Consider the following 230,686-nt stretch of genomic DNA (forward strand, 5'->3'; position numbering starts at 1 on the left):
ACCACCACCTGCTCCACGTCGAGCAGCTCGGCGCCCGCTTCCGCCAACAGGCCGGTGAGGCGCGAGGTGATGCCGGGCTGGTCCTTCCCGGTGACGGTGATGAGCACGCTTTCGGACGAGGGCGAGGTCATGGCCCCGCCAAGTCTGGCAGTCCCCCGCGTGCGCGGCGAGCCCCGAGTGCGCCGGGGCCCGGCCGCCCGGCCGTCACTCCTTCGGCGTGTCGGACGAGATGACGAGGTCGCCCTTGCCGAGGAACTCCCGCTCCGGGAAGGCCTTGTAGAAGTCCTCCAACATGGCGTCGACGTCCGGGTAGCGCTGCTCGCGCTTGTCCTGGGTGGCCTTGTCGAAGAGCTGATCCAAGCCGCTGGGGGCCTCCGGGTTGACCTCGGAAGGCAGCGGCGAGCGGCGGCCCGGAATCTGACCGGTCAGCATCTCGTAGAGGAGGATGCCCAGCGCGTACACGTCCGCGGCGGGGCCCGGCTCCTTGCCGCCCCGGTTCATCAACTCCGGCGCCATATAGGACATGCCGCCCGTGCCCACGAAGACCTGGGGCATGCCCTTGGTGGAGTCCACCTCCACCACGCGGCCCAGGCCGAAGTCGGCCAGCTTGGCGTTGCCATACGCGTCGAAGAGCACGTTCTCCGGCTTGATGTTGTGGTGCGTGAGGCCCGAGGCGTGCGCGGCCCGCAGGCCGTAGGCCATCTGCAAGAAGGCACGCAGCGCGAAGGGCACCGGCACGCCGTTGCCACCACCCGCGTCCAGCCGCTCCCGCAGGCTGCCCTGCATCAGCTCCAGCACGAAGTACGGCCGCGCCGCTTCCACGTTCTGGTCCACCACCTGAACCACGCCGGGGTGACGCACCTGCGCCTGGGCGCACAGCTCCTTCTTCAGCCGCTTGAGGACCTCGCCCCGCTGCAGGAAGGAGAAGTAGCCGAAGATGTCCTTCAGCTCCTTGAGGCAGATGTCCAACCCGAGCGCGGTGACGCGGCCCTTGAAGACGGTGCCCAGCGGCCCGGTGCCGATGGGGTCGAACTTCTGGTAGCGCAGGTCCAGCTCCGAGCCCTTCGGAGCGGAGGCGGCGGGCGCTGCGGCGGCGGGAGCGGGGGTGGGCGCGGCGGGAGCGGGCATGGGGGCGGCGGCAGGCGCGGAAGGGGTGGGAGACGGCGAGGCGGCGGACGCCGGGGGGAAACCCTGAATGATGACCGTGGCCTCGCGGCGGGGCTCGGCGGCGACGGCGGAGGGCGGCGGCATGGGGATGGCCGCGGCGGGCGTGCCCAGGTCCAGCGCGGGCATGGCCGAGCGTGAGCTGCGCATCGGCGGCATGGGCGGCGGCGCGGGCGTGGGGCCCGGCGTCGGGTGGGCTTCCACCTCCGTCTCGTCCAGCAGCAGCTCGGGCGGCGGCGGCGGCACCATCAGGGGCTCGTCGCCCTCCTGGGGCTCCTCGGGCGTGCCCACCACGGCGGCGAGCTGATCGGCGAAGAACTCACCGACCTCCACGGAGAAGCGCTCGTTCAGCTCGCCCCCCGCCACCTGCTCGCCCTGCTCGGTGAGCTTGAGCTGGGCCTCGCGGTCCATGGCGATGTAGTGGAACTTCCGGAGGAAGAAGAAGTAGTTGTCGAACTCGAGCGACACGGACGGTTCGAGGGCGGCCTTCACGTCGGCCAGCTTGTTCGAGCGTCCAAGACGGCCGTTCTCCCTCAGGTTCCGGAGGATGAACAGCGCCTCGCCACTGACGGTATCGCGATTGAGGGCGGGCTTCTGCATGGGGAAGGGACTCTATGCGGTCCCCCCGCCGACGCTCAACGGATGACTGGCGGTAAAACGCGCGCCTACTTGATGCGCAGAAGCTGCTTCACCGTCTCCAGGACCTCCACGAAACGGACCGGCTTGCGCAGGTAGATGTCCACGCCCAACTGCATGGCGCGGTCCTGCGCCTCCTTGCCGCCCGCGGAGATGGCGATGATGGGAATGGCGCGCAGCGCCTCTTCCTCGCGCATGCGCTCCACCAGGGCGAAGCCGTCCATCACCGGCATGTAGAGGTCCGTCATCACCAGGTTGAAGCGGTCCTCGCGCAGCATCTGCAGCGCGTGGTGCCCGTCCGGCGCGAAGTGGACCTCCAGGGGGACCTTCCCGTGCAGCTCGCCGCTGGCGAGCTTCTTCAGCACGTAGCTGTACATCTCGATGATGTGCGGGTTGTCCTCGACGATGAGCACACGGTACCCCTCGTGCTCGACGTGGGACGCGTGGCTGTCTGCTCCTGCCGCACTCAAGATGTCACCCAGTTTCCGTCGGTCCTGCTCGCGCTCCACGCGAACGCCGACGCCCGCGGGCTGATCGGCGCGCGCAGGCCGCGTCCAGGCCACGGTTCCGCTGACTTCTACCGGATCCAGAAGGCCCGGGAAAGAAAGTGCGAGCCGGACCTCGTCCCCCAGGCGGAAGACCTGCTCCGTCTGAACGAACAGGCCCTCATGGGACAGGTTCTCCGTCACGTCACGGGCCTGACGCCCGTCCGTGTAGTCCACTCTCAGCACAGCGGGGACGCGGGGGTGCTGGCGCTTGTCCTCTGGACCCGGGTTCATAACAAGGGCTTGAAATCGCTCGGCAATTTGCTGATGGCAACCCAGTGTAGCTTCGAGGGTTTATGTTGACAACGTAGCCATTGGGGCAATACGTACCGGCCCGCCATGGCGGAGCCCCTGTTCACCTCTGAAGAGCAGAAGACGTTCGACGCGGGAATCGCGGAGATCATCTCCCACTACCCTCCGGATCGCAAAAGCGCGGGCATGCTCCCAGCGCTGAGGCTGCTCCAGGAAATCAAGGGGTGGCTGCCCCCGGATGGGTTGCGGCTGGTGGCGAAGCATCTCGAGGTCACTCCCGAGCGGGCCATGGAAGTGGCCAGCTTCTACGTGATGTACCACCTCAAGAAGCCGGGCAAGTACGTCATCGACGTCTGCACGAACCTGTCCTGCTCGCTGTGGGGCGCGGAGAAGATGCTCGCCTACCTGGAGCAGAAGCTCGGGCTCAAGGCAGGTGAAGCGAACGAGAAGTTCACCTTGCGAGAGACCGAGTGCCTGGCCTCGTGCGGTACTGCGCCCTGCCTGCAGATCAACGAGGATCATCACGAAAGCCTGACGCAGGCGAAGCTGGATGCCATCCTCGCCAAGTTGAGCTGAACCTCCCCCACCCTTCTTAGGCTTAGGACGTCATCGACATGGCCTCTACGGCAAAGACGATCGAACCGATCATCTCGGCGGCCTGGGGTAAGCCTCAGTCCTGGACCCTGGACAGCTATCGCAAGCGGGGGGGCTACGAGGCGCTGAAGAAGACGCTCCAGATGGAGCCCGCCGCCATCATCGACGAGGTGAAGAAGTCGAACCTCCGCGGTCGCGGCGGCGCCGGCTTCCCCACGGGCCTCAAGTGGAGCTTCGTCCCCAAGGACAGCCCCAAGCCCAAGTACCTGGCGGTCAACGGCGACGAGTCCGAGCCGGGCACCTTCAAGGACCGCTACATCCTCGAAGACGACCCGCACATGATGCTGGAAGGCATCGCCATCGCGGCCTACGCGCTGGGCGTGCATACCTGCTACGTGTACCTGCGCGGTGAGTTCAAGTTCCCGGCGGAGCGCACGCAGGCGGCCATCGACGAGGCCTACAAGGCCGGCATCTTCGGCAAGACGGTCCTGGGCAAGGACTTCGAGCTGAACTGCTACCTGGTGCGCGGCGCGGGCGCCTACATCTGCGGCGAGGAGACGGCGCTGCTGGAGAGCCTGGAAGGCAAGAAGGGCTGGCCCCGCCTCAAGCCCCCCTTCCCCGCGGTGGTGGGCCTCTTCGGCTGCCCCACGGTGGTGAACAACGTGGAGACGCTGGCCAGCGTGCCCGCCGTGTTCCAGCAGGGCGCGGACGCCTACGCCAAGCTGGGCACCGACAAGTCGGGCGGCACGCGGCTCGTGTGCCTCTCCGGCACGGTGAACCGGCCGGGCGTCTACGAGGTGTCGATGTTCACGACCCTCGCCGAGCTCATCTACGACGACAAGTACGGCCGGGGCATGCCCGCGGGCCGCAAGGTCAAGGCCGTGATTCCGGGCGGCTCCTCGGCGCCGGTGCTCGGCGTGGACGAGCTGGACGTGGCCATGGAGTTCGAGGCCCTCAAGGTCAAGCAGACCATGGCCGGCTCCGGCGGCGTCATCGTCATGGACGACGCCACCTGCATGGTGCGCAGCCTGTGGCGCGTGGCCCGCTTCTACGCGGAAGAGTCCTGCGGCCAGTGCACGCCGTGCCGCGAGGGCACGCCCTGGCAGACGCGCCTGCTGCGCAAGATCGAGGAAGGCCGCGGCGAGCCGGGCGACATCGACATGCTGTCCAACGTCGCGTCGTCCATCGCCCCGTACCCGCCCATCGGTCTGGGCAACACCATCTGCGCGCTCGGCGACGCGGCGGCGCTGCCCACGCACTCGTTCCTCATGCGGTTCCGGGACGAGTTCGAGGCCCACATCCGTGAGCACCGCTGCCCGTTCGGCGACAAGCCCTGGGGTTCGTTCGGAGACTGGTCTTGAACATCGAGCTCGTTCTTTTCGGAGCGTTCGCGCTCCTGACGCTGCTGTCGGCCGGAACGGTCATCTTCGCGCGCAGCCCGATCAACTCGGCCATGGCGCTGGTGTCCACGTTCTTCTTCCTGGCCGGCATCTACGTGCTGCTCTGGGCGCACACCATCGCGGTGATGCAGGTGCTCGTTTACGCGGGCGCCATCATGGTGCTCTTCCTGTTCGTCATCATGCTGCTCAACCTGGGTGAGTCGCCGACGCGCGGCAAGCCCACGCTGGCGCGCATCGCGGGCGGCGCGGCCACGGTGGGGCTGTTCGCCGTGCTGGCCATCATCCTGCTGAAGATTCCGGCCGAGCCGGCGACGCTGAGCCTGGAGGCCCAGGCGAGCTTCGGCACCATCGCCACCATGGGTGAGGTCATCTTCACCCGCTGGCTGCTCCCCTTCGAAGCCGTGAGCTTGCTGCTGCTGGTGGCCATGGTGGGCGCCGTCGTCGTGGCCAAGTCGCGAATCTGATCGCCCATTCCGGACAACTTTTCTGTGCTAGATGGCGGCGCAGGCAGCCGCTCGCGAGGCCCCGAACAGGCCCATGGTTCCCATCACCTACTACCTCCTGCTTGCCGCCGCCCTGTTCTGCATGGGCATGTTCGGCGTGCTCGTCCGCCGCAACGCGCTGGTCATCTTCATGTGCGTGGAGCTGATGCTCAACGCGGCGAACCTCACGTTCGTGGCCTTCGCGCGCATGCGTGGTGACGACCTCGGCCACGTGTCCGCCTTCTTCGTCATCGCGGTGGCGGCGGCGGAAGCCGCCATCGGTCTGGCCATCGTCATCGCCGTCTTCCGGAGCCGGGGCAGCGTCCTGGTGGAAGACATCCGGACGATGAAGCACTGAGCCCCCAGGAGCCACTGTCATGACTCTCGTCGAATTCTTCCGGGCGGCCCCCGTGGCGCCAGACATCCTGGCCCCCTCCCTCTGGCTCATCATCGCCCTGCCCCTGCTCGGCGCGTTCATCTGCGGCGTGTTCGGCAAGATGCTGGGCCGGGCGAACGTGCAGCTCATCGCGTGCGCGACGGTGGCCGGCGCCTTCGTCCTGAGCGTGTTGGCCTTCTGGGCCACCAGCTCCTACAACCCCGAAACGGGCCGGTTGGCGGCCGTGTACCCCAACCCGTTCGGCCTCGAGCGGGACTTCGTGCGGTACGCGCTCGCGTACGACTACGGCACCTGGTTCTCGGTGGGCGACTTCCGGGTGAACTTCGGACTGATGGTGGACCATCTGTCCGGCATCCTGCTGCTCATCATCACCGGCGTCGGCTTCCTCATCCACCTGTACTCCACCAGCTACATGGAGCACGACGCGGCGTACTGGCGGTTCTTCGCGTACCTGAACCTCTTCGTCGCGGCGATGCTGACGCTGGTGCTGGCCGACAACCTGGTCCTGCTCTTCGTGGGCTGGGAGGGCGTCGGCATGGCGAGCTACCTGCTCATCGGCTTCTGGTACGACGACCCGGCCAAGGCCTGGGCCGGTCGCAAGGCCTTCGTCACCAACCGCATCGGTGACTTCGCGTTCCTCATCGCCACCTTCCTGCTCGTCCTGCTGGTCTCCGCCTTCACGCAGCAGTCGAACGCGGCGGACTTCAACAACGCCGGCACGACGTCGCAGCACTACAAGGCCGCGCTGGCGCAGAAGGGCCCCGTGACGTTCAAGGGCCTGGAGAAGATGGCGGAGGGCCTGCTGGACACCGCCGCGGACCAGGTCGACCTGAGCACGCCCATCCAGGCGGGCCCGCTGGCGGGCTACACCTTCGGCGGCGTGATGACGGCGGCCATGCTGCTGTTCCTCCTGGGCGCGGCGGGCAAGAGCGCGCAGCTCCCGCTGTACGTCTGGCTGCCGGACGCCATGGCCGGCCCGACGCCGGTCTCCGCCCTCATCCACGCCGCGACGATGGTCACCGCCGGCGTCTACCTGTTCAGCCGCATGTCCGCGCTGCTGGTGCTGAGCCCCACCGCCATGGCGACCATCGCCATCATCGGCGCGCTCACCTCGCTGCTGGCGGCGCTCATCGCCTTCGCGCAGGACGACATCAAGAAGGTGCTCGCCTACTCCACGGTGTCCCAGCTCGGCATCATGTTCATGGGCGTGGGCATGGGCATCTTCTGGGCGGCCGTGTTCCACCTGATGACGCACGCCTTCTTCAAGGCGTGCCTCTTCCTCGGCGCCGGCAGCGTGATGCACGGCAACGGCGACGAGACGGACATCAAGAAGCTGGGCGGCCTGCGCAAGGAGATGCCCTGGACCTGGGCGACGTTCCTCATCGCCACGCTGGCCATCACCGGCATCGTCCCGCTCTCCGGCTTCTTCTCGAAGGACGCCATCCTCCACGCCGCGCACCTCAACAAGCTCGCGGGTCTGGAGTGGGTGGGCGGCGTCGTCTACTACCTGGGCCTGCTCATCGCCGCGTCCACGGCCTTCTACATGACGCGCGCCTACCTGCTCACCTTCGAGGGTCCTCGCTCGAAGGAGGCCAAGGTGGCCCACGCCCACGAGAGCGCCTGGCAGATGACCCTGCCGCTGGTGGTCCTCGCGGTGCTCAGCGTCGTCGCCGCGCGGTACGCGTTCGGCATCAACTTCTTCGACATGTCGGCGCAGCCGGTGCTGGACAACTTCCTGAGCCCGGTGTTCAGCGCCACCAAGCGCATCACCGAGGGCAGCTCGCTCGTGGTGCTCGACACCAGCCGCCCGCAGGTCTTCCCGGACTACCTCAAGGCCTGGGCGGTCGCCATGGCCGGTGGCGGTCTGGCGTTCTACATGTACCGCGTCTTCTTCCCCGCGCGGGTGGGCCAGCCGGTTCCGGCCTACGCCCGGGCGGTGCGTCGGGCGGCCCAGAACAAGTTCTACGTGGACGAGCTCTATGAGCTGATCCTCATCCGTCCCGTGAAGTTCATGAGCTTCCTCCTCTTCCGCGTGGTGGACGCGCTCGTCATCGACACCGTGGCGGTCCGCGGCACCGCGTGGGTGACGGCCCGCGTGGGCAGCGCGCTCCGGTACGTGCAGTCGGGCGACGCCCAGGCCTACGCCGCCGTGATGGCCATCGCCCTGCTGGGCGGTGTCGTCTACGCCCTCATCCAGGTGATGCAATGAGCTTCTTCGACACCCACCTGCTCAACCTCGTCGTCTTCCTGCCGCTCGTGTTCGCGGCGCTGGTGGCGATGCTGCCCGCCAGCGAGAACGGCCAGATTCGCACCGTCACGCTCATCGCCATGGTCGTGGACCTGGTGTTCGGCGTCTGGGCGTACATGGCCTACGTGCCGGGCGGTCCGGAGTTCCAGCTCGAGTACCGGGCGCGGTGGTTCGACCTGTTCGGCACCAGCTACCACGTGGGCGTGGACGGCCTGGCCGTGAGCCTGCTGCTGCTCACCGTCTTCCTGGGCCCGCTGGTGGTGCTGGCGTCCACCACGTACATCAAGTTCCGCATCAAGGAGTTCCACCTGGCGCTGCTGGTGCTCCAGACGACGATGCTGGGCGCGCTGGTGTCGCTGGACGTGCTGCTCTTCTACGTCTTCTTCGAGGCCATGCTCATCCCCATGTACCTGCTGGTGGGTGTGTGGGGCGCCGAGGACCGCCAGATGGCGGCGGTGAAGTTCTTCCTCTACACGCTGGCCGGCTCGCTGCTGATGCTGGTGGCCATCATCGCCGTGTACTTCATCAGCTCGCCGGTGGGCGCGCGCTCGTTCGACTACGCGAGCATCTACAACGGCCTGCTGGACGCCAACCGTCAGCTCAGCGCGTGCACCACGGAGGGGTCGTGTGACTCGCTGACCGGGCTGGCCGCCACGCTGCACACCTGGGGTCCGTGGCTGTTCGCGGCGTTCGCCATCGCGTTCGCGGTCAAGGTCCCGATGTGGCCGCTGCACACCTGGTTGCCGGACGCGCACGTTCAGGCGCCGGTGGCCGGCTCCATGATTCTGGCCGGCGTCACCCTGAAGATGGGCACGTTCGGCTTCTGGCGCTACGCGATTCCGTTCTTCCCGGTGGCCACGCAGCAGGCGCGGCCCTTCCTGGCCACGCTGGCCGTCATCGGCATCGTGTACGGCGCGCTGATGTGCCTGGCGCAGCGGGACATCAAGAAGCTCATCGCGTACTCGTCCGTCAGCCACCTGGGCTACTGCATGCTGGGCATCCTGGCGATTACCGCCGAGGGCGCCACGGGCAGCGCGTACCAGATGCTCAACCACGGCGTGTCCACGGGCGCGCTGTTCCTCCTGTTCGGCTACCTGTACGAGCGGCGCCACTCGCGCCTGATGGCGGACTACGGCGGCATCGCGAAGGTGATGCCGGTATTCACCGCGGCCTTCGTCATCATCACCTTCTCGTCCATCGCCGTGCCGGGCACCAACGGCTTCATCGGTGAGTTCCTCGTCCTCCTGGGCACCTTCAAGAGCGACCTGGGCGAGGCGGCGGGCAACGCGCACCTGACGATGGTGTTCGGCGCCTTCGCAACGCTGGGTGTCATCCTGGGCGCGGCCTACATGTTGTGGATGGTGCAGAAGGTGTTCTTCGGTGGCCTCACGCACCGGGAGAACCAGCACCTGACGGACATGAACCTGCGCGAGGGCCTCACGGTGCTCCCCTTCATCGTGCTGGTCGCGGTGATGGGTCTGCAGCCGCAGCCCTTCCTGGACCGCCTGTCGCCGTCCACGGACCGCTTCCTGGCCCGCGCCCGCGTGGGCACGCCGGGCGCGGCCCTGCAGGAGGACCAGCTCCGGGTGGAGGTGATGTCCCTGCCGCCCCGTCAGGTCGCCGCCGCGCCGTCCGCGCCCGTTCCGCTGGCCGCTGCCCCGGCCGTTCCCTCGCCGCGGCAGTAAGCCGCCTGAGCTTCCGACATGAACCTGCCCAATCTCAGCCTGGCAGACTTCCTCCCGCTGCTGCCCACCATCATCATGGTGGTCGGCGCCTCCATCCTGCTGCTGTCGGAGGTGTTCCTCTCCTCGACGGCGTCGCGCGCGTACCAGGCGGTGCTCACCGTGGTGACGGCGGTGGCGGCTGGTGCCACGGCGCTGTCGCTGATGTTCGAGCCGCCGCAAGAGGTGATGCTCGGCTTCGGCGTGCTGGACCCCTTCTCCAGCTTCCTCACCTTCGTGGTGTGCGTGGGCCTGGCGCTGGCGACGCTGAGCTCGGTGAGCTTCCTGCGCAAGCGCGGCGCCGAGCGCGGTGAGTTCTACGCGCTGATGCTGTTCGCCTCGGCCGGCATGAGCCTGCTGGCGATGTCCAACGAGCTCATCACGCTCTTCGTGAACATCGAAGTGCTCTCCATCGCCACCTACGCGCTGACGTCGTACCTGCGGCGCGGCACGCGGCCGAGCGAGGCGGGCTTCAAGTACTTCATCCTGGGCGCGTTCTCCTCCGCGGTGCTGCTCTACGGCGCGGCGCTGCTCTACGGCGCCACCGGCACCACGCACCTGACGGCCATGGCGGGCCCGCTGGCCTCGGCCCTGTCGACCCAGCCGGGCCTCGTGTACGCGGGCATCATCCTGGTGGGCGCGGGCTTCGCGTTCAAGGTGGCCGCGGTGCCGTTCCACATGTGGACGCCGGACGTCTACGAGGGCGCCCCGACGCCCGTCACCGCGCTGATGAGCGCGGGCGTGAAGGCCGCCGCCTTCGCCGCGATGGTCCGCGTGTTCTTCATGGTGGGCAAGGGCGTGGACCCGCAGATGCTGCTGGGCCTGTTCTCCGTGCTGGCCTTCCTCACCATGGTGGCGGGCAACCTGCTGGCGATTCCGCAGCGCAACGTGAAGCGCATGCTGGCGTACTCGTCCATTGCCCACGCCGGCTACCTGCTGGTGGGCGTGGCCGCCCTCTTCGTCACCGGCCCGGGCGAGCAGTTCCGCCTGCTGGGCGCGTCCGCCCTCACCGGTGGCAGCCCGCTGGACATCGCCCGCTCCGAGGCGCTGCGCGGCATCCTCTACTACCTGCTGGCCTACACGTTCAGCGCGGTGGGCGCGTTCTCCATCATCTCCGTCCTGGAGCGTCGCGAGGACGAGGAGAAGGGCACCGCCTGGGATTTGGAGCGCTTCAGCGGGCTGGCGCAGCGCAAGCCGGGCTGGGCCTTCGCCATGGCCGCCTTCATGCTGTCGCTGGGTGGCATCCCGCCGACCATCGGCTTCATGAGCAAGCTGCTCATCTTCCAGGCCGCGGTGGACGCGGGCCTCATCGGCCTCACCATCGTCGGCGTGCTGTCCAGCGCGGCGGGCGTCTATTACTACCTGCGCGTGGTCGTCTACATGTTCATGCGGCCGGTGCCGGAGGGCGCGCAGACGCTCGAGCGGAGCTGGTCCACGGAGCTGGCGCTCGTCGTCTCCACCCTTGGCGTGGTGGTGCTGGGCATCATCCCCGGCCCCGTGATGACGTGGCTGGAGCAGGCCAGCAGCATCTTCGGCCAGTAACGACTCAGCCCGGCTGTCACTTCACGCCCGCCCCGGCTTCGTGCCCGGGCGGGCGTCGTGTTTTCAGCGGCCGTCAGGGCCCGGCGTCTGGCAACGGGCCCTGGAGCTGGAATGTCTCCAGACGCGTCTGCGCCCCCGCGTCGCGGAGCCGCTGCACCAGCGGCGCGTCGTCCATCAGCGCGACATTCAGGGAGGACACGCCCTCCCCCATCCGGAGGAAGGCGTCCTCCAGCAGCGTCCGCGCATGCGCGGGTGACACGGCGAAGAAGGGGAACAGGGTGGGCCCGGAGGCGCGCAGGTCCATCATCCCCAGCCACTGGCGCCCGGGCGCCCGCGAGTCGACGAGCCCCAGCACCCGGTGCGACGCACGGGCCACGAAGCACGCCAGCTTGCCGGGCACCATCCGGAAGGCCTCCGTCAACGCGTCGCAGTCCTCTCGCGTCACCGGCACCAGGCGCCCCTCGGGTGACGCAGGGGGAAGCGCGTCCAGGTGCGCCCGCGTCACCCGCAGCGTGGTGGCCTCGCGCACCGGCCGCATGCCCAACGAGGTGTAGAGCGCGAGCGCGGGCACGTTGTCCCGCTTCACGTTGAGGCCCCAGCGGGCACACCCTTGTGCGCGCAGGTGCTCGGCCAGGTGCGCCATCATCGTCCGCCCCAGCCCCTTCCCTCGCGCGGACGGGGCCACCACCAACTGGCTCACGTACCCGAAAGTCCCCAGGGACTCCGCCACGCCGTAGGCCTCAACACCCCGGGGGCCCTCCGCGAGCAGGGCGAGGGGCGCGAGCTCCGCCGCCCACATGGACTCAGGAGGTGGGGGGTCATCCACCCCGAGCTCCAAGAAGAGCCGGGCAAAGACGGCGTGGTCCTCCAACCGACCTGGACGCACCACCCACGGCGATTCCGCGAAACCCACCTGAGCTCCCTTTCGTCGCGTGCTGTCAGAGATTACAGACGCCGAAAAGAAGGCAGCCCGACACCCCAAAGAGGTGCCGGGCCGCGGGTCTTCTCAAGGTGACTCACCGGAAGTGCTGAAGGGGTGGGGGGGAACCGCCTTCAGCCTCGCTTCGATGTGTCCCGCGTGTTCCTCTAGCAGTCGCCATGCCAGCCGCCTCGCGGTGAGAAACTCTAGTTTTCTCAAGCACTTGAAGGACTAACCGACGCTGGCCCTGCCCCATGGCTGCATTTCAGTGCTGCAATGGGGTTTCAGATGTGAAAAAGCCGAGTGATTTCAGCGGGTTCTCTTTTTCACCTATGAACCCGGCCATTTCGGATCTGAATCCATGGCCGCGGGAAAGTTACATAGGTGAGCCTCTCTCCTACTTCAGGGCTACTCCCGAGCCAGCTCACTGGGTGGCCGCAGGTTGAGCCGTTTCATCTTCCGCCAGAGGGTGGTGGAGGAAACGCCGAGTTCGTCCGCGACGCGCGCCAGGTCCACGCCGTGGCGCTCCAGGGCCTGGGTGATGGCGTGACGCTCCGCCTCTTCCACCACCTGGGCCAGCGTGGGCCCGGACTGGGCCGAGCGCCCCAGCCCCCCACCCTGCCCGTCCAGGAACGCGACGCTGGGGGTGCCATGGGCCGGCGTCATGCGGCCCTGGCGCAGGGGGAAGTCCTCGGGGAGCAGCTCGTGGGCTTCCGCGAGCGCGGCGGCCTGCTCCACCAGGTTCTCCAGCTCGCGCACGTTGCCCGGGAAGCCGTAGCTCATCAGGTGCGACACCGCGGCCGAGGACAAGCTCTTGGGGTTGGGGCTGCGCGCGTTGGCGCGCTCCAGGAAGTGCTCGGCCAGCGCGGGCACGTCCTCCAGGCGCTCCCGCAGCGGCGGCACGCGCAGGGCCACCACGTTGAGGCGGTAGTAGAGGTCCTGGCGGAAGCGCTTGTCGCGCACCTCCAGCTCGATGTCGCGGTTGGTGGCGGCGACGATGCGCACGTCCACGCGCAGCGCGGTGGACTCGCCCACGCGGCGGACCTCGCCCTCCTGGAGCGCGCGCAGCAGCTTCGACTGGAAGGTGGGGCTCGTCTCCGTCACCTCGTCGATGAAGAGCGTGCCGCCATCCGCCTCCTCGAAGAGGCCGCGGCGGGACTTCACCGCGCCGGTGAAGGCGCCCTTGGCGTGGCCGAAGAGCTCGCTCTCCAGCAGGGACTCGCTGATGGCGGCGCAGTTGACGGGCACGAAGGAGCGCGCCTTGCGGCGGCTGTGGGCATGGAGCGCGCGGGCCACCAGCTCCTTGCCCGTGCCGCTCTCGCCGTGAATGAGGACGGTGGCGTCGCTCTGCGCCACGCGAAAGAGCCGCGTGGTGAGCTCCCGCATCGCGGCGCTGCGGCCCACCAGCGCGGAGAGGCCGTGGCGCTGGTTGAAGTCCGTGGTGAGGTTGTCCACGTCGCGCTGCAGGCGCGCGCGCTCCAGGGCGCGCTCCACGCGGTAGCGCAGCTCGCTCTCCTTGAAGGGCTTGGTGACATAGTCGTAGGCCCCCAGCCGCATGGCCTCCACGGCGCTCTCGATGGAGCCGAAGGCCGTCATCATGATGACCTGGAGCCGGGGCGCCACCTCCAGCGCGCGACGCAGCAGCGTGAGCCCGTCCATGGGCTCCATCTTCAGGTCCGTCAGCAGCAGGTCGATGCTGCCGCTCCCGAGCTGGGCCAGGGCCTCCTCACCGGTGGCGGCCTCGAAGACGGTGTAGCCCTCCGCCCGGAGCAGCAGGGCGGTGGTGGCGCGCATGTTGCGCTGGTCATCCACGACGAGGAGACGGCCTCGGCTCGGCGGAGTGTGCGCTTCGGTCATGGGAAGGACGGAGGCTGCGACAGAGGCAGCCTGAAGGTGAAGGTGGTACCGCGACCCGGGATGCTGTCCACGGCGATTTCGCCCCGGTGCTCCTCGAGGATGCGCCTGACGACGGCCAGGCCCAGGCCGGTGCCCTGGGCCTTGGTGGTGAAGAAGGGTTCAAAGACGCGGTGGAGCAGCTCGGCAGGGATGCCCGGGCCCTGGTCCACCACGTCGATGCGAAGCTGCTCGCGCCCCGCATGGGCCTCGCGGCGCGCGCGCACCTGCACCAGCCCGCCCTGCGGCATGGACTGGATGGCGTTGACGGCCACGTTGACCAGCGCCTGCCGGATGAGGCGGCGGTCCATGGGCACCGGCGGCAACCCGGGCTCCACGTCGGACTGGATGAGGATGGAGCGGTCCGCCCCGCCGCCCTGCATGCGCGCCGCCTCCAGCGAGTCCTGGAGCACGCGCCCCAAGTCCTCCTGCTGGAGCACGGGGTCCCTGGGGCGCGTGTAGTCCAGCAGGTCCCCGACGATGCGGTTGAGCCGGTCGCTCTCCTCACCCAGGATGTCCAGCAGCATGGCCGCGTCCCCGCCGGGGACCAGCAGCCGGCGCAGCGACGCCACCGCGTTGAAGATGACGCCCAGCGGGTTGCGCACCTCGTGGGCGACAATCGCGGACAGCTCGCCCAGCGCGGCCAGCCGCTCCCGCTTCACCATCTCCGCGCGCGTGGCCGCCAGCTCCGCGTAGCTGGCCCACAGCGACTCGTACAGGCGCGCATTGGCGATGGACAGCGCGAGCTGGCCACACGTGGCCTCCGCCAGCTCAATCAGCTCCGGCCCGAAGGCCCGCGGCCCGCGCGTGTCGTCCACCACCACCACGCCGATGAGCTCCTCGCGCGAGGTCAGCGGCAGCGCGAGAATCGCCTTCTCGTCGAAGCGGTGCGCGAGCTCCGAATTGAAGCCTCCCTCCGCCGTGGACACGTCTTCCACGGCGATGGGCCTGCGGTCCCGGGCCACGCGCGCCGTCAGCCCATCTCCGTGCAGCGGCAGGACCACGGTGCGGAAGAAGTCCCGGTGGGCAATGGACGCCGCGGCGCCGCGCAGCACCCGGGCGCTCTCGTCGTAGAGGAGGATGTAGCAGTTGGACACGTCCAACAGCCGGACGAGGAAGTCCGCCGCCACGTCCAGGATGCTCGACGTCTCCAGCACCCCCGACGTGGTGCGCGCGAGGTCCAGGAGCAGGCGCGTCTCCGAGAGCTGCCGCGCGGACTCCGTGCGCAGGCGGCGCTGCTCCAACAGCGAGACCAGCAGCTCCGACAACGTGCCCAGCAGTTGCAGGTCCCGCGCGTCGAAGGCGTGGCCCGGCGCGCGCAGCACCTGGAGCGCGCCGCACACCTCTCCGCCGCGCGTCAGACACACCACCGCGCCCGTCCCGAGCCTGCCGCCGGACAGCTCCGCCAGGGACGCCTCCTGCGCGGGCGAGGACAACGCGCCCTCCGCGCGGCCCACCAGCACGGCCGTGAGCCGCGCGGCGTCCGCCGACGCCTCCAGCCCCACATGGGACGACAGCGCCAGCGCGCCCTCTGGAGGCAGCGACACGTGCAGGGCCGCGGCGCTGGCCTGCAGCAGGGACGCGACGCGCGCCAGGAAGTCCTCCTGCGAGGGCGGCGAAGGCTGCGCGACGAAGCGCGCCACCTGCGCCACCGACTCCATCTCCCAGCGGCCGCGCGCGCTGTCCGCCTGCACCCGCGCGTCCGTCAGCGCGGCGCTCACCACCTTGGCGAAGAGCATCAGCACCGAGCCATGGTGCGGCGCCACCCAGTGGCCCGCCACCCACAGCACCTCGGTTTGAGGGCCGCCCACGGGCAGGTAGACGTGGCTGGGAGCGGAGTGCTCCGCGCCACCGAACACGGGCCGCCCGTCCGCGAGCGACTCCAGGCCCAGTTGAGCGTCCTCGGGGAGCTGCGCCCCGTCGCGGGCCACCAGCCCCTCCCCTTCCCAGCGCAGCAGGCGGGCCCGGAAGCCCGCGGCCTCCAACCCCTTCAGCGCGACGCGGCGCACCGCGTCCTCGGAGTGCGCGGAGACCAGCCCCGCGGAGGTCTCCACCAGCCGCTCGGCCACCGACATCTCCGGAGGCCGCCCCTCCGTGGGGATGCAGTTGAGCAGCAACGCGGAGCCGCCGCCCTCCAGCTCGAGCCGGGACGTGAGGACGGCCACCTCCCGCGTGACGCCGTTGGCACACGGCACCTGGAACAACTGCGCGCTGGCGTCGAGCGGGGCGCCAGCCTCCACCCGCCGGTAGCGCTCGATGAGCCGGCTGCGGTCCTCCGGCTGGACGAAGTCCATGGCGGAGCGGCCTTCGACGTGCTCCCGCGCCAGGCCCACCATGGCGACGTACGCGTCGTTGGCGGCGAGCACGCGCCCGTCCGCCAACACCACCACGGGGTTGCGGAAAGGCTCGATGACGGTCCGAAGGTCCGCCTCGCTGTAGCGCTTGGTACTCATCCGCGACGCAGCACCCGCTTCTCTCCCACCCGGAGCGTCACCTTCTCCCGGTCGAAGTACTCGGACAGGGGGATGACGAACTTGCGGCTTTGCCCGACCATCTCCTTGAAGTCCTGGGTGGTAATCTCCTTCTTCTCACGCAGGTGGGCAACCAGACGCTCGCGCAAGGCCGTCAAGGCCCGGGCCTCGAACCAGAGCCCCTCCGTCACGCGCACCACCACGCCCTCCGCCACCAGGACGCCCAGCAACTCCTTCAGCCGGGCCTCCGGAAGCTGGAGTTTCTGCTCCAGTTCGGAGAGCGTGGGAGGCGCGAGCCCCGCCGCGGAGAGCTCCACCGCCAGCCGCGTCCGGGCGGCACTCTCTCCCAGGGTCAGCGTGCGGCCGCGCCCCTTGAGGCGCACCCCCTCTCGCTCCAGCTCCACCCGGCCTCCTTCCACCAGGGCCTGCAACACGCGCTGAAACACCCGCGCATCCAGGGGCGCGGACAACCGCTGCCGCAGCTCCTCGCGCGACAGGCTGTCACGCAGGGGCTCGCGCTCATGGAACGTGGCCAGCAGCGACAGGGCCCGGCCCTGCAAGCCCTCGAAGACTTCACCGGAGAGATACAGCCGCCGCTCCCGGTCGACGAGCAGCGCGCCGCCCCGCGCGCCCAGCAACTCCAGCGTGCGCGTCAGCACCCGAGGCCCCAGCGCCGAGCGGCCGAACAGCTCCGGCTGCGTCAGCCCCCGGTAGCCCGCCTGACGCAGCAGCCACGCCACCTGCGCCCCAGGGTCCGCCTCCAGCAGGGGCGCCACCAGCGCCGCGCTGCCCTTGCGCCGCCGGGTGGACGCGATGGAGAGGACGTGCCCCCCCGCCACCGTGGCGCCGCGCCCCGGCAGTGCCCGGGCGCCCCGCAGGATGAAGCGCTGCCCCACGAGCGCGCCCACCGGCGAGGCCAGCCGGAGCTGCGCCAGCGTCGTCTCGCCGGGCTCCAGGCGCTCCACGTCCAGCAGCGCCACCGTGGCCTCCACCTGCGCGGTGCCCAGGTGCAACAGCAGCTTCGTGCGGCGCGGCAGCGGCGCGGGCGCCGCGGGCAGCAGCGTCAACGCCACGTCCAGCATCGCCGTCTCGGGGAGCTCGCCCGCGCGCACCAGCACCATGCCCCGGTGCAGCGCCTCCGGCTCCACGCCCACCAGGTTCACCGCCGCGCGCTGCCCCGCCGTCACACGGCCCACCGCCTCGCCGTGACGCTGCACGCCGCGCACGCGCAAGGGACCGGGCAGGCCCGGCAGCAGTGACACCGCGTCCTCCACCGCCAGCGCGCCGGACAGCAGCGTGCCCGTCACCACGGTGCCAAAGCCCTTCATGGAGAAGACGCGGTCCACCGGGAGGAAAGAGGGGCCTTCCAACGGGCGCTCGGGCAGGGCCGCCGCGGCGCGGGAGAGCGCGGCGCGCAGCGCGTCCAGGCCCTCGCCGGACCTCGACGAGCACGCCACCACGGGCGCCTGCTCCAGGAAGGTCCCCACCGTGAGCGAGGCCAGGTCCGCCTCCACCAGTGCGCGCCACTCCGGGCCGAGCTCCGCCAGCGTGTCCGACTTGGTGAGCGCGATGACCCCCGCCTTCACGCCCAGCAGCCGGCAGATGTCCAGGTGCTCGCGCGTCTGGGGCATCACGCCCTCGTCCGCGGCCACCACCAAGACGGCCAGGTCCACGCCGCCAGCGCCGGCGGCCATGGCCTTCACGAAGCGCTCGTGACCGGGCACATCCACCACGCCCGCCACCGCGCCGTCATCCAGCGTCAGGTGGGCGAAGCCCAGCTCCAGGGTGATGCCACGGCGCTTCTCTTCCTTCAGCCGGTCGGTGTCGATGCCGGTGAGCACCTTCACCAGGGACGTCTTGCCATGGTCGATGTGGCCCGCCGTCCCGATAATCATGGCGTCACCACGCCAGGGCTCATGCGCCGGCCTTGTCCGGGTCCTCGTCGAAGCGCACGTCGCCCGTGGACGGCTCGTAATCCCACGGGAAGACCATGAGCGACGCGGTGGAGAGCGCGGAGTAGTCCGGCGAGAAGCCGCCCGGCTTCGTCACCAGGCACGCGGTGGCCACCTTCTTCGCGCCCGCCTCACGGGCCAGCGCGCTGGCCAGCTCCAGCGTGTCGCCGCTGGAGGCCACGTCGTCCACAATCAACACGCGGCGGCCCTTCAGCTCGGCGGGCATCTCCTCGGAGACCTGGGGCGCCTTCGACGACTTCGGCGCCCCGCTGCTCCGGTCCCGGCTCCGGCGGCTGATGCGCACGGGGAAGAACGGGCAGCCGAGCGCCCCGGCCAGCGCCCCACCCACGAAGACGCCTCCATGGGCCACGCCCACCACCACCTGGGGCTCGAAGGTCTCCTGGATGGAACCGGCGAGCTGCTGCACGGCGCGGTCGAACTCCTTCCAGGTCAGCTCCTTCACCCCCGAGGACGCGGAGCGGCCCCGTGACTGGTCCTTCCCCGTGGGCTGGCGCGGCGCTTCCACCTGGGGCGCCAGCACGAGGTCCTTTGGGATGGAGACGAGCTTCTCCGCCTGCCCCCGCGACGACGGAACAGGAGACTTCTTCGAAGAGGCCTTCTCGGTGGGTTTGCTCGGGGCCTTGGGCCCGGGCGCTGCCCGCTTGGTCGCCACGGCGGTGAACTCCGGCTGGGGTGTGTGCGGCCCCGTCATACTCAAAGGGCCGCACGGTGGCCACATCCGGCCACACCTCATGGAGTGACACTGTCGCGCGGCAACACACGCACGGCGCAGTGCGGCGCTCAGGCGCTCAGCCGCTCCTCGACCATCCGGTCCGCCACCTGCTCGGGGCGCAGCCCTGACTCCTTCGCCCGGGTCAGCACCGTGTCGATGGTGTCGAAGATGTGCGAGGCCCGGGAGTACGCCTTGTCCCGGTCATACCCCGCCCACTCCTGGGCCACGTTGATGAGGCCGCCCGCGTTGGCCGCGTAGTCGGGCACGTACAGGATGCCCCGCCGCGCCAGGTGCTCGCCGTGGCGCGAGGTGAGGAGCTGGTTGTTGGCCGCGCCGCACACCGCCTTGACGTTGAGCAGCGGCAAGGTGGCGTCGTTGATGGCGCCTCCCAGCGCACACGGGGCGAAGATGTCCGCCTCCATGCGATGCAACGCATCGGCCTCCACCGCGGTGGCGCCGTAGTGCGTCACGGCGTGCTGCACGCTGGCGGGGTTGATGTCGCTCACCCACACCTGGGCGCCGCGCTCGTGCAGCTCCTTCACCAGGTACATGCCCACGTGGCCCACGCCCAGCACCGTGACGCGCAGGCCCTTCAGGTCCGGGCTGCCGAAGACGTGCTTCGCCGTGGCCTCCATGGCGCGCGCCACGCCATACGCCGTCACCGGCGACGGGTCCCCGCTGCGCTCCTTGAGGCCAACGACATACTTCGTGTGCTGGCGCACGTGCTCCATGTCGTCCGGGCTGGTACCGCTGTCCTCGGTGGTGATGTAGCGCCCACCCAGCGACTCCACCGCGCGGCCAAAGGACTCGAAAAGCCTTGCACGGTCGAAGTCGCCGCGAGGCAGCATGATGACCGCCTTGCCGCCTCCATGGGGCAGCCCGGCCAGCGCGGCCTTGTATGTCATTCCGCGCGCCAGACGCAGCGCGTCCGCGACCGCTTCCTCCTCGCTCGTATAGGTCGACAGCGCGCGGGTGCCGCCCAGCCCAGGCCCCAGCCGCGTGTTGTGCATGCCGACAATGGCACGCAGCCCCGTCTTGGAATCGCTCAACAGGTGGACGGCTTCGTAGCCGCCCTCCAGCAACTGCGTGAAGTAGCTCATGGCGCGCGGCAAGTACCGTCGCGCCCGTGCCAAGTCAAATGGCGCCGCGTTCCAACATGCCGCGGATTTCATCTCCAGGAATGACATACCGCGTCGTGCAAAACTGGCACGTCGCCTCCGCCTGTCCTTCCTTCTCCAACAGGTCCGTCAATTCCTCACGGCCCATGGCCAGCAGCGCGCGCAGCACCCGGTCCTTGCTGCACGAACAACCAAAGCGCAGCGGGTAGCGAGACATCACCTCGAAGTCCTCTTCGGGCAGCAGCGCGCGCAGCACGGCCGCGCCGCCTTCCGCCCCATGCGCCTGCAGCGCCGGCGCGAAGTCCCGGCGAAGCCGCTCCCCCAACTCCGCGAAGGCGGCCATGTCCGCGCTCGGCAGCGGCTGGACGAGCAGGCCGGCGACATGGCCCAGGGGCTCCGCGTCTCCACCCTCCGGAAGCTGCGCCAGCATCACGTGCGACGGGAGCTGGTCCGACTGGCGGAAGTAACGCTCCAGGTCGCCGGCCAGGTCGAAGGCCTCCAGGTCGACCGAGGAGCGGTAGTACTCGCCCCCGCCCAGGTCGCGCAGCACGGACAGGAAGCCCTTGTTCCCCAGCACCGGACGCCAATGGTACTGGCCGTCGCCGCCGGCGTACTCCACGAGCGTGTTCTTCACGTACCCGCGGACGAGCCCGGAGGTGTCCCCGTCCACGAAGAGCCCGCGCAACGGCCCATCACATTCCAGTTGGATGTTGATGCGCGAGTCGTTCTTCTGAAGGGCCCCCATCAGGGCGGCGGCGGTGAGGGCCTGCGACAGGAGCACGGCGGCGGCGGGCGCGGTGTGGTGGGTGGCACGCGCCTGACGCGACAGCTCCGTGGTGGAGGCCAACACCACGCGCAGGTCCGTCTTCTTCAACAATCCACTGACAAGCTCGTCGGACATATCGGTTGCGACTAGCGTGCCCGAGCCCGCATTGCCCGCCAACGTCAGAAGGCGGGAGCCCCGCCGCCCGCCCGCCGGCCAGCAGTGGGGCCTGGGGTGACGCATAAGGTCAGCCTTATGCCTCCGTGTGGGTGTGCTGGCATGCGGGGGTGCGGAAGAAATCCAGCCCCGGCGCTGGAACGGCTATAAACCGCCGTCCGACTGTCACCTGCCCTCGACGTGGACGCGGCAAGACGCCCGCGCGCCGCCGCTGGAGATTCGATGAGCACCCAAGCCGCTGCCGCCGTAGAAACGAAAACACCGCTCCTCAAGTCCCGTCTGGGCTCGTTCCTCGCGGTGGTGCCCCTGTCCGTCTGGGTCGTCAACCACCTGTGGGACAACCTCTCCGCCTTCAACGGCGCGGACGCCTGGCAGAAGTCGGTGACGACCTACGCCAACCCGTTCTCCCAGGTCTTCACGTTCGTCATCGTCCTGCTGCCGCTGCTCATGCACACCGGCTGGGGCATCGTCCGCCTGTTCAGCTTCAAGCCGAACAACGTCCGCTACAACAACTACGGCAACCTCAAGTACATCCTCCAGCGCCTCAGCGCGGTGGGCGTGCTGGCCTTCCTGGGCGCCCACATCTGGCTGGCCTTCCTCTACCCGCGGCTGGTGCTGGGCCACCCGGAGGCGTTCGACGACATCGCCCGGGAGATGCGCTACCACCTCCCCACCCTGGTCGTTTACCTGCTGGGCACGCTGGGCACCTCGTTCCACCTGGCCAACGGCATCCAGGGCTTCGCCATGGGCTGGGGTCTGCTCTCCAGCGAGCGCTCCATGCGCAAGTTCGAGCCCGTGGTCATCATCACGTTCCTCGTCCTCACGGCGATGAGCTGGGCGGTCATCTACGCGCTCTACACCGCGGGCGCCGCCTTCAGCCCCGTGGGCGCCACCCCTCCGTGATGCCCCGCCCCGGCGCCACGCGCGCCGGGGCCTCCAGGTGCTGAAAAGCCCACCGGCCGCCCCCGAGTCTTCCGGGGAGCGGCCGGTTTCATTTCAGGGCACCGAAGGCGTCAGCCGGGGCCGGGACTAGAACGGGATGTCGTCGTCGCCAGGGCCGCCGTTGTGGCCTCCACCGCCCATGTCGTCCGGAGGCGGCTGGCCGTAGTCGTTGTTGTCGCCGCCGCGCTGCTGGGAGAACTGCCGGCGTCCACCGCCACCGCCTCCACCGCCGCCCATGCCGTCTCCGGCGTCACGCCCGCCACCGCCCAGGAACGTCACGGCGTTGGCCACCACCTCGGTGGTGTAGTTCTTCCGGTTCTCCTTGTCCGTCCACTCGCGCGTCTGCAGGCGGCCCTCGACGTAGCACTGCCGTCCCTTCTTCAGGTACTCGCCGCAGAGCTCCGCGAGCTTTCCCCAGACGACGATGCGGTGCCACTCGGTCCGCTCCTGCTTCTGGCCATTCTTGTCGACCCAGCTCTCGCTGGTGGCGATGCGGAAGTTCGCCACCGCTTGCCCACCGGGAGTGAACCGGACCTCCGGGTCCGCCCCCAGGTTGCCGATGAGGATGACCTTGTTCACGCCTCCAGCCATGACTGCGTTCCTTTCTCACGAGAACCGGTCCACCACGGACCGGTTACGACCCGGCGGGCAGCACCCGCCGGGTTTGATGCCCACCTATAGCAGCGGGGACTGACACCCAGCCAGAAACCGGATTTGTTCCTGGGGGCCGTACGCCTGCCTGCCATCCGGACGGGGAGGCCCGTCCGGTGGGGCGCGTGAGAGACGCGGCGGAGGCGGACTACCCGCCCGGGCGGGTGTCGGCGGTGGGAGACTCGGGCGCCTTGCCCGCGGGCGCCACCACCTCCACCGCGTTGAGGCCCGCGGGCGTCCGGGCCGGAGCCTTGGCCTCCGCCACCTTCTGCGACAGCGTGGAGTCCAGGCCCTTGGCGAACGACGCCAGCCGCGCGTCCGACGCGCCCAGGGTGCGGCGCAGGGACTTCCAGAACGGGTGGTCCGCCTGGCCCGCCTGCACCAGCGCGCGCGCCAACAGCGTGGTGCACGCGTCCCGGTCCCCGGCGCTGGCGGCGCGCAGCGCCACCACCAGCTCCTCCGGCGCGGTGCGGGCCACCTCGCCCAGGGCCTCCGCCATCTCGCCCTGGGACTGGGCATCCGTGCCCGCCGCGCCCGCCAGCTCCAGCACACGCGCGAGCGCCTCCGCGTTACCGCCCGCGGCCAGCTCCACCATGCTGCTGACGCCCGGCACCTCCACCGACAGCAGCCGCGCCACCTCGCGCAGCCGGCCGTACACCTCCGTGGTGGCCGAGTAGCTGTCCAGCAGCGTGCGCGCGCCCAGGTAGTCGTGCGGGTTGGACTGGTACAGCCCCTCCGCCAGCACCGCGCGCACGGCCGGGTCGCGCTCGCTGCGCCACGCCGTGCGCAGGAAGCCGATGTTGCGCTGGTCGCGCTGGGCCCCCAGCTCCAGGTACGTCTTGATACGGGCGGCCACGTCGTTGAGGCCCCCCGCCGGACGGCTGCTGTCCGCCAGCGCGGCCACCGCCGTGGACGGCCCCAGGCTGGAGCCCGTGGCGGCCACCGCCGCGCCCAACGCGTCCAGGCCCGCGACGATGGGGCCCGCGCGGCCCGCGAAGTCGTTGGCCATGATGGAGAAGGTGAAGCGCTCTCCGCCCGCGCTCGTCACGTAGCCGCTCAGCGCGGAGACGCTCTCCAGGGTGCCCGTCTTCGCGCGCAGCCGGCCCACGGCGTCGCTGCCCTCGAAGCGGTACTTGAGCGTGCCGTCCTTGCCGGCGATGGGCACGGAGGACAGGTACTCCGGCGCGAAGGGGAAGCGCTGGACCATGTGCCGCAGCAGGCCGTTGAGCTGCGTGGCGGAGAAGCGGTTGGCGTCGTTGAGGCCGCTGCCGTTCTTCATCACGTAGGTGCCGCGGGGGATGCCCACGTCGCGCTCCAGGAACTGCTCCACCACCTCCACGCCCTTGGTGAAGGAGCCCGGGGCGCCGCGCAGCTCCGCGCCCATGGTCTTCAAGAGCTGCTCGGCCACGAAGTTGCTGGAGAGCTTGTTGAGGCGCTTGAGCAGCACGTCGAAGGTGTCCGACTGGGCCACGTGCAGCATGCGGGCCTTGGTGGACGTCTTGCCCAGCTTCACCTTGCCCTTCATTTTCACGCCGCGCGTCGTCAGCATCTGCTTGAGCGACTGCCCGAAGTACATGGGCGGGTTGTCGATCTTCTTCCAGACGCTGACCGCGCCGCCGCGCTCGTTCGGGAGCTGGCCGCGCACGACAATCTTCTGCTGCAGGCCCACGGCGTCCGACTTGACGAACACGCGGCGGGCGCGGCGCGGACCGGTGGTGAGCTGGTTCTCCAGCACGAAGTAGTCGCTGGGCGGCTCCACCTCCACCGACCCCTTGGCGCCCGGCGCGTTGCCGGGCCGCAGGTAGATGGCCACCGCGTTCCAGTTGAGGCTCACCGCGCCGGTGGGCGCCATGTACGCGCGGTCCGTGTCCTCCTGGTCATAACCGGGCGGCGTGCGCTCGGCGTCGAACCAGGAGTCATCCACCACGATTTCGCCCACCTCGCGCACGCCCGCGTGCCACAGCTCCGCGACGATGCCCCACAGGCGCTCGGTCGTCATGGACGGGTCGCCCTTGCCGCGCACGTAGAGCGTCTTCACCTTGCCGTCCGCGCCCAGCTCCGGCTCCACCAGGAACTCGGTGTCGTAACGGAACTCGGGCCCCAGGGACGCCAGCGCGGCGGCGGACGTCACCAGCTTCACGTTGGAGGCCGGGTTGAGCAGCTCGTCGGCGTTGTGGCTGAACACCACGGTGCCGTCGTCGAGGCTCTGCATGAGCACGCCCATGCGGCTCGCCTTCAACGGCGCGCGCTGGAGGACCTCCAACAAGGCCGTTTTCAGCGCCTCGCGGTCCGCCCGTTTCGCATCGGGAGCGGGCGCGGCGCGCGCGGCGTGAGAAAGCGACAGGAAAATAATGGCCGACGCGGCCAAGATGGAGCTGGCTCGATGGACCTGCACACTCTCTCCGGGGAAGTCAGGTGCCATTATGCGGAACGGGGCAAAAGACGAGCAAGGGTGAGAGACAGCGTGAGTCCACGTCTGGGCGCTCGCTCTACCAGCAGGCAGAAACCTGACATTCCAACTGTAACGGCGTGACTGACGCGGGACCCCAGTGAAACACGCCTGTCCACGAGGTGACTTCGATGAGAGCGGTGGTGCAGCGCGTGCTGGAGGCGTCGGTGACGGTGGAGGGCCAGCGCGTGAGCGAAATCGGCCCGGGGCTGCTCGTGCTGCTGGGCGTGGGCAAGGGTGACACGGAGGCGGATGTGCCGTGGATGGTGGAGAAGCTGGCCACGATGCGCATCTTCGAGGACGCCGAGGGGAAGATGAACCTGTCCCTGGAGGACACGTCCCGGCAGCTCATCGTCGTCAGCCAGTTCACCCTCTACGGCGACACGCGCAAGGGCCGCAGGCCCAGCTTCATCGACGCCCTGGAGCCCGTGGCCGCCAAGGCCCTCTATGAGCGCACCTGCGAGCTGCTGCGCCAGCGCGGGCTGAGCGTGGGCACCGGCATCTTCGCCGCGGACATGAAGGTGGCGCTCGTCAACGACGGGCCCGTCACCCTGCTGCTGGAGAGCCCGGGCCCGGCTACGCCCAGCAAGGGCTAGATGCGAACCCCGGAGCTCTTCGTCACCAGCGCCGCCAGCCCCTGCTTCGCCAGCGCCGCGCCCCGCAGGTGCGCGGTGAGCGCGCCCAGCTCGCGAATCCAGTTGGCCGCGCGCGGCCCCAGTCCGGAGAAGGCCACCGTGAGCGGCGGCGGCTGCGCCTGCTTGCCCAGCCAGTACGCGAGCACCTCGTCCTTCTCCGGCAGCGACGGCAGGCGCATCCGCTCCTGCTCGCGCGTCAGGAGCCGCTCCAGCTTGCGCGGCAGGTTCACCTGCCAGTGGGCCACCTTGCGCGCCGGGCGCCACGCCCAGTCCGCGAAGGCGTAGCGCTCGCCGGGGGAGTACTCGCCCCGGCCCTGCGTGACGAAGACCTGGTCCGGAGGAAACTCGGGGAAGGGCTCCCACTGCCCCGCCAGCAGCGAGGCCAGGCCCACGTCCTCGCGGGGCCGGAAGCGGAACTGGTCCCGCACCTCCCGCGCGGCGCGCGCGTCCCAGTAGGGGTAGTTCGCCTCCTCCACCATCAGCGCCAGGTGCAGGGCTTCATCCCAGCCGTCCGCGTAGCCCATCTCGGCGTCGCCCACCTCCCAGCCGGAGGGGCCCTCCGCCCAGGGGAGGAAGACGAGCCTGTCCACCAGGTCCGCCCAGGGGTCCGCGTCCAGGGAGCGCACCCCGCCCGGAATCGCCGTGGCGAGCATCCGCTCACAGAGCATGCGCGCCTGGCCATCCCCAACTGCTCCTGGAGCGACTCCAGCGCGCCGGGGGCGTCCCCCATGGCCCTCCGGAAGAAGGGCAGCAGGTGCTCATGAAAGAAACGGTCGCTGATGGGCCTCAGGACGACGTCCATGGTGCGGATGTTCCCCCCGGAACGCCGCCCGGCTCAAGGCCGCGCGTCTTCCTGGACGATGAGCGCGTGGATGTCCGCGGCCGTGGGTGCCTCGAGGATGGCGGCCCGGAAGCGAGGATTCTTGAACAACCGCGAGATGCGGGCCAGGGCCTTGAGGTGAACCCCCGCGCTGTTCTCCGGCGCCACCAGCGCGAAGAACAGGTGGGTGCTCTTGCCGTCAATGGCCTCGAAGTCCACGCCGGCGCGGGACACGCCGAAGGCGGCCTGGAGCTGGGCCATGCCCGGCAGCTTGCCGTGGGGAATGGCCACGCCCTCGCCGATGCCGGTGCTGCCCAGCTTCTCGCGCTCGCGGAGCACCTCCACCAACCGGTCCGAGGATAGCTGCGGGTGGGCGCGCACCAACGTGGCGCTCAGCTCGCGCAACACTTCAGGCTTCGTCCGCGACTGCATGTCGGCGATGACGGCTTGGGGGCTGAGGAACTCGGCGATTCTCACTGACGCTCCCGCGCTGGCGCTCCTGGTTGGCGGCAATTACTCCTCACCCCTCATTAGTGCAAGGGTGGCCTGTCATCATGCGCATGCACCGCGCCTACTGCGCATCATGACGCGGAAGGGAAGCCCGTCCTCCAGGGTGATAGGGCTTCATCTGCCCGCGTGCTCCACTGAGGGTGGCGACGACCCCCACCCCGCGCAGCCAGGGACTTCCCATGAAGCGTCCGCTCCTGTCGACAGACATCGACATCGCGTCGTTGTCGACACGTGGTGCCAGCGGGGGGCGGCGCCCGCACCCGCGGGTGATACCAGGGCATCCCCGTGAAAGCGGCGGTCACACCCTCGGCACACAGATGGCCCGGATGACGCCGGCGCGTTTCATCGCCCATCGGCCGGCGGGGCTCACCGGGTGAGCGCGCTCGCGGCGGCCTTGGCGGCGTCACGCGCCGTCACCCGGCAAGCCCGGTGACGGCGCACGACGTCAAACTCAGGTGCCCGTGGCGGCGACCGCCGGGGCGTGCGGCTCGATGAGGCCGTACTGGCCATCCTTGCGCCGGTAGACGATGCACAGCGACTCCGACTCCACGTTGTGGAAGACGTAGAAGTCGTTGTCCATCAGGTTCATCTGCATCACCGCATCGTCCACGGAAAGCGGCTTGACGGTGAGGTGGGTGGCCCGCACCTCGCGCGACGCGCGGGGTTGGGCCGCGGGGGGAGGCGCCGACACCACCGTGGGCTTCGGTGCCGCCTCGCTGCTCGCGGAGGCCTCGGCCAGGGACGTCAGCTCCTCGACGTCCGGGACCTCGAACACGGCGTGGCGGACCCGGAGCTGCTCCACCAGGTCCTGCCGGTGGTGGACGCGCTCACGGCCATGGTGCGTCTTCAGCTTGTCACGGTAGCGGCGAAGCTGGCGTTCGATCTTGTCCATCGCCAGGTCGATGGACGCGTACATGTCATCGCTCTTGTCGCGGCCCCGGAGCACCCATGCGCCGGAGTGGATGGTGATGTCCGCGTGATGCAGGTGACGCTCCAACGACAGGACCACATGGGCCTCGCCGGCGCGATCCAACAGCCGGTTCACCCTTTCGACCTTCTCGCGTGCGTACTCCTTGAGGGAATCCGACGCCCCGAACTGACGGAAGGTGATGTTGAACTGCATGCGTGGCTGCCTCCTAGGGTGAGAGGTGAGCTCCGTGACGGATCTGAAACTTTCCCAGCCCCGGAAAGCAACCCACCCCGCCAGGTTGCCTGTTCCCGGACACACCACCCGTCCGAGGGACGACATCCCGCCTGCACCCCACGTCACTGGCACGGCCCCGTTTTTGGGGCCATGCCGGTGACGATTCCGTCACGTCACGCGCCGCGTCAGCTCCCGCGAGCAGCCGCCCGCCCGTCACTGCACGTTGACGACGCGCTCCTCGGAGTGGAACACCGACGCCGAGCAGCCAGCGACTCCCGTGCACTCCAGCACCGTGCCCGGCGCGGTGCCGCTCAGCGTGAGCAGGTGGACGGCGACCGGCGTGGTCTGCAGCAGGTTGAAGCTGACGGTGCCCTCCTGCTGTGTGGTGGGGACGGTCGCCGTGGCGAGCCCGCCCTCGCGCAGCAGGGTGGCGGTGATGGGGCCCGGAATTTCGCCCTCGGGCATCCAGCGGAAGTCGTACGGCTGGCCGCGCATGAGGCGGTCCTCGGCGCCGGGGCCCTGGAAGGAGAAGAAGCGCTTGGCCTTCCCGTCCTTCATCACCAGGGTGACGGTGTGCGTGCCGTCCTGGAGGACGACGCGCGCGTCCTCCGTGGGCTGCCGCTCCCAGATGTTGGGGTCGAAGTCGTAGTAGGCCCGCGTGGGCACGCACACGTCGCGGCCCGCGGTGCCATCCACGCCGCCGCGCTCCAGCGTCATGGGCTGGCCGTTGAAGGTGGCGGTGACGCCCTCGCGCAGCTCGGTGCAACGCCCCCCCGCCGCCGAGGAGAACGTCACGGTGACGCGGTGGGAGCCCAGCTCGTCCAATCCCTCGAAGACATCCACATCCGACTGGGCGAGCGTGAGGGTGCGGTCCGCCATCGTCGACAGGTCGACGACTTCCGAGGTCAGGCTGCCGCCACAGCCCGACAGCAGGCCCACCGCGACGACGGCCCCCGCCGGGATGCGAAGAAGATTGCGACAAAGAAAGGGGTTCATGCGCCGCGCACCCTATACCCCCGCCCCGGCCGCGGCGAGCAGCCCTTCCAGGCGAACCTTCACTTCCGGCCACTCCGTGTCGATGACGCCGTAGTACGCGCTGTCCCGCACCACGCCGCCGCGCACCAGCATGTGGTTGCGCAGCACGCCCTCGAAGCGAGCACCCAACCGCTCGATGGCCGCGCGAGAGCGCGCGTTGTGCTGGTCCGTCTTGAGCTGCACCCGCATGACGCCCAATGCCTCGAAGGCGTGGCGCAGCAGCAGGTACTTGCACTCCGTGTTCACCGGCGTGCGCCACACCCGCCGCCCCAGCCACGTGTAGCCAATCTCCAGCGTGCGGTGGTCGCGTTGGATGTCGAGAAAACGCGTGGAGCCCACCGGCGCGCCGGTCCGCTGCTCCAGGATGACGAAGGGGCGCTCGCTCCCTCGCTCGGCCGCCTGACACGCGCTGTCGATGAAGTCCGCGACGTCCGCCTCCGTCCGCAGCGCGCGCGAGAACCACGTGAAGATGTCGGGTTCGCACAACGCGGCCAGGGCCGGCGCGTGCTCCGGGCGCAGCGGCTCCAAGCGGACGTGCCGCCCTTCGAGCGTGACGGGCGGGACGACGAGGGGCACGCACTCACGGCGAGGCATGCCGGAATCGGGCGGAGGGCTGGCGCTCATGGCCGCCCCACTCTGCCCACCCCGGCACGCCGCGGACAAGCGGCGCGCCGGAGGCCCTGGACTCAGTAGTACCGCTTGCGCTTGCTGCTGGGGAGGATGCCCAGCACCTCGCGGTACTTGGCCACCGTGCGGCGGGCAATCTCGGTGCCCTGCGAGCGCAGCAGCTCCACGATTTTCTGGTCCGAGTACGGGTTGCGGGCGTCTTCCTGCGACACCAACTGCTTGATGTGGTGCTTCACCGCCTCGCTCGCGGTGTCCTCACCGGACACGCGGGCGATGGACGAGTTGAAGAAGTACTTCAGCTCGAAGATGCCCTGCGGGGTGTGCACGTACTTGCTGGTGGTGACGCGGCTCACCGTGGACTCGTGCATGCCGATGTCCTCGGCCACGTCCCGGAGGATGAGCGGCTTGAGGTGGGCGATGCCCTTGTCCAGGAAGTCCCGCTGGAACTTCACGATGCTCTCGGTGACCTTGTAGATGGTCCGCTGCCGCTGGTGGATGGAGCGGATGAGCCACATCGCGCTGCGCAGCTTGTCCTGGATGAAGTCCTTCGTCTGGCCGGGGCCCACCGCGCCCGTCTTCAACGCGTTCCGGTAGGTGCCGGAGATGCGCAGCTTGGACAGGCCGTCATCGTTGAGCACCACCGTGTACTCGTCCCCCATCTTGTAGACGAACACGTCGGGGGTGATGTACTGCGCGTCGTCCCCGCTGAAGTTGCGGCCCGGCTTCGGGTCCAGCTTCGGGAGCAGCCGCACCGCCTCCACCACCTCTTCCAAGGTGACCTTCAGGTCCTTGGCGATGGCGGGCAGGTTCTTGCTCTCCAGGTACTTCATGTGCCGCTTGATGATGAGGCCCAGCAGCGGCGCGTGCGGCTCCTTCATCCCCTGGAGCTGGATGAGCAGGCACTCCTGCAAGTCACGGGCGCCGCAGCCGCGCGGGTCCAACATCTGGATGCGGCGCAGCGTGCGCTCCGCGACGTGCATGGGCACGTCCGCCTCGTTGGCCAGGCGGATGAGCGGATCTCCGTCCACTTCCGGCAGCTTGAGGTAGCCGTCGTCATCCAGGTTGCCCAGGATGAGCATGGCGATGCGGCGCTCGGCGTCGTTCAGGCGCAGCGTGCCGAGCTGCTCCTGGATGTGGTCGACCAGGTCCTCCTTCTTGACGAGGTTGGCCTCGAACGACGGCAGGTCGTCCGTGGCCACGTTCCCCTTGTTGGAGGCGGTGGTCGGCTCGTTGAACTGGTAGCTGTTGAGGTACTGCTCCCAGTCGATTTCCGGGGGGCCCTCCCCGTCCGCCTTGAACTCCGTGGCGGTGTCGCTGGTGGCCGCGGGCAGGTCCATGTCCCGCGGCATTTCCACGTTGTCAGCCTCCAGGGAGGCTTCACCGGGTTCCTTGTCCCCCACGTCTCCCGGGGCCTGCTCGTCGGGCTGCTCCAGCAGTGGGTTCTGCTCCATCTCCTCGCGGACCTGCTCGAGCAGCTCCATGCGGGACAGTTGGAGGAGCTTGATGGCCTGCTGCAGCTGCGGCGTCATCACCAGCTGCTGGGCAAGCTTCAGGCTTTGTTTCAGTTCCATCGCCATGAGACGGGGTCTCCAGGGTTGACTTGGTCCCTCAGCCAGAGGGCCACAATCAAAGACCGTGCCAACGTAACAAGGAGCCCTGACTTCGTCTAGCCCCGAAACGAGGGTCCCTTGCTTGCATGCTCAGAATTCCACAAGGAATTCGAGAGCTTGGAACCACTCAGGGTGTCACATGCGCGTTGACAAGTCGGCGCAAAAGCGGGGCCAACCCATTCTAAGCACGCCTCTGACAGGTGGCCAGCCGTCCTTACAGCGCTTGTTGGAGGCGGAACCGTTCCCCCAGGTAGACGGCTCGCGCCTTGGGAGACGCGGCGATCTCCGCCGGGGTGCCCTCTTCGAGAATCTGCCCCTGTGCGATGATGTACGCGCGATCACAGATGCCCAGGGTGTCCTGCACGTTGTGGTCGGTGATGAGGACGCCCAGGCCGCGCTCGCGCAGGAGGAAGATCTGCCGCTGGAGGTCGCCCACGTTGATGGGGTCCACGCCGGCGAAGGGCTCGTCGAAGAGGATGAAGCGGGGCTGGGGGATGAGGCTCCGGGCAATCTCGGCGCGCCGGCGCTCGCCACCGGAGAGCGTCTCCCCCAGGGACTCGGACACGTGCGTGAGGCCGAACTCCTCCAGGAGGGTGTCGGCGCGCTGCCCGCGGGCCTTCGAGTCCAGATCCTTCTGGCGCTCCAGCACGGCCAGGAAGTTGTCGCGCACGGTGAGCTTGCGGAAGACGGAGGCTTCCTGTGGCAGATAGCCCACACCCCTGCGGGCGCGGCGGTGCATGGGCAGGTGCGTGAGGTCCTCGTCCCCAATGCGCACGCGTCCCGCGTCCGGAGACACCAGTCCCACGACCATGTTGAAGCTGGTCGTCTTGCCCGCGCCGTTGGGGCCCAGCAGGCCCACCACTTCGCCGGGCGCCACGCTGAAGGACACGCCGCCCACCACCTTGCGGCGGCGAAAGGTCTTCTCCAGGCCCTCCGCGTACAGCTTCGCGCTCATGGCTGCGTGCCTCCCTGGGCGGAGGGGGCCGCCGGGCGGGCCGGGGCCGGGCGCCCCTTGCGCTTGGCGGGCGCGGGGTTGGCGGGCATCGACTCGAAGACGATGACGGCGTTCTCCACTTCCAGCCGTTCATTGCCCAGCGTCAGCCGGACCTTCGTGCCGCGCATGTGCGTGGTGCCCTGGCGCGCCTCGGGCGAGCCCGTCACCACCAGCACGCCGCTGGGCACGTCGTACTCGGCGCGCTCACCGCGGGCCAGGCGGTCCCCGTCCACGGCCTCCACGCCGCCGGTGCACACCACCCGCGTCACCTCGCGCTGCGGCGTGTAGTTGGCCGTCATCCGGTCGCACTTCAAGTCCAGCGTGCGGTGCTTCACCTTCACGTTGCCCGTCAGCGTGGCCTGGGACTTCTGGAAGGTGACGTTGTCGCCGTTGATTTGAACGGGCTCCTTCAGGTCCTTGGCGCCACCCAGGGGGTTGGGGGCGCGGGTGCCCGCCGCCGGAGCCGGGGCCACCGCGGCGGGCGGCGTGCCCTGCGCGGGCGTGGCGGCGAGCACGGGCGCGGGCTGCGCGACGAAGAAGGCCGTTACGAGGAACTCAATCACTGGGGCGCTCCCACCACGGTCTCCACCGAGCCCGCGAAGTTGAACGTCTCGTCCGGGAAGTACAGCTCGAAGCGGTCCGCCCGCAGCCGGTAGTCAGGTCCCTTCACCGTCACGCCCTCGTTTCCATGCGCCCGCTCCGTGGTGGCGTCGTACGTCAACCGGGGAGTGCGGGCCTCCATGCCCTTTCCGGTGCGGATGATGACACCGCCCGAGGCCACCACCTGCTTGGACGCGAGGCTGCCCTCCATATTCGGAGCGCTCACCTCCACGCCGCCCTCCGTCCCCGGAGGCGCCCCCGCGCCGGACTGGCCCGGCGGAATCTTCAGGGTGGCGTTGGTGGCCCACACGTCGCCGGTGGTGCGCTGGTAGGAAATCTGCTCCGCGGTGCCGGACCGCGTCAGCCGCTCGCCCTCGAAGGACTCCAGGCGGGCGCCGTGCAGCACCACCTCGGGAGGGGGCTGGGCCTCGGACGCACCCGCGCCTGCCCCGGGCTTGCAACCGGGGGCGAACACCAGGACGACGAGGCTGGCGGCGAGCAGGCGTGACACGGGGCTTCCTTATCACCCAGCCGAGGCGGGCGCCGCCTCCGGAAGTGGCACGTCCGCGCCCACCGGTGGACGCGTCTTCCAGCGCTGGTGCATCCACACCCACTGTTCCGGGGCCCGCCGGATGGCGTCCTCGATTCGGGTGGACAGGGCCGCGGTGAGGGTTAGGGCGGCCGCCTCGCGGTCCGCGTCCTGGGGCACCGGCACCTCCTCCATCGTCAGGCGGTAGCCGTCCCCGTCCCGGTGGCAGAAGCCCGTCACCACCGAGGCCCCCGTGCGAATGGCCAGGTCCGCGGCGGCCCGGGGCGTGGCGGCGAGCTGGCCGAAGAAGGGCACGAAGAGCGACTGCACCTTCGTGTCCTGGTCGATGAGGATGCCCAGGATTTCGCCGCTGCGCAGCGCGCGCAGCATGGCCCGGGCCGCCCCCTCCTGGCCGCGCCAGATGCTGCGCACCCCGCCCCGGGCCCGGAACTGGCCCACCAGCTCCGTCAGCCGAGGGTCGGTGGTCTCCTTGGCGATGCTCTGGCTGGGGTACCCCGCGCGCGCCACCCGACGGGCGAGCAGCTCCCAGTTCCCCACGTGCCCGGACACGAAGACGACGCCCTTCCCCCGGGCCAGGGCCGTCTCCAGCACCTGCCGGTCGGCGTCCGACCAGGCGACCAGGCGCTCCAGGGCTTCGTCCAGGGCGCCCGTACAGGCCACCTCCAGGGCGGCCGCCGCCAGGTGCCGGAAGGCCTCGCGGGCCACGGCTTCCCGCTCCGCGTCCGACTTTTCCGGGAAGGCCACGGATAGCGATTTGAGGGCCTTGCGCCGCTCCCCACCGGCGAGGTGGTAGGCCAGCGCGCCCAACCGCGCACCCAGGCTCCGGGCCACCCCCAACGGCAGAGGTTGAAGGAGCAACAGCACGCCCCGGATGAGCACGTAGCGGAGGAAACGCTTGAGACGCTTTGCTAAGGGTGGACGCTCCACGAGGCGTTCAATATCCCATGCGCGAATACAACTTCGACGGGCTCGTTGGGCCCACCCACAATTACGGCGGCCTCTCGCCCGGCAACCTGGCGTCGCAGAACCATGTGGGTGAGCCGAGCCACCCCCGGGACGCGGCCCTCCAGGGACTGGAGAAGATGCGCTTCGTCTCCGGACTGGGGGTGGGACAGGCCGTGCTGCCGCCCCAGCCCCGCCCGTCCTTGCGGGCCCTGAGGGCCCTGGGCTTCACGGGCTCGGACGAGGAGGTCATCACCCGGGCCTCGCGCGAGGCGGAGCACCTGCTGCGGCTGACGTCCAGCGCCTCCTCCATGTGGACGGCGAACGCGGCCACGGTCGCGCCCAGCGCGGACACGGCGGACGGGCGCGTGCATCTGACGCCGGCCAACCTGTCGCAGATGTACCACCGGGCCATCGAGGCGGAGACGACGCACTCGGTGCTGCGCGCCATCTTCGCGAGCGAGAAGCACTTCGCGGTGCACGCGCCGCTGCCGGGCAGCAGCCACTTCGCGGACGAGGGCGCGGCGAACCACACGCGGCTCGCCACGCCTGGACACGCGGGCCTGCACCTGCTGGCCTGGGGCCGCAGCGCGTGGCAGGACGTGCAGGGCCCCAGCCGCTTCCCGGCCCGGCAGACGCTGGAGGCGAGTCAGGCGCTGGCGCGGCTGCACCAGTTGGACGCGAAGTCGGTGCTCTTTCCGCAGCAGCACCCGGAGGGCATCGACGCGGGGGCGTTCCATACGGACGTGCTCGCGGTGGGCAACGAGCGGTTCCTGATGCTGCACGAGCTGGCCTTCGTGGACCACCCGGGGCTGCTCGCGGTGCTGCGCGAGAAGCTGGGACAGGACTTCCGCGCGGTGGTGGCCACCCAGGCGGAGCTGCCGGTGAAGGACGCGGTGAAGGCGTACCCGTTCAACTCGCAGGTGCTGACGCTGCCGGACGGCACCATGGCGATTGTCGCGCCCGTGGAGAGCAAGGAGACGCCCGCGGCGCGGCGGTTCCTGGAGCGCGTGGTGGCCGAGGAAACGCCGGTGAAGGCCGTGCACTACCTGGACGTGCGCCAGTCCATGAACAACGGCGGCGGCCCCGCGTGCCTGCGCCAGCGCGTGTGGCTGACGGACGAGGAGCGCGGCGCCATCAAGGCGGACGTCTTCTACACGCCCGCGCTGCATGACTCCCTGGCGGGCTGGGTGCGGCGGCACTACCGCGAGGTGCTGCGCCCCAAGGATTTGCAGGACCCGCAGCTCGCGCGCGAGACGATGACGGCGCTGGATGAGCTGACGCGCATCCTCAACCTGGGCAGCGTCTACGACTTCCAGCAGTGAGGGATGGGGCCCGCCGATTCAGCGGGCCTCCAAGGGGAGGAAGGTGGCGCCGTCGAGCATCAGGCGGCTAGCCACCTCCACCATGCGCTCGGTCACGATGACGAGCGTGGGAAAATCCCTCAACCGGAAGAGGTCCAGGTGCGCGGGCAGCGAGTCGCGGGCGAGCCAGTACGCCTCTGGCAGGGGCTGACTGTCCTCGCTTCCGCACGTCGCGCAAGGACGGCGGCGCGGTTGTGGGAAGCAGGCCTCATGGAGCCGTCCGTGAAGCTCCAATTGGAGCTCGCACAACCGGGGAGGCGTCCGGGCCCGGAACGTCGCATCGACAGGTCCGCCAATGAGTCCTCGGAGCCCAGCCTCCTGCATCGCGGCCAGGGCATCGGCTCGCGCGATGGGCGTCCAGTCCTGCAATGAGAGCGGCCCGAACGCACCGGACGCCGCGCCCGTGAGCGGCCCCAGCCGAGCGCCCGGCTCCAACACGGCGCCCTGGGGTACCAGCGGCCTGATGCGCTCGCGCAACTGGACGAAGGCATCGAAGGCAACGGGCCAGGGGTCGGAGAACGGCTGCAGTTCGACCTGGGTCAGTCCGGAGAGGTCGACACAGGGATACTGGATGCCGGCCCAACCGCCTCCGACACCGCATGCCGGGCAGGGCTCCACCCCCGGCAACCCCCACCGGTGCGCGGCGCGACTCAGGTCACCGGTGTAGCGCGACGTCGTATCCGCTTCGAGTCGGAAGAACTTCACGCGTCTCCTCCCCTTCGAACAGGCGCCGCGCTCACAGCGCTTCTATCCGAGAACCGCCCATCCCTGGCGTGATGGGCACGTTGTAGGGCACCACGGGCCCCGAAAGCTCGAAGCGAAACGCGAGTTCGATGGCGTGCCGCATGATGACGTCCTTCGAAGGGGGCCGGGGATTGGCGACCACGAACCGCCGCCATGCGTTGTTCCATGCGCCTCCCGGCCCCATGCCCTTGCCACTGTGAATGCGCCAATGAACGTGTTCCGGAACGACCATCGTGAACTGGTGGATGTCGATGCCCGCCGCCCTGAACCAGGCCGCGAGCCGCGGCTCCTGAGGAAACAGGTGGTGCTTGATGAGTTTCCCCCGCGGCCGAGGCACCGCCGGGACGTACACCGAATGACGACGCGCCACTGACGCCACGGCCAGGGGCTGTGCATCTGCTCGAATCCCCGTGCGGCGCTGCCACCAGTTTCGGTACGCACCGGGCCCCCGGAACGCTGGCCGGCCCACAACCTTCTCCACCGTGGGCGCCGGCACGGCCGCGTTGCCTTCAACGTCGCCACACAGGAAGAGGCCACACGCCCCTTCATCACATGCGAGGACGACGCAGCGCCCCTCGGCGGGCGAGGCTTCACAGCCAACGACACCTGGGGCCCACGCAGCGGTGTCCCAGTCGCGTATCGACGGAGCGGAGGCGCCACACGCGAGCGCCCCCAACAGCGGGAGCAGCAGAGCGACATGGCGTAGGGGCTGATTCATGCCCTGGAGTGTAGTCGCCCGCCCGCCTGCCCTACGGGCGGGCGTTCAGGGGCTCGGCAGCGGGCTGTGAGCCCGAGTATGACGGGCGCCCGTGGTCGTAGCCGCTTGGGGTCATCACCTTCTTGGGAGAGGAGGTGAGATTCCACATGATTCCCGAAGCGATACAGCACTATCTGCGCCGCAACGGGGTGCGTTTCGAGCGGTACTGGCACCCGCGTGCCGTGGCCGCCCAAGAAGTCGCCGAGGCCCTGCACGTCTCCGGATGGCGCGTGGCCAAGTCCGTCATCGTCCTGGCGGACCGGCAACCCTGGATTGTCGTCGTCCCCGCGGCGAGCTCCGTGGACCTGCACCAGGTCCGCGACATGTTGGGCGTCAGGCACGTCCGCCTCGCCACCGAGCAGGAGTTCTCCGGCCACTTCCCCGACTGCGAGCTGGGCGCCGAGCCTCCCTTCGGAGAGCTCTACGGCCTGCCTGTCGCCGTCGATGAGTCGCTCAGCCTGGCTGAACGGCTGCTCTTCCGCGCGGGCTCCCATGAGGAGACGCTGGAGATGCGCTTCCAGGACTTCGCCACCCTGGAGTGGCCCCTGGTGGCCTCGTTCATCGAACAGGACCAGGAGCAGCCGGCGGAGAGCAACAGCGGCGCGCCCACGCGGCCCGTCGAGGGCGCGCACGCCCATGTCTGAAACAACCGAGGCCCGGGCCGCCTAGCGCGCGTCCCGTGCCTCGCCGTCGACGTCCGGATGGCCGCGCAGCAGGTACTCCAATTCCTCCGCGCGCGGATCATCCGTCAGCGTCTTGCGCCGCGACTCCACCCGCTCGCGCTCGGCCGCTTCCAATCGCGCCGCCCAGGCCCGCGCCTCCGTCCGCGCGCTCGCGGGCAGATGCCGCATGCCTTCGTGCACCGAACGCGCCGCCGCGTCGTACCGGCGCAGCGTCTCCTGCGTCCGCGCCACGGCGAAATACGCATCCGCGCCAGGGACCAGCCGCGCCGCCGTCTGCCTCCGCTCGAGCGCCCGCGACAGCAGGCCCTCACGCTCCAGACACGAAGCCTCCAGCGACAGCAACCGCGCGCGCTGCGCGTAGTCCGTGATGAAGGGCGCCAGCGCCTGCAACGTGTCGCGCGCCCTCCGCGTCAGCCCCGCGTCCAACTGCTGTGACGCCAACTGGAAGGACAGCGCCACGTTGCCCGGGAAGCGCGCCAGCAGCCGCTCCAGCGACTGCAAGGCCTCATCGCGCCGGCCCTGCGCGCGCAACACCTCCGCGCGCAGCAGGTACGTGTCCAACACATCCGGCGCCAACCGCTCCACCTCCACCCACGCCGCCTCCGCCGCTTCCAGGTTCCCCTGCACGATGCGCAACCGCGCCTCTCGCCCCCACAGCGCCGCGACCTCCGGCTGGCCCGCGAAGTGCGCCCTCGCCCAGTGCGCGTAATCCAGCGCCAGCTCCACGCGGCCCGGCGTGTTGACCAGCGAGTCCAGCAGCCGCACCGCGGTGGCCGGCACCTCCGGCGTCAACACCGTGAGCGAGGCCAGCGTCCGCGCCTGCGGCAACGCCTCGCTCAGCAGCACGGAGACGTCTCCCGCCTCATGCGCCAGGCGGTACTCCAGGAAGGCCTGCCCGCTCCGCCCCAGTGCCAGCAGCGCCCGCGCCGCCACACGGTGGGAGCTCGCATCCAGGGGCGCCAGGTACAGCGCCCGGTTCACCAGCGCCAGGGCCTCCCCCGCCCCTTCGCGCCCGCGCGCGGCGTGCGCCGAGGCCATCAACCGGTACAGCAGGTAGTCCGCCGGATGCCGGTCCACCAGCTCCAGCCCGCGCGCGTGGGCCTCATGCGCCGACGCCCCCGAGGTGACCCACGTCACCAGCTCCGCCTCCGCGTCCCCCAAGCGATGCCGGCCAGGCACCAACGCCACCAGCGCCACGGCCGTGAGCACCGGCCCCAGCACCATCACCCGCACGGAGGGCTTCAAGCACCACGCCGGGTCCTCGGAGGCGCGCTCACGGGGACGCGCCACCGCGCCCAGCACCACCAGCGCCGCCACCGCGCACGCAGGCAGCTCCAGGCTGAAGTCGAACACGTCGTGCAGGCCCAGCGCCGCCACGCCCGCGAGCGCCGCCAGGTCCAGCGTCTCCAGCCCCTCGCGCCGCAACAGGCGCAGGAAGCCCCAGACGGCCACCGCCAGCAGCACCAGGCCCAACGCGCCCAGCTCCGCCGCGGCTTGCAGCACCGCGTTCTCCGGATGCGTGAGGGTGTTGGGGTTGGGCTCCGACTGGTAGCGCGGAAACGCCGCTTCGAAGGCGCCCCGCCCCATGCCCAGCAACGGAAACGCGCGCGCGGCCTCCGCCATCATCGGCCACAGCGCCACCTTGGACTGGCGCAGCTTCTCCACGCTGTCCGCGGTGCGCGCCTCCGCCCACAGGCCATCCGCCACCGTGTACGCCCCCACCATCAACACGGCCAGCAGGCCCAGCAGCGCCGCGGCGCTCCGGGCCCAGACGGGCGAAGCGCCCTCGCCCGAGGTGTGACGCCTGCGCAGCAACAACAGCGCCAGCAGCGCCTGACCGAAGACGAAGAAGGCGATGCCGCCACGCGACAGGGACATCACCACGCCCAGGCCCGACGCTCCGGCCGCCAGCGCGTACGGCCACGCGCGAGCCTGGTGCCTGCGCGTGAAGGCCAGCCCCACGCCCACGGTGGAGGCCAGCCCGAGGAAACCGGCCAGGTGGTTCGGGTTGCCGAACGGCGTCACCAACGGGGGCTGCGCGTGCACCCAGGGCATCACCCCGAAGAGGGACTTCACGCCCAGCAGCGCGTGGCCCAGCCCCACCACCGAGAGCCCCGCGCCCGTCAACGCCACCGCCGCGAGCAACCGCTCCCGGCTGCCCCGTGCGCGGCACACCTGCACCGTCGCGAGGAAGGCCAACAGGTACGCCAGGTGCTTCGCCAGCTCACGCCAGGTGGCGGACGGGTCCAGCGAGATGGGCCGGGCTCGCTCCAGTCCCAGAGGGACCAGCACGAACTCACGCAGGGCCGCGGCCTCTGGACTCAGCACCTGCAAGACGCTGGCGGGCAGCGGCACCAGTTGCACCGCGCACAGCCCGGCGCCCACGGCCAGGGGCACCGCCAGCAGGGGCACACGCAGCGACTGCCCCTGCCGCCTCGCGCCAATGGCCGCCAGCACCGCCGCCGCGCCGGACAGCGTCACCAGCGGCCAGAGCAGCCACGACGCCGCGCCCCCGAGCGCCACCGGGCACACCACGACGAGCGCCGCCAACGACGCCTCGGCGAACAGGGTGAAACGGGAGGTGCTGCGGGAAGCGCGAGGCATGCGGAGACGAAGCGGGGAGTATCACAGGACCCTCCGCGTCGGCCCGCTCCCCAGCCTCCAGTACGAGCCGCCAGGAGACCGGCCGTGCTCGCCAGCCGACATCAGAACGCGAAGGCGACCAGCGGCACACTGGGACGCGGCGTCCAGGTTCGCGTCTGCAACGCACCGCGTGCATCGCGACGGGCCTTCACGTCGCGCAGCTCGTCCTCCAGTTGGATGCGTTCGTTGACCAGTTGCTCGCGGTGGGCCCGGTTGACGGCCGCCCCCCTGCTCCCCGTGATGATACCCGCGACGAGCAGCCCCACACCCGCGGCGCCACCCACCGACAGGCCCGTGCCCAGGGCCACCAACGCGCCCCGGTTGTCCTCGTTGGACGTGCTCACCCCGTAGATGATGAGGGGGATGCCCAGCAGCAGCAGCGGCGCCAGCACGTAGCCCGAGTACGCCATCACCATCGAACCCGTGGGCCAGTTGGTGTCGATGGTGCGAATCTCGCTCTGCAGCTTCGAAATCCGCAGCGTCAGCTCACGGGCGCGGGCGTCCAGGTCCTCCTGCCGGAGCGCGGGCGCGTCGGAGGGGACGTCCACCTCCGGGGCCTCGGTCTCCGGGGCCTGGGCCACCAGCAGACGGGCGGAGACGGCGCGGCCTTCGGACGGCGTCAGCAAGGAGTGAGAAGCCAGTGACGGTGTGGTGGCGAGCAGTGCGACAGCGATGAGTGACAACATGAGTGGCGTCTCCCCCAGGGGCGAAGCAGGCGACCAACCCTAGCATCCGCCCCGGCACGCGGGACTCGATGTCGGCTTGCATCCAGGGGACCTTCTGGCATGTTCGCCGCATCCATGCGCCGTTTCATCGTCACCGCCGCCCTCCTCTGTTCCGCCCTCTCCGGCCTCATCGGCTGCAAGGGCGCCTGCCGCGAGCTGTCCGAGAAGCTGTGCGACTGCTCCATCAACTCGGTGGAGAAGGAGCTCTGCCTCCGACGCGCGGGCCAGGAGGAGAACCGCGTGGAGCCCACGGCCGAGGACGAGGCCGTGTGTGAGGAACTCGTCGAGGGCTGCGACTGCCGCGCCATCGAGACCGAGGAAGGCAAGCGCGCCTGCGGCCTGTCGCGCTGAAGCACCCGCCGGCGTCCGTTGTCGCCCCAGCCCCCAGGGCCGCGCTCGACGCGGCTTCGCGGCGGCGGGCGTTGCCCCTCAGACCCCGGACACGAACGGCTTCGTGGGTGCCTGGGAAGCCCCTTCCACCCAGGGCGTGAGCGCGGCCCGGACGCGCGCGCGGAGCGGTGTTTCCACGGCGCGGTGGACCCACAGCGACGCGGGCACGCCCAGCAGCAACACCAGTCCCAGCAGCCCTTCGGGGGTGCGCAGCTCCACCCAGGGTGACAACACGTCCCCCAGGCCCTTGGCCGCCTCCGACACGGGGTACTGGAGCAGGTAGAGCGCGAAGCTGGCCCCACCCAGCTTCACGCACAGGGGCCGCGACAGCAGCCACCCCAGGGCCCCGCCCCCGCGCGCCAGGCCGTACACCAGCAGCCCGGACGCGGGCGCCAGCAGCGCGTTGTGCATCAGCGGGTATGCGATTCGAGAGCCCGCGGCCCCCGCGACCACCAGCAGCGCGGTGCCCAGCGCCGCCAACACCGCGCCCGAGCGCCCCGCCCCTCCCGCCGCCCGCTCCCGCACGAAGGCCCAGCCCAGCAGCACGCCGAAGAGGAACTCTGGCAGCCGCGCCAGCGGGTTCACCTTGAGCGCCGTCAGCCACGTCCCGGACGACGCGGCGTCGACGGGGCCAGGTCCATCCGGCGTCAGCGCCAGGTACAGCAGCGGCGGCGCCAATCCCAACACCCACGTGACGCCCAAGGCACCGGGAAGCCACGAGGGCCGCAAGCGGGACAGGCCACGCGACAGCCATGGGAACACGCCGTAGAAGCACGCCTCCACCGCCACGGACCAGCCCGGCGGATTCCAGTACAGCGCCAGCCGCGGCAGCCACGCCTGGAGCAGCGTCAACGCGGCCAGCCCGCCCACGGCCAGCTTCGCGGCGGCCATCGCCCAGCCGTTGGTCTCCACGGACGCCGCGATGGTGGTGGGCGCCGACAGGAGGAAGGCCAGCACGTAGACGGGGTACACGCGGGCGACGCGCGCGGCCCAGAAGGCCCGGGGCGGCGTCTCCATGCGCCCGTCCGCGTCCAGGTAGTTCCAGGCGAGCACGAAGCCGGACAGGACGAAGAAGACGCCCACGGCGGCATAACCCGCGCCCACCCAGTTGCGCAGCACTTCGGGCGCCGACCCCAGGGTGGGCGCCGCGAAGTGGAACAACACGACGTGCAGGGCCGCGAAGAACCGCAGCCCCGTGAGCGCGTCGAGGGAACGACGACTGCTCACCGCTACCGCCGGCCGATGCCGTAGTACGTGAAGCCCAGCTCACGCATGCGCGCCGGGTCGTACACGTTGCGGCCGTCGAACACGACGGGCGACTTCATCAGCGACTTCATGCGCTCGAAGTCCGGGTGGCGGAACTCGTTCCACTCCGTCACCACGAAGAGGCCGTCCACGCCCTCCAGCGCCTCGTAGGGCACCGACGCGTAGCGGATGCGCTCACCGAAGACGCGCTTGGCGGTGTGCGGGGACACCGGGTCATGCGCGATGACCTGGGCGCCCTTGCCGATGAGGCCCTCGATGACCTCGATGGACGGCGCCTCGCGCATGTCGTCCGTCTTCGGCTTGAAGGCCAGACCCCACACGCCGAACTTGCGGCCCTCCAGCGAGCCGTAGTGCTTGGTGGCCTTGTTCACCAGCAGCTTCTTCTGGCGCTCGTTGGTGCGCTCCACGGCGCGCAGCAGGTCCAGCTCCAGGCCGTAGTCACGCGCGGTGGCCACCAGCGCCTTCACGTCCTTGGGGAAGCAGGAGCCGCCGTAGCCCACGCCCGGGAAGAGGAACGGGTAGCCAATGCGCTTGTCCGAGCCCAGGCCCTTGCGCACGAAGTCCACGTCCGCGCCCACCTTCTCGCAGAGCGCGGCGATGTCGTTCATGAACGAGATGCGCGTGGCCAGCATCGCGTTGGCCGCGTACTTCGTCAGCTCCGCCGAACGCGTGTCCATGAAGAGAATCGGGTTCTCGGTGCGCACGAAGGGCGAGTACAGGTCCCCCATCACCTTGCGCGCGCGCTCGGAGTCCACGCCGATGACGACGCGGTCCGGCTTGAGGAAGTCGTCCAGCGCGGCGCCTTCCTTGAGGAACTCCGGGTTGGAGACGACGTCGAACTCCACGCTCGTCACGCCGCGGATGGCCTCGCGAACCTTGTCCGCGGTGCCCACCGGCACGGTGCTCTTGTCCACCACCACCGTGTACTGCTTCATCGCCTTGCCGACCTGCTCGGCGGCGGCCAGCACGTACTGGAGGTCGGCGTCGCCGCTCTCACCCTCGGGCGTGCCCACGGCGATGAAGACGACCTGCGCGTTGGTCACCGCCTCGGGCAGGTCCCGCGTGAAGAACAGGCGCTTCTCACGCACGTTCTTCTTGATGAGCTCTTCCAGACCCGGCTCGTAGATGGGCACTTCGCCTGCCTGGAGCATGCGGATCTTCCGCTCGTCGATGTCCACGCACGTGACGTCGTTGCCCGAGTCCGCGAAGCAGGTGCCCGCGACAAGGCCGACGTAGCCGGTTCCGATGATGGCAATACGCATTGAGGGAGCCCCAGTGAATGTCTCTTAGAGGACTCATACGCCGGGAGGGAGTCCGAAAGGAAGCCCGTCCCGCCCTCGGGGCATGCCCGTCGAGCAGCCAGCCTTACTGGCCCGTGAGCAAGCGGCGCACCCGCTCCATCCCCTTGAGGGCGGACGTCTGTCCGGGGGTGCAGACAGGACCCACCACCGTCCTGTCCAGCAGCTCTCGCGTCGCCCTCCGCAGCGGCGGCAGCGCGGCCGTGGCGGCCGGGGCGGTCTCCGGAAACAGGCGCGTGACAATGGACAGGGACGTGTAGAGGGCCCGCTCCAGGCGCCACTCCGCGGCGCGGGACAGCAGCGCCGGCACATCCAACGGCCGCGAGTACACGCCGCCCATCCACTTCGCGCCGGTGACGAGCTCGCGCAGGTCGATGAAGGACACCCACGGCACCGCGTAGCCCTGGCGCGCGTGCTCCATCGCCGTCAGCAGCACCGCGTCCTCCAGGTCCGGGCGGAACAGGGAGGGGCCGTAGACGCGCATCGGCTTGGCGCGCTCGAGGATGCCCGCGGCCTGCTCGCGGCGCCGGGGCCCCAGCACGTCCGAGTAGAGCAGGATGACGGTGCGCCCGTCCGACACCACCTTCGTGGCGCCGCTGTTCTCGGTGTCGGGCTCCGGGACGAACTCGTGGTTGGCCAGGAAGCCGGCGAAGCCCTCCACGTCCAGGCGCTTCATCAGCATCTGAAGCTCGGGCACCGGCCGGAAGCCCACGTGGGGATAGAGCGTGTCCGCGAAGGACGCCGGTCCCATCAGCACCAGCTTGCGCCCCTCCAGCGCGCCCACGATGCGCTTGAAGTTCACGAGCTTCATCACGTTGTCGTTGACGGAGCCCTGGTAGATGCTCAGCAGCTTGTCCCGCGCCCACTCGGGAGCGTTGCCCGCGCCCAACCGGTATTCCAGGTTGTAGGCCGCCAGCGGCGCCAGGCCCTGGACGATGGCCCAATCCACGTACGCCTCCCACGGCGCCCCTCGCAGCGCGCCACGGGGCGGATCGAACGAGGAGAGCACGCGGAAGGTGTCGAGCAGACTGGCGGCGGACATGGCCACCCCCTTTAACGGTCCGGACACATGCCCTGCAACGCCCGCGAGACGTCACCCCCTCTGTGAACCATCCGTCACTCCCAGGCGCCAGGGATGAACATCCGACACCCGCAGGCCCTGGGGGGTGGGTCGCCGAACGCAGCCGAGTGAATACCTGGGCCGCCCGGTACGTCGCGGACCGGGCAGGCATTCGAGGAGGCGGCATGGCGCAGCAAGGAAGGTCGGATGGGCGGCCGGGCCGGTGGCTCACGCTCGGCGCACTGGGGTTGGCGGCGTGCACCAGCACGACAGCGCCCGAGGAACCCCCGGCGTACAACAACAGCACCGTCGACGAATCCGAGGCGCGGTGCGAGGTGCGCCCGCCCTTCGAACCGCACTTCGAGCCCGAAGTGGAGTGGGCCTGGACGGCCAGCCCCCTGGTGCCCACGCACATCAACGTGCAGACCACGCCCGTGGTGGTGGACGTCAACCAGGACGGCGTCCCCGACGTCGTGTTCAACAGCTTCGAGGGCTGGAACTTCAAGACGAATGGCGTGCTGCGCGCCATCAGCGGCGCGGACGGCTCGGACTTGTGGGCCGTCACCGACCCCGCCTACCGCACGCGAGGCTCGGCGACCGTGGCCGCGGGCGACATCGACGGCGACGGCAAGGTGGAGCTGTGCACCGTGCCCGAGAGCGCCCGGGGCATCATCTGTTTCGAGCACACCGGCGCCTTCAAGTTCCGCGCGGACGGCCCCCCGCTCGACTGGGGTGGCGTGTCCCTGGCGGACCTGGACGGTGACGGGTCGGTGGAAATCATCGCTGGCAACCATGTCTATGACAGCACCGGGACGCTCCGGTGGGTGGGCAGCGACGGCGTGGGCAGCCCGGTCAACGACACCGGCCCCCTCTCCTTCGCGGTGGACCTGGACGGCGACGGGTTCCAGGAGGTGGTGAACGGCCGCGCCATCTACCGGCATGACGGCACGCTCAAGTGCAAGGCCTCGGAGCTGGGGCATGGCCTGTCGGGCGTGGGCAACTTCGACGCCGGCCCCGAGGGCGAAGTGGTGGTGGTGTGGAACGGCCACGTGTCGTTGATGGACGCGAACTGCCGGGTGAAGTGGACCGTGCAGCACCCGGGCGGCGGCGTGGGCGGACCGCCCAACATCGCGGACTTCGACGGTGACGGTCAGCCGGAGATTGGCGTGGCGGGCGCGTCCCACTACGCCGTGTTCGAGGCGGACGGCCGGGTGAAGTGGCTGAGCCCGACGCGGGACCACAGCTCCAACCGCACGGGCTCGTCCACCTTCGACTTCGAGGGCGACGGCCGCGCCGAGGTCGTCTACGCCGACGAGACGGCGCTGCGCATCTACGACGGCGTCACCGGCGAGGTCCGCTTCGAGGCGCCGCACAGCTCCTGCACCGCCTATGAGAACCCGGTCGTCGTGGACGTGGACGGCGACGGCAACGCGGAAATCGTCGTCGCGCAGAACACGGCCTGCGGCTACGGGAGCTTCCAGGGCATCCGCGTGTACCGCGACCGCAAGGACGGCTGGGTGAACACGCGCCGAATCTGGAACCAGCACGCGTACTCCGTCACCAACGTGAATGACGATGGCACCATTCCCGCGCGCCCGGTGAGCAACTGGTTGGCGCCGGGTCTCAACACCTTCCGCACCAACAGCCAGGGCACGGGCGGCGTGCGGCCGTTCGCGGCGCCGGACCTCGTCATCGGACAGGTCACGTCCACCTGCGCGGGCGATGACGCGGTGCTGCTCCAGGCGCGGGTGCGCAACCAGGGCGATGCGCCGGCCTCGGCGGGTGTGAAGGTGGCCTTCTACCTGGACGGGATGGGTGAGAACGGCACGCTGCTCGGCGTGGCCACGGTGCCGCACACGCTGGGCGCGGGCGAGGAGACCTCCGTGGAGCTGGCGCTCGCTGCGCCCGCGGGCGGCTGGGTGCTGGTGTTCGCGTCGGTGGATGACGATGGCACCGGCACCGGACGGGAGCTGGAGTGCCGCGAGGACAACAACACCACCCGGGCCCAGGTGAAGATGGAGTGCTCGCCCAACGTGCCGCCGGTGGCGCTGTGCCGCGACGTCACGGTGGAGGCCGATGCCCAGTGCCGGGCGCGGGCCAGCGTGGATGACGGCAGTCACGACCCGGACGGGCAGCCCGGTCCCTTCACGGTGACGCAGTCGGGCTCCGGCGCCTTCGGCCTGGGACGGCACCCGGTGACGCTGACGGCCTTCGACGGCGAGGACAGCGCGGTGTGCACAGCCAAGGTGACGGTGGTGGACACGACACTGCCGTCCATCGTCTGCCCGGGGCCGCAGGTGCTGGAGTGCGTGGGCGGCGGCGCGGAGGCCACGTACACGGCCCGCGCGGAGGACAACTGCGGTCCGGTGCAGGTCGAGTGCACGCCGCCCGCGGGCTCACGGTTCCCGTTGGGTCGCTCGGTGGTGGATTGCAACGCGACGGACGGCTCCGGCAACGCGTGCGGCTGCGCCTTCTCCGTGACGGTGCGGGACACCCGCGCGCCCGTGCCGGGTGCATCCCGGGGCAAGCGGCTGTGGCCCGCGGACCACCAGTACCGCACGGTGACGCTGGCGGAGTGCGCTGCCCCGGCGAGGGACGCGTGCCTGGGCGAGCTGCCGCTGGAGCAGTACGGCCGCATCATCCGGGTGACGTCGGATGAGTCCGAGGACGTCCCGGGCATCTGCGACGGCACCACCTGCGATGACATCGACGTGCGGGTGAACGCCACGTCCGTGCAGCTCCGCGCCGAGCGCGACGACACCGGCGATGGCCGCGTCTACACGGTGCACTACGTGGTCGCGGACCCGTCCGGCAACCAGGCCGAAGGCCGCTGCACCGTGGAGGTGCCGCGCGACTCGGCGGGACAGCACGTCGTCGACAGCGGTCCCCAGTACTGCGTGGGCCAGGGCTGCGCTCCTGGATTGGGCGGCAGCCCGCTGTGCCCTTGAGGTGACAGTGGAAGGGGCGTGGAGCGAGGTCGCTCCACTGCCCCGCTTCCGCCGCGTCAGGAGCCGCGACGCTGGTCCAGCTCGGCGCGCAGCTTCTCCTCCCGGGCGCGCAACTCCGGCGTGAACTCGGCGCCGAAGTCTTCCAGTTCGTAGAAGGGACGGATTTCCAGGTCCGACTCCTCGCCGGGCATCGGGTCCGGGCAACGGCGCGCCCACTCCAGCGCCTCCTCCATCGACTTCACCTGCCAGATCCAATAGCCGGCCACGAGTTCCTTCGTCTCGGCGAAGGGACCGTCGATGACGCGCTTGGTTCCGTTCGAGAACCGGACGCGCTTGCCGGCGCTGCTCGGCTTGAGGCCATCTCCATCCAGAATCACCCCGGCCTTCACCAGCTCCTCGTTGAACTTGCCCATGGCCGCGAACATCTTCTCGTCGGGCATCACCCCGGCCTCGGAGTTCTTCGTCGCCTTCACGAGCACCATGACCTTCATCGCTGTGTCCTTTCGGTTGGGGGCCACTGCCCCGTTCTGAAATGGCGACGAATCAGCCGAACGCGGATCGACACGGCTCAGAGAAAATCGACACGGCGTCCGTGTGCGCCCAAAGGCTGAGGAAATTCAGCCACCTACGCAGCGGGGGCTTCAAAGGCAGCCACCCGAGGGGGCGGCTGAACAGCCGCGCCACGGCCTGTGGGACGAGCGCGTCTGTCTGAGCACAGGGATTTGGGCTTCGTCGCGTGCGCAACCTTGCGCCCACCCCGACTTTGACCGCCAGCGGAGGCCACTGGCGAAATCTCCCCTGGCCCACGTCACACAGCGGCGTGGCCACTCACGGAAGGCAGGCTCACATGAAGGCGATGCTTGCAGCACTGGCCGTCACGATGGGGATGCTGGCTGGCTGCGGTTCCATTCCCGCTGAAGAAACACCGCCGGAACCAGAGGGAGTCACTTCCGCGCAGCAGTCGTGTGAGTGCCACAATGACGGCTGCTGCTCCATATTGATTTGCCCGTACATAGACCCCGACTGCATCTGAATCAGGGGCGCCGCCATCTCGCCCGTACGGCATTCCGCGCGCGCCGGACGCCGTACCGGGCCACGGAGCCCATCCGTGGCGCCAGCAGCAGCTTCGCCGCCATCCATCCGGCGCGGCTGTCCAGGAGCGATGCCCCCAGGAGTCTCGCGTCGGAGAAGAAGCGCCGCGCGAGCACCTGCTGCCAGCGCGGCGGCGCCAGCGCCTCCAGCACCTCATCCGGAACGGGCGCCGAGAACAGCCGCCGCGCCGCATCCCACGCGTACCAGACGGCATGCGGGAACGCCGTGCCACGGGCCCGCTCCACCACGGTCCGCCAGTCCAGCCGGGCCTCCGACAGCGCCAGCAACTTCAAGTCGAAGAGCCACGCCAGCCGCTGCAACGCGTGGTTGCTCGCATGCAGCGCCAGGTACACGGCTTCGTCCTCGGGCCGCAGCCACCGCACGGCGCGCCCGTCCACCACCCCTGTCTCCGCGCGCGCCAGCAGCGCGTCCCCCTCCAGCGCCTCGCCCCAACCCGCGAGCGCACGGAAGTGCAGCTCCACCAGCCCCATCGGCCCTTCGAGCTCCAGGTGGTGGGAGTCCTCCTCGCCATGACGAGCGCCGTCGTCCCCCCGTGCCGACAGCCCCACGCGGGCCAGCGCCTGCACCGCGGCGCCGACGTCCGCACGGCCCACGAGCAGATCCACATCCGTGGTCGCTCGCTGCAGCGGGTCCGGATACAGCCGCAGCGCCAGCCCATACCCCTTGAGCAGCACCGGCACCTGCCCCACGGATGCCAACGCCTCCAGGCTCCGCAGCAGCAGCGTCTTCACCCGCAGCACCCGCGCCGCGTTCCCCAGGGACTCCCTGCGCAGGGATGTCCTCGCGGCCTCCGGCAACACCCAGCCCGCACGGGACACGGCATGGTCCACGAAGCCCACCAGCCCGTGCCCCACCGCCGCGCGGACGAGTCCGTCCGCCTCCGAGCCCTCCGGAGCAGCGCACGCCGGAACCTCCGGCCACGCCCGCAGCAGCGCGTGAAGCGCGCCCGTGCCCTCGGGCATCGCCTCCCTCCGCTGGGCGCGAGACGACGCTCGCCCCTCCCGCATCACTTCCTCAACGCGACGAGACGGCCGGGCTCCACGCTCACACGGGGACGCAGGCGCGCGGCGCTCTCCGCCACCGCGTCCGCGACCTGCTCCAGCGCCAGCTCCTCGTCGCGATTGATGGAGGACCGGCCATCGCGCCACACCAGCAGCATGGCGCCCAGCACCTCACCGCCATCCTTGATGGCGATGCTGACCTCGAAGGGCACGCCCGGCCCCGAGGGTCGCTGGGCCTCGAAGACAATGCCGTCGGAGAGCCCCGTCTCGAGGACGCGCTGGAAGCGCAGCTCCTGGCGCGACAGGCCCAGGGCGTCCGCTAGGGGGCGCACGCCGTTCCACACGGCCTCCAGCGACCCCGAGGCCCGAACGGCCCGGGTGACGTCCTTCACCATCGTCCGCAGCCACAGGTTGCGCTGACGCATCTGGTGCATGTTCTTCGCGCGGTGCAGGTCCAGGTAGCCCAGCCGGCGCATCAGCAACACGATGAGCGCGCCCACGCAGCACAGGAGCATCGCGCTCTCCGCGCTGTTGGCGTAGTTCAGGGCCAGCGCCACCAGCCCGAAGAGTCCACACACGGCATACAGCACCAACACCGTGGAGCGGTGGCTGAGCACCATCCGGCTCATCAACCGGTGATGGATGTGCTCACGGTCCGCGCTGAACATCGGCCGTCCCATGAGCGAGCGCCGCACCATGGCCAGCAGCGTGTCCATGATGGGCAGGCCCAGCGCCATCACCGGAACCAGCATGGCCACCGCCGTGCCGCTCTTGGTGCTCGTCTTGATGGACACCGCCGCCAGCACGAAGCCCAGGAACATGCTCCCCGTGTCCCCCATGAAGATGGAGGCCGGGTTGAAATTGAAGACGAGGAACCCGAGGATGGCCCCCGCCAGCGCCGCCATCAGCAGCGCCAGCAGGACGTCGCCGCGCGCGAGCGCCAGCAGGAAGTTGGTGCTGACGCCGAAGAAGGCCACGCCACCCGCGAGTCCATCCAGGCCATCGATGAGGTTGAGCGCGTTGATGACGCCCACCACCCACAGCACGGTGAAGGGCAGACTCAAGGCCCCCAGCACCAGCTCCGGTCCGAAGGGATTGGCGATGACGTCGATGCGAAATCCCATCGCATACAGCCCGAACGCCACCGCGAACTGGACGGTGAACTTCAGCCGCGCCCCCGCGCCCCGAAGGTCGTCGTAGAGGCCCAGCGCCACAATCACCGCGCCGCCCAGGAAGAGGCCCGCCACCAGGTCCGTGTGCGAACGGAAGTGGTGGCCCACGCCCGAGTCCACCAGGAACAACGCACACAGCGGCGCGAAGAAACCACCGACGATGCCCACCCCGCCCAGACGGGGAATGGGCCGCACGTGCACCTTCCGGCTGGAGTTCGCCTGGTCCAGCCATCCCCACGCCTGGGCCTGGTCGCGCACGAACCGCGTGAGCACCAGTGCCACCATCAGCGAGACGAAGAAGGCGACGAAAAGCGTAATCATGGGACGGGCACCGTCCCCCCATCGTGAAGGCCCGCGGCTCCACGCGTCAATGCACGCCAGGGTGCGATAGGTTTGTGAAGCAATGGGCCTTGCGGCCTCCCGCTCCCCGGCCGAGCAGGCAACGGCAGACGGCCTTCTAATCCGTCGAGCGCGAGCGGAGAAGCGTCACGGAAGGGGTACGAACAACCCCGTCACGCCGTCATGGACGACCTGGGTGCGGCGCCGGACGGGCCTGGCGGCTTCTCAGGGCCCACCGGCGTGAGTGAGAATGCTCCGGTCCCTCCTCGCCATGTCCGCCCCCTCCTCCCCCACGTTGCAGGCGTGCCTCGACTCCCGCCGCAACAACCTGGACGCCCTGCGCTTCGCGGCGGCGGCGGGGGTGCTGTTCAGCCACGCCTTCCCGCTGGGAGAAGGCACGGGGACGAAAGAGCCCCTGGAGGCGCTCACCCAGGGGCAACTGTCCCTGGGGCGGCTGAGCGTGGCGGTGTTCCTCATCATCAGCGGGGTGCTCATCACCCGGAGCTGGGAGCGGACCCCCGACGCGGTGCGCTTCACGTGGGCGCGCGTGCTGCGCATCTTCCCGGGGCTCGGGCTGATGCTGGTGCTGACGACGCTGGTGCTCGGCCCCGCCTTCACCCGCCTGCCGCTGGGGGACTACTTCGCGGCGCCGGACACCGCCCTGTACCTGCCGCGCAACTTCACGCTGCACTGGCTCCAGTGGCACCTGCCCGGCGTCTTCGAAACCAATCCCTACCCCAACGCCATCAACGGCTCGCTGTGGACCTTGAAGTACGAGGTCGGCTTCTACCTGCTGACGCTGGCGCTGGGCCTCGCGGGCCTGCTGCGCAAGGGCATGGTGGCTCTGGGCCTCGTGGGGGCGGCGACGGCCACCTTCGTGACAGGACGCCTGGGCTTCTGGCCGGAGCTGTACCTGTACTTCGGCGGCGGCGCGGCGCTGTACCTGTGGCGCGCGCGCGTGCGCATGAACCCGTGGATCGCCGTGGCGTGTGCGGTGGGGTGGCTCGTCACGGCCCGGCTCGGCGGCGGCTGCCGCATCGCCACCGGGCTGCTGGGCGGGTACGTGGTGCTGTACCTCGCCTTCCTGCCCTTGGGGCCGCTGGCGGACTTCGGCCGCCGGGGCGACCTCTCCTACGGCCTCTATCTCTACGCCTTCCCCGTCCAGCAGGTCGTCTCCGCGCTGCTGGGCCCCACCGCGTGGTGGGTGAACGCGGCGGTGGCCTTCCCGTGCGTGGTGCTGCTCGCGGCGCTGTCGTGGCGGTGGGTGGAGAAGCCCGCCTTGCGCCGCAAGGACCGGCCCCCCGCGTGGGCGCTCCGCGCTGGGTCCGCCATCACGGCGCGTCCGCTGACACCGCGTCCAGGGAATGAATCGCGCTGAAGTTGTCGCCCGCGAGCCGGTCATACGTGAGCAGGCGGTAGCGACGCAGCCAGTCCTCCCAGGAGCCCGGTGCGGGCGTCCCCGCGTCCTTCTTGTCCACGGGCAGGTACTCCCCCTTGGCGGAGCGCAGCAGGTCGCCTCGGACCACGGGCAGCACCGTGGACATCTCCGAGACGAAGGCGAAGAAGCCCGGAAGCGGCAGCCCGGCCAGCTCGAGGATGCGCGGCGGGAGCATGCTGATGCTCAGGTGGAGGTCCTCCCGGGGCGCGGCGAAGTTCGTCCAGAGGACGACGGGGACCTCGGCCATGCGCTCGCGCTGCGCGTCCGTCCACGGGTCATGAAAGAAACCCGCCTCCCGGTAGGCCGCGTAATCCGAGCCCAGCATCGGCAGGTGGTCACCGAAGACGACGACCAGCGTCTTGCGCTTGCGTGACGCCAACTGCGTCAGCAGCCGCTCCATCGCCTTGTCCGCCTGCCGCAGCTTGTGCACGTAGTTCTTCAGCAGCAGCCGGCTGTCCGCCGAAAGCCGGTCGCCCAGGACGTCAATCTTCTCCTCCCCCGTGAGGGGCAGGTTGTAGGGGCCGTGGGTGGACATCGTCACGGCCATGAGGAAGCGCGGCTGCCGCTCGTCGGCGAGCTCCTGGAGGATGCGGTCGACGACCTCCTCGTCGGACACCCAGGGCCCTTCGAGCCGCGGCGACGGAAAGTCGGTGAGCGACTGGAACGAATCGAAGCCCAGCAGCGGGTACACCACGTCCCGGCTCCAATAGAAGGAATGGAACGGGTGGATGGCCACGGTGCGGTAACCCGCGCGCCGGAACAGCGACGGCAGCGCGTCCACCGGCTTCAACACGTAATGCTGGTAGGGCACCGAGCCCTCGGGCGCAAAGGACGAGGACATGCCCGTGAGCAGCTCGAACTCGGCGTTGGCCGTGCCGCCACCGAAGGCCGGGCTGACGAGCTGGCCCGAGCTGTGGTCCTGCATGAGCGAGCGCAGGTAGGGCAGCGGGTCCTCGCTGAACGAGACGCCCAGCCGCGTCGGGTCCCAGAGGGACTCCGCCATGATGATGACGACGTCGACGGGCGCTTCGGGCGCGGTCGGCACCCACGCCGGATTGCTTCCCAGCGCCGCGTGGACCTGGGCCTGGGAGTACTCCCCGCCCGGCTCCAGCCGCAGCCCCTCCCAGTTCCAGAGCATCATCAGCGTGAGCCCGTTCATCTGGAAGTTGGACCGCTGGTCCCACACCTGGTGGTAGATGCCGAAGCGGTTGAAGGCGCGCCGGATGGGCAGGTGCTGCTGGAAGATGATGACCAGCAGATACGCCAGGGAGACCAGCGCCACGTTGCGGCGCCCGGCCTTGGGCAACGGATACCGCGGCTGCCCTCGCGCCACCCCGCGCGCCATGAGGCCCAGCACGGCCACCATGAGCAGCCCGGAGCCGATGGCGGCGAGGGCGCCGCCACCCGGCACCAGCGTGGGCGCCAGCGACGTCACCTGCCGCCACTCCAGGAAGTCCCAGGGCATCAGCGGCCGGTCGATGAGCTGCACCTTCCGGATGTGGAGCGTCAGCGAGAACAGCATCCCCGACGCCACCAGGGCCAGTGAGATGCCCAGCCGGTTGGTGAGCGCCCACAGCACGCTCATCACCGCCGCGACGACGCCCACGCTGAGGAGCATGGACAAGCCGTTGCGCTGGGTGATGCTTTCGAGCCCCGTCGAGGAGAAGACCGCGATGGTCAACTCCATGGCGCCCACGAGCACCATCGACGCCAGGATGACACCCACCAACGGCCACAGGTTGGAGCGCGGCTTCTGGAAGAAGAGGGTTTGGGGAATCCTAGGACGGCGTGCCAACGACAGGTCCCTCCAATCGACCCGTGACGATGAAGCCGCCGAGCCTACCTGACAGGCCCCGTGGCATTCCATGAGGCTGCGAACCCACCGACGCGGGCTGCCACACTGAGTGCGGGCGGGCACGCAGCGGAGCGCCTTCTCACGGCCGGCGCCTCATTTCATCGGAGGCTGAGCCAACAGCGCGGCGCCAATGGCACCGGAAAGTTCGCCCAGCTCGGCGACACACACGGGCGGCTGGCGCTCCGGGACGAAGATGTGCGGCCGCATGGCTTCGTGGATGCGGCTGGCGTACTCGGGACCCAGGCGCGTCCCCAACCCACCGCCGAGCACCACGGCCTCCACGTCCAGCAGGTTGATGGCGGAGGCGAGCCCCGCGCCGAGCATCCGCACCGCGCGGTCGATGAGCCAGGTGGCCAGCGCGTCCTCCTGCGCCAGCGCCCGGGCCCAGATGCTGCTCGTCAGCCGGGAGCGGCCCTTCTTCCGCATCAAGTCGAAGAGGTCCGTCTTCTCACCCCGGCGCACGGCCTTGTGCGCCCGGCGCTCCATGGACGCGCGGCCCGCGTAGGCCTCCAGACACCCGCGCCGGCCGCACCCGCACCGGGCGCCGCCGAGCTTCACCACCATGTGCCCCACCTCGCCCGCGGCGCCGCGCCCTCGCCAGGGCACGCCGTCCAGCACCAGGCCGCCGCCCACGCCCGTCCCCCACCAGACGCCCAGCAGCGAGCGGTAGGGCCGCCCCGCGCCCAGCCGGTACTCCGCGGCCACGGCCACCTGGACGTCGTTGCCCAGCACCACGGGGCATCCCGCCCGCGCGCTCAAGTCCCCGGCGACGGGGTACGGCGTGCTCCACCCCCGCCCCACGTTGCTGACATGGCCCAGGGTGCCCTCGTTCGCGTTCACCGCGCCGGGTGCTCCCACGCCCACGCCCAGGAGCTGCCGGGGCGTCGTTCCCGCGGCGCGCGCGGCCTCCTCCAGCGTCTCGTGGACCGCCCGTACCACGTCACCGGGCTCGCCGTCGGAGGGCGTGGGGTGGCGCATCTTCCCCAGGACGGAGCCGGCCCGGTCCACCACCACGGCCTCGATTTTCGTGCCCCCCAGGTCAACCCCGCCCCAGCACTCCTCGGTGCTCCGGCCCTTCGCCTTCCTGCGTCCTGGCTCCGCCGTGTTCGACTCCCGCATCTCACGCCTCCGGCCGTGGGTGGGCATGGCGTCCGCGCCCCCAGGCGAAGATGCGCAGTCCCGTCCAGCGCGCCGAAGGGGGCGGGCAGGCAGGGGAGCGTCCGGCCTCTGTGGCCTCCCGGCCTGTCCGTGAGCAACGCTTACCTACCAACGCCTCCGCGCCTGCTCGCGCGGCCCGCTAGAAAGGCGCTCCACACACGGACGCGCGGCAAGAAAGGACCTGGGATGGACCTCATCGGACAGCTTTCACAGCAGCTTGGCGTGAACGGGACACAGGCGCAGGGGCTGGCGGGCTCCCTGCTGAAGCTGGTGCAGGGCACGGTGAAGGAGAAGCTGGGGCCCGACGCCTCGGACCAACTGGGTCAGGCCATTCCGGAGATGGAGGGCTGGCAGCAGGCCCCCAGCACCACCTCCGCGCCGCAGACGGCGCCGGACGCGGGCGGCGGTTTGATGGGCGCCCTGGGCAACCTCATGTCCGGTCAGGAAGGCGGCACCGGCGGGATGATGAGCGCGCTGGGCCAGGCTGGCGACGTGGCGGCCGTGGTGGCGCTGCTGGGCCGCTTCAACATCGACGCGAGCAAGGCGTCCCTGGTGGCCCCCCTGCTGCTCAACTTCCTCAAGTCGCGCCTGGACCCCGCGCTCGTGGGCCGCATCCTCTCGGTGGTCCCGATGCTGAGCGGCGGCGGTGCCGGCGGGGGCAATACGCCCGGCGGAGGGGGCCTGGGAGGACTGCTGGGCGGACTGATGGGCGGCGGGCGCTGAGCCCAAGGCTCAGCGGCGGAGCACCCGCTGGCGCACGGCGGACGCGAGCGTCCACGGCAGGAAGCCCAGCATGTAGCGCCAGCGGGGCAGCTCGAAGTGCGGCGGCAACGCGCGCCGGTACAGGTCCAGCGCCAGGGCTTCCCGGCGCTGGGACAGCAACCACAGCGACACGTGGCGCGCGCCGTAGAGCAGCATCTCCAACCGCTCGCGCCTGCGGGCGTCGCCGCCGGGGTAGCGACCGTGGAGCTCCTGCTCCAGCAGGTACACCGCGCCCCGGTACGCCGACTCCATCCCCGTGGACGTCGAGCCCGCGTGCTTCCGGTAGCCCACCACCGCGGGCGCTCGCACCCAGGCGAAGCCCGGCTCGGTGCCCATCCGGTACAGCAAGTCGTAGTCCTCGCCGCTGATGCGCGCGTGGGTGAAGCCGCCCACGCGCCGCAGCGCCTCCGTGCGCACCGCGAGCACGCAAGCGGTGCGAGGCGTCCGGTCCTCGGCGCTCGCCAGGTAGTCCGCGAAGCGCAGCACGTGGAGCGGCTCACGTGTCACGCGCGCCAGCGAGTCCGGCTGGGAGAAGTCCACCGACGAGCCCAGCACCAAGGTGGTGCCCGGGGCCTCCTGGAGCACCTGCCGATACGTCGCCAGGGTCCATGGGAACCACAGGTCGTCGCTGTCCAGGAAGGCCACGTATTCGCCCCGGGCCTCCTGGATGCCCAGGTTGCGGGCCGCGCCGGGCCCCGCGTTGCGCTGCTGCAACACCCGCACGCGTTCGCCGTACCGGGCCAGCGTCTCCAGCGTGTCGTCGGTGGAGCCGTCGTCCACCACGAGCACCTCGAAGTCCTGCTCCTCCTGCGCGAACACGCTGGCCAACGCCGCCTCCAGCAGGCGCGCGCGGTTGTACGTGGGGATGATGACGGAGAAGCAGGGCTTCATACGCGGGCGCTCAAGCCCATCCGCGAGATGCCCATGAAGGTGGACAGTTGCTTGCGGTACTCCGGGAGGCTCATGCGTCCGCGCAGCAGCGTCTGCGTCAGCACCGCCGAGTTGTACGGCAGCGTGCCCACCAGGATGGCGCGCAGGGCCGCCTCGTGCAGCCGGCCATGGTGCTTGCGGAAGTACGCCAGCCGCGTGCGCCACAGCTCGATGCGCACCTTGTCCGGGCCGCGCTCGGAGGGACGGAAGGAGCGGCTCGTCAGGTGCGTGATGACGGCCTCCGGACAGAAGGCCACCTCCCATCCCGCCTGCCAGGCCCGGGCGCACCAGTCGGTGTCCTCGGTGTTGCCCAGGGGGGACATCGCCTCGTCCAGCAGCCCCACCTCCGCGAGCGCCTCCTCGCGCACGACGATGCAGGCGCCCAGCACCCAGTTCACCCGCGCCTCCTCGTGGCCGTACTGCGCCGGGTCGACGGCCAACTGCTTGAGGAAGTGGAGCGTGCGCGGCAGGAAGACGATGTCGAAGAGCTGCCCCGCCAGCGACATGGGGCGGAAGGTGCAGTTCTGGATGGAGCCGTCCACGTTCAACAGCCGCGCGCCCGCCATGCCCACGCGGGGGTTCTCATCCATGAAGCGGACCAGCGCGTCGAACGCGCCCTCATGGACGATGGTGTCATCGTTGAAGATGCAGAAGTGACGGCCACGCGCCTGGCGGAGCACCTGGTTGTGGTTGGCGGAGAAGCCCTTGCGCTCCGTGTTGAAGAGCCAGTGCACCTGGGGGAAGTCGCGCCGCATGGCGTCCACGCCGCGTCCGCCGGTGGCGTTGTCCACAATCCACACGTCGAAGGTGATGTCGCGCGTCGTCGCGTAGAGCGTGCGCAGACAGTCGTGCAGCAACTCCGGGTTGCTGTGATTGACGATGGAGATGACCAGGTCGGGCTTCTTCATCAGGTCTCCCGCGCTCCGCTCACGTCGATGCCGGGCCCACCGGAGCCAGCCTCGCGGCCCTCCGTGCCCGGATGAATTCGAGGATGTGCCGCAGCTCGCCCAGCAATGGCAACGTGCCCGGGAGCCGTTCGCGGACATACACCCATGCGCTGAACAGCCCCGCCCCCACAAACGCCTGCGCCCACACGCCCTCTGGTACGAGGCTGCGTGCCGCCGTACACGCCGCCAGCAGCACCAACCCCAGCGTGACGAGCGGCTCCACCACCTGCCGCGTCAGCCCGCCCATCGCCGGGTTGAGCCGCTGCACCAGCAGGGCCGTCACCCACACTTCTACCAGCCCCACCAGCACGCCCACGGGTCCAATGCCCGCGAGGCCAAAGCGCTGGATGGCCCAGGTGCCCAGCGCCCACTTCGCCACGCCCACGCCCACCACCACCGCCAGCCGCTCCCAAGGCCGGCCACCCGCGTTCTGCGCCGTGGCCAGCAAGCCCACCAGCGTGGTGAGGATGCACTCCATGCTGAACCACTGCACCAGCACCACCGCGGACAGCCACCGCGTGCCGAAGAAGAACGGCACCGCCACCGGCATCGCCAGCACCGCGAAGGGAATGGCGATGAGCAGCACCGCGGACAACCGGCGCAGCGACGTGCGCAGGTACTCGGCGAAGCCCGCGGGGTCATCCTGGAGGCGGCAGTAGGCCGGGAAGGCCACGCGGTTGAGCACCACGCTCAGCATCATCGGCGTGGAGGCCAGCGCCCAGGCCCAGTTGACCAGACCCACGGCCTCCTTTCCCAGGAGGTGCCCCACCACCAGCGGCACCCAGCCCGCCACCATCGCGGCCACCAGTGGGGGAAGCTGGAACGCCAGTCCGAAGCCCAACAGCCGCTTGAGCACCTCCACGCGGAAGTGCCCCTGGGGCCGCCAGGGTGACGCCCACGCGATGCACGCCAGCCCCACCGCGCCGCGCACCAGCCCGCCCAGCGCCAGCGCCCACGCGCCGAAGCCGAGCGCCGCCAGGGAGATGGTGGTGATGACCTGCGCCACGTTTTCAATCAGCTCGGCGCGGGCGATGACGGAAAACGCCAGTTGGCGCTCCAGCGCCATCAGCGGAATCACGCGCAACGAGGACAGGAAGAGCCCCAGCGCCAACGCCCACACCATCGGCACGGCGGCGTCTCCCAGCGCGTAGCCTCGCGTGAGGGCGGGCGCCAGGAGGCAGACGGTGGCCACGACCACCGCGGTGAGCGCTTGATGGCACCAGAAGATGGTGAACGTCTCGTCCCGCGTCGGCTCGTGCGCCTGACGCACCAGCGCCGCGCTCAGACCCAGGTCCCCCAGGAAGACGCCCAGGGACGCCGCGTAGGACACGATGCCGAACAGGCCGTAGTCGGACGGGAAGAGCAGCCGGGACAGGAACAGCGCGCTCACCACGCGCAGGCCCTGCGACGCCACCGTGCGCAGCGCCAGCACGAACATGCCCTTCAGGGCGCGCGCCTTGACTTCGACGGCGGTGGCTTCGGGGGCGGCGGTCGCGTTCATGGTCCTGGGCGGCCCGCCCCGGGGACTTGGGAAAGGCCAGCGCGCGGGCACGCGCAGGAGCGGAAATGGTAGCGACAGCGCTCGGGCCCCACAAGCAACGCGAGTCCTCCCTGGGGCCTCCAGGCGTGCCCGCCTGCCTGGAGGGCCGCGCCAGGGTTGCCCTGCCCGGAGCCCCGAGGCTACGGTCCGCCCGCATGCTCTCCGGCGGAAAGCTCTTCCAATTCCTGAAGCGCGAAGTCCTCGTGGGCGAGCACGAGGTGCTCCACCGCACGCTGAAGGAGGCACTGGTCGGCACGTGTGACAGCGTGCTGGACATCGGCTGTGGCTCGCGATCGCCGCTGCACAGCTTCTCCCACCTGATTCCGCACACCGTGGGCGTGGATGGACACCCCACCAGCATCGAGCGCAGCCGGGCCGCGGGCATCCACCGCGAATACCACTGCATGGATTTGCTGGACGCGGGCAAGCGCTTCGGCCCGAAGAGCTTCGACGCCGTCGTCGCGCTGGACGTCATCGAGCACTTCGAGAAGCAGGACGGCTTCCGCCTGCTGGAGATGATGGAGTCGATGGCCCGCAAGCGCGTCATCATCTTCACGCCCAACGGCTTCCTCCCCCAGGACGAGTGGGACAGCAACATCCACCAGGTGCACCGCTCCGGCTGGGAGGTCTACGACTTCGAGCTGCGCGGCTACCAAGTCACCGGCATGAGCGGTTGGAAGCCCCTGCGCGGCGACTACGCGATTCCGAGCATCCGGCCCCTCCGCCTGGGCAGCCGCCTGTCCATCCTCACCGAGCCCTTCGCCACGCGCTGGCCGCGCCACGCGTTCCAGCTCCTCGCCGTCCGGGACATGGGAGCCTCCTGAGCCCGTATGTCCGCCGCGTCCACCGGTCCCGCGTGGCACCTCCTCACCGGCGAGTATCCGCCCGACCCGGGCGGCGTCAGTGACCACACGCGGCAGGTGAGCCACGCGCTCGCCCGTGCCGGCCAGGAGGTCCACGTCTGGGCCCCCGGCGAGGGCGGCGTGCATGCCGACGGCGGCGTCACCGTCCACCGCGTGCCAGGGCTCCTGACGCCCCGAGGGCTGCCCGCGTTGTCGCGCGGCCTGGATGCGTGTCCCGGTCCCAGGAGGTTGCTGCTCCAGTACGTGCCACACGCCCTGGGCCTGAAGGCGATGAACGTCCCCTTCTGCGCCTGGTTCGCCGCGCGTCAGAGGGAGGAGCGGTGGGTCTACTTCCACGAGGCGGTGTTCCCCTGGGAGCCTCGCGCGCCCTGGCTCCACCACGTCCTCGCGGGCGTCACGCGCGTGATGGCGCGCACGGTGGCGAGCAACGCGGACCGGGTCTTCGTCTCCATTCCCCAGTGGGCGGCGCACCTGCCCGGACGCGTGCGTCCGGATGTCCGTTGGCTTCCGATTCCCAGCAACCTGCCCGTCGAGGTCACCCCGGATGACGTGGGGACGCTCCGCGCGAGGCTCGGCGCGGGTCCGTGGCTGGGCCACTTCGGCACCTATGGACGCCCCATCGCCGAGCCGCTGGAGGCCGCGCTGGTTCCCCTGCTCCAGCACGATGAAACACGTCGCGCCCTGCTCATGGGACGCGGCAGCCGCGCGTTCGTCGAGCGCGTGGTGGCGCGACATCCCGGACTGCAAGGCCGACTGGAGGCACGGGACTCCCTCTCCTTCGAGGACCTGGCGGTGCACCTGTCCGCGTGCGACGTGCTCCTGCAGCCATACCCAGACGGCGTGAGCACGCGGCGAACCACCGTCATGGCGGGCCTGGCGCTGGGCGTGCCCGTGGTCACCAACACCGGGCACCTCACCGAGCCCCTGTGGCAGTCCCTCGAGGTCGTGGCCCTCGCGGAGGGCACCGCGCCCTCGGCGTTGGTGGAACGCGCGGAGTCGTTGCTGGCTCGTGCGGAGTCGCGGCAGGCATTGGGCCAACGCGCCGCCCGCGTCTACCGCGAGCGCTTCTCGCTGGAGCGGACGGTGGAGACCCTCCTTCACCCCGAGCAGCCATGACGCCGCCGCGACTGGCCTTGCTGATGGACCCTCGCGAGGAGGGCTGGCCCAGCATGGACCTGGTGGGCGAGGCCCTTCTGGAGGGGCTGACCGCGCTGACGCCCCAGGTCCACGCACGGGCCCTCCGGCCGAGGATGCCCGCCGTGCTGCGGAGGCTTCCTCGCGTCGGCACGCGCAACGCGGCCTTCAACGCGGACCGGGTCCTCACGCGCTTCGGGCTCTACCCGGGACGGGCCCTGCTCGCTCGCGGCCAGTACGACGCCTTCCACATCGTGGACCATTCATACGCGCAGCTCGTGCATGCGCTGCCCGCCGCACGCACCGGCGTCTACTGCCACGACCTGGATGCCTTCCGCTCCCTGCTGGAGCCGGAGCGCGAGCAGCGCCCCGCGTGGTTCCGAGCCATGGCCCGCGCGCAGCTCGCGGGGCTGGAGCGAGCCGCCATCGTGTTCCACAACTCGCAGGCGGTCCGCGCGGAGCTGCTGGCGCACGGAGTGGTGCCCGAGTCCCGGCTCGTCTGGGCCCCCCTGGGCGTGTCCCCCGAGTACCGGCCAGCGCCCGTGGCGGGACACGCTGACCTGAGCGAAGCCGTGCTCGCGCCGCTGGGCGGCCGCCCCTATCTGCTCCACGTCGGCAGCGCGATTCCACGCAAACGCCTGGATGTGCTCTTCGCCGTCTTCGCCGCGATGCGAGCCCGTCATCCGGCGCTGCGGCTGGTGCAGCAGGGAGGCGCGCTGACGGCGGCCCAGCGCGCGCAAGTGGACGCGCTGGGCATTGGCGATGCGCTGCTCCAACCCGCTCGGCAGGAGCGAAGCACGCTGGCGGGACTCTACCGGCGCGCGTCGGCCGTCCTGGTGACGAGCGAGGCGGAGGGCTTCGGGCTCCCCATCATCGAGGCGCTCGCCTGTGGCGCCTCCGTGGTGGCCAGTGACCTGCCCGTCCTTCGCGAAGTCGGAGCGGACGCGTGCACCTACGCGCCCGTGGGCGACGTGCCCGCATGGGTGGATGCCGTGACGTCCGTGCTCTCCACGCCGGGTGCGCGGCCCTCGCGTGCGACGCGGCTGGCGCGTGCATCGCACTTCACCTGGGAGGCGCACACGCGAACCATTCTGGACGCCTATCTCGGACTGCTGGACGGACACAGGCGGTGACTCGCACGTGCGCGCCCCCTTGGGGCGTTCGTTGGCGTCCATCCTCCCGTGGCATGTCTTGACCCCGCGAGACGTGTTTGCTTCGGTCCCGAGGCCGTGCGCATCCTCTTCCTCAATCCCGTGGGCATCCTTGGCGGCGCCGAGCGCGCGCTCCTGGATTTGATGGCGTGCTTGAAGCAGCAGGACGTGGCGCTGTCGCTCCATCTCCTGGCGGGGACCGCGGGGCCCTTGCTCGATGAAGCCCGTGCGCTGGGCGTGGACGCGCGGCTGCTTCCCCTGCCTGCCCACCTGTCCTCATTGGGCGACAGCGCGCTGCGCGGACGCGGTCCTCTCGAAGCCCTGCGCTTCGCGCGCCAACTCGCCCCCGCGCCCGGCCTCCTGGCGGACCATGGGCGTGCGCTGCGCCGGGACGTGCGCGAGGTGGCGCCGGACCTGGTGCATTCGAACGGCATCAAGACGCACCTGCTCAGCGCCGCCACGGCGGGACTGCGGCTGAAGCGGGTCTGGCACATCCACGACTTCCTGGGCGAGAGGCCCCTGGTGCGCGGCGCCTTGCGAGTCCTCTCCCCGCTCGCGGACGCGGCCATCGCCAACTCCCAGGCCGTGGGAGATGACGCGAAGTCGGTGCTGTTCCGAGTGCCCGTGCACGTCGTCTACAACGGCGTGGACCTCGCGAACTTCTCGCCCGGCCCTTCCGAAGGCGCGTGGCTGGACGGGCTCGCCGGGTTCCCCGAGGCCCCAGAGGGCACGCTCCGCGTGGGGCTGGTGGCGACCTATGCCCGGTGGAAGGGACAGGATGCGTTCATCGAGGCCACGGCGACGCTGACGCGCCTGCACCCCGCCCTGCCCGTGCGCTACTTCCTGGTGGGCGCACCGATCTACCAGACGCCGGGTTCGCAGTTCTCGGAGGAGGAGCTGCGCCGGCTCATCGCGTCCCGAGGCCTGTCGGACCGCATGGGGCTGGTGCCCTTCCAATCCCACCCCGCCCGCGTGTACCGGGCCCTGGACGTCTTCGTTCACGCCAGCACGCGAAGGGAGCCCTTCGGCCTCACCATCGCGGAGGCGCTCGCCTGTGGCCGGCCCGCCATCGTCTCGCGCGAGAGCGGCGCGGCGGAGGCGCTCACGCAGGGCGTGGACGCACTGATGATTCCTCCGGGCGACGTTCACGCGCTGGTCGATGCGCTGCGCGCCCTGCTGGAGAACCCGGCGCTCCGGGAACGGATGGGCACGGCCGCGCGAAAGACCGCGGCGGCGCGCTTCTCTCGGGAACGCTACGCGAGTGAGATCCTCGCGCTGTACCGCTCGCTCGTGCCCGGCGCTTCCGCGACTTGAAGTAGAGTTCCCGTCCCGTGAAGCGGACACGCAGGCTCATCACCCTCTCCCACTCGTATGTCGTCGGCCTCAACCGGCGCCTCGCCAACGAGATGGCGCGCGTGGGCGAAGGCGCGTGGGACGTCACCACGCTGGCCCCCCGCTTCTTCCACGGGGACTTGAGTCCTCTCACGCTGAGGCTCGAACCCGGCGAGGCCGCGCGGACCGAGGGCGTTCGCGCGTTCTTCAGCCGCTCGCTGCACACGTTCCTTTACGGGCCAGAGCTCCGGGCACACCTCGCGCGCGGCGCGGACCTGGTCCACGTCTGGGAAGAGCCCTACGTGCTGGCCGGGTTGGAAGCCGCCCTGCTCACTCCGCGGCATGTGCCGCGCGTGTTCTGCAGCGCGCAGAACCTCTCAAAGCGCTACCCGCCGCCCTTCGCGCAGGCGGAGCGCTTCGTCGTCCAGCGGTCGGCGGGCTGGGTGGCCTGGGGCGAAACCGTGCGGGACAACCTGCTCACCCGTCCTGGCTACGCCGAGCGCCCCTCACGCTTCATCCCCATGGGCGTGGACGTGGAGCTGTTCCGCCCAGACCGCGCAGCGGGTGCGTCCCTGCACCAGGAGCTCGGGTGGACCGAAGCAGGTCCTCCCGTGGTGGGGTACCTCGGCCGCTTCGTGCCGGAGAAAGGGGTCCCGCTGCTGATGGCCGCACTGGACGCGCTCGCTACGCCCTGGCGAGCGCTCATCGTAGGCGGCGGCCCCATGGAGGAAGCGCTGCGCGGCTGGGCGGCGCGGCATGGCGACCGGGTGCGCGTCCTCACGGGCGTCCCGCACACGGGCGTGCCTCGCGCGCTCAATGCCATGGACCTGCTGTGCGCCCCGAGCCAGACGACCCCGAGGTGGCGCGAGCAGTTCGGCCGCATGCTCGCGGAGGGCTTCGCGTGCGGAGTCCCCGTGCTCGGCAGCGACTCGGGAGAAATCCCGCGCACCGTGGGCGACGCGGGCCTCGTGCTGCCGGAAGCCTCCGTGTCCGCATGGACAGGCGCGCTCGCTGACTTGCTGGAGAGTCCTCAGCGACGGCGCGAGCTGGCCGAGCGAGGCCGCGAGCGCGCCGTGACGCGGTTCTCCTGGCCCGTGGTCGCGCGGGCCCACCTGGACTTCTTCGACGCGGTGCTGGACGGGAAGCGTCAGGACTGACGCCTCACCCCTCCCGCTCCATGATGTCCGCGATGGCGGCGGCCATCCCATCCCAGTGCTGCGTCCGAAGCGTCTCGGACAGCGCGGCCACCTTCGGCGCCCATGCCGCCTCGTGCTCGCGCCAGACCTCCAGGCGCCGCACCAGGCCGTCCACGTCATCCGGGTCATCGAGCAACAACCCGTCCAGCTCCGCCGGATAGCGCTCCGCGACGCCGGACGTGCGGCTCACCAGCGCCGGCAGCCCCGCGCACAGCGCTTCGTGGACACCCAGCCCGTAGGCTTCGTACCGCGTGGGCGCCACCAGCAGGTCCGCCGCCGACATCAGCAGCGGCACGTCCTTGCGGAAGCCGAGGAACTGGATGCGCTCCCCCAACCCTCGCGCTTCCACCTCACGCGCCCAGACCTCGCGCTGCGTGCCCACGCCCACCACCTTGAGGTCCATGCCCCAATCACCGCGCGCGCACAGCCGGGCCCACGCCTGGAAGAGCGTGTCGAAGCCCTTGCGCCGGTCCCCGAGCGCGCCCACGAAGAGCGCCACGCGCCGCGACTCGGACCAGCCCAACGCCTCCCGGGCCGCGCGCCGCGCCTCGACGGACGCGGGCCGGAAGCGCTCCGCGTCACAGCCGTAATAGACGACGCGGACCCGGGACGCGGGCACGCCGGTGGCCGCCACCAGGTCCTCACGCGTGCGCTCCGAGTTCGCGATGATGACGCGCGCGCGCCGCAGCGCCTCGCGTTCGCCCCGCAGGTAGACGCGGTGGCTCACCCGGCCCTTGAGCCGGCGCAGGGCGCCTCCCGCCGGTTGGGACACATAGGCCCCGTGGACATAGTGGACCCAGTTGGCGGCGGGCACCGGGCAGTTGCCCCCATTGGCCAGCACGCACCCGCCCTCGGCGCGAGTGCGCAGCGCCCACGCGCGGCCCACGGCATCCAGGAGCGGCTCGCCCAGCAGGTACGCGTTGCCTGGCTTGGGCACGCGCACAAAGCGCACGTTGGGGTAGCCGAGGAGCACGTCCGCCACCCGGTGCGCCACCAGCCGCACGGGGCCGCCCTGCCGCGCCAGCCAGTGCGCCAGCGCCAGGTTGGCGCGATCCATTCCACCGGTGTCGACGAAGTCACCGGCGATGAGCGTGTACGGTCTTCGCATGGGAAAAGGCGCTGAAGAGCGCCGCGTTGAGCAACCAGAACTCCATGCCCGTCTGGCTCATGAAGAACGGGTAGCTGAAGGTCAGCGCCAGCGCGCCCAGGTTGTATGCGAAGAGGAGGGCCCCCCAAAGCCAGAACTCCCCCTCCGGCCCCTCCCGGCTCCGAGCGACCCGGAAGGCCCACCACAGCGAAGCCAGGAGGCTCATGGGGTACAGGAGCAGCACCAGGATGCCCCCGTCGTAGACCCAGGCCGTCCACTGGATTTCCGCCCACAGCGACGGCCGTTCGAAGTCATTGGGGTCGCCGAAGTAGGCGTTCACCATGCCGTATCGGCCCAGGCCCGCGCCCAGCGGATACTCCGGCAACAGGGTGTCGAAGGTCCCCGTCAGGAAGTACCCGCGGTTGCGCTGGTACACGTCCTCGGGGGGCGATTCGAAGAGGGCGGACCATCGCTCCATCACCGCCCCGCCGCCCACCGCCACGGCCCAGCCAAAGGTCGCCATGCCAGCGGTGCCGATGACCGCCAGCAGCGCCAGCAGCCGCCCCAGCCGCCCGCTCAGCGCGAGCACGCCCGCGAGCGCAATCAGGCACACCGCCAACATGACCGCCATGGCGCGCACCTGGGAGAGATACAGGCTGAAGAGCCCCACCAGGATGCCGCCCAGGCTCAGCAAACGATACGGCCCGCGCCGGGACGACAGCAGGAAGCCGCCCCCCAGCAACACGGCGTAGAAGCCTCCGGTGGACGCACCGCCCGGGATGTCCGTCAGCCCCATGGGCCGGAACACCCGCTGGCCATCCGTCGTCTCGAACTGGAGACTGTTCACGTACCCCTCGCCCTGGCTGGAGACGACGGACGAGAGCGCCGGCTGGAAGCGGCCCGGGAAGTAGACCTGGAGCACGCCCACGCCCGCGCTGGCCGCGTTGAAGAGGAAGAGCAGCGCGAGCGTGCGGCGGAACGTCCGGAGGTCCAGGGACAACCGCGTCACCCAGAGCAGCGGCGCGGCGATGGCCAACTGGATGCCCACCTGCGCCACCGCCGCCAGCGGCGCGCCCGTGCCCGGATTGAAGAGCTGGAGCGCGGTGACGCCCAGCGCGCCCATGACGTAGGGCAGCGCCGGATGCGCCAGGCTCCGGCCCCGCACCAGCACGAGCATCAGCAAGCTGATGCCAAAGGCGAGGACACGCACCACCACCCGCAGCGGCGCCAGCGCCTCCACCAGGAGCACGACCTGGCAGACCATCAGCAAGCCCACGAAGAGCGGCACCAACTGGCCCGACGCCAGGAATCCGCCCCCAGTGCCCACGCCCCGGGCAGGGACGTCCGAGGGCCCGGCCTCCGGTGGCGCGCCCGGCACGCGGCGGACGTAACGGCTCCGCAGCACCCCGGGCCCCTGGAGTCTCGCCGTGCCTGGCGCGACGGGCGGCCGGTGTCCGCTCACGCGCGCGGCCCCGCCTCGGTGAGCGAGCGCAGCGCGTCCTCCAGCTCGCACAGGTAGGCGCGGGGGTCACTCAGCGCCTCGGCGCGCGCCGGCCCGCCCTTGCCCAGTTGGGCTCGCAGCGCCGGGTCCTCGATGAGACGTCGCAGCGTCGTGGCCAGCGCACCGGGCTCCGGCGGGACGAGCACGCCACAGGAGGCATCCACGATTTCCAGCGGGCCCCCCATCGCCGTGGTGACGACGGGCAGCTCCGCCTGGAGCGCCTCCACGAACGCGATGCCGAAGGGCTCCGCGCCCAGGTTGGGCTGGCAGTGGATGTCCGCGGCCCGCAGCAGGCGCGGCACGTCCGAGCGTTGCCCGAGAAAGCGCACCCGCTCGCCCAGGCCCAGGCCGTTCGCCTGCGCGCGGAGTCCTTCGAGGTAGGCCTCTTCTTCCGGACGCTGCGCGCCCCCCGCCACCCACGCCCGCCAGCCGGGCACCTGCCGCAACCGGCCGAGCGCCTCCAGCAGCAGCCGCTGTCCCTTCCACGCCTCCATGCGGCTGGTCTGGACGATGACGACGTCCTGCTCGTGCGCCCCCAGCTCCGCGCGAAGCCGGGCGCGAGCGCCGTCCCGCCCACCTTCCGGTGCCGGTGCGAGGACGGGGTAGTACGCGAGCTTCCACGCGGCACGTGGGTAGACGCGCCCCAAGGTCCCCGCGGAGTAGCGGCTGTTGGTGATGACCAGGTCGGGTTCCGTGACGCGCGCCCAGCGCTCCAGCCAGTGCCGTCCGTTCAACGCGTCGTGCTGGTAGAAGACGAGCGGCACGCCCGCGGCACGCACCACCGGCCCGAACAGCGCCTGCGGCCAGATGGCGTGGCAGATGACCGCGCCGTAGCCCCCGCGACGAAGCAAGGCCCTCAACGCGCTCCGAGCGCGCCACACCGACAGGGGCCGCCCCACCCGCGTGGCGCCCAGCAGGTGCGGCTCCGCGCCGGCCTCACGCAGCTCGCGCGCCAGCCGGCCTTCGAAGCAGAGCGCGAACTCGTGCTGGACTCCGGGCTGGAGCCCCTGCGTCCGCGCCACGGTGTGGAGGAAGGCCTCGATGCCGCCGTAGAGGTTGCCGCTGTAGATGTGCAGCACGCGCATCGGGGGCCTCATGCGGTCTCCGCCAGTCGGAGCGCGGTGGGCGCCGCCACGGGCGCGGGCCGGCCCAACGCCTCCGCGTACAGCGACAGACTGCGCCAGGCCATGACGTCATGCCGGAACTCGGCCACGGCCCGCTCACGCGCCGCATGCCCCAGTCGCTGCGCCAACCCAGGCTCCTCCAGCAGCCGCCGCGCCGCCGCCGCCAGCGCCGCCGCGTCGCCCACGGGCACCGTCAATCCCGTCTGCTCGTGCAGACTCACCCAGGGCACACCCGAGTGGGGAATCGCCGTGTTCAGCACGGGCTTCCCACTGGCCATGGCCTCCACTTGCGACAGCCCATACGCCTCGCTGCGCGCGTTGCCGCAGAACCAGAGCGCGGTGGCCGCCCGAAGCGCGCCCACCAGCGCGTCCGGCGGAAGGTAGCCCGCCCACGTCACCCGGCCCTCCACGCCCAACGCGCGAGCACGACGCCGGGCCTCGGCTTCCAACGGCCCCTGCCCCACCACCACCAGCCGGCCCGGAACACGCGTCAGGGCCTCCAGCGCGGTGAACAAACCCTTGTAGTAGACGAGCCGCCCCACCATGAGCCACAGCGGGCCCTCCGCACGCCAGCGCGCCTCCGCCTCGCGCGCGGCGTTGGAAGGCTGAAGGTAGGGCGCCAGCTCCAGACCCAGCGGCAGCGCCCGCACCTTGCTCCGGAAGGCGCGCAGCAGCGGCGAGCCCGGCACATAGGCCTCACTGGTGGCCAGCACCCGCCGCGCACGCGCGTAGAGCAGCGCCTCGAAGGGCTTGAAGAGCGCGCCCGCGACCTTCTGCCGGATGACGTCGCTGTGGTGGGTGATGAAGAGCGGCGGCAGGCCGCGCACCACGTCCAGGGCCAGCACCCACGTCGGGTTGGGCGTGTGCAGGTGCACCACGTCCACGCCCCGCCCCAACGCGCGGCTCAACGCGCGTGGCAGGTCTGGCATCACGTCCATGCGCGCCACCGAGGCCAGACGGCCCAGGCGCGTCACCCGCACCAGTCCGTCCCAGTCCTCACGCGTGGGGCTGCGGCCGTGAAACTCGTGGCTGGTGCCCTGCCCGTCCACGGCGTGGTTGGCGCACAGCACCTCCACCTGCGCGCCCAGGGCCGCCTGGGCCCGCGCGAGCGTCTGCACGTGGGACTCCATGCCGCCCGAGGCGGGAGGATAGAACTTGCCCAGGTGCAGCACCCGCAGGCCCGCCCCCGCCAACGGGACGCTCACGAGGAGGCCACCCCATCCTTGGGCTCTTCCCCGTACTGGCCATACCCCTGATAGGCCAGATACGAGTCGCCATACCGAGGCGCCGCGAAGTCCACGTCGTTGAGGATGGCGCCGTACATGCGCGCCTGCACGTCCGCCAGCGAGCGCAGCGCGCGCCGCGCCGACTCGCGGTTCGTCTTCGCCGCCTTGAGCACCAGCACCACGCCGTCACACTTCGTGGCCAGCACCGCCGCGTCCGCCACCGCGTTGATGGGCGGGCTGTCTAGGATGACGCGGTCGAAGCGCTCGGAGGCGGCCTTCAACAGGTCCGTGAAGGCCTGCGTGTGCAGCAGCTCCGCCGGGTTGGGCGGAATCGGGCCGCACGGCAGCACGAAGAGGCCGGGCACCTCCGTGCTCTTCACCGCCGCGTCGAGCGTGCCCTCCCCCACCACCAGCGAGGAGATGCCCAGCTCGTTCGGCACGCCGAAGGCCCGGTGCAGGCGCGGCCGGCGCATGTCGGTGTCCAGCAGCAGCACCCGGTTGCCGCTCTGGGCCATGGCCACGCCCACGCTGACGCACGTGGTGGACTTGCCCTCCTGCGGACCGCTGGACGTCACCACCAGCGTCTTGAACGGGTTGTCCGGCGACATGAACAGGAGGTTCGTGCGGATGGCGCGGCAGCACTCCGCGGCGATCGACTTGGGCTCGCGGTGGACGTGCAGGTCCCTGTCCCGGGGCGCCTTGTTGCCATCCAGCCGTGGCATGACGCCCAGGAAGGCCAGCCCCAGCCGCTCCTCCACGTCCGCCTGCGTGGCCACGCTGTTCTCCAGCAGCTCCAGCAGCAGCACCACGCCCAGGCCGGCCAGCAGCCCCATCACCAGGCCCACCGCCAGGTTGCGGCGCACGTGCGGCTTCACCGGCGCCAAGACGGGCCGCGCCGGGTCCAGCACGCGCACGTTGCTGGTGCGCAACATGCCCGACAGCTCGATGTCCTTCAGCCGCTTGGCCACCAGCTCATAGAGGCGCTGGTTGTTGTCCGAATCGCGCGTGAGCCGGTCCAGCTCGATGGACTTCTTGTTCACCAGGAAGGCCTCCGCCTTCTCCGCGTCCAGCAGGCGCACCAGGTTCTTCTCTTGCGCCACCGCCTCCGTCAGCGCCGTCTCCGCGCCGCGCACGACGTTGGCCAGGCTCTTGAGGAAGTCCTCGCGCACCACCGACAGCTTGCGGCGGCACTCCAGCAGCTTCGGATGCTCGGCCAGGTATCGCTCCTCCAGCTCCGCGCACGACACCCGCAGTTCGGTGTAGCTGCGCCGCAGGTCCTGGATGGGGCCCTCGTTGCCACCCGACAGGGCCTCCGCCCACGTCTCGTCCTCGGGCGACGCCTTGCGCAGCCGGTGGATGGCCTCCACGCGCGCCTGCTGGGCGGCGATCTGGATGCGCACCTCGGTCAGCCTCGTGTTGAAGCTGTTGATGCGCTCGCTGACGATGCTCAGCCGCGACTCCAGCGACGTGGACAGCATGTCCGCGTCCTTCTTGAAGTCGTAGACGGCCATCTCGCTGGAGCGGGACTGGGACTCCAGCTCGGACAGGCGGCCTTCCAACCAGTCGCGCGCGTCCTCCGTGGTCCGCAGCTTGAGGGCCAGGTTCTCCGCCATGTACGCGGCGGCCACCTCGTTGGCCAGAAGCGCGGCGCGCTGCGCGTCGAAGTCATCCACCGCGATGTTCATCACCCGCGAGTCCCGCGCGGGGATGACGCGGATGCGCGACTGGAGCAGCGACACCGCGTCCAGGCCCTGCATCGCCTGCAAGCGCTGCTTCTCGTCCGCCACGTGCGCCACGCCCAGGAAACCCGCGTCCGTGGACAGGCCCAGCTTGTCCACCACCCGCCCCGCCACCGCGCGCGAGGTGATGATTTGACTCTGCGTGGCGTAGTACTCCTTGTTGAACCAGTAGTTGCTGCGCTCCTCGCCCATGACCTCCTTCACTTCCCCGTCCAGGAAGCGAGGCGCCATCACGTCGATGATGAGCGAGGCGCTGGAGGAGTACAGCTTCGGTTGGCGCAACGTGTACGCGGCCGTGAGGGCCACCGCGATGACGGCCACGCCCAGCACGACCCACTTGCGGCGCCACACCGCGCGCAGGTGCTGCATGAGCCCCGCGGGCGTCAGACCGCCGGCGCCACTGGCCGGGTCGAAACCGGTTCCATCCACGTCACGTCTCCCTGCCGTTCCCCGTGCGGTTCCAGGGCCCGGCGGCATCCGGCCGACCTTCACCCACACGTCCGGGAATCGTAACGAGCGTGCCGTGTCCCACGGGGGTTGTCCATTGTTCCGCGGCCGCCTGGATGCCCTCCATCCACCCGCGACGGACGCCCCACGCGCATGCTCCCGCAGGCTGTGCTAGTCAGCCCGGCGTGACGCCTTCGCTTTCGTTCGTCCTCCCCTTCTCGCCCGACACCGCGGATGCCGTCTCCCGCTTCGCCCAGACGCTGCCGCCGGGCGCCGAGGCCGTCCTCGCGGGCGAGGGCTCCATCAACACCGCCGGCGCGCCCCAGGTCCAGGTGCTCAACGTGCCCGGCGGCAAGGGAGCGGCCATCCGCGCCGCGCTGGCCCAGGTGAAGGGCGCGGTGACGGTGCTCCAAGACCCGGAGGCCGCGTATCCCCAGGATGTCTACGAGGCGTTGGTGCGCCCCATCCAGGCGGACACCGCGGACGCCGTCTTCGGCCTGCGCACCGCGCAGGGGCTGGCGCCGGAGCTGCTGGCGGACCGGGCCCTGGGCCAGTTCACCCGCTTCGTGACGGACGTGCCGCTGACGGACCCGCTCACCAGCCTGCGCGCCTTCCGCACCGAGGCCCTGCGCTCCGTCGCGCTCACCAGCGATGACGACGCGGTGGACGCGGAGCTGGTGGTGAAGCTGGCGGCGCAGCTTTTCCGCCTCACAGAGGTGACGCTGCCTCCCAGCGACGTGCCGCGCCGCACGCCCGCCGCACACCTGTCCCGCCTGCGCACGCTGGTGCGCTACGCCACCGTGCGCGACGACGCGGACAACCAGCACGAGGGCTACACCACCCTGGAGCGCATGGACGGCGCCGTCCACTACAACCAGTGGCTGGGCCGCCGCTTCCGCGAGCACCTGGGCCGCCGCGTGCTGGAGATTGGCGCCGGCATCGGCACGATTACGCGGGAGTTGGAGTCCGGCCTGGAGCTGCTCATCGCGCTCGAGGTGGACCGCTTCTACGTGGACCGGCTGAAGAACCTGTTCCGCGGCAAGCCGCACATCCGGCCGTACCTGTCCGACGTCGCGCTGGCGGACTGGGAGTCCCTCCAGAAGGAGCGGCTGGACACCATCGTCCTGTCCAACGTGCTGGAGCACATCCCGGATGACGCGTCCGCCGTGCGCCGATTCCGGCAGATTCTGGCGCCAGGGGGCCGCGTGGTCATCCTGGTGCCCGCGCTGCAACAGCTCTTCGGCGCCATCGACGAGGCCGTGGGCCACCACCGCCGCTACACGCCCGCCACGCTGCGCGCGGTGCTGGAGGAGAACGGCTTCCAGGTGGAGACGCTGGAGTGGATGAACCTGGCCGGACTGCCGGGCTGGTTCATCAACAGCCGCCTGCTGCGCCGCCGCTCGGTGCCCAAGCTGCAGCTCAAGATCTACGACACGCTGGCCCCGCTCATCGCGAAGGCGGAGTCCCACGTGAAGCTGCCCGTGGGCATGAGCCTCTTCGCGGTGGCCCGCTCCACCGGGGGCAACGCGTGAGACACGGCCGTGGCCTCCATGCGCAGCGGGGATGCCACCGCTGGGGGCCTGACGACGTCCCGTCCTTCCACTGAATCCGCGCCGCAGGGCTCCACCATGAACACGCAGCGCTCGCCCGTCGACACGTCCCGCTGGCACGCCTCGGACCTCCCCGCCGAGCGCCACGCCGCGCACCCGGGCCCCTCCGCCGCGGGCGCGCCCCGCGCGGTCTGGGCCGCGCTCATCGCGCTGTACGTGTTGCTGTTCCCGTACCACCCGGGTCTGCGCTCGCCCAATGAGCTGTGCCGCCTGTGGCAGACGCGGGCGCTGGTGGAGTACGGCACGCTGGACATCAACGGCGCGCTGCGCGACTACGGCTACGTCGGCGACCTGTCGGTGAAGGACGGGAAGTACTACCCCAGCAAGGCGCCGCTGCTGTCCTTCGCCGCGGTGCCCCTCTACGCCACGCTGCGCGCGCTGGGCGGTGGCCACCGCCACGCCGTCCCCGAAGTGCCGCTGGTCTTCTTCTCGCGCCTGCTGTTCACCGTGCTGCCGACGCTCGGGCTGCTGTGGCTGGTGCGCCGCTACCTGCGCGCGACCCTGGAGCCGCTCGTCGCGGATGCCCTCACGGTGACGTATGGGCTGGGCTCGCTGGCCTTCAGCTACTCGCTGCTCTTCATGAGCCACCAGACGACGGCGGTGCTGCTCTTCGCCAGCTTCTACGCGCTGTGGCGCTGCGCGCGCGGCGAGTGGCGGGAGCGCGGCTATCTGGTCGCGGGCGCCTGCGCGGGCGCCACCGTGGCCGCCGAGTACACCGGCGCCATGGGCGTGCTCGGGCTGGTGCTCTACGCGGTGCTCACCTTCGCGTTCCAGGACGCCCCCGCGCGCGTGCGCTGGACTCGGCTGTGCCGGGCCGCGGGGCTGGCCACGCTGGGCGCGCTGCCCTTCCTGGTGGCGCTGATGGCCTACCACCAAGCGACCTTCGGGCACCCGCTGACCAGCGGCTACAAGTACCTCAACGACGCGGGTTATCAGCCGTGGCACCTGGGCGGCTTCCTCGGCATCCGCACGCCGGACCCGCGCGCCTTCGGCCTGTCCTTCTTCTCGCCGCTGCGGGGCCTGTTCACGCTGGCGCCTTTCCTCCTCCTCGCGCTGCCAGGGCTGCTCCTGCTGTGGCGCCGCCGGGGCCAGTCCTCCGAGGCGCGCGCGGTGGCCTGGCTGAGCCTGGCCCTGATGGCGGGCTACACGTACTTCACCTCGTCGTTCTCCTATGACTCGTGGGGCTGGACGACGGGCCCCCGCCACCTCACCGGCCTGGTGCCCTTCCTCCTGTTGCCCGTGGGCCTGAGCCTGGAGCGGCTGCGCGCGGCCACCCGAGGCGCCTGGGCCCTGGGAGGGGCCGCGATGCTGTGCGGGGTGTCCATCGCCGCCACGGGCGTGGCCACCTTCATCAACTACATCCCGGATGACGTCTCCACCGCCGTGGGCGCCCTGGCGCTCCCCCTGCTGCGCTCCGGTTACGTTCCCCCAGGGCCGCTGACCTTCATCGGGCTCCCCGCCAGCGTGGCGGGCACGGTGCTGATGGCCTTGCTGCTCGGCACCGCCGCCTGGGTGTCCGTGAGCCTGGCCCGCAAGCCCGGGCAGACGTGGCCCGCGGTGCCCGCCCTGGGCACCGCGCTCGCGTTGCTGGTGGTGCTGGGCGCCGCGCAGGCCCTCACCACCCGGAACGACACCGCGGACCGGAACGCCGTGCGCTTCCTCCAATCCGTCTGGTTGAACGCGCCCGGCCGCGACGTCTCGTTCTGGCCGGGCGGCCCCGGCCGATAAACGCACCGCGTGCCTCTGTCGGTCGGCAACCACAGACGTTGCCCCGCAGGGTGAGACACACGATACGTCCCACTTTGTCGCTGACTCGCAAGTTTTGCGAGGTCCGCAATCCGTGTCGTGTGATTGCGTGTCCGGCTTTACCCAGGGGTCTGGCCAAGCGGCCGGATGCATTGGCGTGGACGCGCCGCGAAACCGGGCCTGGAGATTGCTGAGACAAACACCTGCGCTTCCCTGCTGCCCTCCAGGGCAAGGAGTCCCCGGTGCGCTGTCATCCGACCCGCAAGCCCTTGCGTGCCCCGCATGCACGGCGAGGTTTCACGCTGCTGTTGGCGCTGGGCCTCATCGCCCTCGTCACGGCGGGCGTCCTCGTGTCCCTCCGCGCGGTGAGCACGGAGAGCACGGTGCAGGGGCATGAGCGCCGCTCGCGCGAGGCCCTCTTCGCCGCCGAGGCGGGCATGGCCGAGGGACGCGCCGTCGTCCTGACGATGATGAACATCCCCAACCCGAACCTGGGCGTGGGGCAGCCCTACACCCGCAATGTCATGGAGCGGCTGCTCGTCGTGAACGAGCCGGGGCTGCCCGACGTCGCCGCGGGCGGCATTCCCTGGCGGGAGCTCATCCCGCGCACGGAGTACACGCTGGCGCGCGGGACGGCCGTCGATGACGGCGTGGCGCTGGCCAACCGTGAAATCACCGGTCCGGACGGCGTCCTCATCGCCGACTATCCGGAGGCCACCAACGTCTCCTTCCGCGTCTTCGTCGTGGATGATGATGACGACGCGGACCGCAACACCGACAACAACGGCCGCATCTGGCTGGTGTCCGTGGGCGAGGTCCAGTCCCCGGGCCAGGGCCTCCCCTACCGCACCATCGTCCGTTCGCTGCTGGAGCACCGGGAGACGCCCGGCGGGCTGTCGTGCAGCTACGGAACGAAGCTGGGCTGCCGCGGCAACGGCACCTCTGGAAGCAGCATCCCCGTTTTCTGAAGTCACAGACATCAACCGCAATCCGTTTCGCCAGTATCGGGCGGCCCTGAAGCACGGCCGTCAGGGGGGACACCATGCACTGGATTCGAATCTGGTTCGCCGCGGGGGCCGTGGTCGCCGCCGGCGCCGTGCTCGCACAGGGCTCTGGAGGCACTGGAGGCGCGGGCGCTGGAACCGACGGCGGCGTCAACAACCTGGCGCTCTGCATCGACACCACGGACCAGGACAAGCAGCCCGACTTCAGCAAGGACGCGGGCATTCCCAGCGCCATCATCGTCACTGACGACAACCCGCCCAAGCTGCGGCTCAACACCAACCTCAACGTCCTGGACCCGGAGAAAATCATCCTGCCCTTCGAGCAGGACCTCACCGCGCTCATCGTCGATGACCGCGCGGGCAACGGCGCGTCCAGCACGCTGGGCTGGTTCTATTACGACGAGCTCATCGCCGCCGGGTACATCAACGACAACGGCACGCCCGGCAACTCCGACGACGACACGCTCATCGACGCCAACAACAACGGCGTGCCCGACTTCCACGAGGCCCTCTACAACGTCAACCCCGACCCCCAGCGATACATTGGCGCGAGCGATGGGCCGCGCTGCAACCGCCTGTTCGACCATCAGCGGGCGGACGGCGGTGGGTCGGTGCGACTGCGCGAGCCCGACCTGCTGACGGGGCGGTGCGATGGTGCGCGCAGCTACCGTGCAAACCAGGGCCCCCGGCGGTGGGAATCCCTGGCGGACTACCCCGCCCAGCCGACGACAGGCGGCGTGGTGGGACAAGCCGTCCGTGACGTCTGGACAGACCTCATGGAACTCGCGGACGTCCCCGGCTACGGCCAGTCGCTCGTCCTCCGCAACGACCGAATCAACGCGAACGGCGTGGACACGTACTTCAGCGACCGGGGCCTGTTCCCACACATCCCCAACCTGCTGGAGCCCAAGCACCCGCTCAATGGCAACCATGGCATCGGAAACATCGTCTTCCTGTCCACGGACGATGACGACAACCAGTGTCGCCTTTCGGCGACCGCCGAATGCCTCGCACCGCGCGAGGGCTGGACGGTCAATGACCAGGGGCAGGTCGTTCGCTCCGGAGCGGCCTGGGACAGGTCCCGCATCCCCGACGGCATCCCGGACTACAAGGCCAGCGCCTTCGACAGCGCGGGCCGCCTCATCACCGGCAGGAACCCGAGCGCGACCATCACCAAGGCGGAAGACCAGATCGTCCCCATGGGACGGCTCCAGGGCAACCGCGAAATCGTCTTCTTCCTCGTCACCTACGTGGAGCAGGTCTACGGCCCCGCGACGGATTCATGCCTCATCACCCGCCCCTCCGGCGACGCCCGCCAGGTGCAGTGCGACCTGTGGATGCACGGCGACATCAACGTCTTCTTCACCAAGACGCCGCTCAACATGGACCTGCACCAGAGCCTCAGCCCGCTGGTGGTGGACCGGAAGAACCTGGCCAACAACTGGCTGGGCGGTGATGCCTACGTCCGGCTGCTCACCGACCCCGCCTACGGCCGCGTCACCTTCCCCGCCAACCAGACCCAGGATGTCCGCGCCGTGAACCGCCGCGCGGCGCACACGCTGGTCGGCGCGCCCCGAGACAACCCGCTGGTCTGGATTCTGGGCTGGGAAGACCAGAACGCGGGCGGTGACCGCACCTACAGCGACATCGTCATCCTCATCAACAAGCAGAACAACGGCTCCTTCCGCTCCGACGTGGTGTCCGACATCTCGCCAGACATCTCCATGGACTTCACCATCACCGAGGTGACGTTCACCGTGGAGGACCAGCCCTATTACGCGGCGGACGGCGGCAGCGGCAACCCGTGCTCGCGCCTCGTCACCCTGCCGGACGGCGGCTCGGGCCGGCAGAACCCCAACATCACCTACCAGGTGGCCCTGGACTGCAAGGTCTGCCAGGAGCCCTGCAACACCTCCCAACCGACCTACGTCGACAACCCGTCTCCCAACTGGCTCAACGTCCCCATCCCCCACAGCGACGGGGGCGTGCGCAACGAGACGGCCGTCCTCCAGGACTTCCTGGAGCAAGGCCGCGTGGGAACGCAGCTCTGCTGGCGCGCGGTGATGGAGAGCCCGGGTGAGGCCTGCCAGCCCACCATCCACAACATCAACGTCTCCTACAAGGCCCAGCGCAGCGGCGAATATGGCCGCGCGTCGCTCATCCCCATGGCCAACGCCGTCGTCCACGGCGTGTATGAAACGCCCGGCCGCGCCTGGGTGGTTGACGGTGGCGTGGACCAGGTCTCCATCCGGACCTACGACAACCGCCCGGACACCATCGACCGGGGCCACCTCTACCTGAAGAAGCTCTACGAGCCCGCCGACCTGGCGCCGTACACGCCCGCCCAGGAGGTCTGGGACACGGGCACGTGGCTGCGGAACCTGATGGGCACGCTGGAGCTCAACTCGGGCGACCCGCTCAATGTGCGCAAGCTCGTCACGCTCCATCCCGACACGGGCCAAACGGTCGAAGTGAAGGACCTGATGGCGCGCAACAACAGCGCCAGTCCGCTCTTCCCCGACACCTACTGCGCGCGCCGCAATGGCAGCGTGTACCTGTACGACCTGGACCGGCGAAACGGCTGCACCGCGGATGACCGGCTGGCGCTGCGCGACTGGATCTATGGCTGGGAGGACCGCGCCTCCACCCTCCCGCGAAACCGGATGCGCACCTGGCCGCTGGGAGGCATCAACCTCTCCACGGCCGCCGTCGTCGGCCCCCCCAGCATGCCGGCCTGGCTGCTCGAAGGCCGCGACCTGAACGCGGAGCGCGAGCGCTTCATCAACCACTTCAGCTCGGAGCACGCGTCGCGCCGCACGGTGACGTACGTGGGCACCACGCAAGGCTTCCTCCACGCCCTGGGCACCGGCCGCTTCCAGACGGGTGACGACCTCTGCACGACGGGACGCACGGAGTACCAGGGCTACTTCGCGCGCGAAGGAGGCTGCGGCACCAGCCACGACTACGGCGACGGCAGAGAGCTGTTCGCCTACCTGCCGTCCAGGATGCTGCCCTACTACGTGGAGAACTACCGCCGCGCCAATGATGCGTTCTCCACCGAGCGGGCCACCATGGATGCCACGCCCTCCGTGGCGGACGTGGACCTGCGCGGCAACGACTACCGGCCGGACACGGGCCACAATCCCCGGGACACCGCCGAGGCCTGGAGGCCTCGCCCCGCGCGCAACGAAGGCGCCAAGACGGTCCTCGCCAGCGCCACCGGCCCCAAGCAGAGCGTCTTCTTCGCGCTCGATGTCACCAACCCCGCGCTCCCTCAATACCCCACGCCGCTGTGGGAGTTCGACATGCGGAGGGACCGCTTCCATAACTCGACGGGCGCTCCCTGCACGGACACGACCGGTGCCTGCCGCACCCTGGTGAGCACCTTCCCTGGCGGCACCGCCAGGCCGGACACCCGCGGCTCGCGCCATGCGCCCTCCATCGTGCGCATGGACTTTGGTGAGAACGGAGGGAAGAAGTGGGTCTCCGTGTTTGGCACCGACTACGTGCCGGACAGCGGCGCGGTGGGCACCGTCTATCTCATCGACATGAAGACGGGCCTGCCCGCCCAGGTGGAGGGCACCGGCGCGAAGGCGAAGCTCGCTGGCATCGTCACGCTGGGAGGCGCCGCCGCGGACGTCAACGAAGGCATCGGCGGAGAGCCCATCCCGCTCGACGTGAACGGCGATGGCAACGTGGATGTCATCTACGTCCCGTCCACGTCGGGGAAGATTTATCGCATCAACCCCACGTACTCGAACACGGGGGCGGCCTACGCGCTCGGCAAGGTGCTGTCGTCGTGTGTCGTCGCGGACGCGAAGACCGCGCCCGGCATCCGCAATGCCCAGAGCCAGCGCATCTTCTCCACCATCTCCGCCTCGGTGGTGCAGGACGGCGGCGGACGCCGCGTGCGGCTGTACTTCGGCACCGCCAACAACCCGGACATCGCCAACGAGCCGGACGACGTGGCCACGCCCCGGCCGCGCTACCACCTGATGGCCTTCGAGGACCGCGACCCGGTGCCCACCACTCGCCCTGGCGCCAACTGCCCGGGACGCTTCGAGTGGGCGCGCGAGCTGGACGAGGGGCAAGTCGTCTGGGGCGGCGTCTCCACCACGCAGGACGGCGTCTTCACCACCACCGCCGTGGGCCGGGCCGCCAGCGCGTGCGACCTGGACAGCACCACCAGCGGTCGGGTCTACGCCTTCAGCAGCGCGGGCGCGCCCCTCGCCGGCAACGGCACGGAGCTTGGCGGGCACGCGACGCACGCGCCGGTGCTGTACGACAACCACCTGCTCATCGTGAACAACGGCGCGGTCCGCTCACTGGGCAACTCCACGTACAACAACCCCACCTCCGAATCGCCCCGGAGCAACTCGCGAGTCCTCATCTGGGACGTACAGTCCGGCGCGCGCGTCCGGGAGGTGGTGCCATGAACACCCGCGCGCTCCGGCGCCATGCCCGCGGGCTCAGCCTGCTGGAGACGATGGCCACCGCTGCGGTGCTGATGCTCGGCATCCTGGGCATCCTCTACACGCTGCTCGCCGCGTCCCGCCACAACCGCCGCAACAACAACCTCAACCAGGCGACCCTCATCGCCGAACAGGAGCTGGAGCGCGTGGTCAACCTCCGCTGCTCGGGGGAGCCGGTCAGCGACCCGTGCGCCAACATCAAGCAGTTGGACAACTCCGTGCGTCCGGTGTGGTGGTCCGCCAACGGACGCATGCGGGAGCTCGAGCCCCTCGCGAACGCGCCTCCGCACCTGCGCTACGACCTGATGCTGGACGTGGACCCTCCGTTCGAGGGCGGTGAGCAAGGGGCGCCCGCGCTCGCCCGCGTCATCGCGCCCCATGGCACGCAGCTCCCCCTGGACCAGGTCGTCAATGTCCGCGTCACCGTGAGCTGGGCGGAGGAGCCCGGCGCGCCTCGCCGGGCGGTCGCCCTGCAGACCCGGATGGCCCCATGAACCGCCCGCATCCAACGCCGCCCCGAGGCTTCACGCTCATCGAGCTGATGGTCGCCTCCACCCTGTCCATGCTGGTGCTCGCCGCGGCCATTGGCGTGAGCGTCCACCTGCAGCGACGCGGCTTGATGGAAGAGCGCATCATGGAGACCCAGAACACCGGGCGCGCCGCGAGGGACCTGCTCGCGTTCAGCGTGCAGCGCGCGGGCGCGGGCATTGGCAGCCTCTCCCTCACCGGCGGCCAGCTTCCCGCGGGCACGGCCGACGTGTTCTACGCGGTGTCGGTCCGGACACGCGCGGAGTTCCCGGGCGACCCCTCGTTCGTTCCGCCCCTCGACGGCAACCTGTTGTCGGACGCGCTCGACGTCTGGGAGACCGACCCGGGCCGCATGGTCCTCCTCACGGGCTGTGGCTCCGGTGGCGGCGGACCGGCCTGGGCGGACACCCGGCTGTGCATCTCCGAGCTGCTCCGGCCGCCGCCCGCCTTCCTCGACAACGCGGTCATCGCCGTGGTGCGCCCGGGCAGCAACACCTCGCGCGGCTGGGCCTGCATCGGACAGGTGACGAGCCGGGTGGCCGAAGGCGTGGAGTGGACCCCGGGCATCCCGGGCAGGCCCTCGCCCGGGGACGGGAACTGTCACCCCAACGCCGCGGTCGCGGGAGGCGTCTGGAACGCCACGGAGACCAACCCCATCTACCTCCTGCCCGTCTCCAGCCGGAGCTTCCGGGTGAACTGGCCGGAGGGCAGGCCCACGTTGGAGATGGATGTGGATGGGCCCTCCGGACCCGCGGCCTACGGCCCGGTGTCCCAGGACATCGAGCAGCTCCAAATCCGCCTGGGCGTGGTCGACCCCGGCGCGCCCATGAACGGGGCCGTGCGCTTCTTCCCGGACCCCGGCATGAACCGCCCCGCGCTGGAGACCTGCACACAGGGAACGTGTGCCGCGCATGTCACCTGGACCTGGGACCCTGGCGTGCCCGTGCCGCCCGACCGGGGCCCGGGCAGCGCGGGAGACGAGCTGATGCGCCGCGTGCGGTTGGTGGAGCTGTCCATCACCGCGCGCTCACAGCGCGTGGAGCTGCTGGGAGACGAAGCCGGCGGCGGAATCGACGATTGGGGCAACCCCCAAGATGGCTTCAAACGCCGGCACACCGTCGTCCGGCTGGCGCCGCGCAACTTCGCCTTCGTGGGCGTGGAAGGGGAATGACATGCATCCGCGCAACCAGGGCGTGACGTTGTTGGAGGTGATGGTGGTGGTGGCCATCATCGGCGTCTTCGCCACCCTCTCCGTCACCAGCTTCCAGGGCATGCTCGAGCGGCAGCGCGTCAGCGGCGCGCAGCGGGAGCTGGTGTTGATGATGCAGGAGGCGCGTCAGAAGGCGCGCGCCACCCGCCAGCCCGTGCGGCTCAACCTCCGCGTCGCGGACGAGAACGACCGACAGGTGACACGCATGCGGTGGGAGTCGCTGGCGTGCAGTGACACCTGGGGCACCGTCTGTCCCATCGAGGCGTGTCTGGACAACCGCTGCGGCGAGGGCGGCTGTGAGTGCCCGGAGACAGGCCCCGAGCTGATCATCCCGCCGCAGCTCGACGTGACGCAGCTCGTGGGGCTGTGTTGGGTGGACGCCACGGGAACCCAGTCCCCCATCGTCGCGCCACGGTCGGCGGACGGACGTCCCTGTGAGCCGTCCGAGGACGCGCCCGACCCGGAGCGGCTCGTGCTGCGGCGCAACCACGGCACGCCCGAGCTCCCCAACTGGCGGCCGGAGCTGGTGTTCCAGGCGGACAAGCTCACGGCGTCCATACGCTCCGTGGATTGTGACAAGCACGGCTCCACACCAGGCTGCCAGTAGACACGGCGTGCGAACCCGCGGCTTCGGCGTATGCTCGGCCCCGGGCCCTCGAGGCCCGGTGCGCCGTCCGTCCGCGAGGAGCCTCCGACGATGATGAAGCGGTTCGTCCTGCTGCTGTCCCTGGGCCTGGCCACCAGCGCACGCGCGGAGAGCACCGCCGACGTCTGGCAGGCGAAGTGCGCGGTGTGTCACGGCGGTGACGGCAAGGCGCAGACGAAGATGGGCCAGAAGGAGTCCATCGGCGACATGAGCCGCCCGGACTGGCAGCGGGCCCGGACGGACGCCGCCCTCCGCAAGGTCATCGCCGAGGGCGACCCTCGCAACAGCAAGATGAAGTCATTCAAGGACACGCTTACCCCCGCGCAGATGGACGCACTGGTGGGATACATCCGCACCATGAAGGCGCCCTCGCCCCCTTGAATTTCGGTTGGAACCCCCGCGTCATCCCCCTCAAGAGAAACGGAGCCCCCCCATGAAGAACCTCACTGTCGCGGTCGTCTTCTGCCTCTCCATGGCCAGCCTGTTCACCTCGCTGCGCGCGGACGCGTTGTCTTCGGTGCACATCGAGAAGGGCCTGTCTCCGGCCCAGCCGCTGTCCCTGCGCCCCCAGGGGGACGGCAAGGGCGGTGACGACAAGGGCGACAAGGGAGGCAAGGGCGGCGAGGAGGACGAGGAGGACTACCGCAAGCGCCAGTACGCCGGCATCTCCCAGCAGGCCGCCCTGGAGCTGGTGGACCCCGGCGCGCTGACCGACGTCCTCCGCCTCCAGGCCGCCGTGAAGTTCGGCCTCCGCTAGGCGGTCGCACCGCGCCTCACGCGCCCTTGCCCGGCGGCCCCCCCAGCGGCCGGGTGACGCGGGGCAACGTCACCGAGAAGCACGTCCCCGTGTCCGCGGACGACGCCACGTCGAGCCAGCCTCCGTGCGCCGTCACGATTTGCGACACGATGTAGAGCCCCAACCCCAGGCCCTGGTGCTTCGGCTTCGGCTGCCCGGGCTCCGGGGGCACCCCGTGGAACGGCGAGAAGAGCCGGGCGCGCAGGGACTCGGGGATGGGCGGGCCTCCGTTGTGAATCTCCACCCGCTGGAACAGCGCGTCCTTCGCGGCCAGCCGGACCCGCACCGACGCCCCTTCTGGACTGTGCTGCAGGGCATTGCCCACCAGGTTGGACAACACCTGCCCCAGGCGCTCCTCGTCCCAGACGCCCCGTGACTCGCCGTCCACCTCCAGGCGGACGCTGCACTCCGGATGCGCCGGCTCCAGCTCCGCGATGATGCGGTGGCAGACGTCCACCATGCACACCTCATGCGGACGCAGCGGAATGCCTCCCGCCATGCGCGCGCGGGTGAAGTCGAGCAACTGTTTCACCAGCCGCGCCATCCGCTCGGCGCTCCCGTCGATGCGCGTCACCACGCGCCGGACCTCGGGCGGCAGCGACTCCCGGGCCAGCAGCGCCGCGGAGGACAGCCGCACCGCGGCCAGCGGGTTGCCCAGGTCGTGTCCCAGCACGCCGATGAAGCGCTCCTGGTAGCGCGCCTCCTCCTCGCGCTCCAGCTCCTGGCGGCGCCGGGCGGTGACGTCACGGCAGATGGCGAAGAGGCCGTACACCGTGCTGTCGCCCCGGCGCAGCACGCCCTTCGTCGTGTGCCAGATGCGGTCGGTCCCCGGTCCGCCTTCGGCGCCTTCGTACGTGGCCGTCTGTCCGGAGCGCATCACCTGGCGGTCATGCTCCAACGTCGGCGCGGCGCGCTCGTGCCCCAGCAGCTCCGCGTCCGTCCGCCCGAGGATGTCGCGCGGCGCGCGGTGGAAGGCGTTCGCGGTGGCCGGGTTGATGAGGATGTATCGCCCCGCCACGTCCTTCACGTAGATGGCGTCGGTGGCGCTCTCGATGACCGCGTGCAGCAGGTCATGGTCCCTGCGCAGCGCCTCCTCCGCGGCCATGCGCTCGGAGAGGTCCTCCAGGAAGAGCACCACGCCATCATCACAAGGCGACACCCGCGCCAGCAGCCACATGGTGCCCAGCGTCGACTGGCGCGACACCCGGACCACCTCCGGCACCCGGCGCGTCGCCACGCGGACACACGCGCCGAACAGGCCGCCGTCCCAGCTCCAAGGCGCGCCCTCCAACAGCCGATGATGCACCAGCCGGCCCGCTTCACCCCCGAGCCAGCGCTCCGCCTGGGCATTGGCGGATGCACATTCGAAGTCGACGATGCCGCCCACCTCGGAGCGCACGCTCCGCAGCACGGCCACCGCCTCCGACGATGGGGCTTCTTCTTCCCCGGTGCCCAGGCACCTGTTGATTCCACGGCCAGATGACATGCGGCGTGGCCCCCGATGCTGCCGTTGTGAGTCACCCTAACCCCGCAGCTAGGGGTGCGGCCAACCGGTCCCCGGGGTGGCTGAACAGTGCCCGAGCTAACCAGTGCTTCCGATTTCTCCTGTTTCGTCGGACACCTGGCGCGCTCCGTCGTTGACCTGACACGGCGCGGCTTTTAATTACGCCGGGGCCTTCAAGGTCCACTCATGGACACTCCCTTCACACAGACGCAGGACAGCGGTGCGGCGGGCGACCCATTCGTCCAGGTGGTTGATGCGCTTCGAGCGGGCCAACGCGTCCGCACGCAGGGGCTCAAGGGGGCGGCGCGCGGGCATGTGCTCGCCCGCCTCCATGCCGCGCTGAAGGCGCCCCTGGTCTGCGTCGCCGTGGACGAGGAGGCCGCGGACGCGCTCGCCGCCGACCTGTCCTTCTTCCTGGGAGGCCACGGCAGCCTGCTGGAGCCCCGGGTGCTGCGGCTGCCCGCCGACGAGGCGCTCCCCTTCGACGAGGTGTCCCCCGACGCGGCCGTGGTGACGGAGCGGCTGGGCGCCCTCTTCCACGTGGGCCAGGGCACGCGCTTTCCCGCGCTGGTGCTGTCCGTGCGCGCGCTGTACCGCCGTGTGCTGCCGCTGGAGATGATGCGCGCGCTGTCCGCGCGGGTGTCCGCGGGCCAGGACTTCGACCGCGACTCGCTGGCGCGCCGGCTGGTGCGCATGGGCTATCAGAACAGCCCGCTGGTGGAGGACGTGGGTACCTTCAGCGTGCGCGGCGACTTGCTGGACGTCTTCAGCCCGCTCTACGACAAGCCCGTCCGCCTGGAGTTCTTCGGCGACACCATCGAGTCCATCCGCGCCTTCGACCCGCAGTCCCAGCGCACGGTGGACGCGCTCAAGGACGTGCACCTGGTGCCCGCGCGCGAGGTGCTCCTCACCGATGAGACGCGCCCGCGCGCCGAGGCCGCCGCCCGCGCGGTGGCCGACCGCATCAACCTGCCCACCATCAAGCTGCGCGAGCAACTGGAGACGCTGCGCGAGGGCCTGCCTGGCTTCGGGATGGAGGGCCTGCTGCCCGGCTTCTTCGAGGGCGGGCTGTCCACGGTGTTCGACTTCCTGCGCGACTGGGGCCCCGACGCGCCCGTCTTCTACGTGGATGACCCGCTGGGGCAGGACCGCGCGGTGGAGACGCTGTGGGAGGAGCTGGAGCGCTCCCACGCGGCGGCCGAGGCGCGACAGGAGCTCACCTGTCCCCCGCTGGAGCACTTCCTTGCCCGCGAGGACGTGGACCAGCGGCTGCGCGGCTTCCGCGTCCTGGAGGGCGGCGGCCTGTCGCTGGCGCAGACGGAGCGCCCGCCGGTGCACTTCACCTTCGGCGGCACCCAGGACCTGCGAGAAGCCATCCTCGCGCACCACGGCGAAGAGGGCGCGCTGTCCCCGCTGGTGGAGCGGCTGGAGCGCTGGCGGGAGCTCCGCACGGCCTGCGTGGTGGCGTGCGGCACGCTGAGCCAGGCGGACCGGCTGAAGCGGCTGCTGATGGACCGCAACGTGGTGGTGAAGGTGCACACGGAGCCGTTGGTGGACGCCTCGTCGCTGTACGAGCCGTCCATCCGGGCGCACCTCTTCACGGGCGAGGTGAGCCACGGCTTCGTGGACGGGCCGGGTGGGCTCGCGGTGCTGGCGGATGAGGAAATCTTCGGCGTGCGCGCGCGCCGGCGGCCCCGGCGCAGCAAGAAGCTGGACGCGTTCGGCTCGGGCTTCGGGGACCTGAAGGAAGGCGACCTCATCGTCCACACCGACTTCGGCATCGGCCGCTACGCGGGCCTGACGAAGATGGAGGTCAACGGCGTGCCCGGGGACTTCCTCGTCCTGGAGTACGCGGGCCGGGACAAAATCTACCTGCCGGTGGGCCGCATGCGGCTCATCCAGAAGTTCTCCGGTGGCGACCCCACGCAGGTGCAGCTCGACAAGCTGGGCACCACGAGCTGGGAGAAAACGAAGAAGCGCGTCAAGGAGCAGCTCCTCAAGATGGCGGCGGAGCTGCTGCAAATCGCCGCCGCGCGCAAGGCGCACCCGGGCCACGCCTTCAGCGCGCCGGACCGGTACTACGCCCAGTTCGAAGCGGACTTCGAGTTCGAGGAGACGCCGGACCAGGCCAAGGCGATTGAAGACGTCCTGGCGGACATGCAGAAGGCCGAGCCCATGGACCGGCTCGTCTGCGGCGACGTGGGCTACGGCAAGACGGAGGTGGCCATGCGCGCCGCCTTCAAGGCCGCGTTGGACCGCAAGCAGGTGGCGGTGCTGGTGCCCACCACGGTGCTGGCGCAGCAGCACTTCCTCTCCTTCAAGAAGCGTTTCAAGGACTACCCCGTCACGGTGGAGGTCATCTCCGGGCTGAAGAAGGCGCCGGAGGTGCGTGAAATCCTCAAGCGCGCCAAGGAGGGCAAGGTCGACATCCTCATCGGCACCCACAAGCTGCTGGGCGGCGAGGTGGCCTTCAAGGACCTGGGTCTGATGATTGTCGACGAGGAGCAGCGCTTCGGCGTGAAGCAGAAGGAGTCGCTCAAGAAGTGGCGCTCCCAGATTGACGTGCTCACGCTGACGGCCACGCCCATTCCCCGCACGCTCCACATGAGCATGTCCGGCGTGCGGGACATGAGCATCATCGCCACGCCGCCGCAGGACCGCCGGGCCATCCGGACCTTCGTGATGAAGTACGAGGACCAGGTCGTCAAGGAGGCCATCGAGCGCGAGGTGGCGCGCGGCGGACAGGTGTTCTTCGTCCACAACCGCGTGGAGTCGCTGCCGTCCATCGAGACGCAGATTCGCACGCTGGTGCCCCAGGTCACCCTTGGCGTGGCGCACGGGCAGATGGGCGAGGGGCAGCTCGAGAAGGTGATGCTCGCCTTCACGGAGAAGAAGTATCAGGTGCTGCTGTGCACCAGCATCATCGAGAGTGGCATCGACATCTCCAGCGCCAACACGATGATTGTGAACCGGGCGGACCAGTTCGGACTGGCGCAGCTCTACCAGCTCCGAGGCCGCGTGGGACGCTCCAAGGAGCGCGCCTATGCGTACCTGCTGGTGCCGTCACGGCGGGCGGTGACGAAGGACGCGCAGCGGCGCTTGGAAGTGCTCCAGAACTTCACCGAGCTGGGCGCGGGCTTCTCCATCGCCAGTCATGACCTGGAGATTCGTGGCGCAGGCAATCTGCTGGGCGACAAGCAGTCGGGTGCCATCGCGGAGATTGGCTTCGACATGTACGCGCAGCTTCTGGAAGAGGCCGTCGCGGAGATGCAGGGCCAGCCGCCCAAGATGCAGATTGAGCCGGACGTCACGCTGCCCATGCCGGCGCTCATCCCGGACGACTACGTCAGCGACGTCCACCAGCGGCTCGTCTTCTACAAGCGATTCAGCCAGGCCAGCCACCCGGACGAGGTGACGGACCTGCGCGCGGAGCTGGTGGACCGCTACGGCGAAGCCCCGGACGAGGTGGACCACCTGTCCGAGCTGACGCTGCTGAAAATCGACATGCGCGATTTGCGGCTGCGCGGGCTGGAGGTGGGCACCACCCGCCTGGTGGTGACGCTGGGCGCGGACGCGCTGCTGGACGGCCCCAAGGTGGCGGGGCTGGTGCAGCGCTCCAAGGGCCTCTACCGCCTCACGCCGGACATGAAGCTCGTCGCCCGGGCGCCGCAGGGTGCCAGCGGCCACGACCTCATCGCCGAGGCCAAGAAGGTGCTGAGGGATTTGGGCCACTGCGCGCTGCCGCAGGCGTAGCCCTCGACGCCTCGGTGGCCGCTCCGCCGCCAAGGCCGCTCAGCGGCGGAGCGCGTGCGGACGCAGCGCACTGCCGCTTCAAGCCACGGGGACCCTGCCCCGTGGCGCGGTGCTCGGCAAATGCCCCTGGGCACGGCGCCCGCCACGGGACCCCGGCCCCGTGGCGCGGCGCTGGGCAAACGCCCCTGGGCACGACGCCCGCCACGGGAACCCGGCCCCGTGGCGCGGCGCTCGGCGAACGACCTTGGAGCTAGCTTCCGCCGCAGAAGTGGGCCACCGCGCGCGCCAGGATGGCCTCGCAGCGCACCAGGTCTTCCACTGGAACGTACTCGCCCGTCTGGTGCGCCACGCGGATGTCGCCGGGGCCGAACACCACGGCCTCCGCGCCCAGCTCCGTCATCTGCGGCGCCTCCGTGCCGAAGGACACCGTCTCCGGCGCGTTGCCGCTGGCCTCCGCGAGGAAGCGCACCACCTCCGCGTCCGCCTTCGTATTCACGCCCCGGTCCGTGCGCACCACGCGGATGCGCGCCTCGTAGGCGGGCTCGTCACGCACCAGCTCCTGGCGGATGGTCTCCAGCAACTGGGACACCCGCTCCGGCGGCTGGCCGGGGATGGGCCGCCACTCCACGACGAAGCGGCAAGCGCCGGGGATGACGTTCTTCGCCTTGCCACCCTGGATGACGCCCACGTTGACCGTGGTGAAGGGCGGCTGGAAGCCCTCGTCGCGGTCCTCGCGCAGCACCGTCAACGCCAGATGCTCCAGGCGCTGGAGGAACCGGCCCGCGCGGAAGATGGCCGACGCCCCCGAGTCCGGATAGGCGCTGTGCCCTTCCTTCCCCGCCACCTCCACCTCCGCCAGGCAGTAGCCCTTGTTGGCGCGCACGGGGATGAGGCGCGTGGGCTCGCCGACAATCGCGTGCCGGGCACGACCCAGGCCCGCCTCCACCAGCTTCTTGGCGCCCGTCAGGCCCACTTCCTCGTCCGCCGTGAGCACCACCATCAACGGCGCCTTCACGTGCTGGGCGTTCAAGGCCGCGTGCAGCGCGCACGCGATGAAGCCCTTCGTGTCACAGGCCCCGCGCGCGTAGAGACGGCCGTCCTTCTCCGTGAGCCGCAGCGCGTCCGTCCACGCGGCGTCATACGGAACACAGTCAGAATGCCCCACCAGAGCCAGCGCGGCCCGGCCGCTGCCGCCCTTCACCGCGACGAGGTTGATCTTCTCCACCCCCGCGTCGTCGGTGAACTTCTGGCGCTCCGCGCTGAAGCCCGCGGCCTCCAGGCGGGCCTGCGCATAGTCGATGAGCGGAGCATTGGGACGCGAGGACGTGGTGTCCATCGCCACAAGCTCCGTCAGGGTGGCCCGCAGCGCGGGCAGCGTGTCACTCATGGGTAAGACCTCCAGGGACTGGTCATGCCACGGCACGCCAGCCCCCGGAAGGCCCTACCCTCCCCCATGTCCACTCAGCGAACGGCCGCCACCTGGGGACGGGCCTCCTCCAACGGGAACACCGTGTTGTCGTTCGACCCCGGACGTCCCAACCCCTTGTGCACCGCCGGCGCCGACGCGCTCACCGCGCCCACGTAATAGACGCCGTGGAACCCATCTCCGTTCGTGCCACCCCAGGTGTGCACGAAGAAGCGCTCGCCATTGTCCCGGCCCTTCGCCTCACGCACACCGCAGTCCAGTGCGTCCTTCGCGCCCTTGCGGTCCACCGCGCAAATCCACGCCGAGCCGCTGTTGTACGCCATGTCCAGCGACACCACGCTGTCGAGCGAGTCCTCCAGCAACAGCCCCATGGGCTTGAAGGCCTTGTCCCACGGCAGGCCCTTCTTCGTGCGCGAGTGGATGTTGCCCGACAGGATGACGTGGAAGCGCTTGGGGCCCGACTCCACCTGGTGCCGCACCGTGGCGGCCATCGCGGACTCGCGTGCCTGCCCCTGCATCGTCGGGTGGTCGAAGACGAACAGGTCCACGTCCAGGCCGCGCGAGCGAAGCTGGCGCAACTGCTCCAGCATGTTCGCCACCGCCTCACTGCTGCGGCCATCCGGATACGGGCTGCGCCAGAACGGAGCCTCCATCAGCTTCAGCCAGTCATGCTCCTCACCCGCGCTGTCGATGAACGCCTCCAGGCGAGCCTGGCTCTCCAGCGGCAACTCCAGTCCCACCGTCACCGGCGTGCCCGCCACCGCGGACTGGCAGGACGTCTGCGCCACGAAGCGAGGCACCTCCTGCGTGCCGTGCATCTCCCCCAGCAGCAGCACTCCACCCGGCTTCACCTGCTTGCCCAGCCCCAAAATCGGCAGGCCACATTCGAAGTCCATCGCCGTCGAATCCCCCTTCGCATTCGGGGCCGCCGCCACCTGCACCGCCTTGGGCGCGTTCTCCTCCTTCATCAGCTTGGGCGAGATGGAGCGGAACACCCGCCACTCCATGACGAGGTCTCGCGAGCCCTGGGCTGACTCCGCGAAGAAGGAGTTCTCCCCCACCGGCGCGTCCAGATAGTCCTCGAAGTCCTCCACGCTGATGATGGGGTCCTCCGCCACGGAGCCCCCGTTATCCAAGCCCTCACCCGTTGGGCCCTTCCGCCCCACGATGCGGTTCGTGCCCCAATCGAGCTCACGGCCCGGAGGCGCCAGGGCCTTGTTCCGGCTCTTGGTGATGCGGATGATCCACAGCTTGCTCTGGGTCGGCGTCTCGCGCTTGCCCAGGACCATGTAGCGGTGGAAGAAGCCGGACACCTTCGAGCCGCCGAACTCCTGGCGCCAGTCCGTCTCCAGCACCATGCTTCCCCGGTCCTCGCGGAAGGGCAGATTGTTCTCCGTGAAGAACGTCCGCACCTCCGGCCACATCTCCTCCAGAGGCCGTTCGTAGATGGCCTCTCCATCCGGGATGAAGAGATCACTGAAAGCGCTTCCCTGCCGGGCAGCGCAGCCGGCGAGAAACACCAACGACATGGACACCGCGTACATCATCGAGCGCATCGGCCCCTCCGGGGATGAAATCCCGGAGGGAAAACGCCGCGAGCCTCAATCCCATATCGAGACAGCCAACCGCTCAGGCATACAGCGTGCGCGACAACGCCTGGAACGCCCGGCCACTCTCCTCCGCGAGCGCATGCCGCCCTTCGCGAACCACCTCGCGTCCCGCCACCACCACGTCGCGCACCGCGGCCTTCTCGGCACCGAGAACAATGGAAGACAGCAGCGACGCGGGCAGCGCCCCCACGAGCGACGGATGATGCAAGTCCACCGTGAAGAAGTCCGCGGGCGCGCCGGCCTCCAACACCCCACCCGCCCATCCCAGACTGCGCGCGCCATCCACCGTGGCCATGCCCAACAGCCGCGCGGCCAGTCCATCCATGGCGCCGCCGCCCGGGTCGAGCACGGCACGCCGCAGCCGGGACAAGCGCAGGTGCCCTTCCAACTGCCGCGCCTCATCCAGCAGGTCCACCGTCGCCTGACTGTCCGAGCCCAGGCTGAGGTGCGCCCCCGCCTTCACCAGCGCGTCCGCGGGGACGATGCCGTCGCCCAGGTTTCGCTCGGTGGAGGGACACGCGCACACCGTGGTCGCGGACGCGCCCAGCAGCGCCACCTCCGCGTCCGTCAGGTGCACGCCGTGCACAGCCGTGAAGCCCGGCCCCAGGAGGCCCAGGTCCGCCAACAGCTCCACCGGCCGGCGGCCATGCTCCGCGAGGCACGCCTCGATTTCCTTCGGCTGCTCGGCCACGTGCATGTGGATGGGCAGCCGGCGCGTGGAGGACGCCGCCAGCGCGGCCAGCCACTCCCGAGGCACCGCCCGCACGCTGTGCGGCGCGATGCCCACGCTCACCGCCGCATCGCCGCGGACCTCGCGGACCAGCGCCTCCACCGAGCCGAGGAACGTCTCCGCGTCCGCGTCGATGAACCGGCGCTGCCGCGGATTCGCCGCCACGCCGAAGCCCGCGCGAGCGTAGCCCACGCGCAGCAGGCAGATGCGCAGGCCCACGTCCCGGGCCGCGCGAATCACCGCGTGCGCCAGCGTGTTGCGGTCCGCGTAGGGCGTCCCATCCGGCTGGTGGTGGACGTAGTGGAACTCACCCACGGTGGTGATGCCCGCGAGCGCCATCTCCACGAAGGCCTGCCGTGAGGCGACGTACAGGTCCTCGGGGCTGAGCGACTCGGCGGCGCGGTACATGGCCTCGCGCCAGCTCCAGAAGTCATCCGCCTCGCGGCCGGACGCTACATACTCCGTGCGTCCCCGGATGAGCCGCTGAAACGCGTGGGAGTGGCCGTTGACCAGGCCCGGCAGCAAGGCCCTTCCCGGCAGCGGCACGACGCGCGCGCCCGTCGGCGCCTCGGCCAGGTCCAGGATGTGGCCCTTCGCGTCCACCGCGAGGACGCGCCCTTCGTGGAACCGGCCGCCCGTGAAGAGGAGCTCCGGCTGATAGACGGTGATGTCGCTCACCCCGGCAACTTACGCCAGCGCCACGGGGCGCGCAGCAGCCGCCGCGCCCCCCGTGGAATGCCCGACGTCAGTGCGCCGCGACCTCCGGGGACTGCGCTTCCACCGGAGCGACCGAGTTGTCATTGGCGCCCGGACGCCCCAGCCCCTTCTGCACCGCCGGAATCGACGCGGTCACCGGGCCCACATAGAAGACGCCGTGGTAACCGTCGCCATTCGTGCCGCCCCAGGTGTGCAGGAAGAAGCGGTCACCGTTGTCACGGCCCTTGGCCTCGCGCACGCCGCAATCCAGCGAATCCTTCACGCCCTTGCTGTCCACCGCGCAAATCCACGCCGAGCCGCTGTTGTACGCCATGTCCAGCGACACCACGCTGTCGAGCGAGTCCTTCAGCAGAAACCCCATGGGCTTGAAGTCCTTGTTCCACGGCAGGCCCTTCTTCGTGCGCGAGTGGATGTTCCCCGACAGGATGACGTGGAAGCGCTTGGGGCCCGACTCCACCTGGTGCCGCACGGTGGCGTGCATCGCGTCCTCGCGCGCCTGGCCCTGGGCCTTCGGGTGGTCGAAGACGAAGATGTCCACGTCCAGGCCGCGGAAGCGCAGCTCGCGCAACTGCTCCAGCATGTTCGCCACCGCCTCGCTGCTGCGGCCGTCCGGGTACGGGCTGCGCCAGAACGGGGCCTCCATCAGCTTCAGCCAGTCATGCTCCTCGCCCGCGCTGTCCAGGAAGGCGTCGATTCGCGTCTGGTTCTCCAGCGGCAGCTCCAGCCCCACCGTCACCGGCGTGCCCGCCACCGCCGTCTGGCAGGCGGCCTGGGCCATGAAGCGCGGCACCTCCTGCGTGCCATGCATCTCCCCCAGCAGCAGCACGCCGCCCGCCTTCACCTGCTTGCCCAGCCCCAGAATCGGCAGGCCACACTCGAAGTCCATGGCCGCCGCGCTGCCCTTCGCGTTGAGCGCCATCGCCACCTTCACCGGCTGGGGGGCGTTCTCCTCCTTCATCAGTTTGGGCGAGATGGAGCGGAACACCCGCCACTCCATGACGAGGTCACGCGAGCCCTGGCCCGAACCCGCGATGAAGGCGTTCTCCCCAATGGGCGCACCCAGGTAGGCCTCGTAGTCCTCGACAGAGAGGTTCGCGACGCCCAAATCGTCCCCTCCCCCCCCTTGGCCCACCCGGGACACGCCCCAGTCGAGTTCACTGCCTGGAGCCCTGAGCGTGTTGTTGACGCTCTTGGTGATGCGGATGATCCACAGCTTGCTCTGGGTGGGCGACTCGCGCTTGCCCAGCACCATGTAGCGGTGGAAGAAGCCGGCCACCCTGGAGCCGCCGAACTCTTGGCGCCACTCCGTCTCCAGCATCATGCTTCCCTTGTCTTCCCGGAAGGGCAGGTTGTTCTCCGTGAAGAACGTCCGCACCTCCGGCCACATCTCCTCCACGGGCCGCTCATAGATGGCCTCTCCATCCGGGATGAAGAGGTCATTGAAGGTGTTTCCCTGAGTGGTGGCACAGCCCGTCATCAGGCCCGCCAACACCACCGCCGCGTAGACCGCCGAGCGCATACGTCCCGTCTCCTGGCAAAACCCCAGCGGGAGCGTAAACGACGCTGTGCCCCGGGCATATCGGCCCCGGAGGACGGCCCTGGACTCAGGCGGGTGCCTCGGAGCCTTCCGCGGCGGACGAGGAGGCGCGCTCCCAGGGGCGGGTCCGGACGGCGTCGCGAATCCACATCACGTGACGCCGCTCGTCCTCACGGTGCTTTTCGATGAGGGCGCGGACCTCGGGGCGCCAGTCGAAGCGCAGGGCCACGTCATAGGCGCGGTTGGAGAACTCCTCGTTGCCGAGCATGGCCACCAGCGCCGCCTCGGTGCCCATCATGCTCGACACGGCCGTCAGGCCCTTCATCGCGGTGCCCTTGAAATCCAGGCGCAGCTCCAGCGGCGTCCCACCCAGCTCGTGGATGAGGGCGTTCAGGTCCTGCACATGGCGCACGTGGTCGATACGGAATCCGTTGAGCCGCTCACGCACCAGCGGTTCGGGGATTCGCGCCAGGGCGGCGTCGTACGCACCCACGGCATCCGCGTCGAGCTGGGCCAGGCTGCGCAGCCGGGCCACTTCGGATTTGTCGGCCATGTCGAACTCCTGCGCTAAGGGGCTCGGGCAATGTGAGAAGGCTGTTCCCGCAAACCAACCCACCTCCTGCCTCCGCCGCACGCCCGTCTCCAGGGCAGGCGGACAGCCGAGGCCTGGGGCTCACGCGCGCGCGGCGCCAGCAGGGGCCCGCGCTCGCGACGCCCGGTCCCTCCGTGAGGCCCGTCGGTGCTTCATGAGGATGACGGCCCCCAGGATGGCGCTCAGCAGCATCAGTCCGTTCGTCACCACGAAGACCCAGTTGCCGACCAGCCAACTGTAGACGGTGAACCCCACGGACGCGGTCATCTGCCCGAAGAAGAGCCACTTGGACACGCCCTCGCTCGAGCCCGACTTCCACTGCGTGTGGACCTGTTTTCCAATGGTCAACAGCAGCACGAACGAACTGAACCAGCCCAGGGCTTCGGCCCCCATGCCATGCAGCCTCCTGGCCTCACACGATGCGCATGGACCGGGTGCCGCGCAGCAGGGGCTGTCACCGCGCCGGGCTGGCCTCGCGGTGCTTCGCAATCCAGGCGCGCGCCGCGTCCGCCGTGTCCACGTACACCATGTCCAGCGGCATGCCGCCGCTCAGCATGGCGCCCACCATGAGGCTCTTGGTGGTGGCCTTCTGCTCCATGCCCGCGCCGATGTAGACGACGCCGCGGAACCAGCCCGCCTTGGCGTGGTCCACCAGGTAACGGCGGGACTCCGGACTGAGGTGCGAACCGGCGATGTCCGCGGCCAGGTAGAAGCGCTGCGTCTGGGCCAGCGTCTCATAGACGCTGCACGACCAGACGGAGGTCTCCGGGGACAGGGCGCCGCGGAAGCGCGCCCACAGGATGTCCGGCGGCTCGAACCACGCGTGCTGCTCGCCGTGACGCCACTCCCGATTCAGGCCCATGGGGCTCCCACGCTGAGTCTGGGGACAGGATAGCCCCAGCCCCAGCGGGGACCCAACAGCCTCACGGTGTGGCTTCGTCAGAAGCCGAGCGGCAACACGAAGGCCGTGCCGTTCTGCGTTCCCGTGCGGTAGCTGCGCGGCGCACCGACGACGAGCGTGGGCGGCGAGCCGCCGCCGCCCGGCATCAACGACAGGTCCTGCCCCAGCGCCGAGCGCTCCGAGCCGTCCCCCACCACCATGAGGAACGGAGACAGCGCGCCCGTCTGGCCCGCGCCGCCGGCATAGAGGAACACGGCGCCGCCGCCGTCGGAGGCCTCGGACGCCCCCGGCGCGGACACCAGCAGGTCCGGGACGTTGTCGCCCGTCAGGTCGATGCCACCCGCCAACTGCGTGCCGAAGTTCACCGCGCGGTGCCGGTGGACCAGGACCACGGGGTCCAGACCGTCACCCAGCGCCCCCACCACCAGCGGCTGCCCCGCCGTCTGCAGCGCCTGCATCCGGTTGCGCAGCGTGTCCTTGTCGAAGAGCAGCACCACCGGCTGCGTCACCCCGTTGAAGGGGACGCTGGTGGCGCTGATGGCGATGAAGTCGCGCGTGTCGCCCAGGAACCGGCCCGCCCGCGTCATGCTCAGGCCCAGGCCCATGTTGGTGAGCTGCACCTCGCTGTCACCCGCGATGCGCCACACCGTGGCCGTCCGCCGGCCGCCGCAGCGCGCGCCCGTCGAATCGAAGCCCAGCAGGATGGCCACGCCCGCGCGCGCGCCCGCCGCGTAGCGCCAGGCGACGTCATCACAGCCGTCGCCGTTGATGTCGCCCAGCGACGTGGGCGCGGACGTCTGGATGCCCATGGACGGCCAGGTGAAGACCGGGTCGCACGCCATGGTCAGCTTCTCCAGCGACGCGTCATCCGGCGCGCGGCCCAGGAAGACGTCCATGCCGTTGTTGCGCAGCAGGCCCACGTCCTGGCGCCCGTCGCCGTTGAGGTCGAAGCCGCCCACCACGCCGCGCCCCATGGCGGAGCGGCGGCACGTCGCGTCCGTCTCCGGCGTGCAGCCGTCAATCTGGAAGGGCGCGAAGAGGCGGTACGCCGGGGTGAATGTCCCGTCCGCCTGCCCCAGCGACACGAGCGCGCCACCCGTGGACTGGGTGCCGCTGGTGACACACGCGGCCCGCACCGAGGCGTAGGTGTTGTTCAGCTCGTTGTTCGACGACGTCGTGCCCGTGCCCGGCACGTAGAAGTTGGACGCGCCCACCACCATGTCCGGCCGGCCATCACCGTTGAAGTCGGTGAAGTCCACGTCCACGCCCACGTTGCGGCCCGCGCGATGCGGAGAAGGCAGCCCCTCCTCCACCACGGTCGCCTCGCCCGGCGCGCGCAGGTCGTGCACGTAGGCGCGGCCAATGGCCAGGGCGTTGCCGTCATTGCTGGTGCCGGGGCCGGACCAGCCCGGCGCGCCCGTCAGCACCAACGGGCGGCCCAGCGGGCCCCGTGTAATGGCCACCGCCTCGCCGAAGCGCTCCACGCTCGGCTTCGCCGGCACCTTGATGCTGGAGCGCGTCCACTCCGCCACCGACGCGCCCTGACGCTGGAACAACTCCACGCTGCCGGTGAAGGCGCCCTGCTCCGACGAGGACCGGCCCGCGAAGGCCACCAGCGACGCGTTGCCCGCCGGGCCCCAGGTCGTGAGGCCCGCGCCCAGCGTGTCCGACGCCGCCGTCCCGTTGAGGGTCGTCAGCGGCCGGTTGAGGACGCTGCCCTTCTCGAGCGTCGCCAGGGGGTAGACGAGAATCTTCCCGCTCCAGCGCAGGGTCGCGGTGCCCTGCCCCGACGGGGCGGAGGAGTACGGCGCCCCCAGCAGCAGCTCCGGGCCGGGCTCGCCATCCACGTCCATGATGGCCCAGCTCCGGCCCGCCTGGATGCCGCTGGCCTCGCCGTAGATGCGCGCGTAGGCCTGCTCGCGCGTCACCTGCGGCGGCCGGTTGGCGGGCTCGCCCGTGGCGGAGTAGCCAGTCAGGTCGAAGAGCAGCGCCCCACCGGAGTCGCTGCCCGACTGCAAACCACCACTGGTGCGCAGGTCCGGCGAGTCCGCCCGGTCCGCCACGGCCAGCAGCAGCGGCGGCCGCGAGGCATCCCCAGGGATGACATCCAACCGCCAGGTGCCCTCGTTGCTGTCCGCCAGGTTCGCCGGCAGCACGTACACGTCCGGCGAGGCCCGGAAGCGCGCACCCGAGGGCCGCGCCAGGAAGACGGAGATGGCCACCTGCGAGCCCGACACGGCGCCGGTCGCGTTGTACCGGGACACGCGGCTCAGCGCCGCCAGGTCCACCAGGCCGTCGCCGTTGAGGTCGCCCGTCACCAGGGTCCGGCCCAGCTCGGAGTTGCTGCGCGACACCAAGGTGCCGTCCTCCGCCAGGTCCCAGCCGCCCAGGCGCACCGTGGGGACGTCCGGCACCGGCGAGCTCCGGCTGGAGGCGTAGATGTCAATCGTGCCGCGGTTGCGGATGGCGTTGGTGGGCGCCAGGTCGCCCAGGGGCGAGCCGACGACGACGTCCAGGTCACCGTCACCCTCGAAGTCGGCGACGACCATGCCCGAGCCGAACGCCGCGTTGCGGAGCAGGCCCGTGAGCTGCTGGCGCAGGGGCGCGGGGGCGCCGCTGCGGAACGTGTAGAGGTACACCGCGCCGGCGTTGGTGACGGCCACGTCCGCGCCCGGCGAGGACACCAGCAGCTCGGCGCGCCCGTCGCCGTCCAAGTCACCGGCGGCCAGCGTGTCACCGAACTGGGCCGTCTCCGTGGAGCCCGTGAGCACCCAGGTGGGCTGCGCCGGCAGGCCCACGCTGCTGCCCTTGAAGATGAAGACGGCGCCGCCCGTGGGCTGCTCCAGGTCGCTCTCGCGCTGCCCCACCGCCAAGTCCAGGAACCCGTCGCCGTCGAAGTCCGCCGTCACCAGGGTGGCCACGTCCGTCAGCCGGCCATGCGGCAGGCCCGGGCGCGTCAACTCATCCAACACGCGCACCGACACCCGCGCCGTGTCCCCCGTGAAGGGGTCCGCCGCGTTCAGCACCACCGCGCCCGTGGCGCCGGGCTCGAGCGTCAGCCGGCCTCCGGACATCGTCCCGGGCCCGGACTCCTTCGTCCAGTTCACGCGGTCGCTGCCGCCGCGCGTGGCCAGCGGCACGGACGAACCGGAGGGCACCGCGAGGAACGCGGGCGCGCCCGTGAGCCGGGCGTTGTTGTTCACCTGGTACTGGAGCACCGCCTCGTCACCGGACTGGCTGTCGCGCACGGTGATGACGTCCAGGCCCTCCGTGGTGCCCGCCGTGTAGACGCCGCCCGGCGTGACGGTGGCGCCGGAGCCGTTGCCCGACAAGACGTACGTGGCCGAGCCCAGGAGGCCGTCGGCCGCGACCTGGAAGGACGTGCCCGGCCGCAGCTCGGCGCGCACGGGGGCCACGTTGAATTGGGCGGTGACGCTCACCTGTGTGGTGGCGCTCACGCCCGGGCAGCGCGCGTCCTCCACCACCACGGTGTCGGTGCCGGGCGTGCGGCCCGCCACCAGCCGGTTCGCCACCAGCTCGCCGGAGGAGCCCCCGGGTTCCAGCAGGAAGCGGTAGTTGCCGCTGCCGCCCCTCGCCACCATGTTCACCAGCCCCGAGACCCGCACGCGCGGCGGCTCCGCGGTGAGCGTGAGGGCGGCGAGGCCCGTGCACTGGTCCGTCTGATGCGGATCATCCACGCGCGCGGGCGCGGGGTCGTCCGAACAGGCCGCGGCGAGAAGCGCGACGAGGGGGGCCGCGCGGGACAGTCGGGTCATGTCAGGTACCTCGGGGGAGACGGCGCGTTGCTTCAGGGCCTGGCGCCAGAGCTGGCCCAGCGCTGGATGCGATTGATGAGCTCGGGGTCCATGGGCCCGTCGGCGGGCATCCGCTGGTCCCGCACGGCGGCGGTGATGATGGGGGCGTTGGCGCGCCACAGCTCATAGCTGTCGAGCGAACGCGCCGCGCTGGCGCTGTTGTGGCAGTTGCGGCACCGCGACTCATGGATGGGACGGATGTCCTTGTCCCAGCTCAGCGGCCCCGACTGCAGCGGGGCGAAGTCGAAGGGCACCGAGCGCCGCGCCTCCGAGCCGTCCTCGTAGCGCGCCACCACGGACAGCACGTACCGGCCCGCCTCCAGCGTCGCGAACGAATAGGCGCGGTGCGAGCCGTCCGCCTCCAGCCCACCCAGGCTGTAGTCGGGCGCCTCCGTGGGAATCTCCGTGTTGCCCAGCGCGAAGGCCACGCTCGCGGGCGCCGGGCCCGGCGGCATCACCGCGCGCACCACCAGGCCGTCCTCCACGATGCGCATGCCCTGGAAGAGCCCCTGCAGGCGGGGCACCAGCACGCGGCTCAGCGCCAGCGACTGACCGCCGCGCTGCACCCAGAGGCAGCCGCTTTCGTCCAGCGCGAGGATCTGAAAGTCCCCCGTGGTGGCGTCCGAGGCCACGCTCCAGGTGTTGGCATCCGCGTCATGGAGGAGCAACGCGCTGCCGGCCCGCGCCCACAGGAAGCGGCCCGCGCCCACCAACTGGTCGGGCTGCTGCGCCAGCTCCACGCGGCGCCAGCCGTCCCGCGTCCGCCGCAGCAGGCCGTTGCTGGTGAGCGCCCACAGCTCACCGGCCGTGCCCACCGCGGGGCCAATGCCCGCCAAAGACTTGAGCGTCTCGCCTTCCTTCAGGGGCGCGGCCGTCGTGAGCACCCGGTAGTTCGTGGTGCTGAGGGCCACCGCGACGCCCAGCGTGTTCTCCCGCAGGTACCAGACGCCCGGCACGTTCTCCGGCGAGGGCGCCGCCGCCAGCGAGGTGATGCCCGTCAGCGACGCGCCGTCCACCTTCAGCTCGGCGAGCGTGCCCTCCTGGAGCCGGAACAGGCCCCGGGCGTGCGCCAGCCACACCGCGCCGTCCGCGGACTGCGCGGTGGTGACGACGCCCGGCCCCAGCGCCTCGCGCCAGGGCGGCTCGATGAGCCAGCCCGACTCCGCCAGGAAGAGGCCGTTCTGCGCCTCCACCAGCGCGCTGTGGGGCCCCAGGCGGAACACGCCGTTGATGGCGCCCGCCTCCGCCGTGTTGCCCGGGTGCGGAGACATCGCGCCCCGCGAGCCATCCAGCCGAAGCCGGACGAGCTCGCGTGAGGCGTTGGCGAAGATGCCGCCTCCCGACTGGTCCGCGAAGCCGGACACCGGGGCCAGGGCCGTGGTGGCCTGGACCTGGGCCGGCTGGAAGGGCGTCAGCTCGGGTGTGTCGAGCGGAAGCGTTCCGTCTTCTCCGCATGCCCCCAGGACCACGAGCGAGAGCAGGGAGAAGACGACGGAGGCGGAAGCCCTCGGTTGGATGCGCATGCGGGTGGACGGCTCAGGCGAGGATGGAACGCAAGGGTTCGACGCGGGTGATGCTGTAGTCCAGGTCGGCGGACGCCAGCACGGTGGCGATGACGTGCTCGGGGAGGATGTTCTCGCCGTTCGGGTCCGACGCGCCGGTGCGCAGGTCGAAGGTGCCCGGCGCCATGCCGATGTCGCCGCTGCGGCCGTACACGAAGTTGTGCTTCACGCCGGCGCCCATCAGCAGCGCGGAGTTGCTCAGGTGGTGGTCACGGCCACCGGAGCTGTTGATGAGCGGCGTGCGGGAGAACTCGGAGAACACCATGATGGTGGTGTGGTCCATGAAGTTGCCGCCCGACGGGTGCGCGCTGGCCCGCAGGTCCTCCACCAGCATGGCCAGGGCGTCGAAGCCGCGGCGCTGGTTGTTCGCCTGCGTGAGCTGGCTGCCGAAGTGGGTGTCCAGGCCGCCCGTGAGGTTGATGGTCACGCACTGGGCGATGCCCTTCTTCAGCGCGGTGGCCACCGTGGCGGCGCGGCCGCGCTCACCGTTCACGTCGTTGATGTTGGCCAGGTTGTACTGCGAACGGATGGCCGCCATCTCCCGGCCGTGCGGCTGGCTGGCCGCGGCCAGGAAGTCGAACGAGAGGTCCAGGCCCTGCGACTGGATGAGCCGCATCTGCTCCTGGCTGTTCGCGTACGTGGTGCCCACGCCGCGCGTGCCGTAGGCCGCCTGCTCGCAGTTGAGCGGCTGGCCGCGGAAGTCGAGGAGCTGCTTCTCGATTTCGCTGTCCAGCGCGTCCGCGCTGCCCTTGAGCGTCAGCAGCAGGTCGTCCCGGCGGCTGACGCGCAGCGCGTTGGCGTAACCGCCGTAGCGGTCGTTGTACGACTCCACGTTGTAGGAGATGGACGCGATGGGCACGCGCGGCTTCATCTGCCCCACGATTTCCGTGGCCGTGGAGGACCCACGCGCCGCGCTGCCAATGGGCATCTTCCCGGTGAGGAAGTAGCGGTAGCCCACCTCGTGGCCCAGCGTGTTCATGTTGATGCCGCGCACCACCGTCATCAAGTCGTAGTGGGCGGCCAGCCGGGTGCCCACCGCGGGACCGAAGTCGATGTTGGAGCGGCCCGCGCCCGCGCGCTCGGCGGGGATGAGCGGCCGGGACTCGAAGCGCGAGTCGTTGATCTGGTCGTAGCCCGGGAGGATTTTCGTCTCCGAGGCGCGGTCCGCGGTGAACTCCGTCGGGTCCCTCGGGTCGAAGGCCAGGAGCTGGTCCCATCCACCGTTGAAGTAGACGAAGACGAAGCAGCGGTCCGCGGGTGCCATCTCCGCGGCCTGCGCGAAGGCGCGGAAAGGCAGGCCTCCCAGCAGGGTGGAGCCCATGAAGCCCGCGGTGGCCTTGAGGAACGTGCGGCGGCCGTGGGAGCAGTTCTCGTCGTGGCGGTTCTTCTTCATCGCTGTCACTCCGAGCGTCAGTAGGTGATGAAGCGCGGGTCGGTCAGCATGGCGATACACACCACGGCCAACGTCTCATGGCGCTTGGAAGCAGGAAGGGTCTTCACCCGGGCCGCGGCCTGCGTGAAGAAGGACGTCCACTTCGTCAGCTCCTCGCCAGCCAGCGGAGAGCCCCAGAAGCGCGTGGACATGTAGACGAGCTGCGCGCGCACTTCCGCGTCCGTCATCAGCGTCAGGTCGACCCACGTCTCCGGCATCAGCCGGCCCAGGGTGCGCGCCGACGGGTCCGTCATCCGGAGCTCGGCGTTGGCCTGATTGAGACACACCTTGCGCGCGCCGTCCTCCAGGAACTTGGCGAACACGAGGTTGGGCTCGGTGTTCTCGCTCACCACCAGGGCGTAGTCCGCGCGCCCCATGGAGGTGGCGCGCGAGTCCAGCTCCGTCCAGCGCTGCCCCACCGCCTCGATGATGGCAGCATCCAACTGGGACACGGTGAGCCGGCGGGGCGCGCGGCCCACGCTGCCCGCCTGGGCCTCCGGGTCCGGCAGGGGCATGAAGTCCCCCGGCTGGTGCGGGTTGGCGATGGGCTCGATGACGCCGTCCGAGGCCTGCGTGTCATCCTTCGTGCAACCGGTGGCCAGCGCGAGCAGCGCGGCGGTCAAGACGAGGCGGCGCATCAGTCAATCCTCCGGTAGGCGTCGGACGTCACCACGCGCTCGATGAGCGCCTTGAGGCGGTGGCCATTGCGCGCGAAGTCCTGGGCGAACGGCGCCAGGTACATGCGCTGCTCCTCCGCCGTCATCGGGCGGCCCAGGAACTCGTTCCAGATGCGCTTCACCGTGCAGCGCTCGAGGTCACCCGACTGGAGCATCTTCTGCACCAGCAGCGCGGGACCGGCCTCGATGTTCTGCTCCTCGTCCGACGTGCGGTACAGGTACGTCTTGAGCATGCCCAGGCTGCTGGCGCCATCGCCGTCGTAGGCCTGCATGATGTACTGGCTGCACTCGCCGCCGCAGTTGGTGTCGCCGTTGAGGGCGCAGTCCCGGCACTTCGGGTCGAAGCGGGGGAACTGGTCGGCGGCCAGGAACTGCGCGGAGCGCTCCGCGTAGCGGCCCCAGTGCGCGCCCGTGGGCTCGATGGTGGCGTGGCAGTAGTTGCAGCCGCAGCGCACCGCCAGGTTGTTCTCGCGGTTGCAGGCGTCCTCGGGCGCCGGCGACGAGGCCCCCGTCGGCGGAGCGAACGTCTTGCAGAGGAAGGCCTCGTAGAAGTGACTCACACGCGCGCGGTGCGTGGGGAACCGGTAGAGGTAGGACGGCGTGGTGAGCACGCCCGCGTGCCCCTCGGCCCGCGTGTACTCCACCCAGGCGTCCGACTCATTGAAGGGCACCGTGGGCACCGCGCCCTTGGAGGCGGGCGTCGTCACGTTGAAGACGCCCACGCCCTGCTCGTCGCGGAAGTACGAGGAGAGGGTGCCGTTCACGAACGAGCGGCGCGTGGTGAGGATGTTGAAGTAGGGCTCGTCGCGCTGCACCACCGCCTCGGCGATGCGCAGGGGCTCGTCATTGAAGGCGGCCACGCGGAGGGTGTGCACGTCGCGGATGTTCTGCGCGGCGATGGCGGGCACCTCGCAGCGGCGCATGCCCACGCCGCAGCCGCAGCTTCGGTCTCCCGAGAAGCGGGACGTCTCACAGGACGCCATCGACCACGGGTTGTGGTTGCGCTCCTGCGCGTCAATGGCGCACACCTTGACGGTCTCCGGCGTCAGCTCCGTGGCCCAGTACGGCGCGGGCTTGTTCACGAAGCCCTCGCGCAGCACACAGCCGCGCTGCACGCCGTAGTTGCCCTTGAGGCCGTTGCGCAGCTCCAGGTCCAGCGTGCAGCGCTTCAGCTCGGTGAGCGCCGGCCGGGAGTCCGGGTTCGGGTGCGTGAAGGCCACCACGCGCGTGCCACTCATCTGCTCCACCGTCAGCGCCGAGGTGGTCGCCTTGGCGGGGTCCGGCAGGCAGATGAAGGCCCCAGCGCTGGCGCCCGAGCCACGCTGGTCGCAGAAGAAGAGGTACTTGTGCTGCGGGTGGCTGGTGTTCTGCAGGTCCGTGCAGCGGGCCGTGCCCTCCGACGTGGTCGGCTGGAGCGCCGTGCAGGCATAGAAGTTGGTGTCGTAGTCGTAGCTGACGGCCAGCGGGACGCCGTACTCGTCGTGGCAGCTCGTCCGAGGTTGCGCCGTCAGCGGCGCGGCATGTGCGTCCGGCTGCGCGGCGGTGAGACACTCGCTCTGCGCGATGTCGGAATTACACGTCGCGCCATTCGCGCCGCGCAGCGTCGCCGCGGGATTGCCCGCGACGCCATAAGCCGTGGCGATACCGTTTCCGGTGACCCGCGAGTTCTGATTGTTGTTGAGGCTGCTGGAGAGGTTCGAGCGCAGCAGCGACCGGTGGTAGCTCCGGATGCGCGCGTTGAACTCTTCCTTCGTCATCATCGCGCGGATGTCTTCCGCGTCGATGGAGCCCTTGGCCTGGGCGGCCTGGTACTCCTCATAGGTGGGCGGGCGGCCCAGCAAATCCAACGAAAGCTGCCTCAAATGCCGTTCCAGGGGCACCTTGGTGACCACTGGTGAACAGACAGCCTCCTCCTGAGCGGAGGCTGGCAAGGCCAGCAGCAAGGCGGCACTCGCCAGGTGGGCGAGGTAACGCACGCGGAGCACGGGGGACCTCCGGATGGGGGGGTCGGGGGAGACCGCTCTCAGTATGCAGGAATTACCGTTTCAAGATCCAGTAACGCCTAATGAAACATTTCATCCGACATGTAGGCTTTAGTAGTGTCAATACTTTAGGAAGGGTTGCAACGAAGCCCGGCCCGCGCGATAGGACGCACCATGTCGAACGCCGCCCCTGCCGCGCTTCAGCCCCGGGTGAGTGACCGGGCCTTCTTCATTTTCACCGCGGTGGTGTCCGCGCTCGCGCTGGCCTTCATTGGCTGGATTCTGATGGTGCGCAACGCGGGTCCGGCGGAGGGCGTGAATCTGCGCTTCCTCCCAGCGGTGAACGCGGGGCTCAATGCTACCGCCGCGGTGCTGCTCATGGGCGGCTGGTTGGCCATCAAGCGGGGCGCGCGGCAGGTCCACCAATACCTGATGGTGTCTGCCTTCACGGCGTCCGCCATCTTCCTGGTGGGCTACCTCGCCTACCACTTCGTGCATGGCGACACGCGTTACGTGGGCGACTGGCGCGGGCTGTACCTGTGCATCCTGGCCAGCCACGTGCTGCTGTCCATGCCGGTGGTGCCCATGGCGCTGGTGGCCTTCTACTTCACGTGGCGCAAGGACTTCGCCCGGCACCGCAAGGTGACGCGGTGGCTGGCGCCCATCTGGGTCTACGTGTCGGTGACGGGCGTCGTCGTGTTCTTCATGCTGCGCGGCAGCGTCCCCGCCATTCCCTGAGCCACGCCGTCACGGCGTGGACGAGGTGGCGGGCAGGACGTCCGCTCCCGGCGCCTCCAACAGCGACGCGGCGCGGGGCAGCCTGACGATGAAGGTGGCGCCGCGCCCCTCCTGACTCTCCACCTGGATGGTGCCGCCGTGCAGCACCACCAGGCGGCGGGCGCTGGCCAGGCCCACCCCGCTGCCGGTGACGCCGGGCGACACGTTCCGGCCGCGGCGGAAGCGCTCGAAGACGAAGGGCAGGTCCTCGGCGGGGATGCCCATGCCCTGGTCCTCCACCTGGACACTGACATGGCCCACGGGGTTGCCCGCCTCGGACGCCAGCGTCACGGTGACGGTGGTGCCTTCGGCGCTGTACTTCACCGCGTTGCCCAGCAGGTTCTCCAGCACGCGCTCCAGCGCGCGGGTGTCCCAGGCGCCGGTGAAGTCGCCGCCCTCCGCGTGCAGCACGAAGTGGTGACGGCCCGAGGCCTCCAGCGCATGCACCTTGGAGCGCACCAGCGCCAGCAGGTCCATGGGCTCGCGGTTCAGCGGCTTCTCCTCGCTGCGCGTCGCGTCCAGGAACTGGTCGATGAGCTCGCCCATGCGGTGGGCCGCGCGGGTGATGTGCTCCAACCGTGACACCTGCGCCGCGCCGAGCTCGCTCTTCGCGAGCTGGCGCTGCAACAACTGCGCATTGAGCGTCATGATTTGCAGCGGGCCCTTGAGGTCATGCGTGGCCAGGGAGAACAGCTCGTCACGCACGGCCAAGGCCTCACGCGCGGCCCGCTCCGCGCGCTCCGTCTGGGCCCGGCGCTCCTCCAACTCGCGCGTCATGCGCACCGTGTCGACGGCGGCCTTGAGGCACCGGCGGAGCCGCTCCGCGCTGTAGGTATCCTTGACCAGGTAGTCCTGGGCCCCGGACTTCATCGCATCCACGGCGACGCGCTCGTTGCCGCTGCCGGTGAGCATCACCATCGCCGGGAGCGGCGCGCGCTCCTGGGCCTGGAGCTCGCGCAGCATCTCCAGCCCCGTCATCCCGGGCAGGTGGAAGTCGACGAGCACCACGTCCGGCGACTGCGAGAGGATGCGCGCCAGCGCCTCTTCGGCCGACGACACCGCCTCCAGCGTCCAGGACTGTTCCTCGTCCCGCTCCAGGGCCCGGCGCACGGCGAACCGGTCCGCCGGGCTGTCGTCCACGAGCAGGACACGCAGGACCTGGCTCATGTCGCCGCTCCTGTCTCCTCGGGCAGCCGCGCGGCGGAGAGCCAGAAGGCCTGGAGCGCCCGGGCCGTGGCTTCGAGCGCTTCCCCGGGCTCGGGCTTGAACAGGTAGCTGTTGGCGCCATCCAGATAGGCGCCTTCGACGTCCTCCGGGTCTTCCGAGGACGAGAAGATGATGACCGGGATGCGGCGCAGCTTGGGGTCGGCCTTGAGCTGGGCCAGGACTTCACGCCCGCTCATGCCAGGCATGTGCAAATCCAAGAGCACCAGGGCCGGCCGGGAAGCCCCCGCGTACGCGCCGCGGCCGTACAGATAATCCAACGCGCTTTCGCCATCGCTCACGCGGATGACCGAGACAGGCACATCCAACCGGCTGGCGATGCGCTCCAGGGCGACCGCGTCCGCGTCGCTGTCCTCCACCAGGAGCACGGGGCGGTGCAAGCTCATGCCGGACCTCGCCCCAGGGTGAAATAGAACGTGGCGCCCTGCCCCGGCGAGGAGTCGACCCAGAGCTCGCCACCGTGCAACCGCACCAGCCGGCGCGCGATGGCCAGCCCCGCCCCTGTCCCGCCCCCGTAGGCCTGCACGGGGTGCAGCCGGCGGAACATGTCGAAGATGGCCTCGTGGAACCGCGAGGCGATGCCAATGCCGGGGTCCTTCACGAAGAAAACGTAGGGAGCGTCGTGCCGTGCCGCCGCCCCGGTCCGCTCCTCGCCCGGCCCGAAGTATCCCAGCTCCACCCAGTGCGGGGTTTGGGCCTGGTACTTGGCCGCGTTCGACAGCAGGTTCTCCCAGACCTGCCGGATGCGAACGTCATCACACGCGACGCGAGGCAGGCGGCGGGGCTGGCGCACCTCCACCTTCCCCTCTACGAGCCGGGGAGACACGACGGCGAGCGCCTCCTCCACCAGCGCGTGCATGTCCACCTCGTGCCAGGCCAGCTCGATGCGGCCCAGCCGGCTGTATTCGAAGAGGTCCTCCAGCAACGACTGCGCGCGGCGCGCGAGCCACCCCACCGCCTGGAGCTGCTCACGGCTGTCATTGGCGAGCGACGCGCCATGGTCCTCCAGGAAGAAGGACGTGTACTGCTGGATGCCGCGCAGCGGCTCTCGCAGGTCGTGCCCCACCGTGCCGCTGAAGGACTCCAGCTCCGCGTTGGAGCGCGCCAGCGCCCGGGACACCCGGGACAACTCCACCGCGTGACGGAGCACCACGCCGACCAGGGCGCCCTGGAAGGACTCCGCCGCCTCCACATCCGCGGAGGACCACGGGACGCTCGCGCCCCGGACCTCCTCCCGCCACGCCTCGAAGGAGGCGCGAGGATGCAGCCGCGTGTGGCCCGGCTCGGGTCGCGCGGGCTTGTTCGGATTGCCTGCCCAGGCGACGGTGCGCGCCACCTCGGGACGGAACCAGAAGACGAAGCGCGGGGCCTGTGGATCCAACCGGACCGACAGCAGGCCCGCGGCCACGTCCGCGCGTCCGGCCAGCGGAGGATGCAAGGTCTCCAGGCGCTCGGTGTGCACCGTGGTGCTCGCGCCTGGCATCTCCGCGAGCCGCGAGGCCAACGCCAACACCTCTTCACGAGAAGGCGTCCGGCCCAGGAGGACGGGCTGTTCGCCCTGCTCCAGTTCGAGGCTCTCTCCCAACAAGAGCGCCACGCCCGTCGCCCCCGTGAGCTCCATCAGCAACGCGCCGTTCGCCTTGAGCGCGGCGGGCAGCGAGGTGCCCTCTCCCAGCCCCGACACGAGCCGGGCCAGCAGCGTCGCCCGGCGCGCGTGGGCGGTCGCATCCGCCCCGCGCTCCTCCGCGCCGAGTTGGAGCGCCAACATCCGCGCGAGCACCTCACAGGCCTGACGCCGGGCGGCGGACACGAGGCGCGGCGCGTGATGGTGGCAGGCCATGAGGCCCCACAACTCACCGTCCTTCAACAACGACACGGAGAAGGACGCGCCCACGCCCATGTTGCGCAGATACTCGAGGTGAATCTCGGACACGCTGCGCAGCGCGGCCCCGGACAGGTCCAATGGCTGTCCCGTCCCGGGCAGCGTGGGCGGCACCATCCCCACCGGCCGTGCCTGGACGTCCGCGATGAGCCGCAGGGGATTGCGCCGGTACAACGCCCTTGCCTGAACGGGGATGTCGCTGGCCGGGTAGTGCAGGCCCATGAAGCTCTCCACGCCCTCGGCGAGGCTCTCCGCCACCACCTCGCCGTGCCAGTCCGCGTGGAAGCGGTACACCATGACGCGGTCGAAGCCGATGAGCGCGCGCACGCCATCCGCCGCGCGCTGCAACAGCGAGGAGGCGCCGCGCACCTGCCCCAGCGGCGACACCAACGCGTGAATGGCGCTCAGCGCGGCCTCGTCCGCCTGGGCCATGGCCTCCGTGAGCGGCTCCAACTCCAGCACCTGCAGGCCGTCGCTGGCATGGAGCAACGCGGAACACGCACGGCCTCCGGCCTGGACGGCCACGGGCCCGATGAGGCTCTGCGCGCGCACCCGCCGCAACGCCGCTTCGTCGAGCACGGCGGTGATGGACTGGCCCCGCAGCGCGGAGGGCGGCTGCCCCAGCAGGGGCTCCGCGTTACCGCTCACCACCTCGATGCGCAACGTCTCCGGATGGAAGGCCACCAGCACACCATGGGGCTGGATGCCTCCCAGCAGGTGGATGGGCTCCCGGTCGCACTGCCCCAGGTCCAGGTCAGGCGGGGAGTGCGGCATGGGCCTGCTCCTGTCGCAGCCAGGCAGCGAAGGCATCAAAGGTGGCTTGCGCGGCCTGGATGGCGCGACCGTCGAAGGCGTCGTCCGCCGCGGACTCGGAGGCCTGGTTCACGGCGTCTCCGAAGGCGCGCCAGCGGGGCCCCACCGCGTCTCCGTACGCATTGAAGAAGGAGAACGTGGCCGGCGGTGATGCGCTTTCGAACTGGCGGCGCAGGTGCCGGAGGATGAGCTGGCCCCCCAGCGTGGAGCCCTCCAGCACGTAGAGGCACCCCAGGGCCTCCGGCAGGCCGGGCAGCGCCGGCAAAGCCTCACAACGGGGCAGCCGGGCGAGCGAGTGGGCGTCATGGCCAAACGCGCGCAGGTCCTCCTCCAGCAGCGATACCTTCCAGCGCTCCTGGATGGCGAGTCCCGCGAGTCGCTCCAGCGGCAGCGAGGCGAGTCTTGCCTCCAGCGGAGCGTAGAAGCCGAGCAGCGCTTCGAGGTGACGTCGGTACGCCGAGGGCGTCAGGTCCGCATCCATCAAGCGCACCTGTGCCTCGGTGCGCTCGTGGTGCGGGCGCGTTTCACTCTTCAGTCGCGGCATCAGGGCCAAGGTGACGACAACATGCCCCCATCACTCTGGGGAGGGAACCTGGAACTGTGGCCAAGTGTCCACCTCCCCACCCCTCGGGCGCCCTGGACACGGGCACCCGAGCCTCACCGGCAGAAGCCGCTGGGCAGGCACTGCTGCGAACCACCGCACTCCAGGTCCGTGGTCCAGCAGTTCGGTTGGCAGGCACCCGAGCCCGTGCCGTCGCTGTAGCAGACGTAGTCCGTGCGGCAGTCCCCCTGCCCCGTCCCCACCTGACGCGAGCAGGTGGCCAGACAGGCCTTGAGGCCCGTGGACGCATCCACGATGTAGCAACGCGAGCCCGCGGGGCAGGCCGAGCGGGTGCAGTCCATGGTGCAGTACCCACCCGGATAGTCCGTCACGCAAACGCCGTCCGGGCAGTCCGCGTTCGAGCGACACGTGCTGCCCACCACGAGCGCTGGGTCATCATCGATGGGCGCCAGCGGAATCAGGTCGAAGCTCACATCCGACAACGTTTCGCCCGTCTCCAACACCAAGGGCTCGAAGGCGTCCACGTTGCGCCAGTAGCCGGTGCGCTCGCCGTCCTCGAAGAAGTTGCCGTCATCGTCGTCATCGATGGTGGCCAGCGCGAAGTACGTCCGGGGCGCCAGGTTGATGCTGTACGCGTAGTTGGCCGAGGCGCGCGCCACGGTGATGGCGTCCTGCGACGTCTGCCACTCACCTCTCGCGTCCTGCCACACGAACGCGATGATCGCATCCCGGTCGCTGGACCCATTGCCCACCCCAATCTTCACCGCCACCGTCGCCGAGCCCGCGGTCCCCGAGCCCGCGAGGCTCAGGGGCACCACGGTGTCGCCCTGCGGCAGCCCCGAGGCGTTGACCTCCACGCTCAGTGACGCCGAGCCAAACGCGGGGACCCGCACCGTGTTCCCCTGCGGGAACGTCACCGCCGAGGCGTTGGCGCCGCTGACGCTGGCCGTCACCGTCAAGTCACCGCCGCGGTTGCCGCCCACGTTGCTCACGGTGAGCTGCTGCGTCCCGCTGCCCCGGAAGAACAGCGTGGACGTCGTCACGTTGAGCTGCGGGTCCAACGAGCCCGGGTCCACGTTGGCGATGCGCGCCAGCGCGGCACGTGCGTTGACGAGCCCCGCGCCGCACCCCTCCGGGCACTGCGCACTGGTCAGCGGCGTGGCGGTGGCCTTGAGCGTGCTCTCCGCCACCGCGGCCGTCAGGTTCGGCTGCGCCGCCATCATCAGCGCCACCACGCCCGCGACGTGGGGCGCGGCCATGCTGGTGCCTTGCGAGAAGGCATAGGCGGGCTGTCCGTTGTCATCCAGCACCGTGGACAGCACGCCGTCCGGATAGCCGTCGCCGTTCAGGTCCTCGCGCATCTCACCGCCGGAGGCCATCACGTCCACGTCGGCGCCGAAGTTGGAGAAGCTGCTGCGCCGCCCGGCCAGGCTGGTGGAGCCCACGCAGATGACGTTCTGCTGGTTGCACGGGGTGGTGTTGCGCGCGTTCACATTCTCATTGCCCGCCGCGACGACGAAGATGGCGCCACGGCCCACCGCCGCGTCGATGGCGTCCTGATAGAGCGCCTGCGGTGGCGCGGCGCCGCCCAGGCTCATGTTCACCACCTTCGCGGGATTGGGATTGGGCGGCACGCCCGGCACGGTGCCGCCCGTGGCCCAGGTGATGCCCGCGGCGATGTCGAAAGCGGTGCCGCCCTTGCGCCCCAGCACTCGCACCGGGAGCAGCTTCGCGCCCCACGCCACGCCCGCGACGCCCACTTCGTTGTTCGTGTCGGCGGAGATGGTGCCCGCCACATGCGAGCCATGCCACGACGAGCCGCCGTTGGGCGCATCGCCGCCTTCATCCCGAGGGTTGTTGTCCCGGCCGTCGCCGTCGCCCGCGTTCTCCGGGTCCGAAATCATGTCGTAGCCCGGCAGCACGTTCGCGTTCAGGTCCGGGTGGGAGACGATGCCGCTGTCGAGGACGGCCACCACCACGCTCGACGCGTCCTGCACCAGGTCCCACGCGGCCGGCAGGTTGAGCGTGGGGTAGTGCCACTGAAGGCTGTAGCCCCGGTCGTTCGGCGCGGCCATGCCGTGCATCCGCGCGTTGCGGACCGCGTAACGCACACCGGGCACCTGCGCGAGCTGGGACACCCACTCCTGCGTCTTCGCCACCGTCACGGCCTTGCCGTCCAGGGCCTCGTAGCCCACCAGGTGCAGGTACTCGCTGGCGTAGCCCTTGTGGACCGCGCGGAAGCCCGGGCGCCTCACCCGCTCCAGCACACGCTCTGGCGACAGGCCCGCTTCCTCGAAGCGCAGGATGAGGTCCCCGGGAATCGTGGCGTCCTCGCTCGACGTGAGCTCGCGCGGCGCGGCGGGCGGCTCGGCCTGAACGATGGGGAGCCCAGGCACCTTCCGCGCCTCACGCATGCGGCCGGCGTGGTGCTCGCGCAGCGTCTGCTTCAGCTTCTCCAATTCCCCGGCCCGGAAGGGCGACCGCACTGTCCGGGGAACATCCCCTTCGGTGGACCGCTCACTGCTGCGGAAGGGCGTCAGCACGCCCCGGATGCGGCCCCCGGACGGCGTTGGCTCGTCCCGTGGCTCCTCGTCCCCAGAGCAGGAGGTGGCGGAGAGCAGCAACAGACTCAGCAGCAGCAGGCGACACATGCGGACGACCCCTCGGGGAAAAACGAAGGGGGCACCCTAAGCAGCTCCCCGCTACAGGGAAGTCGCGCCTCAGCTCGCCATCGCCTCGCCGCCGCCATCCGTGTCCTCTCCAACGTTGCCGTCGGCGGCATCGTCCAGTGCGCCGACATCCCGGGGCACACCGTCCACGTAAATTACGACATTGCCGGGCATCGCCGGCACGCGGGGCCCTGGCGTCACCACCCCCGTGAGGTTGAGCGGGTCCACACCCGATACCTGGACCCGGACGCCCGAGGGCGGCTGACGGCGCACCGAACGCGCCATGTCCACCGCCTCTGGCAACGCGAACTGCTCTCCCACGAAGCCGGCCACGAAACGGCCACCGCGCACCTCGCCGCGCGCCTCCATGCGGCGGTACACGAAGAGCAGCTCACGCCACGTGGGCGCGAGCGACTCACGCATCACCAAATCCCGCCACACGATGCCGTAGCGCTGGAGGAAGAGGCGGGCCAGCGAGTCCATGACCTCGTCATGCGACTTCGGCTCGGCCGGCGCCAGCAGGCTCCAACGGCCCGGGCCGCCGCGCTGGAGCAGCTTCTGCCGCTTGCGGTGCGCCGGGCTCTGGAGCACGCGCAGGTTCTGCACCGCGTCCGCCGTCACCAGACCTCGCGCCACCAGCTCCCACAGCGCATCCTCGATTTCAGCGGGCAGCCGCCGGGCGCGGGACACCAAATCCTGGAAGAAGCAGGCGCCTCGCCGCTCCAGCACCGCGACCACGTCCTTCGCGGCCACGCTCAAGTCCGGCGGCGTCCACACATCCCCGTCCGCCAGCACCGCATGGGGACGCGCGGCGGTGAGCATCCACTCCAGGTCCTCGCGCAAGGTGAAGGTCAGCGGCGCGTTGCGCGTGGGCGATGCGCGGGAGCGCGGAGGCGCGGGCTCCGGCGGCGTCACCGGCGCGCCTCGACGAGGCCCCGGCGTCGGCTTCACCTCCTTCGTCGTCAACCGGCCCCAAGCCACCTCACCCGCGTAACAGGCCCGCTCCAACAGGTCCGGCGTATAGCCACGCATGCGCGCGGGCAGGAGGAAGCGCTCCCACGCGGAAGCCGGTGCCTCGTAGCCCTGGAGCAGCCGCACCGCCTTCAGCAGCCCCGTGGAGCCCCGCAGCGCGTCCAGCTCCTCCAGGTGGTGCCACCGGAAGAGGAAGCGCATGAAGTCCTGCGCGCTCAGCGGCTCGATTTCCTTGCGCAGCCGCCCCACCGTCAGCCGGTGGATGCGCTGGAGCAGACGCCGGTCACACCACTCCAGCGGAGGGCTCGCGCAATCCGTGAGCGGCACCTCCAGCGGGCGGAAGCGTCCGCGCAGCACGTTGCCCTGGGACTCCAGTTGGTGGATGGCGGCGTTGACGGAGTCCTCGTCCAGGACGACGAGCTGGGCCAGCTCCGCCACCGTGGTGGGCCCCAGCATCTCCATGCGTCCGCGCACCACCTGGAGCACGGCGGCGTCCCGCTCCACGGGACGGTCATGCGCCAGCACCGGCAAGGGCGGCTGCATGGGCGCGTCCGGGAACAGCACCCGCAGCGCGTTGCCTCGCTCAGCGGACACCAGGAAGCGGCCCGCGGGCAGGTCCATCCACGCCACCCGGCCCTGCTCGAACAGCGGGGTCGCCATGCCGCGCGGCACCTCCGCCTCGGGGAGCAGGATCAACTGCAACAGCGCGTCGTGCAGCTCGTCCTCGTCGCGCATCGGCGGGGCCGCGTCCGCCACCACCGTGGCGATGGCGCTGGCATCCAGCGCGCCAAAGGCCGTCACGTCCTCCACCGGCATGGCGCGGCGCAGGGCCACGTTGCGCACACGGCGTTCCTCGGCCGGCGCGTCGTCCAGGAAGGTGTAGGGCTGGCTGTGAATCATCGCGTGCGCGAAGAGGCTGGGCTCCGGCACGTCGCGCGCGAGCAGGCGGATGCGGCCATCACGCATGCCTCGCAGCACCTCGCGCAGGCCGTCCACGTCCATGGCCTCGCGCAGGCAGTCATCCATGGTCTGCTTCACCAGCGGATGGTCCGGCAACTCCAGGTCGCCACCGCCGTGGTTGTCCTGGCAGCCCACCTGCTCTGGAAACACCGCCGCCAGCAGGTCCTCGCTGCGCGCGCGTTGGAGGTTGGGCGCCACGCGCTTGCCGCCCATCATCCGGTTCAGCGCGAGCGCCCGCGTGGCCACCCACCGGAAGCGCGTGCCGAAAATCGGCGCCTGGAGCACCGCCTGCACCAGCACCTCCTCCACGCCGTCCGGGTGGAGGAAGTCGAAAATCTCCGCCAGGGGGAAGGAGTGCTGCTCGCCCAGCGACAGGAGGATGCCGTCCTCCGTGGCCGCGGCCTGGAGCTCGAAGTCGAACGAGCGGCAGAAGCGCTTGCGCAGCGCCAGCCCCCACGCGCGGTTGATGCGGCTGCCGAAGGGCGCGTGGATGATGAGCTGCATCCCGCCCGCTTCGTCGAAGAAGCGCTCGGCCACGATGGTGGTGTTGCTGGGCACCGCGTCGAGCATCTTCTGCCCGGTGCGCAGGTAGCCCATCAGCGCGTCCACCGCGGGCGGCGACATGCGCAAATCCTTCGCGAGGAACTCCGGGGCGTCGTCGCGCGTCAGCAGCGATTCGCGCAGGCGGCCCACCTGGAGGGACAGCTCGTCCGTACGGCCCGGGGCCTCACCGCGCCAGAAGGGCACGTTGGGCGGAGCGCCGCGCGCGTCCTCCACCTGCACCGTGCTGCCTGACACCCGCTGGATGCGCCACGCGGTGCTGCCCAACAGGAAGATGTCTCCGGGCGAGGACTCCACCGCGAAGTCCTCGTCCAGCGTGCCCACCACCTTGCCCTCGGGCTCGGCGGTGACGCTGAAGGTGAAGGTGTCCGGAATGGCGCCGCCGTTGGTGAGCGCGGTGATGCGCACGCCGCGCCGCCCCTTGAGGCGCTGGTTCACCCGGTCCCTGTGCAGGTGGATGCCCGCGCGGCCCCGGCGCGCCGCCACGCCTTCGGCCAGCACCTCCAGCACGCCCTGATACTCCTCCCAGGTGAGGTCACGGTACGGATACGCGCGCTGGAAGAGGCTGAACAGGGCGCGCTCGTCCCACTCCTCGCAGGCGCACGCGGCGACAATCTGCTGCGCCAGCACGTCCAGCGGCTTCTCCGGAATCCGCACCGCATCCAGGTCGCCCTCGCGCACGGCGTTGAGGAGCGCGGTGCACTCCATCAACTCGTCGCGCGTCATCGCGAACATGATGCCCTTGGAGATGCCGGCCTTGTGGTGGCCCGCGCGGCCCACGCGCTGGAGCAACACGGCGATGGCGCGCGTGCTGCCCAACTGCACGACCAGGTCCACGTTGCCCACGTCGATGCCCAGCTCCAGCGACGCGGTGGCCACCATCGCGCGGAGCTGGCCGGACTTCAGCTTCTCCTCCGCGGCCAGCCGGATTTCGCGCGACATGCTGCCGTGGTGCGCGGCCACGGTGCCCTCGCCCAGGCGCTCGCCCAGGTCATGCGCCACGCGCTCCGCCATCTTCCGCGTGTTGACGAAGACGAGCGTGGTCCGGTGCGCCCCCGTCAGCTCCACCAGCCGGTCGTAGACCTGCCCCCACATCTCGTGGCTGGCCAGCGACGACAGCTCCGCGTCCGGAATCTCCAGCGTCAAATCCCACGGGCGCAGGTGGCCCACCTCCACCCGCTTGCACGCATGGTGGGACGCGCCCGTCAGGAACCCGGCGATGGCGTCCAGCGGCTTCTGCGTCGCTGACAGGCCGATGAGCTGGGGCCGCGCGTCGGTGAGCGCCTTGAGCCGCTCCAGCGACAGCGCGAAGTGGCTGCCCCGCTTGTCGCGCGCCAGGGCGTGGATTTCGTCCACGATGACGGTGCGCACCGAGCACAGCGTGGCGCGCGCCTTCTCCGCCGTCAGATAGAGATAGAAGGACTCCGGCGTGGTGATGAGGATGTGCGGCGGGCGGCGCACCATCTGCGCGCGCTCGGAGGCCGGCGTGTCCCCGCTGCGCACCTGGACGCGCAGCGCCTGCGGCTGGTAGCCCTCCGAGCGGGCTCGCGCGAGCAGCTCCTCCAGCGGCTGGAGCAGGTTCTTCTGCACGTCGTTGCCCAGCGCCTTGAGCGGCGACACGTAGAGCACCTGGGTGCAGTCGGTCAGCGTGCCCTCCAGCGCCAGACGAAACAGCGAGTCCAACGCGGCGAGGAAGGCCGTCAGCGTCTTGCCGCTGCCCGTGGGCGCGGCGATGAGCACGTCCTGCCCCGCCTGGATGAGCGGCCAGCCCTCCACCTGCGGGCGGCTGGGCTCTCCCAGGCGCTCCGCGAACCAGCGACGCACCACGGGATGAAACGGCGCCAATGCCGGATGCGCCTCGTACTCCGCTACGAAGTCGAGGCTGATTTGCGGGGCCATGCGGAACCTCCAGACCTAGCCTGAACACAGGTACAGCCCAGCGTCAACGCGACGGAACGTCGTGAGTAGCCTCCCACTGCCGGTATGCGGGCCAGCGGCAGACGCCCCGGCGAAGCGCCGTGCTTGCGTTCGAGCGTGACGTTGACGCGTCACGCAAGACGCATGACGCGTCACCTGCGAGGCCGGACGTGCCGAAAGCCGCGAAACACCGCGGGTTTTCCACCATCAATCGGCGCGCGCGCCCGTCCGTCACGCATTGGGCGCGGGGGGAATGTGCCTTGCACATCGCACCTCGGCATATCGAGGAGCAACGCATGAGCCCAACCCATCAGATTCTCCGGGCGAACGTCGAGGAGGGGAGCCCTTCTCCCCTGCGTGAACGCGCGCGCGCTGACGCACGAATGGACGCACCATGAGCGAGGCGACCTGCGACATCGCCATCATCGGGGGCGGTCCCGCGGGCGCGGCCATGGCCGTGGCCCTGCGCGACCAGGCCCCCTTCCTCTCCGTCACGCTCATCGAGCGCACCGCCTATGACACGCCGCGCTCCGGCGAGACGCTGTCCCCGGAGGTTCGCCTGCCCCTGTCGCGCCTCGGCGTCTGGGGCAGCTTCCTCCGGGATGGACATCTGGCGTCGCGAGGAACGGCCTCGTGCTGGAGCCGCCCGGAGCCGAGCACTCAGGACACGCACATGTCGCCGTGGGGGTCCGCGTGGCACCTGGACCGGGCCCGCTTCGACGAACGGCTGAGCCTGGAGGCCACGCGGCTGGGCGTCCAGATGCTTCGCCTGACGACCTTGTTGGACTCGGAGCGGCTGGGGAAGGACGGTTATCGCCTGCACCTCTCCCAGCGGAAGGCGGGCGCCACCACGCTGCGGGCGCGCTTCGTGGTGGATGCGACGGGATGGAAGGCCACCTTCGCCATGTCCCAGGGCGCCCGTCGCCGCGTGAGAGACCGCTGCATCGCCGTGTACGGCACGTTCCAACGCCGAACCGGAGAGCCGTTCCCCACCGAGGCCCTGGTGGAGTCCTGCCCCGAAGGCTGGTGGCACTCCGCGCTCCTGCCCAACGGGCGTGTCGCCGTCGCGCTGGTGGGTGATGGCGATTCCCTGCACGGGCTGCGGTGGGCGACACCCCAGCCCTGGATGGCCCTGCTGGACCAGGCTCCCGCCACCCAGGCGAGGCTGGCGGTGTGCGACTTCGCGGGCGAGTCACTCGTCGCCGCGCCCATCCTCGTCGGACAGCTCGACGCGATGCACGGCGAGCGCTGGGTCGCCGTGGGGGATGCGGCCTGCACCCAGGACCCGCTGTCCGCGCAGGGGGTCGCCAGCGCGATGGACTCCGCGCTGCTCGCCGCCGGGGCCGTGGGGCAATACCTGCGGGGCGACTCAGAGGCGTTGCGTGACTACGAGGCGACGCTCCAACGGCGGTTCGAGGACCACTTGCGGCTGCGCGGCCACGCGTACCGCGAGGAGCAGCGGTGGCGGGACGCCCCCTTCTGGAAGAACCGGCACGAGGCCTTCCCCGCCCCGCCGACGGCGCACCAGCAGCACTCGACGCCGGGCGGACTCCCCACGTGAGATGGCGCGCGTCAGAAAATCCAGAGGCGCTCTTTCGGGAACGCGAGCGTGTACGCGCCGGGCGCCAGGGATTCACGCGTGGTGGCGCGCAGCGTCTGTCCTTCGAGCTGGAACTGGTGCTCCCAGCGCCCGCCCACGTAGAGGGAGTTCGCCAAGGTCGCGGGCAGCCGGTTCTCACCGGGGCCGGACGCCAGTTGGAGCTCCTCCACGCGAATGACGCCGGTGGCCTCGCCGCCACCGCCCCCGCCACCCCGCTGCTGTCCCCACAGCGACTGGCCGCCCACCTGGAGCCGCGCTTCCCCGTCACGCCGCTCCACCACGCGCCCCGGCAGCGTGTTGTTCACGCCCATGAAGTTCGCGGCGAAGAGACTCTGGGGCTGCGTGTAGAGCTGCTCCGGCGTCCCGTCCTGCACCACGCGCCCACCGTCCAGCAGCATGATGCGGTCCGCGATGGCCATGGCCTCCACCTGGTCATGGGTGACGAAGAGCGCGGTGAGGCCCAGACGTTTGATGAGCGCGCGAATCCACACCCGCGCCTCCTCCCGCAGCTTCGCGTCCAGGTTGGACAGCGGCTCATCCAGGAGCACCAGCGGCGGCCCGTAGACGAGCGCCCGCGCCAACGCCACGCGCTGCTGCTGTCCACCGGAAAGCTGGCTGGGGAAGCGGTCGCCATAGCCCTCGAGGCCCACGCCCTGGAGCACCTCGCGCACGGCCCGGTCCACCTGTTGGCTGGACTGCTTTCGCAGCCGCAGGCCATAGGCCACGTTGTCGAACACCGTCTTGTGCGGCCACAGCGCGTAGGACTGGAACACCAACCCCAAATCCCGCCGCTCCGGCGGAAGGTTCACCTTCGCCGCCGCGTCGAACACCGTGCGTTCACCAATGTGGATGCGCCCACTCACCGGCGTCTCCAGCCCCGCGACGGAGCGCAGCAGCGTGGACTTGCCGCTGCCGGAGCGCCCCAGCAGCGCCACCACCTCGCCGTCCCGGAAGTCGGCGGTGATGCCCTTCAGGATGTCATTCGCGCCGAGCCGGACGTGGACGTCCTCGACGAGCAACCGGGCCATGGGGTGACGTCCTTCCGAACAGGCAGCGCGTCCGGACGGCATCGTGCGACAGCGCATGGCCCGGGGCCAGCACCAATGCCCCTGCCTCGCAGCGCCGCGCTCAGAAGATGCGGCGGGGACCGGCCGACGCCACGGGCGCGCGGCCGGCGGCCTTCGTCCAGGTGACGCGGAACGTCGCGGCCGTGCCGTCGAAGGCGATGGGCTCCACCTTCACCTGCCCCGCGCCCGCGGACCGCAGCGTCTCCGCCAGGAAGCCCGCCGCGAAGTCCGGCGTGTCCGCCGTGACGTCCTTCATCCACAGCGTGGCGCTGTCCTTCGTGGACTCCTCCACGCGGACTTCATTGAAGTTGTTGCCGGCGCGCACGTTGTACGGAACGCGCTCCAGCGTGCGCTGGGGCCCCAACTGCGTCACCAACTGCATGCTGGCCCGGCCCACCGACGTCTGTCGGAAACCCTGCAGAAAGCGCGCGCCCAACGCGAAGCTGGCCTCGTGGGGCGGCAGCTCCGGGAAGACGTCCCGGGCCGCCACGCGCAAGAAGCCGCGCCACTGCTCCAGTGTGTACTGAGGGCGCAGAGGCTCCGACAGGTCGAGCCCCACCGCCTTCAAGCGCTGGCGTCCCTCTCGGGTGAGATACGGCCCGAGCGCCCGGATGAAGAGCGCTTCCACCGACTGAGCGAACATGAGCTTCTCTGACGCCATGCACGGAAGGTGGCAGCGGCAACCCCATTGCGGGAGTCGCGATGTGCCCCATTCGTCAAATGGTCATCATCGTGGCAACCGGATGAGGAAGGTGGTGCCGTCCGTCGCACTGGACGCCACCTGCGCGTCGCCGTCATGGGCCCGGACAATCTGCCGGGTGATGTAGAGCCCCAGGCCCAGGCCGCTGGGCGCGCCCACGTCGCTCGCCAGACGCCGGCCGCGGCGCCACGCCCCGAAGACGTGGGGCAGGTCCTCCGGGGGAATGGGCGAGCCGTGGTTGTGGATGCGCAGCACCACCTCACGCTCGAAGCCCTCGGCCCCCACCCACACGGCGCTCTCCGAGGGGCTGTACTTCAGCGCGTTGCCCACCAGGTTGCCCACCGCCTGCTCCAGCCGGTCGGAGTCCCACTTCCCCTCGCCGTCCCCCCGCGACTCCAGCAGCACCACCCGGCCGGGGTGGCTGGCGCGAAGCTCCTCCACGGTGCGGCGCACCACGTCGAAGACGTCACCCGGCGCGCGCACCACCGGGATGCCGCCGCCCAGGCGCGAGCGAGCGAAATCCAGCAGTTGGCGGATCATCCGGTCCATGCGATCGGCGCTGGTGAGGATGCGCTCGGTGAGCATGCCCTGGCGCTCATCCAGGCCACCCTTGCGCCGCAACTGCTGCGCGGACATGGACAGCGCGTTGAGCGGATTGCGCAGGTCGTGCCCGAGCATCCCGATGAACTGCTCGCGAAACTCCTCCGCGCTGCGCGCCACGGTGACGTCGCTCATGGAGGACATCACCGCCAGCACCTGCCCGTTGGCGTCTACCGTGGGTGACAACACGACGTCGAAGTGACGCAGCCCCCGGTCCGACTCCAAGGCGACGGTGCCGCGCTGGACCTTGCCCGTGCGCAGGGCCACCCGGACCAACTCCAGATACGGCCCCAGCGATGCGTCCTCCGCCAGCATCCCATTCAGCGTCTTGCCCGGAGCGTGGACCGCGCGGCTCCCGCGCGAGGTATACAGGGCCTGGTTGGCTGACAGGACGCGCCCCGTCTCGTCGTAGAGCACGATGGGGTCCGCCGCGGAGGAGATGGCCAGCTCCAACAGCTTCTGCTGACGCGCCACCTCGCGGGACAGCTCCCGCACCTCGCGCTCCGCCTGACGCAGCCGGAGCAGCGCGTGGACCTGCGCCACCAGCTCCTCCGGGTCCACCGGCGCCATGAGGTAGCCATCCGCCCCATGCTCCAGGCCCTGCGCCCGGTCCCCCGGCCCCACGGCCTGCGCCGACAGGTGGAGCACCAGCACGCCCTGCGTGCGGGGCGTGGACTTCAACCGCTGACAGACCTCCAACCCACTGATGTCCGGCAGCCGCACATCCAGGATGACGAGGTCCGTCTCCTCGCTCGCCAGGGCCAGCGCTTCATGCCCGGAGCCCGCATCCACCACGCGAAAGCCCGCGAGCCCCAGAACGCGCGAGGTGACGTAGCGGCTGGCCACGTCGTCATTGACGTTGAGGATGAGCGCGGGTGTCGAGGTCATGGGGGGAGGACGAGCGAGACTTCTTTCGTAGCCGCGCCTCTGGCTGAACGCCAGATGTTACGGACTCCAACATGCCCCCTGTCTGTGCGGGCAGACAGGCGGCGGCCCGTCACCCGGCAAAATATTCATGGCCGGTGCCGAAGACGCCGTTTCGCGATAGGGATGCCGCATGCGCCCTCCCTGTCGACCCCTTCCCGCGGACGGCCGCTTCCTCCAGGCCGTGGGTCCCACCCCGCTCGTCCCCGTGTGCTTGCACGAGGGGGGGCCCACCATCTGGTGCAAGCTGGAGTTCCTCAATCCCAGCGGCTCCACCAAGGACCGCATCGCGCGTTACATGCTGGAGAAGGCCTGGCGGCAGGGCGAGCTGGCACCCGGCGGAGAGGTCATCGAGGCCTCCAGCGGCTCGACGAGCATCGCCCTGGCCCTGGCCTGCGCGCAGATGGGCCTGCGCTTCACCGCGGTGATGCCGGAGGGTGTCACGGGCGAGCGCATCCTCACCATCCGCGCCTATGGCGGTGACGTGGTGCTGGTGCCGCGCGAGGCCGGCGTGCAGGGCGCCATCGTGAAGGCCGAGGAACTGGCGCGTGAGCGCAAGGCCTTCGCGCCTCGCCAGTTCGAGAACCTGGACAACGCCGAGGCCCACCGCGTGTGGACGGGCCAGGAGATTCTGTCGCAGGTGCCGGGCGGACTGGTGCACGGCGTGGTCAGCGGCGTGGGCACGGGCGGCACCGTGGTGGGCCTGTACCAGGCCTTCGCGGAAGCGGGCTGTCCGGTGACGGCCTTCGTGGCGCGCCCCATTGCCGGGCTCGGTTGCGATGTCGAATGTTGCAGCTTCAGCCCTCGGGTTCCGGGCGTGGTGGATGGGATGTCGCGGCTGTACCGCGAGGCGGACATGCCGGGCCGCGTCGAAATCGACGTGTCGGATGACGCGGCCATGAACACCGCGCGGGCGCTCATCCGCCGCGGCTTCCCGGTGGGACCGTCGTCCGGCCTCAACTACGTGGCCGCGGTGGAGGCAGCGAAGCGACTGGGCCCCGGCGCGCAGGTGGTGACGGTGTTCCCCGACCGCATGGAGCGCTACTTCTCCACCGAGCTCATCCAGCCCAAGCCCGTGCCCGCACGCGGCGCGGCCTGAAGTCCCCGGGAATGACGGGGCTCGCGCGCAGTTGCGTGCCCCGGCATCCCGCGCTATCTGCTGGGCAAGCCCACGGTCATGCTCTTCCGAGTCCTGACATTGCTGGTGGTCCTGGCGCTGCCTCCCATCGCGGGGGCGGCCGAGGGGCTGTTCCATCTCTGCCAGGGCACCGTGAAGCTGGATTTGACGTGTGCCTGCCATCAGGCGAAGCGAGCGAAGGCCGCGCCGGCCAGCAGCCCGGAAGCGGCCATCGTCGTCGACCACCACGATTGCTGCGGTGAGCTGGCCGTCCGGATCCCCGCGCCCGAGCCCGTCACCGCGAGCGCCGGGCCGTCGTGGACGCTGACGCCCATGGCGGTGATTCCCCAGGCGGTGGTCCAGGTGCCTCCGGCGCCGGAGGCCCTGCCGTCGTCGTGGGTGCGCACCCGGGGCGTGCATCGCTCCACCGCGCCACCGCTGTACCGTCAGAACTGCTCCTACCTCATTTGAGACGTCCGGCCCCCGTGCGTTGAGGCCTGGCGGGTGGACGCGTGTCCACCGGCCGGATTCCGCCTGTTGCCGGTGACGTCCTTCTCCCGGCGACAGGCTCGATTCCCGTCATCTGGAGCAGGAAGTCATGTCGTTCCATCGAAGCTGGACGCGGTCCGCGACGCGGGCCGTGCTCGCCACCGGCTCCGCCGTGTGGTTGGGCTCTGGCGCGGCCGGAGCCAGTGAGCAGCGGTATCAATCCCAACTCGAAGCCATCGCGCGCCAGGCGCCTCGGGCCCAGGACGCGGAGCCCTTCACGAGCGCGCCTGTCTTGGAGCGCGCGGAGCTGGTGCGGCAGGTGCTCGCGCGCAATCCCTCGCTGGAGGCGGCCCGGGAGGCCTGGCGCGCCAGCCTCGAACGCTACCCGCGTGAGACGGCGCTCGAGGACCCGATGCTCTCCTACGGCGTCGCGCCGCTGAGCATCGCCGGCAGCGCGCGCTTCGGGCAGTCCGTGGAGCTGAGTCAACAGCTCCCCTTCCCCGGCAAGCGCGGCCTGCGCGGCGAGATGGCGCTGGCGGAGGCACAGTCGATGCGCGAGGACCGCGAGGCGATGCGCCTGCGCATGGCGCTGATGGCGTCCACGCTCTTCGACGAGTTGTTCGTCGTGGAGCGCTCGCTCGCCGTCACCGAGGAACACCTGCGGCTGCTGGGCCAGCTCAAGAAGAGCGCGGAGGCGCAGTACGTCACCGGCCGCGCCTCGCAGCAGGACCCGCTCCAGGCCGAAGTGGAGCTGAGCGAGGTGCTGCGGGAACAGGTGATGTTCGAGGCCGAGCGCGAGCGGCTGCGCGCCCAGCTCAACGGCCTGCTGCACCGCGCGCCCCAGGCGCCGCTTCCACCGTTGCCGGAGGCGTTGCCCACGCTGGTGACAGAGGCCTTGTCCGCGGAGCGGCTCCAGGACGAGGCCCTGCGCCTGCGGCCGGAGCTGGAGGGCCTGCGCGCGCGGGTTGGCGGAGGCGAGGCCGCCGTCCGGCTCGCGAAACGCGACTACTACCCGGACGTCATGGTGATGGGCGCGTACAACTCCATGTGGATGGACACGCCCCACCAGTTCATGGCGGGCGTCACCGTCAACATCCCCCTCGACTTCGGCAAGCGGAAGGCCGCGGTGCACGAGGCGGAGGCGGGCCTGAAGCGCCTGCGGCGGGAAGAGGAACAGCTCATCGACGACATCCGCGTCGAGGTGGAGCAGGCCCGCTCGCGCGCCGATGAAACGCGGCGCGTGGTGGCGCTCTTCCAGGAGCGGCTCGCCCCCGCGGCGCGGGACCAGGTGGCCGCCGCGCGCGCCGGCTTCGAGAGCGGCAAGAACAGCTTCCAGGTCCTCATCGAGGCGGAGCGCAACCTGCGCCGCGTCGAGCTGCGTGAACAGACAGCCCTGGCGGACGTGCAGCGCCGTCAGGCGGAACTTGACCGGGCCCTGGGCCACATCCCGGGGCTGCCCCGGAACGGAGAGACGCGATGAGCCCCCCGACCCGCCGCCGTATCGGCCCCTGGCTGGGCCTGCTCGCGATTGCCGTCCTCGTCGTCGTGGCCTGGAGGCCCCTGGTGGGCTGGTTCACTGGCGCGCCGTCTCACACAGGCACGGCGCCCGCGCAGCCTGGCGCCCCCCTTCCCACGCCCGCGCTGGAGTACGCGCGCGCGGCCTTCGAGTCCTACGAGGCCCTGCGCGCGCTGCTCGCCCAGGACAGCCTGGAGGGACTCTCCCCCCGGGCCGGGGAGCTGAAGTCAGCGCTCCAGCAGGCCGCGGAGGCCACGCACGGTGACGCCGCGCCGCTGGCCGCGTGGCTCCAGCAGGGCGCGGAGGCCGCGTCCCAGTTGGCCACGGCGAAGGACGCCGAAGCGGCGCGCATCCCCTTCGCGCGGCTGAGCGAGGCGCTCATCGCCCTGGCCGCCGCGGACCCTCGGCTCCAGGAAGGCTGGCATGTCTTCGAGTGCCCCATGGTGGACGGGGTGAATCAGTGGCTCCAGCGCGAACCGAAGCTGGAGAACCCCTACATGGGCCGCCGCATGCTCGCGTGTGGCACGTCGAGCGAGTGGCGCGCGGCCTCGGCGCCGGCCTCCCACGGTGAAGGCGAGGTCGCGCACTACACGTGCCCCATGCACCCGTCCGTGAAGCAGCACGGGCCCGGCGCGTGCCCCATCTGCGGCATGGACCTCACGCCCGTCACCCGCGCCGAACTGGAGAGCGGCATCATCCTCGTGGACGACGTGCGGCGCCAGCGCATCGGGGTGACAACGGCTCCCGCGAAGGCCGCGCCCATGGACCTGTCCCTGCGCGCGCTTGGCCGCGTCACCTTCGACGAGAAGTCCCTGGTGGACGTCACGCTCAAGTTGGACGGCTACATCCACGAGCTGCGCGTCAACGCCACGGGCGAGCCGGTGAAGAAAGGCGCGGTCCTCTTCACCCTCTACAGTCCGGAGCTCTACGCCGCGCAGCAGGAGTACCTGCTGGCGCGTCAGAGCCAGAGCGCGGCCAACGCGTCCCTCGTGGGCGCGGCGCGCAAGCGGCTGGAGCTGTGGGGCCTGTCGTCCGCGCAAATCGAGCGCGTGGCGCAGCGCGGGCAGCCCGTGGAGAACATGCCCTTCCTGGCGCCCGCCAGCGGCTTCGTGCTGGAGAAGAACGTGGTGGAGGGCGCGGCGGTGAAGGCCGGCGAGCGCCTGTTCCGCATCGCCCCGCTGGAGAAGGTCTGGGTGGAGGCGGACGTGTACGAACAGGACCTGGCGCGCGTGAAGCCCGGCCAGCCGGTGGAGGTCACCCTGCCCTACCTGCCCGGCAAGACGTACGCGGGCCGCGTCGGCTACGTGTACCCGTCCCTGCAAGGGGCCACGCGCACCGGCCGCATCCGCATCGAGCTGCCCAACCCCGAGCTGGAGTTGAAGCCCGACATGTACGCGGACGTTCGCTTCGTCATGCAAGGTGGCTCGCGGCTCCAGATTCCCGACTCGGCCGTCATCTACACGGGCCCCCGGCGGCTGGTGTTCGTGGACATGGGCGAGGGGCGGCTGCGGCCCCAGGAGGTGAAGCTGGGCCTCAAGGGCGAGAGCACCTACGAGGTGCTGGAGGGCCTGTCCCCCGGCGACGTGGTGGTGACGAGCGGCAACTTCCTCATCGCCGCGGAGAGCCGCATCCGCTCCGCCACGGACGCCTTCGGAGGCAGCCATGCAGCCCACTGAGCACGGCGAGCAGAGCTTCATCGGCCGCCTCATCGGGGCCTGCGCGCGCAACCCGTTCCTCACCCTGCTGCTGGTGGGCGCGCTGGCGGCCTGGGCCATCCACGCCGTTCGCGGCACCAAGCTGGACGCCATCCCCGACCTGTCCGACACCCAGGTGATTGTCTTCACCGAATGGATGGGACGCGGGCCGGACCTGGTCGAGGACCAGATTACCTACCCCATCTCCTCGTCGCTGCTGTCGGCGCCGAAGGTGAAGGCCGTGCGTGGCCAGTCCATGTTCGGCATGTCCTTCGTCTACGTCATTTTCGAAGACGGCACGGACATGTACTGGGCGCGCAGCCGCGTGCTCGAATACATGGAGACGGCGCGAGGCCGCCTGCCCGCGGGCGTGTCACCCACGCTGGGGCCGGACGCCACCGGCGTGGGCTGGGTGTTCGAGTACGCGCTGGTGGACGAAAGCGGCAAGCACTCGCTCGCGGACCTGCGCAGCCTCCAGGACTGGAACGTGCGTTACGCGCTCTCCAGCGTCCCGGGCGTGGCGGAGGTCGCCAGCGTGGGCGGCATCGTGAAGCAGTACCAGGTGCAGGTGGACCCCAACCAGCTCCGCGCCTATGGCGTGACGTTGGGCGAGGTGACGCGCGCCGTCCGTGAATCCAACGAGGACGTGGGCGGCCGGGTGATGGAGATCGCCGGGCACGAGCACGTCATCCGCGGGCGCGGCTACATCCGCTCCACGCAGGACATCGAGACCATCCCCCTGAAGGTGAGCGACGACGGCACGCCGGTCCTGGTGCGCAACGTGGCCCGGGTGAGCCTGGGGCCGGACATCCGCCGGGGCGTGGCGGAGCTGGACGGCAAGGGCGAGGTGGCCGGCGGCATCGTCGTCATGCGCTATGGCGAAAACGCGCTGTCCGTCATCGAGGCGGTGAAGGAGCGCCTGGAGGAGGTCCGCGCGGGGCTGCCGGAGGGCGTGGAGCTGGTCGTCACCTACGACCGCTCGGGGATCATCGAAGAGTCCATCGACACGCTCAGCCGGGCGCTGGTGGAGGAGATGCTGGTGGTCAGCCTCATCATCTTCCTCTTCCTGATGCATGCGCGCAGCGCGCTGGTCACCATCCTCACGCTGCCCGTGGCGGTGCTGCTCGCGTTCATCCCCATGTACTACCAGGGGCTCACCGCCAACATCATGAGCCTGGGCGGCATCATCGTCGCCATTGGCGCCATGGTGGATGCCTCCATCATCATCGTGGAGAACATCCACAAGAAGCTGGAGACGTGGGAAGCAGAGGGCCGTCCCGGCGAGCGCCGCGAGGTCATCATCGCCGCGATGCAGGAGGTGGGGCCCTCCATCTTCGGCACGCTGCTGGTGCTCACCGTCGCCTTCCTGCCCGTCTTCACGCTGGAGGCCACCGAGGGGCGCCTCTTCAAGCCGCTGGCGTACACGAAGACGTACTCCATGGGCTTCGCCGCGGTGCTCGCGGTGACGCTGACGCCCGCGCTGGCGGTGCTCTTCATCCGCGGACGCATCCGCCGCGAGGATGAGAACCCCATCAACCGCTGGCTGGTGGCGCTCTATGTGCCGGTGGTGCGCTTCGTCGTGCGACACGCCAAGGCGGTGGTGGCGATGTCCGTGGTGGCCATGGCGCTGACGGTGCCGGCCTTCATGCGCCTGGGCCACGAGTTCATGCCGCCGCTCAACGAGGGCGCCATCCTCTACATGCCCACCTCGCCGCCGGGCATGTCCATCACCGAGGCCATTCGCATCCTCCAGTCCATGGACGCGCAGTTGAAGCGCATCCCGGAGGTGGTCAGCGTCTTCGGCAAGGCGGGCCGCGCGGAGACGCCCACGGACCCCGCGCCGCTGTCCATGTTCGAGACCACGGTGGTGCTCAAGCCGAAGTCCGAATGGCGCAAGGGCCTGAGCTGGGAAGCGCTGCTCGCGGAGATGGACGAGACGCTCCAGTACCCTGGCATGCCCAACATCTTCTGGATGCCCATCCAGACGCGCACGGAGATGCTGGCCACGGGCATCCGCAGCCCGCTGGGCATCCAGGTGTTTGGCGACAACCTGAACACGCTGGAGCAGACGGCGGTCGCCATCGAGAAGGCCGTGGCGCAGGTGCCCGGCACGCGCAGCGCGTTCGCGGACCGCTCCACGGGCGGCTTCTACGTGGACATCGCGGTGAAGCGGGAAGAGGCCGCGCGCCTGGGGCTGGGCGTGAAGGACGTCAACGAGGTGGTGATGGGCGCCATCGGCGGGGAGAACATCTCCCAGACGGTGGAGGGCCGCGAGCGCTACCCCATCAACGTGCGCTACGCGCGCGAGTACCGCGACAGCCCCGAGCTGCTCAAGGAGGTGTTGGTGCCCACGCCCACCGGCGCCCAGGTGCCGTTGACCCAGGTGGCGGACGTGCGCTTCGTGCAGGGGCCTCCCATGATTCGCAGCGAGGGCGGCAAGCTCGTCACCTACGTCTTCGTGGACACCGAGCGGCCCATCGCGGACTACGTGAAGGACGCGAAGGCGGCGGTGGCGCGCGAGGTGAAGACGCCCACGGGCGTGCGCGTGGAGTGGAGCGGCCAGTTCAAGTACTTCGAGCGCGCCACCGAGAAGCTCCAGGTGGTCATCCCCGTCACCCTGCTGCTCGTGTGCCTGCTCCTGTACTTCAGCACGAAGTCCGTGGTGGAGACGGGCATCGTCCTGCTGGCGGTGCCATTCAGCCTTATTGGCGCCGTGTGGCTGTTGTACCTGCTGGGCTACAACATGAGCATCGCCGTATGGGTGGGGCTCATCGCGCTTGCGGGGCTCGACGCGGAGACGGGCGTGGTGATGCTGCTCTACCTCACGCTCGCCCATAAAAAGGCGGACCAGGAGGGCCGGCTGCGCTCCATGGCCGACCTCACGGAGACCATCGTTGATGGCGCGGCGCGTCGAATCCGTCCCAAGTTGATGACGGTGCTGACGGACATGATCGGCCTGCTTCCCGTGCTGTGGAGCACCGGCACGGGCGCGGACGTCATGAAACGCATCGCGGCACCGCTCGTGGGCGGACTTGTGACGTCGTTTTTACTCGAGCTGACTGTGTATCCGGCCATCTTCGCCCTCTGGAAGAAACGCCACCTTCCCCAGGAGCAGCCCGAGGAAGGCACGGGTGAGCGCTCGCTCCCCGCCAAGCCCCAAACAGCCTGAAGCAGTGCAATCTGATTGAATTAAGACAGCCAGGTTGTGACCCGGGAGTTACGCAACTCCCGGGGATTGGTCGTCGATAATTCGGGCAGGTTCACTTCACTCCCATCCCCCCGGAGTCCTCATGCGACTGCCCTCGCTTTCGTCCGTGTTCCGCGCCCCCTCGGCGCAGACTTCCCGCACCGCCGCCGCCTCCTCCTCGGTCTCCGCGCCGCCGGCAGGCATTCGCAAGGGAGACACGGGTCCGAAGGTGAAGCAGCTCCAGGACGCGCTCGTGAAGGTGGGCTACATGACGCGGGCGCAGGTGAACACGGGCCCGGGCACCTTCGGTCCGCAGACGGAAGCGGCGGTGAAGAAGTTCCAGGCCGACAACAAGCTGCCCACCACGGGCTTCTACGGCGACCTCACGCACGCGGCGCTGAAGAAGGCGCTGGGCTCCACCGGCCCCACGCCCACCACGCCGACGACGCCGGGCGGCAAGTTCACCAAGCCCACGGTCATCAGCGCGCCCTCGCCGAACCAGAACTCGCGCGGCGGCACGAAGATCGACACCATCGTCATGCACCACACCGCGTCCAACAACGGCGCGGGCGACCTGTCGTGGATGCGCAACCCGCAGAGCAAGGTGTCCGCGCACTACATGGTGGACCGCGACGGAAAGATTTATCAGCTCGTCGGTGACGACAAGCGCGCCTGGCACGCGGGCAAGGGCGAGCTGCACGGCGTGCCCTCGGACATCAACAGCCGCTCCATCGGCATTGAAATCGTCAACGACGGCAGCGGCAAGACGCCCTTCACCGAGGCCCAGTACAAGGCCCTCACCCAGCTCACCGGGTTCCTGAAGCAGGAGCACAACATCCCCACGAAGAACATCGTGGGCCACGCCGACGTCGCGGTGCCCAAGGGCCGCAAGACGGACCCCGCACCGAACTTCGACTGGAACCGGCTGATGCGCGGCATCTCCTGAGATAGGGCAGCCCCGCCTCTCAACGCCAAACGTCCGTTCCTCAACCGCTTGCGCCCCGGGCCGCCAGGATGCGGCACGGGGCGCTATGCTTTGGGCATGGGGAAGAACTTCGTTGGCGTCAACAAGCTCTCCATCGTCAATGCGGACTCTGGGGGCGTGACGGTCGCGTTCCCGGACGTCTGCAAGACGCCGAGCCCGGCGGGCCCCGTTCCCATTCCATACCCGAACATCGCCCGCTCGGCGGACACCGCGAAGGGGTCGAAGCAGGTCTCCGTGGAGGGAAAGCCCCTCTGCCTCAAGGACTCGAACTTCTCCACCAGCACGGGGGACGAAGCCGGTACCGCGGGCGGCGTGGCTTCAGGGAAGACGAAGGGCCAGGCCGAGTTCGTCAACTACTCGTTCGACGTCTGCATCGAGGGAAAGAACGTGCCGCGAGCGTTCGACCTCATGCTCCACAACGACAAGAACACGCCGCCGTTTCCGCTCATGCAGCCGCCCGTCGTCGCTCCGCACGAGGACGATGAGGCGCTCCCATGTCCCTGCTGTGGAGAGCCACAGACCTGACCGGGGAGCGTTCAGCGCATGGCCCAGGACGCGCCCGCCAAGGCAACCACCACGGTCTTCTCGGATGACGAGCCGCCCATCCACGGGATGCGCGTTGGCTGGGTCGCGGGTGTGGACGCGGACGGCTCGGTCCGAATCGATTTCCCCGCCAACAAACACGGGCCGCTGCTCGCGCGCACCACCGTCCCGCTCGAGCCCGAGCAATGGCAACAGGCCGCGCGTGAACGAAGGGAGGTAACGCTCTTTTTCGATGACGGCAGGCCCTCCCGCCCTGTCCTCACGGGCCTGCTCCAGCCAATGCCTCCCACGCCCCTGCTCGACGCGATGCTGGCGCAGCGGCTCCCCATGGCCTCCCGGGAGGCCCAGGTGGACGGCCGGCGGGTCCTGCTGGAAGGACGTGACGAGGTGGTGCTGCGGTGTGGCAAAGCCACCCTCATCCTCCGCGCGGATGGACGCGTCATCCTTCGTGGCGTGGAGGTTCTCACCGAGGCGGAGGGCGTCCACCGCATCCGCGGCGGGAAGGTGAAGATCAACTGAGGCTAGACGCTAGAACTCCAGCGCCTCTGGCAATGGCGCAGACGGGGCTCGGAAAGCCTCCGCGGGCATGAAGGGCAGACGCGGACGCGCGGGGATTCCCCACAGCTCCGCCAACCGGACCAGCGCGAGTCCCTCCACGAAAATGGAGGCCTCCGTCTGCGCGAAATACGCATCGAGCGCGTCCTGGCGCCGGTCGGCTTCGATGCCCTCCTCCCACTCCCGGGTGAGCGCCGACAAGGCCGCCCAGAAGGCGTCCGCATCCTCGCGCATGAGCGCGGACAGGACATCGAAGCGAGTGGAGGGCTCCTCCAGGCAACGCTCGAAGGCCGCCAGCCGGACCGCATCCTGCCGCCGCTCCAACAGCGGACCGGAGAGCAGGTCGAAGTAGCGGAAGTCTTCTTCGGGCTCCATCTTCGGGGCCCAGGGCGTGTCCAGCTTCGCGCCCATGTCTCTCGCCAAAGTCAGTTGGTTGAGCGCGAGTGCATCCAGCAGCGGCGACGCCCGGGACTTGCAGAGGTAGTACGTGTCCAGTCCGGGCTGAGTGGCGCGCTGGTCCAGCAGCCACGTGTAGAGGAGCGCGCTTTGATGGAGCGCGTGCTGGAAACCATCCGCGTCCAGGTCGATGAGCAGCAGGCCACAGCCGAGCTGACGGGACCGGGCGCAGACATCCAAGACAGTGGCCGCGTCTGGCCCTTCCTCGCGCAACCGCGACAGGCCGTCTTGGATTTCCTCCTCGAGGTTCCCCAGCGTGATGTCCAGTTCGAGCGTTCCCATGTTGGCTCCTAGAACAAAGGCTCGCCCATGGCGGCGACGCTGATACCCGTGCAGTCGGCGGCCCTGAGCTTCTCCAACAAGTCGGAGCGAATGAGGATGCGATTCTTCAACTCCCCCAGACGGAAGAACATGGCGTCTTTCGGAACCTTGTCCTCCAGCACATGCAGCTTGCTGAGACTGGTGCTCACCACCTTCCGCTTGTTCGGGTAGAGGCCGTACTCGGAGCGGTCCCAGTCGAAGCAGTCGAAGCTCTGAAGGGCGTTTGCGATGAAGTAAGGCTCCGGGACCTTCTTACGCTTGCGGTCCTTGAGGGTGAAGGGCAGGTACTCCACCTGCTCGGGACCAAGCCCCGCCTGCTCCATGATGCCCTTTGCCTTCTCGGAGACCAGCACCGCCTTGTGAATGTTGTCGACGAAGTCGGTGATCATGTCGCCACGCTTGTTCGACAGTGAGAGGGAGATCTTGGGAGGGTACTTGTCTCCCAACATCATGCATTCACTCAGCATCCAATAGTCTTCGAAGGCATCATCAAGGTTCTCAACCGTGCCAACACGACGGTCGTCGCTGACAACAAAGATGAAGTACTCATGACGTGCCATGTCCTGACCTTATCCCCTCATCCAGTGATTACCCGGCCGATCTGTCTGCCCGGCCGCATGGCCTTGATTTGCCTGAGAATTTGATTGGAAATGAAATCAAGGTCCACCACCACTTCGTCCACGTCCTCACAGGCCTGAGTCGTGATGGCTTTATCGAGCTTCAGCTTCACGTCCTTCAACATGTCCTTCATCGAACTGGAATAGGCCACGTGTTCCTTCATGTCCCAGGGACAGTGTGCTGGCAGCTCGACAATCTTCGAAACGGAGATCTCCTGTGGCAACAGGACCATGTTGTCCTGTCCGTTGATATTCCACTTTGAGCTACACAGGATGTCGACGCGGCGCTTCGTCTTGTCGTCGTTGCCGCAGACGTATTCCTGAAGGGCGCCCTGGGGAATCAGGTGGTGGTAGTTGTGGTGGTAGGGGTACCAGGCGCCGTATCCGCCAGCGGCCCCGTTCTTCACCGCGAAGGTCGGCTGCTGCCTCTGCATGTGCTTTCTGGGAACATGCTCCACCGGGAGTATGTAGCCGTAGTGCCAGCCCTCTTTGTTGAGGCTCAGCCATTTGATGGACCCACCAAAGCGGCCCTCGAAGCGTTTACGGAAGGCCTCCCGCCATTCACTCGGCTTCTGGATACTTCGCGCCTTGGCCCCCACTTCCTTCGAAATCATGGAGGTGAGGATGAGGTCCCCGCGACGGCGCCTGTCACCCGAGACATCCAGGACGTAGCCCAATGCCAGGGCATTCTGGCGGTGGTCCTTGTTGTACATGTCCTGACGCAAGGCACTGACCTGGTAGCCATTCATCGCGTAGTGGCAGGCCGACGTCCCGTACCCAGGTGCATGGCGCCAGATACACCCGGTCGTATCGTCCTGGTGGTAGTCCACCTTGAAGTCCCAAGAGACGTGCTTCTTCCTTCCCATGATGAGACCTCCCGTGGGCCTCAAGCCCGGGAGAGTCGCGCCGCCGCGAACTCTCCAGAGTCGGAACTGGACCAGACGAGCGCCTGCTCGCCATGAGCATATCCCCGGGCGAAGCCCTGAAGACTGGCACACATGGAAATGAGTCCACCGGCAGCCCCGGTGTCGCCCAGACACTCCGCGGGAGCGTGAATGTGGGCCCCCGCCACCGGGTGGGTCTCCTGGAGCAGGGCCTGCGCGGAGCCCCACTCCAAGGCGCGCGCGTGCTCTCCATTGACGTCACAATAGATGTCTCCCACGAGGGAAGACCCCTCGGGCCAGACTTGACGGATGACCCGCGCCAGTGCGCGCCCGGACTCGACGCCTCTGCGCACGTCCCCTTCCATCCGCGCAACCCCCACCGCGGCCAGCGAGCCCAACAAGGTCGCTCCACGTCGAGCAGCCTCGGCGTGCGACTCCACCAGCACCGCGACGGCCGCCTCCCCCGGCATCAAGCCCATGGGAGACTCCGGTGTCTTCAGCCGCCTTCGGTCTGCAAGCCACTGGAGCGAATCCGCGTCCACCAGGCTGTCGACCCCCAGCACCACGGCACGTTGAAACCGCCGCTCCTGGAGATGCTGGGACACCTGATGGAGCGCGAGCAACCCCGCGGCATGCCCCGCGTGCAGCACCGACACGTTCTGCATGGGGAGGGACAGCCCGCAGTGCGCCAACAACCGCGAGGGGAGTTTCTCGACGATGAGCTCGTCCTGGAAATCGAAGTCATCCCGACGCGTCGGAGACAGGCAGAGCAGCAGGGCCGTCTGCCGAAAGAAAGCAGCATCGCTCGCGGAAAGCCCCGTTGACTGAAGCAAGTCCTCCAACGCGAAGGCGCCCAACTTGAGGAGCCGAGCCATCCCCGTGAAGCCATCCAGCAGCCCTCGCAGAGGGTGGCCCGTGGGCACGACCTCACCGGGCGCGTCTCTCCGGAGAATCGAAAACGGTAACGGGCGGGGCCGGACGATACGCGCCCGGAGGGCGGCACAGGACTCAACGGCGCCATGGCCAATGGCACTCACCATCCCCGTTCCGGTGACGACGAGCCCACTCGATGCCGGTGCGCGGGACTCTCTCCGAATCATGCGCTCGGCGCGCGGTGCGGCGGAGGAGGACGTCCCACCTCGCATCAACTCCCGAAATGGGCCCGCCGGAACCCGCCCCAGGTCGCCCCGCAGGTTCGCCACCTCTCGCAGTTGCTGAGCCACGAGGAGCCCGGTGTCGAGCTGGCATCGCCCGCCCGTGCGAATCGCCAATTCCAGGGCCAGCACGGGCCGGCGGCGCATGGAGCCGTGGTCGAGAAGCTCGACCAGCCGCTCAGGACTCCATGGGACACCGCTCAGGTAACGCTCGGCAGGATTGAAGCGGCCGCGCGCGGTCTTCCACCACGCTTCGATGCGTACCGCATCCGGCACGGGCAGGTCCCCCTCCGTATCCTCATCAGAAGGGACGCTGTACCCCTGAGCCACTGGGAGCCCCGTGATGGCTGCGAACGCCTCGCCTGCCAACGGCCCCAAGGCGTTGTCGCGCAGCCAAGGCAGCAGCGCCTCCGCGCCCTCGCGTCTTCCACTGAAGCCCAGCGCCCAGAGGGCATCGCGACGTCGGCCAGGGTCGTCGAGCCCCTTCAGCAATGGCGCGAGTTCCTCCCCGGACGTCCCCAAAGCCCAGACGACCGCCGCGAGCCTCCAGGACTCCGTGGGGCGGGCAATCGCCTGTTCATACGCGGACCACGCCTCGGGAAGCCCGAGGACCAGCCCCACCTCCTGAGCCACGTCACGCACCGAGGGCAATTCCGAACGCAGCGCCTGCCGCACCAAAGCCTGGTCCACGTGGGCAGGAAAGTGGCGGGCCGCACGCAAGGCGGCGCAAGCCAGTTCCGGAGTTCCCTCGGACACGAGCATGCCCAGATTCACGGGAGGTGGGTGCCCCCGAGCCACGAGGACATCCAGGAGCGCGGCTCGCGCGAAAGCACTGGCGCGCTCAAACGCGGCCAACAGTCGCGGCTCCAAACCGGGGCGACCCGAAAAGCGGAGTGCGTCTCGAAGCCCCTCGCGCTGGGCGGGCTCCCCCTCCAGCAAGACGTCCAGGATGGACGCGCTCCAATCCGCGTCCATGCCGAGAAGCGCGAGCCCGGCCACGAAGGACTCCTCGCGGCTTTCCGCGGACAGCCTTGGAAGCAACAGCCGCCGGGCCACCTGCTCCCCCCCAGCGCCAGCGCATCCACATGCGCCAGCAGGCGCTCCTCCGGTCCGCTCACGACCTCTCGTGGCGTGTAGCGCGAGGAGCCATGACTGTCCTCCCACCGCTTGAATAGAAACGCGGCTTCGTCCAGGTGCTCCTCCGCGATGTCCCAGCGAAGGAGCTGCGGGGCTGCATGGATGGCCATGACGGCTTGAACGTTAGCCGTCAGCCGCCCCTCACGCCCAAGGCCCCAGACCTCGCTTCTTCTTGCAAACGTTCAATCCATTGCAAGTCCGAAGCAACCCCGCAATCCCTCTCAGGTCCGCATCTTCAGCCGCGTCTCGTGGACAGCATCGCCCACGGCGCCGGCCTTCTCTCGCTCGGCGGCGCGCAGCAGGCGGAGGATGCCAGGGCCGAGCACGTCGATTTCCGTGGAGGCATAGGCCTCCGTGCCGAAGCGCCGGATGGTCTCCGTCTGCTTTTTGAGGATGCGCGCGTCCTGCCCGAAGATGTGGAGCGCCACCGGCATGATGAGCGGCAGCGCCGCGCGCACCAGCCACCGGGGCAAGGGCAGACGGAACGTCACCACCGCGAACACCAGCGTGTCCCACTCCGACACGGGCGTCATCGCCGACGTCACCATGATGTGGCTGGTATCCCCGATGCGGTACTCCACCTGCGCGATGGATGGCATCAGGAAGCGGTCGAAGTGCTGCACCACCCCGCCGCCCGGCGCCAGCAACTTGCCCACGAGCCCGCTGGGACGCGGCTCGCCGATGTACTCGGCCTCCACCTTGTCCGCGCTCCGGCGCACCACGACTTCAATCTCGTTGCGCTTCTCCTCCGTGCGGAACAATCCCCCGTGGAGGTACGCCGTATGCGGCACGTCCAGCGTGTTCTCCAGCGTGGCGTGTAGCGAGCCCGGGGCGCGCAGCATGCGGCGCACGGTGGAGTACTCCCGCGCCTCCAGCAGCGGGAAGCGGTAGGGCTCCGTCGTCGGCTCGACGCCGGGCGTGGAGTAGACCCAGACGAAGCCATCCTGCTCCCGCGTGGCATGCGCCGTGGCGCAGCGGGCACGGGCCCCCGGCTCCCCGAGGAAGCCCGGAATGGCGCGGCACTGGCCCGCGCCGTCGAAGCGCCAGCCGTGATAGCCGCACTGGAGCTGCCCTTCCTTCACCCGGCCGAGTGACAGCGGCACGTTCCGGTGCGGACAGCGGTCCACCAGGGTCGCGGGCTTGCCCCCCTCCCCTCGAAAGAGCACCAGGGGCGAGCCCTGGAGCGTTCGCGCCAGGGGCTTGTCTCCCAGCTCGCTCGAAGCGCAGAGGATGAACCAGGCGTTGGGCAGGTGGACGACGGAGATATGTCCGGCGGGCGTACCAGGGGTGCGCCCCTCCTCGCGAGAGCTCATGGAGGACACTCTAATCGGCCTCGACCGCGAGTGAAGGCCTCCGCGATGTCCGACCCGCCATGCCTGGACACCCGGGTGCCCTCCTTACGCGGGCAGGTTCGCGGCGCGCTGCGCGGCCTCCGGGTTGGGGGTCTGCGGCATGACACCGCCCCCCATCCGCCAGCAGGACTCCGAGCACCGCGCACACATGTCCGCGCACGCCTTCAGCAGCCTGTCCTCGCCCAGGCGCGCGCAGGACTCCGCGCAGCGCCCGCAGACCTCCGAGCACGCGAAGCAGGTCCGGGAGTGGAGCTCCGAGCCACGCAGCATGAAGTTCGCGCTCGTCTGGCAGATCTCCGCGCAATCCATGAGCAGGCGCAGGTGCTTCGCCTCCGCATGCCTGCCACCCTTCCCCAGACAGTACGTCAGTGTCTCCAGGCAGACGCGCTGACAGGCCAGGCAGTCCTCGATGCACTGGCTCAACTCGGTGTCGAACGTCATCACCTCGGCAGGGGCCATGGGCTCCACCTTTCAGGGTCGCGGGGTTGGACCTCAACGGTGGGCATCCCCCAAGGCCCCTCCCTGGACCCCAGACGGGCCGCCTGCACCCCATGCGTCCTAGAGCTTCAGCTTCCGCAGCCGGAGCGCGTTGCCGATGACGGACACCGACGACAGGCTCATGGCGGCGCTGGCGAAGATGGGGCTCAGGAGCAGGCCGAAGACGGGGTACAGCACTCCGGCGGCCAACGGCACCCCCACCGCGTTGTAGATGAAGGCGAAGAAGAGGTTCTGCCGGATGTTGCGCAGCGTGCCCTGACTCAGGCGGCGAGCCCGGGCGATGGCGCGCAGGTCCCCCTTCACCAGCGTCACCGCCGCGCTCTCCATGGCGATGTCCGTCCCCGTGCCCATGGCGATGCCCACGTCCGCCTGCGCCAGCGCGGGCGCGTCGTTGACGCCGTCCCCCGCCATGGCCACCACGCGGCCCTCCCGCTGAAGCCGATGGACGGCGTCGCCCTTCGCCTCGGGCTGCACGCCGGCGATGACCTCGGTGATGCCCAACCGGCGCGCCACCGCGTCCGCCGTCGTCTGGCTGTCCCCCGTGAGCATCACCACCCGGAGCCCCTCCGCGCGCAGCAGCGCCAGGGCCTCCGGCGTGGAGTCCTTCACCGGGTCCTCCACGCCCAGCGCGCCCGCCACCTGCCCGTCCACCGCCACCAGCACCACCGTCTGGCCTTCGGCCCGCAGCGCCTCGGCGCGGCCCGCCAGCGGCCCCACCTCCACCGGGAGCGTCTCCATCAACGCCGCGTTGCCCAGCGCCACCTCGGCCCCCTCCACGCGCCCCGTGACGCCCTTCCCCGTCAGTGAGCGGAAGTCCTCCACCGGCGACACGGGCGCGCCCCGCGCCTTCGCGCCCGCGACGATGGCGGACGCCAATGGATGCTCGCTGCCACGCTCCAGGCTCGCGGCCAGGTGCAGCAGCCGCGTCTCATCGAAGCCTCGCGCGGGAAGCACCGTCACCAGGCGCGGCTTGCCCTCGGTGAGCGTGCCTGTCTTGTCCACCACGAGCGTGTCCACCGCCTCCAACCGCTCCAGCGCCGCCGCGTCGCGGATGAGCACCCCCGCCTGGGCGCCGCGCCCCGTGCCCACCATCACGGACATGGGCGTGGCCAGTCCCAGCGCACAGGGGCAGGCGATGATGAGCACCGCCACCGCGTTCACCACCGCGTGCGCCAGCCGGGGCTCGGGGCCCCAGAGGGCCCACACCCCGGCCGTCACCACCGCCACCGCGATGACTCCCGGAACGAAGACGGCCGCCACCTTGTCCGCGAGCCGTTGGATGGGCGCTCGCGTCCGCTGCGCCTCGCTCACCCGCTGGACGATTCGCGACAGCAGCGTGTCCTGCCCCACCCGCTGCGCCCGCATCACCAGCGAGCCCGTCCCATTCACCGTGCCGCCCGTCACCTGCGCGTCCGGGCCCTTCTCCAGCGGGAGCGATTCCCCCGTCACCATCGATTCATCCACGGCGCTGGCGCCTTGAAGCACCACGCCGTCCACGGGGACCTTCTCTCCCGGGCGGACACGCAGCGTGTCGCCGGGCTGGACCTGCGTGAGAGGGACGTCTTCCTCGTGTCCCTCAGCGTCGATGCGCCGGGCCACCGCGGGTGCCAGGCTCAGCAGCGCGCGCAACGCCCCCGACGTGGCGTGCCGGGCCCGCAGCTCCAGGACCTGCCCCAGCGCGACCAGGGTGACGATGACGGCGGCGGCCTCGAAGTAGAGCGGCGCGGTGCCGCCGTGCCCCGTGCGCAGGCCTTGCGGCAGGGCCTGGGGCAGCAGCGTGGCGAAGACGCTGAAGAGATACGCCGCGCCCGTGCCCAGCGCGATGAGGGTGAACATGTTCAGGTGCCGGTTGCGCACCGATGCCCAGCCGCGCTGGAAGAAGGGCCACCCGGCCCAGAGCACCACCGGCGTGGCCAGCACGAGCTGCGCCCAGGCCAGCACGCTCGCGGACACCGCGTGCTGCACCGGCTGACCGGGAAGCATGTCCGACATGGCCAGCACGAGCAGCGGCACGGTGAACGCCAGCCCCACGCGGAAGCGCAGCCGCATGGATTGGAGCTCCGGGTCCGGCGCCTCCTCGGGCAGCACGGTGCGCGGCTCCAGCGCCATGCCGCAGACAGGGCAGCTCCCCGGGCCGTCCTTCACCACCTCCGGGTGCATGGGGCACACGTATTCGACGTGGGTCCGTGGCACGGGCGGCGCCTCGGGCTCCAGCGCCATGCCGCACTTCGGGCAGGCCCCGGGATGCGACTGCCGGACCTCCGGGTCCATGGGGCAGACGTACACGGCGCCGGGCGCGGCGGGTGCTGGCACGGCCTCCGCCGACGAGAGATACCGCTCCGGGTCGGCGCGGAAGCGCTCCCGGCACTTCGGGTTGCAGAAGGAATAGGTGTGGCCGGCGTGCTCCCACCGTCCGCCCCGCGGGGCCTCTGGGTCGACCGTCATTCCGCAGACGGGGTCGAAAGCGGGCGCCTCTCCGGACGGAGAGGGAGGAGGCAGGTGGGAATGTGGCGCGTGGGGGTGCGAATGGGGCTGAGACATGGCGCTGGGAGGCTCCTTTCGCCCAGGCCAACGAAGCACCCGGTCGGCTCTTACAGGGTGTCTTCCCTGAGGTAATTCCTCCTGTGCCCACGGGCATTTACTTCGGACACAAACAACGTAGCCTCCTGCCATGGCAGGCCGTCGCGAACCCCTGGACGAGGAGCAGCGAGCCCTTCACGACTCATGGGACACGGTGCTCCGCACGGTGGGCCGGGTGGTGCTGGGGACGGTGCTCATCTGGGGCGTGTGCTCGGCGCTGCGCTACGGCGTCCACGCCACCAGTGACACGCTGCTCGCGTTCGCCGCGGGGCGGGTCCTGTGGTGGGCGCCGCTGGTGCTCGCGGCGGTGCTGCTGCTGGGGGGCTGCTGCGCGGGTTGCTCAACCGCCGGCCTGGCTGGAGTGACGTGGCGTCGGACGGCGTGAATGTCGCGCTGGCCAACTACCACATCACCTACGAGGACCCGGCGGACGACCCACGCCCGCGCTACTCCCTGCCAGCCATCGGGCTGGCGCTCCGCAAGGCGTTCGCGACGCTGCTGACGTTGGGCACCGGGGCGTCGGGCGGCCTGGAAGGCCCCGTGGTGCTGGTGGGCGAGTCCCTGGGCGCGGGCGTGGCCCGGCTGACGCGCGCCCGCTCCGAACACACGCTGCGCACCTGTCAGCTCGCGGGCATCACCGCGGCGGTGGGGACGCTGCTCAATGCCCCCTTCGCCGCGGCGCTCTTCGCGCTCGAGGTCGTCTACGGCAACCGCATCGTCTACCGGAAGCTGGCGTATTGCCTGCTGGCGGCCGTCATCACCTACGCGCTCAACAACCGCCTCTACGGCTTTCGCCCCATCTTCGTGGCACCGCCCCACGCGCACACGTACACGCTGGGCGAGTATGGGCTCACCGCGCTGGTGGCCGTCGCGGTGTCCGCGCCCATCGCGCTGCTGTTCGGTCTGACGATGAAACACACGCGCCAGGTGGTGGAGCACGTCAGCCCCGTGCTCCGAGGCGCCATGGGCGCGCTGTGCACGGTGCTGGTGGCCGGAGGGCTCTTCTACGGCGTGGGCATGGACTTCCGGCACGTGCTGGGCATGGGCGAGCACACCATCACCCAACTGCTCGCGAACACGCCGGGGCCGCTGACCCAGTGGTGGTTCCTGCTGCTCATCGTGGGAGGGAAGCTGCTCACCACGGGGTTCACCGTGCAGTCGGGCGGCTCCGCCGGCATGCTCATTCCCAGCATGGTGCTGGGCGGCGTGTCTGGCGCGGCCACGGCGCAGCTCCTCGCCTCCGTGGTGGGGGCCGGGTCCGCGGATGTGACGGTGTTCGTGGTGGTGGGCATCGCCTCCGCGCTGGTGGCGGTGGTTGGCGTCCCGCTGGCCGCCATTGCCCTGGTGCTGGAGGTGTTCGGCTCCGCGTATGGGCCGCCCGCCGTCCTCGCCTGCTGCGTCACGTACGTGCTGACGCTGCGGCTGTCCGTCTACAACGAGCAGCGCCACGTGCGGGCGGAGGAGCCCATCGCGAGCACGTGAAGCCAGGCGCGCCCACCGCCAAGGGCGCTTGGCCCCTGGCGGCCCGCGCCCGCCAATCAGGCCACGCCGATGTGGTAGTTGAAGATGGTCTTTCCGGACGAGCCGAACCCATTGATGGGGGAGATCTTCAAGTCGAACACGCCGGCCGTGCTGCCCGAGGAGGCCACCTCGAAGCGGAACTCCTCCTTCGGGTACTGGCTGCTGAACTCCAGGTCGGACTGGAGCCCCTTGAAGTACTTCGCGAGCTGCTCGAAGTCTTCCTGGCTGATGGTGTACCGGTGCGTGTCAGGGAAGTTCGGAGAGGGCTGGTCGTACAGACCGATGGCGGCGAAGCCTCGCTGGTACGCCGAGGCCTTGAGGCACTGCCGCAACTGCATCTCCGCCTGCCAATAGCTCTCCATGTTCCGCGCTCCCTGAAGGTGAGGTCCTGGAACGCCGCTTGTCAGGCGTTGCCGGTGCCGCTTGCATTAAAGCTTTGAAAAGCCTTGCCTGTAAACGCTCCGGGCCCTTGTTCACCCATGCTGAAACCGGGTTGCGGAAGCCCCATCATGGTGAGTTGGCCGGGTCCGAGAAGCGCGGGTCCGTCAGGAAGACCGGGTCGGTGAGTGACTCGAGGAACGCCAGCACGTCTTCCTTCTCCTGCGCCGTCAGGGTGAAGCCCCGGACGAAGCCACTCTGGAGCGGGCTGGCCTCTCCGCCGCTCACCCGCCGCGCGTGCCCTCCCGCCGCGTAGTGGTCCAACACGTCCGACAGCGTCTCCAGACTGCCGTCATGCATGTACGGGCCCGTGACGGCCACGTTGCGCAGCGACTGCGCCCGGAAGCGGCCCATGTCCTCCGCGCGGCCCGTCAGCTCGATGAGCCCCGGGTCCGTTGCGGGATACGTCCCCTGCCCGTCCTCGTTGTAGAGGCCCGTGTTGTGGAAGGGCAGGATGGGCTCGGACGTCGTCTCGTGGACCGTGGCGTCCTGGAAGTTGAAGCCGGAATGGCAGTGGTCACACTCCAGCCGCTCGGAGAAGAACAGCTCCATGCCCCGCTTCTGCTGCCGGGTCATCGCGTCCACTTCATTGCCGTAGATGTAGCGGTCGTACGCGGAGTTGCCTGAGATGAGTGAGCGCTGGAACGACGCCAGCGCGCGCGTCAGCGTGGCCACCGACACTGGCTCCGCCGCGTCTGGAAACGCGCCCTGGAACTCCGCCGCCAGCGCCGCGTCCGAGCGCAGCCGCTCCAGCAGCTCCGGCTCCCGGTCACCAAAGCCCAGCTCCACGGGCTCCTTGCCGAACAAGGGCACCAGGGCCTGCGCCTCCAGCGAGGTGAGCGCGGGATTCGCCCACGTGAGGCTGGTGACGTAGGCCACGTTGGCCAGGCCCTGTGCGTTCCGGCGGTGCACGTGCCCCGTGCTCCCCACCGAGGTGACGCGGCCGTCCGTGAAGGCCCGCGCCTGCTCGTGACAGGAGGCACAGGACTGCGTGCCGTTCTGGGACAGGCGCACGTCGTAGAACAGCCGCCGCCCCAACCGCACCTTCGCCTCCGTCATCGGGTTGTCCGCGGGCACCCGAGGCGTGGGGAACCCCGCCGGCAACTTCCAGTCATAGGTCTCCGCCCCGCTGCCATCGCCGCCACAGCCCGCGCCCAGCCAGGCCAGCGCCGTCAACAGCCCCACTCGAGTTCCCACGCGCCAGGTCATGACGTTCCCTCTACTCCGCCTTGAAGAACACCTGGGCACCGGGCGCGGCCGTCTGGCTCCGGTGCGTCAGCCCCATCCGACTGAAGATGGGCGCGCAGTCCGGGTCCGTCTGCTGCGACATGCACCCCACGGAGGTGTTGGGCACGTCCGCGTTCTCGTCCAGGTTGGAGCCCGCGAAGAGCGCGCCCAGGTCCAGCACCACCTTGCCGGACTCCAGGTTCAGCGAATCCAACGCCACCTCCGGGCGGTTGCCGAACGTACACCCCGCGGTGCCCTGCGTCTGTCCCTCCGGCGGCGGCGCGCAGTCGGTGCTCCCCAGGTGCATGACGTGGCCCTCGGGCAGCCCCCTCGTCCGGCCCTCGATGCGCGTGTAGAGATAACCGGAGCGCCAGCTCCAATAGAGGCTCGTGTCGTTCAAGGGCGCGGGCGCCGTGGACACGTCCAGGTGGTTGAGCGTCTCCGGCACGCCCAGCTTGAAGCGCAGGCCCGTGTAGCTGCCCTCCGGCACCGTGCCGACGATGCGCAGGTTCGTCGCCTCCGTGCCCTGGGTGCACTGCCCCGACTTGTCGGCGAAGTCGAGCAGCGCCGTGCCCTGCGTCTGCCAGCGGCGGTCCTCCGTCAGCGTCAGCGCAACCTCGTCTCCATCCGCCGTGACGAGCCGGATGTCGTGGAGGTACACGCGCAGGTCCATGGGCTCGTACGTCGTCCCCGTCGTCCCCACCCCGGTATAGGTGCGGCCACATGCGAAGGGCTCGCTGCCCACCCGCGCCTCGAAGGGGATGGCCACGTCCATGCGGGGTTCGTCGACATCACAGCCCAGGACGCCCAACAGCAGGAAGGGGAAGGAACGGACGACGTGGCGACGAACGGACGGCATGGCGGGCTCCCGTGAAATGGAGTCTCCGCGTAACGCAATCACGCCAGGCGGAGAACGTGGCATGTTGCCACAGCCCCAGGTCCTTGCTCGATGACGGGCAGCAGGCGAGCGTGGCCTCACGCGCCTTGCATGTTGTAGCCGGATTCACCAAAGGGTTTGAGCCGGTCCAGCCAGAGCGCCTCCAGCACCGCCAGCTCCTCCTTCGCGTCCACGCCGGGCTCCTCGGAGGGCTTCAGCACATCGAGCACCTCGAAGGTGAACTGCGCCTCGCCGTAGCGCCGCCAGTCCTCCAGCAGTGTGGGGAGGCGGTCCATGCCCGTCGTCAGCTCGAAGCGGATGCGGTTGAGCATGCCCTGGACGTTGGCGCTCGCGCCCACCAGCACCTTGCCGTTGGCGAGGCACCGCACCGCGTACACCCCCATGGGAGGCGGTGCCTCCTTGTAGGAGCGCTTCAGCTCGGAGCGGCGGGACGTACGGCCAGGGGTCTGCGCGGATTCATCCGTGGACATGGAGGACCTCGTTTCGGAAACAGCGGGAGAAGTGGAGGCGTGCGACGCCGTGAGCAGAGAGAGCTTCGCTGCGAGCCGAGACCAGGCTTCCGCATCCCTGGGCGCCAACCAGTCACGGCCCATGCGCGCCCAGTCGGCATCCGTGGGGTCCGCGCCCAGCGCTTCGAGGAGGCTGGCCTCACAGACGAAGAACTGCTCGCGGTACGGGAAGAGGAAGCCGCCCTCCGTCCGCAGCGAGGCGGCGGCCTCCGCGTAGGAGGTGAACCAGCGATTGAGATGGGCGCCGCCGACGCGAGAGAGCAGGTGCTCGAAGTCGACGCGCGGAGGCCCGGCCTCACCCTCGCGAGCGGCCTTCAGTTCCACCCACGTGGCGTGCCCCTGCTCCCGCGCGATGACGGCCAACGCGTGCTTGCGGCGCACGGTGTCCTTGCGCGCGAGCACCTCGCCCAGGGACAGGCCCGCGAAGCCCGGCAGGACGCGCAGTCGCTCCGCGGCCCTGGCGGCGCGCGCGGCCTCCGGCGCGTCCAAGTCCTTGAGCAGGATGGACGCGCGAACCTTGCATTCCTGGAGGGAGAGGGGTGCTGCGGTGGAAGCGTCGGTTCCCATGAAAAGTCCCTTGGCGCCGGCCCTCACCCGATTGTGGGCCGTGGAAGGAACTCATCGAGAACTGTCGAGCTGCCGGGAACTGCGAGGGTGACGTCGTCTTTTCGGGCAGGCGCCCCTCGGCACCTGCGCGTGAGTTAACGAGGGCGCCGCTTCGGGTGCAAGCGCTTTCAGGCCCCGGGCGGGCAGCCCACGGAGTTCCCGCCTCCCTGGCCGGCTGGCTTGCACGTGCAGTCCAGGCACCCGTGCGAAGCGCAGGTGCCGCAGCTTCGTTCGAGCTGCTTCTTGAGCGCCTGACGCGCCCGGTGCAGCCGCACGCCCGCGTTGTTCGCGGTGATGCCCGCCTCGCGCGCCACCTCCGGAACGCCTCGCTCCTCCAGGTCCACCTGCCGGAGGATGTCCGCGTACTCCGGCTTCAGCGTGGGGAGCAGCTCGCCCACGCAGGCGCAGACGGCCTGCTTCAACTCCGCGTCCACGGAGGTCTCCTCCACTTCACGCGCCTCGCGCTCCAACGCGCGCCCCTCCGCCGCGCTCCGGCGGTAATGGTCCACGAGCGCGTTGCGCAGCAGGCGGTAGAACCACGTCACCGCGCCCTCGCCATCCCGCAGCGCCCCGCCCTTCTCCAACGTCTTCACGAAGGCCGTCTGGAGGAGCTCCTCGGCGATGGCGCGGCTGCCCACGCGCCGCTCCAGGAAGCCGAGGAACTGGCGGTGGTTGTCCACCAACGCACGCACCACCTCGTCGCTCAGGTCCTCGGTCCGCGTCACGTCGTGCTCCTTCCCCTGCGTCATCTGCCCATCTCCGCGCGTGTTTTCAACGCGTTGACACCGGCGAGCGCCCTGGGCACCGGGCATTCCCATCAAATCCTGACGTGAATGGAAGCTGCCGTGACGGAAGTGAAACCACGTGAGGCATTGACAGACACCCGGATCCACGTTTATTTCGTCCGCAGCATCAAGAGCGGTCCCGCCTCGCGCGGTGGCCCGACAACCTGGAGACGGACCTCCAAGGTGTCCAAACGATGCGGCTCGGGGAGCAGGGGCTCCACGAGCAATCCAAGTGTCCGAGGCCGGAGGACTCCTCCAGCGCTCGGTGAGAGAGGACCTCCGTGGTTCCATCCACCTGCTCCGCACCGTCCGTTACCGCTCACGCGTCGCGCATGAACCACCACGTCCTCGTCGCGCATCGAATGCGTCGGCCCGGCGGCATGCACTAGCCCGCCAGGGCTCCCTTCCCAGCACCTTCTTCCTTCTTGCCGTGGGCGCGTGAGCGCCGCGTCCAGCCGGCGTGTGTCCGGGGCGCGGTGCCATGTCTGCCCTTCGCTTGCGACGCGGGGCCACGCGGCCCGTTCGAGTTCGAGGTTCTCCATGAGCAGCACGTCTTTGCAGGTGATGAAGTTCGGCGGTTCGTCCGTGGGTGCGCCCGCGCGGCTTCGCCAGGTCGTCGAGCTGATTGGACAACACGCGAAGCGCGGCCCCCTGGCGGTGGTCGTCTCCGCGATGGGCGACACCACCGACTGGCTGCTGGACGCGGCCCGGCTCGCCACGGAGGGAGACCTGGAGGGCTCGCTCACCGTGGCCACGCGCATCGCGGACCTGGCGAAGGCCAACGTCGCGGCGCTCGCGCCCGCGCGGGCCACCGTGCTGGCGGAGCGTGTCGATGCGCTCCTCTCTCCGCTGCGGCAACTGCTCCAGGGCATCTCCCTCACGCGGGAGTGCTCGGCCCCCACGCGAGACCGGGTGCTGTCCTTTGGAGAGGTCGTCTCCGCGACGCTGCTCGCGGAGCTGCTCACGGCCCACGGCACCGCCGCGGCGTTCCGCGATGCGCGGCAACTGCTCGTGACGGATGAGCGCTTTGGCGCGGCGCGGGTGGACCTGGTGCGCACGCGGGAGCGGCTGCAAGCCGCGGCGGAGACATGGGGCGGCGAGGTGCCCGTCATCCCCGGCTTCATCGCCGCGACGCCGGACGGCCGCACCACCACGCTGGGCCGCAATGGCTCCGACTACACCGCCGCGCTGGTGGCCCAGGGCCTGGGCGCGACGGAAGTCACGGTGTGGACGGACGTGCTCGGGCTGCACACGGCGGACCCGGACCTCGTCACGGACGCGTACCCCGTGGCGCACCTCACCCACGGCGAGGGCCTGGAGCTGGCCGCGGTGGGCGCGCGCATGCTGCACCCGCGCACGATGATTCCCCTCATCGAGTCCGGCATCTCCCTGCGCATCCGCAACACCATGGAGCCGGAGCACCCGGGCACGCTCATCGACGCCATCGGTTCACGAGACGGCCAGCGCCCCGCGTGCATCGCGACGCGCGAGGACCTGGCGCTGCTCGGCATCGAGGTGCGCAAGCTGTCGGACCAGTTCCAGCTCGGCGAGCGGGTGCTGGCCGCGCTGCGCCAGGCGAACGTGACGGTGTGGATGACCGCGCAGTCCGCCAATGGCCAATCCCTGGCCGTCGTCGTCCCCCGCGCCGACGCGGAGCACGCGCGGACCGTGCTCGCCGCGGAGCTGGCCCAGGAGCTGTCCCGCCGCGAGGTGGAGCCGCTGGAGGTGCGCCAGCCGGTGACGCTGCTGACGCTGGTCGCCGAGACGATGGGCCATGGCGTCAACGTGGCCGGACGCTTCTTCAGCGCCCTGGGCGCGGTGGGCGTCAATGTGCGCGCCAGCGCCCAGGGAGCCAGCTCGCGCTCGCTGTCGTGTGTCGTCGACGCGGCGGACACCGCCATCGCGGCGCGCACCACGCACGCGGCCTTCAACCTGGCCCATCAGCAGGTGAGCCTCTTCGTCCTCGGCCACGGCACGGTGGGCGGGCAGCTCCTGGCGCAGCTTCGGGCGCAACAGGCGCTGCTCCGGGACAAGCACGGCATCGCGCTGCGCGTCGTGGGCATCGCTGACAGCAAGCGTGCCCTCTTCGAGGCCTCGGGGTTGTCGCTGGAGGGGCTGGAGGCGCGGCTGTCGCGCGAGACGCCCGAGGCGCCGGAGACGCGCTCCCTGGTGCCGCTGCTGGAGGCGCTGCGGCGACTGCCCGTGCCCATCCTGGTGGACTGCACCGCCGCAGGCGGGCTGGAGACGCTCTACACGGAGGCCTTCCAGCGCGGCATCCACGTGGTGGCGGCGAACAAGAAGCCGCTGGCGCTCCCGTGGGAGGCGCGCGAGGCGCTGCTGGCCACGGCGCGGAGAAACCACGTCGCGTACCACTACGAGACGACGGTGGCCTCCAGCCTGCCCGTCATCGACACGCTGGCGAACCTCGTGCGCACGGGGGACACGGTCCACCTCATCACCGCGTCGCTGTCCGGCAGCCTGGGCTTCATCTGCAACGAGCTGACGGCGGGCGTGCCGCTGTCCCGGGCCGTCCGCGCCGCTCGCGAGCGGGGCTACACGGAGCCCGACCCGCGCGAGGACCTGAGCGGCACGGACGTCGCGCGCAAGGCGCTCATCCTGGCGCGGGAGCTGGGCCTGCCGCTCTCGCTGGCCGACGTGGCGTTGGAGCCCTTCGTCACCACGCGGGAGGGAACTTCCGTGGACGCGTTCTTCCAGGAACTGGCGCAGCAGGACGCGGCCTTCGAGGAGCGCGTGGCCCGCTGCCGGCAAAGCGGCACCGTGCCGCGCTACCTGGCCCGCATCGACCCGTCGAAGGCGGGCACCGGCAGTCCCGTCATCCGCGTGGGCACCGTGAACATCGAAGCGGGCCACCCCGCCGCGCACCTCCGCGGCTCCGAGTCCTTCGTGTCTTTCACCACCACCCGCCACAGCGACTTCCCGCTCACCGTCCGCGGCGCGGGCGCGGGCGGCGCCGTCACCGCCTCCGGTGTGCTGGCCGACATCCTCCGCATCTCCCAGACGCTGCGGGGCCGCTGAGCGCGCGCCTTCGAAGGAGCCCTTCCATGAAACTCGCCACCGCCCTCGTCCATGCCGGCGTGCGCCGCGATGCCGCCACCGGCGCCGTCTCCGTCCCCATCTACCAGTCCGCCACCTTCCAGCACCCCGCGCTCGGGCAGTCCACGGGCTATGACTATTCGCGCACGAAGAACCCCACCCGCTCCGCGCTCGAGGACGCGCTGGCGCGGCTGGAGGGCGGCAGCCGTGGCCTCGCCTTCAGCTCCGGCATGGCCGCGCTGCACTGCGCGCTCCAGCTCTTCGGCCCACAGGACCACGTCCTGCTCACCGAGGACCTCTACGGCGGCACATACCGGCTGGTGGACCGCCTCCTCCACGTGCCCTGCACCTTCGTGGACACCTCGCGTCCCAGCGCCGTGCGGGACGCGCTGCGCCCCAACACCCGCGCCATCGTCGTGGAGACGCCGACGAACCCGATGATGCGCACGGCGGACATCGCCGTGCTGGCGGACATCGCGCGCAAGGCCGGGGCGCTGCTCATCGTCGACAACACCTTCCTCACGCCGTGGCTGCAACGCCCGCTGGAGCTGGGCGCGGACATCGTCGTGCACAGCGCGACGAAGTACCTGTCCGGGCACAACGACGTCGTCGCGGGCGCGCTCGTGGCCAAGGACGCCGCGCTGGGCGAGAAGCTCGCGTTCATCCAGAACGGCATCGGCGCGATTCTGGGTCCGCAGGACGCGTTCCTCGTGATTCGCGGCCTGAAGACGCTGGCCCTGCGCATGGAGCGGCACCAGTCCAACGCGCGCGAGGTGGCCGCGTGGCTGCGCGCCCATCCCGCCGTGGAGCGCGTCTTCTATCCCGGCCTGGGCGGCATGCTGTCCTTCACCGTCACGCAAGCGGCCCTGGTGCCCCAGGTGCTCGCGTCCGTGCAGTTGTGTCTCTTCGCCGAGTCGCTCGGCGGCGTGGAGACGCTCATCACCTACCCCACCACCCAGACCCACGCCGACATCCCCGCCGAGCGCAGGGAAGCGCTGGGCATCTCCGACCGGCTGCTCCGGCTCTCCGTAGGAATCGAGGACTCCCATGACATCATCGCCGACCTGGCCCACGCGCTTCGCGACCCGTCTGCTGCACACGGGGCATGAGCAGGACCCCGCGACGGGCGCCGCCGCCGTCCCCATCTACCAGGTGTCCATGTTCGACCAGCCGGGCCTGGAGACGCCCGGCGAGTTCGACTACGCGCGCTCCGGCAACCCCACGCGCAAGGCGCTGGAGGGCGTGCTCGCCGCGCTGGACGAGGGCGCCGCGGCCTTTGCCTTCAGCTCCGGCATGGCCGCGGTGTCCAACGTCCTGATGCTCTTCAGCGCGGGCGACCACCTCGTCGTCACCGATGACTGTTACGGCGGCACCTACCGGGTGCTCACCCGCGTCTTCAGCCGCTTCGGACTGCAGGCCACCTTCGTGGACACCAGCAACCCGGACGCGGTGCGCGCGGCCCTGCGCCCCAACACGAAGGCGCTCTTCGTGGAGAGCGTGAGCAACCCCTTCCTCAAGCGCACCGACATCCCCGCGGTGGCCCGCATCGCGAAGGAACACGGGGCGCTGCTCATCGTGGACAACACCTTCCTGTCCCCGTGCCTGTCGCGCCCGCTGACCGAGGGCGCCGACGTCGTGATTCACTCCGCCACCAAGTACCTGGGCGGCCACAGCGACGTCATCGCCGGGACGGTAGCGGTGCGGACGCCCGCGCTCGCGCAGGAGCTCGGCTTCCTGCAGAACGCGGTGGGCGCGGTGCTGGGCCCCCAGGACTGCTTCCTCCTCCAGCGGGGCATCAAGACCTTGCAGGTTCGGCTGGAGCGGCAGGTGCAAACGGCGAAGGCGTTGGCGAAGTGGCTCGCCAGCAGGCCGGAGGTGGAGCAGGTCTTCTATCCGGACACCGGCGCGGTGGTGTCGTTCCGGCTGGCCCGCGACACGCTGGCGGCGCCCTTCGTGGAGTCGCTCCAGCTTCCGCTGCTGGGCGTGTCACTGGGCGCGGTGGAGAGCATCGTCACAGTCCCCGCGCGGCACTCGCATGCCGCCGTCCCCGCGCCGGAGCGGCAGCGCCGAGGCATCACGGATGGGCTCATCCGTTTCTCCGTGGGACTGGAGGAGCTGGAAGACCTGCAAGAGGACCTCGCCCAAGCGTTCGCGAAGGCCCTGCGCGTGGCGGCCTAGGCCGTCAGGTTGACAGGCCGCGTCAGCTCCATTACCTGTCTGCGCCGATGCTCACTGGTTGCGCCATGTTCGGACCCTGTTTCGGAGGCATGTGTTGTCATGCTTCCACGGGTCCGTCCGTTCGCGCGCGCTGAGCCTCCCTCACCCCACGAACCGATGTTCCCCTGGACCGGCCTTCCCCTGGCGCGTCCAGGACCGGGCCGCCCACCGCGTGCACTCGCGCGCGGTCCCCCTCTCACCCGACGCGGTTTCCCAGGAGCAGTGCACGTGATTGCCTTTCGCGGGGTCAGCAAGGTCTACACATCGGGCGGGCGCGAGGTCGCCGCGCTGAGGAACGTGTCCCTCCGGGTCGAGGCGGGCGAAGTCCACGGGGTGCTGGGACAGAGTGGCGCGGGCAAGTCCACGCTCATCCGCTGCGCGAACCTCCTGGAGCGGCCGAGCCAGGGCACGGTCCACGTCGATGGTCAGGACCTGCTGGCCCTGAGCCCCGAGGCGCTGCGCAAGGCGCGCCAGAGCATCGGGATGATCTTCCAGCACTTCAACCTCTTCCCCTCGAAGACGGTGGCCGCGAACGTCGCCTATCCCCTGGAGGTCGCGGGCGTCCCACGCGCCCAGGTGCGCGAGCGCGTGGAGGAGCTGCTCTCCCTGGTGGGGCTGTCCGACAAGGCGCTGGCCTATCCCGCGCAACTCTCCGGAGGACAGAAGCAGCGGGTGGGCATCGCGCGGGCGCTGGCGCCCCGTCCCCGCGTCCTGCTCTCCGACGAGGCCACGTCCGCGCTGGACCCGGAGACGGCGCGCTCGGTGTTGGAGCTGCTGCGCGACATCAACCGCCGGCTCGGCGTGACGCTGCTGCTCATCACGCACCAGATGGACGTGGTGAAGGCCATCTGCGACTCGGCATCGGTGCTGGAGCGAGGACGGCTGGTGGAGCAAGGCAAGGTGACGGAGCTGCTCGCCCGTCCCGGCACGAGGCTCCATGAGCTGTGCTTCCCGCCTTTCTCCACGGGGACGGAGGCGCCCACCGGCCGGCGCGTGGCGTTGACGGTGGCGGGTGAGAACGCGCGGCGGCCCCTGCTCTCCACCCTGGCGCGCCAGTTCGACGTGGATGCCCTGCTGGTGGAGGGCGCCGTGGAACGCGTGGGCGCCATTCGCGTGGGCCGGCTGCTCTTCGACCTCCAGGGCACCGCCGACGCCGTGAGCCAGGCCCTCACCTATCTGCGTGAGCAGGGCCTGACGCCCGAGGAGGTTCCCCATGGATAGCCAGCTTCCGCGCATGCTCGGCGTGGCCACCGCGGAGACGCTCTACATGACGTCCGTGGCCGCGCTGCTCGTCCTCCTCGCGGGCGTTCCCCTGGGCGTGCTGCTGGTCATCACCGACCGGGGCGGGCTGTGGGAACGTCCCGCGTTGAACCGGGTGCTGGGCGCGCTCGTCAACGTGGGCCGCTCCATCCCGTTCATCATCTTGATGGTGGCCATCGTCCCGCTCACCCGCTTGCTGGTGGGCACCACCATTGGCACCACCGCCGCCATTGTCCCGCTGGTGGTCGCGGCCATTCCCTTCATGGGCCGCATCGTCGAGCAGAGCCTGCGCGAGGTGGAGCACGGCCTGGTGGAGGCCGCCATCGCCATGGGCTCCACCCACCGCCGCGTCATCTTCCAGGTGCTCATCCCGGAGGCGCTGCCGTCGCTCGTGCGCGGCACGGCGATCATGGTCATCAGCCTTCTGGGCTACAGCGCCATGGCCGGCGCGGTGGGCGGCGGCGGCCTGGGCGACCTCGCGGTGAAGTACGGCTACATGCGCTTCCGCACCGACGTCATGGTGGGCTGCCTCGCCGTGCTGCTGGTGCTGGTGCAGTTCGTCCAGTGGTTCGGTGACGTGCTGGCCTCCCGCTTCGAGCCCGCTGGCGCGCGGACCTCTCGCTGAAACGTCTTTCACCCGCTTCCTTCCCGAAGTCCTTGGAGTCCCCCGTCATGAAGTCCCCTTCTCGTTCCCTGCTCACCCCGCTGCTGCTGGCCGTGAGCGTGCTGCTCGCGGCCTGCCAGAAGCAGGAGGCGTCTTCGGGCGAGTCCTCGAAAACCCGCGCCTTGAAGGTCGGCGTCAATCCGGTGCCGCACGGCGACATTCTCCGCGCCGCGGCCGCCGTGGCGCTGCGCGACGGCGTGCGCGTGGAGGTGGTGGAGTTCACCGACTACATCCAGCCGAACATCGCGCTCGCGGAGGGAGACCTCGACGCCAACTACTTCCAGCACGTGCCCTACCTGGAGCGCTTCGCGGGCGACCGGAAGCTCGCGCTGACCAGCGCGGGGGCCGTGCACCTGGAGCCGCTGGCGCTCTACTCCACGAAGTTCAGCCAGCTCGCGGAGCTGCCCGAAGGCTCGCAGGTGACGCTGCCCGCGGACCCCAGCAACCTGGCGCGGGCGCTCCGGCTGCTCGAGGCCCAGGGCCTGCTGCGCCTGAGCGACGGGGCTGGTGCCACGGCCACGGTGAAGGACGTGGTGGGCAACCCGCGCAAGCTCGACCTGCGCGAGATTGATGCGGAGCAGCAGCCGCGCACCCTGGAGGACGTCGCCGCCGCCGTCATCAACGGCAACTACTTCCTGGAGGCCCAGAAGCACCTCCGGCTGGACGCGAAGGTGCTGGCCCGCGAGTCCGCGAAGCAGAATCCCTACGCCAACGTGCTCGCCGTGCGGCGGGGCGACGAGGCCCGTCCCGAGGTGCAGGCGCTGGTCAAGGCGCTCCACTCCGAGGAGGTGCGCCAGCACATCGAGTCCCGCTACGCCGGCGCGGTGGTGCCCGCCTTCTGACGCGCACGTCTTCCTTGCGCTCCATGTCGTGCCCGAGCATGACTTGGGCACACGGGACGCAGGGGCCCTGCCCCGCCGAGCGAAGGAGCGAGCACATGGCCTTGCGGTTCAGGAACCTCGATGGCACCGGGCCGCAGCCCTTCAGCAGCGTCTTCAAGTGGGCCGTGGCGGACAAGCTCGCGGGGCGCCGGCGCAAGGCCCCCGCCCGCGCCGACGTGCCTCGCGTGGAGCCCGACCTCGCGGTGCTCGCCACCCCACCCGCCGCGGGAGAGGGCGCCCGGCTGACCTGGCTGGGGCATGCGAGCTGGCTCGTCCAGTTGGACGGCGTGTCGCTGCTCATCGACCCCGTGCTGCGCGACACCATCAGCGGCGTCATCCGGCGCAACGTCCCGCCCGGTGTCCCGGTGGAGAAGCTGCCGCCCATCACCGCGAGCCTCGTCTCCCACAATCACTACGACCACCTGGACCTGCCCACGCTCGAAAAGGTCGGCGCGCCCATCGTCACCGGGCTGGGCCACCTGCCCGTCTTCCGGGGCTCGGGCCTGTCCGTCACGGAGCTGGACTGGTGGCAGGCCACGAAGGTGGGCGACGTCACGGTGCACTTCGTGCCCTCGCAGCACTGGAGCCGCCGGGGCCTCAACGACGTCAACGAGATGCTCTGGGGCGGCTTCATCATCGAAGGCTCCAGCGCTCGCGTGTTCCACTCCGGGGACACCGCCTACTTCGAGGGGTTCAAGGAGATTGGCCAGCGCTACCCGGGCATCGACGCCGCGCTGCTGCCCATTGGCGCGTATGACCCGGCGTGGTTCATGAGCCGCCAGCACATGAACCCCGAGGAGGCCGTGCAGGCCTTCGAGGACCTGGGCGCCTCGCGCTTCTTCGCCATGCACTGGGGCACCTTCAAGCTGACCGACGAGCCCCTGGACGAGCCGCCCCGCCGCCTGGACGCGGAGTGGACCCGGCGCGGACTGGCGCGGGAGCGGGTCGAGGTGTTGCCAGTAGGTGGAACACGCACCGTGCGCCACGGTTGAAACCCATCAGGGCCTATGTTGTGGGAGGGGCATGCTCCTGCCCACCCTCCTCGCCCTGACACTGCATCAGGCACCGCCGCTCACCACCGTCTCCGAACAGAGTGGTTGGACGCGCACGGGCCGCTACCCGGAAGTGGAAACCCTCTGCCGCGCCTTCCCCAAGGCGTATCCGGGGAAGGTCCGCTGCGACACGCTCGGCACCACGCCGGAGGGGCGCCCGATGCTCGCGCTCGTCGCCAGCGCGGATGGCACGCTCACCCCCGCCGCCGCGGCGAAGAAGCAGCGCCCCGTCGTCTTCTTCCAGGGCGGCATCCACTCGGGCGAGATTGACGGCAAGGACGCGGGCTTCTGGCTGCTGCGCGATTTGCTCGCGGGCAAGGAGCAGCCCGGCGTGCTCAAGCGCGTCACCGCCGTCTTCGTGCCCGTCTTCAACGTGGACGGACACGAGCGCTTCGGCCCCAACCACCGGCCCAACCAGAACGGTCCCGAGGAGATGGGCTGGCGCGCCACCGCGCAGAACCTCAACCTCAACCGCGACTACGCCAAGGCCGAGGCCCCGGAGATGGTGGCCCTGCTGAAGTACCTCCATGCGTGGGACCCGCTCGTCTACGCGGACCTGCACGCCACCAACGGCGCCAAGTTCGAGCACGACGTGTCCGTGGGCCTGGAGCCGCAGCAGTCCGGCCCCGCACCGCTGCGGGCGCTGGGCGTGAAGCTGCGCGAGGAGCTCTTCACCGAGCTGGAGTCCCAGCAGCACCTGCCGGTGCCCTTCTACCCGTCCTTCATCGAGGACGATGACCCGAGCTCCGGCTTCGCCTACGGCGTGCCGCCGCCGCGCTTCAGCCATGCCTACTGGGCCGCGCACCGCCGCTTCGGCGTGCTGGTGGAGACGCACTCCTGGAAGCCCTACGCGGAGCGCGTGAAGGCCACCCGCGACGTGGTGGCGGGCCTGCTGCGGTTGGTGGCGCGCGACGGCGCCACGCTGCGCGCCGCGGTGAAGGCGGCGGACACGGAGGCCGCGGCCGGCAAGACGCGCGAGGTGGTGCTCGCGTGGAAGAACACGGAGCAGCGCCGCACCATCGACTTCCGGGGCTATGCGTACGAGCGCGGCGCGTCCGACCTCTCCGGCCAGACCTGGATTCGTTACGACGACACGAAGCCCCAAATCTGGCAGGTGCCCTACTTCGACACGATTCAGCCCGTGCTCACCGCCACGCTGCCCGCCGGCGGCTACCTGGTGCCCCCCGCGCACGCCGCCTGGGTGGAGGCGAAGCTCGCCGCGCACGGCCTCCGCTCGCAGCGCGTCACCCGGCCCGTGGCCAGCGCGCAGGTGGAGCGCTTCCGCACCACCGACTGGAAGTGGAGCACCCAGTCCATGGAGAACCGGCAGACGCTCAACGTGAAGGGAACGTGGGAGCCGCAGACGCAGGCCGTGCCCGCGGGCACGCTGTACATCCCCGTGGCCCAGAAGGGCGTGGAGCTGGTGGCCCACCTGCTGGAGCCCCAGGGCGCGGACTCGCTGCTGTCGTGGGGCTTCTTCAACGCCCACTTCGAGCAGAAGGAGTACGTCGAGGACTACGTGCTGGAGCCCTTCGCGCGGGAGCTGCTCGCGAAGGACGCCACCGTGAAGGCGGAGTGGGACGCGAAGCTGAAGGACCCGGCCTTCGCCAAGGACGCCCGCGCCCGCCTGCGCTTCTTCTACGAGCGCCACCCGGCCCGTGACACGCAGCTCCGCGTCTACCCCGTGCTGCGCATCCAGGCCGCGCCCGAGGGACTGACGGCGGTGAAGGCCGCGAAGCCGTAGCGAGGGAGCGCGACCTCCTGAAATGAAGACGCCCCGGAGCCATGTGGCCCCGGGGCGTTTTCATTCAAACCCGCTGACTCCGGCCCCCTTCATCCACGAAGGCCGGAGCGTGGCGCATCATCAGCCGATGCGGCCTTCGCAGGCGCAGGTGCTCTGGTTGCAGGTCGCGTTCGGACCGCAGCCGCCGCAGTCCGACTTGCACACGCAGGCGCAGGCGTTGGCGTCCGGCTGGTACCGGTCACCGCAGCTCAGCGCGCCCGTGTCACACACGCAGCCGCAGGCGTCCTGGCTGAACGTGTAGCCCGGAGCACAGGAGGCCGACTGGCGGCACGTGCAGGAGCAGGTGTCCGTGTTGCACGTCTCGTAGGTGCCACACGCGCCGCCGCAGTCCGGCGCGCAGGTGAAGGCGCACACCGCGGGGTCCGTGTTGCAGACCTGCCCCGGATCACCGCCGCCGCCGCAATCCGACGGGCACTCGCACCGGTCCGTGGTGCGGTTGCACGTCAGCTTGCCTTCGCAGAAGTCCGGGTCGTTGGGGTCATGGTACGGGTCCGCCGCGCAAGGCGCGGGGATGCCATCCGGGTTCGGCGTGCGGTCCGTCCAGTAGCGGTAGGACAGCGCCGCCTGGGTGGTGCCCGGCGTCTGCGGACGGCAACCGCCGAAGAACGACACCGCGCGGCTGATGCCGTCCACGTCGAAGCCGTGGGTGCGGCTGCGCGGCAGGTCCGCCGGCGTGGGGCACTGCGACGCGTTCGCCACGGAGTCCATGGCCACCTTCAGCGAGGCGCCGATGGGCGGCTTCTGCGTCCGGTAACCCACCGAGGCGATGACGCTGTCGATGATGGCGTTGATGGTGGTGGTGATGGACCCCGAGTCACGGATGGAGCCGTACACACCGCCGGTGGCCTGGATGATGTCCAGGTGGCGCGGGTTCCGGGGGTCCTCCTGGTTCTGGCACCAGGTGCTGGTGTCAGCCGTGGCGTTCTCATGCGGGCAGAGGATGCCGTGCACGTCGATGGGCTGATTCAGCGGATTGCGGTTCGTCTCCACCTGGTTGCCCGTGCCCAGGAAGTACTGGGTATACGTGTTGACGGTGTCGGAGGACTGGTCCCGCGTGTCCGTCAGGATGACGACCACGACCTTGGCGCCCGCGCGGAAGCGCGTCTCCGGCGAGCCACCGGCGGAGGCCAGGAGGTTGATGACGGCGCGAGCGGCCTGCAGCGGACGCTCCGTGCCGTTGCCGCTCTGCCCCACCCAGCACTGGGCGTTGGCGGAACACGTCGTCTGCTCGGAGCCCGGGGGAATGGTGATGCCAGAGCACTGGCCGCCACTACACGTGCTGTTCTGCGACAGCCAGGCGCGGAACTGATTGATGTTCTGCGTGAAGCCACGCAGCAGGCCCGAGTTCGACCCACTGCCGTAGGTATAGGTGGTGGTCACCATCGACAAGCGCCAGTCCAGCGTGGCGTTGGCGAGCTTGTCCGCCACCGCCGTGGCCGCGTTGGCCAGCGACTGCTGCGACGAGGCCATGGAGCCGCTGTCGTCCACCACGAAGATGAAGTCCACCATCGCCCGACGCACGGTGAACTTCTCGCACTGGACCGCGTCCGTGTCGCCGAACTGCGCCAGCGCCGAGCCGCCCGCCGTGTCCGCCGTCGTGAAGAGGCTGCCCGCCTCGTTGTAACGGGACGTGGGGGTGATGGCGAGCACCACCACCACGCTCTGGTCGGAGCGGTGGACGTACTGCGCCTGCATGGTGAACGGACCGGTGATGCCCGCCGTGCCCGGCAGCTCCCCGGTGCTCCCGGGCACCAGCGAGCGAACCAGCGTGTTGGTGTACGTCTTCAGGTCGGCGTTGCCAGTCAGGGCATAACGCGCCGACAGCGCGGCGTAGCCATCCCAGGTGGTGAACGTCTGCTGGAAGTCACGCGTGGCGGAGTTGAACGACGCGGTGCGGATGCCCGCCTCGTCGCCCGTGGGCGTCGACGATGAGCCCACGCGGCCCCGCTTGTACGCAATCACCGTCACCTGCTTGGTGGCGTCCCAACCGATGATGCCCGCCGCGGTGTTGCCGTCGCGGATGGTGCGCAGGTTGGCGTCCGTGAAGGTGGACGGCAGCGCCAGCCGCAGGTCCGCGCCGTTCTCCTCCTTGAACGTCACCGTGCGCAGGTTGGACGTGCGGCACGCCTGGCCCGCCGGCGTGTTGGCCGCGCCGTCGCTGGGGTCGTTCGGGTTCAGCTCGCCCTCGTCCACGCGGCCGTTCTGGTTGGCGTCCTCGGCGCCGTCCTGGATGCCGTCGCCGTCCGTGTCCGGGTTCAAGGGATTGGTGGTGGTGGTCGGGTCCTCATCGCCCAGGTAGCCGCAGTCCTGACGCGGCGCCTGCGCCGTCGTCACGCCCACCTCCAGGCCGTCCAGCAGGCCGTCGCCGTCCGTGTCCGGGTTGGTCGGGTCCGTCTCGCCCGGGTCCACGCGGCCGTTGCCGTTGGTGTCCTCGCCGCGGAAGCCATTGCGGCCCGGGCCATCCTGCAGGCCGTCACAGTCCGTATCCGTCAGGCGGGGGTCCGTCTCACCGGAGTCCACGCGGCCGTTGCGGTTCTTGTCCTCGACGCCGTCGGGGATGCCGTCGCCATCCGTGTCCGGGTTGTTCGGGTCCGTACCCGTCGCGATCTCAATGTGGTCCGGGATGCCGTCGAAGTCCGAGTCCAGCACCGCCGCGGCGCAGTCCGCCACGCGCGGGTCCGTCTCGTTGCCGTCCACGATGCCGTTGCGGTTGACGTCCTCGTCACCGTCGCTGCACGTGTCGCCGTCCGTGTCCGGGTTCAGCGGGTCGGTGCCCGTGCGCACCTCCAGGCCGTCATCCAGACCGTCGCCGTCCGTGTCGCGCTTGCGCGGGTCCGTCTCGCCGGGGCTCACCACGCCGTTGCGGTTGGCGTCCTCCTCGCCGTCCGCGAGGCCGTCACCGTCCGAGTCGATGGCGTTCGGGTCCGTCTCACCGGGGTCCCTGCGGCCGTTGCGGTTGAGGTCCTCCAGGCCGTCCGGGATGCCGTCGCCGTCCGTGTCCGCCAGCACCGGCGAGGTGCGCGTGCTCGGGTCCTGGTCACCGGGGAAGTTGCAGCGAGGGTCGACGCTGGTCGTGCGGCCCAGCTCCACGCCGTCACGGATGCCGTCGCCGTCCGTGTCGCGCAGACCGGGGTCCGTCTTCAGGCCGCCGGGGTACACCGTGGAGAACTCCTCCGCGTCCGTCAGGCCGTCGCAGTCAGAGTCCTTCGTCGCATTGTCCGGGTCGTCGATGTCCGTGGGCACACGGCCTGGATCCGGATCCGGGTCGGGGATGATGCCCGCGTCCTCTTCGCCAGGACCGGCATCCGTGCCGCCGTCGCCACCGCCACCACCACCACCACCGTCTTCGTTCGGTTGTGGATTGGGGTCAGGGTTGCTCCCACCTTCGCAGCCAGTCAGCAACGACGCTGCCAGCAACGCGCAGGTGAAGTACCGCATCAAGGAGTTGCGCATCGTCTTTGACTCCAATGACTCCGACTCCAAATGGGGGGGGTGAGTCGAAGCAGACTTCCATTGTAGAGAACAATGCAGGACTTTCCGAGCACCTACTCCCCCTGGGGCAACTCTGAGTCGGGGTCTGGATGCTCCCAGTCCAGTGTCGCGATGAGATTGCGCTCAGGCTGTTGGCAAACAGGGTTCGCGGGTTTGAGGCGCTCGGCTATCGTCCCGCCCGTGCCCGTCTTCGGTCTTGCGGCATTGTGGAATGGCTCGGCTCCCCCGGAGCGCGTGGCAGCTTGGGTGGAAGGGATTGGCGAGGTGCTCACCTCCGCGCAGTCACTCCAACTCGTGGTGTCGCTGCGTCCGGAGGACGCGGGCATTGAATTGAAAGTCGAAGCGCCCGGCTACCCGCGCTCCGCCGTGGAGAAGCTCGCCGAGGAGGCAAAGCGCAGCGGAGGAACCTTCGTGGAGTTGTGGCGTCTGCCCAAAACCGAGCGCGACGCCTTTCGCGCGTCGACCTTCGGAGGTGGCACCACCTACCGAGGCGAAGAGCGCTCCGCCGCGGCCCGCGCGCTCCAACAACACCTGTCCACCCTGCCGGTGAGCAACGAGCGCCCGGCGGTACCGGGGAGCGGCGCCACACCTCCTGGCACCGCCAAGGCGGCGCCCCCGCCGAGCGCACCCGCGGCGCCCGCCGAGGTGCCCGCGCCCACGTCCAGCAGCCCCTCTCACCAGGTGCCTGTCCGGCTGTCTGACAGTCCGCAGCGGCGCGGACGTCGCTTCGCGGTGAAGCTGGAGATGGTGTTCCGGACCGAGCTGGACTTCGTGCGAGAGCATGCCCTCAACATCTCCAACGGCGGCCTCTTCGTGCGCACCGCGCACCGGCCGCTGCCCGACAGCGTCGTCACCGTGGACGTGAAGCTGCCCAACGGCGATCGCCTGCAAGGTGACGCGGTGGTGGTCCACGTGGTGGATGACCCGTACACGGGCGGCGTGGGCCTGGCGTTCCTCAATGACGACGTGACGTTCTCCCAGACGTTGGACACGTACCTGGCGAGCCTCGCGGGCGGCCTGGCCTGACCATGGAAGAAGTGCGGGAAACCTGGCCTCGCGACCACGGTCGCTTCGAACTGATGTCCCGGCTCGGGCGCGGTGGCATGGCGGAGGTGTTTCTCGCGCACATGAAGCAGGGCCCGCATGCGGGCGAGCACGTGGCCGTCAAACGCGTGCGGCCCGAACGCCTGCGCGACCCCGAGGCCCACGAGCAGCTCCTGCATGAGGCTGAACTCGCCCGCTGCCTGCGCCACCCCTACATCGTGGGCTTCGTGGAGTACGGCGAGCTGCCGGACGGCGGCTACCTCGCGCTGGAGCTGGTGGAGGGGCCCGACCTGGGGCGCGTGCTCGCGCGGTGCCGCCGCCGCCGCATCGAGCTGCCCATCGACATCTCCGTGCTCATCGTCCGGCAGGTGCTGGAGGCCCTCGCGCACGCGCACCATGCCGTCAGCACCACGGGCCGCCCGCTGGGCGTGGTGCACTGTGACGTGTCCCCTCACAACGTGCTGCTGTCCCGCACGGGTGAGGTGAAGCTGACGGACTTCGGCGTGGCGCGCTCCCGCGCGGGCGCGGTGAAGGACATCCGGCGGTTGGGCAAGCAGCACTACCGCTCCCCCGAGCTGCTCGCGGGCGACGTGTCCGTGGCGGTGGACCTGTGGGCCACCGCGGTGCTGCTCTACGAGCTGCTGGCATTGGAATCACCCTTCCCCTCCGGGCCCGAGGAGCAGGTGGAGTCCTCCATCCGCGGAGGCAGGGTGACGCCGGTGCGCATGCGGGTGCCCCAGGTGTCCGACGCGCTGGCGCTGGTGCTGGACCGCGCCCTGGCGCCCGTGCCGTCCCAGCGCTTCAGCTCCGCGGAGCAGTTCGCCCGAGCCCTCGCGCCGCTGAGCGACGACCGCGTGGCCACGCCCCTGGCCGTGGCCGCCGTGGTGCGCGGGCTGATGGAGACCTGAGCCCGCGCGGCCCTTCACGCCACCTGATGGCCCACGGCGGGGGGCACCATGCCCAGGTCGCCCTCCACCACCAGCCGGCTGCGCCCGCCGCCCTGTTTCACCACCCGCACCTGCACGCCGATGCGCTCGGCCATGCCGCTGACGTGGGAGATGATGCCCACCTGCCGGCCCGTGGCCTGGAGCGCGTCCAGCGTGGCCAGGGCCACCTCCAGCGTCTCCGGGTCCAACGTGCCGAAGCCCTCGTCGATGAAGAGCGTCTCGACCTGGGTCGTCTCCGAGGAGAGGGACGCGAGCCCCAGCGCGAGCGCGAGCGACACCAGGAAGCTCTCGCCACCCGACAGGCTGGCCACGCTGCGGACCTCGTCGCCCATGTCTCCGTCCACCACCTGGAGGTCCAGGTCGTGCCCGGGCACGCGCATCAACCGGTAGCGCCGCGCCAGCTCACGCAGGTGCGCGTTGGCATGCAGCAGCAGGGCGTCCAACGTGAGGCTCTGGGCGAAGACCTTGAAGCGCTTGCCGTCATGCGAGCCGATGAGGTCGCCCAACACCTTCCACACCTCCGCCGCGCGGCGGCCTTCCTCCAGGGCCGCCGCTTCGGCGCCATGCCGCGACCTCGCGCGGTCGTCGGCTTCCAGACGCGCCTTCAAGGTGGCCTCGGCGTGACGGCGCACCTCGGTTTCCGCGCGCAATCGCGCACAGGCCTCGCCCGCCTCCTGCTCCGACAACGCGGGAGCGCCCGAGGCCTCATGCCGCGCGCGCTGCTCGCCGCGCTCCGCCAGCACCGCGGCGGCCTGGGCGAGCGCCTCACGCAACGCGGCCAGGGCCCGCGTCTCCGATTCGAGCCAGGCCGCGTCGTAGGCCAGCAGCGCTCGCACGGCCTCCAGCGTGGTGCCTCGCGTGGCGAGCCGAGCCGCCAACGCGGTGGCCTCGGACTCTCGCAGGGACAAGGCCTCCGCCCGGGTGCGAACGGCGTCCTCGGCGCGGGCCGTGGCGACCTGCACCGCCTGCTTCGCCGCCTCGGCGTGCTCACGGGCCCGCTCGAACGCGGACTCCGTGGCGTCCAGCCGCGACTGCAGCTCGGCGCGGACCTCGGCCGTGGGGCGGCCTTGCAGCAGCGCCGCGCGGGCACGGGCCAGCTCGCCGCGCTCCTGCTCCTTGCGGGCGGCGAAGGCCTGGTGCTCCTCGGCGTGCCGGGCGCTCACCTCCATCAACCCCTGCGCCCGGGCGCGATGCCGCTGCTCCTCGGCCTCGCGCGCTTCGGCCTTCTGCCGCGCGTCCTCCTTGCCCTTCCACATCACCACGCGCTCGCCGCACTTGCGGCGGAAGGTGGCCGGGTCGTCCTCCAGCTTGCGGTCCCAACCCGCGTCCGCGGTGAAGACGGGTGACACCTCCGCGAGGACCTGCCGCAGCGTCTGCTCGGCGGCCTCGAGCCGGGCGTGAATCTCCTTGAGCACCGTCTCCGCGCGAGCCAGCATCTCCTCGGCCTGACGCAGCGCCTCCGCCGCCACCTCGCGCCGCATGCGCTGCGTCTCCAGCGCCGCGCGAGCGTCGCGTGCCGTCCGGGCGCGGGACTCGGCCGCCTGCTCTTCGTCCTTCAGCGCCGCGAGCCGCTCCGAGACCTCGACGCGCTCCGCGTCCAGCCAGGAACCCGCCAACGGCGAACCGCCAGTCGCGGGCGGCTCGGTCGCATCGGAGCCGGGGCGCGGCAACACCTCGCCGCCCGTGGACACAGCGGGGCTCGCCCTCGACGTCACGTGCGAGCCGAGTCCTTCCGCCCCCGCGTGCGCCGCATCAACGCCGGACAGCGCCGCGGAGGCCTCATCAACGCCGGACAACGCCGCGGAGGCCGCATCAACGCCGGACAACGCCGCGGAGGCCGCATCAACGCCGGACAGCGCCGCGGAGGCCGCATCAACGCCGGACAACGCCGCGGAGGCCGCGCCACCACCCCGCACGGCACGGCTCCCCTGCGCGGAAGAAGCAGGGCCGTGCCCCGTCTCACCCGCGCGTCCGGAGCCCCCATCCGCGTCGGACTGCACCGCTTGCATCCACGCGGCACACCCCTTCGCCCAGGCATCTCCGTGCGCCGCGGCCCGCGCAGCCGCGGACTGCCCACGCGCCTCCGCCTGTCCCGCGCGCGCACTGGCCGCGGCACTCCGCGCGCTCGCCGCCACCTCGACCTGCGTGGCCTCGGTCCGCTCCTTCTCCAGCACCTCCACACGCGAGGCGGCTTCCGCCACCAGCCCGTCGAGCGCGGACGCCTCACGCGCGTACGGATGCTCCGCCGCGCCGCACAGGGGACACGCTTCGCCCTCGCGCAACAACGCACGGTGGGACGCGTACCCCTGCGTGGCCTGCGCCAGCGACAGCGACCGCTGTGCCTCCTTCAGCGCCGCCTCGCGCTGCGTCCGCCGGGCCTCCGCGGCGCGCGCCTCCGTCGCGGCGGCCTCGGCCTCGACCTTCGCCGCCGCCACCTCGCTGCCCGCCGCGCGCGCCTCGGCTTCGTCCGCGACGAGCCCTTCGTGCGCGCCCCTCAGCCCCCGCGCGGCCTCCTGCCGCGCCAGCAGCCGCTCCCGGAGCGCCCGCCGCTCCGCGCCCGTCTCCGCCCCCAGCGCCGCCTCGGCGTGGGTCGCGGCCGCCAGCGCCATCTCCTCCGCGCGCGCCGTGGCGTCCCGCTCCTCGCGCCGCAGCCCCACCGCCTCGCGCAGGCCCTCCACGTCACCGAGCCGCCGCCCCGACTCCTCACGGGCCTTCCGGCGCTCCGCCTGCGCGACCTCGTAGCGCTCCAACTCCCGCTGCCAGCGAGGCCACTCGCTCGTGAGCGCCACCCAGTGCGCCTTGTCCGTCAGCCAGCCCCGCGCGGCCTCGGCCGCGGCATGCGCCTCGGACTCCCGCGCGAGCACGGCCTCCAGGTCCACCTTGGCCTTGGCCAACGACTCCTGGGACACCTCCGCGCGAGACCGCGCCTCCTTCGCCTCGCGGGAGACACCGTCCAGCCGCGCGTCCAACCGCGCCGCCTCTTCCAGCGCGGGGCGCGCCGCCACTTCCAACTCGTGCGCCGTGGCCCGCGCGGTCCCCGCCTCCAACAACTCCACCTGCCGCGCCGAGGACGCCGCCAGTGACGTCTCCACCTCCGAGGCCCGCGCCACCTGCGCCGCCTCCGCCTCCGCCCACCGGCGCTCCGCGGTCTCCACCGCCGCCACCGGCCCTCGGAAGGCCTCCGCCTCCCGGACCTCTTCGAGCCGGGCCGCGCGAGGCCCCGCCGCCTCCACCGCCGTCCGGGACTCCTGCGCCTTCACCTCCGCCGCCTGCTCCGCGCCGCGCAACCCCGCCCGCGTCACGTGCCAGGCCGCCGCGCCCTCCGCGTCCTTGAGCCGCGCCTCCACCGCCTGCCGCGCCCGGGACTCCTCACCGAGCGCCGCCTCCGCCGCCACGCGCTCCGCCTCCGGCATCAGCGCGATGGCCGCCAACCCCTGCGCGCGCTTCGACAGCGCCTCCTGCTCCGCCTTGTTCTTCTCGTGCGCGGCGATGGACAAGCGGCTGTACACCTCCGTGCCCGTCATCCGCTCCAGCAGCTCGGCGCGCTCGCTGGCGTCCGCCTTGAGGAAGGCCGCGAACTCGCCCTGCGCCAGCAACGCCGAGCGGCGGAACTGGTCGAACGACAACCCCAGCCGCTCTTGAATCGCGGCGAGCACCTCGCCCTTGGTGCGGCCCGTGACCTGCCCGGTGGCCACATCCATCAACTGCATCTCCTGGGGCCGGAAGCGCCCTTCCGCGCGGTTGCGCGCGCGCCACACCGACCAGCGCGCCCGGTAGCGGCGCCCGTCCTTGCCCAGGAAGTCCACTTCCGCGAAGCCCTCGGCCGCGCCCCGGCGCAACATGCCGCGCACGTCATACGCGGACAGCCGCGCCTCCTCTTCCTCGTCCGCGCGGCCCACGGGCGCCCCGCCCCGGCCTCCCAGCCGAGGGGTACGGTCGAACAGCGCCAGGCACAGGGCATCCAACAACGTGCTCTTGCCCGCGCCCGTCGCGCCGGTAATCGCGAACAACCCCAGGCGGTCCAACGGCGGCTGGTCCAACTCCAGCGCGAAGTCCCCCGCGAAGCTCGTCAGGTTCGAACCACGAATCGCGAGCACCTTCACGGCGACTCCTCCTGCACGTCGGACAGCAACGCATGGAAGGCCTCCACCACCGCGGGCGCGGGAGGCTCCTCGAAGTCACGGGCGTAGCGCGCGCGGAAGACGTCCTCGGGCGTGCGCTCCTTCAGCGAGAGCCCCGGCTGCACCTCCGCCAACGCGCCCCCCGTCCCGGTGTACGCGGGCGTCAGCTTCACCAGCCGCGCCGCCTTTCCATCCAGCACCTTCTCCACCTTCTGCCGCAGCGCGGGCTCCGGACGGGGAAGCGACACGCACACCTCCAGATACGGCCGGCGCCAGTCCAGCGCGCCCTCTTCGGACGCCGGCAGGGCCTCCAGCAACGCGAGCACCGTCTCCAACGGCGCGGCGTCCCGCCCGGGCACGCGCATCATGTCCGTGGTCCGCGGCACGGTGAGCGAACGCACCTCGCCCAGCGTCTCTCCCTCCAGCTCCACCACCAGCACCTGATGCCGGTAGCCCGCCTCCGACAGCGACAACGGCAGGGGCGAACCGCTGTAGCGCACGCCCTCGCGCCCGCCCACCCGCTGCGCCTTGTGCAGATGCCCCAGCGCCGCGTAGGCCACGTCCTCCGGAAACAAATCCACGGGCAACGCGTGCTGATTGCCGCCCAGGACCTTCCGCTCGCTCAACACGGACAGCTCGGTGCCCGTCATGTAGCAGTGCCCCATGGCGACCAGCGCCTGCCCCGCCTGACGCCTGCGCCGCGCCGCGCCCAGCACCTCCGCGTACACCGTGCGCACGCCCTCCACCAACCGGTCCCCCGCGTCCAACGGCACCGGAGGCAGGTCCGCCGGCCGCAGGAAGGGCACCGCCGCCACCCACGCGCCCACCCGCCCCTTCGCGTCGTGCAGCGGCACCAGCAGCCGCTCCCAATCCAGTGTTCCTCGGACGCGCGGCAACCCGCCCACCACGCGCACGCCCAGCGCGGAGAAGAGCGGGTCCGGCGCATCCAGCCGCGCCGCCGAATCGTGGTTGCCACCAATCACCACCACGTCCAGCCGAGGCAGGCGCCGCCGCGCCTTGGCGACGAACTGGTACCAGGCCGCCTGCGCGTCCGCGCTGGGGTTGGCCGTGTCGAAGATGTCTCCGGCCACCAGCAGCGCGTCCACCGCCTCCGCTTCCAGGGTCTCCAGCAGCCAGTCCAGGAAGGCGGCGTGCTCCGCGTCCCGCGAGACGTCGTACAGCGTGTGTCCCAGGTGCCAGTCCGACGTGTGCAGCAGGCGCATCAGGCGTTCACCCTCCCTCTTTCCCGTGGCGCGCTGGCCGGCGGGCAGCCTCCATCAAGGAGGCGGCTCGCTCCAAGCGGCGTGCGCCTGCTCCCTTACTCTCTCCGTCTGACATGCGCGCAAGTTCTTGAAAATCCACGCCGTTCTGGAGAGGACGCCCCGCCACGTCCCGCGAGTGGGCCCTCACGCGCGGAGGGGGTTGGCCGATACGGCCCGAGCAGGGATGCTGCCGGTCATGTTCAGCATCCAAGCGAAGATCTTCGCCACCTTCATCGGGGTGGGCCTCGCCATCGCGGCCCTCATCGGCGCCTACCGCTGGCGATCCTGGAAACGGCAAATCAAGATGTGGGAGGACTTCGCGGCGAGCCGGGGCTGGCGCTTCGAGTCCCAACCGGGGTCCTTGTCCTACATTGGGACGCTGAGGCTGGACGGCGAACACGCCGGGCGGTCCTTCACCGTGGAGACCGAGCACCGGACCTCCGGCAAGCGCTCGCACATCGTCACCCTCATCCGGCACGACCTGGGCGCCAGCTTTCCCCGCGAGGTGAGCATCCGGCCCGAGAAGCTGGCCAACAAGCTCGGCAAACTCTTCGGCGTGAGGGACGAGGAGATTGGGGACACGCAGCTCGACGCCGCGCTGAACCTGAAGAACGTCACGCCCCGGGCCCGTGATCTGCTGCTCGGCGGTCGTCTGCACCGGCCCTTGCTGAACATCGTCCGCGGCTTCGAGACGTTCACCATCGAGGACGGCAAACTGACGGCGGAGGTGATGGACGTCCCCCGCACCACCATCGAGCTGTACACCCTGCTGGCGCCCGTACGAGAGCTGGCCGACGCCATTCCGTCCCCGCATGACGCGTCCCGCGAGAACGACACCACCCCGGAGGCCGCCGGCGCATGAACTCCGACGCCCTGCTCTCGCTCCTTCCGTACCTCGCCGTCTTCGTCGCGCTGGGACTCGGCGGCGTTGCCTACTGGAAGGACCATCAACGCCGGGACCAGGCCTGGAAGGACTTCGCGGCCCTCCACGGCTGGGACATCACCGCCTCCTGGAACGAGTGGTCCGTCGACGGACTCCACCGACGAAGGCGGTTTCAACTGCGCACCGAGTACCGCAGGGTCGGCAAGAACAGGTCCCTCTACACCATGGTGTATCTGGACCTCGGCGAGGCCATTCCCATCGGGACGCGCATTCGTCCGGAGGGACTCGGCCGCAAGCTCCTCAAGGTGATTGGCAAGGGAGACGAGGAGATTGGCGACGCGGAGTTCGACAACGCGTTCGAGCTGACCCACCTCTCCGACGAGGTCCGGGCCGTGCTGCGAACGCCGGACGTGCGACGGCAGCTCCTGTTGCTCCGCCAGCGCTTCGGAACCTTCGTCATCGACAACGAACAACTCCAGGCGCAGCTACGGGGCATGCCCAACAGCGTCGAAGCGCTGGAATCCCTGGTGACTCCAGCGCTCCAACTCAGCGACGCCTTGGACCGGGTGGTCGAAGCGCGCCGCGAGCGTCAACACGGCTGACCGCGCTCAGCGCCCGCGCGGCCGGCGGCGCTGGAGCGCCAGCCACGCCAGCGCGCCCCAAGCCACTGGCGCCAGCGGCATCGCGTTGCAGTCGCAGCCCCCTGGCTCGTTGGGCGGAGGGGGCTGAGCGCCGCCGTCGGTGCCAGCGTCCGTCCCGGCGTCCGTACCAGCGTCGGCGGGCAAGGACTCGCAGGGCACGTCTCCCACGCACACCGTGGCCTCGGCGGAGCCCACCTGTCCCGTCGTGTCCACCACGACGAAGCGCACGCGGTGCCAGCCCTGCGACAGCTCGGTGGTGTCCCAGCGGTTGTGCTCGCCGCCGAAGTGGAAGTGATTCCCCGACTGCACGTCGGTGTAGCGCAGCACATCGTCCACGTAGAACTCCGCGTGGGTGCAGCCCACGTCATCCACGCAGTCGCCATAGAACTCCGCCGAGGCACCGGAGACGGGCTCACCGTCCTCGGGGCGCGTGAGGATGGCGGTGGGCGGCGCATCCGCGCTCACCGTGATGACGAAGGACTGCTCCGCGTCCAAACCCGTGCCATTGCTGACGCGCACGGTGACCTCGACCGCGCCCACCTCGGTGGGCTCCCAGGTGATGACACCCGTGGTGGCGTCGATGTTCATGCCGGGCACAGCGGTCATCAAGGCATGGGTCGCCGCGGGACGGGCCCGCGTCTGGACTTCATACCGATACGGATTGCCCACCACCGCGGTGGTCACCGGCGCGGAGAGGATGACCGGGGGCAACGGGTCCGTGTCCTGCTCGGTGGCCTCCACCTCCCGCGCGTCCAGGCCCGGGGCGGACACGGTGATGATGGCGGTGCCGTCCTCGTTGTCCGCGTCCCGCGCGGCGGCCAGGGTGACCTCCTTGGGCGTGTTCCAGTCGGAGGCACTGAAGGTCAGCGTCGCCCCGGCTGCGACGGTGATGTCCTCGTCGCCGCGCGTGCGCGTCACGTCCACCGTGACGTTGCTCGCGGGCCGCTGCGAGAGCGACACCCCGAAGGTGGCCGTCCCACCCTCCACGACGGCCACCTGGGACGCGCTCAACACCAGGCGCGGCGAGTTGTTGTCGATGGTGGTGGCGACCACCGCCACTTCCTGCAGTCCATCCGCCACCACCATGAAGGTGGCGACGTCCGGCACCGCGTCCTCGTCCACCGCCGCGCCGAGCGTCACCACCTGGGGAACGTTCCAGTGGGCCGCGGTGAAGGTGAGCGCCGCGCCGCTGACGACGCTCAAGTCCTCGGAGCCGCCCAGCGCGCGGGACACCTGCACGGAGACATCGGACGCCGGCGCCTCGGCCAGGCGCACGGTGAAGGCGGCGCGTCCGCCCTCCTCCACGCGGGGATACAGCCCGGACACCACCAGCTTCTGCCCTGGCGCCGCGGGCGTGATGCGCCGCAGGGTGCCGCCCGTCACGCCAATGGTGTAGAGCGCGCCGTCCGGGCCCACCGCCATGTCCACCTGCGAGCTGAACCCGGTGGCCCACTCGTCCACCGTGGCCACCGAGTTGTCCTGCTCCAGCGTGACGCGCGTCAGTTGTCCGGAGTTGTAGTCACCGAAGAAGAAGTTGTGGTGGTACTCCGCGCCGAACAGCGTCGAGTCGTAGAAGGTGCCACCGGTGATGGAACCCCCGAGCCGCTGCGTCGTGGCCGTGCCACCACCGCTCGCGGCGTCCGGCAGCGAAGGCTGCGCCACGGTGAAGGTGGTGTTGCTGGGAACACTCGCCACCCGCAGTGGACCGTTGAAGCTCGCATCCCCCACGCCCGCGAGCGTGAGCAGCTCGCCCTTGCGAATGCCATGGTTCCCGGTGGTGGTGAAGGTGGCCACGCCGCCAGCGCGCACCGCGCCACCCGAGGTGAGGTTGCGGGTGTCCACGCCGTTGGTGCGGTACTTGACGACGGGCGTGATGAAGTCGTTGCTGGCGGGCTGGTTGTTTTCGTAGTCGGAGTAGCCGGCGTGGCTCCTGGCGTTGACGACGAAGACCTGCTCGTAGCCCGTGCCCACGCTGTTCACCCACAACCTGCCCGTGGCGGGCTGGAAGGTGAAGGTGAAGGGATTGCGCAGGCCGCGCGCCCAGACGTACTCGTTGTTGGGGCCCACGCCGTCGTTGAAGGGATTGTCGTTGGCGGGCGTGCCATCCAGGTTCGCCCGGCTCACCTTGGACGCCATGGACGTCAGGTCCGCGTTCACACCCGTGCCATTGCCCAAATCGCCAATGGCCCAGTACAGCTTGCCGTCCGGACCGAAGCCCAGGGCCCCGCCGTCATGGTTCTGGCCCCGCGTGGGCAAGCGATTGACGACAACAGTGCGCGCCGCGCCCACCCCATTCGCGTCCGTGTAGCGGACAATCTGCTGCTCCGTCGCCGAGACGGTGACGAAGAAATAGACGTAGCGGTTGACCACGTAGTTCGGGTCGAACGCGATGCCGATGAGCCCGCATTCGCTGTTCGTATAGACGCTGGGCTCCGTCGCGAACACCCGCGTCACCAGCGTGGTGTTCCCGGGCTGCGTCTCGGGCTGGCCGTCCTTCAGCGACACCACCCGGACTTCGCCTGACTTGCGGATGATGAAGAGCCGCCCCGAGCCATCCGGCGCCCACGCCATCCCCGTGGCCTGGGTCAGGGAGTTGGAGGTGAACGGAGCCTCCACGAACCCCGAGGGCGCCGCGGCCACTGCTGGCGAAGACAGCCCCAACACACCGAGCAACATCCAGAAAGAGCGCATGGCCGGAGAAGATAACCCACGCCTCGGCTCAGCCTGTCAGCCGCGTCCGGCGTACCCCGCAGCCGCTCGCGCACGCCGCCACCCGTGTCTTGGTTTGCGGTTGTTTTGCACCGTGGCGAGATTCGCCCGCGCGCCCAGGCGCTCAGCCCGTGGCGGCCAGCGACTCCTCGAACACCGTGCGCACCCGAGCGGCCAACTCTTGCGAGTCCGGACCGAACGACTCGGGAGGCAGCGCGGGGAGCACGCGCACACGGATGGACGCGGTGGGGCTCATCCAGGGCCCGTCACCGTCCAGCAACCCGGGCGTGCCCTCCACCACGATGGGCACCACCGGGACGTGCTCTTCCACCGCGAGCTGGAAGGCGCCGCGCTTGAAGGGCAGCAGTTGGCCGCCCTTCGAGTACGTCCCCTCCGGGAAGATGAGCACCGGCATGCCCCGGCGGAGCCAGCGGCGGCACGGGTCCAGGAGCTGGTGCATGGCGGTGGAGGAGCCGCGGACGATGGGCACATACGCCAGCAGCGTCATCATCCACCCCACCAGCGGCAGCGAGAACAGCGACGCCTTCGCCACGAACTTGTAGGGATGGAACAAGCCCATGACGGCGAGGATGTCCGCAGCGGACTGATGGTTCACCACGAGCACGCAGGGCCCCGGTGGGATGAGCTCGCGGCCCTCGATGCGCGTGCGCCATCCCGGCGACGCATGCAACCACAGGCCATAGCACCACCGACACACCAGCGAGTGCAGCAACCGCCGGTCCCGGTCGAACGGGTACGTGACGACGAGCAGCAGCGCGCCCAGGGTGAACAGCACCGGCGCGGTGAGCAGGAAGACGACCCAGAACCAGAGCGTGATGACGTACTTCATGGCACGGCCCCCTGCATACCACCTTCCGTCCGGCCTCGACGTCGCCTCATTCCGCCGCGCCAGGCCGCCCCCCTGACCGGGCGTGCCGGTTCGCCGCGGCAAGGCCTTCGCTTGGTGGCCCGCGCCTCGACTTGCATGGCGGGCGCGGCGCCCCACCGTTAGCGCAGCGGGCAGCAACTGACGAGGCAGCACACCGGGAAGACGTCACACGGGCATCACTGCCCGCACACTCACTTGCCCGGCGGCCACGCAGGCGGCGTAAGGTGCCCGCCGAACCCAAACCGGAGGAGGCAGCGGAATGGACGCGCATCAGGGCCTGCACATCGAGACCCACCCCCGAGAGGGCGACCCGCTGGTCCGCGCCCGGCGGCCGGACCCCTGCGCATTGGTGCTCTTCGGCGCCACCGGGGACCTGGCCCAGCGCAAGCTGTTCCCGGCCCTGTTCGAGCTGGCACGCGACCACCTGTTGCCGGAGAACTTCGCCGTCGTCGCCTTCAGCCGTTCGGAGGGCGACACCGACACGTTCCGGCAGCACGTGAAGGAATCCCTCCAGAAGTTCTCCCGGACCCAGCCCCTGGACGAGAACGTCTGGAAGGACTTCGCCCCGCGCCTGGAAATCATCTCCGGCGGCTATGACGACCCGAAGTCCTTCGCGCGGCTTCGCGAGGAGCTCGACCGGGTCGCCCAGAAGTTCGGCACCCAGGGCAACCAGGTCTATTACCTGGCCACGCCGGCCTCCACCTTCCCCCAGATTCTCCACGGCCTCGCGGACTCCGGCCTGCTGAAGCGCCAGGAGCAGGCGGACCAGAAGCCGTGGCAGCGGCTCATCATCGAGAAGCCCTTCGGCCGGGATTTGGAGAGCGCCCGCGCGCTCAACCGCGAGCTGGCGTCGGTGCTGGACGAGCGGCAGATCTTCCGCATCGACCACTACCTGGGCAAGGAGACGGTGCAGAACATCCTCGTCTTCCGCTTCGCCAACGCCATCTTCGAGCCGCTGTGGAACCGGCAGCACATCGACCACGTGGAAATCACCGCGGCGGAGACGCTGGCGGTGGAGGGCCGCGCCGGCTTCTACGACGAGACGGGCGTCATCCGGGACATGGTGCAGAACCACCTGCTCCAGGTGCTCGCGCTGTGCGCCATGGAGCCCCCGGTGTCCTTCGGCGCCGAGGACATCCGCGACGAGAAGAACAAGGTGTTCCGCGCGCTGCGCCCGCTGGAGGGCCGTGAGGTGTCCCGCGCCGTGGTGGTGGGCCAGTACGAGGGCTACCTCCAGACGAAGGGCGTGAAGGAGGGCTCGCGCACGCCGACCTACGTGGCGATGAAGATGAACATCGACAACTGGCGCTGGGCGGGCGTGCCCTTCTACCTGCGCGCGGGGAAGAACCTGAAGAAGCGGGTGACGGAGGTGTCCATCCACTTCAAGTCGGTGCCCGTCAGCCTCTTCGCCGGAGAGAACGCCACCTGCCAGCGGCTGCAGCCCAACGTGCTCACGCTGCGCATCCAGCCCCAGGAGGGCATCGCCCTCTCCTTCGAGTCCAAGGTCCCCGGCGAGGACGTCAACATCGCGGGCGTCACCATGGACTTCAACTACCAGGAGACGTTCCAGCGCCCGGTCCCCGAGGCCTATGAGCGGCTGCTGCTGGACTGCATGCGCGGCAACGCCACGCTCTACGCACGGAAGGACAGCGTGGAGCAGGCGTGGACCTACGTGACGCCCATCCTGGAGGCGCTGGCTTCCGGCGAGGGCGGCTCCGCGCACGCCTACAAGCCGGGCAGCACGGGCCCGGATGCCGCCGCCGCGCTCCTGGCCAAGGACGGCCGCCGGTGGACCTCGCTGTGAGCGCCCCGCGCACGCACGTCGTTCCCACCGAGGCCCTGTCCCAACAGGCCGCGGATTGGATGGCGAACGCGCTGCAAGACACGCTCGCCACCCAGCCCCGCGCCAGCCTGGCGTTGTCGGGGGGCAGCACGCCGGGGCCCGCGTACCGGGCGCTCGCGACGCGCGTGCTGCCGTGGGAGCGCGTGGACATCTACTTCGTGGACGAGCGCTTCGTGCCGCCCGACCACGCGGAGAGCAACTACCGGCTGGTGGAGGACACCCTGCTGCGCCCGCTCCAGCTCTCCCCGTCGCAAGTCTTCCGGATGGAGGGCGAGCGCGAGGACCGCGACGCCGCGGCGCGCGACTACGCGGCGAAGCTGCCGCCCGTGCTGGACGTGGTGCTGCTGGGCATGGGGGATGACGGGCACACCGCCAGCCTCTTCCCTGGCCACCCCGCGCTGGAAGAGCACGAACAGCGCGTGCTGGCGGTGGTGGGCCCCAAGCCGCCCCCGTGGCGGTTGACGTTGACGCTGCCGGTGCTGCAGTCCGCGCGGCATGTGCTGACGCTGGTGTCGGGAGCGGGCAAGCGGGACACGGTGCGCCGGGCGCTGGAGGGCGACACGCGCCTTCCCGTGGCCCGGGTGACGAACACGGAATGGATGCTGGACCCCGCCGCCTCGGGGCGGTGAGGGCCATGTCAGGAGGAATCAACGATGAGTGAGGCAAAGGGCGCGCAGTTCGGCGTGGCGGGCATGGGCGTCATGGGGGCGAGCCTCGCCCTCAACATCGCGGACCACGGCTTCCGGGTGGCCGTGTGGGACCGCCACCCGGAGCGCATCGAAGAGATGCACCAGAAGCACGGGCACCCCGAGGTCTGGGGCAGCGCCTCGCTGGAGGCCTTCGTCCAGCGGCTGGAGCGCCCGCGCAAGGTGCTGCTGATGGTGACGGCGGGCGCGGCGGTGGACTCCATGGTGGAGCGCCTGATGCCGCTGCTGTCCGAGGGCGACATCATCCTGGACGCCGGCAACTCCTGGTTCCAGGACACGCGCCGCCGCGAGGAGCAGTGCAAGGCGAAGGGCATCCACTTCCTGGGCGTGGGCGTGTCCGGCGGCGAGGAGGGCGCGCGCCACGGCCCGTCCATCATGCCGGGCGGCGCCCCCGCGGCGTATGAGCAGGTGCGGCCCGTGTTCGAGGCCATCGCCGCGACGACGGACCTGGGCCCCTGCGTCACCTACGTGGGCAAGGACGGCGCCGGCCACTTCGTGAAGATGGTGCACAACGGCATCGAATACGCCGACATGCAGCTCCTCGCGGAGACGTACGACGTGCTGCGCCGCGGGCTGGGGCTGGAGGCGGACGCGCTGGCGGACCTGCTCTCCCAGTGGGACCACGGCATCGCCGGCTCCTTCCTGCTGGAGACGACCATCAAGGTGCTGCGCCAGAAGGACCCGGAGACGGGCAAGCCGCTGGTGGACCTGGTGCTCGACAAGGCCGGCCAGAAGGGCACCGGCAAGTGGACGGTGCAGGTGGCATTGGACCTGGCCGTGCCGATTCCCTCCATCGCCGCGGCGCTGGACGCACGCATCCTCTCCTCCATGAAGGACGAACGCGTCGCCGCCGCGCCGAAGCTGAAGGGCCCCGACGTGCAGCTCAGCAAGGAGGAGCAGGCGCAGCTCGCCGCGTGGACGCATGACGCGCTCTACGCCGCGCGCGTGGTGACGTACGCCCAGGGCATGCGGCTCATCCAGGCCGCGTCCCAGGAGTACGGGTGGAACATCAACCTGGCGGAGCTGGCGCGCATCTGGCGGGGCGGCTGCATCATCCGCGCGAAGCTGCTCACGCCGCTGCGCGAGGCCTTCCAGCAGCAGCCCACGCTGCCCAACCTGATGGTGTCCGACGCCTTCGCCCCGGTGCTGGAGAAGATGGCCCCGGCCTGGCGCCAGGTGGTGGGCGTGGCCACCCGCGTGGGCATCCCCGTCCCGGTGTTCGGCGCGTCGCTGGCGTACCTGGACAGCTACCGCACCGCGGAGCTGCCGCAGAACCTCACGCAGGCGCAGCGGGATGCCTTCGGCGCCCACACGTATCAGCGCAAGGACCGGCCGGACGCGGGCTTCGTCCACACCGAGTGGGGCAAGTAACGCAGACATGTGTTCCCGGGCCCACATTCAGGCGCCCGGGAACACAGACAAGGAAAGTATTCAGCCAGACTGAATGTCTCATACAAGCGTGAGACATGCCGTCGCAGCGGGTTGGGCATCAGGCGTGCCAACGCGTAACAGGCACGTGCCAATGTTTGCACATGCATACAAGTGCTCGCTTTTCACCGAGCCATGCATCTAGCTTTCCCGGCTATGCGAACCTCCCTCCGCTTGTCGTCTTTCCTCCTTGCGTCATCCCTGCTCACCGGCTGCCTCGGCGCCGAAGGGGAGGACACCGAAGTCCTCGAGTCCCAGCAGCAGGAGTCCACGGACCCCACGTTCCGCCTGCACAACATCGTCGAGGCCGTGCTCCCCGCCGGCAACTATGACGGCCTGCCCGGCAATGAGTGCATCGCGCTGGTGAACCCCGAGCACCGCCTGCGCAAGGTCATCCTCGTGGAGACCGCGGGCGTCAACGGCGCCTGCGCGCTCAACGCCTACAGCGCGGGCAGCGCCATCAGCTTCACCTGGGGCGACACCGCCGTCTACCAGGGCCCGGCGGGCATCGCCTCCATCCGCGCCGCGCTCTCCGACACGAATGGCGCCGTGCACCGGCTGGTGGGCGCCATCACCTCCGAGGCCGCCACCCTGGCCGACCTGCAGGCCTTCCCGGCGCAGACCGACCTGGACCAGGCCACCGCGCTGAAGTCGACCGCGTACACCGCCGTCCGCGTCCACTCCCTGCACGACTTCGAGGGCCAGGAGCAGACGAAGGCCGAGGCCGCCTACCAGGCCGTCCGCATCACCCAGTCCTGTGAGCAGCCGGGCTCGCCCCGCCTCGAGGCCCGCGTTCGCAACGGCTTTGTCTATGGCTACATCGCCACCAACACGGGGAGCTGCCACAGCGGCTGGTTCCACTTCCGCCACGTCTACAACCGCGATTGGCGCCGGGTCGAGAATTACAATTATTCCGAGTAATCAGACTCCGAACACGTAAAGCACAGGGTGACGCCTGACACCGCATTCACAGGCGTCACCCTGGCCCGCGTTTGTAAATACATCCGGGCAAGGACGCTTCATCCGCCTTGGCGCGGCGCACCTTTCACGAACACCAGACATCGGGCATCGTTGAGTCTCCTTCCCACGAGACTCCCTCATGACCTTGGATGCTGGAGCGAAGCTGCTGCATGCGGTACGCGAGCTGGCCCCTGCCCTCTCCGCGCGCGGCGCGGAAATCGAGCAGGCACGACAGCTCCCCGCGGACGTCGTCGCCACGCTGAAGGACATCGGCATCTATCGGATGTTCGTGCCGCCCTCCCACGGTGGCTTGGCGCTGGACCTCGTCACGGGCCTGGACGTCCTCTCCGAGCTGGCGCGCGCGGATGCCTCCACCGCGTGGACGATGATGATTGCCTCGGAGAGCCCCCAGCTCTTCGCCCTGCTCGCCCGCGAGGAGTTCGACGCCATCTACGCGCATGGCCCCAACGTCGCCGTGGGCGGCGCGTTCAATGCGCAAGGCCAGGCGATGCAGGTGGACGGCGGCTACCGCGTCACCGGCCATTGGAACTTCGCCACCGGCTGCCGCCAGAGTGACTGGCTGTTCGGCAACTGCGTCGTGCTGGGCCCGGATGGCAAGCCCCGCCCGGGTCCCGCCGAGGGTGTGCCCGAAACGCGCGCGATGATGCTGCCCGCCAAGGACGTGCGCATCATCGAGCACTGGGACGTGCTCGGCCTGCGCGGCACCGGCAGCCACGACATCGCCATCGACGCCTTCGTCCCCCAGCGCAACTCCTTCGACATCTTCACCGGACAGCCGGCCGTGCCCGGCCCTGGCTTCGTGATGCCCGTGCTGCACTACGCCATGCACATTGGCGCGGTGGCGGTGGGCATCGCCCAGGGCGCGGTGGATGACCTGCTCGCGCTCGCCCGCTCCGGCAAGCGCCGGTTGTATGCGCGCACCTCGCTGGTGGACTCGCCCGTGTTCCGAAACCGGCTGGGCCGCGCGGAGACGGGCGCGCGCGCCGCGCACGATGCGCTCCGCCGCATGGGCGAGGTCTTCTGGGAGGCCTGCCAGCACACGCCCGCGACGGCCTTCACGCTGGCGCCCCAGGTCTCCTCCACCCTGACGTGGGCGGTGGAGACGTCCGCCGAGGTCGTCACGGCCTGCTACCACGCGGGCGGTGGAACCTCCGTGCGCGACGGCACCCCGCTCCAGCGCCGCTTCCGCGACATCCACACCCTCACGCAGCACGCGGCGGTGGCGGAGGGCTGGTTCACCCAGGAGGGCAGCGCGCTCCTGGGCTTCCCCGTCCTCTTCGAGGCCTGACGGCGGACGCGCGCCCGCTACGTCTGCGAGGCGCGCAGCTCCGCGCGGCGAATCTTCCCGCTCACCGTCTTCGGCAGCTCGGTGACGAACTCGATGTCGCGCGGGTACTTGTACGGAGCCGTGGTGCGCTTCACGTGCTCCTGCAACGCCTGCGCGAGCGCCGGGGACGCGGTGTGCCCCGGCGCCAGCACCACGAAGGCCTTCACGCGCTGGCCCAGCTTCGCGTCCGGCACGCCGATGACGGCGGACTCCGCCACCGCGTCGTGCTCCAGCAGCGCGGACTCCACCTCGAAGGGCCCCACGCGGTAGCCCGACGTCTTGATGACGTCATCGGCGCGCCCCACGAACCAGAAGTAGCCGTCCGCGTCCCGCACGGCCCGGTCCCCCGTGACGTACCAGTCGCCGCGCCGGCACGCGGCGTTGGCCGCGTCGTCCCCCAGGTAGCCCTGGAACAGGCCCACCGGCCGCTCGGGGAACACGCGCACGGCGATGTCGCCCTCCTGCCCGTCCGCCACCTCCTGCCCCGACTCGTCGATGACGCCCACCGTGAAGCCCGGAGACGGCTTGCCCATGGAGCCCACGCGTGGCGCCACCGGCGGGAACATGCCCACCACCATCACCGTCTCCGTCTGCCCGTAGCCCTCGCGGATGTGCAGGCCGGTGGCGGCCTTCCACGAGTCGATGACCTCCGGGTTGAGCGGCTCGCCGGCGCTCACCGTGTGGCGCAGCGCGGACAGGTTGAAGTCCTTCAAGTCCTGGAGCACCAGCGCCCGCCACGCGGTGGGCGGCGCGCAGAAGGTGGAGACGCGCTGCGACTCCAGCACCTTCAGCAGCTTCGCGGGCTCGAAGCGGCCCCGGAAGTCGTAGACGACGTTGCACGCGCCCTGGCTCCACGGCCCGAAGAGCTTGCCCCACGCGCACTTGGCCCAGCCGGTGTCGCTCAACGTCAGGTGCCGGTCGTCGGGCGTCAGGTCCAGCCAGTACCGCCCGGTAATCACGTGGCCCTGTCCGTAGCTGGCCTGCGTGTGCAGCACCATCTTCGGCATGCCGGTGGTGCCGGACGTGAAGTAGATGAGCATCGGCGCATCCGCGCGCGTGGGCTCGAAGTCCGCGAACGCGTCCGCGACGCCGGGCACGTAGCGCGTCCACGGCGACGGCGCGCCCTCGCCCACCGACAGCCAGGTCCGTACCTTCCCCGCCCCCACCACGCCGTCGAAGCGCTCCAGGCAGCTCACGTCCGCGATGACGGCGTGGGCCTCCGCCACCTCCAGCCGGTAGCGGATGTCCTTGGGCGTGAGCATGGGCGTGCCGGGCATGAAGACGATGCCCGCGCGGATGCAGCCGAGCACCAGGAACCACCACTCCGGAACGCGCGGCATCATGATGAAGGCCCGGTCGCCGCGGCGCAGGCCCTGGCCCGTCAGGAAGCGCGCCGCGTGGAGCGAGTGCCGCCGCAGCGCCTCCCACGTGAAGCGCCGCTCCTGCCCCGACTCGTCGGACCACAGCAGGGCCAGCGCCTCCGGGCGCTCGGCGGCGTGCCGGTCGATGACGTCGGCGGCGAAGTTGAAGTGCTCGGGCCGCTCCCACCGGAAGTCACGGCGGGTGGCCTCGTAGTCCTTCATGTTCCGAGGGGGCGACAGCGGCATGCGGCGGACTCCTGACAGGGGGAACCGGACGCCCGAGCCTGCCACGCCGTCCACGGCCCGTCCGCCGTCAGGCCCCCCATCGCCCGATGCCGGACACGCGCCCGCTCGCCTCCCGGAAAAGCAGAAGGCCGGCCCTGTCACGGGCCGGCCTTCGCGCTGCTTCGCCGCGCCCCGGAGGGCACGCGCGCTACCTCAGTTGATTTCCGAGCACGGGAAGAGCGTGTTGTAGGCACCACAGGTGCGGAGCGTGGCCAACAGCAACTGCTCGGCGGTGGCCGCGCGGCCCGCGGCGTCCTCGCCCCGCGCGCGCTCCCGGTCCGCCAGGAGGTTCAGCCAGGGGTCCCTGGCGCCGTGGGCATACCGCTGCAGCGCCTTGAGCGCCTCCGCGTCCTTCGCCGCGGCGCCCGTGTGCAGCAGCGCGCCGACGTACAGGTCCGTCTCCTGCGAGGCCCGCAGCGTCTCCAGCAGGCCCGGCATGGGCTCGCCCTTCATCAGCCGCGCATAGTCGAGCGCCAGCGGCGCGCGGACGCTGAAGTCACGCGCCGCCATGTCCCGGACGTAGTCCTGGAGCACCGTGCCGCCGCCCAGCCGGTCCAACGCCGTGGCGAGCGGCATCAGCGCGGACACCGCGTCCGCCGAGGGCGCCGCGCGAACGGCCTCGTACAGCGCCGCGCGGGCCACCGCGGGCTGCTGCGCCGCCAGATACGACGCCTCCGCGCCACCCTCCGCGAGCTGCCCCCACGTCTCACGCACCTGTCGCTGCCACCGGGCCGCCTCCGCGTCGCGCAGCGCGCGCAGCTCCTCCGCGCGCCGCTCCGCCGACTGCTTCCAACCCGCCTCCTGCCCCGGCAGCGAGGCGACGTCACGGAAGGACGCCTCCGCCTGCTTCAGCAGCCCCAGCCCCCGGAGCGCCAGCCCGCGGTTCCACAGCGCCTGGGCGTGCCGGGGCTCCTGGCTCAGCGCGCCGCCGAGCAGGCTCAGCGCCTCCTCCCACCGCTGCCCGCTGAGGGCCACCACCGCCCGGTCATTGTCCTTGTCCGCCGAGGCCGGAGCCCGCGACAGGAAGGCCTCCGCCTGCTGCCAGTCGCCCCGCAGGGCATAGGCCGCCGCGATGCCGCGGAAGTCCTGCTGCTCCTCCAGGTCCGCCAGGGGCCGCAGCGGCAGCGGGTTCGCCGCGCCGGACGTGCCGCGCATGGGCTCGTAGGGAACGAAGCGGTCCGCCTGCGGATGGCTGAGCCGCGCCTCCAGGGTCCGCGAGTCCGCGCCCGCCAGCCACACGTCGGCGGGAGCCTCCGCCGGCACCTGGTAACGGAACACGCCCACCGCCGCCAACCCCGCGGCCAGCGCCACCGGCGCCACCGCGCGGGCGGCGCGCTGGAGCCACGGCCGCAGCGGCGTCACCTTCTCCGGCACGGGCTCCGGGGCCGCGTGCTCCGCGCCCCCCAGCGCGCGGGCGGCCAGCAGCTCCAGTTGCAGGACATCCCGCAGGCCCGCCTCGCATTCGGCGCAGCGAGACAGGTGCTGGCGAAAGGCCTCCGCGTCGGGAGCGGACAGCTCACCGTCCACGAAGAGGTGCAGCTTGGTGCATGGCGTATTCATGAGCTCGTGGCCCCCTGCTCCCGGGCTACCGCCACCTGGGGCAGCAGCAGTTCCTTCAAATCCCTGCGGGCCAGGGTGAGCCAACTGCCCACGGTGCCCACGGGAACATTGAAATGCTCGGCGATGGCGTTGTAGCGCTTGCCCTCCGCGTGCAGCCGGTAGGCGTCACGCAGGTGAGGCTTCAGCCGCTCGACCGCTTTCTGGAACGCGTCGGTGCTCACCAGCTCCCAGCTCTCCTGGGCATCCGCCGGTGAACCCGCCATGTCCTGGACCAGCGCCAGGTGCGGCAACCCCCGGGATTCCGTCCGCTGGCGGCGGCAGTAATCCAGGAAGCGGTTCGTCATCGTCGTACACAGCCACGCGGCCGCCGCGGAGTCCGTCCGGTCCTTCAAATGACCGAACTCCGGCAACGCCCGTTCGAAGGTCTCCTGGACCAGGTCGTCCGGCTCCAGGCTGGAGCGGGCGCACAACCGGCGGGCCAGCCCCAGAAGGCTGGGCCGATGCTGACGGATGAACGCTTCGAAGCGCCTCCGTTCCCGGTTGAAGAGGTCCGACATGAAGCCCCACTCACATGCGCGTCTGCGTGTTTCCCAGTCAAAGACGCGCGTCGCTCCAATCCTTGAGAAGAAAAAGAAGGGAGCCGGGCAGAAAAATGCCCGGGAGGATGGAAAATCCCGCCCGGGCCTGAAGATCAGCGGACCTGGCTGGCGCTGGATTGCCCTGGCCCGGCCAGCGGGGGCACCGCCGGAGGGGGCGTCGGGAGCCGCTTCCGCGGGGCGACCGTGGCCGTGTCACAGTTGACGTAGGTGTTCTTCACGTGGGCTTCGCCGGACTCGGAATCCAAGCTACCGGCCATGAGGGATTCAACGGGCGTCATGGGCGCTCGCACCTCGTAGTGGGGTTGGGCTGAAAGCAGACATGGGTGATACGGACAACACGTACAGTCCTTATCATGACACGCGCCAACCCCGTGCATCTGACTGGGCGGCTTGCGACACGGAATTCACGGAGTTCTGAATGAGCAGGGAAGATTCGCGCCTGGCTTTGGAATGGCACACCTGGTTGGCGGAGAACCTCGCCCTGGGCGTGAGCACGGAGGACGCGCGGCAGGTGCTGGTGAACGCGGGCGTGGAGGACGCGTTGGCACGGCAGGAGATTGCCGCGGCGCAGGCGCACCCCTACGTGGCGGGCGCGCGTCGCATTGGCCGGCGCTACGAGTGGCTGGAGGCGCTGGCGGACCTCTACGCGGAGCTGCACCGCCAGTCGGGCGAGGTGCGGCTGGAGAAGCGCCGGGACTTGAGTCCGGAGGAGTTCTTCTCCCGCTACTACTTCGGCCACCGGCCGGTGGTGCTGCAAGGCCACATGGAGGACTGGCCGGCCATGCGCCGCTGGTCGCTTTCGGATTTCAGCGAGCGCTTCGGGGACGTGGAGGTGGAAATCATGTCCGGGCGAAACACCAACCCGGACCACGCCTCGCAACCCGACAAGCACCGCCAGGTGGTGTCCCTGCGCGAGTACGTGCGCCGGGTGGAAGCGGCGGGTGAGACGAACGATTTCTACATGGTGCCCCGCAACGAGAACTGGAAGCGCGACGGGCTGGCCCGGCTGCGCGAGGACATCCGCGCGCCGGCGGGCATCATCGACCCGGAGCTGCGGCCGGACATGACCACGCTGCTGCTGGGCCCGCCGGGCACCGTCACCCCGTTGCACCATGACAACATGAACGTGCTGCTGGCGCAGGTGATGGGCCGCAAGCACGTGCGGCTGGTGCCGTCCTTCCAGCGCCACCTCGTCTACCCGCGCCACGGCACCTTCAGCGAGGTGGACGCGGCGCTGCCCGACCCGGCGCGATTCCCCCTGTACGGCGAGGCCACCGTCCTGGAGGCCGTGGTGGAGCCGGGTGAGATGCTCTTCCTGCCCGTGGGCTGGTGGCACTGGGTGCGCGCGTTGGATGTGAGCGCCTCCGTCACCTTCCATCATTTCCAGCTCCCTGGAGGAAACACGCACCTGAGGACCCCGCAGTAGGCGGCTGTGTACCGGGCCGCCGCCCCCTCAATATGACTCCACCAGGATGACATGCCGGGTCCACCCGGCCCGGTGGTCCCGGTCCAACCAACGCCGGCGTTCGTCCCGCAGGGCCACCGCGGGCTGCGCGCCCTCGCGGATGCGGCGGCGGACCCCGTCGAAGAAGCGGCCAGCGGCATCCGGGATGTCCACCGTGGAGGCCAGCACGGCGCGCGCGCCCGCGTCGATGAAGGCCGCGGGCAGGCTGAAGGGCTCGTGGCTCGTGGTGGAGCTCGCCGCACGGCCGGCGCTGCACGCGGCCAGGAAGACCATGGGCGCGCCCGTGAGCTTCTGCTGGCGCACCACGTCCGCAGTGAGCGCGTACCGGCCGCTCGTCTCCGGGGACAGCACCACCAACGAGGCGTCCGACAGCGACGGGTCCATGATGCCGTGGGCGTGGATTTCAATCTCCGTGGCGTCACGCATGTCCGCCAGCACCCGCGCGGGCGTGGCGTCCGAGCCGGAGAGCACCTGCAGCGGCACCGCCTCCTGCTCCTGCGCGGGGAACCACGGGGGCAGCCGCGGAAGCTGGAGCAGCGCGGGCGCGTCCACGCTGGACACGACCAGCCGCCGCGCCGTGGGCGTGGCGCGGGGCTGCGACGTGCGGCCCAGCCGGAAGCTCCACGCCACATCCGGCGGCAGCAGGTCCGTGCGCCCGAAGACAGGAGGCCACGCCAGCACGTCCACGTGCCCACAGCCCCGCAGGGCCTGGCGCAGCCGCTCCGGCACCAGGCGCGAGGTGTCCACGCGGCTGAAGGGCCCCTGCCGGTCCGACTCGTAGTGTCCCAGCACCTCCCCCGCCATCCCCCGCGCCACCAACACCGTGCGCTCACCGTGCACGGCCGCAGCCAGGGCGCACCGCTGAGGCACGGGCGTGCCGAGCTGCGCGGCCATCAACTCCAGGGCCTGGGTGTACTCCCCCGCCTTGCCCGCGTCGGTGACGAGCGAGGAGTAGCTCAGCGCCCAGGCCTCGCGCGCCAGCGAGTCCCCACGGGACAGCGCCTCCGCCTCGGTGAGGGTCTGCCGCAGCAAGGCCTGGCCCCGCGTCCGGTCGGCGTCCAGCAGGAAGCGGCCCTCCACGTAGCGGGCGTAAACCGCATCGCTGGGCATGGGATTGCTGTGATTGGCCCACGTCAACGCGCGCTGGAGCAGCGCCTCGTCCCCGGGCTTTGGCCGGGTGCGTGACAGCTCCGCGAGGTTGACGGCGAAGAGCAGGCTGAGCGGCTCGTTCTCGCACGCGGCGTTCGCGTCCACCTCGCGGCGCGCGTCGTCCATGCGGTTGTCCAGATAGTACGCGTGGGCCAGGTTCTCCCGGGGCCAGACGCAGTTGCCACGGCCGCGCGCGGACCACTCCTCGATATAGGCGCGCGAGCTGGCGAAATCCCCCCGCGAGCGGGTGATGGCGGCCAGCACCTCCAGCGCGGTGAACTCCATGTCCCATTCGCGCAACTGGCGCGCCCAGGACCAGGCGGTGCGGATGTGCTGTTCCCCTTCGGTGAGCCGCTGCAGGTCGGCGTAGAGGATGCCCAGCCGCAGCTCCAGGTCGACGCAGCGCGCGGAGAGCCCTTCCTCGCGGCAGCGCTGGAGCGCGTTGAAGAAGCGCTGCTCGGCCTTCCACCACTTGCCCTCGGCCGTCTCGCGGATGGCCTCCTCGCGCTCGATGTAGAGGTTGAACCAGGGGTCGTTCTGGCGCTTCGCGCGCTCCACCACCTGCGTCAGCAACCGGCGCGTGGCGCGCGCATGCTGCGCCGTGCCCAGGAAGAGGTCGTCCTCGCCGGAGGCCTGCACGCGCTCCAGCAGCCGGTCCGGCCGGTCCAGCTTGCCCCGCACCAGGGACGCGTAGTCGCGGGCCAGCTCGCCGCGGCGCGTGAAGTTCCGGCCGCTCACGCGCTTGATGTAGTCCGCCAGCGTGGAGCCGCCATGCCCCCGGTCCAGCTCCTGCGCCAGGGGCATCAGCGCCAGGACCCGCTCCTTCGAAGGCGAAGCGCGGACCGCCTCATAGAAGGCCTGACGGACGACGCCCGGGTCCTTCCGGGCCGCCTCCAGCGGAAGGGGCGCCCGCGGGTCATCCACCAGCGCAAGCGTGGCGTCCCGCGCCTCCTTCCACCGGCGCGCGCGCTCCAGCGTGGCGTCGCGTTGCTCGCGGGCGTTGGCCTTGGCCTCCTGGCTCCAGCCCTGCTCATTCAGCAGCGCCACCTGTTCGAAGGTGTCCGCCGCCTTCATCGTGAGCCCCATCTCCTGGAGCACGAGCGCGCGGTTCCACATGGCCTGCGCATGACGCGGCTGCGCCTTCAGCGCGCCGTCCAGCAAGCGCAGGGCCTGCTCATGGGAGCCCCGGGCCAGGTACACCGCGGCCAGATCACTGTCGCGGTCCGGGGAGGAAGGCAGGCGCTCCAGGAAGGAGGCCGCCTGGTTCCACTCACCCTGGAGGGCATAAGCCGCCGCGATTCCGGACAAATCCCCCGCCTCTTCCAGCCGGGCGAGGTCTCGCAGCGGAATCGGTTCGGGAGGAACGGGGCAGCCGCCCGCTGAAGTCCGCCGCCGGTAGAGGTCTGCTTCCGGATGCGTGAGCCGGGCCTCGATGCGCGACGCGGCGCGGCGCTCCGTCCAGAACTGCGGCGAGACGGGCGCTCCGCTTCCCTTGGAGGGCGTGCGGGCAAGCAGGACGGTCAACACCAACACGGGCGTGGCCAGCGCCAGGACCAGGACTTTGTCGTACGCCGGCTTCAACATGCTGCCCCCTCGGGCGCCATCCCCCGAACCAGCCGCCCAACCACCGCGTTGTACACCATCAATCCATCCCCACCGACTTCTGGCGGGGTTCGAGCGGCTGTCATCGCGTGAATTTTCTCCGCATTTTCAGCGCTCCTCACCGGCCACCCGCCCACAGGGCGCCGGGTGGTCAGGCCGTGAACCAGGCAACCTCACCTGGAGACGGCTTGCGCCAAAAACCTTGAGTGCAGGCCAGGCTCGCATCCCTTCGGAATCACTGTCTCCCTGCGGCTCCAAGCCAGCGTGACGCCAGTGGCCCGTCCGCCAGCCCGCCCCCCGGAAGAGACGGCGAGGGCCCCCAGGCCCGAGGGTTTTCCAACAGGGCACGAGCGGGAAGTAGCACGTCCGCCTGAGTGTCCCACTGCGCCAACCTGGAACGAAAGGACCTCGCTTGACGGAGCTGTTTCGATTTGCCGCCCTGATGTCACTGATTCCCACGTTCGCCACCGCGGACGTCGCATGGAAAGGTGACTTCGAGACGGGCAACACCTCGCAGTGGACGCGCAGCCAGAGCGTCGCCAACAGCCGGCTCCAGGTGGTGACGGATGTCGTTCGCGAGGGACGTTACGCGTTGAAGGCCACGGTGCGTCAGGGCGATGACCCCATTGGCGCCAGCGGCAACCGCAATGAATTGCTCTACATCAGCCAGGAGAAGGTGAACTCCACCTGGTACTACAAGTGGAGCACCCTCTTTCCGACGAACTACCCGCTCGACGACGGCTGGCAGGTCTTCGCGCAGTGGCACCAGTCGGGCTGCTGCGGCTCTCCGCCGCTGGAGTTCTACGCGCGCAACGAGGAGCTGTTCATGCGCGTGGGCGGCTCGAAGGGCAAGGTGCTGTGGACCTCGCCGATGAAGCGCGGTGACTGGCACGACTTCGTGTTGGAGGTGAAGTGGTCGCCGGATGCCAAGACGGGCTTCGTCCAGCTCTGGCACAACGGGCAGCTCGTCGTGAAGAAGACGCACATCGCGACGCAGTTCGGCAAGGAGCTGAACTACCTGAAGCTGGGCCTCTACCGTGACGACGCCATCCGCCCCGAGGCGAGCGTCTACCACGACGGCTTCATCATGGCGTCCACGCTGGCGGCGGTGATGCCGCCCCCGCCCCCGCCGGCCCCCGAGCCCGCGCCGACCGAGCCCGAGCCCACGCTCCCGGACTCCGAGCCCACGCTCCCCGAGCCGGAAGCGCCCACCGACCTCCCGGCGGAGCAGCCCTCCACGCCCGACGCCCCCACCGCCGAGACGCCCGTCGCCTATCCGCAGAACCGTTGGGGCGTCACCACGCGCGAGGGCACCATCACGCCCGAGAATCCCCTGGGCGAGCCCCAGGCGCAGAGCTGCAGCGCCTCCGGTACGGGCAGCGTGCCGTTCACCGCCGCGGTGGGCCTGCTTTCGCTGAGCGCGATGTTCGCCCGCCGCCGCAAGGTGGCCCAGGCCCGCGCGCACACGAAGCGCTGAGCCGCGTCACCGGTCTCCGAGTCAGGGCTCCTTGAGCAGGTGGAGCCCCTCGGAGACCTTGGCCAGCAGCGCGCGCAGCGTGGTGTGCTCCTCGTCGCTCAGGGGCGCCATCAACGCGGCGATGCGCCGGTAGTGGTCCGGCAGCATGTCTTCAATCAACTGCCGGGCCTTGGGCGTGAGGCGCACCGTGTACATGCGCCGGTCCTCCGGATGGTCCTCACGGCAGATGAGGCCATCCTTCTCCAGCGTGTCCAGCAGCCCCGTCATCGTGGCGCGGCTGACACCGGAGCTCTCCGCCAGGTCCGCCGGCGTGAGCGCCCCCGCGCTCTCCACGTCCTCGGTGGAGTACAGGCGCACCAGCACCGTGAAGCGCCCCAGTGACAAGCCATGGCGGCCCAGGTGGGCTTCGTAGGCGCCCGACAGGTCATGCGAGGCCCGCAGCAGGACGATGCACGTCTCGATGGCGCGCGCGTCCAGTTCGGGGAAACGCTGTGCCAGACGCCGGAGCCGCTCGTAGCGAGGTCCAGCCGCGGGGGTCGAGGAGTGGGAAGGTCGGGTCGGCACGGCCATGACCTCGTAAGGCGCCTAACGGTTTTAGGCAACGAGAAAGGTGGGGCCGCGCCGGGGCCCTGGCGCCGGGCATTGCTGGCGTTATGAACAGCCCGTGCTGGACGTGAAGGATGACACCGTGCAGGCGGCCTTGCGCCGGGCGTGCGAGGAAGCCGGCGTGCCGGACTCGCTGCGGGGCTGCGTGTACCCGCTGCTGAGAGACCCGGAGGGTGAATGGCCCGGCTGCTGCGGCGGCGGCTGCTATCCGTGCGCCGCCTCGCTGGCGGATGTGGCGGTGCGCACCCTGGAGTTGCTCGGCACGCCGCGGCAATCCCCCGTGCCCGCCTGAAACAGGCGCGCGGCGTGGCGTAGGCTGCGGGCACCATGAATCCCATCGTCCACGCCGAGCTGGCCTGGCTCGCGGCGCAGGGGCTGCGCGAGCGCAGGGACCGCATCCTCGTCACCTGCGCGGGGCTGGCGCCGGACCTGGATGGGCTCACGCTGCTCGTGAGCGAAGACGCCTACCTCCGCTATCACCACGTCATCTTCCATGGGTACGTGGGCGCCCTCGTCACGGCGGCGGTCTGCGCGGCGCTGGCGCGGCAGCGGCTCCGGGTGGCGCTGTTGGCGCTGGGCACCTTCCACCTGCACCTGCTCTGTGACCTCGCGGGCAGCGGACCCGGGTGGCCCATCTTCTACTTCTGGCCCACGAGCATGCATCAGTGGTTCTGGACGGGGCAGTGGGACCTTGCCTCCTGGCAGAACGCGGTCATCGGGCTGGCCGTGACGCTGCTGTGTCTGGCCTGCGCGCTGCGTTACCGCCGCACCTTCGTGGAGGTGTTCTCCGCCCGGTGGGACGCGGAGGTCACGCGCACACTGCGGCGCCGGTTCCTTCGTGAGCAATCCATGTTCAAACCATGACGTGATTGTCGTTGCGTCCCATTTCACCATGGACGCATGTACATCTTCGGAATCGGGTTGATGGCAGCGAGCGTGCTGGGCGCGACGCTCGAAGCCCCCGTCACGTCGGTCACTGTCTACAGCGACCAGGCGCAAGTGGTCCGCTCCGGCAGCGTCACGGTCCACGGCTCGCAGCGGGTGGCCTTCCCCCGGCTGCCCCAGCGCACGGACATCGACTCCGTCCGCGTCGAAGCCGAGGGCGCGGAGGTGTCCCACGTCGACGTGCGCGCCGTGAAGGGCGAGGCCTTTTCCCAAGACGAGGCCCGGAAGCTCATCACACAAATGGAGGACCTCGACGTCGCGCTCGCGCGCCTCGACGCCGAGCGTGATGTCCATCAGGCCCAGATTGAAGCGCTCCGGAGGGTGCGTCCCAAGGTATCAGGTGACGGCGAGGCAGCCCGGGCCCAGGCACATCCTTCCGGATGGAGCACCGCCGCCTCCTTCCTCGTGGACACCCTGGCCCGACTCGACGCGCGGATACGCGCGCTGGAAGCCCAAGCCGAGACACTCCGGAAGCAACAGCAGCAGCACAAGGTGCGCGCCGCCGCGTTGGGCAAGACGTTTGGCGAGCAGGGTTTCGAGGTGGCCGCGACGCTCGCCGGGCAAGGCGCCACGAAGGTGAAGTTGACCTATCTCACCCGCGGCGCCCGCTGGCACCCCCGCTACGAGCTGCAACTCCAACCCGAGTCACAGCGGATGCAGATGGCCTTCTACGGCCGCGTCAGTCAGGAGACAGGGGAGGACTGGGAGGGCGCGCGGCTCACGCTCAGCACCGCCCTTCCCGCCAACGCCACCGCGATGCCGCGGCTCACGACATGGAAGCTGGGCATCCGGGAGCGCTTCATCCCCTCGCCGCCCCAGCACCGGGAGGCCCTCCGGCCCGCGCCAGCCGCGCCCGCCAGCAACCTCCGGGCGACGAGTTCCCCCGAGCAGGTCCTGCGCGCGCGGCTGCTCGTGATGGCGGGAGAGCGGCCCCAGACGCCACCGGAACCCGCGAAGGCGCGAGACGCGGAGGCGCAGCACGAAGGACGCCTGAGCACGCTCATGGGCAGCGTCCTCGACGCCCGGACCCGGCAGACGCTCCCCCACGTGGTCGTCACCGCGACCTCGTCCTCCCTCCAGGGAGAACAGGTGGTGGAGACCAACGCACGGGGTGAGTACCGCATCCCCGCACTCCCCTCGGGTCTCTACACCCTGCATTTCGAGCGCGAGGGGAGCAAGACGTACGCCCGCGACCAGATTTCACTCCGACCGTCCCGTACGATTCGCGTCAACGCGGAGCTGCTCCCCGAGCATCTGGAAGAAGTGGTGGTGGTGGGCGGCGCCCCCACCATCGGAGTCGGCGCCAATATGGCCGGCGTCAACGTGGACGTGCAGTTCGTCCCGCGAAGCTCCATCCCTCAGCAATCGGTGGCGTTGACACCCCCACCCGCGTGGCGGCCCCCCACGTTCGACCCGGGGTCCCCCGTCGCCGTCGCGGGGGGCTACAACCTCACCTTCACCTCGCAACGCCTGGAGACGCTCCTCACCGGCAAGGGCGAGCGCAGCATCCCCCTGGTCTCGGAGTCCTGGCCCGTGCAGGTGGAGCGACAGGTGTTCCCCGCGCTCTCGCAGAACGCGTATCTCGTGGCGACGCTCCAAGGGCCCGCACGGACTGTCCTTCCTGGCGGGGATGCGTCGCTCTACGTGGGGACCGACCCGGCCGGCACCGCGACGCTGGGGACCATCGTCCCCGGGGACACCTTCACCCTGCCGATGGGCATTGACCGCGCGGTGCGCAGCGCCCGCAACGTGCGGCTCGTCGAGGCGGAGAAGGGCTTCATCTCCAAGGAAGAGGTGGGCACCTACGAAGTCACCCTCGAGGTCCCCAATCCCTATCCGTTCCCCCTGCCCGTGAGCGTGATGGACCAGCTTCCGCTCAACACCGACGGCAAGGTGGAGGTGACGCTGGTCCGTGCCGTGCCCGCCGTCCAGCCCGAGGCGGCCACCGGCAAGCTCCAGTGGAACGTGACGGTGCCTCCGTCCAGCAAGTCCCTCATCTCCTTCCAGTACACCCTGAGCCGCCCCAAGGGCTGGCGCCTGCACCAGAAGTAAGCCGAGGACCGAACCATGCCTGCCCTGTCCCTGACGCTGTGGGCGCTCGTCGCGTCCGCCAAGGTGTCCACCGTCGTGGTGTACCCGGACCGCGCGCAAGTCACGCGCGAGCAGACCGTGAACTGCCGAGGCCCCACCACCGCCCGCTTCGACGCCGTCCCCCTGGCCGCCGCGGCCGACAGCCTGCGGGCCCGCGCCATCGGCGCCACCGTGGAGGGCCTCATCAGCGAGGAGCACACGCGGGAGGAATTCCATCGCGAGCAGCGCGCGCTCCTGGAGGCCCGCCAGGACGTCCTCCAGCGGGAAGCGACCGTCCTCGACGACGCGGAGGCCCGCGCGGATGACCTGAAGGCACTCGCCACGGGCTACACGGACGTCGCCGTGGACCGCGTCACCCGGGAGCTGACCGCGGCGAAGCCCGACACGCGCGCCTGGGCCGCAGCCTTCGACGCGGCGATGGCCGTGCGGCAGCGCGCGATGACCGAGCACCAGGCGCTGAGCGCCAGACAGCGCGCGATCGAAGCGCAGCGCTCCCAGGTGGAGGCCGACCTGGAGGCCCTCCAGCTCGACGCCGAGCGCACGGAGCGCCGCGTGGAGGTGCGCCTGTCCTGCCCCGAGGGCACCCGGGCTCGCGTGGAGTTGACCTATCTGGTGGGACAGGTCTCCTGGACGCCGTCCTACGAGGCCCGCGCGTCGGAGAACGCCCAGACGGTGGAGCTGGCGACGCTGGCCACGGTGCGACAGGCCACCGGCGAGGATTGGGCGGGGGCGAAGCTGGTGCTCTCCACGGCGCAGCCGCAGCGCGACGCGACGCTTCCCACCATCCAGCCGCTGACCGTGTCCGCGGAGGAGCGGGAAAATCATCGCCGGGTGCTCGTGCGCCGCGACGAGCAGCAACAGCACGCCCAGGCCGGTGGCGCCGCCCGCTCCTCGAGCTCGAACGGACTCGAAGCCATCCCGCAGGGCCTGTCCGTGCAGCTCGTGGTCCCCACGCCCGTGAGCATCCCCGGTGATGACAGCGCCGTGCGCGTGCAGGTGGCGAAGACCCGCCTCAAGGCCGCGTTCAACTGGCGCACCATCCCCAAGCTGCACCCCGTGGTGTTTCGCGTGGCCCGCGTGAACAACGCCGCGCCCTTCCCGCTGCTCCCCGGCGACGTGGACCTCTACCGGGGCGCGGGCTTCATCGGGCGTCAGCCGCTGGAGCACGTGGCGCAGGGCGCCCCCTTCGAGCTGACCTTCGGCGTGGAAGAGGGCCTGCGCGTGGAGCGCCGCGTGGTGGAGGAGCTTCAGCGTCCCGAAGGCCTGTTCAAGGGCACGCAGCGCTTCCGCTATGCCTACCAGTTCACACTGAACAACCTCCGCGCGCATCCGGAGGAGGTGGAGCTCTCCGAGCACTACCCCGTGTCCGAATTGGAGGACGTGAAGGTGGCGCTGGAGCCCATGACGACCGGCGGCTACGCGCTCCAGGCCGACGACGGCATCGCGACCTGGAAGCTGAAGCTGGCCCCAGGCGAGAAGCGCACCGTGGACTTCGCCTTCCACGTCGACACGCCCTCCAGCTACGAAACGAAGGGGCTGTAGTCGGGGCATCCTGCCCCTCACCGGGGCAATCTGCCCCGTCCGGATGGGGCCGCTTCACACCGTGCCCGAGTGAAGCCTCCGTTGGCACAGCGGATGCTTTATCCGAGGACAAGGAAGGAGCCCGGCCGCCATCAAGGCCGGCGAGGGCTCGTGCGGCAAACGTCGCCTTCCTTGTTGCAGGACTCGCGGTACGTTGTGAGAACCCACCTCCGGTCCGTGCGCTCCCTCCCCCTCGAGGCGCACGGACCGGAGCAGCCTCTTTCGCGAACCGCCCGTGAGACTCGCCCGCAAGTTCACCCTCGCCCTCGTCCTGCTCGCCATCGCCGTCATGGCGGGCCTGCAGTACTTCCAGGTCCGCCGTGAGCTCGAGCGCTCCGCCATGGACATGCAGCACGACCACCGGCTGCCCGGTCACACGCTCGCCGGCTCCATTGGCAAGGCGTGGCAGCTCGCGGGGGAGCGCGAGGCGCTGACGCTCCTTCAACAGGCCAACCGCTTCCAGGAGCAGGTCCACCTGCGTTGGGTGTGGCTGGACGGAGGCCCCGGCACCCCGGACCTCACGGGCTTCCCGCCCCGGCTGCGCACGTCGCTGCTCCAGGGCAATGACGGCTCCATGGTGGACCCCGCCGTGGACCCGGGCCTGCTGCACTCGTACACGCCGGTGCTCATCGGCAACCGCCTGGGCGCCATCGAAATCACCGAGTCCCTGGGCGCGCAGCGGCAGTACGTCAACACCGTCGTCCTCGGCACCTTCGCCGCCACCGCCGCCATGGCGTTGGGCTTCATCGTGGCCGCCATGGCCATGGGCCGCAGGTTGGTGGGCGAGCCCGTGGAGCAGCTCGTGTCGCTGGCGCACCGCATTGGCCAGGGTGACCTCACCGCCCGCGTGTCGCTGCCGCAGCGCCGGGGCGACGAGCTCACCACCCTGGCCGGCGCCATGAACCAGATGGGCGAGCAGTTGGAGGAGACGCGCTCGCGACTGGCCACGGAGGTGGCCGCGCGCCTGTCCGCCGTGGACCACCTGCGGCACGCCGACCGGCTCACCACCGTGGGCAAGCTGGCCTCCGGCGTGGCGCACGAACTGGGCACCCCGCTCAACGTCGTCATGGGCCGGGCGAAGATGATTTCCTCCGGCGAAGCGGAGGGCGAGGAGGTGGGCGAGTGCGCTCAAATCATCTCGCAGCAGGCCCAGCACATGACGGCCATCATCCGGCAGCTCCTCGACTTCGCCCGGCGGCGCAAGCCCCACCGCGCGCCCGAGGACGTGCAGGACCTGGTGGAGCGCTCCCTGTCCCTGCTGCGCTCCATGGCCGCGCGCAACAGCGTCACGCTGGAGACGGACATCCCCACCGGCCTCATGGTGCAGGTGGACGCGGGCCAGGTGCAGCAGGTGCTCACCAACCTGGTGATGAATGGCGTGCAGGCCATGAAGCAGCCGGGCACCGTGCGGGTGCGCGCCGAGCATGCCCGGAGCACCCCGCCCCCGGACGTGGGCGGTCCGGAGGGGGACTACGTGCGCGTGGACGTGGAGGACCAGGGCCAGGGCATCCCCGAGGACGTGCTGCCCCACGTCTTCGAGCCCTTCTTCACCACCAAGGACGTGGGCGAGGGCACCGGACTGGGCCTGTCTGTCTCCTACGGGCTCATGCAGGAACATGGCGGCTGGATTGCCGTGCGAAGCGAGCCCGGACGCGGTAGCTGCTTCTCCATCTACCTGCCGAGGGGTGAGGACACATGCCAGGCCGCGTCCTAGTCGTCGAGGACGAGCGCGAGATGCGCGCGATGTTGGAGAAGGGACTGACGCGCCGGGGCTTCGCGCCCGTGGCGCTCCCGTCCGCGGACGAGGCGCTGGGGCTCCTGGCCGCCGAGGACTTCGACGTGGTGTTGACCGACCTGCGCATGCCCGGCATGGACGGGCTGGCGCTGTGCGAGCGCATCGCCCTCAACCGCCCGGACATCCCCGTGGTGGTGGTGACGGCCTTCGGCAGCCTGGAGACGGCGGTGGCCGCCATCCGCGCCGGCGCCTACGACTTCGTCACCAAGCCCATCGACGTGGACGCGCTGGTGCTGGTGCTGGAGCGCGCCGTGCAGCACCGCGCCCTGCGCGAGGAGGTGCGGCGGCTGCGCCAGGAGCTGGGCCGGCGCGATGACAGCGGCACCGTGGTGGGCGAAAGCCCCGCCATGAAGCAGGCCTACGCGCTCATCGACCGCGTGGCGGACCTGGACTCCACGGTGTTGATTACCGGCGAGAGCGGCACCGGCAAGGAGGTGGCGGCCCGGGCCGTCCACACGCGCGGGCGCCGCAAGGACGGACCCTTCGTCGCCATCAACTGCGCGGCCATGCCGGAGGCCCTGCTGGAGAGCGAGCTGTTCGGCCACGCCAAGGGCGCCTTCACCGACGCCAAGGCCGCGCGCACCGGCCTGTTCGTCCAGGCCAACGGCGGCACCCTCTTCCTGGACGAAGTGGGCGAGCTGCCCCTCACCCTCCAGCCCAAGCTGCTGCGCGCGTTGCAGGAGCGCACGGTGCGTCCGGTGGGTGGCGACACGGAGGTGCCCTTCGACGCGCGCATCGTCTCCGCCACCAACCGTGATTTGGAGCTGGCCGTGGAGGAGGACCGCTTCCGCGAGGACCTCTACTACCGGCTCAACGTCATCGGCGTGGAGCTGCCGCCGCTGCGCGCGCGCGGCAATGACGTGCTCGCGCTGTCACAGCGCTTCATCGAGCAGTTCGCCTCGCGCACCGGCAAGCGGGTGCTGGGCCCGTCCCCGGCGGCGGCGCAGCGGCTGTTGGCCTACGGCTGGCCGGGCAACGTGCGCGAGCTGCAGAACTGCCTCGAGCGCGCGGTGGCCCTCACCTCCTTCGAGGAACTCACCGTGGACGACCTGCCCGAGCGCGTCCGCAACTACAGCCAGCCCCGCGTGGTGCCGGAGACGCAGGACGCGTCGGAGCTGGTGACGCTGGAGGAGCTGGAGCGGCGCTACATCCACCGCGTGCTGGAGGCGGTGGGCGGCAGCCGCACGCTGGCGGCGCGCATCCTCGGCGTGGACCGCAAGACGCTGTACCGCAAGCTGGAGCGCGACGAAGGCGTGCGCAAGGGCTGAGCTACTCCACGAGGTCCAGGCGCACTTCGAAGATGCGGGGCCACAGCTTGCCCGTCATGAAGATGCGCCCCGTGCCCGGCTCCACGGCGATGCCGTTGAGCACCGCCTCGTGGCTGGTCACCTGCCCCGCCACCGCGCGCGTCAGCTCCGACGCGTCGATGACGCCCACCACCGTCCCGGTGGCCGGGTCGATTTCGAGCACGTCCGAGCTGTGCCAGATGTTGGCGTAGATGACGCCGTTGGCGCACTCCAGCTCGTTGATGAGCTCCACGGGCTGGCCGCGCAGCGTCACCTCCACGGAGCCCACCTGGGTGAAGTCCTCCGGGGTGTGGAAGGTGAGCAGCGCGCTGCCATCACTGCGCACCAGCTTCCCCTCCCAGAAGCACAGGCCCCAGCCCTCGCCCGGGTAGCGCGTGGTCCGCTCGCGCTGGGGCGGCATGCCGCTCCAGGTGAAGAGGAGCCCCTCCGTCCACGTGAGCTGGTACAGGCGCTCGCCGTCGCTGGCGAGTCCCTCCGCGAAGATGTTCCCCAGCCGCTCCATCCACACCGGCTGCGCCGTCTCCAGCGACAACTGCCGCAGGGTGCCCTGGTGCCCCGTGCTCTCGAAGAGGTGGCCCTTGTGAAACACCAACCCCTGGGTGAAGGCGTTCGTCGCGTGCGGGTAGGAGTTGATGATGCGCGCCACGCGCCGCACCGGCTCTTGCGAACCGGAGCCCGCGTCCGGCACGGGCCGCGTCGGAGGATTGCATTGGAACGCCGCGGTCAGCGCGAACAGCGGCAGCAGCGTGGTGGGGGTCCGCATGAGGCGCCTCGTGGCCCGGAGCCTGAACCCAGACGTGCCATGGCGCAAGCACCCACGGCTCCAGGGCAATGCGATTTTCGCCAGGCCGCACTCCCAGGCCTAGCGCGGTGGCGGCACCAACGTCTCCACCACTTCGCACAGGTCCTCCATCGCGAAGGGCTTGTTGAGCACGCGCGCCGCGCCGAGCAGCTCCGCCTCCTGGTGGAGCTGGGCATCTCCGAACGCGGTGATGAGGACGACCGGCGTCGTCCACCCCTCGCGGCGCAGGCGGGCCAGCACCTCGATGCCGGAGAAGCCGGGCATGCGCACGTCGGTGATGATGAGGTCGGGCACCTGCGTCTGCTGCGCGAGCAGTCCATCGACCAGCGCCTTGACCAGCCCCGGGCCGTCCGGCGCCTCCACCACGTCATAGCCCCGCCGGCTGAGCGCCCGGCGCAGCAAGGTGCGCATCTCCGGCTGGTCCTCACCCAGGAGGATGCGAGGCGCGCTGCGGCGTGCCACCCACTCACGCGTGGACAGCGGCCACTCCCGAGCGTCCTCGTGCGTCCCGCTGATTTCGTCTGGCCCCATGACTGACGGCTCCTTCTGGTGAGGTGGGCACGCCCCGCGACAGGGCCCCTTCCTCACATGGGAACGGGCCGGCGCCGGGCGGGCCTCCCCTGAGCATCCGCCGTGCCATCGGGCCCGCCGGGACGCCCCCGGGCCCGTCCGGCGAGCGGGCGTCCCCCAAGGGCTCGCACGCCTCCCAAAGGAGCGCCGCCCTCCGCCCCGAGCATGTCCCTTCTATGTATGCAGCGCGCGGCGAACCGTGGGGCGCGTGCGCGAAGGCACGCCGCCCGGGTGCGAGCCTCTCTGGCCCACGCCCACCCGGCTTGTAGGGACAATGCCCCCAAGGTGACCGCCGCACTTCGGGGCTGGGGCACGTGGTCCGGGGAGAAATGCCCCAAGTCGGGGCAGTTTGCCCCGAAGCCCTGGGGCGTTTGGGGCGCCCGCGCACCGGGCTTCAGAGGCACACCGCGTGCGTGAAGCGTTGGCCCACCGGCTGCAATAGCCCCCGACATCGGTTCGGGCGCGGGGCTTACGCAAGAAACCCCATGGCGATGACCGCCGCTGACGTCGGGGGACAGTCAGCGGATGGACGTCACCTTCCACCCCTCCAAGGTGGGACCTTTCTCGCGGAGGCCCCTCGCCTGAACCGGCATTTTCCTCTCACACGCATGGAGAACGAACGATGGCCTGCTCGCTCCCCTCTCGCCGGTTCCTGACTGCCCTGGTCCTTCTTCCCGCCGCCACGTTGGGTGCTTGTGGTCAAGCGATTGGCACCGCGTCCGCGGCGCCCACCCCTTCGGCCGCCGTCGCCGCCACCGCGCCGGCCCAGGCGCCGCTGCCCATCCAGAAGACGCTCTTCAACCCCGCCGTGGGCGGCGCGCAGAACGGCATCACCTCGCTGGCGCCGCTGGTGGACGCGGTGAAGGGCGCGGTCGTCAACGTCGAGGTGCGCGCGAAGCCCCGCCGGTCCGCGGGGATGCAGCGCCTGCCTCCCGGCATGGCGGAGCGCTTCGGCCTGCCGCCCGGCTTCGGCGGCGAGGGCAACGGCCCCGCGCGCCAGGGCGCGGGCTCCGGCTTCATCATCGACCCCTCCGGCATCGTCCTCACCAACAACCACGTGGTGGAGGACGCGGACCGGGTTCGCGTGAAGCTGGATGACGGCCGCTCCTTCGACGCGGAGGTGATGGGCAGGGACCCGCTGACCGACGTGGCGCTGCTGAAGCTCAAGGGCGCGCCGGGCAACCTGCCCGCCGTGCCGCTGGGTGACTCGGACGCGGTGCGCGTGGGCGACGCCGTCATGGCCATTGGCAATCCCTTCGGACTGGCCTCCAGCGTGAGCGCGGGCATCCTGTCCGCGCGCGCCCGGGACATCCAGGCGGGCCCCTATGACGAGTTCCTCCAGACGGACGCCGCCATCAACCCCGGCAACTCCGGCGGGCCGCTCTTCAACATGCAGGGCGAGGTGGTGGGCATGAACACCGCCATCGTCGGCGGCGCCACCGGCATTGGCTTCGCGGTGCCCAGCAAGCTCATCCAGGCGCTGCTGCCGCAGCTCAAGGAGACGGGCGTGGTGCGGCGCGGTTGGCTGGGATTGGCCGTGCAGGACCTCACCCCTGATTTGTCGCGCGCCCTGGGCCTGGAGGCGATGAAGGGCGCGGTGGTGGCGGGCGTCAATCGCAACAGCCCGGGCGAGCGCGCGGGCCTGCGCGAGGAGGACGTCATCACCTCCGTGAATGGCAAACCCGTGGAGTCCGCGGGCGGGCTGACCCGCGCCGTGGCCCTGCTGAAGCCAGACAGCCGCGTGAAGGTGGAGCTGCTGCGGGGTGGCCGGACGCAATCGCTGGACGTCACGCTGGGGACGCGTCCCTCCATGAATGGCGAGGAGGAGGTGCAGCCACGCAATGCCTCCGCGTCCGCGCCACGCCGGCTGGGCGTGCAGTTGTCCGACACGCGGGAGGGCGGCGCCCAGGTGGTGGCCGTGGAGCCCGGCAGCCCCGCCGAGCGGGGTGGCCTGGTGCCCGGCATGCTCCTGGTCCAGGTGGGCGACCAGAAAATCGCCTCCGCCTCCGACGCCGTCCAGGCCCTCACCTCCGTGAAGCCTGGCGCCGCGCTGCTGCTCCGCGTGCGCATGCCCGGCTCGGAATCCACGCTCCTGCGCGCCGTGGAAGTCCCGGACCGCTGAACGTCTTGCCGGGTAAGCTTGGACACTCCGGGTTGGTACTTAGACGACTTGGGGGGTCCTGAAACCCGCGGACACCTGACGTAGAGTCCCGTCCGTGCCGCGATGCCAGACATGCGGACGGCGGTGGGAAGGCTCTCACACGCCGTGCCCGCCAGGACCACCCGCGCAGGGCGACAGTCCTTCGCCGTCCCCCGTGCCCGCCGTTCCCGGGTACCGGGTGGACGGCGTCTTCGCGCAAGGGGGCTTCGGCGTGATGCTGGGCGCCTCGCGCGAAGCCGACGGACAGCGCGTGGCCATCAAGGTCGCGCGCGGGAGCAACTGGTTGGGCCGCGCGCAGCTCGCCCGCGAATCCGAGGCGCTGCGCGTGCTGGGCCCGCCCACGGTGCCCGCGCTGTACGAGGCCGGCGCGCTGTCGGGCGGCGCGCGCTTCCTGGCCATGGAGTACGTGCCGCTGCCCACGCTCGCGGACCGGCTGGCCCGAGCCGCGGGCCCGCTGCCGTCCGAGGAGCTGGCCCCGCGCGCGCTGGCGGTGGTGGACACCGTCGCCCAGGTCCATGCGCATGGACTCGCCCACTGCGACCTCAAGCCCGAACACCTCTTCCTCGACGAGGCGACGGGCGGGGTGCGCGTCTTCGACTTCGGCCTGGTGCGGGGGACCTCCACGGAGACCACCGCCCGCCCCAACGAGGCCACCACGCCCAGTGACGCGTCCGGCTTCGCCGGCACCGCGGAGTACATGGCCCCCGAGCAGTGCGCCGGCAACGCGGACGTGTCCACGCGCACGGACGTGTACGCGCTCGGCGTGCTCCTCTACGAGATGCTCACCGGCCGGCCGCCCTTCTTCGGCGCCACGCCGGACGTGCTCCAGGCCCACCTGTCGCTGCGTCCACCGCCGCCGTCCGACTTCGCGCCCGTGCCGCCCGCGCTGGAGGAGGTCGTCCTGCGCTGTCTGGCGAAGGAGCCCGCGCGCCGCCCGGAGAACGCCACCGCGCTGGGCACCGCGCTGCGCGAGGCCTTCGAGCACGCCCACCGCGCCACCGAGCCCGCGACGCCCCGGCCCGCCGCCCCGGGCGAGCCGCGTCCCGCGCAGATGCGCCGCTCCGTGGCCGTCCTCTTCCTCACCTCGCGCGCCAACCCCGTGTCGCTCCAGAAGGCCCTGGCCTCCTATGGCGGACACTTGGCCTTCTCCGACGCGCAGCGCGTCGCCGCCGTCTTCGACCCGGAGGCCGGAGAGAATCCCGTGCGCCGCGCCATGCGCGCCGCGGAGGGGCTGACGGAGCGGGGACTGGTGCCGGGCGGGCTCGTGGACGTGTCCGCCGTCACCGTGCAGCGCCGCCCCACGGGCGCCCCGCGCTACCTGGGCGCCATCCTGTCTCGGGAGGACCGCTACCCCACGGGGCCTGAGGCGCACGGGCTCCTCATGTCCCCCGCCGCCGCGGAGGCCGTGCCCGAAGTGCCGTGCATGGAAGTCCCCGAGCTGCGCGGCCTGCTGCGGCCCGCGCCCCCGGGCGCCGCGCCCCGGCCCGACATCACCGTGCTGCAGTTGGGCAGTGAAGTGCTGGTGGGCCGCGAGGCGGAGCTGTCCGAATTGTTGGAGAGCGCCCGCTCCGCCGTGGGTGAGGCCACGCCCACCATCGTCACCGTGCTGAGCGAGCGCGGGCACGGCAAGAGCCACCTGGCCGCGACGCTCGCCCGCCGCCTCCAGGTGATGCTGCCCCACGCGCGCGTGTACAGCAGCCGCTCGCGCGAGCCCGTCCAGGGCGACCCGGACGGCACGCTGCGCACGCTGCTGCGCTGCGCACTCAATGCCTTCGAGCGCGACGACACGGACACCGAACAGCAGACGCGCGCCGCCATCCTCCAGCGCCTGGGTCCCACGCTGGGCACCGAGCTGTGGCCGGGCGTCGCCGCCACGATGGGCTGGTACGCGCCCGGCGGGCCGGAGCTGCAGAGCTGGGCGGCGGCGCCGGGTGCGCTGCGTTCGCTGGCCATGCGCGCCGCGGGTGAACTGCTGGCCGCCAACGCCCGCGAGCGCCCCGTGTGCCTGGTGCTGGACGACGCGCACTTCGCGGAGGAGACGGCGTTGGATGCGCTGGAGTACGCGTGTCTCGCCGAGGCCAGCGTCCCGCTGTGGGTGTGCGTGCTGGCGCGACCGGGCTTCGAGAAGAGTCGGCCGACGTGGGGCACTCGCGCCGCGAAGCAGTCCACGCTGGCGCTGCCCGTGCTTCCCGCGGACCAGGCACAGTCCTTGTGCCGCTTGCTGCTCAAGCCCGTGGAGAACGTGCCCGCGCAAGCGGTGGAGCGCATCGTCGAGCGCGCCCAACACGTGCCCCTCTACCTGGTGGAGCTGGTGCGGGGCCTCAAGCGCCAGGGGCTGGTGCGCCAGCGCGCGCCGGGCGGGAGCTGGTACCTGGTCACGGACGGGCTGGAGAAGGTGCCTGAGCTGCGGCTGGTGGAGTGGCTGGCGGACCGGGAACTGGGCGCGCTGCCTCCGTCGCTGGCCGCGCACGCGCGGCTGTGCGCGCTGCTGGGCACGGACTTCACCGCGGCCACCGCCGAGGGCGTGGTGCGCGAGCTGGAGCGTGACGGCGCCGCGGGGGGATTTCCCCTGGACGCGGGCCATGCCACCAAGCGGCTGTTGGACTCCGGCCTGCTGGTGTCCCACCGGCATGAAGGGCTGAGCTTCCGTAACGAGTTGCTGCGCGAAGCCGTGGCGTCCACCCTGCCCGCCGCCGAGCGCGAGCGCATCCACCATGCCGCCTACCGCTACTTCCTCAGCGCGGCGGGCGCGGGCGAGCGGCAGCGGCTGCCCCGTCTGGCATTGCACGCGGCCGCCGCGGGACGCCGGGACGAAGCCGCCGCGCTCTCCATCGACCTGGCCGAATCCGCCCGGGGCCGCCACGCGTTCCTCGACGCGGAGGCCATGTACACGCGGGCCCTGGAGCTGCTGGAGCCCACGGACGAGCTGCGCTGCCTCACCTCGCTGCGCGGACGGGGGCTGATGCGCATCCGCATTGGCCGGTATGACGATTCGCTCGCGGACTTCGCCGCGGCCCGGGAGCGCGCGCGGCGGCTGGGCCACACGCGCACGGAGGTGGAGCTGCTGCTGGACGAGGCCATGGCGCTGGACTGGGTGAACGACTACACGCGCAGCGAGGCCATGGCGCAGGAGGCGCAGCATCTGGCGGCCACGGTGGCCTCGCCCTACGTGCAGGCCCGGCTGCTGCTGGCGCTCGGACGCGCGCAGTTCCGCAAGGGGGAGTGGCAGGAAGCGCGCATGCCCCTGGAGGCCGCCGCCGAGCGCGCTCGCCGGCTGGGAGACGCGGGGTATGAGACGCAGGTGGTGGCGCAGTTGCTGCTGGCCGTCATCCTTCCCAACCTGGGCGACATCGACGAGACGGAGCACGTGCTCAACGAGGTCATCACCGCGTGCACCGAGCGCGGAGACCACTTCCACCTGGGCAGCGCCATCAACAACCGGCGCAACTTGTGGGTGGCGCGCAAGGAGCTGACGCGGGCGCTGAAGGACCAGGAGCGCTTCATGCACCTGGGCCGCGAGCTGGGCATGGTGGGCTGGGAGTACTTCGCCGAGCACAACCTGGGTGAGCTGCACTACCAGGCGGGCGACGCGGAAGCAGCCACGCCGCACATCACCCGGGCCATCGCGCTGGAGCGCCGGCACCCCGAGGTGGCGTCCCGGCCGTGGGCCCTGCTCCTCCAGGCGCGGGCGCTGGCGTGGACGGGCCGCCATCCGCGTGCGCGGGAGGTGTTGGCGCAGGTGCGGCAGGTAATGGCGGAGGGCCCGCCGGGCGTGGAGCTGAGCCCGTCCGAGGAGGTGCTCTTCTCCATGGTGGAGCTGGCCACGCGCGATGCCTCGCCGGAGGCATGGTGGTCGCTGAGGGAGCGCTCCGCGCAGGTATCCGTGGAGCAGGAGCCGCTGGAGGTGCTCGAGATGATGGGGCTGGCGGCGCTGCGGCGTGGGGACCACGAAGAAGCCGCACGCGTGCTCCGCGAGGCCCTGGAGCGCTCACGGCACGTCCCGAACCTCATGGAGGGCCGCATCCGACGGTCCCTCGCTAAGGTGCACGAAGGCTCGTCGGCTACATGAACCCCAGCGCCATCAACGCGGCGAAGAGCACACCCGCCAGCGACTCCCCCGCGATGGCTCCCGCCGCCAGCGTGGACACGTTTCGCTCCGCCGCCGCGGGCCAGCGCCAACGCGCCGCCGCCAGCCCGAGCGCGCCCACGCAAATCGTCACCGCGTAGTACGCCGGCAGGATGAAGCCGATGCCCAACGCCACGGGCAATGGCAGCCACCGCGCCACGCGGCCCCGGGACGCGAACGTCAGCAGCGCGCCCACGCCCACGGCCACGCACGCGGCCAGCGCCGCCTGTGGCGGCAGCCCGTCCAACCCACGCACCGCCACCTCCGCCACCGCGCGGAACTGGTGCGCGAAGGGCGCGGGCAGCGCCTCCGAGCCCAGGCCCTGCGTCCGCGTCAGCAACAGGTACACCGGCACGCCCACCACCGAGCCCGCCAGCACACCCACCAACTGCGCGGCGAGCAGCCGGCGCGGAGACGCGCCCAGCAGGTGCCCGGCCTTCAGCGACCACATGCTGACGCCCGTCTGCGCCGCCGCGCCCGACACCACCGCGCCCGCCGCGACGTTGGGCGCCACGGCCCCGGGCAGCAGCCCGCCGAAGATGACCTGCGTCACCTGCCCCATCTGCGTCACGGGCGACACGTCCACCTGCCCGGCGCCACGCGCGCACACCGCGCACAACGGCAGCACCAGCACCAGCGCCAGCAGCATGTACGGCACGCTGAGCCCAAAGAGCATCGAGCCCAGCGCCACCGCGAGGACACACGCGCCGAGCCCGACGCCGAACGCCCAGGCGGGCACCGTCTCCCCCTTCCTCAGATTGCCCAGGTCCCGGGCCGCGCCGAGGAAGTCACGCGCCTGCGCCAGCAGCGACGCCATCGCGGAGCCCACCATCAGCCCCACGCCGGGCCAGGTCAGCCACGCGGAGAGCGACTCATAACCCGGGTCCGCCAGCAGGCCCGTGCTCGCGAGCCACGGCGACAGCACGCCCCACGCCACCGCCGCGCCCGCCAACATGCTCAGGCCCAACCGAGGCCCCGTCATCATGCCGATGGCCAACAGCATGGGGCTCCACCCCACGCCCCACGTCAGCGACGCGGCGGGCACGCCGCCCAGCGTCCCCGGCATCGCCGTCATGCCCGGCAGCCACTTGAAGGCATCACGAACCGCCGTGACGACCACCGCCGCCGCGCCCGCGCCCGCGAGCAGCCGGCCCCGCCCCGCGCGGACCTCGGTGCCCGTCGACGCGTGCATCGCGGTAATCAGCTCCGCGGTGGCGATGCCCGTGGGAAACGGCAGCGCCTCCTGCGCCACCAACCGCCGCCGCAGCAGGTGCGCGGCGAGCACGCCCAGCACGCCCAGCGCCACGCTCCACACCGCCACGCCCCAGGCCGGAACGGACGTGCCCAGCAGCGTCAGCGCGGGCAGCGCGCCCAGCAGCCCCGCCGCCGCGGGCATCGCGCCCACCGAGGCCGCGGCCGTCTGCGTGAGGTTGTTCTCCAAGGGCGTATAGGCCGAGCCCCGCTTGCGGGACACCGTGGCCAGCGCGCTGAAGCCCAGCACGGCGGCGGTGACGGAGCCGCTCTCCCACCAGCCCGTCTTCAGCCCCATGTAGACGTTGGTGACGGCCAGCAGCCCGCCGATGAGCAGCCCCATGCCCAGCGCGCGCGCCGTCAGCTCCAGGGGCGCCGCGTGCTCCCGCACCCGCGTCAGGACGGGCGCGACCTCCGTGGTGGACGCCTCCGGTTCCGTGAGTTCACGCACCGAAGGAATCATCGCCCTGCCTCGGCGGAGCGGCCCACCAGTTCCCGAAGCTGCGTCAAATCCAGCGGCTTGGAGATCTTGGCGTTGGGCACTTCGCGAAGGAAGGTCACCGTGCGCGGCGTGAAGGCACCACCTGTCATGAACACCATGCGTCCGGCTTGCTCCGGGGCGCAGCGCCCCAGCTCGTGGTACAGGTCCATGCCCGTCATTCCGGGCATCATCACATCACAAAGGATGAGGTCGAAACGTCCGCCGTCGCTCACCAGCCGGAGCGCGGCCTGCGCGCTGTTCGCTGTGGCCACCTCGTGGTCCGCGGCCAGCGAGCGCTGCAATGCCAGCGTCACGTTGGGCTCGTCGTCCACCACCAGGATGCGCGCCCGCGCGTTGGCCTGCATCGCGGCGGCCAGACGGGGCAGCACCTCCAGCTCGCGCGTGGCGGCGCACAGCACCACACGGAACGTGCTGCCGCGCCCCAGCTCGCTGTCGGCCTGGATGGAGCCGCCCATGGACTCCACGATGCCGTGGCAGATGGACAGCCCCAGCCCCGTGCCCACGCCCACCGGCTTGGTGGTGAAGAACGGGTCGAAGATGCGGCTCAGCACCTCCGGGGCCATGCCCATGCCCGTGTCACGGACCTCCACCACCACGCGGTCCTTCTCACCGCCCCGGATGACCACGCGAATCTCGTGCTCCATGCCCGCGGTGCCTTCCTCCGGAATCGCCTGCGCCGCGTTGAGCAGCAGGTTGAGGAACACCTGGCACAGTCGGGACTCGCTGGCCTCCACCGGCGCCACCGGCTCGAACTCCGTCACCAGCCGGGCGCGGTGGCGGATGACGTTGTCCGCCATCTTGCACGCCAGCTCCACCGCGCGACGCACGTCCACCGGCATCAGCCGCGCCTCCTGCTCGCCGCGCGCGAAGACCTTCAAGTCCCGCACGATGGTGGCGATGCGCTCGGCGCCCTCCGCCGTCTCGCGCACCAACTGCTGCAGCGACGCGACGGGCGCCGCGGGGGCCTGGCTCTCCAGCCGCTCCAGCCCCTCGCGGATGAGGTGCAGGTTGACGAGCATGTAGGCCAGCGGGTTGTTGATTTCGTGGGCCACGCCCGCGCCCAGCGTGCCCACCGACGCGAGCCGGTCCGCCACCACCAGGTGCGCCTGGAGCTGCTTGCGCTCGGTGGTATCGCGGTGGACCATGATGTTCGCGATGCCGCGCCCCTCGCTGTCACGCAGGGGCACGACGACGGACTCACACCAGAAGGGGGTGCCGTCGCGGCGCTTGAACTCCAGCTCTCCGGACCAGCGCCCCTGCTTGTCCAGCGCGGTGAGAATCTGGCCGGTGAGCCGGTCCGGCTCGTCCGGATGCAGCACGCTGAAGAGCGTCTGGCCCAGGGCCTCTGACTTCTGGCGCCCGAACATGCGCTCGGCGCTGGAGTTCCAGTCGATGATGCCGCCCGCCAGGTCGGTAATCACCACGCCGTCGTAGATGCTCTCGAAGATGAGGGACTGGCGGTGCAGCTCCTGCTCGGCCAGCTTGCGCGCGGTGATGTCCATCACCGTGCCCGTCACCCGCGCCGGCGCGCCCGTGGCGTCACACAGCACGTCGCCCTTGCACGAAATCCAGCGCCAGCCGCTGCCCTGCGGCTCGATGCGGTACTCCACGTCCACCTGCGTCTTCTTCTCCAGCGCGGCGCCCAGCACGTCGCTCACGCGGGGCAGGTCCGCGGGGTGGACCACCTCCGACAGCTCCATGGCGCGGCCCGACAGCTTGCCCACGGGTAGCCCCAGGAGCCGGTCCACCTGCTCGCTCCACGTCACCCGGCCACTGGTGGCGTTCCAATCCCAGATGCCCACGCGCGCGGCCGTCAGCGCCTGGCGCAACTGCTCCTCGCGAGGCTCCAGCACGTCGCGCTTGGAGAAGCGGAACACGGTGACGGTGCCAATCTGCAGCCGGTCGCCTTCCATCAGCTCGGCGCTGCTGACGGGGACGCCGTTGAGCAGCGTGCCGTTGGTGGAGTCCAGGTCCGTGACGTGGCAGGAGCCGTCACTGCCTCGGACGATGCGCGCGTGCTTGCGCGACACCCCGTGGTCGTCGATGCGCACCGTGACATCCGAACCGCGGCCGATGACGTGCTCCCCCAGGTCCAGGCGGAAGGCCTTGCCAATGGCCGCGGGTGTCGTGGTGCTGATGAGAATGAGACAGGCTCCCGTGGAGGACGGAGGCGGGGCCATGGCAAGCCCCGCACACGTCGTGAGGTCGTCCAGCATCGTCATTTCGCAGCCCCCCGACGCCCGCCTGAAGCCCCACAACCCATCCATCCCCGAGCTCCCGTACGAAGCGTCACGCCTCCGGAATCCCATCAGTGCCGGGGCCCTTCCGTCCAATCCCCCCCGACCCCAGGGCGACAGACCTTCCGGCAGCGAACATCCCGCGCCTGGCGCACCGCCATCCGCCCTGCCAGGTGGTCAACGTGCCCACCACGATGCCGCGCCGCGGCGGGAATTCATTCCCGCACCCAGGCAGACTTCGTGGGGAAAGGTGTAAGGATCAGGCACCCCATGGCGGCGGACTCCGAGAGCACCTTCCGCATCCAGGCCCGAGCGGACCTGCATGCGTCCGAGCGACTACCCAGTGACGCTTCCCGCGCGCAGCGAGGCCCGGGCACGCTCGCGGGCGAATACGTCCTCAAGGCCCTGTTGGCCTCGGGCGGCCACGGCAGCGTCTATGAAGCCGAGCACCGCATCCTGGGCCGCCGCGCCGCGGTGAAGGTGCTCCACCCCCACCTGGCGGACCAGGGCGAGATGCTCAAGCGCTTCGTGCGCGAGGCCCGGGTGGTGAATCAGATACGCCACCCCAACATCGTGGACGTGTACGACTTCGGGCTGATGCCCGACGGCAGCCCCTACTACGTCATGGAGCTGCTCACCGGGCGCACGCTCAGCCAGGTGGTGCAGGAGCGCGGGCGGTTGTCGTCCTCGCGCGCGCTCGCGTACCTGGAGCCCGTCTGCGGCGCGCTGGAGGCAGCGCACCGCGCGGGCGTCGTCCACCGCGACTTGAAGGCCAGCAACATCCTCGTCGTGGAGGAAGGCGAGCGGCCCCGGGTGAAGCTGCTGGACTTCGGCATCGCCAAGCTGCTGCACGCCGAGCCCGCACAGGAGGGCCTCACCATCGCCGGCCAGCGGCTGGGCACCGCGCACGCCATGGCGCCCGAGCAGTTCCGCGGCGGCCCCATTGGCCCGCACACGGACATCTACGCGCTGGGCGTGCTGCTGCATCAGCTCGTCACCGGCCGCTATCCGTTCCAGTGCGAGGACCGGATGGAATTGGAGCGCCTCCACCTGGAAGCCCCGCCGCCGCGGCCCAGCGCCATCGCCGCCGTGTCGCCGGCCGTGGACGCCGTGGTGCTGCGCTGCCTGGAGAAGGACGGAGGCCGGCGCTTCAGCAGCGTGACGGCGTTCCTCGCGGCGCTCAGCGAGGCCGCGGAAGAACCCGTCCAGCCCGCGCGCCGCACCCGGCTGGCGCTCGCCGTCCACGCCGAGGTGGTGCTCGCCGCCTCCGCTCAGGACGACGACGCCGTGTACGCGGTGCTCGCGGACGTGCTGGACGGACTCGAGCAGGGCCTGCGGGGCGGCGGCTTCCTGCTGGCGCTCCAGTCCGGCACCTCGCTGCTGGCCGTCCACCCGCTGGAGAATGGCGCGCCCAGCGCCGAGCGCACCGAATACCTGCGCGAGGCGGAGCGCACCTTGCGGCTGCTGCAGACCATGGCCCAGAAGCTGGCGGAGCCGGTGAACGCCCACGTCCACCTGTGCATCCACCTGGGCCAGGCGGAGACGCGCGGCGATCCGCAGGAGTCCGAGGTCGTCGGCGGCCCCGTCACCGACGTGGGCACGTGGCGGCTGCGTTCACCGGATGGCTTCGCCCTCACCCCGGCGGCGTCGCTGGCGCTCGAGTTCGACGAGAGCGACTGACTCGCGGATAACACGTATCTGTTATCACCTGGCATGCAGGCGCCCCGCACGGCGTCTGACATGACACACATCGGGTGTTTCCAGGCAGACCCCCACTCGAATATTCCGGCTTGGCTATATTTCTCGCGCCCTGAAAACCCTCACACTGGGTGCATCCATCAGCGACAGCATTTTCGTACATGGGAGCTGGAACTGATGGCCTTCGAGAATCCAGCGCTGCTGGCTTCTTGTAACGGGGGAAAGCCATGCACCACACGCCAGCGTCTGTGTCTGGAATTCAAATCAATCACCGACTGAAACACCCATGCGGGTCAGCGGCCACGAGAGGACTGTGGAGCCTGCTGCTGGGATTCACCGTGGGCGCCTGCGGCCCCGCGGGGCATGTCAGTGATGATTGGACACCGACCATGGCTCGCGCGGCCGCTGAGTCAGACAACGGACTCTCCACCAATGGTTTGTCGACAAATGGCCTGTCGACCAACGGGCTGTCCACCAATGGCTTGTCAACAAATGGCCTGTCAACGAATGGATTCTCCACCTGGTTCAACCAGGATCCCGAACGCGCGGACGAGCTGATGCGATACATCATCAAGTGCGCGGCGAAGGGGAACCAGCAGCGTAAATACACCAACCCCGCGACGGGGGTGACACACACGTGGCACGGAGGCCTGGGCCTGGCGCACCAATGGGCCACGGGCGCGGCGGCGACCCGGGAGGAACAGGAAGTCGTCTCCGCGTGCCTGGCGGCGCACGCCAACAAGTTCGGCATCCCGGTGCCCATCTCCGTGCTGGGCCGGAACGCGCGCGGGGCGGCGCTTTCGTACACCGAGCAGGAGCTGGCGGTGTTCAGCGAGCGGGAGGCGTGCTTCTTCGGCAACCTCTTCGACGGCACCGGCGTCTTCGCCGCCACCGACCGCGGCTACCTCGCCTGGGACGAGAGCAGCGTGCGCTCCTGCGGCCTGTCCTCGAACCCGAGCCAGTCGGACTGTCTGCCCATCATCCGCGCGGGCACCTGCCAGTCGCTCTGTCAGCGCGCCACCGACAGCACCGTGCCCTTTGGCGTGGCCGCGGAGAAGCAGAACCCGCCCAGCAACGGCGAGCGGCCCTATTACGAACAATGCACCCACAACGGACGGGCGTACCGCCCCCTCACGACACGCATCCAGCCGCGAGACATCCACCGCTGCGGTGACGGCGTCTGCCAGCTCACCGAGCGGTGTGGCTCGGGCACGTCACCAGACAGTTGCCGGGTGGACTGCGGCATCTGTCCTGGTTGAAGCACAGGTGCCATGGCGGAACACACGGTCTCCGTCGTGCGTCACACGCTGGCACCGCCCCTCGGTACCTTGCCCCGTACCACCATGACGGTGTTGACTACTCGGGTCTGTCGCGGCTCGGGGTTACTCCACGAGCAGACACCCCATCCCTGGAGCCGGACGCGATGACACTTCGAACGAGGGTGAAATTGATGTCGGCGGTGGCGCAGCGGCGCGGAACCTTGCGACGCGCGTTCGACCTGCTCCAAGGCAACACCCTGGGAGGCGTGCGCCTGCGCGCGCACCGTCCTCCCGCGGGTGAGGCGGAGCGGCTCGAGGAGACGGTGCGCGAGCGGACCGCCGCGCTGGAGGCGGCCAACATCAAGCTGTCGCGCAGCCTGGAGCAGCTCCGGGCCACGCAGGCGCAGCTCCTGTTCGCGGACCGGTTGATTGCGCTGGGCCGTATCGCCGCGGGCGTGGGCCACGAAATCAACAACCCGCTGGCCTTCATCCTCAGCAACCTCGAATACATCCACCAGGAGCTCCAGCAGAAGGAGCACCTGTCCGAGCAGGAGCGTCAGGAAGTGCTGGAGGCGCTGGCCGAGACGCGCGACGGCGCCGAGCGCATCCGGCTCATCGTGCGTGACTTGCAGACGCTGTCACGCGCGGAGGACGTGGGCACGGGCCCGTCGGACCTGGCGTCGGTGGTGCGCACGGCGGCGAAGATGGCCATGCACGAGCTGCGGCACCGCGCCCGGCTGGTGGTGGAGTGCGAGGGCCTGCCGCCCGTCCAGGGCAACGGCGCGCGGCTGGGGCAGGTGTTCCTCAACCTGCTGCTCAACGCGGCGCAGTCCATTGTCCCCGGCGCGGTGGAGAAGAACGAGGTCCACATCGTCGCCCGCGAGGCCAAGTCCGGCCGCGTGGCGGTGGAGGTGCGGGACACCGGCTGCGGCATCTCGCCGGAGCACCGCGAGCGCATCTTCGACCCGTTCTTCACCACCAAGCCCCTGGGCGTGGGCACGGGGCTGGGGCTGGCGGTGTGCCATGGCATCGTGACCTCGCTGGGCGGCACCCTCACGGTGGAGAGCGCGCCGGAGCGCGGCAGCATCTTCCGCGTCACGTTGCCCGTGGCCGGCGCCTTCGCCCAGGCGCCGCGCTCGCAGCCGGCGGACGTCGCGGCCTGAGGCGCTCCGGCGATTGCGCCGGCTCGTACTGCGTCATCCCCTGCATCGGCGGCGCGTAGAGGTGCAGCGACACGGCGCCGTGGCGGGACGCATTGTCGATGCGGTGGATGGTGTCCGGGAACTCGACGAGGACATCCCCCTCCTCCGCGCGCACGGCCGTCTCCGGGGCCAACCGGTCCCCCGCCCAGGCGTAGCGCGTCTCCCGAAGCGCGCCCTGCACCAGCCAGGACACGCCACCGGAGCCGCCATGGTCGTGCACGTGCGAAGCCTGGCCGGGGAGCCATGAAACGAGCAGCAGCTCACACGCGGGCGTCCGGGCCACGGTGCGCCGCGTGTAACCCGCCGCGTCGAAGTGCACCAGCTCCCGCAGCAGCCCCCAATCCACCCTGCTGGAGCGCAGCCGTTCCACCAGCCACGCCACGGATGGAATCTCCTCGGGCCGCTCGGGGAGCTGCCAGCCGAGCAGCGCGTTGGCCATGGAATGCAGCTCACGCTCGGTGATGACGGACTCGCGCATGATGACCTCCCGCGTGTGGGTTGGAGTGTGAACACCCCACAACACCCTGCCCAGGGAGGCGGGGCAGGCATGCAGGCCCGGCGCCTGGACACCTGAACGCCGCGGGAGGATGCCAGCGAGCGTGGCAGGACCTACGATTGCGGCGTGCGAGCACAGGGGTGTTGGGATGTGGCCATCGTGGGAGGAGGTGCCAGTGGCACGCTGCTGGCAGCGAACCTCCTGAGGGACGCGCGCGCGCCGCTTCGCGTGGCCTTGGTGGAGCGGAGCGGGCGGGCCGGCCTGGGGCTGGCGTATTCGACGACGAGCCCGTGTCATCTGCTGAACGTGCCCGCCGCGAAGATGGGCGCCTACGCGGACGACCCGGAGCACTTCCTGCGCTGGGCGCGCCGCGAGCAGCCGGGGACGCCGCCCGGTGCCTTCATCGCCCGCCAGCGCTACGGACGCTACCTGGAGTCGGTGCTGCGCGAGGCGCGCGCCAACGCGGCCCCGGGCGTCCATCTGGACGTCGTGACCAGCGAAGTCGCCGCGGTGGAAGAGACGAGCGACGCCGTGCGGCTCGTGCTGGCGGATGGGACGTGGCTGGAGGCCAGGACGGCGGTGCTGGCCCTGGGCAACGCCCTGCCCTCCAACCTGCGCGTGTCCGACGGCGGGCTGTACGTCAGCCGCCGCTACCACCGCTCCCCCTGGGCGCCGGACGCGCTCCGAGGCGTGGCGGCCCGGGATGACGTGCTGCTCATCGGCACGGGGCTCACCATGGTGGACACCGTGCTCTCGCTGATGGAGCAGGGCCACCAGGGACACATCCATGCGCTCTCCCGGCACGGCCTGCTGCCACACGTGCACCAGGAGGCGACCCGCTCGAGCTATGCGGCGCCGGGCATCCGGGACGCCCTGCGGGCCTTGCGGCAGGAGCTGCGGCGCGCGCGGCCGGAGACGGCGCACGCGAAGGAGCACCTGCCGTTGGCGGTGCGCATCCGTCCCGTCCTGCGCCTCGTGCGCCGGGAGGTGCGGCGCGCGGCGAAGGCGGGCGCGGACTGGCGCCAGGTGGTGGACGCGCTCCGGCCCGTGTCGGTGCCGCTCTGGCAGCGGCTGCCGGTGAACGAGCGGCGCCGCTTCCTCCGCCACCTGCGCGCCTACTGGGACGTGCACCGGCACCGGATGGCGCCCAGCATCGGCGAGACGGTGGAGCGGCTGCGGCGCGAAGGGCAACTGACGCTTCACGCCGGGCACATCCGGAGCTTCGCGCTGGAGGACTCGGGCGTGGAGGTCCGCCTGCGTCCGCGCGGGCGCGGTGGCCAGGAGACGGCGCTGCACGTCCAACACGTCATCAACTGCACGGGCCCCGAGGGCGCGATGACGCGGGGCCACCCGGTGCTCGGCGGACTGGTGGAGACCGGGCGCGTGAGCCCGGACGCGCTGGGCATGGGCCTGGCCGCGGACGAGGACGGCGCGCTGCTGGACATCCATGGGCATGCCGCCGGCCGGCTCTACACCCTGGGCCCGCCCAGGCGGGGCGAGCTGTGGGAGACGACGGCTGTCCCCGAGATTCGCGGCCACGCCCGGAACCTGGCGTGGCACCTGCTGCGGCGGGTGGAGGCTTCGCGCGCGCCGCGCGAGCCCCTGGCGTCCTCGGGCGTCCCGCTCGAAGGGTGAGGCGCGCGGGCTACTCGGCGGACGCCGCCACGATGCCCAGCCCTTCCACCGTGAGCTGCACCCGGTCTCCCGGGCGCAGCATGTGCGCGGCGGTGGCGGCGCCCGCGAGCACGATGCTCCCCGCGGGCAGCACCTGGCCACGCTGCGCGAGCAGCTCGCAGAGCTGGATGATGGAGATGACCGGGTCCCCGGAGATGGCGTCCGAGCGCGCGGACTGAACGGACTCGCCGTTCACCGTCATGGTCATCTCCAGCCGCGTGAGGTCCATCGCGCGGGGGGGATGCTCGGTGGTGCCCAGCACGAACAGCGACGACGACGCGTTGTCCGCCACCACGTCCGGCAGGGAGAAGTATTTGAAGTCGCGGTAGCGCGAGTCGAGGATTTCCATGGCCGCGAACACGGACTCACAGGCATCCAGCGCCTCGTCGCGCGTCACGGTGCCGCGCAGCTCCCGGCCGATGCGGAAGGCAATCTCCGGCTCGATTTTCGGGTGCACGCCCTGCGAGAGCTGAATCACCCCGCCCGCGGGCACCTGCATCCGGTCCGTGAGCACGCCGTACACGGGCGAGTCCAGGTTCATCTGCTTGCGCTTGGCCTCGGAGGTGAGCCCCATCTTCAGGCCCACCACGCGCTCGCCGTGGGACTGGCGCAGCCGGATGCCGGCCTCCTGGATGGCGTAGGCATCCGGCACGCTCAGCGCGGCGTGCTCACGCGTGAGCGGGGCCACCTCGCGGCGCTCCAACCTCGCCGAGTCCAGTGTGTGTGCCAGTGCCTCGTGGTCCACGGTCGCGGTCATCCCCTGCCCTCGTTCGTCGTTCCCGGCCACGCCTTCATGGCGCACCGCCCGGATGGTGGCGCGGAGCTTCCGGTACACCCACATGGCCACGCAAGCGTCGCGAGCACGCGGGTGTCACGAGCGGACGCTGGCCTTCCAGGGTGTGGGTGCTGCATAACGCGGGGACCCAGGCCGGGTGGGATTCTCCGAAGGAGCCCTTTTCATGCGACACCCCAGCATCATCGCGGCGCTGCTCTTCACCGCCACGGCGGCCAGCGCCCAGGAATACGACGAGCACGTTCACGACGGCTTCTACCTGCGCCTGCAGGTGGGCGGCGGCTATCTGCGCGCGAAGGCGACGGATGCCATCCCCCAGTACACGGTGAAGGGCGCCGGCGCGAACATCAACGCCGAGGTCGGCTTCGCGCTGGTCAACAACTTCATCCTCCACGCGAAGTTCTACGGCGCGTCCACGCCGAACCCGAGCATGCAGATTGGGGACCTCACCATCGAGGGACAGGACGAGGACCGGAGCCAGAACTACGGCGCCGTGGGCCTGGGCATCACCTATTACATCATGCCCGCCAACGTCTACCTGTCCGGCGCGGTGACCTACACCCAGCTCTCCGTCTCCCGCCGGAACGAGAAGGTGGCGGAGTCGGACATCGGCGGTGGCCTGCACCTGGGCATCGGCAAGGAGTGGTGGGTGAGCAAGAACTGGGGCCTGGGCGTGGGCGCCGAGCTGGCCATGGGCCGCATCCGCAACGAGTTCGACCGCGAGAGCTGGAACGTCGCCAACTTCTCGGTCGTCCTGTCCGCGACCTACAACTGAGCCGCGCCGCGCCCGCCAGCCTCAGCCCTGCCGGTTGAGGCTGGCCGCGAGCGCGCGCACCGCCACGCGCGGGCTGAAGCGCACGCCCACCGTCCCCACCCAGTTGAGCAGGCCGTGGATGGCCAGCACCCGGCCGCGCATCATCATCGCGTAGGCATGGGCGGCCACCGCCTCCGCCGTCGCCACGCCCGTGCGCTGGAACAGGCGCGTCTTGCCGTTGCCCGCGCGCTGGGTGAACTCCGTGTGCGTGGGGCCCGGGCAGTGGCACGTCACCGTCACGCCCGTGCCCTTGAGTTCGTGGGCCAGCGCCTCCGACAGGGACACCACGAAGGCCTTGGTCGCGAAGTATGTCGCCATGTACGGCCCGGGCTGGAAACCCGCCGTGGAGGCGACGTTGAGGATGCGCCCGGCACCGCGCTCCCGCATGGGCCGCGCGAACAGGTGGGACAGCTTCAAGAGCGCGGTGCAGTTGACCGCCACCATCTCCGCCTCGCTCGCCAGCACCTGCTCCAGGAACGGACCACACGAGCCGAAGCCCGCGTTGTTCACCAGGAAGTCCACCGTCAGTCCGCGCGCGCGCACGGACTCGAAGAGCTGCTCGGGCGCGTCCGGTTGAGACAGGTCCGAGGGGAAGACGTGCGCCTTCACACCGTGCGCCTGCTCCAGCTTCGCGGCCAGTGCCTCCAGCCGCGCGGCGCTCCGGGCGACCAGGACGACGTCGTGGCCATCCCGCGCGAAGCGATGCGCGAACTGCTCTCCCAATCCCGCCGAGGCTCCGGTGATGAGCGCCACTTTCCGCGACATGGTGTGTCCTCCAGGCCCCGCCTTATAGCCGAGCGGCCCGGGCGCGGCGGTCTCGTGAACATCCCTCGACAGGCAGGGCGGGCAGGCGGCCGAATGGCGCGGGGACGCGCCGGCGACTTGCCACCGTCAACCAGGGTGGCGAGCTTTGACTTTCCACGGCCCGCGCCGCGAGGACACCCGGGGCCGGGACAGGAACGAGAGCACGTCCCGTGAGCGCGCGGAGCCGGGGGCCGCTCGTGCTCGCGACGCGGCTGCCAGGGGCAGACGCGCTGGCCGTATCGAAACGAGGACACCCTCCCCACGGGCCGCTCGAGACACCCCAGGTGCGGCCCCCGAGCGAGCCTGTCATGAGCGAGCTGGAAACGAAGCTGTCCCTGCTGCGCGCCCACCTCGGGGACCTGGGGGCCATCCGCCTGCGGGGCGCGGACTGGTTCTCCTGGGCCACCTGCGGCGGCTCCAACGTGGTGCTGCTCGCGGAGGAGACCGGGGTGGCCGAGGTGCTCGTCACGCGCGAGGGCGCCTGGGCGCTCACGGACCGCATCGAAGCGGAGCGGCTGGAGAAGGAGGAGCTCCCTTCAGGGCTGCCCACCCAGGTGAACCCGTGGGAGGCCCCAGCCCAGCGCGAGGCGTGGGTCTCCGCGCGAGTCCAAGGCACCATCGCGTCGGACCGGCCCTCGCACGGAGAAGTGCCTCTGCCCGAGGCCCTGGTCCGCGCCCGGGCGTCGCTCCTGCCACGGGAGTTGGAGCGCTACCGCGCGCTCGGCAAGGACACCGCGGAGGCGGTGACGGAGGTGCTGCTCGCGGCCACGCCGGAGTGGACGGGCTTCGAGCTGGCGGGGGCGGGCGCGGAGGCGCTCTGGACACGCGGCATCCAGCCGGCCCTCACCCTGGTCGGAGACGAGCGTCGGCTGCCCCTCTACCGGCATGCCACCGCCTCACGGGAGCGGCTCGGCGCGCGGGCGATGATCGTCGTCTGTGGGAGGCGGCACGGCTTGTTCGCCAACCTCACCCGCTTCGTCTACTTCCGCGCGCCCTCCGCCAAGGAGCGCCGCCTCGCGACCGACGTCCTGCGCGTGGAGGCCGCGACCTTCACGGCCAGCCGGCCCGGGAACACGCTGGGACAGGTCTACTCGGCGCTCGCCCGCGCGTACGCGGACGCGGGCCACCCCGGCGCGGAGGTGCTCCACCACCAGGGCGGCCCCTGCGGCTATCTCTCCCGGGATGAGCTGGCGCGTCCCGGCATGACGGTGGCGCTGGCGCCTCACGGCGCGGTGGCGTGGAACCCTTCCCTGCCCGGAGCGAAGAGCGAGGACACCTGCGTGGTGTCTCCCGGCGGACTGGAGGTCCTGACGGTGGACCCGCGCTGGCCGACCGTGGAGGTCGAGGGGCGGCTCAGGCCCGACCTGCTCGTGCGCTAGTTCGGTGCCGCGCCCCGCATGGCTGACCCGCTCGTGCGGTGCCGCACCGCCTCAGGCCCAACCGCTCGTGCGGTGCAGTGCCGCCGCATGGCTGACCCGCTCGTGCGGTGCCGCGCCGCCTCAGGCCCGACCGCTCGTGCGGTGCCGCGCCGCCTCAGGCCCGACCGCTCGTGCGGTGCCGTGCTGCCGCATGCCTGACCCGCTCGTGCGGTGCGGCGCCGCCTCAGGCCCGACCGCTCGTGCGGTGCCGCGCCGCCGCATGGCTGACCCGCTCGTGCGGTGCCGCGCCGCCTCAGGCCCGACCGCTCGTGCGGTGCCGAGCCGCCTCGGGCCCGACCGCTCGTGCGGTGCCGCACCGCCGCATGCCCGACCTGCTCGTGCGCTAGTCCAGTGCCGGGGCGCCGCAGGCCCCACCTGAGCATGCGCTAGTCCGGTGCCGTGCCGCCGCAGGCCCAACCTGCGCGTGCAGCGCAAAGCCGCCACGGACCGCCCCACGGACGTGCGGGCGTGACCAAGCCGCTGTGCGTCATGGCCGACAGTGAAGCCACGCTCCGCCGAGCGTCATGCGAGCAACAAGGCTGCCTTTTTCGCGTGCCCGTCGGCAGTAGACGGCGCCTGTGCGTGACGCTGGTGACATGAGGAGGGGCGGCGTACATTGCGCCGTCCCACCGGGGCGGCGCGGTCGCGCTTCCATGCGCGAGGCCGCCAAGCGGGTGTCCGTCGCCGCGCCGTGGGCAGACACAACCGGAGAGCGCGGCCATGGAGAAGGTGCTCAACTACATTGGTGGCGAGCTGCTGCCCGCCCGAAGCGGTGCGTGGCTGGACAAGCCCGAGCCCGCGACGGGGGCAACGTACGCCCACGTTCCGGACTCCGACGCCGCCGACGTCCAGCACGCGGTGGAGGCCGCCGCCCGGGCCTTCCCCGCCTGGGCCGCCACCCCGGCCTCCGAGCGCTCGCGCATGCTGCGCCGCATCGCGGACGGCATCCGTGCCCGCCTGGACGCCTTCGCCCGCGCTGAGTCCATCGACACCGGCAAGCCCCTGTCCGTCGCCTCGACAGTGGACATCCCGCGCAGCGTCCTCAACTTCGAGTTCTTCGCGGACGCGGCGACCCAGTTCGCCAGCGAGGCGCACGCCACGGACAACGTGGCCATCAACTACACGCTGCGCTCACCGCTGGGCGTGGTGGGCTGCATCTCCCCGTGGAACCTGCCGCTGTACCTGCTGACGTGGAAGATTGCCCCGGCGCTCGCCAGCGGGAACTGCGTGGTGGCCAAGCCGTCCGAGGTGACGCCGATGACGGCGTACCTGCTGGCCCAGGTCTGCCGCGACGTGGGCCTGCCGCCGGGCGTGCTCAACCTCGTCCACGGCCTGGGCCCCAAGGTGGGCGCCGCGATGAGCGAGCACCCGGACATCAGCGCCATCTCCTTCACCGGCAGCACCCGCACCGGCGCGGAGATTGCCCGCGTGGCCGCGCCCGTCTTCAAGAAGCTGTCGCTGGAGATGGGCGGGAAGAACCCGAACGTCATCTTCGCGGACTGCGACTTCGACGAGGCGCTGGCCACCACGGTGCGCTCGTCCTTCGCCAACCAGGGGCAAATCTGCCTCTGCGGCCCGCGCATCTTCGTGCAGCGTCCCATCTACGAGCGCTTCAAGGAGGCGCTGGTGACGCGCACGCGCGCGCTCAAGGTCGGTGACCCGCTGGAGCCGGGCACGGACCAGGGCGCGCTGGTGTCGCAGCAGCACTTCGACAAGGTGCTGGGCTACGTGGCGCTCGCGAAGCAGGAGGGCGGGCGCGTCCTCACCGGCGGACAGCGCGCCAACGTCCCCGGGCGCTGCCGCGATGGCTGGTTCGTGGAGCCCACCCTCATCGAGGGCCTCGACTGGAACTGCCGCACGAACCAGGAAGAAATCTTCGGACCGGTGGCCAGCATCATGCCCTTCGACTCGGAGGACGAGGTGCTCGCATGGGCCAACTCCACGAAGTACGGCCTGGCCGCCAGCGTGTGGACGCAGGACGTGTCCCGCGCGCACCGCTTCGCCTCGCGGCTGCACAGCGGCATCGTCTGGGTGAACACGTGGATGCTGCGCGACCTGCGCACGCCCTTCGGCGGCGTGAAGGACTCGGGCGTGGGACGCGAGGGCGGCTGGGACGCGCTGCGCTTCTTCACCGAGCCGAAAAATGTCTGCATCAAGCTGTAAGCCCCCTCCCCTCCCCTCCCCAACCTGAGGAGCACGCCGTGAGCAGCGACAGCGCGCGAGTCGATTCGCAGAAGGCCCCGGAGCCGGTGGGCCTGTACCCCCACGCCCGCCGCGTGGGCAACCTCCTGTTCCTGTCCGGCGTGGGCCCGCGCGAGCGCGGCACGAAGAAGATTCCCGGCGTGGAGCTGGACGCGGAGGGCAACATCGTCTCGTACGACATCGAGGCGCAGTGCCACTCCGTGTTCCGCAACGTCCGCTACATCCTGGAGGACGCGGGCTCGTCCTGGGACAAGCTGGTGGACGTCACGGTGTACCTCACCGACATGAAGAAGGACTTCCCCACCTACAACCGGCTGTGGGCGGAGTACTTCAAGGACGACCCGCCGTGCCGGACGACGCTCGAAATCAACCGGCTGCCCACGCCCATCGCCATCGAGCTCAAGTGCATCGCCACCATCGGAGGTGAATGAATGGGCCGCCTGACCCCCATCAACTTCAAGAAGTGGATCGACGAGCACCGCCACCTGCTCAAGCCGCCCGTGGGCAATCAGCAGATCTGGGAGGACCGCGACTTCATGGTCACCGTCGTCGGGGGCCCCAACGCGCGCACGGACTTCCACATCAACGAGGGCGAGGAGTTCTTCTACCAGCTCGAGGGCACGATGAACCTGCGGGTCATCGACGAGGGCCAGGTGCAGGACATCCCCATCCAGGAAGGGGAAATCTTCCTGCTGCCGCCCAACGTGCCGCACTCGCCGCAGCGCCCCGCGGGCACGGTGGGGCTGGTGCTGGAGCGCCGCCGCCAACCCAAGGAGCTGGACGGCTTCATGTGGCTGTGCCCGCAGTGCGGCGAGAAGCTCTATGAGGAGTTCGTCCACGTCACGAATCTGGTGACGCAGCTCCCGCCCATCTTCGAGCACTTCTACGGCAACCCCGACAACTGCACCTGCAAGAAGTGCGGGACGAAGGTGGTCAAGGGAGGCACCGCCCGTTGAAGGTCGACATCCACACGCACCTGCTCCCCGCCAACCTGCCGCGCTTCGCCGAGCGCTACGGCTACGGCGGCTTCATCACCCTGGACCACCACGCGCCCTGCCGCGCGCGCATGCTCCGGGATGACGGCAAGTTCTTCCGCGAAATCGAAAGCAACTGCTGGGACCCGGTGAAGCGCATCGAGGAGTGCGACGCGGCCGGCGTCCACGTCCAGGTCCTGTCCACCATCCCCGTGATGTTCGGCTATTGGACGAAGCCCGAGCACGGCGCGGACCTGGCGCGCTTCCTCAACGACCACCTCGCCTCCGTGGTGCACGCGCACCCCAAGCGCTTCCTGGGCCTGGGCACGGTGCCGCTTCAGTCGCCCGAGCTGGCCATCCGCGAGCTGGAGCGGTGCGTGAAGGAGCTGGGGCTGGCGGGCGTGCAGATTGGCTCGCACGTCAACGACTGGAACCTGTCCGACCCGGCGCTGTTCCCCTTCTTCGAGGCCGCCAGCGAGCTGGGCGCGTCCGTCTTCGTCCATCCGTGGGACATGATGGGCGAGGCGAAGATGCAGAAGTACTGGCTGCCGTGGCTCGTGGGCATGCCGGCCGAGGTGTCGCTGGCCATCTGCTCCGTCATCTTCGGCGGCGTCATGGAGCGGCTGCCCAAGCTGCGCTTCGCCTTCGCGCACGGCGGCGGCGCGTTCCCCCACACGCTCGGCCGGATTCAGCACGGCTTCGAGGCCCGGCCGGACCTGGTGGCCGTGGACAACAAGGTGCCGCCCCGCGACTACCTGGGTCGCTTCTGGGTGGACTCGCTGGTCCATGACCCGGACGCGCTGCGCTTCATCGTCCAGCTCTTCGGGCAGGACAAGGTGGCGCTCGGCAGTGACTACCCCTTCCCCCTGGGCGAGGACCGCCCTGGCACGCTCATCGAGTCCCTGACCGAGCTGGGGCCCGCCGCGAAGGAGCGGCTGCTCTGGCGCAACGCCTTCGACTGGCTGGGACGCGCCCCCGAGGACTTCGCACCATGACGACGCCGCACCCCTTCGAGGACACCGAGGCCTTCGCCCACAAGCTCGACGCGGAGGACGCGCTGCGCGGCTACCGCGACGCGTTCCACTTCCCGCCCACGCCGGAGGGAAAGCCGGTGGTGTACCTGGCGGGCAACTCGCTGGGGCTCCAGCCGCGCAACGCCGCGCGCTACATCCAGGAGGAGCTGGAGGACTGGGCCCGGCTGGGCGTGGAGGGCCATGTCCACGGCCGCCACCCGTGGCTGCACTACCACGAGCTCGTCACGGAGCAGGCGGCGCGGCTGGTGGGCGCCAAGCCGCTGGAAGTCGTGGTGATGAACACCCTGTCGGTGAACCTGCACCTGATGATGGTGTCGTTCTACCGGCCCACGAAGCAGCGCTTCAAAATCCTGGTGGAGGGCGGCGCCTTCCCGTCGGACCAGTACGCCGTCGCCTCGCAGGTGCGCTACCACGGCTACGACGCGCGCGAAGCGGTGATGGAGCTCAAGCCCCGCGCGGGCGAGGAGACGCTGCGCACCGAGGACATCCTCGAGACGATTGAACGCCACGGCGATGAAGTCGCGCTGGTGATGCTCGGCAGCGTGAACTACCTCACCGGACAGTCCTTCGACCTGCCGGCGATTACCCAGGCCGCGCACGCGAAGGGCTGCTTCGTCGGCTTCGACCTGGCGCACGGCGCGGGCAACCTGAAGCTGTCCCTGCACGACGACGGACCGGACTTCGCGGTGTGGTGCTCGTACAAGTACCTCAACGCCGGGCCGGGCGCGCTGGGCGGCGTGTTCGTCCACGAGCGGCACGCGAACACGAAGGACCTGCCCCGCTTCGAGGGCTGGTGGGGCCACGACAAGAAGACGCGGTTCCAGATGGGCCCCACCTTCGAGCCGCTGCCGGGCGCCGAAGGGTGGCAGCTCTCCAACCCGCCCATCTTCCAGCTCGCGGCGCTGCGCGCGTCCCTGGAGCTGTTCGACCAGGCCGGCATCGGCGCGCTGCGCGCCAAGAGCGAGCGGCTCACCGGCTATCTGGAGTTCCTGCTGGACCGGCTGCCCGAGGGCTACGTGCGCATCACCACGCCGCGCGACGCGAAGCAGCGCGGCGCGCAGCTCTCCTTGCGCTTCCGGGGTGAGCCCCAGGGCCTGCTGAAGCGGATGGGCGAGGCGGGCATCATCTGCGACTTCCGCAAGCCGGACATCATCCGCGCGGCGCCCGCGCCGCTCTACAACTCCTTCACGGACGTCTACCGGTTCGTGAAGGCCCTGGAAGGCTACGCCCGTGAGTGAGCCGCTCAAGGACACCGTCACCGTGGTGGGCGCGGGCCTGGTGGGCTCGCTGCTCTCCCTCTACCTGGCGCGCCGGGGCCACACCGTGGAGCTGCTGGAGCGGCGCGCGGACATGCGGCGTGAAACCGTGGACGCGGGCCGCTCCATCAACCTGGCCATCTCCACGCGCGGGCTGCACGCGCTGCGGCAGTTGGGCCTGGAGGACGAGGCGCTGAAGCACGCCATCCCCATGCGCGGGCGGATGATTCACCCGCCGCAGGGCGCGCTTGTCTACCAGCCCTACGGCAAGGACGACTCGCAGCACATCAACTCGCTGTCGCGCGCGTGGCTGAACGCGTTCCTGATGACGGCGGCAGAGGCCACCGGCAAGGTGAACATCCGCTTCAAGCAGCGGGTGACGCAGTTGGACCTGGGCCCGGGCGCCCTCACGGTGCACGACGACGCCACCGGACAGGTCCGGCAGGAGACGGGCCGCGTGGTGTTCGGCACGGACGGCTCCGCCTCCGCGGTGCGGCAGGCGCTGGAGAAGCTGCCGGGCTACACGGGCACGCAGGAGCAGCTCGGCCATGGGTACAAGGAGCTGACGATTCCGCCGGGTCCGGGCGGCACGTTCCAGATGGAGAAGCACGCGCTCCACATCTGGCCGCGCGGCACGTACATGCTCATCGCGCTGCCCAACGAGGACGGCAGCTTCACCTGCACGCTGTTCCTGCCGTGGCAGGGGCCGGTGAGCTTCGCCTCGCTGGACACGCCCGAGCGGCTGTCCGCGTTCTTCGACGCGCAGTTCCCGGACGCGAAGGCGCTCATCCCGGATTTGATGGAGGCGTTCTTCTCGCGCCCCACCGGCAGCATGGTGACGGTGAAGGGAGCGCCCTGGCGCGCCGGCGGGCTGACGCTGCTGCTGGGCGACGCGGCGCACGCCATCGTCCCCTTCTTCGGTCAGGGGATGAACTGCGGCTTCGAGGACTGCGTCGTCCTGGACACGCTGCTGGAGCGCGGCGGCTCGTGGGAGAACGTGTTCACGGAGTTCGAACGTCTGCGCAAGACGAACGCGGACGCCATCGCCGACATGGCGGTGGAGAACTTCGTGGAGATGCGCGACAGCACCGGTGACCCGCGCTTCCAGTTGCGCAAGGCCGTGGAGAAGGTGCTGCTCAACGCCTTCCCGGGCGAGTTCGTCAGCCGCTACTCGCTGGTGAGCTTCAGCCGGGTGCCGTACCGGCTGGCCTACCAGGTCGGCGCGCTGACGGACGGCATCGTCTCCGAGCTGACCGAGGGGCTGGCGAGGGCGGAGGACGTGGACCTGAAGCGCGCGGCGGAGCTCATCCAGAGCCGGCTGGCGCCATTCCTGAAGGAGCACGCGGATGGATTTCGGACTGAAGGGTAAGCGGGCGCTGGTGATGGGGGCCTCCGCGGGGCTGGGCTACGCCATCGCCGAGGCGCTGGTGAAGGAAGGCGCCACGGTGGCCATCTGCTCGCGCGGCGGCGAGAAGCTGGAGCAGGCCGCGAAGAAGCTCGGCGCGGCGCTCGCGGTGCCGTGTGACTTGACGCAGCCCGGGGCCGCGAAGTCGCTGGTGGAGACCGTCACGGAGAAGCTGGGCGGCGTGGACATCCTCGTGGTGAACACGGGCGGTCCGCCGGCGGGCGGCTTCGAGTCGCTGACGGCCGAGCAGTGGCAGCTCGGCTTCCAGAGCCTGTGGATGGCCGCGGTGGACGGCATCCAGGCGGTGCTCCCGGGGATGAAGGAGCGCCAGTGGGGCCGCATCGTCCTGGTGACGTCGCTGGCCGCTCGCGAGGCGATGAACAACCTGACCGTCTCCAACGGCCTGCGCGCGGGCCTGCTGGGGCTGGTGAAGTCGGTGAGCAACGAGGTGGCGCAGCACGGCGTCACGTTGAACGCGGTGCTGCCGGGCTACCACGCCACCGAGCGCATGCAGCAGCTCGGGCTGACGGACGAGAAGGTGGCGCCGCAGATTCCCGCGCGCCGGCTGGGCCGCCCGGAGGAGCTGGCCGCGCTCACCGCGTTCCTCGCCTCCGAGCAGGCGTCGTACGTCACCGGTCAGTCCATCGCGGTGGACGGCGGCGCGCAGCGCGGCTTCTGAGCGCGCCCGAAGACGCGAACCTCGCCGGGCGCCACGCGCGTCTGGCGAGGCTCAGTCCGCGGGAGCGCGGCTGAACAACCGGCCGCCCCGCTTGAGCTGGCGCACCTGCCGCTCCCAGGCCGCCTCCGCCTCGGCCGCACGCTGGTCCTCCGCCGCGCTCGCGTCCTTGAGCGCCTGGGCAAGCTCCGCCATGCTTCTCAGTCTGCGCTCCGTCCCATCCGAGAGCACCCTGACGTAGCCCCCCTCCGGCGTCCGGCGGACGCCGCCTGTCTCGAGCTCCTTTTCGAGGTCGAGCGTCTTCGCC

General features: G+C 70.3%; 176 protein-coding genes, 1 pseudogene and 1 riboswitch (2 of these 178 running past the window's edge). Of the genes and pseudogenes, 82 read left to right on the top strand and 95 right to left on the bottom strand.

Annotation, left to right across the window (positions count from 1 at the left end; translation table 11 throughout):
* The 3 genes from serB to A176_RS28515 form a co-directional block, all read right to left on the bottom strand.
* Nucleotides 1-131 carry the 5' portion of a phosphoserine phosphatase SerB gene (gene serB / locus A176_RS28505; RefSeq protein ID WP_002635138.1) on the bottom strand. Its footprint begins 1,063 nt before the window's first position, so 131 of the gene's 1,194 nt are visible here — the first part of the coding sequence; its start codon is at nucleotides 129-131; its stop codon lies off the left edge, out of view.
* A gap of 73 nt (nucleotides 132-204) precedes the next feature.
* Entirely contained in the window at nucleotides 205-1,764 is a 1,560-nt protein-coding gene (locus tag A176_RS28510) for a serine/threonine-protein kinase (protein ID WP_021781004.1), read from the bottom strand.
* A gap of 65 nt (nucleotides 1,765-1,829) precedes the next feature.
* Nucleotides 1,830-2,579 (bottom strand): TIGR02266 family protein, encoded by a 750-nt coding sequence (locus tag A176_RS28515; protein WP_044889314.1) that lies wholly within the window; start codon nucleotides 2,577-2,579, stop codon nucleotides 1,830-1,832.
* A 105-nt stretch (nucleotides 2,580-2,684) separates the two neighbouring features.
* On the opposite strand from A176_RS28515, the gene A176_RS28520 reads away from it, so the two are divergent.
* The 7 genes from A176_RS28520 to A176_RS28550 all read left to right on the top strand — a co-directional run bounded on the left by A176_RS28520 (nucleotide 2,685) and on the right by A176_RS28550 (nucleotide 10,981).
* The gene (locus A176_RS28520; protein ID WP_002638447.1) at nucleotides 2,685-3,173 is read left to right on the top strand and encodes an NADH-quinone oxidoreductase subunit NuoE family protein; all 489 of its coding nucleotides are present in this window, start codon (nucleotides 2,685-2,687) and stop codon (nucleotides 3,171-3,173) included.
* 38 nt (nucleotides 3,174-3,211) lie between these two features.
* Nucleotides 3,212-4,552: an NADH-quinone oxidoreductase subunit NuoF gene (gene nuoF / locus A176_RS28525; protein ID WP_002638446.1), complete on the top strand. Its 1,341-nt coding sequence runs from the start codon at nucleotides 3,212-3,214 to the stop codon at nucleotides 4,550-4,552.
* The gene (locus A176_RS28530) at nucleotides 4,549-5,055 is read left to right on the top strand and encodes an NADH-quinone oxidoreductase subunit J family protein (protein WP_002638445.1); all 507 of its coding nucleotides are present in this window, start codon (nucleotides 4,549-4,551) and stop codon (nucleotides 5,053-5,055) included. Before nuoF ends, A176_RS28530 begins: the two co-directional genes overlap by 4 nt.
* 73 nt (nucleotides 5,056-5,128) lie before the next feature.
* Complete coding sequence (gene nuoK, locus A176_RS28535; RefSeq protein WP_002638444.1) at nucleotides 5,129-5,431, top strand: NADH-quinone oxidoreductase subunit NuoK; 303 nt, start codon at nucleotides 5,129-5,131, stop codon at nucleotides 5,429-5,431.
* A gap of 19 nt (nucleotides 5,432-5,450) precedes the next feature.
* Complete coding sequence (gene nuoL, locus A176_RS28540; RefSeq protein ID WP_002638443.1) at nucleotides 5,451-7,679, top strand: NADH-quinone oxidoreductase subunit L; 2,229 nt, start codon at nucleotides 5,451-5,453, stop codon at nucleotides 7,677-7,679.
* Entirely contained in the window at nucleotides 7,676-9,403 is a 1,728-nt protein-coding gene (locus A176_RS28545) for a complex I subunit 4 family protein (protein ID WP_002638442.1), read from the top strand. Before nuoL ends, A176_RS28545 begins: the two co-directional genes overlap by 4 nt.
* A gap of 18 nt (nucleotides 9,404-9,421) precedes the next feature.
* A complete protein-coding gene (locus A176_RS28550; protein ID WP_002638441.1) occupies nucleotides 9,422-10,981 on the top strand; it encodes an NADH-quinone oxidoreductase subunit N in 1,560 nt (519 codons plus the stop codon).
* Nucleotides 10,982-11,054: 73 nt separating this feature from the next.
* Here the strand turns inward: A176_RS28550 and A176_RS28555 are convergent, their stop codons facing one another.
* From A176_RS28555 to hslO, 7 genes are all read right to left on the bottom strand, one after another.
* Nucleotides 11,055-11,894 carry a GNAT family N-acetyltransferase gene (locus A176_RS28555; RefSeq protein ID WP_002638440.1) on the bottom strand — a complete coding sequence of 280 codons (840 nt, stop codon included), beginning with the start codon at nucleotides 11,892-11,894 and terminating at the stop codon, nucleotides 11,055-11,057.
* A 414-nt stretch (nucleotides 11,895-12,308) separates the two neighbouring features.
* Complete coding sequence (locus A176_RS28560; RefSeq protein WP_044889313.1) at nucleotides 12,309-13,757, bottom strand: sigma-54-dependent transcriptional regulator; 1,449 nt, start codon at nucleotides 13,755-13,757, stop codon at nucleotides 12,309-12,311.
* On the bottom strand, nucleotides 13,754-16,246 hold the full coding sequence (locus A176_RS28565) for an ATP-binding protein (protein WP_002638438.1): 2,493 nt from the start codon (nucleotides 16,244-16,246) through the stop codon (nucleotides 13,754-13,756). Before A176_RS28565 ends, A176_RS28560 begins: the two co-directional genes overlap by 4 nt.
* Entirely contained in the window at nucleotides 16,243-18,159 is a 1,917-nt protein-coding gene (gene selB / locus A176_RS28570) for a selenocysteine-specific translation elongation factor (protein WP_002638437.1), read from the bottom strand. The genes A176_RS28565 and selB overlap by 4 nt, the downstream gene beginning before the upstream one ends.
* A gap of 19 nt (nucleotides 18,160-18,178) precedes the next feature.
* Entirely contained in the window at nucleotides 18,179-18,955 is a 777-nt protein-coding gene (locus tag A176_RS28575; protein WP_082282849.1) for a phosphoribosyltransferase, read from the bottom strand.
* Nucleotides 18,956-19,017: 62 nt separating this feature from the next.
* Nucleotides 19,018-20,049, bottom strand: coding sequence for a Leu/Phe/Val dehydrogenase (locus A176_RS28580; protein WP_002638435.1), 1,032 nt, complete (start codon nucleotides 20,047-20,049; stop codon nucleotides 19,018-19,020).
* 34 nt (nucleotides 20,050-20,083) lie between these two features.
* Nucleotides 20,084-20,968 carry an Hsp33 family molecular chaperone HslO gene (gene hslO, locus A176_RS28585; protein ID WP_002638434.1) on the bottom strand — a complete coding sequence of 295 codons (885 nt, stop codon included), beginning with the start codon at nucleotides 20,966-20,968 and terminating at the stop codon, nucleotides 20,084-20,086.
* A gap of 261 nt (nucleotides 20,969-21,229) precedes the next feature.
* Between hslO and A176_RS28590 the strand changes: the two genes are divergently transcribed.
* Complete coding sequence (locus A176_RS28590) at nucleotides 21,230-21,910, top strand: succinate dehydrogenase/fumarate reductase transmembrane subunit (protein ID WP_002638433.1); 681 nt, start codon at nucleotides 21,230-21,232, stop codon at nucleotides 21,908-21,910.
* A 126-nt stretch (nucleotides 21,911-22,036) separates the two neighbouring features.
* On the opposite strand, the gene A176_RS28595 is transcribed toward A176_RS28590, so the two are convergent.
* The gene (locus A176_RS28595) at nucleotides 22,037-22,540 is read right to left on the bottom strand and encodes a single-stranded DNA-binding protein (protein ID WP_002638432.1); all 504 of its coding nucleotides are present in this window, start codon (nucleotides 22,538-22,540) and stop codon (nucleotides 22,037-22,039) included.
* Between the two features lie 208 nt (nucleotides 22,541-22,748).
* On the bottom strand, nucleotides 22,749-24,995 hold the full coding sequence (dacB, locus tag A176_RS28600) for a D-alanyl-D-alanine carboxypeptidase/D-alanyl-D-alanine endopeptidase (RefSeq protein WP_044889312.1): 2,247 nt from the start codon (nucleotides 24,993-24,995) through the stop codon (nucleotides 22,749-22,751).
* A 185-nt stretch (nucleotides 24,996-25,180) separates the two neighbouring features.
* Here dacB and dtd point away from each other — a divergent pair, with 185 nt between their 5' ends.
* Nucleotides 25,181-25,645 carry a D-aminoacyl-tRNA deacylase gene (dtd, locus tag A176_RS28605; RefSeq protein WP_044889311.1) on the top strand — a complete coding sequence of 155 codons (465 nt, stop codon included), beginning with the start codon at nucleotides 25,181-25,183 and terminating at the stop codon, nucleotides 25,643-25,645.
* Here the strand turns inward: dtd and A176_RS28610 are convergent.
* The 10 genes and pseudogenes from A176_RS28610 to A176_RS28655 form a co-directional block, all read right to left on the bottom strand.
* Nucleotides 25,642-26,486 (bottom strand): annotated as a pseudogene (locus tag A176_RS28610) (hypothetical protein). The gene dtd and the pseudogene A176_RS28610 sit on opposite strands and share 4 nt — an antisense overlap.
* A 33-nt stretch (nucleotides 26,487-26,519) precedes the next feature.
* Nucleotides 26,520-26,981: a PTS sugar transporter subunit IIA gene (locus A176_RS28615; RefSeq protein ID WP_002638427.1), complete on the bottom strand. Its 462-nt coding sequence runs from the start codon at nucleotides 26,979-26,981 to the stop codon at nucleotides 26,520-26,522.
* Between the two features lie 484 nt (nucleotides 26,982-27,465).
* Complete coding sequence (gene hpf, locus A176_RS28620) at nucleotides 27,466-28,137, bottom strand: ribosome hibernation-promoting factor, HPF/YfiA family (RefSeq protein WP_002638426.1); 672 nt, start codon at nucleotides 28,135-28,137, stop codon at nucleotides 27,466-27,468.
* Nucleotides 28,138-28,371: 234 nt separating this feature from the next.
* On the bottom strand, nucleotides 28,372-29,154 hold the full coding sequence (locus A176_RS28625; protein WP_002638424.1) for a hypothetical protein: 783 nt from the start codon (nucleotides 29,152-29,154) through the stop codon (nucleotides 28,372-28,374).
* Nucleotides 29,155-29,166: 12 nt separating this feature from the next.
* Nucleotides 29,167-29,817 (bottom strand): GNAT family N-acetyltransferase, encoded by a 651-nt coding sequence (locus A176_RS28630; RefSeq protein ID WP_002638423.1) that lies wholly within the window; start codon nucleotides 29,815-29,817, stop codon nucleotides 29,167-29,169.
* Between the two features lie 62 nt (nucleotides 29,818-29,879).
* A complete protein-coding gene (gene rpoN, locus A176_RS28635) occupies nucleotides 29,880-31,397 on the bottom strand; it encodes an RNA polymerase factor sigma-54 (protein WP_002638422.1) in 1,518 nt (505 codons plus the stop codon).
* Nucleotides 31,398-31,644: 247 nt separating this feature from the next.
* Complete coding sequence (gene lptB / locus A176_RS28640; protein WP_002638421.1) at nucleotides 31,645-32,385, bottom strand: LPS export ABC transporter ATP-binding protein; 741 nt, start codon at nucleotides 32,383-32,385, stop codon at nucleotides 31,645-31,647.
* Nucleotides 32,382-32,987 carry an LptA/OstA family protein gene (locus A176_RS28645; RefSeq protein WP_002638420.1) on the bottom strand — a complete coding sequence of 202 codons (606 nt, stop codon included), beginning with the start codon at nucleotides 32,985-32,987 and terminating at the stop codon, nucleotides 32,382-32,384. Before A176_RS28645 ends, lptB begins: the two co-directional genes overlap by 4 nt.
* Nucleotides 32,984-33,535 (bottom strand): LPS export ABC transporter periplasmic protein LptC, encoded by a 552-nt coding sequence (gene lptC, locus A176_RS28650; protein ID WP_002638419.1) that lies wholly within the window; start codon nucleotides 33,533-33,535, stop codon nucleotides 32,984-32,986. Before lptC ends, A176_RS28645 begins: the two co-directional genes overlap by 4 nt.
* 12 nt (nucleotides 33,536-33,547) lie before the next feature.
* Nucleotides 33,548-34,501, bottom strand: a complete 954-nt coding sequence (locus A176_RS28655) for a lysophospholipid acyltransferase family protein (protein ID WP_044889310.1) — start codon at nucleotides 34,499-34,501, stop codon at nucleotides 33,548-33,550.
* Nucleotides 34,502-34,518: 17 nt separating this feature from the next.
* Between A176_RS28655 and astB the strand changes: the two genes are divergently transcribed.
* A complete protein-coding gene (gene astB / locus A176_RS28660; protein ID WP_044889309.1) occupies nucleotides 34,519-35,841 on the top strand; it encodes an N-succinylarginine dihydrolase in 1,323 nt (440 codons plus the stop codon).
* 18 nt (nucleotides 35,842-35,859) lie between these two features.
* Here astB and sitI6 read toward each other — a convergent pair whose 3' ends face one another.
* Together sitI6 and sitA6 are read right to left on the bottom strand one after the other, a co-directional pair.
* Nucleotides 35,860-36,585, bottom strand: coding sequence for a SitI6 family double-CXXCG motif immunity protein (gene sitI6 / locus A176_RS28665; RefSeq protein WP_002638416.1), 726 nt, complete (start codon nucleotides 36,583-36,585; stop codon nucleotides 35,860-35,862).
* Nucleotides 36,586-36,616: 31 nt separating this feature from the next.
* A complete protein-coding gene (sitA6, locus tag A176_RS28670; RefSeq protein ID WP_044889308.1) occupies nucleotides 36,617-37,342 on the bottom strand; it encodes a SitA6 family polymorphic toxin lipoprotein in 726 nt (241 codons plus the stop codon).
* 146 nt (nucleotides 37,343-37,488) lie between these two features.
* Here sitA6 and A176_RS28675 point away from each other — a divergent pair, with 146 nt between their 5' ends.
* The gene (locus tag A176_RS28675; RefSeq protein ID WP_002638414.1) at nucleotides 37,489-38,025 is read left to right on the top strand and encodes an aminoacyl-tRNA deacylase; all 537 of its coding nucleotides are present in this window, start codon (nucleotides 37,489-37,491) and stop codon (nucleotides 38,023-38,025) included.
* 21 nt (nucleotides 38,026-38,046) lie between these two features.
* Here the strand turns inward: A176_RS28675 and A176_RS28680 are convergent, their stop codons facing one another.
* The gene (locus A176_RS28680; RefSeq protein WP_002638413.1) at nucleotides 38,047-40,668 is read right to left on the bottom strand and encodes an O-antigen ligase family protein; all 2,622 of its coding nucleotides are present in this window, start codon (nucleotides 40,666-40,668) and stop codon (nucleotides 38,047-38,049) included.
* A gap of 101 nt (nucleotides 40,669-40,769) precedes the next feature.
* Nucleotides 40,770-41,393 carry a hypothetical protein gene (locus A176_RS28685; protein WP_002638412.1) on the bottom strand — a complete coding sequence of 208 codons (624 nt, stop codon included), beginning with the start codon at nucleotides 41,391-41,393 and terminating at the stop codon, nucleotides 40,770-40,772.
* Nucleotides 41,394-41,492: 99 nt separating this feature from the next.
* On the opposite strand from A176_RS28685, the gene A176_RS28690 reads away from it, so the two are divergent.
* Complete coding sequence (locus tag A176_RS28690; protein WP_002638411.1) at nucleotides 41,493-41,783, top strand: hypothetical protein; 291 nt, start codon at nucleotides 41,493-41,495, stop codon at nucleotides 41,781-41,783.
* 78 nt (nucleotides 41,784-41,861) lie between these two features.
* Here the strand turns inward: A176_RS28690 and A176_RS28695 are convergent, their stop codons facing one another.
* The 3 genes from A176_RS28695 to A176_RS28705 all read right to left on the bottom strand — a co-directional run bounded on the left by A176_RS28695 (nucleotide 41,862) and on the right by A176_RS28705 (nucleotide 45,428).
* Nucleotides 41,862-43,049 carry an acyltransferase family protein gene (locus A176_RS28695; RefSeq protein WP_002638410.1) on the bottom strand — a complete coding sequence of 396 codons (1,188 nt, stop codon included), beginning with the start codon at nucleotides 43,047-43,049 and terminating at the stop codon, nucleotides 41,862-41,864.
* A gap of 2 nt (nucleotides 43,050-43,051) precedes the next feature.
* A complete protein-coding gene (locus A176_RS28700; protein WP_002638409.1) occupies nucleotides 43,052-44,350 on the bottom strand; it encodes a UDP-glucose dehydrogenase family protein in 1,299 nt (432 codons plus the stop codon).
* Nucleotides 44,351-44,453: 103 nt separating this feature from the next.
* Complete coding sequence (locus A176_RS28705; RefSeq protein WP_044889306.1) at nucleotides 44,454-45,428, bottom strand: nucleotidyltransferase family protein; 975 nt, start codon at nucleotides 45,426-45,428, stop codon at nucleotides 44,454-44,456.
* Nucleotides 45,429-45,631: 203 nt separating this feature from the next.
* On the opposite strand from A176_RS28705, the gene A176_RS28710 reads away from it, so the two are divergent.
* The gene (locus A176_RS28710; protein WP_044889305.1) at nucleotides 45,632-48,394 is read left to right on the top strand and encodes an FG-GAP-like repeat-containing protein; all 2,763 of its coding nucleotides are present in this window, start codon (nucleotides 45,632-45,634) and stop codon (nucleotides 48,392-48,394) included.
* Nucleotides 48,395-48,450: 56 nt separating this feature from the next.
* On the opposite strand, the gene A176_RS28715 is transcribed toward A176_RS28710, so the two are convergent.
* The 3 genes from A176_RS28715 to A176_RS28730 form a co-directional block, all read right to left on the bottom strand.
* Nucleotides 48,451-48,885: a YciI family protein gene (locus A176_RS28715; RefSeq protein ID WP_002638406.1), complete on the bottom strand. Its 435-nt coding sequence runs from the start codon at nucleotides 48,883-48,885 to the stop codon at nucleotides 48,451-48,453.
* A gap of 543 nt (nucleotides 48,886-49,428) precedes the next feature.
* Nucleotides 49,429-50,469: a nucleotidyltransferase family protein gene (locus A176_RS28725; protein ID WP_002638405.1), complete on the bottom strand. Its 1,041-nt coding sequence runs from the start codon at nucleotides 50,467-50,469 to the stop codon at nucleotides 49,429-49,431.
* A gap of 44 nt (nucleotides 50,470-50,513) precedes the next feature.
* Nucleotides 50,514-52,001 (bottom strand): MraY family glycosyltransferase, encoded by a 1,488-nt coding sequence (locus A176_RS28730; protein ID WP_002638404.1) that lies wholly within the window; start codon nucleotides 51,999-52,001, stop codon nucleotides 50,514-50,516.
* A 268-nt stretch (nucleotides 52,002-52,269) separates the two neighbouring features.
* Here A176_RS28730 and A176_RS28735 point away from each other — a divergent pair, with 268 nt between their 5' ends.
* Entirely contained in the window at nucleotides 52,270-53,397 is a 1,128-nt protein-coding gene (locus A176_RS28735; protein ID WP_021781000.1) for an acyltransferase family protein, read from the top strand.
* On the opposite strand, the gene A176_RS28740 is transcribed toward A176_RS28735, so the two are convergent.
* Nucleotides 53,351-55,252 carry an LTA synthase family protein gene (locus A176_RS28740; RefSeq protein WP_002638402.1) on the bottom strand — a complete coding sequence of 634 codons (1,902 nt, stop codon included), beginning with the start codon at nucleotides 55,250-55,252 and terminating at the stop codon, nucleotides 53,351-53,353. The two genes, A176_RS28735 and A176_RS28740, sit on opposite strands and share 47 nt — an antisense overlap.
* 153 nt (nucleotides 55,253-55,405) lie before the next feature.
* Entirely contained in the window at nucleotides 55,406-56,431 is a 1,026-nt protein-coding gene (locus tag A176_RS28745) for an ROK family protein (protein WP_002638401.1), read from the bottom strand.
* Nucleotides 56,432-56,656: 225 nt separating this feature from the next.
* Between A176_RS28745 and A176_RS28750 the strand changes: the two genes are divergently transcribed.
* Complete coding sequence (locus A176_RS28750) at nucleotides 56,657-57,193, top strand: DUF2780 domain-containing protein (protein ID WP_002638400.1); 537 nt, start codon at nucleotides 56,657-56,659, stop codon at nucleotides 57,191-57,193.
* 9 nt (nucleotides 57,194-57,202) lie between these two features.
* Here A176_RS28750 and A176_RS28755 read toward each other — a convergent pair whose 3' ends face one another.
* The 3 genes from A176_RS28755 to A176_RS28765 are packed head-to-tail and all read right to left on the bottom strand — an operon-like array spanning nucleotide 57,203 to nucleotide 60,610.
* Complete coding sequence (locus A176_RS28755; RefSeq protein ID WP_002638399.1) at nucleotides 57,203-58,123, bottom strand: glycosyltransferase family 2 protein; 921 nt, start codon at nucleotides 58,121-58,123, stop codon at nucleotides 57,203-57,205.
* Nucleotides 58,120-59,070, bottom strand: coding sequence for a glycosyltransferase family 2 protein (locus tag A176_RS28760; RefSeq protein WP_002638398.1), 951 nt, complete (start codon nucleotides 59,068-59,070; stop codon nucleotides 58,120-58,122). The genes A176_RS28755 and A176_RS28760 overlap by 4 nt, the downstream gene beginning before the upstream one ends.
* A 19-nt stretch (nucleotides 59,071-59,089) precedes the next feature.
* Nucleotides 59,090-60,610, bottom strand: coding sequence for an oligosaccharide flippase family protein (locus A176_RS28765; protein WP_002638397.1), 1,521 nt, complete (start codon nucleotides 60,608-60,610; stop codon nucleotides 59,090-59,092).
* 194 nt (nucleotides 60,611-60,804) lie between these two features.
* Between A176_RS28765 and A176_RS28770 the strand changes: the two genes are divergently transcribed.
* From A176_RS28770 to A176_RS28790, 5 genes are all read left to right on the top strand, one after another.
* On the top strand, nucleotides 60,805-61,473 hold the full coding sequence (locus A176_RS28770) for a class I SAM-dependent methyltransferase (protein ID WP_002638396.1): 669 nt from the start codon (nucleotides 60,805-60,807) through the stop codon (nucleotides 61,471-61,473).
* A 6-nt stretch (nucleotides 61,474-61,479) separates the two neighbouring features.
* The gene (locus A176_RS28775; RefSeq protein WP_002638395.1) at nucleotides 61,480-62,628 is read left to right on the top strand and encodes a glycosyltransferase family 4 protein; all 1,149 of its coding nucleotides are present in this window, start codon (nucleotides 61,480-61,482) and stop codon (nucleotides 62,626-62,628) included.
* Entirely contained in the window at nucleotides 62,625-63,779 is a 1,155-nt protein-coding gene (locus A176_RS28780) for a glycosyltransferase family 4 protein (protein WP_002638394.1), read from the top strand. Before A176_RS28775 ends, A176_RS28780 begins: the two co-directional genes overlap by 4 nt.
* A 96-nt stretch (nucleotides 63,780-63,875) precedes the next feature.
* Nucleotides 63,876-65,111, top strand: a complete 1,236-nt coding sequence (locus A176_RS28785; RefSeq protein ID WP_002638393.1) for a glycosyltransferase family 4 protein — start codon at nucleotides 63,876-63,878, stop codon at nucleotides 65,109-65,111.
* A gap of 17 nt (nucleotides 65,112-65,128) precedes the next feature.
* A complete protein-coding gene (locus A176_RS28790; RefSeq protein WP_002638392.1) occupies nucleotides 65,129-66,286 on the top strand; it encodes a glycosyltransferase family 4 protein in 1,158 nt (385 codons plus the stop codon).
* Between the two features lie 4 nt (nucleotides 66,287-66,290).
* Here A176_RS28790 and A176_RS28795 read toward each other — a convergent pair whose 3' ends face one another.
* From A176_RS28795 to A176_RS28815, 5 genes are read right to left on the bottom strand one after another with little or no spacing between them, the layout of a single operon-like run.
* The gene (locus tag A176_RS28795; protein ID WP_002638391.1) at nucleotides 66,291-67,433 is read right to left on the bottom strand and encodes a glycosyltransferase family 4 protein; all 1,143 of its coding nucleotides are present in this window, start codon (nucleotides 67,431-67,433) and stop codon (nucleotides 66,291-66,293) included.
* Complete coding sequence (locus A176_RS28800; RefSeq protein WP_044889302.1) at nucleotides 67,402-68,874, bottom strand: O-antigen ligase family protein; 1,473 nt, start codon at nucleotides 68,872-68,874, stop codon at nucleotides 67,402-67,404. The genes A176_RS28795 and A176_RS28800 overlap by 32 nt, the downstream gene beginning before the upstream one ends.
* Nucleotides 68,871-70,010 (bottom strand): glycosyltransferase family 4 protein, encoded by a 1,140-nt coding sequence (locus A176_RS28805; RefSeq protein ID WP_049872400.1) that lies wholly within the window; start codon nucleotides 70,008-70,010, stop codon nucleotides 68,871-68,873. Before A176_RS28805 ends, A176_RS28800 begins: the two co-directional genes overlap by 4 nt.
* On the bottom strand, nucleotides 70,007-71,242 hold the full coding sequence (locus A176_RS28810; RefSeq protein WP_021780999.1) for a glycosyltransferase: 1,236 nt from the start codon (nucleotides 71,240-71,242) through the stop codon (nucleotides 70,007-70,009). The genes A176_RS28805 and A176_RS28810 overlap by 4 nt, the downstream gene beginning before the upstream one ends.
* Nucleotides 71,239-73,431 (bottom strand): GumC family protein, encoded by a 2,193-nt coding sequence (locus A176_RS28815; RefSeq protein ID WP_002638387.1) that lies wholly within the window; start codon nucleotides 73,429-73,431, stop codon nucleotides 71,239-71,241. The genes A176_RS28810 and A176_RS28815 overlap by 4 nt, the downstream gene beginning before the upstream one ends.
* Before the next feature lie 203 nt (nucleotides 73,432-73,634).
* On the opposite strand from A176_RS28815, the gene A176_RS28820 reads away from it, so the two are divergent.
* The 9 genes from A176_RS28820 (at nucleotide 73,635) to A176_RS28860 (ending at nucleotide 85,422) form a co-directional block, all read left to right on the top strand.
* Nucleotides 73,635-74,981, top strand: coding sequence for a bifunctional glycosyltransferase/class I SAM-dependent methyltransferase (locus A176_RS28820; RefSeq protein WP_002638385.1), 1,347 nt, complete (start codon nucleotides 73,635-73,637; stop codon nucleotides 74,979-74,981).
* Between the two features lie 96 nt (nucleotides 74,982-75,077).
* Entirely contained in the window at nucleotides 75,078-76,787 is a 1,710-nt protein-coding gene (locus A176_RS28825) for a hypothetical protein (RefSeq protein WP_226994013.1), read from the top strand.
* Nucleotides 76,788-77,047: 260 nt separating this feature from the next.
* Nucleotides 77,048-77,773: a hypothetical protein gene (locus A176_RS28830; RefSeq protein ID WP_002638383.1), complete on the top strand. Its 726-nt coding sequence runs from the start codon at nucleotides 77,048-77,050 to the stop codon at nucleotides 77,771-77,773.
* A gap of 74 nt (nucleotides 77,774-77,847) precedes the next feature.
* Nucleotides 77,848-82,245 carry a pilus assembly protein gene (locus A176_RS28835; RefSeq protein WP_002638382.1) on the top strand — a complete coding sequence of 1,466 codons (4,398 nt, stop codon included), beginning with the start codon at nucleotides 77,848-77,850 and terminating at the stop codon, nucleotides 82,243-82,245.
* Nucleotides 82,242-82,775: a type IV pilus modification PilV family protein gene (locus tag A176_RS28840; protein WP_002638381.1), complete on the top strand. Its 534-nt coding sequence runs from the start codon at nucleotides 82,242-82,244 to the stop codon at nucleotides 82,773-82,775. Before A176_RS28835 ends, A176_RS28840 begins: the two co-directional genes overlap by 4 nt.
* A complete protein-coding gene (locus A176_RS28845) occupies nucleotides 82,772-83,980 on the top strand; it encodes a PilW family protein (protein ID WP_002638380.1) in 1,209 nt (402 codons plus the stop codon). The genes A176_RS28840 and A176_RS28845 overlap by 4 nt, the downstream gene beginning before the upstream one ends.
* A 1-nt stretch (nucleotide 83,981) precedes the next feature.
* Nucleotides 83,982-84,626, top strand: a complete 645-nt coding sequence (locus A176_RS28850) for a pilus assembly FimT family protein (protein ID WP_002638379.1) — start codon at nucleotides 83,982-83,984, stop codon at nucleotides 84,624-84,626.
* A 90-nt stretch (nucleotides 84,627-84,716) separates the two neighbouring features.
* A complete protein-coding gene (locus A176_RS28855; RefSeq protein ID WP_002638378.1) occupies nucleotides 84,717-85,046 on the top strand; it encodes a c-type cytochrome in 330 nt (109 codons plus the stop codon).
* 52 nt (nucleotides 85,047-85,098) lie between these two features.
* Complete coding sequence (locus A176_RS28860) at nucleotides 85,099-85,422, top strand: hypothetical protein (protein ID WP_002638377.1); 324 nt, start codon at nucleotides 85,099-85,101, stop codon at nucleotides 85,420-85,422.
* 16 nt (nucleotides 85,423-85,438) lie between these two features.
* Here A176_RS28860 and A176_RS28865 read toward each other — a convergent pair whose 3' ends face one another.
* Nucleotides 85,439-86,878, bottom strand: coding sequence for a sensor histidine kinase (locus tag A176_RS28865; RefSeq protein WP_049872401.1), 1,440 nt, complete (start codon nucleotides 86,876-86,878; stop codon nucleotides 85,439-85,441).
* 273 nt (nucleotides 86,879-87,151) lie between these two features.
* On the opposite strand from A176_RS28865, the gene mfd reads away from it, so the two are divergent.
* Nucleotides 87,152-90,718, top strand: a complete 3,567-nt coding sequence (gene mfd, locus A176_RS28870) for a transcription-repair coupling factor (protein WP_044889301.1) — start codon at nucleotides 87,152-87,154, stop codon at nucleotides 90,716-90,718.
* A 250-nt stretch (nucleotides 90,719-90,968) separates the two neighbouring features.
* Here the strand turns inward: mfd and argE are convergent, their stop codons facing one another.
* The 12 genes from argE to A176_RS28930 all read right to left on the bottom strand — a co-directional run bounded on the left by argE (nucleotide 90,969) and on the right by A176_RS28930 (nucleotide 107,702).
* A complete protein-coding gene (gene argE, locus A176_RS28875; protein WP_002638373.1) occupies nucleotides 90,969-92,105 on the bottom strand; it encodes an acetylornithine deacetylase in 1,137 nt (378 codons plus the stop codon).
* Nucleotides 92,106-92,179: 74 nt separating this feature from the next.
* Nucleotides 92,180-93,700, bottom strand: coding sequence for a hypothetical protein (locus A176_RS28880; RefSeq protein WP_002638372.1), 1,521 nt, complete (start codon nucleotides 93,698-93,700; stop codon nucleotides 92,180-92,182).
* 73 nt (nucleotides 93,701-93,773) lie between these two features.
* Nucleotides 93,774-95,162 (bottom strand): formimidoylglutamate deiminase, encoded by a 1,389-nt coding sequence (hutF, locus tag A176_RS28885; protein WP_002638371.1) that lies wholly within the window; start codon nucleotides 95,160-95,162, stop codon nucleotides 93,774-93,776.
* 67 nt (nucleotides 95,163-95,229) lie between these two features.
* Nucleotides 95,230-96,720 (bottom strand): hypothetical protein, encoded by a 1,491-nt coding sequence (locus tag A176_RS28890; RefSeq protein ID WP_002638370.1) that lies wholly within the window; start codon nucleotides 96,718-96,720, stop codon nucleotides 95,230-95,232.
* 85 nt (nucleotides 96,721-96,805) lie between these two features.
* Nucleotides 96,806-97,291 (bottom strand): DUF2383 domain-containing protein, encoded by a 486-nt coding sequence (locus A176_RS28895; protein WP_002638369.1) that lies wholly within the window; start codon nucleotides 97,289-97,291, stop codon nucleotides 96,806-96,808.
* A 120-nt stretch (nucleotides 97,292-97,411) separates the two neighbouring features.
* Complete coding sequence (locus A176_RS28900) at nucleotides 97,412-97,723, bottom strand: hypothetical protein (protein WP_002638368.1); 312 nt, start codon at nucleotides 97,721-97,723, stop codon at nucleotides 97,412-97,414.
* Nucleotides 97,724-97,784: 61 nt separating this feature from the next.
* Entirely contained in the window at nucleotides 97,785-98,192 is a 408-nt protein-coding gene (locus tag A176_RS28905) for a hypothetical protein (protein ID WP_002638367.1), read from the bottom strand.
* 77 nt (nucleotides 98,193-98,269) lie between these two features.
* Nucleotides 98,270-102,007, bottom strand: coding sequence for an FG-GAP-like repeat-containing protein (locus tag A176_RS28910; RefSeq protein ID WP_002638366.1), 3,738 nt, complete (start codon nucleotides 102,005-102,007; stop codon nucleotides 98,270-98,272).
* A gap of 32 nt (nucleotides 102,008-102,039) precedes the next feature.
* Nucleotides 102,040-103,569: a beta propeller repeat protein gene (locus A176_RS28915; RefSeq protein WP_002638365.1), complete on the bottom strand. Its 1,530-nt coding sequence runs from the start codon at nucleotides 103,567-103,569 to the stop codon at nucleotides 102,040-102,042.
* A gap of 13 nt (nucleotides 103,570-103,582) precedes the next feature.
* Entirely contained in the window at nucleotides 103,583-105,001 is a 1,419-nt protein-coding gene (locus A176_RS28920) for a DUF1501 domain-containing protein (RefSeq protein WP_002638364.1), read from the bottom strand.
* 17 nt (nucleotides 105,002-105,018) lie between these two features.
* Nucleotides 105,019-105,678, bottom strand: coding sequence for a hypothetical protein (locus tag A176_RS28925; protein WP_002638363.1), 660 nt, complete (start codon nucleotides 105,676-105,678; stop codon nucleotides 105,019-105,021).
* Complete coding sequence (locus tag A176_RS28930; RefSeq protein WP_002638362.1) at nucleotides 105,678-107,702, bottom strand: DUF1585 domain-containing protein; 2,025 nt, start codon at nucleotides 107,700-107,702, stop codon at nucleotides 105,678-105,680. Before A176_RS28930 ends, A176_RS28925 begins: the two co-directional genes overlap by 1 nt.
* 171 nt (nucleotides 107,703-107,873) lie before the next feature.
* Between A176_RS28930 and A176_RS28935 the strand changes: the two genes are divergently transcribed.
* A complete protein-coding gene (locus tag A176_RS28935) occupies nucleotides 107,874-108,437 on the top strand; it encodes a DUF420 domain-containing protein (RefSeq protein WP_002638361.1) in 564 nt (187 codons plus the stop codon).
* A 9-nt stretch (nucleotides 108,438-108,446) separates the two neighbouring features.
* Here the strand turns inward: A176_RS28935 and A176_RS28940 are convergent, their stop codons facing one another.
* The 6 genes from A176_RS28940 to A176_RS28965 form a co-directional block, all read right to left on the bottom strand.
* Nucleotides 108,447-109,643, bottom strand: coding sequence for a hybrid sensor histidine kinase/response regulator (locus tag A176_RS28940; protein ID WP_002638360.1), 1,197 nt, complete (start codon nucleotides 109,641-109,643; stop codon nucleotides 108,447-108,449).
* Nucleotides 109,640-110,086, bottom strand: coding sequence for a response regulator (locus A176_RS28945; protein WP_021780996.1), 447 nt, complete (start codon nucleotides 110,084-110,086; stop codon nucleotides 109,640-109,642). The genes A176_RS28940 and A176_RS28945 overlap by 4 nt, the downstream gene beginning before the upstream one ends.
* On the bottom strand, nucleotides 110,083-112,356 hold the full coding sequence (locus A176_RS28950; RefSeq protein ID WP_002638358.1) for an ATP-binding protein: 2,274 nt from the start codon (nucleotides 112,354-112,356) through the stop codon (nucleotides 110,083-110,085). The genes A176_RS28945 and A176_RS28950 overlap by 4 nt, the downstream gene beginning before the upstream one ends.
* Entirely contained in the window at nucleotides 112,337-112,939 is a 603-nt protein-coding gene (locus A176_RS28955) for a biliverdin-producing heme oxygenase (RefSeq protein WP_021780995.1), read from the bottom strand. The genes A176_RS28950 and A176_RS28955 overlap by 20 nt, the downstream gene beginning before the upstream one ends.
* A 113-nt stretch (nucleotides 112,940-113,052) precedes the next feature.
* The gene (locus tag A176_RS28960) at nucleotides 113,053-115,608 is read right to left on the bottom strand and encodes a S8 family peptidase (RefSeq protein ID WP_002638356.1); all 2,556 of its coding nucleotides are present in this window, start codon (nucleotides 115,606-115,608) and stop codon (nucleotides 113,053-113,055) included.
* A gap of 69 nt (nucleotides 115,609-115,677) precedes the next feature.
* Complete coding sequence (locus tag A176_RS28965; protein WP_002638355.1) at nucleotides 115,678-120,018, bottom strand: DEAD/DEAH box helicase; 4,341 nt, start codon at nucleotides 120,016-120,018, stop codon at nucleotides 115,678-115,680.
* Nucleotides 120,019-120,430: 412 nt separating this feature from the next.
* Here A176_RS28965 and A176_RS28970 point away from each other — a divergent pair, with 412 nt between their 5' ends.
* Nucleotides 120,431-121,597 carry a tryptophan 7-halogenase gene (locus A176_RS28970; protein WP_002638354.1) on the top strand — a complete coding sequence of 389 codons (1,167 nt, stop codon included), beginning with the start codon at nucleotides 120,431-120,433 and terminating at the stop codon, nucleotides 121,595-121,597.
* An 11-nt stretch (nucleotides 121,598-121,608) separates the two neighbouring features.
* Here the strand turns inward: A176_RS28970 and A176_RS28975 are convergent, their stop codons facing one another.
* From A176_RS28975 to A176_RS28985, 3 genes are all read right to left on the bottom strand, one after another.
* Nucleotides 121,609-122,664, bottom strand: coding sequence for an ABC transporter ATP-binding protein (locus tag A176_RS28975; RefSeq protein WP_002638353.1), 1,056 nt, complete (start codon nucleotides 122,662-122,664; stop codon nucleotides 121,609-121,611).
* Between the two features lie 100 nt (nucleotides 122,665-122,764).
* Nucleotides 122,765-123,364, bottom strand: a complete 600-nt coding sequence (locus A176_RS28980; protein WP_044889300.1) for a TIGR02265 family protein — start codon at nucleotides 123,362-123,364, stop codon at nucleotides 122,765-122,767.
* A gap of 66 nt (nucleotides 123,365-123,430) precedes the next feature.
* Nucleotides 123,431-124,891, bottom strand: coding sequence for a sensor histidine kinase (locus tag A176_RS28985; RefSeq protein ID WP_002638351.1), 1,461 nt, complete (start codon nucleotides 124,889-124,891; stop codon nucleotides 123,431-123,433).
* A 169-nt stretch (nucleotides 124,892-125,060) separates the two neighbouring features.
* Here A176_RS28985 and A176_RS28990 point away from each other — a divergent pair, with 169 nt between their 5' ends.
* The 8 genes from A176_RS28990 (at nucleotide 125,061) to A176_RS29025 (ending at nucleotide 134,977) form a co-directional block, all read left to right on the top strand.
* A complete protein-coding gene (locus tag A176_RS28990; protein ID WP_044889299.1) occupies nucleotides 125,061-126,026 on the top strand; it encodes a PLP-dependent cysteine synthase family protein in 966 nt (321 codons plus the stop codon).
* A gap of 78 nt (nucleotides 126,027-126,104) precedes the next feature.
* The gene (locus tag A176_RS28995; RefSeq protein ID WP_002638348.1) at nucleotides 126,105-126,515 is read left to right on the top strand and encodes a hypothetical protein; all 411 of its coding nucleotides are present in this window, start codon (nucleotides 126,105-126,107) and stop codon (nucleotides 126,513-126,515) included.
* Between the two features lie 127 nt (nucleotides 126,516-126,642).
* Complete coding sequence (locus A176_RS29000; RefSeq protein WP_002638346.1) at nucleotides 126,643-128,013, top strand: TolC family protein; 1,371 nt, start codon at nucleotides 126,643-126,645, stop codon at nucleotides 128,011-128,013.
* A complete protein-coding gene (locus A176_RS29005; protein WP_002638345.1) occupies nucleotides 128,010-129,725 on the top strand; it encodes an efflux RND transporter periplasmic adaptor subunit in 1,716 nt (571 codons plus the stop codon). Before A176_RS29000 ends, A176_RS29005 begins: the two co-directional genes overlap by 4 nt.
* A complete protein-coding gene (locus tag A176_RS29010; protein ID WP_002638344.1) occupies nucleotides 129,712-132,912 on the top strand; it encodes an efflux RND transporter permease subunit in 3,201 nt (1,066 codons plus the stop codon). The genes A176_RS29005 and A176_RS29010 overlap by 14 nt, the downstream gene beginning before the upstream one ends.
* A gap of 121 nt (nucleotides 132,913-133,033) precedes the next feature.
* Nucleotides 133,034-133,876: a peptidoglycan recognition protein family protein gene (locus A176_RS29015; protein WP_002638343.1), complete on the top strand. Its 843-nt coding sequence runs from the start codon at nucleotides 133,034-133,036 to the stop codon at nucleotides 133,874-133,876.
* Between the two features lie 96 nt (nucleotides 133,877-133,972).
* Nucleotides 133,973-134,440, top strand: a complete 468-nt coding sequence (locus A176_RS29020; protein ID WP_002638342.1) for a DUF4150 domain-containing protein — start codon at nucleotides 133,973-133,975, stop codon at nucleotides 134,438-134,440.
* An 18-nt stretch (nucleotides 134,441-134,458) separates the two neighbouring features.
* Nucleotides 134,459-134,977 carry a DUF6484 domain-containing protein gene (locus A176_RS29025; protein ID WP_002638341.1) on the top strand — a complete coding sequence of 173 codons (519 nt, stop codon included), beginning with the start codon at nucleotides 134,459-134,461 and terminating at the stop codon, nucleotides 134,975-134,977.
* A 9-nt stretch (nucleotides 134,978-134,986) separates the two neighbouring features.
* Here the strand turns inward: A176_RS29025 and A176_RS29030 are convergent, their stop codons facing one another.
* From A176_RS29030 to A176_RS29060, 7 genes are all read right to left on the bottom strand, one after another.
* Complete coding sequence (locus A176_RS29030) at nucleotides 134,987-135,751, bottom strand: immunity 49 family protein (RefSeq protein WP_002638340.1); 765 nt, start codon at nucleotides 135,749-135,751, stop codon at nucleotides 134,987-134,989.
* An 8-nt stretch (nucleotides 135,752-135,759) separates the two neighbouring features.
* Nucleotides 135,760-136,350: an imm11 family protein gene (locus A176_RS29035; protein ID WP_044889298.1), complete on the bottom strand. Its 591-nt coding sequence runs from the start codon at nucleotides 136,348-136,350 to the stop codon at nucleotides 135,760-135,762.
* A gap of 17 nt (nucleotides 136,351-136,367) precedes the next feature.
* Nucleotides 136,368-137,273 carry an AHH domain-containing protein gene (locus A176_RS29040; RefSeq protein WP_002638338.1) on the bottom strand — a complete coding sequence of 302 codons (906 nt, stop codon included), beginning with the start codon at nucleotides 137,271-137,273 and terminating at the stop codon, nucleotides 136,368-136,370.
* 20 nt (nucleotides 137,274-137,293) lie between these two features.
* A complete protein-coding gene (locus tag A176_RS29045) occupies nucleotides 137,294-139,501 on the bottom strand; it encodes a hypothetical protein (protein WP_049872402.1) in 2,208 nt (735 codons plus the stop codon).
* A 302-nt stretch (nucleotides 139,502-139,803) separates the two neighbouring features.
* Nucleotides 139,804-140,895, bottom strand: a complete 1,092-nt coding sequence (locus tag A176_RS29050) for an aromatic ring-hydroxylating oxygenase subunit alpha (RefSeq protein WP_044889444.1) — start codon at nucleotides 140,893-140,895, stop codon at nucleotides 139,804-139,806.
* An 84-nt stretch (nucleotides 140,896-140,979) separates the two neighbouring features.
* The gene (locus A176_RS29055; protein ID WP_044889297.1) at nucleotides 140,980-141,393 is read right to left on the bottom strand and encodes a four-helix bundle copper-binding protein; all 414 of its coding nucleotides are present in this window, start codon (nucleotides 141,391-141,393) and stop codon (nucleotides 140,980-140,982) included.
* Nucleotides 141,394-141,492: 99 nt separating this feature from the next.
* Nucleotides 141,493-143,973, bottom strand: coding sequence for a heavy metal translocating P-type ATPase (locus A176_RS29060; RefSeq protein ID WP_044889296.1), 2,481 nt, complete (start codon nucleotides 143,971-143,973; stop codon nucleotides 141,493-141,495).
* A 130-nt stretch (nucleotides 143,974-144,103) separates the two neighbouring features.
* Here A176_RS29060 and A176_RS40275 point away from each other — a divergent pair, with 130 nt between their 5' ends.
* Both A176_RS40275 and A176_RS29065 read left to right on the top strand, forming a co-directional pair.
* Entirely contained in the window at nucleotides 144,104-144,397 is a 294-nt protein-coding gene (locus tag A176_RS40275; RefSeq protein WP_226994014.1) for a hypothetical protein, read from the top strand.
* Nucleotides 144,379-145,494: a chloride channel protein gene (locus A176_RS29065; protein ID WP_226994015.1), complete on the top strand. Its 1,116-nt coding sequence runs from the start codon at nucleotides 144,379-144,381 to the stop codon at nucleotides 145,492-145,494. The genes A176_RS40275 and A176_RS29065 overlap by 19 nt, the downstream gene beginning before the upstream one ends.
* Nucleotides 145,495-145,550: 56 nt before the next feature.
* On the opposite strand, the gene A176_RS29070 is transcribed toward A176_RS29065, so the two are convergent.
* The 5 genes from A176_RS29070 to A176_RS29090 form a co-directional block, all read right to left on the bottom strand.
* Nucleotides 145,551-145,895 carry a hypothetical protein gene (locus A176_RS29070; protein ID WP_002635734.1) on the bottom strand — a complete coding sequence of 115 codons (345 nt, stop codon included), beginning with the start codon at nucleotides 145,893-145,895 and terminating at the stop codon, nucleotides 145,551-145,553.
* A gap of 145 nt (nucleotides 145,896-146,040) precedes the next feature.
* Nucleotides 146,041-147,180 carry a methanobactin export MATE transporter MbnM gene (locus A176_RS29075; RefSeq protein WP_044889295.1) on the bottom strand — a complete coding sequence of 380 codons (1,140 nt, stop codon included), beginning with the start codon at nucleotides 147,178-147,180 and terminating at the stop codon, nucleotides 146,041-146,043.
* A 10-nt stretch (nucleotides 147,181-147,190) separates the two neighbouring features.
* Nucleotides 147,191-148,057 (bottom strand): MbnP family copper-binding protein, encoded by an 867-nt coding sequence (locus A176_RS29080; protein WP_002635732.1) that lies wholly within the window; start codon nucleotides 148,055-148,057, stop codon nucleotides 147,191-147,193.
* A gap of 116 nt (nucleotides 148,058-148,173) precedes the next feature.
* Nucleotides 148,174-149,172 carry a GIY-YIG nuclease family protein gene (locus A176_RS29085; RefSeq protein WP_002635731.1) on the bottom strand — a complete coding sequence of 333 codons (999 nt, stop codon included), beginning with the start codon at nucleotides 149,170-149,172 and terminating at the stop codon, nucleotides 148,174-148,176.
* Nucleotides 149,173-149,339: 167 nt separating this feature from the next.
* Nucleotides 149,340-149,960: an RNA polymerase sigma factor gene (locus A176_RS29090; protein WP_002635730.1), complete on the bottom strand. Its 621-nt coding sequence runs from the start codon at nucleotides 149,958-149,960 to the stop codon at nucleotides 149,340-149,342.
* A gap of 155 nt (nucleotides 149,961-150,115) precedes the next feature.
* Nucleotides 150,116-150,237, top strand: a riboswitch (SAM-I-IV-variant riboswitch).
* Nucleotides 150,238-150,536: 299 nt separating this feature from the next.
* On the opposite strand from A176_RS29090, the gene thrA reads away from it, so the two are divergent.
* The 8 genes from thrA to A176_RS29130 all read left to right on the top strand — a co-directional run bounded on the left by thrA (nucleotide 150,537) and on the right by A176_RS29130 (nucleotide 160,868).
* On the top strand, nucleotides 150,537-153,032 hold the full coding sequence (thrA, locus tag A176_RS29095) for a bifunctional aspartate kinase/homoserine dehydrogenase I (protein WP_044889293.1): 2,496 nt from the start codon (nucleotides 150,537-150,539) through the stop codon (nucleotides 153,030-153,032).
* Nucleotides 153,033-153,058: 26 nt separating this feature from the next.
* A complete protein-coding gene (locus A176_RS29100; protein ID WP_002635727.1) occupies nucleotides 153,059-154,159 on the top strand; it encodes a trans-sulfuration enzyme family protein in 1,101 nt (366 codons plus the stop codon).
* Nucleotides 154,098-155,228 carry a trans-sulfuration enzyme family protein gene (locus A176_RS29105; RefSeq protein ID WP_044889292.1) on the top strand — a complete coding sequence of 377 codons (1,131 nt, stop codon included), beginning with the start codon at nucleotides 154,098-154,100 and terminating at the stop codon, nucleotides 155,226-155,228. Before A176_RS29100 ends, A176_RS29105 begins: the two co-directional genes overlap by 62 nt.
* 267 nt (nucleotides 155,229-155,495) lie before the next feature.
* On the top strand, nucleotides 155,496-156,488 hold the full coding sequence (locus A176_RS29110; RefSeq protein ID WP_002635725.1) for a methionine ABC transporter ATP-binding protein: 993 nt from the start codon (nucleotides 155,496-155,498) through the stop codon (nucleotides 156,486-156,488).
* The gene (locus tag A176_RS29115; protein WP_002635724.1) at nucleotides 156,481-157,152 is read left to right on the top strand and encodes a methionine ABC transporter permease; all 672 of its coding nucleotides are present in this window, start codon (nucleotides 156,481-156,483) and stop codon (nucleotides 157,150-157,152) included. The genes A176_RS29110 and A176_RS29115 overlap by 8 nt, the downstream gene beginning before the upstream one ends.
* 47 nt (nucleotides 157,153-157,199) lie before the next feature.
* Complete coding sequence (locus A176_RS29120) at nucleotides 157,200-158,033, top strand: MetQ/NlpA family ABC transporter substrate-binding protein (protein WP_002635723.1); 834 nt, start codon at nucleotides 157,200-157,202, stop codon at nucleotides 158,031-158,033.
* A gap of 95 nt (nucleotides 158,034-158,128) precedes the next feature.
* A complete protein-coding gene (locus tag A176_RS29125) occupies nucleotides 158,129-159,064 on the top strand; it encodes an MBL fold metallo-hydrolase (protein ID WP_002635722.1) in 936 nt (311 codons plus the stop codon).
* 31 nt (nucleotides 159,065-159,095) lie between these two features.
* The gene (locus A176_RS29130; RefSeq protein ID WP_002635721.1) at nucleotides 159,096-160,868 is read left to right on the top strand and encodes a M14 family metallopeptidase; all 1,773 of its coding nucleotides are present in this window, start codon (nucleotides 159,096-159,098) and stop codon (nucleotides 160,866-160,868) included.
* A gap of 120 nt (nucleotides 160,869-160,988) precedes the next feature.
* Here A176_RS29130 and cglD read toward each other — a convergent pair whose 3' ends face one another.
* Nucleotides 160,989-164,381, bottom strand: a complete 3,393-nt coding sequence (gene cglD, locus A176_RS29135; RefSeq protein ID WP_002635720.1) for an adventurous gliding motility lipoprotein CglD — start codon at nucleotides 164,379-164,381, stop codon at nucleotides 160,989-160,991.
* A 273-nt stretch (nucleotides 164,382-164,654) separates the two neighbouring features.
* On the opposite strand from cglD, the gene A176_RS29140 reads away from it, so the two are divergent.
* Nucleotides 164,655-165,446 (top strand): TIGR02266 family protein, encoded by a 792-nt coding sequence (locus tag A176_RS29140; protein ID WP_420811419.1) that lies wholly within the window; start codon nucleotides 164,655-164,657, stop codon nucleotides 165,444-165,446.
* Nucleotides 165,447-165,448: 2 nt separating this feature from the next.
* Nucleotides 165,449-166,372, top strand: coding sequence for a serine/threonine-protein kinase (locus A176_RS29145; RefSeq protein WP_002635718.1), 924 nt, complete (start codon nucleotides 165,449-165,451; stop codon nucleotides 166,370-166,372).
* A 14-nt stretch (nucleotides 166,373-166,386) separates the two neighbouring features.
* On the opposite strand, the gene A176_RS40910 is transcribed toward A176_RS29145, so the two are convergent.
* Together A176_RS40910 and A176_RS29155 are read right to left on the bottom strand one after the other, a co-directional pair.
* On the bottom strand, nucleotides 166,387-170,514 hold the full coding sequence (locus A176_RS40910; RefSeq protein ID WP_002635717.1) for an AAA family ATPase: 4,128 nt from the start codon (nucleotides 170,512-170,514) through the stop codon (nucleotides 166,387-166,389).
* On the bottom strand, nucleotides 170,511-171,755 hold the full coding sequence (locus A176_RS29155) for an exonuclease SbcCD subunit D C-terminal domain-containing protein (RefSeq protein WP_002635716.1): 1,245 nt from the start codon (nucleotides 171,753-171,755) through the stop codon (nucleotides 170,511-170,513). The genes A176_RS40910 and A176_RS29155 overlap by 4 nt, the downstream gene beginning before the upstream one ends.
* A 235-nt stretch (nucleotides 171,756-171,990) precedes the next feature.
* On the opposite strand from A176_RS29155, the gene A176_RS29160 reads away from it, so the two are divergent.
* Nucleotides 171,991-172,656 carry a hypothetical protein gene (locus A176_RS29160; protein WP_002635715.1) on the top strand — a complete coding sequence of 222 codons (666 nt, stop codon included), beginning with the start codon at nucleotides 171,991-171,993 and terminating at the stop codon, nucleotides 172,654-172,656.
* The gene (locus A176_RS29165; RefSeq protein WP_002635714.1) at nucleotides 172,653-173,279 is read left to right on the top strand and encodes a hypothetical protein; all 627 of its coding nucleotides are present in this window, start codon (nucleotides 172,653-172,655) and stop codon (nucleotides 173,277-173,279) included. Before A176_RS29160 ends, A176_RS29165 begins: the two co-directional genes overlap by 4 nt.
* Before the next feature lie 6 nt (nucleotides 173,280-173,285).
* Here the strand turns inward: A176_RS29165 and A176_RS29170 are convergent, their stop codons facing one another.
* Together A176_RS29170 and A176_RS29175 are read right to left on the bottom strand one after the other, a co-directional pair.
* Nucleotides 173,286-176,009 (bottom strand): PQQ-dependent sugar dehydrogenase, encoded by a 2,724-nt coding sequence (locus tag A176_RS29170; RefSeq protein WP_044889289.1) that lies wholly within the window; start codon nucleotides 176,007-176,009, stop codon nucleotides 173,286-173,288.
* Between the two features lie 142 nt (nucleotides 176,010-176,151).
* Nucleotides 176,152-176,877, bottom strand: coding sequence for a lysophospholipid acyltransferase family protein (locus A176_RS29175; protein WP_002635712.1), 726 nt, complete (start codon nucleotides 176,875-176,877; stop codon nucleotides 176,152-176,154).
* Nucleotides 176,878-177,175: 298 nt separating this feature from the next.
* On the opposite strand from A176_RS29175, the gene zwf reads away from it, so the two are divergent.
* From zwf to A176_RS29200, 5 genes are all read left to right on the top strand, one after another.
* Nucleotides 177,176-178,720, top strand: coding sequence for a glucose-6-phosphate dehydrogenase (gene zwf, locus A176_RS29180; protein WP_002635710.1), 1,545 nt, complete (start codon nucleotides 177,176-177,178; stop codon nucleotides 178,718-178,720).
* Nucleotides 178,717-179,388, top strand: a complete 672-nt coding sequence (gene pgl / locus A176_RS29185; RefSeq protein WP_002635709.1) for a 6-phosphogluconolactonase — start codon at nucleotides 178,717-178,719, stop codon at nucleotides 179,386-179,388. Before zwf ends, pgl begins: the two co-directional genes overlap by 4 nt.
* Nucleotides 179,389-179,412: 24 nt before the next feature.
* Nucleotides 179,413-180,837 (top strand): NADP-dependent phosphogluconate dehydrogenase, encoded by a 1,425-nt coding sequence (gndA, locus tag A176_RS29190; RefSeq protein WP_002635708.1) that lies wholly within the window; start codon nucleotides 179,413-179,415, stop codon nucleotides 180,835-180,837.
* Between the two features lie 231 nt (nucleotides 180,838-181,068).
* On the top strand, nucleotides 181,069-181,815 hold the full coding sequence (locus tag A176_RS29195; protein ID WP_002635707.1) for a hypothetical protein: 747 nt from the start codon (nucleotides 181,069-181,071) through the stop codon (nucleotides 181,813-181,815).
* A gap of 178 nt (nucleotides 181,816-181,993) precedes the next feature.
* Nucleotides 181,994-183,163 (top strand): acyl-CoA dehydrogenase family protein, encoded by a 1,170-nt coding sequence (locus A176_RS29200; RefSeq protein WP_002635706.1) that lies wholly within the window; start codon nucleotides 181,994-181,996, stop codon nucleotides 183,161-183,163.
* Nucleotides 183,164-183,180: 17 nt separating this feature from the next.
* On the opposite strand, the gene A176_RS29205 is transcribed toward A176_RS29200, so the two are convergent.
* The 4 genes from A176_RS29205 to A176_RS39435 form a co-directional block, all read right to left on the bottom strand.
* Nucleotides 183,181-184,809, bottom strand: a complete 1,629-nt coding sequence (locus A176_RS29205; protein WP_002635705.1) for an acetate--CoA ligase — start codon at nucleotides 184,807-184,809, stop codon at nucleotides 183,181-183,183.
* A gap of 192 nt (nucleotides 184,810-185,001) precedes the next feature.
* Nucleotides 185,002-186,408, bottom strand: a complete 1,407-nt coding sequence (locus A176_RS29210) for an anti-sigma factor (protein ID WP_002635704.1) — start codon at nucleotides 186,406-186,408, stop codon at nucleotides 185,002-185,004.
* A complete protein-coding gene (locus A176_RS29215; protein WP_002635703.1) occupies nucleotides 186,405-186,965 on the bottom strand; it encodes an RNA polymerase sigma factor in 561 nt (186 codons plus the stop codon). The genes A176_RS29210 and A176_RS29215 overlap by 4 nt, the downstream gene beginning before the upstream one ends.
* Before the next feature lie 134 nt (nucleotides 186,966-187,099).
* Nucleotides 187,100-187,264, bottom strand: coding sequence for a hypothetical protein (locus A176_RS39435; RefSeq protein ID WP_193409809.1), 165 nt, complete (start codon nucleotides 187,262-187,264; stop codon nucleotides 187,100-187,102).
* 161 nt (nucleotides 187,265-187,425) lie between these two features.
* Here A176_RS39435 and A176_RS29220 point away from each other — a divergent pair, with 161 nt between their 5' ends.
* The gene (locus A176_RS29220; protein WP_002635701.1) at nucleotides 187,426-188,433 is read left to right on the top strand and encodes a cupin-like domain-containing protein; all 1,008 of its coding nucleotides are present in this window, start codon (nucleotides 187,426-187,428) and stop codon (nucleotides 188,431-188,433) included.
* A 27-nt stretch (nucleotides 188,434-188,460) separates the two neighbouring features.
* On the opposite strand, the gene A176_RS29225 is transcribed toward A176_RS29220, so the two are convergent.
* Nucleotides 188,461-191,205: a CHAT domain-containing protein gene (locus A176_RS29225; RefSeq protein WP_002635700.1), complete on the bottom strand. Its 2,745-nt coding sequence runs from the start codon at nucleotides 191,203-191,205 to the stop codon at nucleotides 188,461-188,463.
* Nucleotides 191,206-191,635: 430 nt separating this feature from the next.
* Between A176_RS29225 and A176_RS29230 the strand changes: the two genes are divergently transcribed.
* On the top strand, nucleotides 191,636-192,700 hold the full coding sequence (locus A176_RS29230) for a polysaccharide lyase family 20 protein (RefSeq protein WP_002635699.1): 1,065 nt from the start codon (nucleotides 191,636-191,638) through the stop codon (nucleotides 192,698-192,700).
* Between the two features lie 21 nt (nucleotides 192,701-192,721).
* Here the strand turns inward: A176_RS29230 and A176_RS29235 are convergent, their stop codons facing one another.
* The gene (locus A176_RS29235) at nucleotides 192,722-193,264 is read right to left on the bottom strand and encodes a MarR family winged helix-turn-helix transcriptional regulator (RefSeq protein WP_002635698.1); all 543 of its coding nucleotides are present in this window, start codon (nucleotides 193,262-193,264) and stop codon (nucleotides 192,722-192,724) included.
* Nucleotides 193,265-193,364: 100 nt separating this feature from the next.
* Between A176_RS29235 and A176_RS29240 the strand changes: the two genes are divergently transcribed.
* From A176_RS29240 to A176_RS29265, 6 genes are all read left to right on the top strand, one after another.
* A complete protein-coding gene (locus A176_RS29240) occupies nucleotides 193,365-193,598 on the top strand; it encodes a hypothetical protein (protein WP_002635697.1) in 234 nt (77 codons plus the stop codon).
* A 35-nt stretch (nucleotides 193,599-193,633) separates the two neighbouring features.
* Nucleotides 193,634-194,170 (top strand): metal-dependent hydrolase, encoded by a 537-nt coding sequence (locus A176_RS29245; protein WP_002635696.1) that lies wholly within the window; start codon nucleotides 193,634-193,636, stop codon nucleotides 194,168-194,170.
* Between the two features lie 36 nt (nucleotides 194,171-194,206).
* Nucleotides 194,207-196,303 carry a mucoidy inhibitor MuiA family protein gene (locus tag A176_RS29250; protein ID WP_002635695.1) on the top strand — a complete coding sequence of 699 codons (2,097 nt, stop codon included), beginning with the start codon at nucleotides 194,207-194,209 and terminating at the stop codon, nucleotides 196,301-196,303.
* A 15-nt stretch (nucleotides 196,304-196,318) separates the two neighbouring features.
* Nucleotides 196,319-197,884: a mucoidy inhibitor MuiA family protein gene (locus tag A176_RS29255; protein ID WP_002635694.1), complete on the top strand. Its 1,566-nt coding sequence runs from the start codon at nucleotides 196,319-196,321 to the stop codon at nucleotides 197,882-197,884.
* A 274-nt stretch (nucleotides 197,885-198,158) separates the two neighbouring features.
* Complete coding sequence (locus tag A176_RS29260) at nucleotides 198,159-199,637, top strand: sensor histidine kinase (protein ID WP_002635693.1); 1,479 nt, start codon at nucleotides 198,159-198,161, stop codon at nucleotides 199,635-199,637.
* On the top strand, nucleotides 199,619-200,986 hold the full coding sequence (locus tag A176_RS29265; protein WP_044889287.1) for a sigma-54-dependent transcriptional regulator: 1,368 nt from the start codon (nucleotides 199,619-199,621) through the stop codon (nucleotides 200,984-200,986). Before A176_RS29260 ends, A176_RS29265 begins: the two co-directional genes overlap by 19 nt.
* A gap of 1 nt (nucleotide 200,987) precedes the next feature.
* Here the strand turns inward: A176_RS29265 and A176_RS29270 are convergent, their stop codons facing one another.
* Both A176_RS29270 and A176_RS29275 read right to left on the bottom strand, forming a co-directional pair.
* Complete coding sequence (locus A176_RS29270; RefSeq protein ID WP_002635691.1) at nucleotides 200,988-201,788, bottom strand: glutaminyl-peptide cyclotransferase; 801 nt, start codon at nucleotides 201,786-201,788, stop codon at nucleotides 200,988-200,990.
* A 99-nt stretch (nucleotides 201,789-201,887) separates the two neighbouring features.
* Nucleotides 201,888-202,358, bottom strand: coding sequence for a response regulator (locus A176_RS29275; protein WP_002635690.1), 471 nt, complete (start codon nucleotides 202,356-202,358; stop codon nucleotides 201,888-201,890).
* Nucleotides 202,359-203,019: 661 nt separating this feature from the next.
* Between A176_RS29275 and A176_RS29280 the strand changes: the two genes are divergently transcribed.
* Complete coding sequence (locus A176_RS29280; protein WP_002635688.1) at nucleotides 203,020-204,519, top strand: Do family serine endopeptidase; 1,500 nt, start codon at nucleotides 203,020-203,022, stop codon at nucleotides 204,517-204,519.
* Nucleotides 204,520-204,613: 94 nt separating this feature from the next.
* A complete protein-coding gene (locus A176_RS29285; RefSeq protein ID WP_044889286.1) occupies nucleotides 204,614-208,627 on the top strand; it encodes a serine/threonine-protein kinase in 4,014 nt (1,337 codons plus the stop codon).
* On the opposite strand, the gene A176_RS29290 is transcribed toward A176_RS29285, so the two are convergent.
* Both A176_RS29290 and A176_RS29295 read right to left on the bottom strand, forming a co-directional pair.
* The gene (locus tag A176_RS29290) at nucleotides 208,620-210,398 is read right to left on the bottom strand and encodes an OPT/YSL family transporter (protein WP_002635686.1); all 1,779 of its coding nucleotides are present in this window, start codon (nucleotides 210,396-210,398) and stop codon (nucleotides 208,620-208,622) included. The genes A176_RS29285 and A176_RS29290 overlap by 8 nt on opposite strands.
* Nucleotides 210,395-212,659: a serine histidine kinase EspA gene (locus A176_RS29295; protein ID WP_002635685.1), complete on the bottom strand. Its 2,265-nt coding sequence runs from the start codon at nucleotides 212,657-212,659 to the stop codon at nucleotides 210,395-210,397. The genes A176_RS29290 and A176_RS29295 overlap by 4 nt, the downstream gene beginning before the upstream one ends.
* A gap of 285 nt (nucleotides 212,660-212,944) precedes the next feature.
* Here A176_RS29295 and A176_RS29300 point away from each other — a divergent pair, with 285 nt between their 5' ends.
* From A176_RS29300 to A176_RS29310, 3 genes are all read left to right on the top strand, one after another.
* Complete coding sequence (locus tag A176_RS29300; protein ID WP_002635684.1) at nucleotides 212,945-214,354, top strand: serine/threonine-protein kinase; 1,410 nt, start codon at nucleotides 212,945-212,947, stop codon at nucleotides 214,352-214,354.
* 245 nt (nucleotides 214,355-214,599) lie between these two features.
* Nucleotides 214,600-215,631, top strand: a complete 1,032-nt coding sequence (locus tag A176_RS29305) for a hypothetical protein (protein WP_002635683.1) — start codon at nucleotides 214,600-214,602, stop codon at nucleotides 215,629-215,631.
* 164 nt (nucleotides 215,632-215,795) lie between these two features.
* Nucleotides 215,796-216,794 (top strand): sensor histidine kinase, encoded by a 999-nt coding sequence (locus A176_RS29310; protein WP_044889284.1) that lies wholly within the window; start codon nucleotides 215,796-215,798, stop codon nucleotides 216,792-216,794.
* On the opposite strand, the gene A176_RS29315 is transcribed toward A176_RS29310, so the two are convergent.
* Nucleotides 216,727-217,311, bottom strand: a complete 585-nt coding sequence (locus A176_RS29315; RefSeq protein ID WP_044889283.1) for a cysteine dioxygenase — start codon at nucleotides 217,309-217,311, stop codon at nucleotides 216,727-216,729. The genes A176_RS29310 and A176_RS29315 overlap by 68 nt on opposite strands.
* A 168-nt stretch (nucleotides 217,312-217,479) precedes the next feature.
* On the opposite strand from A176_RS29315, the gene A176_RS29320 reads away from it, so the two are divergent.
* On the top strand, nucleotides 217,480-218,964 hold the full coding sequence (locus A176_RS29320) for an FAD/NAD(P)-binding protein (protein ID WP_002635681.1): 1,485 nt from the start codon (nucleotides 217,480-217,482) through the stop codon (nucleotides 218,962-218,964).
* 10 nt (nucleotides 218,965-218,974) lie between these two features.
* Here the strand turns inward: A176_RS29320 and A176_RS29325 are convergent, their stop codons facing one another.
* Nucleotides 218,975-219,760 (bottom strand): 2-keto-4-pentenoate hydratase, encoded by a 786-nt coding sequence (locus A176_RS29325; protein ID WP_044889442.1) that lies wholly within the window; start codon nucleotides 219,758-219,760, stop codon nucleotides 218,975-218,977.
* Between the two features lie 202 nt (nucleotides 219,761-219,962).
* Here A176_RS29325 and A176_RS29330 point away from each other — a divergent pair, with 202 nt between their 5' ends.
* The gene (locus tag A176_RS29330; protein ID WP_002635679.1) at nucleotides 219,963-220,571 is read left to right on the top strand and encodes an outer membrane beta-barrel protein; all 609 of its coding nucleotides are present in this window, start codon (nucleotides 219,963-219,965) and stop codon (nucleotides 220,569-220,571) included.
* A 21-nt stretch (nucleotides 220,572-220,592) separates the two neighbouring features.
* Here the strand turns inward: A176_RS29330 and A176_RS29335 are convergent, their stop codons facing one another.
* Nucleotides 220,593-221,375 carry an SDR family NAD(P)-dependent oxidoreductase gene (locus A176_RS29335; protein WP_002635678.1) on the bottom strand — a complete coding sequence of 261 codons (783 nt, stop codon included), beginning with the start codon at nucleotides 221,373-221,375 and terminating at the stop codon, nucleotides 220,593-220,595.
* 347 nt (nucleotides 221,376-221,722) lie between these two features.
* Here A176_RS29335 and A176_RS29340 point away from each other — a divergent pair, with 347 nt between their 5' ends.
* From A176_RS29340 to A176_RS29375, 8 genes are all read left to right on the top strand, one after another.
* Nucleotides 221,723-222,793 (top strand): M24 family metallopeptidase, encoded by a 1,071-nt coding sequence (locus A176_RS29340; protein ID WP_002635677.1) that lies wholly within the window; start codon nucleotides 221,723-221,725, stop codon nucleotides 222,791-222,793.
* A gap of 759 nt (nucleotides 222,794-223,552) precedes the next feature.
* Nucleotides 223,553-224,995, top strand: a complete 1,443-nt coding sequence (locus A176_RS29345) for an aldehyde dehydrogenase (RefSeq protein ID WP_002635676.1) — start codon at nucleotides 223,553-223,555, stop codon at nucleotides 224,993-224,995.
* 38 nt (nucleotides 224,996-225,033) lie between these two features.
* Nucleotides 225,034-225,465, top strand: coding sequence for a RidA family protein (locus tag A176_RS29350; RefSeq protein WP_002635675.1), 432 nt, complete (start codon nucleotides 225,034-225,036; stop codon nucleotides 225,463-225,465).
* Nucleotides 225,466-225,990: a 3-hydroxyanthranilate 3,4-dioxygenase gene (gene nbaC, locus A176_RS29355; RefSeq protein WP_002635674.1), complete on the top strand. Its 525-nt coding sequence runs from the start codon at nucleotides 225,466-225,468 to the stop codon at nucleotides 225,988-225,990. It begins immediately after the preceding gene.
* Nucleotides 225,987-227,003, top strand: a complete 1,017-nt coding sequence (locus tag A176_RS29360) for an amidohydrolase family protein (protein ID WP_002635673.1) — start codon at nucleotides 225,987-225,989, stop codon at nucleotides 227,001-227,003. The genes nbaC and A176_RS29360 overlap by 4 nt, the downstream gene beginning before the upstream one ends.
* Nucleotides 227,000-228,280 (top strand): kynureninase, encoded by a 1,281-nt coding sequence (gene kynU, locus A176_RS29365; protein WP_002635672.1) that lies wholly within the window; start codon nucleotides 227,000-227,002, stop codon nucleotides 228,278-228,280. The genes A176_RS29360 and kynU overlap by 4 nt, the downstream gene beginning before the upstream one ends.
* Nucleotides 228,273-229,667 carry an FAD-dependent oxidoreductase gene (locus A176_RS29370; protein WP_002635671.1) on the top strand — a complete coding sequence of 465 codons (1,395 nt, stop codon included), beginning with the start codon at nucleotides 228,273-228,275 and terminating at the stop codon, nucleotides 229,665-229,667. The genes kynU and A176_RS29370 overlap by 8 nt, the downstream gene beginning before the upstream one ends.
* On the top strand, nucleotides 229,645-230,382 hold the full coding sequence (locus tag A176_RS29375; protein ID WP_002635670.1) for an SDR family oxidoreductase: 738 nt from the start codon (nucleotides 229,645-229,647) through the stop codon (nucleotides 230,380-230,382). Before A176_RS29370 ends, A176_RS29375 begins: the two co-directional genes overlap by 23 nt.
* A 51-nt stretch (nucleotides 230,383-230,433) precedes the next feature.
* Here the strand turns inward: A176_RS29375 and A176_RS29380 are convergent, their stop codons facing one another.
* Nucleotides 230,434-230,686: the end of a hypothetical protein gene (locus A176_RS29380; RefSeq protein ID WP_002635669.1), read on the bottom strand. The gene runs 674 nt beyond the window's last position; only the last 253 of its 927 coding nucleotides appear in the window; the start codon falls outside the window, past its right edge — the gene reads right to left on this strand; it ends in the stop codon at nucleotides 230,434-230,436.

It is taken from the genome of Myxococcus hansupus, assembly GCF_000280925.3.
Classification (GTDB): domain Bacteria; phylum Myxococcota; class Myxococcia; order Myxococcales; family Myxococcaceae; genus Myxococcus; species Myxococcus hansupus.

Excerpts from the sequence above, each read along its gene's own strand:
- A176_RS28510 (WP_021781004.1), bottom strand. The coding sequence starts at position 1,764 with ATGCAGAAGCCCGCCCTCAATCGCGATACCGTCAGTGGCGAGGCGCTG.
- A176_RS28515 (WP_044889314.1), bottom strand. The coding sequence starts at position 2,579 with ATGAACCCGGGTCCAGAGGACAAGCGCCAGCACCCCCGCGTCCCCGCT.
- A176_RS28520 (WP_002638447.1), top strand. The coding sequence starts at position 2,685 with ATGGCGGAGCCCCTGTTCACCTCTGAAGAGCAGAAGACGTTCGACGCG.
- nuoF (WP_002638446.1), top strand. The coding sequence starts at position 3,212 with ATGGCCTCTACGGCAAAGACGATCGAACCGATCATCTCGGCGGCCTGG.
- nuoK (WP_002638444.1), top strand. The coding sequence starts at position 5,129 with ATGGTTCCCATCACCTACTACCTCCTGCTTGCCGCCGCCCTGTTCTGC.
- nuoL (WP_002638443.1), top strand. The coding sequence starts at position 5,451 with ATGACTCTCGTCGAATTCTTCCGGGCGGCCCCCGTGGCGCCAGACATC.
- A176_RS28545 (WP_002638442.1), top strand. The coding sequence starts at position 7,676 with ATGAGCTTCTTCGACACCCACCTGCTCAACCTCGTCGTCTTCCTGCCG.
- A176_RS28550 (WP_002638441.1), top strand. The coding sequence starts at position 9,422 with ATGAACCTGCCCAATCTCAGCCTGGCAGACTTCCTCCCGCTGCTGCCC.
- A176_RS28560 (WP_044889313.1), bottom strand. The coding sequence starts at position 13,757 with ATGACCGAAGCGCACACTCCGCCGAGCCGAGGCCGTCTCCTCGTCGTG.
- A176_RS28565 (WP_002638438.1), bottom strand. The coding sequence starts at position 16,246 with ATGAGTACCAAGCGCTACAGCGAGGCGGACCTTCGGACCGTCATCGAG.
- selB (WP_002638437.1), bottom strand. The coding sequence starts at position 18,159 with ATGATTATCGGGACGGCGGGCCACATCGACCATGGCAAGACGTCCCTG.
- A176_RS28575 (WP_082282849.1), bottom strand. The coding sequence starts at position 18,955 with ATGTGGCCACCGTGCGGCCCTTTGAGTATGACGGGGCCGCACACACCC.
- A176_RS28580 (WP_002638435.1), bottom strand. The coding sequence starts at position 20,049 with ATGAGCTACTTCACGCAGTTGCTGGAGGGCGGCTACGAAGCCGTCCAC.
- hslO (WP_002638434.1), bottom strand. The coding sequence starts at position 20,968 with ATGTCCGACGAGCTTGTCAGTGGATTGTTGAAGAAGACGGACCTGCGC.
- A176_RS28590 (WP_002638433.1), top strand. The coding sequence starts at position 21,230 with ATGAGCACCCAAGCCGCTGCCGCCGTAGAAACGAAAACACCGCTCCTC.
- A176_RS28595 (WP_002638432.1), bottom strand. The coding sequence starts at position 22,540 with ATGGCTGGAGGCGTGAACAAGGTCATCCTCATCGGCAACCTGGGGGCG.
- dtd (WP_044889311.1), top strand. The coding sequence starts at position 25,181 with ATGAGAGCGGTGGTGCAGCGCGTGCTGGAGGCGTCGGTGACGGTGGAG.
- hpf (WP_002638426.1), bottom strand. The coding sequence starts at position 28,137 with ATGCAGTTCAACATCACCTTCCGTCAGTTCGGGGCGTCGGATTCCCTC.
- A176_RS28625 (WP_002638424.1), bottom strand. The coding sequence starts at position 29,154 with ATGAACCCCTTTCTTTGTCGCAATCTTCTTCGCATCCCGGCGGGGGCC.
- A176_RS28630 (WP_002638423.1), bottom strand. The coding sequence starts at position 29,817 with ATGAGCGCCAGCCCTCCGCCCGATTCCGGCATGCCTCGCCGTGAGTGC.
- rpoN (WP_002638422.1), bottom strand. The coding sequence starts at position 31,397 with ATGGCGATGGAACTGAAACAAAGCCTGAAGCTTGCCCAGCAGCTGGTG.
- lptB (WP_002638421.1), bottom strand. The coding sequence starts at position 32,385 with ATGAGCGCGAAGCTGTACGCGGAGGGCCTGGAGAAGACCTTTCGCCGC.
- astB (WP_044889309.1), top strand. The coding sequence starts at position 34,519 with ATGCGCGAATACAACTTCGACGGGCTCGTTGGGCCCACCCACAATTAC.
- sitA6 (WP_044889308.1), bottom strand. The coding sequence starts at position 37,342 with ATGAATCAGCCCCTACGCCATGTCGCTCTGCTGCTCCCGCTGTTGGGG.
- A176_RS28675 (WP_002638414.1), top strand. The coding sequence starts at position 37,489 with ATGATTCCCGAAGCGATACAGCACTATCTGCGCCGCAACGGGGTGCGT.
- A176_RS28680 (WP_002638413.1), bottom strand. The coding sequence starts at position 40,668 with ATGCCTCGCGCTTCCCGCAGCACCTCCCGTTTCACCCTGTTCGCCGAG.
- A176_RS28685 (WP_002638412.1), bottom strand. The coding sequence starts at position 41,393 with ATGTTGTCACTCATCGCTGTCGCACTGCTCGCCACCACACCGTCACTG.
- A176_RS28690 (WP_002638411.1), top strand. The coding sequence starts at position 41,493 with ATGTTCGCCGCATCCATGCGCCGTTTCATCGTCACCGCCGCCCTCCTC.
- A176_RS28700 (WP_002638409.1), bottom strand. The coding sequence starts at position 44,350 with ATGCGTATTGCCATCATCGGAACCGGCTACGTCGGCCTTGTCGCGGGC.
- A176_RS28705 (WP_044889306.1), bottom strand. The coding sequence starts at position 45,428 with ATGTCCGCCGCCAGTCTGCTCGACACCTTCCGCGTGCTCTCCTCGTTC.
- A176_RS28710 (WP_044889305.1), top strand. The coding sequence starts at position 45,632 with ATGGCGCAGCAAGGAAGGTCGGATGGGCGGCCGGGCCGGTGGCTCACG.
- A176_RS28715 (WP_002638406.1), bottom strand. The coding sequence starts at position 48,885 with ATGAAGGTCATGGTGCTCGTGAAGGCGACGAAGAACTCCGAGGCCGGG.
- A176_RS28725 (WP_002638405.1), bottom strand. The coding sequence starts at position 50,469 with ATGCCCGAGGGCACGGGCGCGCTTCACGCGCTGCTGCGGGCGTGGCCG.
- A176_RS28730 (WP_002638404.1), bottom strand. The coding sequence starts at position 52,001 with ATGATTACGCTTTTCGTCGCCTTCTTCGTCTCGCTGATGGTGGCACTG.
- A176_RS28735 (WP_021781000.1), top strand. The coding sequence starts at position 52,270 with ATGCTCCGGTCCCTCCTCGCCATGTCCGCCCCCTCCTCCCCCACGTTG.
- A176_RS28745 (WP_002638401.1), bottom strand. The coding sequence starts at position 56,431 with ATGCGGGAGTCGAACACGGCGGAGCCAGGACGCAGGAAGGCGAAGGGC.
- A176_RS28750 (WP_002638400.1), top strand. The coding sequence starts at position 56,657 with ATGGACCTCATCGGACAGCTTTCACAGCAGCTTGGCGTGAACGGGACA.
- A176_RS28755 (WP_002638399.1), bottom strand. The coding sequence starts at position 58,123 with ATGAAGCCCTGCTTCTCCGTCATCATCCCCACGTACAACCGCGCGCGC.
- A176_RS28760 (WP_002638398.1), bottom strand. The coding sequence starts at position 59,070 with ATGAAGAAGCCCGACCTGGTCATCTCCATCGTCAATCACAGCAACCCG.
- A176_RS28765 (WP_002638397.1), bottom strand. The coding sequence starts at position 60,610 with ATGAACGCGACCGCCGCCCCCGAAGCCACCGCCGTCGAAGTCAAGGCG.
- A176_RS28770 (WP_002638396.1), top strand. The coding sequence starts at position 60,805 with ATGCTCTCCGGCGGAAAGCTCTTCCAATTCCTGAAGCGCGAAGTCCTC.
- A176_RS28775 (WP_002638395.1), top strand. The coding sequence starts at position 61,480 with ATGTCCGCCGCGTCCACCGGTCCCGCGTGGCACCTCCTCACCGGCGAG.
- A176_RS28780 (WP_002638394.1), top strand. The coding sequence starts at position 62,625 with ATGACGCCGCCGCGACTGGCCTTGCTGATGGACCCTCGCGAGGAGGGC.
- A176_RS28795 (WP_002638391.1), bottom strand. The coding sequence starts at position 67,433 with ATGCGAAGACCGTACACGCTCATCGCCGGTGACTTCGTCGACACCGGT.
- A176_RS28805 (WP_049872400.1), bottom strand. The coding sequence starts at position 70,010 with ATGAGGCCCCCGATGCGCGTGCTGCACATCTACAGCGGCAACCTCTAC.
- A176_RS28825 (WP_226994013.1), top strand. The coding sequence starts at position 75,078 with ATGAACACGCAGCGCTCGCCCGTCGACACGTCCCGCTGGCACGCCTCG.
- A176_RS28835 (WP_002638382.1), top strand. The coding sequence starts at position 77,848 with ATGCACTGGATTCGAATCTGGTTCGCCGCGGGGGCCGTGGTCGCCGCC.
- A176_RS28840 (WP_002638381.1), top strand. The coding sequence starts at position 82,242 with ATGAACACCCGCGCGCTCCGGCGCCATGCCCGCGGGCTCAGCCTGCTG.
- A176_RS28845 (WP_002638380.1), top strand. The coding sequence starts at position 82,772 with ATGAACCGCCCGCATCCAACGCCGCCCCGAGGCTTCACGCTCATCGAG.
- A176_RS28850 (WP_002638379.1), top strand. The coding sequence starts at position 83,982 with ATGCATCCGCGCAACCAGGGCGTGACGTTGTTGGAGGTGATGGTGGTG.
- A176_RS28855 (WP_002638378.1), top strand. The coding sequence starts at position 84,717 with ATGATGAAGCGGTTCGTCCTGCTGCTGTCCCTGGGCCTGGCCACCAGC.
- A176_RS28860 (WP_002638377.1), top strand. The coding sequence starts at position 85,099 with ATGAAGAACCTCACTGTCGCGGTCGTCTTCTGCCTCTCCATGGCCAGC.
- mfd (WP_044889301.1), top strand. The coding sequence starts at position 87,152 with ATGGACACTCCCTTCACACAGACGCAGGACAGCGGTGCGGCGGGCGAC.
- argE (WP_002638373.1), bottom strand. The coding sequence starts at position 92,105 with ATGAGTGACACGCTGCCCGCGCTGCGGGCCACCCTGACGGAGCTTGTG.
- A176_RS28880 (WP_002638372.1), bottom strand. The coding sequence starts at position 93,700 with ATGCGCTCGATGATGTACGCGGTGTCCATGTCGTTGGTGTTTCTCGCC.
- A176_RS28890 (WP_002638370.1), bottom strand. The coding sequence starts at position 96,720 with ATGCGCTCGGCGGTCTACGCGGCGGTGGTGTTGGCGGGCCTGATGACG.
- A176_RS28895 (WP_002638369.1), bottom strand. The coding sequence starts at position 97,291 with ATGGCCGACAAATCCGAAGTGGCCCGGCTGCGCAGCCTGGCCCAGCTC.
- A176_RS28900 (WP_002638368.1), bottom strand. The coding sequence starts at position 97,723 with ATGGGGGCCGAAGCCCTGGGCTGGTTCAGTTCGTTCGTGCTGCTGTTG.
- A176_RS28905 (WP_002638367.1), bottom strand. The coding sequence starts at position 98,192 with ATGGGCCTGAATCGGGAGTGGCGTCACGGCGAGCAGCACGCGTGGTTC.
- A176_RS28910 (WP_002638366.1), bottom strand. The coding sequence starts at position 102,007 with ATGACCCGACTGTCCCGCGCGGCCCCCCTCGTCGCGCTTCTCGCCGCG.
- A176_RS28915 (WP_002638365.1), bottom strand. The coding sequence starts at position 103,569 with ATGCGCATCCAACCGAGGGCTTCCGCCTCCGTCGTCTTCTCCCTGCTC.
- A176_RS28920 (WP_002638364.1), bottom strand. The coding sequence starts at position 105,001 with ATGAAGAAGAACCGCCACGACGAGAACTGCTCCCACGGCCGCCGCACG.
- A176_RS28925 (WP_002638363.1), bottom strand. The coding sequence starts at position 105,678 with ATGCGCCGCCTCGTCTTGACCGCCGCGCTGCTCGCGCTGGCCACCGGT.
- A176_RS28935 (WP_002638361.1), top strand. The coding sequence starts at position 107,874 with ATGTCGAACGCCGCCCCTGCCGCGCTTCAGCCCCGGGTGAGTGACCGG.
- A176_RS28940 (WP_002638360.1), bottom strand. The coding sequence starts at position 109,643 with ATGAGCCAGGTCCTGCGTGTCCTGCTCGTGGACGACAGCCCGGCGGAC.
- A176_RS28945 (WP_021780996.1), bottom strand. The coding sequence starts at position 110,086 with ATGAGCTTGCACCGCCCCGTGCTCCTGGTGGAGGACAGCGACGCGGAC.
- A176_RS28950 (WP_002638358.1), bottom strand. The coding sequence starts at position 112,356 with ATGCCGCACTCCCCGCCTGACCTGGACCTGGGGCAGTGCGACCGGGAG.
- A176_RS28955 (WP_021780995.1), bottom strand. The coding sequence starts at position 112,939 with ATGCCGCGACTGAAGAGTGAAACGCGCCCGCACCACGAGCGCACCGAG.
- A176_RS28960 (WP_002638356.1), bottom strand. The coding sequence starts at position 115,608 with ATGTGTCGCCTGCTGCTGCTGAGTCTGTTGCTGCTCTCCGCCACCTCC.
- A176_RS28965 (WP_002638355.1), bottom strand. The coding sequence starts at position 120,018 with ATGGCCCCGCAAATCAGCCTCGACTTCGTAGCGGAGTACGAGGCGCAT.
- A176_RS28970 (WP_002638354.1), top strand. The coding sequence starts at position 120,431 with ATGAGCGAGGCGACCTGCGACATCGCCATCATCGGGGGCGGTCCCGCG.
- A176_RS28975 (WP_002638353.1), bottom strand. The coding sequence starts at position 122,664 with ATGGCCCGGTTGCTCGTCGAGGACGTCCACGTCCGGCTCGGCGCGAAT.
- A176_RS28980 (WP_044889300.1), bottom strand. The coding sequence starts at position 123,364 with ATGGCGTCAGAGAAGCTCATGTTCGCTCAGTCGGTGGAAGCGCTCTTC.
- A176_RS28985 (WP_002638351.1), bottom strand. The coding sequence starts at position 124,891 with ATGACCTCGACACCCGCGCTCATCCTCAACGTCAATGACGACGTGGCC.
- A176_RS28990 (WP_044889299.1), top strand. The coding sequence starts at position 125,061 with ATGCGCCCTCCCTGTCGACCCCTTCCCGCGGACGGCCGCTTCCTCCAG.
- A176_RS28995 (WP_002638348.1), top strand. The coding sequence starts at position 126,105 with ATGCTCTTCCGAGTCCTGACATTGCTGGTGGTCCTGGCGCTGCCTCCC.
- A176_RS29000 (WP_002638346.1), top strand. The coding sequence starts at position 126,643 with ATGTCGTTCCATCGAAGCTGGACGCGGTCCGCGACGCGGGCCGTGCTC.
- A176_RS29005 (WP_002638345.1), top strand. The coding sequence starts at position 128,010 with ATGAGCCCCCCGACCCGCCGCCGTATCGGCCCCTGGCTGGGCCTGCTC.
- A176_RS29010 (WP_002638344.1), top strand. The coding sequence starts at position 129,712 with ATGCAGCCCACTGAGCACGGCGAGCAGAGCTTCATCGGCCGCCTCATC.
- A176_RS29015 (WP_002638343.1), top strand. The coding sequence starts at position 133,034 with ATGCGACTGCCCTCGCTTTCGTCCGTGTTCCGCGCCCCCTCGGCGCAG.
- A176_RS29020 (WP_002638342.1), top strand. The coding sequence starts at position 133,973 with ATGGGGAAGAACTTCGTTGGCGTCAACAAGCTCTCCATCGTCAATGCG.
- A176_RS29025 (WP_002638341.1), top strand. The coding sequence starts at position 134,459 with ATGGCCCAGGACGCGCCCGCCAAGGCAACCACCACGGTCTTCTCGGAT.
- A176_RS29030 (WP_002638340.1), bottom strand. The coding sequence starts at position 135,751 with ATGGGAACGCTCGAACTGGACATCACGCTGGGGAACCTCGAGGAGGAA.
- A176_RS29035 (WP_044889298.1), bottom strand. The coding sequence starts at position 136,350 with ATGGCACGTCATGAGTACTTCATCTTTGTTGTCAGCGACGACCGTCGT.
- A176_RS29040 (WP_002638338.1), bottom strand. The coding sequence starts at position 137,273 with ATGGGAAGGAAGAAGCACGTCTCTTGGGACTTCAAGGTGGACTACCAC.
- A176_RS29050 (WP_044889444.1), bottom strand. The coding sequence starts at position 140,895 with ATGAGCTCTCGCGAGGAGGGGCGCACCCCTGGTACGCCCGCCGGACAT.
- A176_RS29055 (WP_044889297.1), bottom strand. The coding sequence starts at position 141,393 with ATGGCCCCTGCCGAGGTGATGACGTTCGACACCGAGTTGAGCCAGTGC.
- A176_RS29060 (WP_044889296.1), bottom strand. The coding sequence starts at position 143,973 with ATGTCTCAGCCCCATTCGCACCCCCACGCGCCACATTCCCACCTGCCT.
- A176_RS40275 (WP_226994014.1), top strand. The coding sequence starts at position 144,104 with ATGGCAGGCCGTCGCGAACCCCTGGACGAGGAGCAGCGAGCCCTTCAC.
- A176_RS29070 (WP_002635734.1), bottom strand. The coding sequence starts at position 145,895 with ATGGAGAGCTATTGGCAGGCGGAGATGCAGTTGCGGCAGTGCCTCAAG.
- A176_RS29075 (WP_044889295.1), bottom strand. The coding sequence starts at position 147,180 with ATGACCTGGCGCGTGGGAACTCGAGTGGGGCTGTTGACGGCGCTGGCC.
- A176_RS29080 (WP_002635732.1), bottom strand. The coding sequence starts at position 148,057 with ATGCCGTCCGTTCGTCGCCACGTCGTCCGTTCCTTCCCCTTCCTGCTG.
- A176_RS29085 (WP_002635731.1), bottom strand. The coding sequence starts at position 149,172 with ATGGGAACCGACGCTTCCACCGCAGCACCCCTCTCCCTCCAGGAATGC.
- A176_RS29090 (WP_002635730.1), bottom strand. The coding sequence starts at position 149,960 with ATGACGCAGGGGAAGGAGCACGACGTGACGCGGACCGAGGACCTGAGC.
- thrA (WP_044889293.1), top strand. The coding sequence starts at position 150,537 with ATGAGCAGCACGTCTTTGCAGGTGATGAAGTTCGGCGGTTCGTCCGTG.
- A176_RS29100 (WP_002635727.1), top strand. The coding sequence starts at position 153,059 with ATGAAACTCGCCACCGCCCTCGTCCATGCCGGCGTGCGCCGCGATGCC.
- A176_RS29105 (WP_044889292.1), top strand. The coding sequence starts at position 154,098 with ATGACATCATCGCCGACCTGGCCCACGCGCTTCGCGACCCGTCTGCTG.
- A176_RS29115 (WP_002635724.1), top strand. The coding sequence starts at position 156,481 with ATGGATAGCCAGCTTCCGCGCATGCTCGGCGTGGCCACCGCGGAGACG.
- A176_RS29120 (WP_002635723.1), top strand. The coding sequence starts at position 157,200 with ATGAAGTCCCCTTCTCGTTCCCTGCTCACCCCGCTGCTGCTGGCCGTG.
- A176_RS29125 (WP_002635722.1), top strand. The coding sequence starts at position 158,129 with ATGGCCTTGCGGTTCAGGAACCTCGATGGCACCGGGCCGCAGCCCTTC.
- A176_RS29130 (WP_002635721.1), top strand. The coding sequence starts at position 159,096 with ATGCTCCTGCCCACCCTCCTCGCCCTGACACTGCATCAGGCACCGCCG.
- cglD (WP_002635720.1), bottom strand. The coding sequence starts at position 164,381 with ATGCGCAACTCCTTGATGCGGTACTTCACCTGCGCGTTGCTGGCAGCG.
- A176_RS29145 (WP_002635718.1), top strand. The coding sequence starts at position 165,449 with ATGGAAGAAGTGCGGGAAACCTGGCCTCGCGACCACGGTCGCTTCGAA.
- A176_RS29155 (WP_002635716.1), bottom strand. The coding sequence starts at position 171,755 with ATGCGCCTGCTGCACACGTCGGACTGGCACCTGGGACACACGCTGTAC.
- A176_RS29160 (WP_002635715.1), top strand. The coding sequence starts at position 171,991 with ATGTTCAGCATCCAAGCGAAGATCTTCGCCACCTTCATCGGGGTGGGC.
- A176_RS29165 (WP_002635714.1), top strand. The coding sequence starts at position 172,653 with ATGAACTCCGACGCCCTGCTCTCGCTCCTTCCGTACCTCGCCGTCTTC.
- A176_RS29170 (WP_044889289.1), bottom strand. The coding sequence starts at position 176,009 with ATGCGCTCTTTCTGGATGTTGCTCGGTGTGTTGGGGCTGTCTTCGCCA.
- A176_RS29175 (WP_002635712.1), bottom strand. The coding sequence starts at position 176,877 with ATGAAGTACGTCATCACGCTCTGGTTCTGGGTCGTCTTCCTGCTCACC.
- zwf (WP_002635710.1), top strand. The coding sequence starts at position 177,176 with ATGGACGCGCATCAGGGCCTGCACATCGAGACCCACCCCCGAGAGGGC.
- gndA (WP_002635708.1), top strand. The coding sequence starts at position 179,413 with ATGAGTGAGGCAAAGGGCGCGCAGTTCGGCGTGGCGGGCATGGGCGTC.
- A176_RS29200 (WP_002635706.1), top strand. The coding sequence starts at position 181,994 with ATGACCTTGGATGCTGGAGCGAAGCTGCTGCATGCGGTACGCGAGCTG.
- A176_RS29205 (WP_002635705.1), bottom strand. The coding sequence starts at position 184,809 with ATGCCGCTGTCGCCCCCTCGGAACATGAAGGACTACGAGGCCACCCGC.
- A176_RS29210 (WP_002635704.1), bottom strand. The coding sequence starts at position 186,408 with ATGAATACGCCATGCACCAAGCTGCACCTCTTCGTGGACGGTGAGCTG.
- A176_RS29215 (WP_002635703.1), bottom strand. The coding sequence starts at position 186,965 with ATGTCGGACCTCTTCAACCGGGAACGGAGGCGCTTCGAAGCGTTCATC.
- A176_RS39435 (WP_193409809.1), bottom strand. The coding sequence starts at position 187,264 with ATGGCCGGTAGCTTGGATTCCGAGTCCGGCGAAGCCCACGTGAAGAAC.
- A176_RS29220 (WP_002635701.1), top strand. The coding sequence starts at position 187,426 with ATGAGCAGGGAAGATTCGCGCCTGGCTTTGGAATGGCACACCTGGTTG.
- A176_RS29225 (WP_002635700.1), bottom strand. The coding sequence starts at position 191,205 with ATGTTGAAGCCGGCGTACGACAAAGTCCTGGTCCTGGCGCTGGCCACG.
- A176_RS29245 (WP_002635696.1), top strand. The coding sequence starts at position 193,634 with ATGAATCCCATCGTCCACGCCGAGCTGGCCTGGCTCGCGGCGCAGGGG.
- A176_RS29250 (WP_002635695.1), top strand. The coding sequence starts at position 194,207 with ATGTACATCTTCGGAATCGGGTTGATGGCAGCGAGCGTGCTGGGCGCG.
- A176_RS29255 (WP_002635694.1), top strand. The coding sequence starts at position 196,319 with ATGCCTGCCCTGTCCCTGACGCTGTGGGCGCTCGTCGCGTCCGCCAAG.
- A176_RS29265 (WP_044889287.1), top strand. The coding sequence starts at position 199,619 with ATGCCAGGCCGCGTCCTAGTCGTCGAGGACGAGCGCGAGATGCGCGCG.
- A176_RS29270 (WP_002635691.1), bottom strand. The coding sequence starts at position 201,788 with ATGCGGACCCCCACCACGCTGCTGCCGCTGTTCGCGCTGACCGCGGCG.
- A176_RS29275 (WP_002635690.1), bottom strand. The coding sequence starts at position 202,358 with ATGGGGCCAGACGAAATCAGCGGGACGCACGAGGACGCTCGGGAGTGG.
- A176_RS29280 (WP_002635688.1), top strand. The coding sequence starts at position 203,020 with ATGGCCTGCTCGCTCCCCTCTCGCCGGTTCCTGACTGCCCTGGTCCTT.
- A176_RS29290 (WP_002635686.1), bottom strand. The coding sequence starts at position 210,398 with ATGATTCCTTCGGTGCGTGAACTCACGGAACCGGAGGCGTCCACCACG.
- A176_RS29295 (WP_002635685.1), bottom strand. The coding sequence starts at position 212,659 with ATGACGATGCTGGACGACCTCACGACGTGTGCGGGGCTTGCCATGGCC.
- A176_RS29300 (WP_002635684.1), top strand. The coding sequence starts at position 212,945 with ATGGCGGCGGACTCCGAGAGCACCTTCCGCATCCAGGCCCGAGCGGAC.
- A176_RS29305 (WP_002635683.1), top strand. The coding sequence starts at position 214,600 with ATGCACCACACGCCAGCGTCTGTGTCTGGAATTCAAATCAATCACCGA.
- A176_RS29310 (WP_044889284.1), top strand. The coding sequence starts at position 215,796 with ATGACACTTCGAACGAGGGTGAAATTGATGTCGGCGGTGGCGCAGCGG.
- A176_RS29315 (WP_044889283.1), bottom strand. The coding sequence starts at position 217,311 with ATGCGCGAGTCCGTCATCACCGAGCGTGAGCTGCATTCCATGGCCAAC.
- A176_RS29325 (WP_044889442.1), bottom strand. The coding sequence starts at position 219,760 with ATGACCGCGACCGTGGACCACGAGGCACTGGCACACACACTGGACTCG.
- A176_RS29330 (WP_002635679.1), top strand. The coding sequence starts at position 219,963 with ATGCGACACCCCAGCATCATCGCGGCGCTGCTCTTCACCGCCACGGCG.
- A176_RS29335 (WP_002635678.1), bottom strand. The coding sequence starts at position 221,375 with ATGTCGCGGAAAGTGGCGCTCATCACCGGAGCCTCGGCGGGATTGGGA.
- A176_RS29340 (WP_002635677.1), top strand. The coding sequence starts at position 221,723 with ATGAGCGAGCTGGAAACGAAGCTGTCCCTGCTGCGCGCCCACCTCGGG.
- A176_RS29345 (WP_002635676.1), top strand. The coding sequence starts at position 223,553 with ATGGAGAAGGTGCTCAACTACATTGGTGGCGAGCTGCTGCCCGCCCGA.
- nbaC (WP_002635674.1), top strand. The coding sequence starts at position 225,466 with ATGGGCCGCCTGACCCCCATCAACTTCAAGAAGTGGATCGACGAGCAC.
- kynU (WP_002635672.1), top strand. The coding sequence starts at position 227,000 with ATGACGACGCCGCACCCCTTCGAGGACACCGAGGCCTTCGCCCACAAG.
- A176_RS29375 (WP_002635670.1), top strand. The coding sequence starts at position 229,645 with ATGGATTTCGGACTGAAGGGTAAGCGGGCGCTGGTGATGGGGGCCTCC.